This is a genomic window from Paenibacillus montanisoli (assembly GCF_003268025.1).
GTDB classification, from domain to species: Bacteria; Bacillota; Bacilli; order Paenibacillales; family Paenibacillaceae; genus Paenibacillus_Z; species Paenibacillus_Z montanisoli.
Window position 1 is genome coordinate 230,687 of the sequence record NZ_QLUW01000004.1, and the last position, 230,686, is coordinate 461,372.

Sequence of the window (230,686 nt, forward strand, 5' to 3'; positions counted from 1 at the left end):
AAGGACTACGACTTGGATCAATATTTTTATCCGTGATCACACAGCCGTTAATTGGATTCTCACCGAATAGCGAGCGCATCTCCATCCTACATAGGTCCATCTCGTCCTCATGACAAGCGACAGAATAATAGAAACCTCGCACAGACGATTCCCCAAACACCGACAAATCTTCTACCTTTTTTTGCACATTCTCACCCTAACATGTTTTGCTAATCTCTGCTAAAAGCCGACGTAAGGCGGCACCGGGGCAGCATCAAAGCTGCTGACCGCAGACACCGGAGGCGACGCTGCTATAGCATCAAAGCTGCTGACCTGAAGAGACCATCGCCGTGCTGCGGTAGGTTCGGAAAATGATGGACTGATTATAGTTGCCGAAGCCTTCTCCGTAGATGGTCAGCCCCCCAACATGCTCGGCATCCTCCGGCACCGCGAGCCGGAGCAGCCAATCGTTGCGCGTCATGACGATATCCTGCAGTTTCACGTCCGATAGCCGCTGCCCGTCCAGGAAGGTGCCGTTGTTTGTAATCCGGATGACCTTAAGCCAGCCATATTGGTTGACGGTCCACCAAGCCGGCGTCAGCCTGCCGCGCCCCTCGCCGGAATCGCCGGGACTTGTCCAAACGCCGAGCAGCTTGTCATTTAAGTAAAAATGAATATCCGAAGGCCAGTCCGCGCGAACGCCGGGCGCCTCCGAGCCGATTTCAAGCGAAATTTCGATTTCCTCAAGCGTCTGGCCCTGCAGCACGTAATTTGGAATCCGGTACTCCACGTACCCTTTGCCGAACCATAAAATTTGCGCATGCATCCGCTCCGGCTCGATAAAATACCTCGGATCGTCATACTGGCCGATCATATGCTCCACGGTGGCGAGCCCGCAGGTCGGATAGATCTCGAAGCCGGTATAATGGCCCACCGGAATCGAAACCTCCTGAAATTCCCGCTTTGGTTCCGCAGTTTGCGGGATCGCAATCTCGACGTGGCCGGCAGCCAGCGAGCAGATCTTATGCGTGCCCCCTCCCCGCCGGACGAGCTTCGTTTCAATCAGCCCGCCAGCCTCGAGCTTCCTTGCATGCATCGTCACGATGGCGCTGCTCAGCCCGAGTGAGGCAGCCAGTTCTTTAATATTCATGGACTGTACCGCCAGCAGCTCCAAAATATGCAACCGCACCTCGCTCGCAAGCGCCTCATAGAGCGGCAGCCATTTGCGGTCCAAATTAGCCTTGATCATTCCACACGGTTCCTTTCAGAGTGCATTAATTAACAAATATATTAATTCAAAACTTGCAAAAAGAAAAGCTTGCGCATCCGGCTCAGGATGCGGTTTAATTAGCGAGAAAGGAATCGTTTACTCATTAATCAGTTAATATTTTTATTAACCCAAATATAATGATGAGGTGAAGCATCGCATGGCTATGAAAGCAAAAATGATTGTGGAAAAGGATTTTACGGTCGGCGAAGTCGATAAGCGGATTTACGGTTCTTTTATCGAGCATCTGGGACGCGCCGTGTATGGCGGAATCTACGAGCCCGGACATCCGAGCGCCGATGAGCAGGGCTTTCGCGGCGACGTGCTGGAGCTGATCAAAGGCATCGATGTGCCGATCGTCCGTTACCCGGGAGGCAACTTCGTATCCGGCTACAATTGGGAGGACGGCGTCGGACCCGTTGAACTGCGTCCGAAACGGCTCGAGCTCGCATGGCGTACGATCGAACCGAATCTATTCGGCTTGAACGAGTTCGTCGATTGGTGCCGCAAGGCGAACACGGCTCCCATGATGGCCGTCAATCTCGGCACAAGGGGACCGAACGAGGCGCGGCAGCTTGTCGAATATGCCAACCATCCGTCCGGCACGCAATTAAGCGATCTCCGCATTGCGCACGGCTACAAGCAGCCGCATCAAATCAAGACCTGGTGTCTCGGCAATGAAATGGACGGACCATGGCAAATCGGCGCCAAAACCGCGTCCGAGTATGGACGGATCGCCGCCGAAAGCGCGAAGGTGATGAAGTGGGTCGACCCGTCCATCGAGCTCGTTGCCTGCGGCAGCTCGAACCTCACCATGGCTACGTTTCCGGAATGGGAGCGCACCGTGCTTGACCTTTGCTACAACGAAGTCGATTATATTTCCCTGCACCAGTATTACGGCAACCGCGACAAGGATACCGCCAATTTCCTCGCCCAATCGATGGGCATGGATGCTTTTATCAATACGGTTATTTCCACTTGCGACTATGTGCAAGCGACTAAACGGAGCAAGAAGCGGATCAACCTGTCCTTCGACGAATGGAACGTGTGGTACCACTCCAACGAGGCCGATTCGCGAATCGAACCGTGGTCCGTCGCGCCGCCGCAGCTGGAGGATGTCTATAACCACGAGGATGCGCTGCTTGTGGGCAGCATGCTGATAAGCATCCTGAAGCGGGCCGACCGGGTCAAAATGGCCTGCCTCGCGCAGCTCGTCAACGTCATCGCCCCTATTATGACGGCAAACGGCGGCGGCGCATGGAAGCAAACGATTTACTACCCTTACATGCACGCAAGTATTTTCGGACGCGGAACGGTGCTCGTCCCGCTTATTTCATCGCCGAAATACGATGCCAAAGATTACACCGACGTCCCCTATCTCGATTCGGTTGCCGTGCACAATGCTGAGGCGGGCGAAGTAACGGTGTTCGCGGTCAACCGCCACTTAAGCGAAGCGCTGCCGCTCGAAATCGACCTGCGCAGCTTCGGCGGCTTCCGCGTCCTGGAGCATATCGTGCTGGAGTGCGACGATTTGAAAGCAGCCAATACGCAAGACGCACCGGACCGTGTAGCCCCTCATTCGAAGGGCGCCTCCGTTATCGACGGCAATACCGTTCAAGCTTCTTTGGGCAAAGCCTCCTGGAATGTCATCCGGCTCAAGCTCGCCTAGCACGAGGAAAAAAAAGACCTGCTTCGAGGGTCGGAGCGCAGAAATGCGCGCCGCCCGCGGCGGGTCTTTTTTCATATACGGATTATGCAGTACCGGAAGGAATTGGCGTGGAATCGACGAATACATTCCTAGGTGTTCCCAATAACTGGATGAATGGAGTTGTTCATTTGGAGCTCAATTCACTCCCCCGGACACGGTTTAACGCCAAAAGACCAGGTTCTCTTGTCGGTACCATAACAGCAGTGCTTGAACATCTTCATTCGCTTTATGAAAGGATTGGCGAAAATTACACCGCATCCAATCCGAATGGAAGATGCCCCGTTTGCAATGGAACCGGAACCGTCATCGGCGATATCGATCCCGGCTGCATGATCGCACCTGAACTGTCGCTTAAACATGGAGCCGTTCTTCTATGGTCGGGCACGGTTTGCAGACCTGTATCGAAGATCAAAGCGTTAGCCAACATGATCGGGATCGACTTTGATAGACCGCTTAGCGAGCAGGATGATCGGTTTCCCGATATTTTGCTCTACGGCTACGATAAGGAACCTGTTTCCTATGTTCACAAAGGCAAGCCATTTGAAGGGTTTTACCGCGGCTGCGTGTTCGATTTACAGGATATGCGCGATGCAGAGACGACCAGCAAAGGAAACCTGAGGGCCATCGCTTTTTTCTCGCGACGGGTAAAATGCTTTCGCTGCAGCGGAAACGGACCGAACCTTGAGCGCTTTGCCGCAACGGTAAACGGCCGATCCCTTCTTGAAGCTTGGCGGCTGCCGGTATCGGAATTACTGCTATTTGTATGCCATTTGCCTGCTTCGCCAGACAACGATACAGATGAAATCGTAGCCGAGATTGAAGCTTGCTTGATTTATCTAAACAAAATTGGTCTCAAGACACTGCCTTCCATCGAAGATAAGTTCCGCTTCCCCGCGAATGCAGGTTGAATGATTACAAGCGACCATTTGCAAAACCTAAGATATACATCCAATCCACTTTGGTCAAATCATGCTGTCCCGCCCGGACATGATAGCCACAGCGTTCGGTATGCAGCGGCGAATCGAGCTGCGGGAACGGCTCCGCGGCCACGCCGTCAGCACCAAACAACCGGTAGACGGGTTCGGCCAGTTGAAGGGATAAATACTCCGAGACCGGGTCAGCCCATTCATCCTCGGCGGCACTCGATACATACAGCAGCCTTGGCGCAATAAGCGCGAGCAGCAAGTGCTGGTCGACCGGAAGCTCGTCTTCCTTATGGTTGTACCGCTTGTAGTTCTCAGAGAACCAGTGCGGGAACGCCTTGTTGATTTGATGAACCCGCTCCCCCGCTTTTCCCCGCGAAACCGCCGCGCCGGTGCAGCCCGATTCGTTGCTGACGACCATAGCGATGCGTTCGTCGAGCGCGCCGGCCCAGAGCGCGGTTTTGCCCCCGCGAGAGTGACCGATAACGGCGATCCGAGCCGGATCGACATCGGGGTCCGTCTCCAGATAGTCCATTGCCCGGCTTAGCCCCCAAGCCCATGCCGCGATCGTTCCCCAAGCGTCCGCGGCGCGCGGCCGATCCTGCGGATCGAAGATGCCGTGCACCCCATTGCGGAAGCCGTCATGCTCGTCGGGGTCTATGTCCTCCGCGGCAATCATCGTCGCGGCATAGCCGCTTGCCAGGATTTGCTCTACCGGCCAGAAAGGCGATGAAGGCGAATCCCCTTCCGGCACCGCCGACAGCCTGCCATGATCGAAGAGCAGAAAGGCCGGGTATCGCTTCTTCCCCGCGGCGGCATCGGCAGGAACATACAAGGTCAGGCGAATGCGGCCCTGCCCGCCGTTTTCGCCAGAGAAGTCGATATGGATGCTTTTGCGGATGGCTTTTCCATCTAAGCATCCGGCTTGCGACGCTGCCGTGAACGTCATCGTTTCCGGCCGCTGCAACGGCTGCCTACCGTATACATGCTCGGCAAACAACTCCAGCAGCTCGGGTCTGCGCAGCTCCTCCCATTGTTGTGCCGAGTCAATTTCGAGTCCGTTCTGACCAACGAGAAGCTGGGGTAGGATTCGTTCCACATTCATGCCTCCTTTGACATTTGTGCATGTCGATATACATTCGCCTTCTTGAGGCAATATCCTTTCCAACCCTTCCCATCTGTTACCTCTCTTGGGCTCACTTTCGACGCTTTGCCGCGCATGTGCGGTAACTGTTACCTCTCTTGTCTCAATTTCGCCGCTTTGCCGCACATGTGCGGATCACGAAGGCTGCCGAACCATCTGCCGGCAGCCTTCGCTAGTTGTGTATTGAATATTTTCTATCGGCTGGGAAAAAAATACTTTCGTGAGGTGCGCCGATGGGAACATATGTCGACACGATAAAAAGCAAATGCAGAACCCAGCACGATTTAAAAATCGAACAGTTGCGGGTTGGATCGATAACCATGTGGATGGTCGGCTACGAATCCATCGTGAACTGGGAGGAAACCATCGCATATATTTCGAATTGCGGCCTAACCACGGAAGCTGCCTATGAAGATATCTATGTTCACTTATTAGGACAAGAGTGGGTTCCGGAAGCTTTGGATGTGCTGCTGCAGGGGAAAGTCGTCTTAATCGACTCCGATGCTGATCGGGCTTTCAGCTTTCAAGGTAAGCCCAAAACGCTGGAAAGAGCGATCGATAAAGCGGAAAACGAGACCATGCCTTTTTCATCGGCGTTGGTCTTCATGGAGCCGTTAACCACGAACATCGGGATCCTTCGCAAAACGATTCATTCGCCTTACTTAGAAGTTGAAGGATATCAATTCAAAGGGATCGGAACGAGAGAAGCCTCTTTAGTGTATTTGTCGGAATGCGTGGATAAAGATTTGTTGGAAGCTGTCAGGCATGCTTTGAAAAAGGCTGCCGGACAAGATCTCCGGAACGGACAAGACCTGATCCGTTTTTTCGGCTATAACCGGTATCATTTAGTGTCGCCTTATCATAAAACGGAAATTCCCGGACAGGCAGTCGCGTCCATGATGAATGGCAGAGTCGTTCTATTGATCGACGGCGAGCCTACAGCGTATGTTCTCCCTTTGCTATTCTCGGATTTTATTGCCTTGGATTGGGATCGACAGCTTCCTCTGTTCGTTATGACCGCGCTGCGTTCTTTGCGCTTGCTTAGCATTCTAATCGCTCTGATGACGCCGGGGCTATATGTGGCGCTGGTTTCCGTTAATCCGGAGACCTTGCGAATTGAGCTCGCCCTCTCCATTGCCTCCAGCCGGATCGGTATTCCTCTTCCTACTTTTTTAGAGATGCTGCTGCTTCTGATTATTAGCGAAATCATCATCGAAGCGACGCAGCGTTTACCGAAAAGCATAGCTGCGGCGAATACGTTGATCGGAGGCATTGTTCTCGGCCAAGCCATCGTTGATGCAAAGCTGGTCAGCAGCTTGGTCATTATCGTGTTAGCGTCCTCGATTACAGCCAATTTTGCGTTTCCGCATTATTTGAATACGCTAGTGGTTCGGATTCTAAGGACGGGCATTATTTTGCTGTCAGGCATATTCGGCATTTTCGGCTTATTTGCCTCGTTTATCGGAGTCTGTTATTACGCTTGCAGCTTGCAGCGATTCGGTGTTCCGTTTATGAACGTTCTCTCTCCCAAGAAGCTGGGTCAATGACGCCAAGAAAGAAGTGTCGCAAATGATCAATCGATGGGTTGCCGTTATGACTGCTCCTATATTCTTTATTGCGGCACATTGCAGCATCCTCTTTGCCGCTTATTCGCGATCGATGCTTCATGCTACCGAATATGGCCATTGGGAGCCTGTATTCTTCAATATCCTGATCGAACTAGCGCTGCTGTTGCTGCTGCTTCTAGGCCTGCGCAAAGCCGGCAGCAAGGATTATGCGGATTTATTTCTGCCTCTCGGCAAGTGGATCAGCACGGCGCTGCTAGTGCCTCTTGTCGCATTTCTTATGCTGATTCCGGTTTTGGCTATTCGGTTCTTTGCCGAACTGATGATTATCGTGTTCATCGCGAGTTCGCCCATTCATGCCATATTGGCGTTTCTGTGTCTGCTTATGCTATATGGAGCCTCGATTGGTCCACAGGGCATCATGCGGGCCAGCACGTTGTTGACGCTCATCAACTTTCCCATTCTATTATTCGCCATTGGCGCATGCATCCCGAATGCCACTTTCGTCAAAGTATTTCCGCTCGTAAATGCGAGCATGGATTTTTTGGCGGAAGGGAAATTGTTCATTACCTTGTTTTCCATCTGCCCTTTTTTGCTTCTGGGCATGCTGCCTCCCATATGCAAGGTTAAAATTCTGCCCATCTTGCTGAGTCTGGGCGTCATTGCATTGCTGTACGTGATCATCGTTTATATTCCCATCTCGATTTATGGATTGAACGCAGCGAAACTCATGTACTTCCCTTTGATGACCAGCTTTGATTCCGTTAATATTTCCTGGACCATTTTTGATCGCATTTCGTTATTTTACGCCGTTGCGCTGCTTGCTTTTGTGATGACCATTTCTACCTTTACGCTATATTCGTCAGCGCTCATGGTTCATAAAATGATACCGGTTTGGCGAGAGAAATACATCAGGTACGGTCTTTGCCTGATTGTCTATATCCTCAGCCTCGTCATTCCAAGCTGGAACAGGTATATTGAAATATTTACGGCGGATACTTGGTTTCGCCTGGCGATTTACATCGTGGTTCCGATTGCTGTCTTTTTGCGGGGAGGGTTTATAGAAAGACAAGAGAGAAAGCGAGTTTTGTCAAAATGATGCGCCTGTCACGTACCCTGCTCCTATTGTTCGCTTGTGTGATCATTTTACCGGGCTGTTGGAACATCAAGGATGTCAACCATCGCGTGCTTCCCATCGTCATGGGCATTTCCTATGGTAAGGTCAAGAAATATCGGATTCATGTGCAAATTCCTCTTCCCGTTTCCCGCAAGCTGATTTCCAAGGTGTACTATAGAGAAGCGGACACGATCAGCAAGGCACTGAACGAAATCGACTCCGACATCGAAGCCGGCATCGACTTTATGCACCTTCAATTGGTTTTGTTCGACCGCAAGGTTGCCGAAGAAGGCATTCGCGAGGAAATGGCCTATATGATTCGAAGCCAGCATATGCCGACGAAGGCGCTTGTAGCGATCACATCAGAGGATATGGAACAAATTCTGGAGCATACGGGCGAATCCATCCAAACGGACGGAAGCGCACTATTGGATTTTTTCAATAAAAACGCGGGCTGGAGCCCCGAAATTAATCTGGCTTATCTTTGGGAAACGTTCGGCGCCATTCATTCGGATACGCAAGATATCACCATCCCGATCCTGCATTCCGGCAAAACGACCATGCTTGAGTTCCTAGGCTCAGGCGTCATGTCGAAGGAAAGGATGATGGGGGACATAACGAGGGAACAATCGCTGCTCGTCAACTTATTCTATGAGCTGTTTCAAGGCTCCGTCGTTCAAGTGATCCGTCAAGCAAGCGTGGCGATCGTCGATTGCGACAATCATATCCGTACCTTTTGGCGAGACCAACGCCCTGTTCTGCGGATGCATATGGACATTTCGCTGCATCTTATCGAGAATAACGGAGGTTTAAACGAGCAGCAAATAGAGGCAGCGTTTTCTGAGGATATGGCGAAGAAATATAAACAGTTATTCAAGCAGCTTCAATCCTATCCATCAGATGCCCTTGGGACGGGCGACCATTTCAGAAATAAGCTGGCATTCGATAAACTGAAGCTTTGGCGCGAAACTTATTATCCCCAGCTTGTAACGGAAATCGCCGTAAGCAGCCGCATTACGAATACAGGGGATATATCGGGAAATTAACTAGTCTATGCAGCGAAAGAGAGCTGGCCCTCGGCCAACTCCCCGGTATTCATCAATGGTTTACGGCTATCGCCCTGCCTGCCGTATATCGGCGGTATATAAATGCGCTCACGATGGAAATAAGCGCAACAACAGCCAATCCCCAAATCAAATTATCGAACGCACGAACCGGCGGCAATGCACGCTGCCATACAAGCGCGCTGCCGGAGAGCGCGACCCCAAACGCTCCGCTGAAAAACTGAAGCAGCTGGAAAAGCCCCATCCCAGAACCGACTCGTTCTTTCGGAAGCAAGCGCGATAGCTCGTTGGAGACGGCGCTGGTAATCGCACCGAAGCTGACGCTTAACATCATATAGACAACCACGATGGCATAAAAAGAATTTGTCGCCATCAAGGCCATCAATATGACTGAGAGTAAGAGCAGCCAAGGCACGATTCGGATCAGATCTTGGTTGCCATAGCGGTCGATAATGCGCCCGACACGAGTAGATACGATCATTGCAAGCAGCGCGCCGGGGAACAAAACTAGCCCTGAAGCGCCTGGAGCCAAACCATAGATGCGGGACAACAGCTGAGGGGCAATGAACAAGAATGAGAAGCTGACCATGTAAGCCCCGATACCGATGGCCATTAGTGCCAGGTATGGCTTGTCGCGGAATAGTTCCGGCAGTACGAAAGGATTCGCCGCAGTACGGATCCGGTAAACGAACAGCACCAGGACGAGCAGGCCGACCAGCAGCGCCGCCAAGTTTTTGGATGTGAGGAAGAGCAGCAATCCCGTCGTCCCAATGCCAAGCAGTATGGCTCCAATGAAATCAAACGTTCCGCTGGACGATACCTCGTTGGGAAGCATACGAAGGAAGACCGGTATAAGGAATAGGGTGAGGCCGGTTATGACGAACAAAGAATGCCAGCCCAGATACTGTACCGCAAAACCGCCGATGACTGGACCGAGTCCCAGACCTAAGGCGCTGGCAGACAGCATGATCGACATCGCTTTGCCTCGGCGGGACAATGGGATATAACGAGTGAGGAGGACGATGCCAAGCGACGGAATCGCTCCTGCCCCCGAAGCTTGAATCAGTCTCGCGCCAAGCAAAACTCCGAATCCTTCGCTGAACAAACCGATTACGGAACCAATGCCGAGCGACAGCAGAGCCGCAGTAAAAAGCGATCGGATTGAAATATAATCGGACAGTCTGCTGTACGTAATCGATGAAATGGCAAAAACGATCGAATAGCCCGTCACGATCCATGACGTCGTCGAAGGACTTATTGCGAATTGAGCAGCGACTTTAGGAAGCGCCAAGTTGAACATCATCGTATTCATGATGACCAGAATGATGGTAAAGCCCAGAATACTGGTTACAGGTTTCTCTTTGATTGCGGCCGTCGTATCGGGCAACGAAAATGGTTGATTCATAATGCCGTCATTCCTCCAATTCATTTGAGAACGATCGTTCTAGAATGATGAAAAAAATTTAGTTCTTCTTCAGTACGGACATCGTTGTTTCAATAATGCTCCTTAGCCTTTCTTTGTCGTCTGTTGTCTTCACCATAACCCGCAGCCCTATGAAGGCATTATTGAAATAACGCGACAGTTGTTCCGCATCGAGTGTCTTGTCGAGTTCCCCTGAATGCTGGCCTTTTTTTATCAACTCACAAATGAACTGCTCGGTACCGGTCATGCGTTGATTGACCCATTCCTTGCACTCCGGATCATTTAGCGCCAACTCGACTGCCGTATTGACCAGCAAGCAGCCTTTGGGGGTTGCTTCGTTCATCGGCCGCAAGGCCGTTTCTAACAGCAGCCTTATTGCTTCCGCTGCAGAAAGGTTGTCGACGGGAATTCGTTTATCCTCCATCATCTTGCTGTAGCGTTGCAATGCCTTGATGTACAAAGAATGCTTATCTCCGAATGTATCATACAGGCTTCGCTTGTGAACCCCCATGTGTTCGACCAGGTTCGCCATTGATGTTTTCTCATAGCCTTGTTCCCAGAATAACCGCATGGCCTTGAGCAATACGGCATCTTCATCGAATTCCTTGCTTCTGGCCACGTCTTACCCCTCCTTTCGATTGCAAGCTTATCATATTGAGAACGATCGGTAAAGAACGAATTTGAGGAAGCGGATACTGCTGCGTTTATTTTGCGCGATTACTTTCGAATTTACACGGCGTCCCGTTCGCACATCAAAAAAAAGCACGTTATACGCGCTAGAAACGTTCGTCGGCTATAGGATAGGCCGGAGCTTGGACAGCAGAACCGGACTCACTCGCCCGATTCTGCTTCTAAGCTATAGCTGGTAGCCAACCGCCTTTTGCCAGCCGGCGTACACTTGATTTCGCCATGCCTCGTCCGACGCCGGCTCGAATGTTCGGTCCAGCGCCCATAGTCCGCGCAGCTCGTCGATGCCGCTCCAGAAGCCGACGCCTAGTCCGGCCAAATACGCGGCCCCGAGCGCCGTCGTCTCCAGCATGACCGGCCGGATGACGGATACGCCAAGCAGGTCGGCCTGGAACTGCATCAACAGGCCGTTCGCGACCGCGCCGCCGTCGACCCGCAGCTCCCGCAGCGGCAGTCCGGACTCCTCGGTCATCGTATTCAGCACGTCGGCGGTCTGGTATGCGATGGACTCCAGCGCCGCGCGCACCAGATGCGCCGAAGTCGTTCCGCGCGTCAGGCCGGTGATCATGCCGCGCGCCTCCGCGTTCCAATACGGCGTGCCAAGCCCGGTGAAGGCCGGCACGAAATAGACGCCGAGCGTATCGGCCACCGAGGCCGCGAGCGCTTCGGTATCCGACGCGTGCGCAATCAGACCGAGCCCGTCGCGCAGCCACTGTACGACGGAGCCTGCGGTGAATACGCTGCCCTCAAGCGCGTAGGTGGTACGGCCGTTCAGCTGCCATGCAATCGTCGTAAGCAAGCCTTTCGACGAGGCAACCGGCGAATCGCCGGTATTTTTGAGCAGGAAGCAGCCTGTACCGTAGGTGTTCTTGGCTGCGCCTTCATCGAAGCAGCACTGCCCGAACAACGCCGCCTGCTGATCGCCGGCGACACCCGCGATCGGAATGCCAGGGCCATCAGCTGCGCCGCCAAGTAAGCGAGTATAGCCGAAGATGCCGCTCGACGGTTTCACCTCCGGCAGCATCGCCGCGGGAATGCCGAGTTTAGCCAGGATATCGGCATCCCATTCCAGCGTATGAATGTTAAATAGCATTGTACGCGACGCATTCGAGACATCCGTGGCATGGATCGCCCCATCCGTCAGCTTCCAGATGAGCCAGCAGTCGATCGTACCGGCCAACACCCTGCCTTGCTCCGCTTGCTCGCGAAGCCCCGGTACTTCATCGAGCAGCCACTTGAGCTTCGTGCCGGAAAAGTACGGATCGAGCACCAGACCCGTCCGGGCGCGAACCTCGTCCTCCCAGCCTTCCGCCCGCAGCGACTCGCATAACGCGCTCGTCCGGCGGCACTGCCAGACGATCGCCGGGTGAAGAGGCTCGCCCGTCTGCCGGTCCCACACCACAAGCGTCTCCCGCTGGTTGGTGATGCCGATCGCGCGGATTTGCTCCACCGCTACGCCGGAAGCGGCATCGCGCATCGCCTGAAGCTGCGTTCGCCATATTTCTTCCGCATCCTGCTCGACCCATCCCGCCTGCGGGAAAACGGAGGCGAACTCCTGCTGCGCCGAGGCAATCCCGCACCCCCGCTCGTCAAACAGAATCGCCCGGCAAGAGGTTGTTCCCTCGTCCAATGCCAATATATAGTGCTCCATCGTCATCTTCGCTCCTCGTTATCAAGCCTCAATACCGGCAATTATTCTTGCGTTCGATCCGGAAATTCCGTCGCCGCCTTCAACTCCGTCTCCACGCGCGCCAACTCCGCCCTATACTGCGTCTCGCTCCAGCAGAATCGCTGCCCCATCAGGCGAAGCACAGGCTGCACGAGCGCTTCCGCCTGCCTGCGGTCAAAAAGGATCATACTCGTCCGCCGCAGCAGAAAGTCGACCGCGCTGCACGTCATCTCCTCTTCGATGGCGTAGTCCAACTCGGCCCGCAGCGCGCGTTCGGATGCCTCGCCGCAGTCTCCGCGCACGATTGCCGCGGAAACCGCTGCCGAAGCGGCGGCAGGCCCGAGCGACACCGTAATGCGGCCGCTTGCCGATCTGGCCGCAGACGGCATATGCGCAGCTCGGGATTGGGCCTGCTCCGCCGCCGATGCGGCCGCCGGTGCCGGAGCAGGCGCTGGCGCGGGACCTGCAGCCCCGGCCGCGACGCCCGACTCCCCGCTCTCGCCAACCCGCAGCGCGGCATACCGCGTCATGATATGCGCCGCGTTGCTGCCGTACCTCGTGACCCAAGCGATCAGCAATTCCTCCCGCACGCCGAGCTTCGCTCCTTGGCTAAGCAGCTCCTGCCGCAGCTCGTCGAACGAGCCGAAGCCGCCGGCGTCACCCCCGGAGAGCGTTTCTTCGCCTGTCGTGCAGCGGCCAAACTTCCGGCCGGTCCCTTGGCCGATCTCGCCGGCCACGAGATCGACGACCTTCTCGGCCATTTTGCGGAAGCCCGTCAGCTTGCCGCCGGCGATTGTAATGAGCCCCTTTTCCGAAATGAACAGCTCATCCTTGCGGGAAATTTCCGAAGGGTTCTTTCCCTCTTCGTGAATGAGCGGCCGAACTCCTGCCCAGCACGACTCCACATCCGTTTCCTCAAGCTTCGCCGACGGGAAAGCGGAATTGGCCGCACGCAGCAAATAATCGCGGTCCGCGCGCGTGGCCAAGACGGCTCCGGGATGATCATGATAGAACGTATCGGTTGTCCCGATGTACGTTTTGCCGTCCCGCGGAATAATGAAGATCATCCTGCCATCCGGAACATCGATATACACGGCCTGCCGCACCGGCAGCCGCGCATAATCGACGACCAGATGCACGCCTTTCGTCAGCATGAGCCGTTTGCCCGCCACCTCGCCATCCAACCGGCGGACATGATCGACCCACGGGCCGGCCGCATTGACGATCTTGCGCGCATACACATCATAGCGCTTGCCGCTGCGCACATCCGAGATACGAGCTCCGCACACAACGCCGTCACGGTATAGCATTTCCTCCACCTTCGCGTAATTGACGATTTCCGCGCCGTGCCGATGCGCCGTCTTCATCACCTCAAGCGTCAGCCGGGCATCGTCCGTCCGGTACTCGTAATAATAGCCCGATCCGCGCAGCCCCTCGCGCTTAAGCAGCGGCTCCAGCTCCTCCGTCCGTTCACGGCGGTACATCCGCCGCCGTTCCGCGCGCTTCACTCTCGCGAGCCGGTCATAGATATACAATCCAATGGCGGAAGCCAAGTAGCCGTAAGTGCCGCCCTTATAGACCGGCATCAGCATCGGCATCGGCGTCACGACATGCGGCGCATGCTTATGCAGGAGCGCCCGCTCGCGTCCCACTTCCGCCACCAGCTTCACCTCGCCCTGCTTCAAATACCGCAGCCCGCCGTGCACCAGTTTCGTCGAACGGCTGCTCGTACCCTGCGCGAAGTCGCCCATTTCCACAAGACCTGTCCGAAGGCCGCGCCGCGAGGCATCCCATGCGATGCCCGCGCCGGTAATGCCGCCTCCGATAATGAGCACATCGAGCAGCTCCGATGACATCCGCTCCAAACACGCTAACCGGCGCTCCGCCGAAAAAGATTCGTTCACGCTGTCGTTTCCTCCTTCAACCCTGCTCCGATTTCCGGCTCCAGAAAACTTTATATTATCAGTATATACAGCGCAGGGAATCCATTCCATATAGATATGGAACTTCTCCGTCAACTTATGCTACACTCTTAGAAAATAACGCTGCATGCGACTGGCGAAATCAGTGGAAGCGACCACGAGGGAGCATGCGGACCGGAATACACCGTTCGCCTGGGGAAAGTATTCGCGGTTGGCCGTGTCCTGTGACACGCCTGCTTGCGGATGCTTTTTCTTTTATTCCGATGATTACACGGACGAAGGAGAAGATGAACCATGGCTATGCTGCTGAAAGGAAAGGATGCGGCGGAACACGTTTATGCGGATATCCGCACCCGAGTGGAGGAATGGAAGAAGAATGGAAAACAGCCTGCTCTGGCGACACTACTAGTCGAGGGCGACCCAGCGTCCGCCTATTACGCTCGTTCCAAACAGAAGGTCGCGGAGAAGCTCGGAGTTGCCTTCCGGCTTCGCTCCTTCCCCTCTACCGTTACGGAAGAGGAGCTTTTGAAGGTCATTGAGGAGCTAAACGCGGATGAGGGGGTTCACGGGATCATGCTGGAGCTGCCACTGCCGCGCCATCTAACGGCAGCAGCGATCGAGGCCGCTATTGCGCCTGCCAAAGATATCGACGGCGTCACGCCCGCGAACAAGCTGGCCGTCTTCACAGGCAGCGGCAAAGGGCTTCACCCCGCAACGCCTCAAGCTTGCATCGCACTGCTGAAGCATTACGGCTATGCGCTCGAGGGACGGAACGTCACTTTGGTCGGCCGGGGCCAGACCGTCGGGCTTCCTCTCTTCCATCTGCTGCAACGGGAGCAGGCAACCGTTACGGTCTGTCATTCGCGGACGCCTGACATTGCCTCGCAATTAGAGAGGGCGGACATCGCGATCGTCGCCGTCGGCAAACCGAATACCATAACGGCCAAAATGGTTCATCGCGCCTTAACCGTCGTCGATGCGGGCATCAACGAGCTTGCGGACGGCTCGATTTGCGGCGATGCCGCGGCCGATCTAAGCGAAGCGGTTTCCGCTTTCTCGCCGGTGCCCGGCGGTGTCGGCACGCTGACGACCGCCATGCTTTTCCGCAACCTGATGAAAGCAATGGATCTTCAAGCCGAGCAAAAAGGAGCCGTGAAACCATGACCCAAGTGACCTGGGACGATACGATACGCCGATTTCTGCAGCAGGCAGCCAGCTCCAATCCAACGCCGGGCGGCGGAAGCGCAGCCGCGGTTGTCGCGGCGCTTGGCACGGCCATGACGGCAATGGCCGCCCACCTCACCCAAGGCGATAAATTCGCTGATGTCCGGCCGGAAATAATAGCGGCCTTGCATGCGCTGGAGCCTTTGACGCAGGAGTGCGAAGCGCTGCTCGCGGCCGACATCAAAGCGTTCGACGGATACATGCATGCGTTGAAGCTGCCCAAAGAAACTGCGGACGAGCAAGCTTCGCGCCGAGACGCCATCCATGGTGCAGCCATTGCAGCTATTGAAGTGCCGCTCCGGCTCATGGAAGTTTGCCGGGCTGGGCTGCAAGCTACGCACGGCATCGCCGCGTGCACGAATCCGCATGTCATTTCCGATCTCGGTATCGGAGCCTTGCTGCTGGAGGCGGCCGGACAGTCCGCGCTGCTGACCGTCGACATTAACTTGGCCGGATTAAAGGATGCTGCGAAGAAGGAGCAGTTTGCCGCCAGACGCACCGCTTTGATCGCCGAAATTATACAGCTCAAAGAACGGACACTCGCTGTCGTTCGTGACAGCATCTAAAAACAATTGCAGAGGCAAAAAAGCGGAGCGGCTCCCCCCCCTCAATGGGGTCTAGAGGCTCCTCTCCGCCGTGGCCCTTTTCGCGCCCTGTGTAGGTAGCGCTCCGAGAGCGCTACTTTTCCATCATAGTGCCATTTTCACGCCGATGTAGCGCTATAGAGGCACTTCTTCACCACAATTGTTCCTTATTCACGTCGATGTAGCGCTCTGGAGACACCTTCTTCCCCTGTCTGAAAGAGGCGAAAGTAGCCCCAAGTGAGGTAACAGTTACCGCACATAGGTGAGAAAAAGGCGGAAGCAGCCCCAAGTGAGGTAACAGTTACCGCACATAGGTGGGAAAGAGGCGAAAGTAGCCCCAAGTGAGGTAACAGTTACCGCACATGAACGGGAAAGAGGCGAAAGTAGCCCCAAGAGAGGTCCTTCCACGGATGATGTAGCGCTCTGGAGACACTTCTTTCCACCAATATTTCCTTCCATCGCCGATGTAGTGCTCCGAGAGCGCTTCTTTTCCATCATAGTGCCCTTTTCGCACCAATGTAGCGCTCTGGAGACACATCTTTCCGCCAATAATTCCTTCCACCGCTGATGTAGCGCTCCTAGAGCGCTTCTTTTCCATCATAGTGCCCTTTTCACGCCGATGTAGCGCCCTGGAGGCGCTTCTTCCCCACCAATTTCACCCTTTCCGCACTAATGTAGCGCTCTACGAGCGCTCCTCTCCGCCTGTGCTGCTCGTGGCCCCACTTTAAGCCGCGCCTTGAACGCGCACGCAGAACCGCACGCCTTCAGGCGTATTGGCGATGCTGTATTCGGCGCCATGCGCGTCGAGCACCTTGCTTACGATATAGAGGCCCAGGCCGCTGCCGCCGGTCGAGCGGCTGCGCGACTGCTCGGCCCGGTAGAACGGCTCGAACAGCCGCGGCAGCTTCGTCTCGTCCACCTGCACGCCGGTATTGAGCACCTCAAGCCGGTACCACGGACGTAACGGCTCGCGCTTCTCGTCCGCGGCCTCCTCCAGCAATCGGACGACAACCCGCTCCGCGTCGCCGGAATATTGGACGGCATTCGTGATAATGTTCGCCACGGCCTTGGACATGAGCCGCTCGTCGGCCGTGATCATCGCTTCCTCCGGGAGCTCGCACTCCAGCCGCATCCGCTTCACATCCGCGAGATAGCTCATGTGGCCCATCGACTCACGAACCAGCTCCGCCAAATCGACCGTTCTCATAAGCGGCAGGAAATCCCGGCTTTCCAGCTTCGACAGCTCCAAGATCTCGTGCACCAGCTTATCCATCTCCCGCATAATCGTGTAGGATTGCCGCAGGTACTTATCCCTGTCGCGATACGACCCGACATTCGCGATCATCGCCTCCAGCTGGCCGCTGACCGCGGTGATCGGCGTCTTCAGCTCGTGCGAGATCGTCGCCACGAACTCTCGCCGCTTCGCTTCCTGCTCGCGCTCGCGCTCGATATCGCTCTTCAGCTGATCGTTGGCTTCCTGCAGCTCGCCCATCGTCTGCTGCAGGTTCACCGCCAATCGGCTGAGGCTCAGCGACAGCTCGCCGAGCTCGTCTTTTGTAGTCAGCGCCGGCTTCGACACCGAGAAATCAAGCTTCGCCAACCGCCGCGCAACCTTGTTCAGCGACAAGAGCGGCTTCGCCATTAAGCGGGAATAGATGAACGCGCCGCCGACGGCGGTCAGCAGGATCGGTATCAGCATGTAGGGCAGAAACAGCAAAATTACGCCGGCCGCTTCCCCGATCGGCTGCAGCGGAGCATCCACCGAAAGCGTGTACGTCTCGTCGCCGCTTTCCGCAAACCGGATCTGCTTCTCGACGCTGAGCATATGCATCATCGGGCCTTTGCCGCCATCCCCGTCGCCGATCGGCCCGTCCGTACGGCCTTCCAATAGCCGCCCCGCTTCCATCTGCCTGCGGATGCCGAGGTATGTGGCGTTGCGCGACAGCCAATTGTTCATGCCCCGGAAATTCGGCGGAATGTAGTAGCCTTGTCCCTCTTTGTCGCGGATGACGATGGCTGCGTTATGCTCCTGCCCGAACTGCGCCATAAGCGGGATGGCTGTCTCCGCGCTTTGCCCGTCAATCGCCTGAACAAGCTCGCTGACCCCGCTTTCCAACCGGGCTTGCTTGATATTCTTATAATAGCCGGGCAGCATGAAGTAGAGCGTCAAATACATGAGCAGCGCGGAGACGACAAGCAGCGCCGCCGTGACGAGAAAGAGTTTGAACCGGATCCCTTTGCGCCGGATCATCCTTCCACCATCGCCAGCTCAGACTCCAGCGAATAGCCGACTCCTTTTACCGTGCGGATGACGGATATGCCGAGCTTCTTGCGAATGTTCTTGATATGGGCGTCAACGATGCGCGAATCGCCGTAGTAATCATAGCCCCAGACCTTGTCGAGCAGCATGTCTCTTGTCATGATCCGGCCCGCATTATGTACAAGCGTGTGCAGGATATCGAATTCCTTTGTCGTGGTGTCGATGAGCTTGCCATCGACAAAGATTTTGTAAGCATGGGCATCCAGCCGCAGCCTGCCGTCAAATAACTGTTCCCCGGACTGCGCGCTGCGCGTTCGCCGAAGGACGGCTTCCACCCGCTTCATCAACACATGGAAGGAGAACGGCTTGGTGATGTAATCGTCGGCCTTCTCCTCGAATGCGCGCAGCTGATCCTTCTCCTCCCCAAGCGCCGTCAGCACGATGACCGGCGTCTCATATCGCTCCCGGATGCGGCGGCAAATGTCGTACCCGTGCATGGACGGCAGCATCAGGTCCAGAATGACCAGATTATACGCGCCCTCTTGGAACTTGGTCCAGCCCTCAATCCCGTCGCTGGCTACGTCCACTTCGTAGTGCTGATCCCGCAGAAATTCTGCGATCAGCTGTTGAATATATGCATCGTCCTCGATAACCAGTATTGCGGATGGCATCGCGGTTTTCCCCCATTCAGCGTTTCATGATGCCACCAGCATAACCGGCTAACATGAAATGAAGCTGAAATGAAGATGAAGCCTTCTTAAAATGACGCCCATTCCGCAAAAAAAGAACCGCCAGCAGCGCTGACGGTTCCCCGTAAATTACAAACGATATCGATTCTAATCTAGCGTGCGCTGGCGCGCCAGCTTCTCCTGCGCCATCCGCACAAGCTCTTTCACCATGGCGCCGCCGATTTGTCCGCCGATCTGACCGGCCGATTCCGTCGACAGCTCGCCGTTGTAGCCCGGCTCAAGCGGAATGCCGAGCGATTTCGCGACTTCGAACTTCACGTCATCCGGCCGGTTCGGGTTCACGACAAACCCTTCACGGCGCATCACTTCCGCCTTGAACGCGCTCATCTGGGCATCTGCGCCCGGAACTAGATGTTTACGCCGGCTTCGTCTTGACATTTGTACCGCCTCCTTGGGAGCGAGTAGTATTCCTTACCGTTCCCCAAGGCTTTCCCCTCTATTCAAACCAGCCCTTGAACTTGAACCAGGCGAACATGCCTAGACCGAGCAGCGCCATGAACAGCAGCACCAGATAGTAGCCCGAATGCCAGCTAAGCTCCGGCATGTTCTCGAAATTCATGCCATAAATGCCGGCAATGAACGTCAGCGGCATGAAAATGACCGTAATGACCGTGAGCGCCTTCATGATCGCATTCATCCGGTTGGCGTTAAGCGACATGTAGTGATCGCGCAAATCCGATGTCATGTCGCGGTTAGACTCAACCATCTCCGAAAGCTTAAGCAGATGATCGTAAATGTCGGTGAAGAACATATGGTAATGCTTGAGCGCTTCAATCCGCTGTGAATTAATGACGCGATACAGAAGATCCCGCATCGGAACGATTGTTTTACGCAAACGCAGCAGCTTGGTCCGGATTTCGAACACATGGGTAAGATCGGTTCGGAAGCCCTGGCCCCCTCCCTCGGTTTCAAACTCCAGCAACTGGTCCTCAAGCGCCTGCAGCGCCGGGAAATATTGATCCACCAGCTCGTCAATCACCGTATAGGCTGCATGCAGGCAGCCATGCTTTTCTTTTCGCGGCTTGTGAAGAATCTTGTCCCATGCGCGGTCAACCTCGTGATGAGGATCTTGATGGTACGTAACCAGATAGTTCGGGCCTACGAACAAGTCGACCTCCAGCGTCTCCAGCGTCTGCTCGTTAATAGCGTGGACGACAAAGAAGTGAACATCCTCGTAATGGTCCAATTTGGGGCGCTGCAAATAAAGCAGGCAGTCCTCGATCGCAAGCGGATGGAAGTGAAAATAGTCGTCCAGCAGCTTCGATTCTTCTCCCGTCGGCGTACAGAAATCGGCCCAAAACCACTGGATATGCTCGCTGTTCTTGTCCACGTCCTCCAGTCTCTCAAACTGCTGAACGCGATGGTCTTTCAAGATGGCTAGAATACGAATCATTCTTTGAAAGCGCTCCGTCCGTCGTTTTTTCTCATTGTAGCATTTCTTGGGTGCCGACTACGAGCGGTACTTGAACTTGAAGCTCACGACCCCGCTTTTATCCATGGTATAAGAGTAGGATGCAAGTATGTCGGCATAACTCTTGAACAAGGTTTCCCAGACGAGAGGACCTTTCTCATCCACGTAAGTTCGTTTGAGCGTAAGCGCGGCCGCCCGAGCTTCGATGGCCGTGCGGATTCTCGCTTCGAACTCGGCTTCGCTGCTCACCGCGAGCCCGTTCATCCGATAATAGTTGAACGTTTTGGCGGTTGCGGCCGGAAGCTTGTCGCTCCACGCATGGTCGCGCCTCAATTCCTCGTCCGTCACGTTAAAATACCCGTACGTCCGCCTTCCCTCCACATCCGGAACAGGATCGTCCCAGGTCACGTCCAAATTGTAATACTCGCCGCCGATCTTCACCTTGTTCCACGCGTGGGTTCCGCCATTCGCGGTGCCGACGACGATGCTGGACTCGATGCCCGCCATGCTGAGCAGCAAATCCGCTGTCCCCGCATAGCCCTGGCAAACGGCGATCCCGCCAAAAAGGACACCATACACGGTATAGGATTCCGGCGGCACCGTGCCGCTTACGAAGTTGTCATAATCGTAGGCCGTGTTTAGCAAAATGTAGTCATGTATGGCAAGCTCTCGCTCATATTCGGTCATCCCAGGCGTAAGGATCTCGGCAAGCACCGCTCTCGCTTTGGCATTGATGGCTTCCATCTGTTTATTCTTGAAGACGACCGGCAGCTTCTGTTTAGCCGCCTCCAGCAAATCCTCTTCATCATGAACAAAATAGGTCCCGAACCGTTCATAAATCCGATACACCAGCACGATGGCTTGCTCCCTCGTTGTCGTCGCGCGGGGCTCGAAGCGCAGCTTCCCGGCGGTCAAGCTGCCCTTCAGGATGCCATTGCCGGACAGAATGCCGACCGCCTCCCGCGACCACGCAGCCAGCAGCTTGTCGTCCGCGAACTTCGGCGGCGTCCCTTTACCGTCTTGGAGCCGCTTCTGGAAGCCTGCTTTCGCAAGCGTATTTTGGAGCATCAGCGCAAGCTGCTCGCGAGTAACGTTAGCTCTGGGCGAGAACGTGGTTTGGCTTGTCCCTTTGACGATGCCAAGCTCGTAGGCTTGACCGATCCGGTAATTCGCCGTGTCGCGAAACGGGTTGGATTTCGGCGCCGGCGGCTTCGTATCCGTCAGCACCTCATAGAGCTGAACGGCCATTTCGCAAAACTCCTGCCGGGTCAATGCCAGCCGGTAGCTGTTCGTCAGCCCGTACGGGATAAGCCCGCTCGATATCGCATCCGCGATTTCCTGCTTCGCCCATTCGCTTGGAGAACCGGGCGCTGTCGCAGCCGCGGCGTGCCGCGGCGATAGATTCAGCTGGATTGCCGATAAACATATAAAGAGACTAAGTGCAAGTTTAAACCATTTTGTTCTCATGTTGTATGTATCCCTCCTGCCCGCTGTTACTCTATGAAACGCGTTTTTCGCTAGTTTACCACAAGAATTGTCTATCTTTTACAATAAATTGAAAGAATTGCAGTCACTATATTCATAACCTTCGAGAGAATCGGTCGAATCTTGGGGGTGACGTAAGCTTTAAATCTTCGTTTTGGCGCCCTTATCACCTCGGTATTACTCTTACTGCTTCAGATGGACCTGCTTCCGGATGGATAACACTTAATGCAGTTACTGACCTAGCGAATAATTTGAAAATAATGAAACCGATCAAGCCCCCAGTTGAATTGAGGATGAGATCATCGATATCAAAAATTCCAATAGCGAATAACACCTGCGCGCTTTCCAATAGTTGACTTAAAGCAAAAGAAAGGATGAAACCGTCGGTACATGATATTTTTTTGTTTCTTAGCATTGCGCCAAGCAAAAAGCCGTACGGAATGAATATCGCCAAATTCCCAAAGAGGTTAATCCAACCATGCTCCGACATACCTTGGGTAATTTTAGATATTTCATCAAATGGAATCAAGTTACCTGATTGAAATTGCCTGATGATATGATCAGGGTTTTCCAGACTCGTCTTCAGTTGTGCCCATAGAAACGTCATGTTAATAGAGTCGAACTTAAATAAAATAATTTTGAATAAGATGTACACATACAGGACAAACGATGCTTGAATTATAATATCCTTCAACTTTTCCTTATGTTTCAACGCCATCTTCCCCTTCCTTGCGGAGTCGCATTTTGAGCTTGATTGACTTCTTCCAGTGCATTCAGTAGCTCTAGGATAAGGAGAACTGTTTAAAAAGATCTGGGGGTAAAAATAAAATATTTCTTAAAACTTGTTCAGCGTCATCTGCCCCTTAACTTAACGACAAGAAGGAGCAGCTGCCGCGGCGGCAAACTGCTCCTGGATTAATTGAACTAACATATTGCTGTAACCTTCAATAAGAGTTGCCAGCGGTTTATTTGTTGGATGGATGATTTTCTTCGTTTATGGCTTTTAGGATCTCAACCGGTACCTTCGGCTGCCGGTCGTACGTCAGCAGACCGTTAATCTCCTGCTCGACGTCGGTCAACTGCGTGTAACAGTAACCTTGCACGACAGGCGATGCCAGCAGCGGTTTGATCACATTGTATACCCGCTCGATATACTCTTCGTCGTTGGAAGCGCCTGAATAGCCCCAACCTTCCCGCTCGCTCTTCTTGAAGGCGATGCCGCCGAACTCCGTGACGAGAATCGGCTGGCCCTCGTAACGGAAGCCGCCGACGCTCAGCTGCCGGTTGGCCGGAAGCGCGCTCACCGCTTTCTCCGCCGTCGAATACCGGTCCTGCAGCACTTCGCCGCGCCATTCGTAATCGTGGATGTTGAACAGATCGGTCTTCACGAGCTCCCAGCCGTCATTCGATACGACGGGTCTCGTTGCGTCCAGCGACTTGGTCATATAGTACATCGCCAGCGCATGCTGCTGCTGCTGCGCGTCGATTTGAATATTGGGAACGCCCCAGCTTTCGTTCAACGGCACCCATGCGACGATGCACGGATGATTGTAATCGCGCTCCACCGCCTCCTGCCATTCGTTCGCGAATCGCTTCGCATACGTCTCCGAATAGTCATAAGCATTCGCCATCTCGCCCCAAACGAGCAATCCAAGCTTATCGCACCAATATAAGTAGCGTGGATCTTCTACCTTCTGATGCTTGCGGGCCCCGTTGAAACCCATCGCTTTCGTGAGCAGCACGTCCTGCCTGATGGCGTCATCGGAAGGAGGCGTTAAATTGCCATCGGGGAAGTAGCCTTGATCGAGCACCATTTTCATCAAATAAGGCCGATTGTTCAGGCAAAGCCTGCCATTCTCGATCGACACCTTGCGCAGGCCAAAATAGCTTTCCACCTGATCGACTGGCTCGCCATCCTGAAGCAGGGTGAACGTCACATCGTATAAATTCGGATGCTCCGGCGACCAGAGCCGGCCGAGCCCATGCTCGTTGAAGTCGCGCAACTTGATGGTTCTGGACTCATGGGCTGCCATCACCGAATATTGATCCTCTGCGACCCGTTGTCCGCCTGAGGAAACGGCAACCCGCAGCCGCAGCCGCTGAGACGGGGTATAGCCTGTCAGAAACGCGCGGATCGTCACTTCATTCCGGTCAACGTCCGGCGTAATCCGCACGCGCGCCAAATGGACCGGGGACACCGCCTCCAGCCAGACCGACTGCCAAATGCCCGTCGTTCTCGTATAGAAGATCGATGCGGAATCCTTGAGCCAGTACTGCTTGCCGCGAGGCAGCGTCAAGTCTTCGCTGTAATCGGTCGCCTGCACGACAATCCAGTTGTCGCCGGCTTGCAGGCAGTCCGTAATATCGGCATGAAACGGGGTATGTCCGCCTTCATGGCGAACGGCAAACTGACCGTTCACCCATACGGTCGCCTCGTAATCGACGGCGCCGAAGTGCAGAATCGTTCTTTTGCCGGCAAAGGCATCGGTTACCCTGAAGCGCTTGCGGTACCAGACGCAATCGTGAAAATCGTTGTCCGCGATGCCGCTCAGCTTGCTTTGGAACGCGAACGGAACCTGAATGCGCCTGGCCAATTCATTCTGCCCTTTATGCCACTGCTCTTTGCTTCCGATCCGGTCATCGTCGAACTCGAATTCCCACTCGCCGTTCAAGCTTTCCCATTGTTGGCGCACAAACTGCGGGCGGGGATAATCCGTTCTGAATATCGTGGACATGAAAAGTTACCTCCGTCAGTTACATTTAAGAAACGCTGTTGGGGCATGCGCTGCGCGTGCGAATCATGGTTCCGATCGCTGTTGTACTTCGGATTTCTTTGATTTTATAACTGATCCTAATGTTGAAATCCGAACTACAAAGGCGAACACTTCGTTTCTACACCATTATCGCCCGCTCCGCTCCTGCTACCGCTATTCTTTGATTCTATAAACCGTAAATATCCAAGTAATCCACGTAAACCCTGCCGCTCACGGCTTCAACCGTAATTTCATGCACGCCGGCCTGCAACTTGACTTCCAGCTCAGCAGGGGCGTATTCGTTCCGCTCGGTTGGGGCGATCTCTACCGTTCTCTCCTTGCCGCCATCCAGCGCGCTCTTCAGGCTGGCCGCCTGCTCTTCGGCGTTAGATACGGCGAAACGCAGCTTGTACGTGCCGTTCTTAGGGATGGCAATGTTGGCGAATCGCAAGGTTGAGGCCGGGCCTTCCGCCGCATCGCCGCTGCTTGTAAGCAAGACGGCTCCCCAGCCGGAATTGAGAGGCAACGCTGCCGCTGCGGCTTGACCCGCCGACTGTGCATTCTCCGCTTCGTAGCGGGGAATTTCGATGGCGAGGATGTCGAGACCTTGCTGGCCGGCAGGCAGCGATACCGTGTTTAAGCCCGGGATTAACGAAATCGGCACATAGAGATAGCCGATCTCGTCCGCAGCCATTGCCGGTACTTCAATGGCGTCCGCGGCTTGTTTGCCATTCACGAGAAGGTCAATCTTCCGTTTGTCGCCGCTTTTTTGGCGGTAATGGATCAGCAGCGGCGCCGTCGTATCCACGGTCGATTCCATAAAATCGAATTCCAGCCTCGCTCCCGCTTTCTTCGCATGCTCCGCTTTCGCGAGGCCGGAGCCGGAAGGAACCGGAATCGCCGTATTCAACGATAAAGGCCGGCCGAATTCGGGCAGCCCATCCTCGTTCCACATGATCTTTTGCGCTCTTGCTTTGCGGTTGTTCCAGCCATCCGACCAGCCAGTCGTCGCGTGGTACACGATCCAGCATTCCTCCGAGCCGTCAGGCGATGAGACGAAGGAGTTATGCCCCGGGCCGAACACGCCGGCCTCTTCATCCAATTGCAGCATCGGCTGAGGGGACTTCTCCCAGCTCTCGGCTTTGAGCGGATCGGCACCCGGCTTCAAGGCCAGCATGCCGAGCGCATAGTACGGCGTCCAGCTTCCGGCTCCCGAATAGACGATGAACAGACGCCCATTCTTCTTCAATATAGCCTGGCCTTCATTGATATAAGGCGGCCCTCCCGCCCTTTCCCAATCCAGCGTAGGCTCGTTCAGCAGGACGCGCGGACCGCTGATGGTAAGCGGATCGCTCATCGGCGCAATGTACGTGTTTTGCTGCACGTTCACATCGCCCTCCCAGCCGGACCAGACAAAATACAGCTTCCCATCATGCTCCATAGCCAGGCCGTCGATGGCCCATTTATTCGTCTCGTCCGCGACTTGCCCTTTGAACGTATAGGAACCCATCGGATCGTCGGAATCCGCTTCGAGCGCGTACATCCGGTGATTCTCGTTTAAGCCGTCGTCCGCCGCAAAGTAGATATACCACTTCCCGCCAATCCGCTGGATCTCCGGCGCCCACACATTCGCGGAGTACGCCGTATCCGCAGGCGGGATCCAGACCGTCTGGCGCTGCGCCCCGCGAAAGTCGAGCGTTCGCGATTTCATCACCATGACATCGGCGCCGTTATGCGTGAACGTCATGTAGTAATAGCCGTCGTGATAAACAACGCTTGGATCGGGCGTATCGAATTCGGCAAGCGTATTTTTGAACGTGCCTCCATGGCCTTGATATGCAAAGTCTCCATGCGTGCTGATCTCCATCCAATCCCTTCCCATCCCGATCGCTGCGGCTATAACTGCCAATAAGAAACAGCCCGCAGCGAGTCGTTGTCGAAATGTCGCTATCCGCATACCGAATGCTCCTTCACCTGTCTCGGACGAAGAAAAGAACAACCGGCCGCCAGGCCGATTGCCCTTTTCCCAACTCCGCATAGCTAACGGTCTACTTCACGAAGAACGTCCCTCTTGGCTGAATTTGCTTCAATCGGTTGCCGGTCCATCCTCGTGCAGCTGAGAACTCGGGCCGCTGCCGTCGCTAATGACGGGCCATCCGTCCTTCCAATAAATCCGATCAAGCATCAGCACGCGCCCTGAACTGGTTAGATCCTTGAGGTTGTACGCATGGTAAAGCAGCCAATCTATTCCCGTATCGTCCTGAATGACGGCGTTATGGCCGGGAGCAAGGAAATTCTCGTTCTTCTCCAGCACCGGATTGTTCGGATAAGCCTCATAAGGACCCGTAGGAGACTTAGAGCGCGCAGCCATTACAGCATAGTGGGCAGATTGGCCGCTGTTATCCTGGCAGCAATAATCGCCGGAATAGAACATGTAGTAGTAATCGTTCCGTTTTACTACCCACGGACCTTCCACTAAAGCATCGTAGCCTTCGCGGCTTTGGTAGCCCGGATAGATAACCGCCGTTTCCTCCCCGATGACGCTCATTCCGTCTTCCGCAAGCTGCGCGGCATAAATCGGCTGCTTGTCGGAACCCCAGTACAAATAGCGTTTTCCGTCGTCGTCATCCAGAACGAATGGATCGATCTTCTCAAACCCCGTGCCCCAAACCACAGGACCGCCATGATCCTTATACGGTCCAAGCGGATGATCCGCAACGGCGACGCCGATCCCCATTCCCTTTATGGGATCGCCGTCATTCACTTTGGTCGAGTAATACACGTAATACTTCCCCTTGTAATGGGTCAGATGCGGCGCCCACATGTAGTCGAACGTCGCCCATGATGGAACCTGCTCGATCGTAAAAACGGTTCCTTTCATTTCCCAATGAACTAAATCCTTCGATCGCAAGATCGGCAAAGGAACAAGATTCCCATCATAGTTGCTTTGGGTCGTTATCGCGTAATAATAGCCGTCTTCAGCCTTCAGCACAGTCGGGTCCGGCGCGTCATGATTGAAGACAGGATTCGTATAAGCCACTTTCGCGCCCGGTTGTTCCTGATGAAGATAGATGCGCCAAGCAGTTACAGACAGGACGACAAGGACGAGGCATAGGGCAGCAATCGACGCTATGCTTCGTCTCTTATTATGAGCCGGTCCTAACATTCCCCCGATGGTACCGGATATTCGATTGCCGCTGCTACCGGCCGGCCGAATTCAGGGCGTCCGTCCGCCGTCCAACCGAATTTCTGCATCCGCGGCTGCCTTTTGTCCGCGCCTCCGTCCGATTCGGGGATCGCGTGATACACAATCCAATCCTCGCTGCCGTCCGGCGATTGGGTGAAGCTGTTATGCCCCGGCGCAAACACGCCATTCTCTACGCATTTTACAAAGACGGGCCGGTCGCTCTTCGTCCAGGAGTCCGGGTTCAGCAGATCGCTGCCTTCAGCCGCCGTAAGCATGCCTAGCCCATAGTCATCCGACCAAGTCGTGCTGGCCGAGTAGATCATGAAAACTTTGCCGTATCGAATGAGGAAGCACGGGCCTTCATTGATCGCCATGCCGCCTTGCATCTCCCAGTCATACTCCGGCTTCGTGAGCAGCGATTCGGATCCTGTCAGCGTCCAAGGGTTTTCCATCAGGCAGGCATAGATCGCTGAGCCGTACTCGGGAAAATGACCGTAACCGGCGTACATGAAATACATCTTGCCGCCATGCTCCAGGATCGTTCCGTCCAGACCCGGCAGCGCCGTATTAACAGGGCCCTTCTCCGTCCAAATCCCTGTCGTCGGATCGTCGTTCTCGTTCTCAAGGACGTAAATTTTGCGGGTCGCATCTCCCCCTCCGGCGCTCGCCGTAAAGTAGACGTACCACTTGCCCTGAATGTAATGAATCTCGGGCGCCCACAGCTCCCGGCTGCCCGGGCCTTCGTCCGGCGGAAGCCAAATCGTTGTTTTCGGGGCGTTCGCTACCCCGCTCATCGACGGGGAACGGTATAGATCGAGCCGATCGCCGCACGTGACCATGAAGTAATAGAAGCCGTCGGTATGCCGATACATCCAGGGATCCGCACCGTTTGCCATAATCGGGTTGTTGAATGTCTTGTTCGTTGCAAGTGTCACTTTGTATTCCTCCTAAACTATCCTTTCATTCCCGTCAAAGTAACGCCTTCAACGAAATAACGCTGTGCGAAGAAAAACAGCAATACGGTCGGGATTAACGCAAGCACCGATCCCGCCATGATGTATGTCCACTGCGCGTTGTACATGCCTTGGAAAGACGCCAGCACAAGCTGAAGCGTGAACTTCTCAGGGCTATTGATGTAGATGAGCGGGCCGAGAAAGTCGTTGTAGCCCCCCAAGAACCCGAAAATCCCTTGCGCGACCAAAGCGGGCTTCGACAGCGGCAGCATGATCCGGATAAAAATTTGCAGCGGATTCAAGCCATCCATAATAGCCGCGTCTTCAAGCTCCGACGGAATCGTCATAAAAAATTGCCGGATAAAGAACACCGCCGCAGCCGCCCCGAACATCCCCGGTACCATCAGCGGCAGCCAGCTGTCGATCCAACCGATCGATTTGTACAAAATGAACGTCGGTATCATCGTCACGACGCCCGGAATCATCATCGTGGCCAGCAGCATGACGAACAGCGCGTTCCGCGCCGGGAAGTTGATCCGCGCGAAAGCATAAGCGGCCAAAGCGCTCGAGAACAATCCGATGATGGTCGTCGGAATGACGATAATGAGCGTATTCATAAAACCGTGCAGCAGGTTGGCCTCTCCGAGAACGAACGCATAGTTGCTCCATTCGATCGGCTCGGGAATCCACTTCGGCGGCATCTCGAAGATGACGCCTTCTTCTTTCAACGAGGTCGATAGCATCCATAAAAAAGGAACCGCCATCACCAGTGATCCGCTGATCAAAAACAAGTAAGCAACCGTCTTCATAATCCGCTCGCTTGCCTGCTTCCTTGTATGTCTCACGCCAACCGCGGCACCGGACATTCGTCTTCCTCCTATTCGTAATGCACCCAGCGACGCGACAACCGGAAATTAATGAGCGTGATGACCATCAGCAAGAGGCCGAGCATCCACGCCATCGCCGAAGCATATCCCATTTCCATGTAGCGGAAGGCGTTCTGGAACAGGTAATACACAATCGTGGTCGTCGAGTAGTTGGGGCCGCCTTCGGTCATAATTTGAAATCTCGGAAAATCCTGCATGACGCCAATGATCGAGGTAATCAGCAAATATAAGGTCGTAGGCGAAATGCTCGGAATCGTAATGCGCAGGAATCGCTGCCACAAGTTGGCTCCGTCGATTTCCGCCGCTTCGTAAAGACTTCTCGGCACCCCTTGAAGCGCGGCCAAGTACATGACCATGCTAAAGCCGAGGCCGCCCCATACGCCTTGAATGATCATCGCCGGCATCGCCCAGTCCTCGCTGCTAAGCCACGCTGGCCCCACAATGCCGAACCAGCCCAGAAAGTTGTTCAGCAAGCCGTATTCCGCATTGAAAATCCATTTCCACAGCAGCGTCATCGCCACGACGGAGCTGATGGTCGGCAAGAAGAAGGCCGTGCGAAAGAAACGGATCGCCTTGATTTTCTGATTTAAGGAAACGGCGATAGCCAGTGACAGCGCCATTCCGAACGGAATGGCGAGCGCGGAGTAGACCGTGTTGCGCAGCGTTTTCCAGAATAGCGGGTCTTCCGCGAGCAGTCTGACGTAGTTGTCCGCGCCCGTCATTTCCGGAGCCTGATAGCCGCTGTACTTGGTAAAGCTCACGTACACGGAGAAACAGATCGGTATGAATGCGAATAGCAGGAAACCTAAAATTGGAGCAGAGATGAAGGCATACGCCCACAAGTACATCTTCTTACGATTGCTCAAGTCCATCCTCCTCCGAACTGCGGGAACGGGGAGAAGCGCCGGACGGGCTTCTCCTTTTCCCTAAAACTCTAGGCTATTTATTTAAAAATAGCCGGATTTCCTTCCTTGATGGCTGCGTCGATCTTCGGCTTCAGCTCGTTGAGAACATCTTGAGCCGGCTTTTTCGCTTCCCACATCGGGCCTAGATTTTGGTTTAGCATATCCCACCACTTCGCGTTCGGCAGGTTCGTCCAAGGACCCGGAATTTCGCTTTCCGCCGCTTTGATGAATACTTCCGCGTGCTCCGGCTTTTGTCCAGGCTGGAGGAAGACGTCCGTGTTCGCCATCGACTTGAAGCTCGGAATGGCGAATCCCATCAGCGACTGCTCTTTCTGGCCTTCAGGTCCGCCCAAGAATTCGACGAGCTTGTATGCCGCTTCCTGATGTTTCGTCTTCTTCGAGATGCCGAGACCAACGGAACCGCTCCAGCCTGCCCATTTGCCGTTAGCCGGCAGCGGCGCGACGTCCCAATCGAACTTCAGCTTGCGGTAAGTCGGAACCATCCAGCGTCCTTGGATAATCATGGCGAGCTTGCCGGTCTCGAACATTTGGCCGTCATTCATCGCTTGCAGCGCGCGGCTGTCCGGCACGACCTTGTGCTTGTGCGCCAGATCGACCGCGAATTGCAGCGCATCCGCCGCTTCCTTGCTGTTAAGCAGGAATTCCTTCTTGTCATCGCTCAGGAACGTGCCGCCGTTGCCCAGTACGAAGCCTTCCCACCAGATCGGACCCATGCCGTATTGCGTGACCTTGTCGCCCTCTTTCACGGTGAGCTTCTGAGCGGTCTCAAGCAGCTGATCGAACGTCATCGGCGTATCCGCGCTTGGGTACGGAACACCCATTTTGGTGAATAGATCTTTGTTATAGTAGAGAACCGTTGGGCCGATATCCTTCGGCAACGCGTAGAGCGGGCCTTTGCCGGTTACGGAGCCGTCGTAGCGGTAACGGAGCAGCGCGGAATCCCACATGTCCGCCGTATCGATATTGCTAACGTTTACATAATCTTCGATCGGCAGCAGCAAATCTTGGCTTACCCAGCGGCCGAAGTCGCCGTCTGGCACATAGAAGACATCGGGGGCGTTGCCGCCGGCGAGAATCGTATTCATCTTGCCTACGTAATCGCTCGGAATGTGCAGATAATCGACATCTATATTCGGATTCTTTGCTTCGAAGCTGGCGATAAGCTTCGAGAACACTTCTTTCTCTGTCGGATCGCCCCATCCGGCGAATTGAATCTTTACTAGTTCCTCTTCTTTGGGAGCATTGTTTGCATCGGCCGAGTTGTCCGTGGTTGCCGCGCCGTTGGAGGATGCATTCGTTGTCGCCGCGGAGTTGTTGCCATTATCGGTGTTGCCGCTGCTTCCACATCCGATCGTACCGCCCGTTAATACCAGAAATGCCGTCAAAACGCCCAGTGTTTTTTTCCATTGTGTCATTCTTACTGACCCTCCTCGCCATATTTAAAACACATATTTTGTTTCATTCATAGCATTTGTGTCGATTCCCCATGAGATCGCGGTTTCCCATCATCTCCCCCGTCCATTTATGATGAACCTCGCCCTCATTCAGCCAGCACAATTAGTTCTATTAAACACAGAATCTTCGTTACAAATCAGATTATATGGCCACAAACAGAAAATGTCAACGGTTTCAAACAATAATTATATTATTAAAGGGGTAAAAAAAAGCGCAAGCGCGCTTTAATAAACAAATAGTTTGTTCATAACTTCAATCGCTCACAGGCGCCTCATAAAGAACCTTCATGATGATATCCTGCTCATGATCACCGAATCCACGGCCGAACAAATTGATGCCGCCCTTATTGTCCGCGTCCGGCTTCACGCCGACTTTGAAGCGGATGAACGGGGCCTCGTCCAGCTTCAAATCCTGCAAGGTCACGTCGGATATTTTCTGGTTATCGACTGTGCTTCTATGTTTATCTACCCGGAACGTCTTCAATAAGCCGTATTGTGTACTGCTGTCATGCCACCACTCCGGATTATTCTTGCCGCGGTGATCGCCGAAATCGCCAGGAGACGTCCAGGTTCCGATCTCCACGTTATTGATCCAGATCGTAATATCGGACGGCCAGTCGTTGTTGAAATTCGGTGCCTCCGAGCATAACTCCAGCGAAAATTCAATCGTCTTCACATCCACGTTACGCGGCAAGGCACGCGGGAAGCGGTACTCGATCGAGCCTTGTCTGAACCAGATCATTTCCGCCGTTCTGCACTCCGGAAAGAAGAAGCTCGACGGGTCGTCTTCGGGAATGATCATCGCCGCGCTATTCGCAATGCCGCATGTCGGCTGGACGTCGATATCGACGAAATGGCCGATCGGCATTTCGATCTCGTAGACCTGATCCTTGTTTCGGTAGCCGGCAATCGGATTCAGAATGAGTCTCACATCGTCGAAATTCCGCTTGCACACTTTCATGGCGCCGCGGCTCGCTGGCAGTATTTCCGTCAAAATCAGCCCCGCGTCCTCCAGCACCTTCACGTTTACGCCTGCCGTCGACACCGGGATGCCGAGCTTCTCACCGATTTCATTGACATTGAGGTTGTTGTAATTGAGCAGCAGCTTAATAATATTCAATCTCGTATGCGAAGACAGCGCGTGCGCGACCTTCACGAGTTGGTCAGGCTCATTGATCGAGAGTTCCAACATGAAGGGATCCCCTTTGTAATATATTATTTGTTCCATGTTTTATATTTTAAATGGATTGGATTGTTTTGTACATAGCAATTGTATGAATGAGCTTATCCGTCCCGTTCCCATCATTATTGACAATAATTTTATCCTATAAAATGGATTTTTTTGACGGAATACACGTAGTTCATGACGAACCGAACGTCATCTATGTTTATAGAAATCAATCGGAGAATAGCCGGGAAGTCAATTAAAAATGCCGCGATTAACGCGGCATTTTTAATGCTTCTTATGACGTCACTCCGTTACCGTAATCTCGCCCTGCATGCTAGGGTGAATCGAGCAATAGTAGGTGTAGGTGCCGGACTCCAGAAATTTGAATTGGTACTGCGCTTTGCTGAGAATATTGCCGCTCGTAAACGAATCGTTCAAATCGTAAACGGTATGAATCTGCGTGTCGGTATTCGTCCACGTGACGGTCTGCCCCTTCTTGATGGTCAGCTTCTGAGGGATGAACGCCGCGCCGGTAATCGTCACCGCCAGCGGATCGCCGGATGACGGCTGGCCGCCGGAGCCGGAGCCCGTGCCGGTGCCGCCTGTACCTTGGCTGCCGCCATCGGACCCTCCTGCGGGGTCTGCGCCCGTGCCGGTGCCGCCTGCTCCGCCGCCAGTGCCGCCGCTCCCCCCGCTTGTGCCGCCTCCGGCACCGCTGCCCGGATCGCCGGCTCCTCCGCCGGAAGCGCCGCTCCCGCCATGTCCGGCATGGCCGCCTGAGCCGGAGCCGGAGTCGCCCCCGTCCGGCATGCTCATCATGCTCTTAACGACAATGACACCGGTGGCGGCATTGTAATCCACGCTCGCGCCAAGCTGCTCCGCGACGAAGCGCAGCGGCACCATGACCGCCCCGTTCACGTTCTTCGGCGGTGCGTTCAGCGGCAGGAGCTTCGTCCCTGCAAGTGCTTGCTTGCCGTTCACCCACAGCTGGATTTTTTCGCCGCTCTGCGTCGTATAGATAACCGCCTGCTCCTTCGGCTGCCACTCCACCTTCGCGCCAAGCTGCTCTCCGATAAACCGGAGCGGCACATAGGTCATGCCCTCAAGCTTCACCGGCGCTTTAGGCATCGTGAGCTTCTCTCCGTTCACCGTTACGGCCTGCTGACCGGCTTTCATTGTGATGTTCATGCTCATGCCCGTCTCGCCGGAGTCCGTTTCCTTCACATGGATCATCGTATGCAAGCCGCCGGGATAGACGCCGTTGTTCGTGTTGTCTACGATGTTATGGCTGTGCAGCGGAAACATGCCGCTCTGGTCGAACTTCACCAATATATCGTACCGCTCCGCGGAGCCGATCAGCAGCGTATCCTTCAGCAAAGGCTGCGGGAGCGGCCGGCCGTCCGAGGCGATCACCTGAAAATGAAACCCGTGCATATGGAAGCTGTGCGGCTGATAGCCCGAATTAATGATTCGGATCAGCACCGACTCCCCGACCTTTCCTTCGATCATCGTTGAAGGATCCTTCTCGGTGTCGGGAAACGCTTTGCCGTTCATCGTCCAGTAAGTCGGGTGAAAATCGGTGCGGTCGTAAGGCTTCCCTTCCTCGACCGCCTTATGCCAAACCGGATCGATCTCGTTCAGCATCAATACGTAATCCTTATCGTAAGCGGGGCCGCCCGTCCATGCCCGCTTCTCGCCGCCTTTGGCTTTAACGATCAATGCGCCGTACATCCCCATTTGCAAATGCTCGACCGTGTCGACATGGCAGTGGTAGAAATAGGTGCCGGCATGCGTCGCCGTAAGCTCTCGCCAACCTGAATAGGTGCCGAAGTATGCGGCACGCCGTCATTTTGCTGATCGGTATCGAGGCCGTGCCAGTGAATCGTATGCGCAACCCGCTTGATCCCCTTCTTCTTCGCGCCGATGTTCGTCAACGTGACCTCCACCGTATCGCCCTCGTTCACCTCAAGCGTAGGCGACGTATACACCGCGCTTCCCTGCTCGTTCTTCAAGCTGTAGCCCCAAATGTAAACCGTCTCTCCATCCGGCAGCGTCAAGTACCCGTCCGTCGCATACAGGTGGAACGACTTCACTTCAGGCGCGGCCGCATCCGCATATCGGACAGGCCTCTGCAGCGACAGCGCCGCGACCAGCATGAGAAGCACGACCAGTCCAGCGATTTCGCGCCGGCGATTTTGCCCATTTCTTCTCCTCATCCCATAACGCCTCCCTCAAATAGGGGAGCAGCTCCTGCTCCCCTCCAATGAATTCGCCGGTGATCCCTGCTGCATATCTGTAGCGAACGTTCCAATATGTATCAAACGAACTTATCATATCACGAGACTGATAATTGGAAAAGATAGGGATTTCGTCATAATGCGACACGTGAACGACAGCAAAATGCACTATCAACAAAGCAACGCAGTCGAAGCCGCCGCAACCGAAGGTCCTGATTCAGGGCACCGGAGTGGAACTTAATTTCACTGTCGCGAAAGATAGCGGCAAATAAGAAGAGAAGCCTCGACCCACGGTTGATATGGGACGAGGCTTCTTATTATCATTATCGTTTCGGTAACGAACGAACAACCTAGACGTGCTTGTTCGAGCATGGAGCACGTTATTTCCTCGGAAATACTCTCATTTCTCCTAATCTCCGACAAACCCCTTCTCAGGTTCGTTAACCCCCGCAACTAAATCCAGCCGTTCCTCTCCGCGATGCCGATCGCGTCGATCCGGTTCTTCGCCTCCAGCTTCTGAATCGCCTCGGACATGTAGTTCCGCACCGTGCCGGCCGACAGGTATAACCGTCCCGCAATGTCGCCGGCGGTCAAACCCTCCGCGGCAAGCCTAAGCACCTCCCGCTCGCGTTCGGAGAGCGGATTTTCCGCCTCCCAGAACGAAAGCGCAAGCTCCGGACTAACGGCACGGCCGCCCTGCCGGACCTTGCGGAGGGCTGCGCCGAGTTCGTCGATCGGGGAATCCTTGAGCAGAAATCCGCTCGCTCCCGCCTTCATCGCCCGCTGGAAATATCCCGAGCGCGAGAAGGTCGTCAATATCACCACGCGGCACGGATGGCCAAGTTCCTTCAGCTTCTCCGCCACATCGAGGCCGCTCATCTCCGGCATTTCAATGTCCATGACGCAAATATCAGGCGACAGCTCCAGAATCAGCTCCAACGCCTGCCTCCCGTTTTCCGCCTGGCCGATGACCTCGATATCGTCTTCCAAATCCAGCAGGGCGCTCAACGCTCCCCGCAGCATGCCTTGATCTTCCGCTACGATGACCTTCATCCGTTCGGTCCCCTCCCTTCTTCTGACGCTTTCTCTACGATCGGCACGACAAACGTCAGCTCCGCGCCTCTCCCGACCGATTCCACGGTGAGGGAGCCTTCGATCAGCTCCAGCCGCTCTCTCATTCCGCGCAGCCCGTTACCGCCTTTACCGGCATCCGGCTGGGAGCCGCCGCCCTCGCCGCTCTTGTAGAGCCCAATGCCATCGTCCGCTACGACCAGCTTCAGCCTGCCCGGCTCCCAAGCGAGCCGAACCGTGCATACGTGCGCGCGGCTATGCTTCACAATATTCGTCACCGATTCCCGCAGGCACATCCCGAGAATGTTATCGATCAGCGGCGACGGCAGCTCCCGTTCGAAGTCGCACTCCTCCCGCTCCAGCACAATGCCCGCCGCGGACAAAATCTGCTTCGCCTGATCCACTTCATCGCGCAGCTTTACGGCGCTCATCCCCGACACGAGCTCCCGCACCTGACGGAGCGCAGCGCGCGAAGTCGCCTGGATGTCCCGCACCTCCTGCACGGCCCGCTCCGGGTTCTTCGCAATGAGCTTTTCCGCCAGCTCGCTCTTCAGCGTAATCAACGACAGCGTGTGGCCTAACGTGTCGTGCAAATCCCTCGATATCCGCTGACGCTCCTCGTTCTTCGATAGCCGCGCGATTTCTTCGTTCGCTAGATTAAGCTTCTGCCTCAACTCCCGAGATCTCCGACCAATCACGAACGCGAACGGAATGACGAGCATGACGATCATGGCAGGAATGATCTGCATGAACTTATCTATGTCGGCATACAGATGCCAATACCATACGTCAAATGCGAACAGCGCCAGAAGTCCGCAAATACCAATCGCCATCTGCTTGCGGCTCGTCAGCATCCCTATGATGGGCACCGGGTAGAAAGCCATTAAAATGGACCCTGAATCGCTGGCGCAGAACAAACCCACAATCGCCAGCATCCCCAGCACGCAAAACAGCCGCCCTCTTTCGAAACGGTAGCTGTAAACGTAAAGCACGATAAACACAAGAATAACGCTCAAGCCCTCGGCAATCCGGGACGGAGGCTCGTCGAATAAATGGTACACCGGGAACACAAGATAAACTAACCAAACCATTGCAAAAAGGAGAGGCGGACCCACTTGGGGCCGCCAATACGCATGCTTCATCCGGTTACACCGCTTCCTGCTTCTTCATAATCCAAGTGGAGGCCGCCATCAAGACGACGACGTACGCCGCAAGAATGCCGATGCCTTCCCAGCTGAGCGAACCGCCGGCGATCAGGTTCCAAGCGCCTTGACCAAGCCGGTACGTAGGCAGGAGCTCCGCGATCTTCCGCATCGTTGACGACATCGTTTCAACCGGCATCCATAAGCCGCCGACGACCGATAACCCCATGTAGGTAATCATGCTCAACACTTGCACAGCATCGGGATTGCGCATGGTGCCAAACAGCGTACCGAGCGTCATGAAAGATAAACCGCCGAGCCAAATCCACAAACCGCTCTCGATCCAAGCCGACACCGGCAAATCGATCCCCTTGCTGATGCCGCCGATCAAGAACATCATCACGACGATAAACAGATTGATAACGGCTTGTGATACGATTTTGGACAAAATATAAGCCCATGCCGGCAGCGGCGTAATCCGCAGCATGCGGATCCAGCCTTGCGAGCGTTCCCGGGACAAACGGATGCTGAAGGTCGAGAAGCTGGCTCCGATAATGCCGTAACAGGTCATGGACATGAGATAGTAGGCGGACCAATTGACGCCGCCTACGATTTCGTTATCGCCAACGATGTTTGAAAACAAGAAGTAGAATATAATCGGCATCACGACGGAAAATATGACGAATCTACGATTGCGGGCCGTCCGCAGCAGCTCTGCCTTGCAGTGGGCGATCGTCGCCTTAAGCATCGTTCCATTCATTTGTTCATTCACTCCCATTAGTTTATCCCTACCGCACAGCCGTTAATTCGCCTGCTGCACGAGCGCTTGAAAAGCATCCTCCAAGCCGCCGCTTTGAATTTCAATATCGCGCATATCGAACCGGTTCTCGACCAGCGCTACGATAAGCCGGTCGGTGTCCGTGCTGTACAGCTTTACTCTGCGGCCGCTCCATTCCACATCCGTCACGCCCGGCAGCGCCAGCAACGCTTCCGTCGTGACTGCCTGACCGGCTACGAACGAGATGACGCGTCCTGTCGTCTCGGCCTTAATCTCGCTAGGCGTACCGTCGGCAATCAGCTTGCCGTTGTTGATCACGACGATCCGGTCGGCTACGCTGTCCGCTTCCTCCAAGTAGTGAGTCGTGAGCACGATCGTTTTGCCTCGGCCGGCCATCGCTTTTACCGTATCCCAGAACAGCTGCCGCGAAGTCACGTCCATGCCGACGGTCGGTTCGTCGAGAAAAATCACGTCCGGATCGCCGGCAAGCGCGAGAGCGAAGCCCAGCCGTCGCTGCTGTCCGCCGGAAAGCGCGGTAGCAAATTTGTTTTTCTCCGCCTTCAGGTTCGATACTTTCAGCAAATAATCAAGCGGCAGCGGCTTCTTATAATAGCTGCGGAACAAATCGATGGTCTCGCCGACCTTCAACCCGTCAATGACGCTCACATCCTGCAGCATCGCGCCGATCCGGTCGCGCACCCGCTGATCGCGGGGATCGCCGCCGAGCAGCTTTACCGTTCCTTTCGTCGGCTGGTGCATGCCAAGAATCATGGAAACCGTCGTTGTCTTGCCGGCCCCGTTCGGACCGAGCAGCGCCACGACCGTTCCTTCCGCAATGGATAACGTCAAATCGTCGACAGCCTTCTTCTCTTTATAAACCTTGCTGACGCCATTTAGCTGTATCGCTGCTTTCACTGTTTCGCTCACTCCTCATATCGGCTTTCTTTGATGTCCTTAGCATACGAAATCCGCGGCTCGGCGGTAAGGCATGAATGTAATAGGATTCATATGACAACTGTCATGCGTTGATTTCCCGTAATAAACATATTGATTTTCAATTGGGCAGAGGGTATAATAGTGAACGTTGTATCAAGTGTAACCTCTGGTTTTTTCCTCGAATCGTAGTGATTACCCTCCCAGATCACCACATTTTTTTTCCTTTTAATGAAACGGCTGCTTGAAGGAACACGGATTCACACTGGCGCGGTCGAGGAACCGCAAGGACGTTAGAGAGGTTAGGGCTTTCGTTGCTTTCGTGCATAGTTTATTTATGAAAGTAGGAAGACATTAGCGGTTACGCTTATCATAGATGCGGCGCACAGCATAGCGCGCGCACATACAAAAGACCCCCGCTTCGGGTTGAAGCGGGGGTCGTCCAATTTATGCTGACTTTTTTCGGCTGAAGGAGGCTTGGCTTTCTTTCTTCTCAAAACTAATCCACACCAGCCCCGCAATCATAAACACTGTACCTCCAAGCTGCCAGCCGCTTACTTGCTCATCGAAGAAGAAGTATCCCGCCGCGACCGCCGATGCCGGAACGACATAACGGAAGAAATTCGCCCGTGCCGCGCCGATGCGGAACATGCTCGCGTTCCAAACGATGAACGCAAAGATCGTGCAGATCAGGACATTATACATAATGCTCGCATAAGAGCCGAATGACAGCGAGCTCCATTCGACCTTGCTCCACGTGCCTAGCGTGAACGGAAACATGAACAACACGCCGAAGGCGATGTACCATGTGCTGACCCTTAGCGCCGAGTAGGTTTTCATCAATGGTATGCAGGCAAGGTTATAAAGCGCGCCTATGATGCTTACGCCAAGCGCCAGGAGATTGCCGATCATGTTCTCCGAAGAGAGATCGAAGCCCTCCGCCCCGCCCAGAATAATCAGGCAAACGCCAGCCATCGCGGCGGCTCCGCCGACCACTAGCCGCGATGTCATCCGCTCCCGCATGAACAAGGGGCCAAACAGCGCCGCGAAGATCGGCCAAGGCGCGACGTTAAGCAATGAAGCGTTCGCCAGCGTCGTATATTTGATCGAGTACAGCACCGCGATTTCCAAGCCCGTCACGCCGACGAGTCCAATCGCAGCCAGCTGCAGAGCGGCTTTAACCGGTATGCGGATGCTGCCTTCTTTCAGGTACAGCAGCAAAAAGAAGATCGGCATCGAGATGGAGAAACGCAAGAACGCGAACAATATCGGGTCGAACGTCTCCATCGCTTTGCGCGACACGCCAAAATTAGCTCCCCAGAGCGCGGCAACAAGTACGAGCCCGAGGTAATAGATCCATTTTCGTTCCTGCTTCATCCTATATCTGATCCCCATTTCTCATTTGTGCAATTTCCACTCCCAACAGTTTGACGGATTCCCTCCGGTTTTTCAATATACAAAAAATAAATCGGCACTCCTGAAACGGAGCACCGATCGATGCAATCAATAAAACGGCTTCAGCACCATGAAGATAAACAGCAGTGTTCCCATCGCCGTAGCCCCGTAGTAGAGCTTGTTGGCTTTGTTCAACAAACGGATCTGATCGTCCGGTACTGCCTGGTCGGCACTGATCTTCTTCGTATCCTCGAGCAGCTTGCCGAGCTGCTTTGTCACCGGAGCGGCAAATCCGATCACAAGCACCTGAATCGCGATGTAGAGCGCCAGCGATCCGAGAATCCAGAAGCTGACGAACTCCCAGCCGTCCGCAAAGACAAGAATGAGACCCGTAATGACCGCGAGCGATCCCCCGATCTTCGGAAACAGCTCCAGCTTGCTGCCCAGCTTAAATGCAGAGCGAAGCTCGCCGATGTTGTCTTTCCTGCCGAATAGCGTGTGGATGAAAAACGTTGGGCCTACCCCAATGATGGCTGACATGACGTGAATGAGAACTAGCCACTTCATTCCTGAAATCACCTCTCATCTGGTTTCGGGAAAATTGTCCTATGTATGGAACAACATGTATGGTACCATGTGTCCACTTACAGCTAGCTTACGACCGTCTTACACCGAAAAGACTCAAGCCCCAGTCGAGTTTCGACTGGGGTTTTGGTTTTATTATTCAACTTCGAAACCTAAGGTCCAAATACTTCAACCGAGCTATCGATCACAAATAGTAAACCGGCCGGATTGGGGTTTGCAGGGTTATTACCGGTAGGAAGGTAATTGGTAACCTCGAATGAAACAACAAATGCAAATATTCTTTCATCTCCTATTACTTCAGGAGGACCCGTAAGCGTAGAAAACATACGAATGTTTTGCCAGTTAGCCGGCGCAGTCTCCGTGATTCCGGTCGCAGGATTATTGGAACCTGCTATAAAAGTCTTTCCCAGCTCCTGCGGCTGAGGATCGACTTTTACAAAAGTGCCCGCTATTCGTTCAAAGAGCTCAATGGTCATCGTCATCGCATTATCAGCGAAGGCAACCACTGTAAAAGTAAGCAATACAGGAGCAAAACCTGTACCTTGACCCACGATAAGAGAAGGAATTGCAAAGAATGCCGTCTGACCGGCAGCAGTAGGTAAATCCCAAATATATTGAGCATTGGGGATATTGCCTAAGGGAGAAAACGCGGTTTCGCTCGTATCATTATCAAACTTTTGGATCGAAGGCCAGACAGGATAGCGCGATATAAGATCCGCCTTCATACCTGTATTATTTGCAGCATTCGACGCCGCTTGTTCCCTGCTGTCACCAATAAATACATGAGTCGAATCACTGTTATCCCTGCCCAAGCCTACAGCAGTACTTGTTCCAAAGGCTCCGAAGAAATCCAGCATAAACATGACTCCCGCTGGATTGAAGTTAGAAAGGTTATTATCCGTCGGAAGGTAATTGGTTCCCGCAAATGAAATAACGAGCTTGTAAACCGCGGAAACAAGAGTCGGTATTTCGAAAACAGTCGAATAAATCCGAACATCCTGCCATTTAAAAGGTTGTGTTGTCTCCGTGACTCCGGTAATAGGCGTATTGGGAGTGCCTGCCGTTAAAAAAACATCGCCAAGCCCGGCCGGTTGTGTGGGCGCTTTAATAAAAGTAGAGCCAATCCGTTGAAAAAGCTCGATTTTGACATTCATAGCGCTATCCGCAAAAGCAAGCAAAGTAATATTAAATCTTGCAGGGTCAGTATCACCAGGAATTGCAACAATATCAATTTCATTTGAAGCATTTGCAAATGCCGCCGTTTGACCGGCGGAAGCCGGCTCGATCCAAATATAATCGGGGTTGGGAACGACTCCAAAGGGGGCTTCGATCGTAAACGTCGTATCATTGTCGAATTTTTTTAAGGATGGCCATGAAGGGGAGATAGCCGCTATGCCTGCATTCGTACCGATACCATTTGCAGCGTTGAATGCAACAGTGCCTCTGTCTATGCCTGAACGAAGAAAAGGCTGCGTTATATTACTGGTAAGTCTTTGACGAGGAACAGTCATTATTCATCACCTCATAATCAAAAAGATAGCTAACACACTATTCTATGAATCTATGAATGAATATGCTTGTACATCTGTTCACTGACTCCTTCTGTCAGCAAATATGGATATTACTAAAGGGTGATATTCGGCGTCGTGCAAGTAAAAGAGTATCGGAGGCAGATAAACGGTGGGGGCGGACGGAGAGGGGCAAGATCCGCTGGCCGTGCCGCGCGATCAGTGGCGGACCGTTCAGCACGGAGCCGGAAACCCTGGCGTTGCTGTAACCTGTTGCCGTTAGAGGAGAAAAACAAAAAAGCGGAGCAGCTGCTCCGCTCAGGCCATCGAAAAGGAATAAGGATCTATCGCGAGTCGGGATGTTCGACTTATTGCCTCATGCTGCCGCGCATACGCTAACGGTTGCCACGCACGCTATTTAGCCTCGAACGGCCCTTTTGAAAGGCTAACGGTTCTCAGAAAGGCTATTTGGCGATTTGGGCAGCGAATTCATCCGATTTGGGCCAAATAACCCCTCTGGCGACCGTTAGAAATTAAGAAGGGCTATTCTCGTACAAATAAGCACTGGAGCATCCGTTAGAAAGTTCAGGCGCTCTCTCATGCTTACCGCGCATTCGCTAACCATAGATGTCGACAAGTCCGCCCGTTAAAACGATGGCGGGATTCTCTATAAATCTGTCTCGCTTCACGACACTTTCATAATGCCGTTCATGGGATGCCCCCCGGGAGGCTCGATAGTGCGCGCAGCAATTTGAACCAGCATATCCTGCGTCATCGTCTCGAGCGTAAACCGCGGCTTGAAGCCCCACTCTCGTTCTGCCGCCGACGTATCCAGCGAGTTCGGCCAGCTTTGGGCGATTTGCTCGCGGACCGGGTCGATCTGATAGGTCAGCTTGAAGCCCGGCAGCAGCTTGCGGATTTCGGCGGCCAGCAGCTCGGGATCGAAGCTCATCGCCGATACGTTGTAGGCGTTGCGGTTGACGAGCTTGGCGGAATCGGCCTCCATCAGCTGGATGATGGCAGCGATCGCGTCGGGCATATACATCATATCCATGAACGTGCCTTTATTGATATAAGAGCAGTATTCGCCGCAGCGGACCGCTTCGAAGTACATCGCGACCGCGTAATCGGTTGTGCCCCCTCCCGGCGGCGTGAGATGCGAGATCAAGCCCGGGAAGCGCAAGCCGCGCGTATCTACACCGAACTTGCGGAAGTAATAATCGCACAGCAGCTCCCCTGCCAGCTTATTAATGCCGTACATCGTAACCGGCCGCTGGACGGTGACTTGCGGCGTTCCCTCCTTAGGCGAATCCGGTCCGAACACGCCGATGGAGCTCGGGGTGAAGAACTGGCACTTAAGCTCCCTCGCAACCTCAAGCGCGTTCAGCAGGCCGCCCATATTCAGCTCCCAGGCGAAGAGCGGATTGGCCTCCGCCGTTGCCGACAATAACGCCGCGAGGTGGATGATCGTGTCGACGTTATATTTTTGGGCAATGTCATGGAAGGCCTGCCGGTTGTTAACGTCCAAGAGTTCGAAAGGTCCCGCGGAGAGGCTTTCTCCGCCAGGCTTAATATCCGTTGCAATGACATGCTCTTCGCCATACCGGGCGCGAAGCGCGGCGACCAGCTCGCTGCCGATTTGGCCCGATGATCCGGTGATCAATATCGTTCTCATATCTGTTGTACGCCTCCTCCGTAGATGGGCCAGCCCGTGCTACACGCCTAGCCGCTTCTTCACGCTTTCGTAAGCGGTAAGCGCCCGGTCGAACATTTCTTTCGTATGTGCCGCGGTTGGCATGTTGCGCACCCGGCCGGTGCCTTTCTGCACGGTCGGGAATACGATCGCTTTCGCATAGACGCCCGCTTCGAACAGCTCCTTGCTGAACTGCTGCGTCTTTACTTCATCCCCGATGATGCAAGGAATAATCGGCGTTGCCGTATGGCCGGTATTGAATCCGAGCTGCTTCAGCCCCTCGCGGAAATAAGCGGCGTTGCTCCACAGCTTCTCCTGCAGCTCCGCGCTGTCCGTCATAATATCCAGCGCAGCGATGCAAGCGGCGGCAATCGCAGGCGGCGTTGCCGTCGAGAAGAGGAACGGACGGCTTCTGACCTTCAGCCACTCGATCAATTCCCTTTTGCCGGCCACATAGCCGCCTACGACGCCGATTGCCTTGGACAGCGTGCCGATTTGAAAATCAACCCGGTCGGACAAGCCGAAATGCTTGACCGTTCCCGCCCCTTTGCCCAGCACGCCTGAACCGTGCGCATCGTCCACATAGGTGATGAGGTCGTAGCGCTCCGCGATCTCCACGATTTCCGGGAGCTTCGCAATATCGCCGTCCATGGAGAACACGCCGTCGGTGATGACCATGATTTTGTTGTACTGGCCGGACTCTCTCGCCGCCTTCGCCTGCTTCTCCAAATCCTCCATGTCGGAGTGCTTGAAGCGAATGACCTTCGCCTTGGTCAAGCGGCAACCGTCAATGATCGAAGCGTGGTTAAGCTCATCGGATAATATAGCGTCCCCGGCCTCCATAACCGCCGAAATCGCCGCCATGTTGCAGTTGAAGCCGGATTGGTACGCGATAGCGGCCTCCGTTTGCTTGAAACGCGCCAATTTCGTCTCCAGTTCCTCGTGCACGTCCATCGTTCCGTTGATCGTCCGCACCGCGCCGGCACCGACGCCGTATTTGCGCAGAGCCTTCTCCGCCGCCTGAATCAGCCGCTCATCCCCTGCCAAACCCAGGTAGTTGTTCGAGGAAAGATTGATCAGCTCGCGGCCGTCGATATGAATAAGCGGTCCGTTCCCGCCTTGCAGTACGTTAATCTGATTAAATAACCCGTTCTTCTTCAATTCTTCCAGGTTCCGCTGCAGAAACTCGGTTAATGATGGACTGGACATAATCGTATTCCCCTTCTCGCTTGGTTTGATGGTCAAGCTATCTAAGCGCTTTCATTTATCTTATATTATACATACGTATGTTATGACGTACAATACTTTTGTATGCTATAGCGCACGAAACTTTTTCGACTTTTGACCGCGCATCGGCTACAATAGGCTAAATAGGAGAGCATTGCAGGAGGCAGTCATGGAACAAATACATATTAAACTGGGGCGGAATTTGAAATCGATTCGCCAAACAAGAGGGCTCAGCCTGGATAAGGTCGCAGAGCTTACGGGCGTGAGCAAAGCGATGCTCGGTCAGATCGAGCGCGGCGAAACGAGTCCGACGATCTCGATTATTTGGAAGATCGCAAACGGACTGCGGCTTTCTTTTACCACGTTAATCGAAGAACCTCCCTCCGAGGTGGCCGTCATTACGAAGGATGAACTGGAGCCGCTGCTCGAATCCGGCGGACAATACCGCGTTTACCCGATGTTCCCGTTCGAGCCGACCAAGAAATTCGAAGTATACTCCGTCGAAATGGATACCGGCTGCATGCACGAATCCGAGGCGCACAGCCCCGGCGTAGAGGAATATATTCTCGTATCGACCGGCACGCTCGTCATTGAGATTCAGAACACGTCCTATACGGTAGGCGCGGGCAGCGCCGTCCGGTACGCGGCGGATCAGCCGCATCTGTACCGCAATGCGGGCGACGATATCGTGCGCTATGACGCGATTATTTATTATCCTTAATTATTGATATGACGAAAGGCGGTAGATTGCCTATGGAGACTCGAATTGAGCAGCTGACTGCTTATATGGACCGGCACGCGATCGATGCGGCGCTTATTACGATGCCGAAGCATGTGTATTATTTAACCGGGTTTGCGAGCGATCCGCATGAGCGGTTTCTCGGTCTGCTTATTCCGCGCGGGACGGAGCCGCTGCTAATCGTGCCGGCTCTTGATTTCGAGGCCGCGCAGGCCGCGTCGTCCGTGAAGGCGATCCACACCCATTCGGATACCGACAACCCGTACGAGGTGCTTGGCAAACTCATGCCTTCGGGCATCCGGACGCTGGGGCTGGAGAAGGACTTTATGACGGTGAGCCGGTTCGAGGCGATCAGTCAAGCGGTCGGCGCCGCCGTTTATGCGGACATCGACGAGCCTCTGCGCGAGATGCGCGTCATTAAAACCCCGGACGAAGTGGCGCGAATGAAGCACGCCGTACGGATTATCGAGGATGTGCTGCGCGCCGGCATTGCGCAGGTAAAGCCGGGCGTGACGGAGATTGAGCTCGTGGCGGAACTGGAGTATCAGATGAAAAAGCACGGCGCAAGCGGTCCATCCTTCTCGACGATGGTGCTGGCCGGCGAGAAGTCGGCGCTGCCGCACGGCGTGCCGGACTCGCGCGAGGTTCGAACCGGCGAGCTGCTGCTCTTTGATCTGGGCGTATACGCGGACGGCTATGCGTCGGATATCACGCGGACATTCGCGGTAGGCGACATTTCGGAGGAGCAGGCGAAGATCTACGATACGGTGCTGCAAGCGAACCTGCGTGCCATCGAAGCGACCCGCCCCGGCGCGACGCTCGCAAGCCTAGACCAGGCGGCGCGCGAGTACATCGCATCCGCCGGCTATGGGCCGTACTTCATGCACCGGCTGGGGCATGGCCTCGGCATGGACGTGCACGAGTATCCGTCCGTGCACGGGCAGAACCAAGAGCTGCTGCGCAGCGGCATGGTCTTCACGATCGAGCCGGGCATCTACGTGCCCGGTATTGGCGGCGTCCGCATCGAGGACGATGTGCTCGTCACGGACAGCGGCGTCGAGGTGCTGACGTCGTTCCCGAAGGAGCTTACGGTGATCGGGTCATAGATGCAGAAATTCTAACGGACATAGATGACCGTTAGAGGCACAAATTCTAAATTTCGAGCTTCTAATGGACATTTATGACAGTTAGGGCTGAGTTTATGTGTCGAATACGCTATTTTCAAGTCTAACGGTCAGAAGTGACCGTTAGACTTTTTATTTCTTAATAATGGGGAGCGGCTTCTTCTTCAATTCCTCTGAATACGATTTAAACTTCTGACCTTTTACTGCCATAAAAAAATGCACCCCATAGAATTCATCGGATTAACCTAGAGGTTTTTCCAATGTTCATTCTAAGGGGTGCACTTCACGCCTCTCATGCGCCATCCCGGAGATTTTTGCTTTTCATATGCGTTATTCTGCCAATCGACTTAAAAACTGAACGGCTCTGCTGCTCTTCGGCTGGCGAAACACCTCTTGCGGAGCGCCTTCTTCTACAATATGTCCATCGTCCATCAGAATGACATGGTCGGCTACTTCTGCAGCGAACCTCATTAAATGAGTCACGATGACCATCGTCATGCCTTCTGCCGCCAATTGCTTGATGACCTTGAGCACTTCCTCTACAAGCTCCGGATCCAGGGCGGATGTCGGCTCATCGAATAGCAGCACTTCCGGCTCCAATGCCATCGCACGGGCAATCGCTACACGCTGCTGCTGGCCGCCGGAAAGCCTGTTCGGATAAGAATCGGCTTTATCCGCGAGTCCGACCTTCTCCAGCAGGGAGCGGGCTCGCAGCTGCGCGGCGTGCTTGCTCTTCTTCTGCACGGTCACTTGCGCCTCGACGATGTTCTCCAGCGCGGTCATGTGCGGGAACAAGTTAAACGACTGAAATACCATCCCGCTCTGTTTCCGCAAGCTAAGAACATCCTTGAAAGGAAGCTTGACACCTTCTTGAAAACTTAGAGATACGCTGCCTAATTGGACTGCGCCTTTATCCGGTACTTCCAATAGATTCAAACAACGGAGCAGCGTCGTTTTACCTGAACCCGATGGACCGATAATGGCCAGCACCTTGCCCTTCGGCAGCTCAAGGTCAATCCCCTTTAATACCTGATGCTTGCCGTAAGCCTTATGCAAGCCTTGAAGTTTAATCACAAATGACGCCCCCTAGCTCACCGAAGAACGATCTAAACGTTTCTCTACGATATTTTGCAGCGTTGAAAGAACGGTGGAGAAGAGCAGGTAGATAAGCGCTACTTCACAGTATAACAACATCGGCTCGTATGTCCTGGCAACGTCCTGCTGCGCTCTGCGGAACATTTCCACGTACGTAATCGCCGAAGCGAGCGAGGTGTCCTTCAAGAGACTGATGAAGGAATTCCCGAGCGGCGGCACGGTTACTCGCGCCGCTTGCGGAAGAATGATTCTGCGGAGCGCCTGCCAGCGCGTCATCCCAAGGGAGTAAGCGGCTTCCCACTGGCCTTTAGGGATGGAGATAATCGCTGCGCGCACAATCTCGGAGCCGTAAGCGCCGACACTAAGCGTAAATCCGATAATTGCGGACAGGAAGGGGTTTATCGTCAGCCCGACACTCGGCAAGCCATAGAAGATGATGAATAATTGCACCAGCAGCGGTGTTCCACGAATAACCCAGACGTAAAATCTGGCAACAGGCTTAAGAAAATCCCATGCATACAGCCTTACGAGCGCCGTTATAACGGCGAGAACCAATCCCAGCGTAAATGAGATTAAAGTGAGCGGAATCGTATAAACGACCCCCGCTTTAAGCAGGGGCCAGAAGGAATCCGTAATAATCTGAATCTGGTTGTCACTCATTCATTTGTCATCCTTCTTTAGAGATCGTTCTTATTTGGATACGTCCACTCCGAAGTATTTCTCTGAAATTTTCAGATAAGTGCCATCGCTAACCATATCAGCCAATGCCTTGTTAACGGCCTGAACCAATTCGTCGTTCCCTTTTAGGAAGAGCGCCGCGCTTTGCGATGCATCCGAGGTCTCGTCTACCATTTTGATTTTCACGTCGGGCTTCTGCTTCTTCAAATCGAGGAAAGACAAGCTGTCGTTGATCGTCGCGTCTACGCGTTTGGACATCAACAGATCGATGGCTTGGTTAAAACCGTCAACCCCGACGATTTCCGCTCCGTTCGCAGTCGCGATGTCCGCCAGGTTACTGGTCAGGGATTGCGCGGATTTCTTGCCTTTGAGATCGGCAAGCTTCGTGATCTCATTGTCGTCATCGCGAACGAGCAGTACCGCCTTGGATACAATGTAAGGCGTGGAGAAGTCATACTTCTCTTTACGGTCGTCGCGGATCGAAACTTCATTGAAGATCGTATCGAAACGATTCGCATCCAGGCCGGCAAAAATACCGTCCCATTGCGTTTCGATGAATTCAGCTTTTACGCCCAAGCGCTTGCTCACTTCTTCTGCTATCTCTACGTCAAATCCGACAAGCTTGCCGCTCTCGTCATGGAACGTGAAAGGCGCATAGGTACCCTCGGTGCCGATCCGAAGCGTACCGCTCGCTTTGATCTTATCGAGCGAGCTTTGCTCATTGGCTGCCGGCTGTGTGGATGCTGCGGTATTGTCCGTTTTGTTTCCGCATGCCGCCAATACCATCAAGGTAAGTGTTAATACAAAAATGACCAGTGATGTTCTTCTCATGTTGAATCCCCTTTTGTTTCATTTTTTTAATTTAAGTAGATAATACACTCGTCCAATGATTGCGTCAATGGTATTTCCGACTTTTTTTGTCGGAAATACATACGGCCGATGACCGGCAACCGTATTAAACCTCAGACTCTTCCAATCAAAGGAGTCGCCCAATCGATCCACGACAGCTCCTCCTTCAACAGTCCCACCTTGCGCCGGTAGAGAAGGAAGCGGCCAAACTGCTTGGAGGCGTAATCGGTAACTCGGACCTCGTCCATGTTCATGAGCTCCATCTCGGCTTCGAGCCGGTGCAGCCGCTCCTGAAGCGCCTCCGACCGCTCTTGAAAAAGCTGCATGGCCTCGGCTTTGCCGATCAACCCGACCGCATACACTTTAATGAGAAACTCGTCCCGCTCCAGATTCTCCGTCGCAGGCGCCTCCAGAATCCAGCTCCGCAGCGCGCCCTCCCCCGATTCCGTAATGGTATACAGCTTCTTGTCCGGCTTGCCCGTCTGCCCGATCAACTCGAAGGTCACCAGATTCTCTCGTTCCAGCATGGCAAGCAGCGGATAGATTTGGCTGTGCTTCGCCTGCCAGAACAAGCGGAGCAGCTTCGTCAGCTCGTACCCCGTGCACGGCTTGCGCACCAGCATGCTAAGCAGCCCGTAAGACAATGTGTTCATCAACGTGATCCCCCTACAACCTTTCTATGTACAAAAATCGTACCACATTTACGGCCCAAACGCATGCTAAAGCCACATGAGCATTGCCATGGTTGCGCTTTCTTGCTAAGATGAAGACAGGCTTTCGATTATTCCGCCTGATACGGAGCAGCGATCCTGCCACCGGTTACACGGGTAAAAGAGGGGTTACGAGTTTACGATGAATCAGACGGAAGCGGAATTCAGCAATTTGGTCAAGGCGTTCCGCAAACGGCACATGGGCAAGGGCCCAAGCCGCATTACGACGACCTTTTGCAAGCATTGGGCGATCTGTGAAATGGATGGCAACCTGTCACCGGTCGAGAAGTTTATCGCGTCCGCGGACGACGGCAAGCAAATGCTGCGCGAGGCCAGAACGCAGTGGGTGAAGGACATTTACCGCAATCACCCGCCGACGGAGATGGAACAGCTGCTCGGCGCCCGTTTCGTGGAGCTGTTCGTAGATATTGATATCGACAAAGATTTCGGCATGTCGGTGTTTGTGTTCGACCAGGACATCGAGCGCAAATTCGGCAGCAGCCGGTAACGATACGAGTTGGCGCTTGGCAGCGAACCTGCGAGAGACTAACCGCGAAGAGACGATTTTTCTTGAATGAGAAAAGGTCGGGCTCTCCGCGGTTTTTTATTGCCCGGGAAAGCGCACGGCAAACAACGACCAAGGAGGCACTTTTAGCGATGGGCAATACCAAGCATACCGGGCCGATCAAGCTGCCCGGAAAACCCGATCCGACGCTGTGGGTGAGCAAAATCCCGTTCGGACTCGGCAAAGTCAAACCCAAGCATATCCGCGATACGATCAAAGTGATGGCCGATAACAGGGACAACCTGCCGTACGCGCTGCGGATTTTGACGCAAGGCGTCTGCGACGGATGCGCGCTCGGCGTCTCCGGCTTGTACGATCAGACGCTTGCGGGCCCGCACGTCTGCACGACCAGACTCAACCTGCTGCGCTTGAATACGATGCCGGCGATCAAGCCGGATGTGCTGCACGCCGACATCGACGAGCTGCGCAAAATGGACAGCACGGCGCTGCGCAAGCTCGGCCGGCTGCCGTATCCGTTGATCCGCCGCAATGGAGAACGTAAGTTCAGCCGCATATCCTGGGATGAAGCCCTCGATCTGATTGCGGAGCGCATCCGCAAGATCGATCCGAAGCAGCTGGCCTTCTACTTGACGGCGCGCGGCATCACGAACGAATCCTATTATGTCGCGGGCAAGGTCGCCCGTTTCCTGGGGACGAACAACATCGACAATGCGTCGCGCATCTGCCACTCCCCGTCCAAGACGGCGCTCAAGCGCTCCGTCGGCATCGGCGCCTCCAGCTGTAACTACAAGGACTGGATCGGCACCGACGTGCTGGTCTTTTGGGGCAGCGTAGCCGCTAATAATCAACCGGTTTCGACCAAATATATGTATGCCGCCAAGCGCAAAGGCACGAAAATCATCGTGATCAACCCTTACAGAGAACCGGCTATGGACGGTTATTGGGTGCCGTCGATCGCGGAATCCGCGCTGTTCGGCACCAAGCTTGCCGACGACTTCTACCAAGTCAACATCGGCGGCGACATCGCCTTCATGCATGGCATCATGAAGCACTGGTTCGCCATGGAAGTCGAGAAGCCGGGTTCCGCGATCGACCGCAAATTCATTCGCGAGCATGTGAACGGCTACGAAGAGCTGCGGCAGCATGTCAAGCAGCAGGACTGGGCGCAGCTGGAGCGCTCCTCCGGCATTTCGCGAGAGCGGATGGCCGAATTCGCCGAGCTGCTGGCTGCTTCGAAGTCCGGCGTATTCGTCTGGAGCATGGGACTCACGCAGCACCGCTTCGGCACGGACAACATCTCGCAGGTTGCCAATCTCGCCCTGCTGCGCGGCTTCCTTGGCCGCGAGCACTGCGGCTTGATGCCGATCCGCGGGCACAGCGGCGTGCAGGGCTCTGGCGAAATGGGTGCCGACCCGTTCAGCTTGCCCGGAGGCGAATACAAAGGGGCGGACATCCCTCGCGTCGAGAGCGTCTGGGGCTTTAAGCTGCCGCCGTGGCAGGGCGACATTGTCGGCGTCACGCTGGAGAACGCGCTGCTGCCGGAGGATCACGAACGGAAGCTGAACGTGTTTTACACATCCGGCGGCAACTTTCTCGAGACGATGCCGGATCCGGATTTTGTCCGCCAATGCTTGGAGGCAATTGACGTTCGCGTCCACCAGGACATCGTGCTCAATACCTCGACGCTGACTGACGCGAAGGAAGCTGTCATCGTTCTGCCGGCCATGACCCGCTACGAGCAGCCGGGCGGCGGGACCTCCACCTCCACCGAGCGGATGGTCTATTTCTCGCCGGAAATCGCCGGACCCCGCATCGAGGAAGCGCGCACCGAGTGGCAGATTTATTGCGACCTGGCCGCGCGCGTCGATCCGGAGCGCGCAGCTCTCGTTCGTTTCAAAGACGCGCATGCGGTGCGCGCGGAAATCGCCAAAGCCGCGCCGAATTACGACGGCATCCAGCATCTGAAGAACAAGGGTGATGTGTTCCAATGGGGCGGCGCTTGGCTGTGCGAGGGCGGCATTTGCCCGACGAAGGACGGACGCGGGCAGCTGATTTCGGTCGAGCTGCCGGAGCTGCGCAAGCCGGAGGGCCATTTCTACATCACGTCGCGCCGCGGCAAGCAATTCAACAGCATGCTCTATAGCAGCAAGGACCCGTTCAACGCGGCGGACCGCTATGATGTGCTTATGAGCAAGAGCGATGCGGCGAAGCATGGCGTTACCGAGGGCGAAGCGGTTGTGCTCTACAATAGCTGCGGCACCTTCCACGGACGGGCTCGGTTTGCCGAGATTGCTGACGGCAATCTTGGGCTGTACTGGCCGGAGTGCAACCCGCTGGTGCCGAAGAAGGTGTATGAACCTTTCGCCGGTATTCCAGAGTACAATACAGCAGTCGTACTGGAGCGTGCGGAAACCTATCATGCGCTGAAGGATACCCGGTACGTGGAGAAACGGATCGCGGAACTGGACCAGGAGATCAGTGACGAAGAATAGCATCGCTGACGGGGAGGGAACGAAGATGCTGCCTAACATCACCGCCAAATGGCGCATTCGCAAATATAATAGCAGCGGTGCGGCCTCCCTGCAGGAGGACGATATTGCAACGGAGTACCCGCTAACGATACGGCTGGATGGCGAGGATTTCGCGACGATCGTCTGCTCGCCGACCGATTTGGAGGAAATGACCGTCGGGTTTCTGGCCTCCGAAGGCATCATCAGGCAAGCCGCAGAGATCGAATCGCTTCGAATCGATGAGGAGCGCGGCTTCGTCTATGTCGAGCTCTTCAATAAGCAGTCGACGAGCAAGGATGACGTGTCCAAACGATTTATCGGCTCGTGCTGCGGAAAGAGCCGCCAGTTCTATTTTCACAACGATGCCCGTACGGCCCGCACCTCGATGTCCCGCATGGTTCTGACGCCATCGCAGTGCATCGCGCTGATGCGGCTGCTGCAAAGCAGTTCTGGCGAGTTCAAGCTTACCGGAGGCGTGCACAACGCGGCGCTCTGCACCGCAGACGAGCTGCTTGCCGTCCGTACCGATATCGGCCGTCACAACGCGCTCGATAAACTGTTCGGCTATGCGCTTCGGCAGCGGCTTGCCGTTACGGACAAAATCATCGCCTTCAGCGGGCGGCTCTCCTCCGAGGTCGTGCTGAAGGCAGCCAAAATCGGAGTAGGCATCCTGCTCTCAAAGTCGGCGCCTACCGATCTTGCGCTCAAGCTCGCGGAGGATCTGGGCATTACCTGCGCCGGGTTCATCCGCGGCAGTGAAATGAATGTGTATACGCATGGGCACCGCATTGTGGACGATGGCGTCGAGGAGCATAAAAGCGAGGAGCGGTAAGCGCTCCTCGCTTTTATGATGTCTCCCGTTACCTCGCCGCCGTCTTCTTCTGACTCGCCTGCTCAAGCAGCTTCTGAATATGCGCTTCGAACTTCAGCGGCTTGGTGTACGGCGAATACCGCTTTACGACGCGCCCTTCCGCATCCACAAGAAACTTCGTGAAATTCCACTTGATGCCTCCTAAGCCGAAGAACCCGGAGGCCTCCTTTTTCAAATATTTATACAGCGGGTCGGCGTTTGGCCCGTTCACGTCGATTTTGGCTAAAAGCGGGAAGGTCACGCCATAATTAATTTCGCATGTCTGCGCCATTTCGCTGTTCTGGACCGGCTCTTGGTGGAACTGGTTGCATGGAAAGCCTAGCACCGTCAGACCGGCATCCTTATAGGTTTCGTGAAGCCGCTGCAGCTCTTTGAATTGCGGCGTTAGCCCGCATTTGGTCGCTGTATTGACGATGAGCAGCACCTGGCCGCGGTAATCGGCAAGCGATTTCAATTCGCCCTTGGCCGTCTGCACCTTGAAATCATATACGTTCATGCTCCGTCACCCCGTTTATATTTTATACAATATTATTGTAAACAATTTAATTGGGAGATGCAATGATTAATATTGCACAAATCGATCTTAATCTTGCATATCCACACGAGGTATCCAAGCTCATACAATGATAGCAGATCGATTGAAGGAGGCGTCCCGCTTGATTTTGAGACAGCAAATCTTGTTCCTGCACTTAACGACACCGGATTTAAAATCCCCTGCCATCGCTTGGTCCCTGTACGACGGCGCCGCGCCGGAGGATGCAATCCCCATGAACGCCGGCGACTCTTCCGAGCCGCCTTACAAATCCATCCTTCATGCGATGAGGGATGGCTGGAATGTCATCCAAGTGCCCGCGCTGCCGCAATATCCGCTCGGCCAGGAGCATGATACCGGCCATTTGCCTTACGAATACGTGCTCGAAAGGAAGGTGCCTATCCATGAGTAATCGCTTGAATATGACCCCTGCCGATCCGATGCATCTGCTCACGGCCGCGCAAATGGCGAAGTTCGTCACGGACGGTTACCTGCTGCTGGATGCTTTTATACCGCAAGAGCTCAACGAGCTTGTTTACGGCGAACAAATCCGGCATAGCCAGGGCCACACGTTCTGGAATGAATCGAAGCATATCCGCAAAGTGTTTGAACTGCCGGAGGTACAGGGAATTATCCAGAGCTTGGTCGGCCTGGAGCCGGTCTATGACCATTCTTTTCAACACATCGTTCCCGCCAACTATCCGATCGCGCAGGATTGGCATGGCGATTCCATCATCGATGTCCGTCCGCATGCGTTCGACATCCAGCTGTTCTACTTCTCCCACGATGCGCCGCCGGAAATGGGGCCGACGCTCATTTTGCCGGGCTCGCATCTGCGCCGCATCAACACGTTCAGCTTAGCCCGGTATAAAAATATTGTCGGCCAGCGGCAGCTCGCCGGTAAAGCCGGCACGCTTGCCATTCTCCACCACGGCATGTGGCACTGCGCGCAGCCGAACTATACGGACAAGACGCGTTACGTGTTCAAGCTCCGCCTCCGTCCTGGCCAAGAACAGCGCGGGTTGTTTAACCTCGAAGGCTACCGCGACCCTGAGGTTTCCCGCATCATCCAGCAAGGCTACCAGCGCTGGCAAGGCAACGAGGGCCGCCTCGACCATATGCAGCGCGCGAAGCTGTGGCGTTATGTGACCGGCGACGACAGCATTGACGTTTCCTTCGAAGGCGCGCTGACGCGCATGGGGATTTAGATAGGCAAGAGAAGGAGCGGCCCGCAGGGCCGCTCCTTTAGATTGTAGAGAATCCCACCATTGTTTATTTGGCGGGCCCGTCGACTTTTATATGGTTAGCGTGTACGCGGTGTGAGTGAGCGCCTAAAAATTCTAACGGATGCTCCAGCGCTTATTTGCACATAAATAGCCTTTCTTAAAATCTAACGGTTGCCAGAAGCGTTACTTGGCCCAAATCGGAGTTATCAATCGACAATCAAGAATGTTTTTTCGATTCCCTCTATTCCGGCTGTCTGCGAACCGGCTCCCGATCGGCTTCTCGTCCGTTTGCGGTAGGCGACCGGCTGCTCGCCGGTCAATTCCTTGAACAGCCTGCTGAACTGGGAGGTCGTCGAGAAGCCGCAGTCCATCGCGATCGATGCCAGCTTCTTGTCGGTATTGACCAACTCGAGCTTCGCCTGGCTTACCCGCCTCTGAATCAAATACTGCACCGGCGATAAACCGGTGCTGCGCTTGAACAGATGCCGGAAGTAATCATAGCTGTAGCCCGAAATTTGAGCCAGCTGCGGCATATTGAGCTTTTGGCTGAAATTCTCGTCAATGTATAAGCGGGAATGGAGCAGCTTCTCGCTGTCCGGCAACGCGGACACCTTTTTGCCCGAGCGCTCCAGCTCGATGACGATCAGCTGCGTCAAAATGTCAAGCTTCACGCTGAACAGCGGCTTCTTCTCCAGCATCTCCTGTTTCATCTGCAGCAACAGCGTCAGCAAGGTCTTCCGTTCGTCATCCATATAGATGCCGTTGGCGAGCGGTACCGGATAATCGTCGTAGGTAAAGCCGATAAAGATGACGTCCGTCCTCGTATCGTGCCGTTCATCATGCAGGTTATCGGGCCTTGTCAGCGTAATCGTATTGGCGCTGTAAGGATACCACTCGCCGTTCAGGTTCATCATTCCGGTACCGCTTACATAATAGACCAGCTCATAACAATTATGTTTGTGCATGTCCACGTAGGTTCCGGGCTGATGCGTTGAGTAGAACAAAAAGTCGAACTTGCACTGCATGCTCGCCTGCTTCCCCATTCTCCGTTTAATGCAAGAAAAGAGCCATTTGATAATCGCTGCGGGCAACGCTTTCGGCTTACAATTGACTTCATTATACAACCAATAAATGCTACGGAGAAGGAGTGTTGCGTTCATGCCCGAACGGAATACCGGTCTAACCACGGAGGAAGTGAAACGGTATTGGGAGAACGGATTTCTGGTGTTCGACGACGTGCTTGCGCCGGAGGAAGTCGAGCTCTATCGGGAGATTTGCGCGAGCGACGCGGTCGTATCGAAGCGGTCGAGCGAGAGGTACAAGCAAGAAACGGTTCATCTGCTCGGTTTGACGGCGATGCATCCCGCGCTGCTCGACCTGGCCAGACATCCCGCCATCGTCGCCAAAATCGTTCCGCTACTCGGTCCGGACATCCAAATTCAGCATTCCAAGCTAGCCACGAAGCCGCCGTCCAAAGGGCTCGGCATGTTTCCTTGGCACCAGGATTTCGCTTTCTACCCGCACACGAATACCGACTTGCTCTCCGTGATGATCATGCTTGACGACGCCACGCCGGAGAACGGCTGCATGCAGATGGTGAAAGGCAGTCATAAGCTCGGCATGCTCGATCATTCGGTCGACGGTTATTTTACCGCGGCTTGCCAAGAGCCTGAGCGTTGGGAGCATTCCCCCGAGGACCAGATCGTGCACGTTACGCCCCGGGCTGGCGGCATCAGCATCCATCACTGTCTGACGCTGCACGGCTCGCCCGTAAACTTGTCCGGCAAGGAGCGCCGGGGCATCGTCATTTCGTACAGGGCCGATGACGCGTATCAGTTGGCGGACAATTTGTTCAACGACACCGGCATCATGGTTTGCGGGGAGCGCAAGGAAATCGTGCGCTGCGAGCCTGCCGCGTATCGGCTGCCGAAGCGCCGTCCGCCGTTCTCGAAGACGGCTGCGTACGCTCCTTTCGGCACGGCCTGGAATCAGGTCGGCAGCGAAGTGACGGACTATACACCGTGAGCGGGGCAAATAAGAGGCTGTCGGAAGACCTTGGTCGGCGAGATTCCGATTGAGAGGTTCGCGCAACCTGCTTTGGATACGTGGAAGCGGTGATAAGTGTAAAGAAGCCCTTTGCGCCTTTGCGGCGGCAATGGGCTTCTTTGAGCTGCGTTGCGGTTCCCGCCGTTCACTGCGGCGGTCGCTGATCGCGCATCATTTTGCGGTAATCGCTAGGGCTTACGCCCGTATGCTGCTTGAACATCTTCGAGAACTGATAGAGCGAGCTGCCGATCCGCTCGGCGGCCTCCGACACGGATATATCGGTCGCCAGCATCCACTGCTTCGCCTTTTCCATCCGCCGCTGGTTCAAATATTGGATCGGCGAGCAGCCCGTGACCGATTTGAACAGCCGAATCAAATAGTTCGGGTGAAAATGGACGAGCTCCGCCAGCTGGTCCAGTCTCACGTCGTCCGACAAATGATGATCGAGATACGCCAGCACTTGGCTTATCTTGTCGAGCGGCCCGCTTGCCGCCGTTTGCCGCAAAGAAACGCCTCCGCCCTGCTCCAGAAACTCGCAGAGCAGCTCCTGCAGCAGCAGCTTTGCGCGCAGCATCGATGTCAACCGGGTGCCCTGATGGTAATGGTGCACGAACTCGCCGAACCGCCGTGTCGTGGCGTCCTCATCAAGCACATCGACGCAACTCGGCGTATCCAGCAGCTGGAACAGCTCCTGCTCGCCCGCTCTGGCGTTAAAGTGGCAAAAAAACTTGGAGAACACCCTTCCCTCCAGTGTTCGCAATGACAGCATGGTACCCGCAGGCAGCACGACAAGCTGACCGCGCTTCGGATACAGCTCCTCATCGCCAATCCTCACATGCCCGCCATCACCCAGGAAATAATAGAGCCGGTTAAAGTCCGATAGAACGTCCATGTGATACCAGCTGGAGGTACAGGTGAAAAATGCCGCCTCCGATATATGCAGTTGAAGGTTCGATATATAGCTGCCCAGCGCTTCTCTTTGCACGTATAACAAACCCCGTTCATGTAGTGGATTAGCCTTACTTCTAATCTACTACAATTTTTATCCCTAGTTTTAATAAAATTTAATTAGAAACCGAATAAAGGCCGTGATAGAATCTTTCTGCATCCAATTTAATACTTTCATAGGCGAAGGAGAGAGGCTATTTGTCATTCAAAAAACGGCTCTTGAAGCTAACGTCCGCTACGGTGTGCTCGACACTTCTCGCAACGATGGTACTACCGCAAATCTCGTCGGCCACTCCCTCCAGTCCCCATTTATTTCACCCGAAATTTCCCGGTAAGCAAAACAGCTCTTCCGTCCCGTCTGCAGCCATCATCTCCAAATCCGTCAGCCTGAAACCCGCATTCATCTCTCCGAATCTGAAGACCGATTCAGCCGCCGAGACTCGCGTCATCGTACGGTTAAGCAGTCAACCGACCGCAGTCGGCAAATTCGCGGCTAAGGCCGGGGCTGGCAAACTTGCAGCCGAATCTACCGAAAGCGCCCTGCAAGCAGAGCAAACCGCCTTCATCGGCTCGGCATCTAAAAAAGGGCTGAAAATAAAAGTGCACCATCAATTCAAGACGGTCTTGAACGGTCTTGAAGTTTCGATTCCCGCCAACCAGATTCCGGAGCTCGCTAAACTCCCGGGCGTACTGTCCGTTTATGAGAACCGTACATACACACCTATTCCCGTTCAAGAACCATCTGCAGAAGAAAGCGACACTCCGTTCGATACGAATCCGATTCATCAAATCGGCGCTGACGCCGCATGGGCGAAAGGCCTAACGGGAGCAGGGCTCAAAGTCGGCGTCATCGACACCGGCGTCGACTATAAACACCCGGATTTAGCCGGTGCTTATAAAGGCGGCTATGATTCCTCTAATCAAGATAGCGATCCATATGAAGATTATGATCCCGTGAATCAAGCCTTTACGGAGCATGGCACGCATGTTTCGGGCACCATCGTCGGCAGAGCGGCCAACAAGACGTCAAGCCTCGTACAGAAAGGGATCGCTTACGAGTCTGATTTATATGTGTATAAAGTACTCTCCGCTACCGGGGACGGCAACTCTTCCGGCACAACGGCGACGGTCATCGACGGCATCGAGCGCGCTGTCCGGGACGGAATGGATGTCCTTAACCTCTCTCTCGGCGCGGATGGCGACAAGGATCCGAATTCCCCGGATGCGATCGCGGTCAATAACGCCGTGCTTGCCGGCACCGTTGTCGTTGTCGCAAACGGCAATGCTGGCGACGCATATCCTTATTACTATACGATGGGAACTCCGGCCACTTCTCAGCTTGGCATTTCGGTCGGTGCCGCGACAAGCCCGGGCAGCCGGTTTGAGGCTGACTTCTCCAGCTCATTGAGCGCAGCGTCCTATGAGCTGCACGCTATGGGGTGGCGCACAACGGAAGAAAACTTTAGCGATTTGCTTGGCGCAGCTCCGCTGGATGCGGTATATGTAGGACTTGGAAACGTGCAAGATTATGAAGGAATCGATGTAACCGGCAAAGTCGTGCTCATCTCACGCGGCATTATTCCATTCGTCGATAAAATCGCTTTCGCGAAGAGTCACGGCGCCAAAGCCGCGATTATATTCAATGGCAACGCCAATGCGGAAGGGCAAGCTGACCTTTCGGAATCCGTCGCAGGCCGTGACGGCTTTATCGGAAGCCTGGGTTTCCTCGGCGACAGCTTCGACTTCATTCCGACCTACGACATGTCCGGCGCGGAAGGCCGCGCGCTTGCCCGCTCCATTATCGCGGCGCCGGATACGCCGCTGACGTTTAGCTTCAGCGGATTTGAAGGCTCGGTTGCCGAAGGCGACCATATGGCGACCTTCAGCTCGAGAGGCCCGAATTCGGACAGCGCATTCGGCATTAAACCGGATTTCACCGCGCCGGGCGTAAGCATCATGTCCACATGGCCGATGTACGGCAAATTTGACAGGAAAGCGGATTACGATGAAGCCTATAACCGCATTTCCGGTACGAGTATGGCTACGCCGCATGTCGCCGGCCTGTCTCTGCTGCTGCTGCAAGAGCATCCGGACTGGACGCCGTTCGATGTTCGTGCCGCTCTGGCGAATACGGCGGATTCGACTTACGACGAAAGCGGCCAGCTGTATGATGTCTACACTCAAGGCGCAGGCCGCGTCAATATTGCCAATGCGATCGAAACACCGGCGTTACTGCAAACGATCGATGAGCTAACCATTTACAACAAGAACCTGCAGCCGGTTGAGGTAACGAACTATGGCGACAGCGCCAGCTTCGGCCTTATGGATGCCGGTGAAGCAGCCGCGTCCGGGCAGCTGCAGCTGAAGAACACCTCAGACTCAGCGGTCACCTATACGGCAGCCGTCGTCATGCATAACAATGTCAGCTCCTATTTGGATACGCCGGACCCATCCGCCATCGACGTTTCGCTGCAAGGGCTGACTAACGGGACCGTCACTGCTGCCGCAAACGCCGCGACGCCATTCACCTTATCGCTTGCGCCTCGCGCGAATGCCGCTGAGGGCATTTATGAAGGGGAAGTCGTGCTGCAAAGCGCCGGCTTGCCGACGCTGCACCTGCCTTTTGCCGTACATGTCGGAGATGAAACGCCGGACAGCGGTCTTGGGCTGCAGCAATTCGAGGTTGCACCGAAAGTCATTTCGCCTGCCTTTGAAGGAATTGAAGGCGTTCAGGAGTCGATGAATGCCAGCTTCGAACTGAAGGCCGACAACAGCAACTATCTCGATGTGGAGATCTATGATTTGGAAGACAATTTGCTCGGCATTTATACGGATTTCCTCAATATGGATGATAGCGGTCTCCATTTCATCGAACCGGGTACCTTCCAGATTGCCGGCTTGGGTACCGCTTACTATCCTGTCGATGAGAACGGCAATTTGATTATGAAAAACGGAAGCCCGGTTACGGCAAAGCTGACAGACGGCACCTACCGGTTGAACGTGAACGCTTTGCAATTGGGCATCGACGAGAACGGCGGTTTGTACCTAGAAACGGATGCAGCCGGAAACCCGATTTATTTCTCCGCGCTCACCACCTTCGGCGTTCAAACCGATGCGGATGCTCTATTGGTCAAAAAGGCCGCGACTGCTTTTAAAGCCAAGATAACGAACAACCTTACGCCGAACGAGCCGGTGCTGATCCTTCCGACTGCAAATGGCATTACTTACGCCGTAACGGGCAGCAGCAATCCTTCGCTCATCACGGCAGATGGTTTGTTCAAAGCAAAACCAAGCAGCACGACCACCGTTAAACTAACGGTAACCATCGCGTCGGCAGCATCTCCTGAAGTGTATACAAACGTGACGGTATCCGTTAAGCTTCAAGGTACAAAGCGTTAATTTCCAAAAAGGCCGTGCCCCCAAGCATCTGCATGCAGGGCACGGCTTTTTTTCGTTCACCAAGGCAACCTATCCACATGCCGCTTCGTCTAAGAAACAAGGGGGGTGAAGTTTTGCGAAGATGGACGATGCTGGTCCTCGGTTTAATTGTTACCTTGTTTGGGACAATCGGCTGCGCGAAGCAGGCGGAGAAGCCTTCTGCTGCAGAGCTGATCGAGCAATATGAAGCACCTCCAGAAGCCATGGCCATTGTTGACAATCAGGAGATTAAGCTCATTAAAGGCTCCTACCGTTGGAGAAATTCGATTGCCGACGCTCCCGCACCCAATGACTTGGTCAAGGACGGCATCCTTTACGCCGTTAAACCAGGCGCCACGCTAACGACTGACTTTTATGATCTTCCGCCACGCACAGTGTCGGGCGGACTCTGGGCGAATCAAACTAACACACCGCTTCCGAAACAAGAGAATAAGCTTCTGCTTCCATCAGAGCCCGGCATTTATATCCTGGTCATCAACGCAAGCTGGTCGGATGACGATTATGCGACTTACGCGGTAAAATTAGAAGTTCTAGCAGCAGAGAATACCGCTGATACCCAATAAAAAAACTTCGGATCGCCGGCGCATATGACGCATACGCCGTGATCCGAAGTTTTTATTTAAACCTGTAAAATACAAAGATCATTAAGCTTTCGCTGCCGCGACCGCAGCGCTAAGCTTCTCCACCGAGCGGGCCGTGCCGCTCTTCTGCTCCTCGAGTCCTTCATACTCGACGCTCATCCAGCCGTCGTAGCCGCCTTCGGCCAGCTTGGCGACGATGCGGGCAACGCCAACGTCGCCTTCCGTCGGTACGGCACCGATGAACGGCTGCCCGCTAAGCGCACGGAGTACGCCTTCCTTCTGCTCCTCGCCCACGCGCGCGAAATCCTTCGCGTGCACGTGCCGGACCAGCGGCTGCAGCGCTTCGATTGCCTGCGACGGCACATCGTCCACGAGCAGGAAGTTGCCCATGTCGAACGTGCTGCGAAGCGCCGGCGAACCGACCAGCTTGATGATCTCCTGCACTTGCTCCGCCTTGCCCGCGAACACGCCGTGGTTCTCCAAGCAGAGCACCACGCCCTTGCTCTCCGCGTAGGCAGCCCCCTGCTTCAGCCCTTCTACGATCCAGCCTTTACCCTGCTCGTAGCTGATGCCTTCCTTGCGGTCGCCTGCGAATACGCGAACGACCTCTGCGCCAAACTCTACGGCCATATCGACCGCGAGCACAATATCCTGCACCTGCGCACTGCGCTCCTCGGCCGTCGTTTTCACGAAATCGTTGCATGCGCCGAAGCAAGCAAGCTTTACGCCCGTACGGGACAGCGCTTCGCGAACCGCCGGCACGTCGCGCTCCTTATCCCAGAAAATGCTCAGCAGTTCCACGCCCTGCGCCCCTATCGATGCGGCGTAGTCGATAAAATCCGCATTTTGCCAAGATCCATCATACAAATATTTATGGCAGCTCCAAACGCTAACCGAGATTTTCATTCCTGTTCATCCTTCCGAAACGATGCACTTTAACGGTACCGTTTAATAAATTCAACCGCTTTGCGAATATCCAGCTCCGGCTTCGCGCCAACCTCGCGTTCTATCGTCAGGTAGCCCTTATAGCCGATGGACTGCAATGCCGCAAAATAGGCGTCAAAATCAACCGAGCCTTCGCCGAGCGGCACTTCCTCGAAATCCGCCCCTTCGGACGCCATTTGGGCGATATGCTCGTGCGTCATTTTCTGATAGCCGAGGAACCCGTACACTTGGCGCGGATCGACGACGCGAAGCCGCTTGCCGTCCTTCACATGCGTATGAACGATGTAATCCTTTAGCGTAATCACGCCTTGAACCGGGTCATCCCCCGTTACCATGACCATGTTGGCAGGGTCAAAATTCACGGAGACGCCGTTCGTGCTGAGCGTATCCAAGAAGCTCTTCAAATGCGCGGCCGGCTCCGGCCCTGTCTCGATCGCAAAATAAGAATTCAAGCTCTTTGCGTACTGGCCAAGCTCTTCGCATGCTTGCTGCATCGCCGAATAGATCGCGCCATCGCGGTCATCCGGCACGATGCCGATATGCGTCGTTACGACGTTAGTGCCAAGCTCCACAGCGAGGTCGAGAATGCGCTTCGACTTCTCCACCTTCTCCGGATTGGCCGCCGCATCCTGGAACCCATGGCCTCCGAGGTCGCCGCAAAGCGCCGAAATCTCAAGGCCAAGCCCATCAATATAAGACCGCAGCTCGCGTCTTGCGGCCGCGTTTAAATTCGCCGGATCCATTTCGCCGGATACCGCATAAATTTGAACGCCTTCCGCGCCTACCTCACGCGCTTTCAGCAAGCCTTCGCGCACGCCGATGCCGAAGCTGTCGACGATCACGCCTATTTTGTTCGTCAATGGATTCGTCATATCTATTTCAACCTCACTTATTCGCCAAAATGAATTTCTTTCCCGGTAGCAGCCGATTCATAGATCGCGCACAGCATGCGCGTTACTTCCACGCCGTCTTGCACCGGACTTAGCGTCTCCGTACGGCCGAGGCAGCTGTTCACGAAATGAGTGATTTCTCTGCCGAACGCATCCTCGAAATTAAAGGTCGGGTTATCGATCTGAGGCGTCATGTTTACGATCGTGTTATGCTTCTCGCCCATGACGATCAGCGCCGGCTCAACCTCAGCTCCGCCTTGATCGCCGTACAGCTTAACGGAAAGCTCATCCTTCTGAGCATGCAGCGTGAAGCTGACGTCAACCATGAGCGAAGCGCCGTTCTCGAAGCGGATCACCGCATTAGCCAAATCCTCGACATCGTTCTTCTCCGCATCGTAATCTGCCGCCTTGTAGAACGACAGGTTCTTAATATGCGCACGGTTGCCGAGTTTTCTGTACGTATTGCCGCTTACCGATTTCACCTTCGGCCGGCCCATGAGGTACCAGCAAATATCGATGATGTGGACGCCAAGATCAATCAATGGACCGCCGCCGGACCGTTCCTTGTCCGAGAACCAGCCGCCCGGGTTGCCCAGTCTGCGCAAGCAGGTTGCTTTCGCATAATAGATTTCGCCTAGATCGCCGGCATCGATGAAGCGTTTCAACACCTCGACGCTCGACGCGTAGCGCCGCACGAAGCCAACCTGCAGCAGCTTGCCCGAAGCTTCAACCGCCGCTTGTACCCGCTCCGCCTCTTCAACGGTTTTGCAAAGCGGCTTCTCGCACAGCACATGCTTGCCCGCCTCGAGCGCGGCAATCGCAATCTCGGCATGCGTATTGTTCCAGGTGCAGATGCTCACGGCATCGATGCCGGGATCCGCCAGCAGCTCATGGTAATCCGTGTAAATCCGCTGCGCGCCGTACTTGTCCGCCGCCGCACGGGCACGCGCCTCATTCTTATCGCAAACGGCAACAAGCACCGCATCCTCATTGCCCGCATAAGCGCCGAAGTGCGCTCCCGAAATGGAGCCCGCTCCGATAACGCCAATGTTTAATTTTTGACCATTCGCCGTTGTCATGATTTGCTCAACCTTTCCCTTCTGTAATCGTTTTCGATATAATGAGTGTACCTTGTGTTGAAGGATGGGAGAATGCACTCCATGCGAACCTACATGGACAATATGATCAGTACGCTTCCGATTCGCCTATTCGATTGCATGGTCGATTTGAAGAAGCTGCGCGTCAAATCGTTAGTGATTTATCATGCGGGCCATTTGCCAGGACGCACGTCCCAGCGCGCGGATGCCCACTTCGAAAGCTGGGCTTTCGTCTATATCGGCGCGGGCCGTGGGTATTATCAAGCCGGCTCCGGAGAGCGGCAAACGGTGGAAGCAGGATCGCTGTTCTGTTTATACCCCGGGGAGGTTTTCCAATACGGTCCGGATAGCGGCGGCTATTGGGATGAGTATTATTTCAACCTAGGCGGCGAGCGGATCGAGGAGTGGCTGTCCAGCTGGTACGAGCAACCCGATGCGGTAAAGTCCGTCGGCACCGACGAAAGCTTTCTGAACAAAATCGAGCTTATCTTCCAGCTCATCGACAGCGCCGTCCCCGTCAATCAAGACCGGGCCGCGCTTGCGCTGGAATCGCTGCTCTTCGATATGTCGCTGCGGGTGAACCAAGCGCAGGCCAGCAGCCGCGCCTTGTTCGTCCAGAAGCTGCTTGACGACTTGTCCGGCTCGGTCTATCAGCCGCTCGACAGCGCGGCGCTCGCGGCGCGCCACCATATTTCGATCCCGACGCTCCGGCGGATCGTGCACGACTACACCGGTTATCCGCTCGGCGAGTTCGTTCACCGGCTGAAGGTCGCCGAAGCGAAGAAGCTGCTGCTTAACACAGACAAGACGGTCATGGAAATCGCTTCGCTGCTCGGGTACTCGGATATGTTTTATTTTTCGCGATTGTTCAAAAAACTGACCGATACCGCCCCTTCCACTTACCGCGCCCAAATGGGGTGAAAAAGAAAAACCGTCCCTCAAGCTTGAATCTTGAGTGGACGGTTTTTAAACAGAAGCTTATACCTATTTTAGATGAACAAAGGTTGTAATAAATTGTCCTTTGTCTGATATTTTCGTCTTTGCATAGATTCTTTTTATAAGATTACGTACGGTTCCTTCCGTAATTCCCATCTCATTAGCGATTCTGAGGGCACTATAATTCATCAACCAGCCATATGCTGCTTGTTTCTCGCGATTTGATAATCCATACTTATCAAATGCTTGTATGAATCATATGATTAATGTGCAGCGTCCCATAGTTTATCTGCTACATATCCCCCGAGCGCTCCAGTCATAATCAGTTACCTCCAGTATTTGATAATTTCATTTAATATCATAATTTAATATGAAAAATTCCTATATATCCAAAATTGGATGTATGTGCAAACCACTCCATAGCCATATCTTGAGATCCAACTTGGATCATCCTACATGCTCGCGCTCAAAACCAAATAACCCCTTCTCAAAAGCAAAAGCTCGCCCCACTCAAGCTGGGACGAGCTTATTTCGGTTTCATCGGGATCAATCCCGCTCTTCCAAATTACGCTGCAGATAGGTCTCCAGCGTATTGGTAATGTCGAACACGGTGTGCGCGAGATCGTAATTCTCAAAGGCATGCTCGCAGGTGGATTGATAACGGATTGCCGTCTCATACTGATCCAGATTGGTTTTGATCACGTCCGGATCGATGCCCGCTTCGACCTGACGCTCTTGAACGGTGCGCCGGTCCGCATAGATGAACAGCCGCACAACCCGGTCGCCATACGTTTCTTTCAGCGCTTGAGCACCCTCGGGATTAAGAATCAAATAAATGCTTCCGCCCTTCTTCAGGCTGTACGCGATATCCTTGCCCCGCAAGCCGTAAAGGTTGCCGTTGATGGTGACGCTTTCAATAAAATCGCCGTCGGCATCGAACTGTTCATACAGCTCGGGGGTAATGAAATGGTAATCCTGGCCGTTCACTTCGCCCGACCGCGGCTTGCGCGTCGCATAAGAGATCACTTTTGTGATACCCAGCGTTGCGCCTACGCTATCGGCCACTGTTTTGCGTCCAGAGCCGTCCGGTCCTGTAAAAACGAATATCAGCTCGCGTTCCTTCTCATCGCTCATCATCACAGCCTCCTGAACTCTTCAGAATGGTTGAATCCTCGGTGCAGAAAACGAATTATAGCTGCAGGGTTGAAATATGCTTCTCCATTATAGCTTAAACCAGCAAAATCCATCAATCGATCCAGCGCCAAATACTTGACAATTTTTAGAAAATACGATACATTTTACGAAATCAACAAAACGATTTCCTTACGTTGGAAGCACCCGTAAGCAAAGGCAGAGCATGCCTTTCTTGCGGGTGTTTTTGCGTTTACAAGGGAATCCATCCTAAGGAGGCGTTTCCTCTATGCTACATTCTATGAAGAAGAAGCCGATTTCAGCCTTACTACTTGCATGGCTAGCGTTCCTGCTTGTCCTGCCCTCGCCCGCGGATGCATCGTCCGTAAAGCTGAGCAAGTCGACGGAGAGCAAGCTTTCGAAGCAAATCGCAGCGTCAAGCTCCGCCATGAAAGGGATGCTCGCAGCTCAGAAACAAGGCCTGGCCGCTCTCCAGATGAAGGAGGATGCGCTCGATACCGCAATCGGCTCTCTCCATTACAATAACGGCAAGGGACTCACGGATGTCCGCGCACGCATCGCGCAGATCGACGGAGCGAAGATCGCCAAGCTTACGAAGGACGTCAACGGGACTAAAGAGCGGTATAAGCCCTTATTCGCGCTCTACACGTCGTTGAATACGCAAATCAAGGACGCGAAATTTCTGAAGCTTAAGGTGCTGGCCGCTACGCTGCAAGCGCAAGCCGACAAGTTAAGGCCTGCCACCCAACTGGCGCGCGCGGACATTCGCCTGAAGGAAGAGGCGCTCCGGGCCGCAAAGGCTGCGGCATCGGCCAAGATCAAACATCTTCGCGCCAAGCTTGCCGAAGCGGATCCGCTGCGCAGCCAGATTAAGTCCGTGCAAGCCGTCGTGTCCGGCTCGAAGAAGAACATCTCCCCCGTCATCAAAACGTTGAACGAAGCGATAAAAGCCGGCTCCGGGGAAGGGACGCTGCAATCGATTACGACGCTCGTCTCGATCTCCCGTTCCATCGTGGAGCAGAAGCAGCGGGTTCATGCGTTCGAGACGCGCATTACCCGCATCATCCGCGATACTAAAGCGGAGATTCCGGCCTCCGGCACCTAGCCTGCGCGATAAAACCTTGACATGTGCGGCTGCGAAACGGAATAGCATGAAAGAGGCGAATACCGGCTTACTGACCGCGCCCGGCAACATGCGAATTGCCAGGCAGGCTGTACATGAGGAGGGGAACGCGATGCAAATCCATGTCGTGCAGGCGGGACAGTCGCTGTACGGGCTGTCGCAGGCATACGGAATACCCGTAACCGACATTACTTCGGCCAATGAAATATCGCCAAACGATACGCTGGTGATCGGACAGGCACTGGTTATCCCGATCGTCGGCCAATATTATTGGGTGCAACCGGGAGACACGTTGACAACGGTCGCCCGCAAATTCGGCTCGACAGCCGGGGCGCTGGCTTCGGTCAACCGCATCGGCATAAACAGCGTCCTGCATGTCGGGCAGCGCTTATACATCCCCCCGGCGCCCAAGTGGCGGGCCGTCGTGAACGCCTATATCGATCCGCGGGGAACGACGGTTTCTCCGGCCTTGACCGAGTCCGCTAGGGAAGCGGCCCCGCACCTGACGTATTTGGCTCCATCGAGCTTCCGCATCCAGCGCGACGGCACGATTGCGCTGCCGCCCCTAGACGATCTCGGAGCGATCGCGCAGCAGAATCGGACCGCGATGATGATGACGGTGACCAACCTGGAGGGCGATCAATTCAGCGCCGAGCTCGGACAGCTGGTCATGAACGATACGGCGCTGCAGGATAAGCTTATCGCGAACATCGTGGAGACGGCGAAGCGGCTGAATTACCGCGACGTCCATTTCGACCTGGAGCATCTTCGTCCGGAGGACAAGGAAGCCTACAATCGGTTTCTTCGCAAAGCAGTCGTGCCGATTCATGAGGCCGGCTTAACGATGTCCACGGCGCTTGCTCCCAAAACGAGCGCCGCGCAGCAGGGCGCCTGGTACACCGCTCATGACTACAAGGCGCACGGGCAAATCGCGGACTTCAGCATTATTATGACATATGAGTGGGGCTACAGCGGAGGTCCCCCAATGGCGGTCTCCCCTATCGGACCGGTCCGTAAGGTATTGGAATATGCGCTTACGGAAATGCCCGCCGACAAAATCGTCATGGGGCAAAATTTATACGGCTACGACTGGACGCTGCCTTACGTGCCGGGCGGCGCGTATGCCCGAGCGATCAGTCCCCAAGCAGCCATCGGGCTCGCGAGGCAGTACAACGCGCAAATTTTATATGACTACACGGCCCAGGCGCCGCACTTCTCGTATTGGGACAATAGCGGGAAGGAGCATAAAGTCTGGTTCGAGGACGCCCGCTCCATCCAGGCGAAATTTAATCTTCTTAAAGAACTCCGGCTGCGCGGCATCAGCTATTGGAAGCTCGGCCTCAGCTTCCCGCAGAACTGGCTGCTGCTCGAGGAGAATTTTAACGTCGTCAAATTGCTGCCCTAACCAAGAAGAAGAGCATTCCGCAAGCAGCCTTCCCCCACACCGAGGGCGCTGCGCGATATGCTCTTTTTTGACGTTTATGGCCGCCTGAGGTCGGAGGCCTCCCCCGCCTTAAGGCCAGCTTTAAGAACAGCCGTGAGACCGTTTCGAGAGAGGCCGCGTTATTTTACACTAGGTTTATCAGTTAACCGATATCCCTTCACCATAAACGGCAACAAATTAAAAGGAGATGTATTGAACATGAAGAAGCTTTACCGCTCGACTCTAAACCGCAAATTGACCGGCTTGGCCGGCGGCCTCGGCGAATGGCTTGGCATCGATCCGACCATCATCCGGCTCGTGCTGATCGTATCCGGCGTTTTCAGCTTCGGCACGACGCTGCTCGCATACGCAATCGTCAGCCTGATCGTGCCGAAAGCGCCGTTCGAGGTGCTGACGCCGGACAGCCGCTTCCACTACCACGTTTAATTCACAACACTAACTAATTAGGAGATGTTCACAAATGGGATTGTTAAACCGAATTTTCAACATTACGCAAGCAGCCGCCAACGAATTGCTCGATAAGCTGGAAAATCCGGCTATGATGCTGAATCAGTACGTACGCGGAATGCAGGATGAAATCGCCGCAGCGCAGCAGGAACTGATCAAGCAGGAAGCGCTGGCCAAGGGGCTGGCGCAGCAGGCGCATGAAGCGAACGTCATGGCGGAGCACAGCGAGGCCAAAGCGCTCGAAGCCATGCGCGCCGGACAGGAAGCGCTGGCACGCGAAGCGCTTGCCGCGAAGCTGCATTACGCTGAGAAAGCGCAGCAATCTTCACAGCTGCAGGAGCAGGCGAAGCTCACGATCGCCGAACTGACGCATCGCCTGGAAAAGGCGAAGGCCGAACTGCCTCAGCTTCTCAAGAAGCGCGAGGAATTGCTCGCCCGCATTCAGCAAACGGCGGCGAAGGCCCGCACCGGGATGCCTAGCTTCAGCGTAGGCCGGGCAAGCCTGGAAGGCGGATCCGCGCTTCGCGGCTTCCAGCGCATCGAGGAGAAGATCGCGCAGTGGGAAGCGCATGTGGCACTATCCCGCCAGCCTTACGGCGAAGCTTATGGCAGCTCGACAGCTCCCGCCGGCACGTCAAACAAGGATGCGCTCATCAATGAGCAATTGGAGCAGCTGCGCAAAAAGCTGCCGACGGAATAACGAAACGAAAACAACCTGACGAGGTAACGCACCGCTCGTCAGGTTGTTTTTTCATTTCATGCTACTTGAAACGTTCGAGCAGCTCCGCTAGCGATTGCCCCTCGAAGCTTTCGATCATCGCTTCCGCCCCGGACAAATCCATATGCGCCGTCACCGGGTTTGGCAGCGCAATGGCCCGCAGCCCCGCAGCCTTCGCCGCTTTCAGCCCGTTTAGCGAATCCTCCACCGCTACGGCTTCTGACGTCCTCACGCCAAGCGCTTCGATCGCCAGCAAGTACAAAGCCGGGTCCGGCTTCGCGCGTTCCACATCATCCCGGGTGCAGATCACCTCAAAATACGATGCGATCCCTTGCTCCCGCAAGTGCCGGTCGATCCAGACCCGATCCGAGCTGGAAGCAAGTCCGATCCGCAGTCCCAGCCGCTTCGCCTCCTCGAGCACCGCAAGGGTGCCTGGACGAAGCGCCGCCCCGCGCAGCGTTTCTTCGTGCAACGCATCAAACCGCTCTTTCAGCGCAGCACGATCCAGCGCCCTTCCCGTCAAGCGCTGCAAATCCTCATACGGATCATAGGCTCCGCCCACCGTTCCTACGCAAAGCGCCCATCGTTCCAACGCAAGCTGCTGCCCGTGTTCTTCATAGACTCTGCTAAACGCGTCGTAAGCGCAGGATTCGGTATCCACCAGCGTGCCGTCGAAATCAAAAATGATTGCGCGAATGGTCATCGTCATCACTCCTCCTTTATCTCACTATAACCGAAACAAAAAACCGCCAGCAACGAAAGTTGGGCCGCAGTCGGACACTTTGTTAAAAGCGCCTTTCTGCGGCCCAACACTGAATGGATATTGACGGTTTGGCCTGCCGTTTATAACAGGAAGAAACCTTCCTCCTGCAAATACTGCTCAGCTTCTTCATAGGTTTCCAAAACCATCTCAAGGTTCGGTCCGGCATACACGTACCATAGATCGTCTTCATGCCTTAAGATCAGCGATTGCCTATCCGGCCCGTACCAGGTCGACGATTGCACTCCGCTACGCGGGGCTGAAAAACTCTTCATTGCCAGCTCCGGTTCCCGGTGGGATAAGGAGCGGATCGATTCCGCAACCAGCTGCCGAAGCGTCTGGGCATCGTAATCGCGAATGTTCACAAACCCCTTCTCATCGGTCTCGTAGCCGCTTAATTGTCCGGCGTACACGTACCCGTTACCGTTGGGATGCAGATGGAACGCCACATTTTTCTTATCGTATAAGCTTTCCTCATACTGATAATTGACACGGCCGAGTGACACGTCCTTCCGCTTGAGCTCAGGAAAGGACTCCAAAATCGAAAGCTTCTCGTCGAAACTGAGCATAATCGCCTCCGGAAAACGGTAATATTTTGCTGCCCATTATAACACAGCAGCCAGACAAGACCAAACTGACACGCCGCGGCAGATTAGAAGCAGGCAGACGCTGGCCAAGTCGTCATACTAATACGACATTTTATGTCGCGGCAGCTATTTTATACTTATCCACGTAAATACTACTTAAGAGGTGCTGCACCTTGAGCAACATGCATCGCATCCAATGGTTTGATAGTCGGATAGAGAAGGCAAATACCCAAACAGCACGCAGCTGGCGGCACAGTTTGAAATTACGAAGCGCCAAGCGCAGCTGGACATCGAATATATGGCCTACTCGCTTTCAGCCTCCTTGCTTTATGGCGCTAAATATCGCGGATACTGCTACGCGAATAAAACATACGCGCTTTCCCTGCTCTATATGACCGACGACGAGAAGAAGATTTTAAAATATTTAGCCTATCGGATGAAGCTGTTCATGCGGGAAACGGTTCATAACCGGTTCCATGACATTGCTTTAAGATAATTCTTACCATCTCTGGACAGAATAGGGGTGATTGGTGACATACCTGCTCTTCTATTCCATGCAAAGGTGGCTTATTCAAACATGCAAAACCGCGACAACCACGACGACCACTATGATGAATACTACAACGAGACCTCCAACACGGCTGCTGGCATTAACACGCCGAGAGACCATGAAGATACCAGCCCGCTGGATTTGATCAGCCATGCGATCGAGGAAATCGTCGATAACGTGCAGCATGCTTTTGACAACGACGATGACAATGATGATGCCGACATCGACCGGACTCGGTATACCAACCGTGCCGACGGTCATTCGTTCTAAGGTTTGGCTGACTGTCCAAGCGAGGTGCCCTGTGCCTTGCTTGGACTTTTTTTATGATGCGTGGAATAAAAAAAAGAGCACCGCAATGGATGCTCTTCCTTTCAGGCTTATAGCGGCAGTACGCGCACGGCTGCCTGTTTGCCGCTTAGCTGGATGCCCGTTTCCTTCTTGCCGCTCCCGGCAAGATCCTTCAGCAGCTGCTCCAGCAGCTCCTTCGCCTTCGGCCCTTCCTTGCCTTGAACCTTGACGACAAGGTCAACCGCATTCCCGGACGCAAGCAGCTTCTCGCATTGGCGAAGCTTCGTATCGTAATCATGGTCCTCGATCTGCGGCGTCAGCCGGATCTCCTTCGCCTTAAGCGGCTGGTCCTTCTTCCGTTCCTCGCGCTTCGCTGCGGACGCTTGCTCCTTTGCCGCGCTTCGGCTGATCAGCGAACACGGCGGCGGGCTGCTCATCAGCGAGGTGCAAATTAAATCGACTTTGTGCTGCTTGGCGAGCGCCAGCGCTTCCTCCCGCGATACGATGCCTAAGTCCTCACCATCGAGTCCTGTTAGCAAAACCTCTGACGCTTTGATTTGTTCATTCATAACTAACATGGATTTGCCTCCCGTTCACACATCATCACTGTTCTACAAATTCGATTAAGTCTTCGAACCTTGGATTGATTCTACACTGACGATAGGTACTATGTCTTCATGATTCTCAGTGATGCGTGATGCGTCCGCAACTTATCCGAATATTTGATTTGAGCATTGGAACGGATCCGTATACTGATTCTGCAAAGTCAGGTTATGGCGGTAATGGATGCGTGCATGGTGGGATATTGGTTCACCATCGCAGTAGTAGTCATAACTCCAAGGTTCATTTCCCAACAGGTTTTGGCCCATGTTGGCAATTTCCAACTTATATTGATTAGCTAGCGAATGTACCGCGTTATTTTTGTCTGGAACGTACTTATTAAGCATTCCCTCAAAGGCAAAAGAATCAAAACCGGAGAAATGGAAAAACCGCAGCGGAAGTCCATTCGTCAAATAATCGCCTTGGTCAGAAATCGTTATCTTTCTGCGTGACAAATTCCAGGGTGCAACGTTATAACCGCAGTGTTTCAAAATTAGGATATCAAAAAAACTTGGCGCCAAATCCATCCATTTTTGATCGGTGAATAAGCCTTGCGGAATATTGTCATGACAGAACTTTAGAAGCCTGTTTGCCCACCAGTGAATAAAGCGAAGTGATTCGTCAGAACGGCTTATCGCAAGAAAACCAAGGTTAAACGCCCCGTGCTGCAAGGCGCAAATCTCATTGTCCCAAACAGCTTCCAGTGATTCTTCCGGCTCCAAAAGATGGGGAGTCAACACAATCGAATGGTGGTTTAGCGCCTTCTCCAGTTCATTTAACCGGCCCAATACAAATATATCAGGATCTAGATAAACAAATTTGTTTGCGGTTTTATACTTGTTCAACAAATACAAAAAAAGGTTTCCTTTAACCGCAGTTGAGGCCTCTACCTTATTATGCATAAAAATAAATCTCTTAAAATCGGGTATCCCTAAATCTGTTGCAAGGATGATTTCATCAAAATAGTCGAAATCTTTGCAAGCGGGATGGATTTTTTCTTCAAGCAAACAGATTACCACGGTTGTATTCGGGTTCTTTTCCTTCATTGATTTCGCTAGTACCTTAGCCTTAGGGATATAGTTTGCATTAATTGAAGTACAAACAATCAATTATATCTTCTCCTTCATCACTTTTGGTAGGGATTAACCTCCAACGTATATCTCGAGCGCGGCAACTTAATGAATTCCCGAACTGCATTTATATCCAGGAGGAATTGAAACAAATCGTGCTCTCCATCAAAAACGCGCCCGATAGGTTGTCTCTTGTGATTGCGGACGGTCTCAGCTATGTTACCGCTGTTTGCGTAGGTCAACACAGGAACCCCTGCGGCTATGGACTCGTAAAGAGTATAGGAAAAACTTTCAGGAACAAGCGACCATAGCAGGACTAGATCAATGCCGTTTTCCGTTAAAAGCTCGGTAGCCTTCATCACTCCGTCACGAATAAAAGAATAACCATAAGTCTTAACATTCGGAGCATGTTGTTCAAATGAACCGATATGATAGAGGTCATATGCGTCATTTAACACTGGAGATCGATATATCTTCTCCCAAGTGGACCACCCTTTCGTTTCTGCTTTGTAGCCTAAGAAAGCCAATCTTATTTTTCTGGCGGAGACACTAGGGTCGTGTGTTTTTTCCAATTTGTTCGTTAAATTGACATATGGTTGAATAGATATTTTATTCCCTAAATGGGAATATACTCCCGTTAACTTTGATGCAATAAACTCTGAAGGTACTATAATATGGTCAACACGACTAAGAATATGACCGTATTTTTCACGCCAATTCTTCATAATTGGATATAAATCGTGCATGCAAAAAGTAGTTTTCACTTTATTTTTGCTTAAAACCGTCGCAAGACGATCAAAATCGAAATAGCGCCAATGCAACAAATGGTGGATGAATGCCCTCTCTAAATTTCGTTTCCGCAGCATGTCTGAAAGCTCATCGATCCGGAAATAGCCAAGAAAACTAAAGTCGATGTTAACCCCATAGATCGATTCACCTTGCTCCAAGAAAGGATAATAAGCGCCAGGAAAAATCTGTATGACACTAATCCCTTCTTTATGGAAATACTGAACTTGTTCATGGATACATTTTTCAGTTCCACCGATAGAAATAAGATAGTTCGTATGAGAAAAAAGGACTACCTCCCGTATATGTTTTTTCTTTGCGATCCCCCAATTGCACGTTCCGTTAATTCGGGCATGATTCATATGGGGCGAACTGTCATATAAGATAGAGCCCAACCCCTCATCTACCCTCCAATATCCCCAAAGCCCGGGTTCATTTCCGGCCAGCTTTTTATACATATCGTTCATAATCTGTTTCTGTGAACGTGCGTAATTCCAAATTCTTATATCTTTCAATTGGCCGATAAAGGATCCATACCCTTGAAGCGAAGCAAATATGCTGGAGGGATGAACGAAAGTTTTCCTGCTGGTTACGCCTGTCTTTATAAATTTTCCATTCATATAAAGAGATGGTGTCTTGTTGTTGTAAACAACAGCGATATGTGTCCAGTCGGTAATGGAACCTTGGTAGACCAATACAGCGGGCATATAATCCGTGGTATGTTCATAAACGGAAATGCCGTTTATGCCAATCGAAACACCGGCCCCAGCTTTATTCGGTTGCTGCCCATGCTGAGCTGCTATTACGTATCTTTGTCCTGAAACGCCAGCTACACCGTCTGCAGATTCCAAATCAATCTCATGCTCTGCTTCAGGTTTAACCCAAAATTCATAGGTGAAAGAATCCCTAATTGAATCAAATAATGATTGAGCAACAATCTCTCCGTTACCACCGAAAAATTGTAGATATACATCTTTTGGTTTCATAGTTTCCTCCTTTTCAAGTTATCAGGATTGTCCAATATGGTATGGTACTTCATAATGTATTCATAATCTTGTTTTATGAAAAAGATATACGTCTAAAAGATATATATTTTCTATTAATAGCCAAAAAAAAGAACACCTTTTTACAGGTGTTCCTCGTTTTAAAGTATTTTTTATCGCACAAAAAAACGCAGTACAGTGTGCCAATCCCACTGCTCATAGTAATTCGATCCCTGATCAATGTCCGCGATCCACCGGACCGCCCGATTCCCGCTCTGTCCCGGCGCCGCCACGAGCACATTGGCCATGCTCCGATTGGACCGCACCCAGCCAAGCCCGTTCACGCCCAGCGACTCCGGACCGTAATCTCCGTAACCCGCCGCACTCTTCGTAATCCGCTTCTGCCGCTCTCCATCCACGCGCACATTGACCAGGAAAGGAAACGGCTTCTGCGCCGGACTCTCGTCAGCTGTCACAGCCTTTGCCCGAGAAACGACGATATCGACCGGACTTCGCCATGTTAGAGCCTGATCCACGTAACCGGCTGGCGTGAAATCCGAACGCGGCTGTATATCCGGAACCGACGTCACCCGAAGCTGTTTATTCGACGTGGCCTCTCTGCCGATTCCGCCGATATAGGCAAGCTTATCGTCCTCCATCGACCACTGGAACCAATCGGCATTGTTCGCCATTTGGTCCACGGGCTTAAAGGTCGCGCCGTCCGCGGAAAGGACGCACAGCGTATTGCTGTCAGCCGACAGGGAGGCGGTTGGCGTAGCGAGAAAAGCCATCCATTTGCCGGTTGCCGACCACTTAAACGTGCTAGTTCCGACCACTGGCAGCTCATTCAGCTGCGTAGGAAGCACGTAGAGCTGATCCGCTTGAGCGGAGCCTCCATCTACAGGCATTTTGATCCGCATCAGCCGAACCGGCGTCCAACCGTCCGGCAGCAGCTCCGCCTGCGTCGAAACGACGAACCCGTCGCCCTCCGGCAGCCAGGCAAAGCTGCTGATTTTGCCGACTGAGCGCGTCACTTCAACCGGTTGCGCCCCTTCCTGCTGACCCACGACGTAGAGCCGCTGATCCTTCAGATATGCCAGCAGTCCGCTGCGCGGCGACCATTTATAGCCTCCTTCAAAGATCCCCGTCGTCTCCACCACATGCTTGGTTCTCGTCGGCGCGTGCAGCATCCACAGCTGTTGTGCAGTTTCGCCCGTAGAGTAGGCAAGCCACTGACCGTCATGCGACCACTCCGGCGAACGGACATGCTCCGCTCTCGTAAGCTGCCTCTCATTGTCGTTCTCCTTCATCCAAAGCGCGCCTCCGCGCACGAAAGCGGCTAGCAGCGGCTTGTCCTGCGGCGGCCGTTCCGCGCGAGCTTGTGTCTGATTGATCCCGACCATCCATACGACAGCAATAACGGCCAATACCGCTGCAAGGATCCGACGTCCCCTAGCTTGGCCTATCCAGATCGTTCCGAATCTATTCTTCATGTGCCCTCCATCTGCGTCAATCGGTTGTCGGCAGTAGTATGGACGGCTTTGCCAGTTTTTATATAATCCAACCCTAAGAAAAAAGAAAAGCCGCCCAAGCATCGCCTAGTCAGCAATGCCCGGCAGCCTCTATTTCTACTTCTCGCCCGCAAGCTTCTCAATAAACGGCGGAAGCCAGTCCGACAGCTCCTTGAACGTATAGCCGGCCGATTCCGCCTTGGAAATATCCATGTACCACGGCTCCGGGACGCCGAACGGCGAGCTGTGCTGCTCATCGGTTTCCAGCGCGGCATAGGCCGTCCTGCCCGTGGCCTTCTCGATCAGCTCTACTATGCCGCCCGGCGAGATCTCCCCGCGGGAGCAAGCGTTGAAAGGCCCCGTCGCCTCAGAGCGGCCAAGCCATTCCAGGAACGAAGCCGCATCGTCCGCGTCAATGAAAGACATCATCGCACCTGCATTCGGGATGCCAAGCGGCTGCCCCTGCTGCACATGCTCCACATGGAAATGCAGCCGCCGCGTGTAATCGTCCTCGCCTAGCACGATCGGGAAACGGACGGCCGTAACGGGGAACGGTGCCCCCTGGAAGAAGACTGCTTCCACCAGCCGTTTGCCTTCTCCGTAATTGATCTCATGCGGATACGGCTTCGGAATCAGGTAGCTCTGCGGATCAAAATGCGCCTCTGCCTTGCGCGGCTCCCCGAACGGATAGACGCTGAGCGTCGAGGTGACAATGTACTTGCCTACGCGGCCCGCAAACAGCTTGATTGCCTCTTCGGCTTCCTTCGGCATATAGCAGATATTATCGTAGATGACGTCATAACGGGCATCCCCGATTGCGGCCTCCAGCTCCTCCACTTGGGTCCTGTCAACCTTCAAATGCTTCACCTGGTCGCCGAACGGATGAGCATGCGCTCCCCGCGTGACGATCGTCACCTCATCACCGGCCTTAAGCAGAAGCTCAACCAGCTTTTTCCCAAAAAAACGCGTGCCGCCGAGCACGAGCACTTGACGCATATCGTCCCCTCCTTATCGATGAAACGTTCAGTTCTATCTTGCCACATTTCGCCTCCGCTTCGCAAAAAAACCATCCGTTCACAACGAACGGATGGCGCTGACCCTGACCTGTATGATTAATCGGATTGCTGCTTATTTCAAACCTCCGGAATCCCCGTAATGTAGGCAGACAGCATCCGTGCGCCGAAGCCCGTCGCACCTGTCGCGAATTCGCCTTTCGCGGAGGACGATTCCTTAGGGCCGTTCATATCAATATGCGCCCAAGCTAGATCAGGATGAACGAATTTTCGCAGAAACAACGCCGCCGTTATGGTTCCGGCCTCGCCGACTTTGCTGATGTTGGACGTGTCGGCGTAATCGCTGTCCAAATACGCTTCGTAGTCGTCCACGAGCGGAAGCTGCCAGACTCGTTCACCGAATGGTTCGCCGGCTGTCCGAAGCGACTGAGCCAGCTGATTGTCGCCTAACAGACCGGCGACCCTCGAGCCAAGCGCACCGACGACGGAGTACGTGAGCGTAGCCATATCGATCGCTTGGGCGGCACCGATCCGGTGAGCGTAAATAAGCGCATCCGCCAATATCAGCCGTCCCTCCGAGTCCGTGTTGCCAACCTGAACGGTGACGCCGTTCGCGTAGCGGATCACCTCGCCCGGCAGCAGCGAACGATCGGAAGGACTGTTCTCCGCCGACGGCACCAGCACCGCGACATTCGCGGGAGCGCCGCTGCGAACCAAAATATCCAACGCGCCGAGCACGCCGGCGGCACCAGCCATATCCATTCGCATATCGCTGATGTCGTTGTCGCGTTTGAGGCTGATTCCGCCCGTATCAAAGGTGATGCCTTTGCCTATAAGCGCAATGAGGGGCTTCGTCTCGTCAGTGCAATACCGGATCTCAAGGAAAACAGGCGGATACGCACTGCCTTTCCCGACAGCCATCAGACCGGTGAAGCCCATACGATCCAGCTCTTCGCCCTCATAGACTTTGACCGTGGCCTCCGTGCCTGCAAAGCGAGCCGCTGCCCGCTCCGCCAAATCGCGCGGCCGCAAATAGTTAGGCGGCTCATTGGCCATATCCCGCGCCCAGATCGTCCCCTCTGCCCTAATGCTGCCCAGCTGAACGGCCGCCTGCCACTCGGGTCCGTCTTCGCAGTTCAATTGAACGTGCACGATTCCATGTTCACCACCCGGCTTCGCTTTATACTTATCGAACGTATACGTGCCGAGCATCCAGCCTTCGACCCAAGCCGAGATATCTTCCGGCCTGCAGCTTCCGGATCGAACGGAAGAAACCAGCCCTTCAAAAGAAACCGCGGCTTCCGATCGCCGTTCTTTCAGAAGAGCACGCCCGGCATTGCCCGCTGCCTCGCGGATGACGGCAGGTTGAAGCTTAGCCGCTTCTCCGAGGCCAACGAGCAGAATATCCGGCTCTCCTCCATAGCCGTAAAACCACGTCACCGCATGCCTTGCGGCCATATTCGGCAATAGAGCGGCCGTGCCTAATCTCGCCCGCGCTCTCTTAATGTCCGGCAGTCCTTCCACGCAAACCGGGATGATGACCGTACGCCCATCATCCGGGGGCCCTCCTAGCCGAAAATGATTCATCGGACAACCCCTCCGTCCTCTTGAACGATCCATGTATCAAAACGCCTTTCGCCTGCCCTTAGCTCAACGACACGCGCCCCTCTCGGAAGCGTGCCGTAGCAGTTGTATCCCGTAACACGGCCATAGCACAGGCGAATGCCGTGCAGCGTACCGCAATAGTCGTTATCGTGGTCATGGCCGACGAAGGTGCCCATCACGTCCCCTATCTGGACCATTGCCCCAAACAGACCGGTATTGATTTTGGGGCACTCCACCCGTTCTTCCTTGAAACCGGTCACCTGTTCGCCCTGCCAAGCGGCATCATACTCCGGAAACGGAATATGAAAGAACGCCAGCGCAGGCACCTGATGGCCGCTCTGCACGCTAAGCTCGCGGGATTGCTGCATATACCATTGGACTTGATCGTGATGAATCCAAGCATAGCCCCCGATAGGTTCCGGCGCATTGATGCCAGAATCGAAGAAGTATAGCGCAGCTTTATCCTCCCGCCCAGCAGCGTCCTTCACCTTCAGTACATAGTTGCCGACCCCGTTAATTTCCGTCGGACCGGCTGCAGTGAGACACTTCTCGTCCTCCTGCATCACGGAGAGCAGCTCCTCCCGAGTAATGCCTTCCTCCGCATCATGATTGCCGAATACGGCCGTCCAGGGCACCCGGGATCGGATAACCGGCGCGATCGCTCTGCGGAAGGACGCTTCCGGATCAGCTACGCCATGGCTCCAGATCATATCGCCGGTCAGAACGATAAGGTCCGGCTGCTCCGCTTCAATGATTTGCGTTACCAGAGCCGCCGTCCGTTCATCGCGCTCACGTTCTTCTTCTTTGCCATCGCCGAAATGCATGTCCGTAAACTGGACGATCTTAAAGGTGCCTTCCTCTCGAAACCTCAAATCTGCTCCCACTTGGTACACCTCTTCTACGAATTTCCGTACCTGCCAACCAATCCTCTACTGAGCAATCTCCCACTTATCGGTCGTAAAGGCTGCCTTCTCCGAAATGAACCGCTCGAGCGCCACTCGATCCGGCGTGCCTGAGTTGCCGCCGCTGCGAGTGATGGACATGGCGCCGCAGGCATTGCCGTAGAGAAGGCATTGCTCAACCGGCTGACCGTTTAATAGGCCGTAGATATAGCCGGCGTTAAACGAATCCCCCGCTCCGGTCGTATCCACGACAGGTACCTGGAATCCCGAACGGTATACCGTCCGGCCGCCGACTGAAGCCGCAGCGCCTGCAGCGCCGAGCTTCAGCACGATATGCTTGCTATGCCCGGCTAATTCGCGGATGCAGTCCTGCATCGAGGAAAGGTCCGTATACTGCTGCGCCTCCACCTCGTTCATAAAGAATACGTCCACTTCACCCATAAGCTCGTAAATGCCTCTATACCACTCGCCCGTTTCGTCCCAGCCGACATCGATCGAGGTCGTGACGCCGAGCGCTTGTATCCGTTCGATCGCTTGCATGAATTCGGCATGATTCCGGCTGCCCTTATAGCCTGTCAGATGAACATGGCGGGCCTGTGCGACGCTCTCCATGTTCAACCCATTTACGCTAAGTTCGGCATTGGAGCCGGTGTACGTGATGAAGGACCGGTCTTGCTCCGGATTGATCGCAATCGAGATCCCGGTATTCAGACCGCTCTTCCGAATATATCTGGTATCGATTCCATAACGAGAAAAATGGTCCCGGATATAATGACCGAACCCATCTTCGCCAAGGACTCCGTTAAAAGCCAGCTTCAGGCCGAGCTTAGCCAGCGCCAGCGTAAACAAAGCGGCGCCGCCGCCAACATGAATGGTCATGTCTTGAACATAAACTTCTTGGCCGGGCTCCGGCATCTCGTTACAGCCGGCAACGACTAAATCGATATTTGCGTCTCCAATCACAACCGCATCGTACGCTTTCAATCGTTCCTCATCTCCATCCTGTCCGTGATGCGCCTATTCGCTTTGTTCCAGCTTTATGCAGCTCTGCCGTTCCGCCAAGCGGTGTTCCATAATAATATCCTCTTCCAAAAATTCACCTGACGAAATATGCTGCAGCAGAGCCTTCATTGTCACTCGTCCCATCTCATGAATGGGCTGCTCCATGGAGGTCAGCGTCGGGCGAACCAGCTCCGTCAATTGGCTTCCATCGAACCCCATTACCGATATATCGGCAGGCACCTGCAAGCCTTGGTCGTGAATGCAATTCATCGCGCCAAGCGCCATATCGTCGCTGACGGCGAATACGGCCGTCGGCCGCCGCTTCGCGCGCAGCAGCTCTTGCATCTGCTCATAGCCGCTGCGGACCTTGTAATCTCCGAATCGGATATGTTCATAGATGATTTTGACGCCATAGTCAGTAAGCGCGTTCCGGTAGCCGCTATAACGGTTTTGTCCGGATGTAATATCACGCATATCTCCGCCGATAAACGCGATATCGCGATGGCCCAGCTCGATCAAATATTTCGTTGCGTCGTAGGCCGCCTTATAATCATCTACAATGACGGATGCGAATTGCTGATCGATTGGCTTAACGCTGCTGAAAATAACGGGAACGTTCATCTTGTGAATGAGATTGCGGATTTCCTCGTTAATCTTCTCGTGCATGATAATAATGCCTTCCACGCGCATCTCTTGAAACACGTTCAAATATTTGTACTCTTTATCGATATCTTCGCTGATGTTGCACACCAGCAGGCTATAATCGTTCTCGCTCGCCGCTTCCTCGATGCTGCTGAGGATGGTTGCGTAGAAGAACGATGTAATATCCGGTACGATGACACCGATCAGGTTCGTTTTATTGCGCACCAAACTACGGGCGATATGGCTCGGAGCATATCCCAATTCCTGGATAGCCCTGTTCACTTTGAGCTTAAGATCGTCTTTGACATACTTTTCGCCATTCAGAACCCGGGATACCGTCGTAACCGATACGCCTGCATGGCGCGCCACGTCTTTTATTTTTGGTTGCAAGCCGCTCACCCTTTGCTAGAAATTCCATTGTACGATCCTAATAAAATTCGACGCCTGCCATGGGAAATCCTTCATTTGTAAAAAAGTTACAGCTTCTTCTTACTCTTTAATAGATCCGATCAATACGCCTTTGGTAAAATGACGCTGCATAAACGGATAGATGATAATAATCGGCGCAACGACAACGATGATCGTCGCCATTTTGAGAGAATTGCCCGTCACCTGAATTTGCTCAACAAGCAGGTACTTGGTCGTTCCCGTCGCTTGATTCAGCGTTTCGCGCATCGCTTCAGCGCTTGTCAACATCTCTTGCAGCAGCGTGGACAACGGGCGCAAGTTCGCCTTGCGGACGAAGAAGGCACCGGTGAACCAGTCATTCCAGTGGCCGACGGCGGTGAACAAACCGATAACGGCAACAACAGGCCGGCTGAGCGGCATAATAATGCGCAGGAAGATCGATAGGTCATTATATCCGTCTATGCGGGCCGACTCTTCCAAACTCACGTGGATTTGCTGGAAGAACGTGCGGAAAATGATCAAGTTCCATGCACTGTATAATCCCGGGATAACATAGACCCAGATGCTGTTGGTCAGATTGAGATTCGAGAGAAGCATATAGTAGGGAATGATACCGCCGCCAAACAGCATGGTGAAAAAGATCAGCATCATGAAAAATTTCCCGCCCGGCAGCGTCTTGCTCTTAAGCGCGTAAGCGGCCATCGCCGTTAAAAATACGCTGCTTATCGTTCCGACAACCGTCCGGAATAAGGAAATGCCAAAAGCCGAAGCAATGTTGTTGGCTTCAAACACTTTATGGAAATTGTCAAGCGTCCATATGCGGGGCCAAAAATAGATGCCGCCTCTTTCCGCATCTTTACCGGGATTGAACGCCAGCGCGAATATATTCAAGAATGGAAGAATAATGGACAAGCAGAGCAGGATGATAATCAAGTAATTGACAATTTTAAAGATTCGTTCTGCCGTGCTTTGCTTATAAAACTCGTTCACAACTCTCACCCTCCACAGAAGAAGCTAGTCGACAATGACGCGCTTACCATAAAGTAACAGGCGGTCTCATCCGGCATGCGGACGAAACCGCCTGTTCGTCACTTATTGATTCAACGTATCAAGTCCAAGATTCACTTTCGTTTTTGGATCCGCGTTCTTGTCTGTCAGCAGCTTCAAGTAGTCATCCAAGCCGGATGCCTCCAATTGCTTCAATGCGCTGTCCAAAATTTCTTTCGCTTCATCCGTGTTCTTCGCATAATACGCACGAATTAGACTGTCATTATAGTTATCTAGTGCCGCCTTCAGCTCAGTGCCATTTTGGTATTCTCCAATAAATGAAATTGGCTGATAAGCGTCGATGATAAGAGCGTCTTTAATTCTTTGATCAAGGCCTACATACTCCGCGATTTTTTCAACGGCCGGGTACAGGTTGCCATTGGCGCTCTCGCCGTAATTGAGTTCGCCGAAGTCCGATTTGTTATCGATGTCCGTACTTCCGAGGAATCCGCCCCAGCTGTTGCCGACGCCTGCAAATCCGAGTTTCTTGGCTTCGTTCGGATCTTTCGCTTTCAAGTCTAGCACCTCTTGCTTCACAACCGGGTTACCATTGGCATCAAGCGTATAATCGCGACCTTCAATTCCATACATCCAAAGCAGCTTGCCTTCACGGCTTGCAAGGAAATCCGCGAATTTAACGACTTCCTCCGGTTTTTCGGTTGTGGATGGAATTGCCCAAGCGGAGTAACCGGATTTAAAGCTTAGAAGCATTTTGTTAGAGCCGATAACCGGATTGATCGGACCGAGCGGGATGTAACGCATATTTTGGTTAAAATCCTGGAAGCTGTGCATATCGGCAATAATTCCCCACGAACCGTTGATTGCTCCTTCTGTCGAGCGGCTTTCGTCGACCGTAAAGAATTCCGGATGAATCAGCTTTTCGCTAAGAAGCTTTTGCATAAATTCAACCTTTTTCAAAGCGTACGGAGTTTGAGCTTCGTGAAGGACTTTGCCGTCCTTATCTGCTCTAATGCGCTGGTCGTCTGCTCCCCACTCCAAATCGTTGAACAATGGTCCGGTCTCTGCTCCACCCCAGAAACGCGGGCCGATCGGCACTACGGCATTGCCGTTATCGTCTTTAAAGTTGCCGTCTTTAATCTTCTTCGCCAAGTCATACAACTGATCTGTTGTCTTGATGGTACGAGGGTCAATGCCAAGCGAGTCGGCGATATCTTTACGGATGAAAGGCCCTCCGACGCCTCTCCAAGGGTCTTGACCGCCATTGCGGGCAATATTCATATGAGCGAAATACGCAGATCCGTTAAACTCGGGACGGAACATGACGCCATACTGCGTATCCAGAGGCAAGAAGCCGTCTTGCAAATATTTGCTGTAAACCTTCGTATCTTTGAATAACGGGGCCAAATCCGTGAACATGCCTTCGCGCGCAGCCTTCAGAACGACAGACATTTCCGGGCGTCCGCTGTTATTCAAGTAGAATCCAACGAAGTCAGGGAGGTCGCCCGATGCAAGACCGGCGATCATGCCGTCGATGGCATGTTCCGCTTTCATAAGCTCAAGCTCAAAATCAATGCCTGTTTTTTTCTTGATTTCTGCCTGAATTTCAGGGTTTAGACCTTCGGTGAAATCATCGGAATCATAAAAGAGAAGACCTTTGATTTTACGGTCCGCAATCCATGTTTCCGGCTTACCGTCATTTGTGGCAGTTGCATTTGCAGCAGATGAATCGTCAGTTGTTGCGTTCTTGCTGTTGGCTGTTTGATCATTGCTCGCTTCATTCGTGCCGTTGTTACCGGAGCAGCCCGTAAACAGCACCGAAGCAATAACAGGAAGTGCTAAGAACCTTAACCATTTTCTGCTCATGCGTTTTTCCCCTTTTATCGATTTTTTATGAACACGTCAAAGACGTTTCCACCAAGGGTAATTATGTGTGCCTATGGTAGCGTTACCACAAAGAAGTTTCAGAGACCTTGCGTGATATGCGATTGGCTATTATGACAAGAACGAGACCGATTAAGCCCTGGAACATGCCGACAGCGGTCGCATACCCGTACTGCCCGCCCTTTAATCCGACTTGAATAATGTAGGTATCCAGAATATCCGCATACTGCATGTTTCCAGGTGTACGAAGCAAGTAGATTTGATCGAAGCCGGCCGACAATATCCCTCCGATGGACAGGATAAACAGGATAACGATCGTCGGCGTGATCGATGGGATCGTAATATTCCACATCTCTCTGAACTTGCTTGCGCCATCGATTTTGGCCGCTTCGTACAACTCTTGATTGACGCCTGCGATTGCTGCAAGATAAATGATCGAGTCCCAGCCGAGCGACTTCCACATATGGCTGCCGAACATGATCTGGTAGAAATATTGCGGCTCCATCAGATAGAACGTGCTGCCGTCGCCGCCCATTTCGGCAATAAATTGGTTAAGCAATCCGGTATCGGGCGCCAGCAGCCGCTGAACCAAGCCGATGACAATGACCCAAGACAGGAAGTGCGGCAGGTAAAGGATGCTCTGCGAGACGTTCTTGAACCATTTACTGCGGATTTCATTAAACATAAGCGCCATCATAATCGGGAATGGCAGGTACAGGAAGAGCTTCATCCCGCTAATAATAAGCGTATTGGAAATCAATTCCTTGCTTTTGTACGAGTTAAAGAAGGTGACGAAATAATCAAATCCAACCCATGGACTATGTAGAAGACCTTTGTTGAACTTGTACTCCTTGAAAGCAAGCAGCAGGCCGCCCATCGGAATGTAAGAGAAGATAATAAAGAACGCGACGCATGGCAAAAGCATGAAGTACAAGTAGCGGTGCAGGACGATCGATTTCCACAAACTTCGCCCTGACTTGGCTGGCTTCAAAGTTGAAGACGCTTGCTGCATAAGTCGGAAATCACCTTCTTTTCGGTTAATTGACCTTGAGATCGGTCAGGCAAATCGCATTTCTGGTATCGCTTCCATACTGGGCTATAAAAAAATGCGCCCGCAAACTGAAAGTTTATGAAAGCGCTTCCTTAATACTTATTATAGCAAGGTTGTCACCAAATTACCAGCACTTTAATTATGATGATTATATTAATTTTCGCAGTTCTTTCGGTGCCCGGGTCGTGATTGCATCTACTCCCATATCGATGTATCGCTGCATGGCCAATTGATCATTTACGGTATACACCCAGACCAGCAAGCCAACGGCATGCGCGTGTTTCACAACCGGATCCAGGCAGGTTGCGGCATTCATATTCAGTCCCGCGTATCCCGCCATAACTGCTGCGCGGCATACCGATTCGGCATATTCGTTGTAGGAAGCCAGCTGCCTCTCGTTCAGTTCGCGAGGGGTATTGAGCATCACTTGAATGTCCGGATGCCGCTCCGTGATCCCTTCCAAAAAACCGGTGATGTAGACTCTGTTCTCCGCACCATTACGGCGAATTAATCGAACCGCCGGCTCAATGGCCGCATCCGCTTTCAAATCCAGATTAAGCAGCAGGTCTTTTTGAGCCGACATCCGAAAGATCTGATCAAGCGTTGCAAGCTCATAGCGCTCATATACCGGATCGAGCAGCCGCCGCACTTCCTGCCGATTCAACTGCGCATAGCCGTTGGTTTGAAGCAGCGGCGAATCATCGTGCAGCAGAATGGCCGTTCCGTCTGCAGCAGCCAACACATCAACCTCCGCTATGTGCGCTCCCGCCTCAATCGCTTCGAGGAACGAGTCGACCGTATTATCCGGATGCACGCCGCAGCCCGTATGGGCGCAGATCAGCGTTTCGCGCATCGCAACCGCCTCCTATCCTTGAGTGGCTAGCTTTTCAATCCGCATTAAATATTCGAAGCTTTCCGCCAGACTGTCGAGCGGGCTGCCCGGACAATAATCCTGCTCCACGGCATACCATTCCACGCCGCTGCTCTCTCCCCATTGAAGAATCGGCACAAAGTCGATGATCCCGTTACCGATTTCCGCAAAGTAGCATCTGCCGTCGCCGGTCATATCCTTGAGATGCAGGATCGGCATGCGATAGGCATAATCCCGGATATAGCCAAGCGGGTCCAAGCCAGCCTTCTTCACCCAATACGTATCGATTTCCGCGTAAACAGGCGCCGCAGGGTCCAGTTCCAGCACGTAATCCAGCGCATACCGGCCTTCGACGGACGTATGGAATTCGAAATCGTGGTTATGGTAGCCTACGCGGAAGCCTGCGCCGCTCACCGCTGCTGCCACTTTGCGCAAGTCGTCCCTTACGCTCCGGTAGCCGTCCGGATTTTGCAGCTCGCCCGGAAGAGAGTGGCAAATGAAATCCTTGGTGTTGAACAAACGCGCCTCTTCGAGAACCGCCTCCAAATCATGCTTCATTCGTTCAAGCCCGACATGCATTCCCGCGGTGCGCAGGCCAAGCTCGTTCATGACAGCGGCAATCTCTCTCGGATCGTTGCCGTGAAGACCGTCGATTTGAACGGCGCTCCAACCCATCTTCTTCAACTCCCGCAGCGTTCCGGGAAAATCAATCTTCAGCTCGTTACGGAGCGTGTACAACTGTGCCGCTAATTTGTGTCTCATCCCGCCAGCGCCTCCTGTTCTAAATTGAGCCATGCCAGTTCTCCCTCGGTAAGTGCCAGCTCCATGGCTTGAAGCGATTCTTCCAATTCTTGATGCTGCCTAGGGCCGATCACGGCGCAAGTCGGGAAAGAGCGGTTCAGCACGAAGCCCAGTGCGATTTGCATGGCGGACACGCCCTTCGCCTCGGCCAATTTCGCCGCTCTCGCGTAACGCTCCCAATTGGCTTCGTTATAATAGACGCGCACCATATCGGCATTCGAATGGTCCTCCGGCGAGAAGCGGCCCGAGAAGAAGCCTCCGGCCTGGGCGGACCAAGCGAGCAGCGGCATTTGATTGCGCGTATGCCACGCCGCTGTCTCCTCGTCGGCAGACACGCAGCCTGCCCATCTCGGTTCCTTCGCGGCAGCGAGCGCAAGATTAACGCTGCTGAACGTAAACCCCGTTAAGCCATGGCTTGACGCATAGTCATTTGCTTCTTGAATCCGCTTATAGGTCCAGTTGGAGGCCCCGATCGCCTTGATTCGCCCTTCGGCCAGATGCAGGTTAAGCTCCTCCATAACGGGACCGACCGGCACGCCCGGTTCGTCTCTGTGCAAAGCATACAGGTCAACGTAATCCGTATTCAGCCTTTCCAGGCTTTCGAACAAATCCTTGCGGATGGAAGGCGCATCTACCCGGGGCCCGGGTCTGCCGTCATCGTGATGAGCGCCTTTGGTCATAATGACAAGCTTGTCGCGATGGCCGTTTTCCTTGATCCACGTCCCCAGAATCCGTTCGGCCGTATTATACTGGTGAGCGGTATCGATCGTTGTGCCTCCGGCATGAACAAATTGATCAAGCAGCTCCGTGCCGTTCAGCTTCCGTAAATCCCCGGTTCCAAAAATAAGCCGGGAAAGCTTGATTCCATTCAGCTCTATGAAATTCATCGTATCGTAAGCCTCCTGCTTCCTCTGAAGTGAACTCGTTGAACTGGAAACGTTACCAGAAAAGGATATGGAGCCTCCCCCGCTCTTAGCGAAGGGGGGCTGCCGTTGATTGCCGGACAATCAGCTCCGGCGCAAGCACCGTTCTGGATGATTCATCCGGCTGTTCGCCGTTCTTTTGCAAAATGATGTCAACCGCCAGCCCGCCCATCCGTTCCGTCGGCTGGGCAATGGTCGTCAGCGCCGGGTTGGTCACCGTTGCCAGTATCGTATTATCGAAGCCGATAACTGACAGCTCGCGGGGCACGCTGATCCCAAGCTCCCTTGCCGCTTGCAGCGCCCCGATCGCGAGCAGGTCGTTGCAGCAGAAAATCGCTGTCGGCCGCTCGGCATAACGCATCAGCTCGGACGCGTTCCGCTTGCCGTCTTTGATGAGATCGCGCCCGCCGGATTTCACGAAGTACTCCGGCAGAGTTTGCCCCGACTCCGCCATCGCCTCGCGAAAGCCGCGAATCCGCTCCTGCGAGCTGGTGACCTTCGGGTGCTCCGCCAAGACCGCCATCGAGGTATGGCCCAGACTAAGCAGATGCTGTGCCGCCAAGCGGCCTCCCTCATAATCGTCGACGGTGACCGTCTGGATCGCTTCCCCCGGAAGTCCCCGCGCTATCATCGTCACCGGAATGGATTTGGCCAGTATCGGAGCAAGCAGTTCCTTATCCTCAATGCCCGTCCCGATAATGATGCCGTCTACGCTCTTCTGCTGCAGCAGCGTCAAATAGCGTTCCACCCGTTCATCCTGGTTGTCCGTGCTGCAGATGACGAGACTGTAGCCGTGATGATCTACGCGGTCCTCTACCGCGCGGGCGATCTCGGCGAAGAAAGGATTGGAGATGTCCGGCACCAATAATCCGAGCGTGTAGGTTTTTTTGCCGGTAAGCGCCGCGGCGATGACGCTCGGTTTATAGCCGAGCCTCTCCATGACGTCCATGATTTTGGCACGGCGTTCCTCGCTGATCTTGCCTTTGCCGTTAATGACTTGCGAGACTGCCGCGATCGATACACCGGCTTCCCTGGCCACGTCGTAAATGGTTGCTTTCATCTCTTGCTTCCTCCTTGATGCTGCCGCTTAGGGCGGTTCTTGCACATTTACTTGCCCGGCTTGTTCATGATCCACTCATGATCCGGGTCGTTATGAAATTTCCATGTTCGGACAGGGCCCGCCATCACATTCAGATAATAACAATTATAACCCGGAGGCGCGGAAACCGGATGGTACCCTTTCGGTACGAGGACCGCTTCCCCATTCCGCACGATCAGCGTTTCGTCCAACGATCGGTCGTCCGTATAGACGCGCTGTACCGCAAAGCCCTGCTCCGGCTGGATCCGGAAATAATAGGTTTCCTCCAGCTCCGACTCCTCCGGCAGCGCGTTTCGATCGTGTTTATGAGGCGGATAGCTGGACCAGTGGCCGTTAGGCGTAAAGACTTCCACGACCAGCAAGCTGTCGGCCGGCTCCTGCTCCGGCAAAATATTATGAATATAACGCTCGATATTCCCATAACCCCGCGTTTCGACGCCTACTTGCTCCGGCGTTATAAGCCTCGCCTCGTGGGAGCTTTGGCCCGGTGCGGAGCAAACGGCTACCTCCAGCGCCGTCTTCGCCGTAATCTCATAGCTGTCATGGTCCGGGACGTAGACGGAATACGGAGGTATTTGCTCGAACACGCTCATTCGTTTGCCGATGCCCTGCCACGATTGTTTTTCCGTTCTAATATCGGCATGCCCGCCAAGTAGGACGAGACAGACTTCCCGCTCCCCGGTCTCCCTTGCAATGGTTTCCCCTTCGGCTAACCGCAGTACTTCGAAGCCGACATACTGCCAGCCTGCCGATTCCGGCGTAATGCGCAGAATACTGCCGTCCTGATTCGGTTCAATTTCCGGTGTCACAATCAATTTCGACAAGCTTCTTCCTGCCTCCTTCCAAGGCTTAAGCCAAGATTGAGTGCTGCGCCGCCAGCTCCAGCGTTTCCGAAAGCTTCACGGGCCGGCCGAGCCGCTGCGACAGCTTGGCTGCAAGCGCCGCCCGCTCGGCCTGCAAACCGTCCGTTCCGCTTACGGGAACCGGCTTGCCGTGAAGGATACTATCGATAAACAGCTGCGTTTCTTCGATGTAGGCTCCGTTATACCGTTCCAAAAAGAAATGAAGCGGCTTATCGCGATAAATCCCATCCGCGGTGCTGATCTCCGCCGTATTCGGGTAATCGTTGGTCACGGCCACGCTGCCTTTGGAGCCGAACACCTCCACCCGCTGATCGTAGCCGTATACGGCTTGGCGGCTGTTGTCGATAACGCCAAGCGCTCCGTTCGCGAATTTCAGGGTAACGATGGCCGTATCCGAGTCGCCGCACTCGGCGAAAACCGGATCGATCAGTACGCCGCCTTGCGCATACACTTCCTCGATCTCGCTGCCGGAAACATAGCGCGCCATGTCAAAATCATGGATCATCATATCCATGTAAATGCCGCCCGATACCTTAATGTAATCCGGGTGCGGAGGGCTCGGATCGCGCGACGTAATCTTCACGATGTGAGGCAGTCCAATCGTACCGCCTTGCACATGCTCGCGAAGCCGCTTGAAATTGTGGTCGAACCGGCGGTTAAAGCCGATTTGCAGCTTAACCCCCGCTTCGCGGGCCGCCTCCACGGCTTCCTCCGTCTTACGCACATCCATGCTGACCGGCTTCTCGCAGAAGATATGCTTGCCCGCCCGGGCGGCCTGTAAAATAAGCGGTACGTGCGTATTGGTCGACGAGCAAATGAATATGGCCTCGATAGAAGGGTCGGCCATCACCGCATCGCTGTCCCTCAGAACTGCCGGAATGCCGCATGCCGCCGCCCATTCCTGAAGCTCCGGTCCTGCGAACGCGTCACATACCGCGGCCACTTCGACCTCGGGCATCCGCAGCAAATTGCCGACGTGGATTTTGCCGATGCGGCCGGCTCCGATAACGGCCGCTTTAATTTTTCCCATGCAGCGATCGCTCCTTTCTACCAGCGGGCTGTGACCATTTTTTTGCGGGTGTAAAATTCCACGCCGTCCGTGCCATTGGCATGCAGATCGCCGTAGAACGACTTCTTCCAGCCGGAGAAGGGGAAGAATGCCATCGGCGCCGGAACGCCGAGATTGATTCCCAGCATGCCGGCATCGATCGTCTCCCGGAATTGGCGGACATGGCTGCCGTTCTTCGTGAAAAGGCACGCGCCGTTGGCGAAGTCCGATCGGTTCGCAAGCTCGATTGCCTCTTCAAGCGTGTCGACTCGTGCGATTGAGAGCACCGGCGCGAAAATTTCATCCTGCCAAATTTTCATGCCGCCCTTTACGCCGTCGAAGATCGTCGGCCCGACGAAGTAGCCCTTTCCGTCCGCTGCTTCATCTTGACGTCCGTCACGAAGCAGATGAGCGCCTTCTTGTTCGCCGAGTTCAATATAGCTCAGCGTACGCTGCTTATGCGGGGCACGGATGACAGGGCCAAGGAATACGCCCTCCTCGGCACCGTTACCGATCGTCAGGCGGTCGGCGGCTTCTGCCAGCTTGCCCGCGAGCGAGTCCGCGACATCGCCGACAGCCACTACGACGGAGCACGCCATGCAGCGTTCTCCCGCGGAGCCGAAGGCCGCGTTAATGATTTCTTTGACGGTCAAGTCCAGATCCGCATCCGGCATGACGATCGTGTGGTTCTTGGCGCCGGCCAGCGCTTGAACCCGCTTCCCGTGGGCGGATGCCGTCTTATGCACGTACTCGGCCACCGGTTGGGAGCCGACGAAGGAAACGGCCTCAATTTGCGGATGTTCCAGCATGCCGTTCACGACATCATGCGCGCCGTGGACGATGTTGAACACGCCGTCAGGCAGTCCGGCTTCCTTGAACAGCTCCGCGAGCCGGTTGGCTAGTAGCGGCGTGCGCTCGGACGGCTTCAAGATGAAGGCGTTGCCGCAGGCAATGGCAAGCGGAAACATCCAGCACGGCACCATCATCGGGAAATTAAAAGGCGTGATGCCGGCGACGACGCCGACCGGATAGCGGTACATGCCGGATTCCAGATTGGACGCGATGTCCGGCAGCTGCTTGCCCATCATGAGCGTCGGCGCCCCTGCCGCGAATTCCACGCATTCAATGCCGCGCTGCACCTCGCCGTACGCTTCGCCGTAGCTTTTTCCGTTCTCCTGCGTGACCAGCTTCGCCAGCTCCTCCCAATGCTCGACGAGCAGCTGCTGGTACTTGAACAGCACGCGGGCGCGACGCGGGACCGGCGTGGCGCTCCAGGATTTGAACGCTTCCTCGGCCGTTTGAACCGCACGGTCCACGTCTTCCTTCGTGGATAGCGGCACAAGGGCGATCACTTCTTCGGTTGCCGGATTGAAGACCTGCTCGGTCCTCTCCGCCGAGGAAGGGACCCACTCGCCGCCAATCCAGTTCCTCAATACTTGTGTCAACGTCATCTACCCCTCTCATAGGTTGCGGACTAAGTAGCCGTGATCTTTCCGCTATTGCAATCTTCCATATACCGGATCACTTGATCCGCCGTAGGCATCGCGTCGGAGCAGCTATGGCTGGAGATGACGATGCACGCCGCCGCGCTGCCGAATTCCATGCTCCGCTCGATGGTCCAGCCCTCCATAACGCCGTGCAGGAAGCCCGCAGCGTACGAATCGCCGGCCCCGAACGTTTTGACGACCTTGGCCGGGAAGCTTCTGGCTCTGTGGCTCGCTCCGTCGCGGGTATAGGCAATCGACCCTTCCTTGCCATGCTTGATGATGACGATCCGTGCCGAATAGTCGAACCATTTGGACGCCGTAACCCGGTCGTCATGCCCCGGATTCGGATCGAAAGCCTCCATCAAATCGAACTCCTCGCGCGTTCCGAGGATGATATCGCATTTCTCGGCCGCGAGATTGTAGTATACGGCGGTTTCTTCCTTCGACTTCCACGTATATGGACGGTAATCGAGGTCGAACGCGATGACGGCTCCATGCTTCCGGGCATAAGCCAGCGCTTGAAAAACCGCCTCCCGCGAAGGGCTCGCCGCCAGCGCCGTGCCGGAAATCAGCAGCAGCTTTGCCTTGTCGATGACGTCTTCGCTTACCTCGCCTGCCGTCAGCTTCAGGTCGGCGGCATTGTCCCGGTACATCAGGATGCTGCAGTCGGTCGGGCTTTTAATTTCCGTAAAGGCTAGGCCGGTCACGGCTCCCGTATGATCGGTCACGACACTCGCCGTATCGATCCCGTTGCGTTCCAGGTAACCGCTGATGAAGCGGCCCATCTGATCGTCCGCGATTTTGCCGATGAAAGCCGTCTTCCTTCCCAGACGCGACATGCCGATCGCAATATTGGCCGGCGAGCCGCCGACATATTTGGTGAAGGTCATCGTCTCTTCCATCGGGCGATTGATTTCATTGGCATTCAGATCGATGCACAGCCGTCCGATCGCGACGAAATCCAGCGGCTTCTCCGCCGAAAAGAGAATTGGGTTCATAGAGTGCAGCCTACTTTCTGCTCGGGATGAGGGAAGAGATGTGAATGAGCGCGTTTCGCGCATATTCGTACGCCGGGTGAGCCGCCGGATCCTGCTCGCCCTCCAGCAGCGCCCAGCCGCTGTAGTTCCGCTCCAGCAGCTCCTCCACGATCGGGCCGAATTCGAGACAGCCGTCCCCCGGAACGGAGAAGACGCCTTTGCGGATGCAGGTGATGAAATTGGCATTCTCCGAACGTGCTTCATCCAGCACCGCTTGGCGGATATCTTTGAGATGTACGTATGCGATCCGGTTGTAATGCTTCCGCAAAACCTCCAGCGGATCGGCGCCGCCGTAGTAGGCGTGGCCGGTGTCGAACAGCAGGTAGACGAGCTCCGGATCGGTCAGCTCCATTAAGCGGTCGATTTCCTCCGGGCGTTCGACGACGGTTCCTCCGTGATGATGATAGGTTAATTTCAGCCCGTATTCCTTCGCAATGGCGCCTGCGGCATTCAAGCCTTCCGCAAGACTGTGCCACTCTTCCTCCGTAAGCCGCCGCACTTCCTTCTCGTTCGGCGTACGCCGCGGATCGAAGTGAAGCGACCCGCCGATCTCGCAGGTGCTGATGACTTTGCTGCCCATCCCCTGCAGAAATGCGGCATGCTTGCGATACGCCTCAAGCTCTTGCTCCCGGTAAGCCGGATCGGAGAACAGAACGGATTTCCATTGCGACGTCAGCTGAATGCCGCGTTTATCGAGCTCCTGCTTCAGCACGGCCGGATCGGAAGGAAACTTACGGCCCATCTCCGTGCCTGTCAAACCAAGTGCCTGAATCTCGTCGACGATTTGTTCGAACGTCGTCTCATCGCCATGTTCTTTCACGTCTTCTCCGACCCAATTGATCGGATGAATGCCGATTCGGAACGGCAAGCTTTGCAAAATTGGCGTTGGCATATCGTCATTCCCCCTGCCTATCGAAGTGTGATGGATTGAATGCGGGCGTTCATCGCTTTGCCGGCCTTGACGACCTCATCGCTCTCGGACACCTCAGGTACGCCGACATTCCACCAGGACTCGTAACCCGGCGTGTTCGTGCCCGGTACGACCGGAATCTCGATCAGCGTCGACACGGTCTCCCGCTTCGCTGCAACCAGAGCCTCACGCAGCTGCTCCGGATTTTCCGCTTTGTACGCCTTCAGGCCGAGGCTGCGGGCATGTGCCGCAAAATCAATCGGCATATAAGAGCCGGTCAATCTGCCCGTTTCCGGGGACCGGAAGCGGAATTCATTGCCGAAGCCGCCGCTGCCTTGGCTTCTCTGCAAGTTATGGATACATTGGAAACCATGGTTGTCGAGCAGCAGCACCGTCACTTTGCGGCCCTCCTGCAGGCTGGTCACGAGCTCGGAATGAAGCATCAGGTAGCTGCCGTCGCCGACGACGGCATACACTTCACGATCCGGCTCCGCAAGCGCGACGCCGAAGGCGCCGGCGATTTCGTAGCCCATGCAGGAAAAGCCGTATTCCATGTGGTAGGTTCGCGGAGCGGACGGTCTCCATACCCGATGCAGATCGCCCGGCAGGCTGCCCGCTGCGCAGACAACGACCGCGCTGTCATCAATCGTCTCTTGAATGACGCCGAGCGCGCGCGTTTGGGAGGTGCCCGCTTCATGCTCCGCGGCGAATAAGCGGTCTACCTCCTTGTCCCACTCCTGCTTCAGCGCCCCGACGGCATCCAGGTCATAACCGCTGCGGTAGCCTGCTTCAGCAAGAGCGGCCTGCAGCGCTTGCAGCCCTTCCCTGGCATCGGCGGTAACGGCCACGCCGTTCAGCTTCGAGGAGTCGAAGCCGCTGACGTTGATATTCACGAATTGAACGTCCGGATTGCCGAAGGCAGATTTGGAAGCCGTCGTAAAGTCGGAATATCTGGTGCCGACCCCGATAATCAGATCCGCATCCTTAGCCAGCAGATTAGCGGCCAGCGTGCCGGTAACGCCAACGCCGCCTACATTAAGCGGATGATTCCATGGCAAGGAACTCTTGCCTGCTTGCGTTTCCGCCACGGGAATGCCGAACGCTTCGGCGAATGCCGCAAGATGCGCCGTAGCGGAAGCATACAGAACGCCGCCGCCGGCAATAAGGAGCGGCTTCTTCTTCGTCTGCATCAGCTGCGCGGCGCGGCGTACCGCATCGGCCGCCGGCGGACGCCGGTCGATATAATGAATGCGGGGCTCGAAGAAGGAGACGGGGTAATCGTACGCTTCAGCCTGTACATCCTGCGGCAGCGCCAGCGTAACGGCACCGGTTTCCGCTGGATCCGTCAGCACGCGGATGGCCTGCTCTGCGGCCGTCATCAGCTGTTCCGGCCGTACGATGCGGTCCCAATATTTGCTGACCGGCTTGAACGGATCCGTCGCCGAAACGGTGTAATCGCTAGCTACTTCAAGCTGCTGCAGCACCGGGTCGGGCTGTCTGCTGGCGAAATTATCGCCGGGAAGCAGCAGAACCGGAATGCGGTTCGCGGTTGCGGTAGCCGCCGCGGTTACCATATTCAGCGCCCCGGGCCCGATCGAGGAGGTGCAGGCATAGATCTGCTTGCGGTCCTTTTGCTTGGCGAAAGCCGCGGCCGCATGCACCATCCCCTGCTCGTTCTTCCCTTGAATATAAACAAGCTCGCCGGCATTGTTCTCAAGCGCCTCCCCTATGCCAGTTACATTGCCATGCCCGAAAATGCCCATGACGCCTTTCACGAACTTCGTCACTTCTCCGTCAACCGAGATGTACTGGTTATCGAGAAAACGAAGCAGCGCCTGTGCCACCGATAGCCGAATCGTACTGCCGCCCATCTCATTCATCGCCCCTTTTATTAAAGTCATCGATACAGGTTAAGCGCTTAACTTATGAATAAAAAGATAGCGCTTACTAATTACTTTATGAATTAGATTAAGCGCTTAACCTAATACTATAAAATTTCAGTTCAACTGGCAAGAGTTAGTTGGAACTATTTTGCTTGCGACTATAAAAATACAGCCCGCTGGAGGAGAAACTCCCGCGAGCTGTTTTTGCTCAAATCGCTTTGCTTGGCAGTGACTGGCTGCTGCGACGCTCGAGCAAGGCTAGCTGCTCAAGCAGCATAATGCCGCTATCATGATATATGCCAATTGCCAAGGTGAATGGATATATCGGCTCATGCAAAAGAGGACCTTCCGCGATAGAACGACATCTACCATCGGAAAGTCCTTTCTGCTTTTCTCTAATTTGCCCGCTTCCGAATCAGCCTGATCTGCCCGCGATGATTGATTTCATCCTCGCACACATGAAACCACATAAAATAATGGTTCGCCTGCCTGCCCCTCGAAAATTCCTTTTGCCGGTACAGCCACTCGTCGTCGACAGTCTTGAACAACTCAAGGGTCCGTCTGCGGACTTCCTCCAGCTTGTTCAAGTAGAACTGCAGGTCATGGCCTTTGATCTCCGCGCGTCCCGCGTCGCCAAGATCCAGTGCCGCCCCCCACTCAGCCAGCTCCTCCGCGTTTAGCTCCCGCCCCTCAAACGTCTCTACCTGATAGGCATACTCCACCCCGGCAAAATGCAGCAACAGCGCTCCGATGGAATTACTTTGCGGATCAAGCAGAAAATCCAGCTGTTCTTGCGATAGATCTTTAACCGCCTCAATCGTTGTATAGCGCGCGTAATTCATCATGGATAGCAGGCGTCCAATTTGCGGCGTGTAGCCAGGTATGTCGGTGATGAGAAAGATATTGTCCATGTTTTGCATGCGAGGCGCCTCCTAGATAGTAGAGTTAGTTACGCGGGTTGAAAGATTGGTGTCAGTTCCTTCAATGAGTTCCACTGTTCTCTATGCAACAATGCCACCAATAAATTATTACCGGTATCAAAATAGTAGAATCTGCGGTTGCTGCCGTGTTGCTCGAGCAGCATGGAGAAAATCTTAAACAAATTAATATCTAACCAATCGTACTCAAAATTCAAATCATATTTGCAGGCTCGCCCATCGATACGGAACGAAACCGATGCACGCTCAGCCTCAAAGTCAATATCATCCGATATGTCCGTAAGCTCCAGCTCATCTTTGATGAGTTCTCCGATTCGGTTCAGCTTCAATGAATAATCGCCTTGATCTTCGATACACTCTCTGTCGAAGCACCACAATTGATCGCAAATGACTCCCTCACGATCGCTGTCCTTCGGCTCCGATCCCATGTCCATCAATAACAACAAGTATGGCTTAGCTTGATAATCTTTTACAGGGAAGTGAAGAATATCTGCTAATTTATAATTACCATTGAGTCTAATACCGATCTCCTCAAGCTTGCTATATTGTTCGTTCACGGTCGGACCTAGAATGGTACGTTCAAGCCATTTTAGCAACTGCACTCACTCCTGCAACTAGCAATATCAATAGTATCTATAAAGTACCCTGCCTACTTACAGTAGCATAAGTTCGAAAGCTATGTTGGTAAAAAACAAAAAAACCGTTCCCAGTAGAAGGCTCTAGGTTTCTAACGAATCCCTCAGCGCTTATTTCCCTAAAAACGCCGCACGCCAGCCCGCGAGCAAACCCGCAGCAACCGAAAGAAGGACCTTCCGCACACCGGAAGGCCCTTCCCCAATCCCAATCCTACTCCTTTACGCTCCCCAGCACGATCCCCTTCATAAAGAACCGCTGCAGGAACGGATACACCAACAAAATCGGCAAAGCGCCGAGGAAAATCTGCGCCGCTTTGGCCGTGCGGTCATTGACCTCGGTCAGCGACTTCATGTCCGCCGAGGACATCAGCGTCAAGTCGCGGTTGATGACGACCGTCTGCAGATAGCTCTGAAGCGGATAATGGTCCGGCGAGTTCATGAAAATCAACCCGTCGAACCAGGAGTTCCAGTGGTTGACGGTAGCGAATAGCGTAATCGTCGCCAGTGCCGGCAGCGATAACGGAATGAACACCTTCCACAACGTCGTCCAGTGCCCTGCGCCATCGATGAATGCAGCTTCCTCAAGCTCCTTCGGCAGGCCGCGGAAGAAGTTCAGCAGCAGAATGACGTTAAAGACCGGCACCGCGCCGGGCAATACCATCGCCCAAACCGAATCCATGATGCCGGTATACTTGATCGTCATGTACAACGGGATCAAGCCGCCGCTGAACAGGATCGTCACGACGAACACCCAAGCGTACACGGTCCGAAACGCGAACTTCTTCGCTTCCTTCGCCAGCGGATATGCGATCAGCACGGTGAGCAGCATATTGAACGGCACCCCGATGCCGACCCTCTTCAGCGTCACGAGTATGGACTTGAAGAACGCCGGCTTTTTCATGACATAGTCATACGAGCTCATCGTGAATTCAACCGGCCACAGCTTCACGTAACCGGCCTGGGCTGCGGCGCTTGAGCTGAACGATATCGCGAGCACGTGAATGATCGGCAGTATGCAAAGAACGCCAAGGCAGGCTAGAAAGACATAGTTAAAGGATAAGAACACTCGTCGGCTTAACGTGTAATGCTCCAGCATCCCCGCTCACTCCTCCCATCAGAAAATACGATATTTGGCGAAACGGTACGCCAGATAATACGACGTCGAAATAAAGATGAGCGAGACGACCGACTTGAAGATCCCTACCGCCGTCGCAACCCCGTACTGCGCGTCGATCAGGCCGATGCGGTACACGAAGGTGTCGATAATATCCCCGGTCTCGTACACCTGCGGGCTATATAAATTAAACACCTGGTCAAACCCGGCGTTCAGCACATTTCCTAAGCTTAAAGTCATTAACAAGACGATGATCGATGCCATCCCCGGCAAGGTCACGTGCAGCGTCTGCTTCCATCTGCCCGCGCCGTCCACGATCGCCGCTTCGTAAAGCGTCGGGTTAATGCTCGTTAAGGCCGCTAAATAAACGATGGTATTAAACCCGAACTCCTTCCACGTATCCGTGGCAACCAGCACATAGCGGAACCAGCTGTTGTCCCCGAGAAAATAAATCGGCTCCACGCCGAACCAGCCCAGCACTTGATTGACGATCCCGCTTGTCGGCGACAAAATGTCGATCAGAATGCCCCCGAGAATAATCCACGACAGGAAGTGCGGCAAATAAATAATCGTCTGAATCCCGCGTTTGAACAATTCCTTGCGCACCTCGTTCAGCAGCAAGGCGGTAATGATCGGCGCGATTAGGCCCACGATGATCTTCATGATCGCAATATAGATCGTGTTAAGGATGATCCGGCCCGATTCCGGCATTTCCAACACATAGCGGAAGTTGTCCAATCCGGCCCATTTAGAGCCGAAGATGCCCTTCGCGGGCGTGAACTTCTCAAAAGCGATAATGAAGCCGAACATCGGCCCGTAGCTGTAAACAAGAATGAGGATGAGTCCCGGTAATATCATCAGGTGCAGCGGAAGCTGCCCGGCCCATTTTTTCAAAGCGTTCCCTCCCTGCCCCGAAGCGCATTCGAGTTCAATAAAACGGGGGAAGACGCCGCTTCCCCCGCCATGCAATCACAATCCGGTCCGCTTACTGGTTCTTCGCCCACTCGTTCACTTCTTGCGTAATCTCATCGCCGCCAAGCTTCTTCCACTCTTCGACGAATTTATCGAACGTATCGAGCGAGTCGCCCATGATGATCTTCGTGAACGTCTCGAGCTCTCTCTTCTGCAGGTTTGATTCCTTCTCGACCATCGCAGGCGTTGGAGCGCCGTAGAAGCCTGTCAGCTGCAGCATATTGCCGCTCACATACTGGTTAATGACCTTAAACGAGCCTTCCTTGCCGAATACGCGCTCATAGGCCCAGTTCAGCGGCTCTTTGCTGGAGCCGTCCATCCAGGAGAGGAGTTTGTCATGGTTATCCTTCTCTTCCGGATTCAGGCTGGACGTGTCTTTGCTGTCGAGAGCAGCGGAGACGTGAAGGTGGATATCCAGGTTTTTGCGCGCTGGCCATGCTTGGAACGGCATCATCTTGAACTTCTCGAAGCCGTCGCCGGTGAAGTACGCCGCATAGTTCTCAGGCGTCGTCGTTTCGCCCCAGCCGGTTTCTACGAACAGGTTGATCATCTTCAGCAGCGCTTCCGGATGAGCAGCGCCCTTCTTCACGGCAAAATATTGTCCGGTCGAGAAGCCGACCTGCGGCGTTACAGGCTTATCGTCAACGGAAACGAGCGGATACGACTGCCACTCTGCGTTACCGTCGTTCTTCTTGTTGTCGACCAGCGGCCACAACGGGTTCCACATTTGGCCGAACTGCATGCCGATTTTGCCCGAAGCCGTCAATTCCGCTTCTTTACCGCCGTCTTTAACGCCGAACTCTTTGTCGATTTGGCCTTTTTTGTACAGCTCTTGCAGTACGCCCAGGGCCGTCTTCATCTCGGGCTGAATGGAGCCGTACACCAGGTTGCCGCTGGCGTCCTTGATCCAGGATTTCGGATACGCGTGGTAGCTGTTCATAATACCCGTAATATCCGCGAAACCGCCGTACAAGTCTTTATTCATCGCGATGCCGTAGGTGTCCGCTTTGCCGTTGCCGTCCGGATCTTGCGTCGTGAACGCATCGGAGATCGCCAGCACGTCGGCCATCGTTTGCGGCGGCTGCAAACCGAGCTTGTCGAGCCAATCTTTGCGAATCCAGATCATAGCCGCTCCGTCCATGGAAGAGCCGGTATTCGGAATCGCCATCAGCTTGCCGTCGAATGTGGCGGACGCAAGCGCGGCCGGACCGTCTTGATTAAGAATCTCCTTCAGGAAAGGAGAAGCGTATTTCTCGTAAATCGCCGTCAGATCCTCCAGCTCATCGGCTTCCTGCAGCTGCTTCAGCTGCTTGGCGTTGACCGGAATGAGTTCCGGCAGATCGCCGGAAGCGATGGAGACGTTCATTTTCTGCTCGCCTTGGCCGCCCGGCTGGTCGCCGCTGACGACCCAGTCGTATTTGACATTAATGCCAAGCTTCTCTGAGAGCAGCTTTGTCCACATGTTGTCTTCAATCGTTTGGCCTTCCATGAATTTGAAGGTGTCGTTAATGATGCGTACGCTTGTCACGTCGATCGCCGGATCGTACTTGCCGAAGTAAGGATCAGCCTCCGTCGCAGGTGCCGGCTCCTCGTTCGTCGCCGCATTGCCTTCATTCGTGGCGGTGTTCGTCGTTGTGTTGGTCTTGTCATTCCCCGTGGAATCGGAAGTGTTCTTGTTGTTTCCGCCATTTCCGCAAGCGGTTACAAATACGAAAATAAAAGTCATGAGCAGAACCGCAGTCCATTTGAATGGCTTTCGCATTCCTGTAGCCTCCCTTTTATTTTTACAAGCATCCTTCCTTTTCAGTATAGAATGGTACCGCTTTCACTCACTATGTGACAATTTATAGATTCGTAATCTCTTGTTTAGATCGTGCTATTCCCTGACCCGGTACTCCTGCGGCGTGAGCTGAATCCGTTTCTTGAAGAAGCGGATAAAATAGCCCGATGTCTCAAAGCCGACCCGATCCGCGATCTCATGGATCTTGAGCGGCGTATCCGTCAGCAGCTCCTTCGCCTTCTCCAGGCGCAGTTCGGCAATGTACTCCGACAGGTTGGTCCCGGTCTGCTGCTTATAGAGCACCGACAGATAGGCAGGGTTCAAATACACGATTTCGGATAGGCTGGTCAGCGACAGATCGCCGCCGAGGTTGCCGCGGATATACTGCTGCAGCTTCGTGATGATCTGATGGGTCCGTTCATGTTGCATGGACTTGCGCCTTGCATAGATAGATGCTGCCGTCTTAAGCAGATAGCGCAGGGCGGACTCACGGGTTTGATGGGCGGAGAGATTCATCAGCGTATCGATGTCCGTGCCGAATCCATCCTCTGAACCAGACCCGCCTCGTGATTCCCCGATCTGCGACAGCTGGCTAAGCAGCAGATTGGCAACCATATAATAGACGAGAGCGTAATCGGCAAATTGATTGGGGAGCGCGGTGTAATGCTTGATAGTCTCCGAAAACTCCTCCTCGGTTCCGTCCTCCAGCAGCCGTTCCAGCTGGGCCGTCATTGTTCGAAGCGAAGGAAGCGAGGCATGCGGCTGACCGCTCTCCTCGCGTTCATCCAGAATGAGCAGCATCCGGTCTTTTGAGCCAAGGCCGACAAGAAGCCGCTTCTTCATCTGTTCATAAACGCGCGGCAGCTGCTCCCATGCGGCGGGTTTCGAAGCGCAAATCAGCGAGACCGGCAGCTTGAGCAGCTTGCCGCAGGTCTGCTGGATGGATTCCATTGTGCCCTGCGCGAAGCTGACCGCTTCTCGCCATCGGTCCGGGTCCGCATCGCGGGCAGGCTGCAGCAGGATGACAACATGATGCATGTCCAGACTTGCCGTAAACGCAGTGAGGGAGCCGTAGTACTCGGTAGCGATATTTTGGACGGCGTATAGAAGCAAAGCCCGGTCCTGATAGCCTTCGTCGCCCCATCGGTCGATGCGCCCGATAATCGGCATGACGGGCAGACCGCCATGCAGCGGAATGTGCAGCTCCCGCAGCTTCTCCTCCGTTACGGGCGGATGCGTACCATGAAGCTCCAGCACTTCCATCAGCCAATCCCGGTGCAGCAGCGGCAGCGCCCGGCTCATCCGTTCCTTCGCCTGCAGCATGAATTGGCGGCTCTCCGATTCGGCCGCCAAGCTTTCGATCGCCTTTCGGATGCTGCGAATGATCGCTTCATCGCCTTCGGTTTTTAGAATGTAGTCGATCGAGCCTGTCCGAATGGCAAGCTGCGCGGTTTCCAGGTTGTGAATGCCCGTTAGAAAGATGATCTTGCAGCGCGGCCACTGCGCCACGATGCGCTGCTGCAGCTCAAGTCCCGTCATGCCCGGCATCCGAACGTCGCTCAGCACAATATCGATCTTCGTCCGGGACAGCCATTCCAGCGCTTCCTCCGGCGAGTAAGCGCGGTAAATATCCAGCTCCAGACCCGGTGTGTCCTCAATCATTTCATATAAGCCGTCAACCGTGAATTTCTCGTCATCCACAATCAATAAGCGGTTCATGCTGCGCAAGCGCCTCCCTCGGAATCGTCATCGTCACCTTCAAGCCCCGTTCCTCGCCTAGACCGAGCGTCAGGCCGCCGCCTCCATACTTGATAATGATGCGCCGGTGCACGTTCAGCAGACCGGTATGCTCCGTAGGCTGCGCTTTGTCGAGCAAGCTCGTCTGCAGCTCGCGCACCTTCTCTTCATCCATGTTGTCGCCATTGTCGGTGATCGAAATTTCGATGGCCCCCGGCTTTCGGCTGAATTCGACCGTAATGAGCCCGCCCCTGCGCTTGTTCTCCAAACCGTGGTTGTAGGCGTTTTCAATAATCGGCTGCACGATGAGACGCGGTACCGGAAAGTCGCGCAGTTCCTCGGGCACTTCCTCGAACTCCACCATTATCCGCTCAGAGAAGCGGATCGATTGAATTTCCGCATAGGTGCGGGCATGGTGGATTTCGTTGGCCAGCGGCACTTCGTCCGAGCCGTCGCGCGTAATGTACTGAAAATATTCGCCCAGATGTTTCGTGAAATAGATGACGTTGTCATGATCCCGCTGCTGAGCCATTCGGTACAAAATAAAATAGCTGTTATACAGAAAATGCGGATTGATCTGCGACTGCAAATGCCTCAGTTCCGCGAGCCGGGCCAAGTATTGCTGCTCGTACACCTCATGGACAAGCTTGTCGAGCTGCTTCACCATGCCGTTGAACTGCCCGTACAAGTAGCCGAACTCATCCTGCAGCGGATAGTGCACCTCCAAATTGAACTGCCCCTGCTCGATGCGCCGGAAGGAGCGGACAAGCCGTTTGAGCGGCTGGTGAATAATGAGATAGATGCTGTAGGAAAACAGCAGAATAAGGAAGACGGATACCCCCGATAGTACGTAGAACCAGAATCGATAGACTTGCAGAGGTGAGTTGACCTTGCTGTCGGGCACATACATGAGCAGCGTCATATCCAGGCTGTGCGAATGGTTGGAGACGACCAAATACGACTCATCCTTCCACTCGACCGTCTGAAGCTTCCCTTCTTCCGCGGCCTCGTCCTCCTGCTGAAAATCATGAATAAGCGCTTCGTCCACCACCGTACCTGCGCCCCCGGTAATGATAAAGGACTGCTTGCTGCCGACCAGCGCCGTATGGCCGCCATCGTTCGTAAACTCCTGCAGCACCATGCCCAGCTCGCGGCGCGAAATCTCAATGGCTAGCAGGAATACCGGGCTCTGCCTGCTCGAAATGGCAGGGTCGGGATAGGGAATGCTGATGAAGATCCGGTCCTTCCACAGCAGGAAGGGAGATTCGAAACGATTAGTCGATTTCGTAAGCGCGATAAACTGCTCTTCGTCGAAAGCTCCGATAATATTGGTATTAGCCGATATGGTACGGTCCATGGCGGGAATGAACGCGATGGCGTTCTCCACGAATTTGCTGGATTTCTTCAGCGCGTCCAGCCGGCTCTTGAGCCGTAGCTGCGACTGCATTTTTTCAATTTCGCTCATCACCTCGGAGGATGACGTCAGCTTAAGCAGGTCGTCGTCATTGACTACTTCCTGCAGCTGCCGAATGGCGCTGTCGATGTCGAACTCCAGCATGTTCATATATAGAGAAGTACGGGAGACTAAGGAATCGGTAATTTCCTTCTGGATATGGGATGAGCCGGTCTCATTCATTTTCCAGCTGATGATGTAAAGAGGAACAAGCGTAACAAGGAAAGTGAGGACAAGCTTGGGCAAAATCGAAAGCGAAGCCAAACGTTTCAGGAAGACCAGCGCTGCCACCCCCGGGATGTTCGGTATTGCGGTTAGTTTATCACATTTACAATCCGGTTAGGATTAAAAAATAAACAGACAAACAGCCGGACAAGGGGGAATATCCTTATCCGGCCGTTTATTATACATGCTCCGTATATCGGGTCTTTATGAGGGATAATAATTCATCGCCGGGAAGATCCCATAGCGTCCGATTAAAGATTTCAACCTCGATCGTCCCCGCATACCCCGCCTCTTCGACCGCCCCCCGGATTCGCCGCAGCTCGATCACGCCGTCCCCCATCATTCCCCGGCCCATCAAGAGATCCGGCGTCGGCACGATCCAATCCGATACGTGATACCCCAAGATCCGCCCCTTGGCACGGTCGATTTGCCGGTATAAATCCGGATCCCACCAGACATGGAATACATCGACGATGACACCGACCTGATCCGGCCTATAACGCTCAGCGAGCGTATTGGCATGGTCAAGCGTCACGATGACGGAACGCTCGGCGGCGTACATCGGATGAAGCGGCTCGATCCCCAGCTTGATGCCGCAGGACTCGGCGAACGGGACCAGCCGATCGATTCCTTCCGCCACCCATTTGCGGGCACTGTCGATATCCCGGTCCGGCGCCGGTCCGCAAACAAGCACGAGCACATCCGTACCCAGCTCGGCCGCCTCCTCTACGGCACGGCGGTTATCGTCGAGACGCCGGCCGCGCTCCTCGGCGGTTGACGCGGCGAACATCCCTCCCCGGCACAGGCTGGATACCTTCAGACCGCTGTCCCGTATGATTCGCTTGCTTTCCGCCAGACCGATCTCATTCAGCTTATGGCGCCAGATCGCAATCGAGGGAATTTCCGCCCGCAGGCAGCCTTCAACCGCTTCCTTCAGGCTCCAGGGATCCTTCGTAATTTGGTTCAAGCTCAACCGTTCGCAAGTCGTCAGCTGCATAGGCTGCTCATCCTCCTAATTGATGCCGGCCAGCGCAAGCACCGGCTTCATCCGCTGTGCGGCCAGCTCCGGATCGGCCAGCAGCCCCGCCTGGTCGGCCAGCACGAAGAGTTCGGCAAGATGCGAGATGGAGCGCGCTCCCTCCGCTGCGCCTATCATCCGGAAATGGGATTGGTGGCCATTCAGGTAAGCCATGAACACGACCCCGGTTTTATACGCATAAGTGGGGGCTTGGAAAATATGCCGCGACAAAGGGACCGTCTTGTCGAGAATCGCGCTGTACCGCGAATAGTCGCCTTCGTCCAAGGCGTGGATCGCAGCCGCCGCTGCCGGCGCGATGGCGTCGAAGATGCCGAGCAGCGCATGGCTGTAGCCGTGCTCGTCACCGCGAATCAGCTCGGGATAGTTGAAGTCGTCTCCCGTATACATCTTCACGTTGGCCGGCAGCCTCCTGCGCATTTGAATCTCTTTGCCCGCATCAAGCAGCGAAATTTTGATGCCGTCCACCTTGTCCGCATGATTATGGATAATGCGCAGGCACACGTCCATGGCAGCCTCCGTGTCCTTGAAGCCCCAATATCCGGACAGCGCAGGGTCGAACATATCGCCCAGCCAATGCAGAATAACGGGCTCTTTGACTTGGCGCAAGATCGTGCCGTACACGCGCTCGTAGTCTTCCGGGCTTGTTGCGCAAGCAGCCAAGGCGCGGCTGGCCATGAGAATGATCCGCCCGCCATGCCCTTCGATGAAGGAGCACTGCTCTTCATAGGCGGCTTCAACATCGGCAAGAGTGACCTTAGGCCCCGGCGCCAGATGGTCGGTACCCGCCCCGCAGGCAAGCCGGCCATGCACGGCGCGGCTTTCAATGATGGAACGGCGGATGAGCTCCTGAGCCCTCGGCCAATCCAGCCCCATGCCGCGCTGGGCGGTATCCATCGCTTCGGCGACGGAAAGTCCGAGCGACCACAGATATCTACGGTAGGCAAGCGTAGATTCCCAGTCGATCTGTCCGGCATGCAGCGGCTCTGTCGTCGTTAACGGATTGCATACCACATGGGCCGCGGAGTATGCGATGCGGCTCTGCAATGGCTTGCTCGGCAGCTCGAATGCGCTGCCTTTGCCCGGCTTGTAGGTCATCATCGCCCCGCCGGCGCGAGGGAGTCGAAGTTCCAGGCTCATCGGCAGCCCTCCAAATCCGGCACGTCGATCCAGCGCCGTTCTTTCCACGACAGAAGGCCAAGCTCGGCCAGCTGCGTTCCCTTCGCCCCTTCCATGAGATCCCAGCGGAATGGCGCGTCCCCGACGACATGCTTCAGGAACAGCTCCCACTGCACCTTGAAGCCATTATCGAAAATTTGGTTGTCCGGTACCGTTTCCCACTGCTCCCGGAAGCGGAAGGGGTTGGCGACATCCGGATTCCATACCGGCTTCGGCGTATTGACCCGGTGCTGCACCTTGCATTCACGTAAACCGGCGGCAGCGCTGCCCTCCGTTCCGTCCACTTGAATGTTGAGCAGATCTTCGCGGTCGACGCGCACCGCCCACGAAGAATTGACCTGCGCGATAATGCCGCCTTCCAGCTCGAACGTCCCGTATGCGGCGTCGTCCGCGGTACACGTATAGGGCTGCCCCTTCTCGTCCCATCGCTTAGGAATATGCGTGGTGCCGAGGCAGGACACCGATTTGACGTTACCGAACAGATTATCGAGCACGTAACGCCAGTGGGCAAACATATCCACGATGATGCCGCCGCCGTCTTCCTGGCGGTAATTCCAGGACGGACGCTGCCCCGCTTGCCAATCGCCCTCGAACACCCAATAGCCGAACTCGATCCTCACCGAAAGGATGCGTCCGAAGAAGCCGGAATCCACCAGCCGTTTCAGCTTGAGAACCCCCGGAAGAAACAGTTTGTCTTGCACGACGCCGTTCTTCAGACCAGCCTCATTGGCCAGCCGGGCAAGCTCCAGCGCCTCCTCCAGCGTGGACGCCGTCGGCTTCTCGCAATACAGATGCTTCCCGGCCGCAATGGCTTTGCGCATGCTTTCCGCCCGCAGCACGGTCGTCTGCGAATCGAAGTAAATTTCGTTGTTCGCATCCGCCAAGCATTCATCCAGGTTGGTGCTCCAGCGAGCGATGCCGTGCGCCGCCGCCAATGCTTTCAGCTTCGCTTCGCTGCGCCCGACCAGAATAGGGTCAGGCATGATGGTTACGCCGTTCTCCAGCTTGACGCCGCCTTGCTGCCTAATCGCCAGAATGGAACGGATCAAGTGCTGATTCGTGCCCATCCTTCCGCTTACTCCGTTCATAATGATCCCGATTTTGCGCTCGCTCATGTCCATTTACTCCCTTCGTAATTGCAAACTATTGAGTAGATTTTAGCTCAACCGAAGGGCAATAATCTTATGAAGATCGGAACGGAATTCTCAATAACGGAAACGAATTTGCGATACGAAGTGGGCGGCCAAGGCCATGGCGGAAAACGCCAGCAGCGGCATAAAGACCGTCGTCGAGCCGGCCTGCTGCAAGTAAACGCCTACTGCCAGCGGAACTACGACCGTAAACAGGTTATAGGACGCTTCAATCAGGATATTGGCCCGGACGACCGTGTCCTTGTCGGTCATCGCATTCACGTAAGAGACGGAGAAATAATAGCCGTGCCCAATCATGAGCCCGCACATGATGCTTGCCGCGAGCAGGCTGACGAACGAGTAATGGAGGAACGGCAGCACGAATGCCGCAGCCGCTCCCGCATATAGATAAGGGGCTATTTTTCGCGGGCCGAATTTGTCGCTCAGCATGGCTGCGGGAAGCTGGCCCGCAAGCGCGGACAGCGGAAACAAAGATAAGATTAACGACGTTTGCGCCTCGCTGAAGCCTCTGTCGCGGGCCTCCATCGGGAAGATGGCGGTTAAGCAGATTTCGCAAAATCCGAACAGTATGGCCGGCAGCATCGCAACCCAGATTCGTTTCAGAATGCGAAGTCTCGAAACGGAGCCTGCGTGATGATCGCTCGCCGGCAAGAACGTATTCCGGATTTGCATCACCGCGGCCAGGATGCCGACATACAGCACGACAACCGCAATTAACGGCAGCCGGACATCGACCGCTTTCAGATTCGTGAGCAGCGGCCCGGCGGTCAAACCTAAGCCGAACACGACGCCCAGCATGCTGACGAAGAACGCTTTCCTCGTCTTCAGCTCGATTCCGATCGACACCTGCGGAGGCATGAAGATCAGACTGAAGGACATGCCGAGCAGATAGCGGACGACGATCCATAACGCTATGGAATAAGGAGCCGCAATAAGCGCAAGCAGCAGCACGATCTGCAGCAGGATCCCGATCAGCATCGTACGCTGGAAACCGATTCGGCGAACGACGCGCTCCGAGAAGAAATTAACGGTCAGTCCGCCAAGCGGCAGCATCGCGGCTACGACGCCCGCAAGCGCGGACGATAGCTTCAGATCGTGCGAGATGAAGGCAAAGAGCGGAATAACCACGCCAAGATGAACGCTTGCAATGAAGCAGACAACGATGTAGATGATAAGCCGCGATTTCTCCATGCTACTTCGAACCCGCGAAAATAACGGTCCGCTCCGATGCGGACAGCGTGACGGCCCGCATCTGCCCTGCACAGCTCCATTGAATGCTGCAATTCCGGTCAGCCGTCATTACGGCATCACGCAGTTCTCCCTGCTCCCATGCCAGATCAACCGTAACGGAGCCGCGCACGCGCAGGCCTTGGGCGGAGCCGCTCCGCCATTCCGCGGGCAGCGCCGGGAGCAGCCGAACGATGCCGCCTTGCGACTGCACGAGCAGCTCGGCCATCATGGCCGTGACGCCGAAGTTGCCGTCGATTTGAAAAGGCGGATGAATATCGAACAAATTCGGCAGCACGTTATTGGCGAGCATATGCTTCACATGGAACTGCGCCTCGTCTCCCTTGAACAGCCGGGCGTAGAAGCAAGCGAGCCACGCTCGGCTCCAGCCGGTTTGTCCGCCGCCGTGCGCCAGCCGATACTCCAGCGATCTTTCGGCTGCGGCCGCCAGCTCGGGCGTCCCGTCCGGCGTAATGATGCCCGCAGGATGCAGACCGTAGAGATGGGCGATATGCCTGTGCCCCGGCTCCGGTTCGCCGAAATCCTCCATCCATTCCGCCAGCCGCCCGTCAGGGAGGATGCGCATGGGAGGCAGACGGTCCTTCGTTTGCTTGACCCGCTCCAGCCATTCCGGGCTTTCGCCGGTTACCTCTCTCATTTCGATAACGGAATCGAACAGCTCGATCAGCAGCTGGGTATCCATGGTCGGTCCCATGCAGATCGCCAGCGAACGTCCTTCTTGGTCATAGAAGCGGTTCTCCGGCGAGTTGGACGGCGCCGTGACGAGGTAGCCGGTAACGGGATCGGCACATAGAAAATGCATATAAAATTCGGTTGCTTCCCGGATGAGCGGATAGAGCTTCAGGAACAGCTCCCGATCGCCCTCGAAGCGGAAATGCTCCATGATATGGGCGCATAGCCAGCCCGTCGCGCCAGGGTAGGAGCCCCAAGAAGGGTCTTGGCCGGGGGACGTGAAGAACCACGGATTGGTCAGCGTATGGACGACCCAGCCTGGTGCCCCGTAATGAACGGCAGCCGTTTTCCTTCCCGACTCCGCCAATCGCTCGATTAGCCAAAATAAAGGCAGATGGCAGTCCGCCAAGTTGGTCATCAACGCCGGCCAATAATTCATCTGCAAATTGATGTTCAGATGCCAATCGCAATTCCAGCGCGGGTTAATATCCTTGCACCAGATGCCCTGCAGGTTAGCGGGCATCCTCCCCGGCGCCTTCGAGCTTGCGATGAGCAAATAGCGGCCGTAGCGAAAGAACAGGTTTTCCAAGCCGATGTCCGCCTGCCCCTCCGACACGAGCTGCAGCCGGGCATCGGTCGGAAGCCGGTCACCTAAGCCGGAAGAGAAGTCGATGTCGCAGCGATCGTAGAAGCTGGCGAATTCATGCTCATGCCTGTGCTTTATCTCAGTGTAATCGAACATAAGGCCGGCCCTCTCCAAATCACGCTTCGTCGATGCATCCGGGTCCTCGCCCCAGTAAGACGAACGGATGGCGGTCAGCAGAATGACTTCATCCGCGCCTATTACCTCGATCCGGCCGCGATGCAGTTCCACCGTTCCCCCGCTCGCCATGACCCGCGTACGAACGCAGAACGACAGCCCGCCATACAATACGGCCCGCAGCACCAGCTCTTGATCCTCGACCGTTAAGGTATGCGCATCTCCGCCCCGCTTCAGTGCTGCGTTCAGCGTAACGGAGCCCGGGGCCGCGCAATGAATGCGCGTCACGATCACGTCTTCCTCGGCCGGAATAAAGGTTTCGTGCGCAAACGGATGCATCCGTTCCGTAAAGCGGTAGGTATCCCGCTTATACCCGGAGCTGACGATCCCCTGTCTTAGCGCGAGCTGGCGTTCATAGCCGGCGTAGTGCTCCACCGTGCCGAAATCGAGCTCCAATTCGCCCGCCGTCTCGAACGTGCCGTAGTCAAGCCGGCTGCCTCCGACTTCAGGCGCGCCATCCCCTCTGCAGATCAAAACCTTTTTGCACAGCTCTTCCGCTTCCCAATAGTTGCGCGCAAACAGCTTCTCGCGGATTTCCTGCAAATGGGTCAGGCAGTCCGGATTATCCGCATCCTGCCTTTGACCCGAATAGATGGACTCCTCATTGAACTGAATCGTTTCCTTCTCCACGCCGCCGTAAACCATCGCTCCCAGCCGGCCATTCCCAAGCGGAAGGCTTTCGCCCCAACAGGTGGCCGGTTTGCGGTACCATAAGCGATGGTTGCTCTGGCGATCCTCCAGCTTCTCGTTCATCGTTCGCGCTCTCCTTCGGTCATCTTGTATGGGCAGGCGTGCACGCCAGCTTAAATTCGCGGCGGTACTCGATCCGCTCGCCGGGCTGCAATTCTATGCTATTGAACGATTCCACGCTGAGCGCATGGGGACATCCCCATACGGCTACCTTGGAAGGCACGAACCAGTCGATTTCCAGGAAGCCGCCGATGTCCTCATAATGGATGCAGAGTTCAAATACGTCGTCATCCCCGGCAGCCGGCTCCGCCCGAAAATAGAAGGGCTCCTTCGGAGCATCCGTAAATCGAAGCTGTCCGTCAGCTTCTTGTATGAAAGGAGGCAGCCTATCGGAATCCACGGCCGCGTCCATTTGAAACGAATATCCGGACCCGATCGGCTGCTGCTGAATGGCGATGAAATTATGGACGTACTCCTCGGTATGGATCGTTTTGGAGCCCAGGTTAACGAGCGTATAGTCGATGACAACGCCATCACCGGTCAGCGTAAACGTTCGCGAGATCCGCAGTCGGCGGCCGTCCGCTTCTTGGCCGTCCGAACTCAGGGTAACCGATGCCGGGCCATGCTGCACCACCTCGAACGCATCCGGAAGACACTCATATTGCTTGTGGAAAATATAGCTTTCCGACTCCTTCTTCAATAAGCCGACGCCGGGTTTGACGAACCAGTCTCCGATCTCGGTTTCCTCGAAGCCCAACGGGGCAAACTCGGAGCAGAGTCCGGCGCCGCCGGTTCCGATCGGCCGATCCGGAAACTCATGGGCAGCAAACGAGATCTCATTGCAGCTAATGGCATACAGATAAGCGGAACGGTCGAATCGCGTACCCTTATAGTGCTCTCCCGGTGTATCCAGCCGTACCTCGATCTGGTCATTCGATAATCGGATCATGCGCCGCCTCTCACCTCGATTCCTTCGCTTGTGCCGTATAGCGTTTCGAGATTCCGTACGAGCTCGCCTTCAGCGTTCAGCTTCTGCCTGTAGATGCCCCAGCCCTTGGAATGGCTGAAGAAGCAGGAGAAGTCCGCTTGGTTCACCTTCGGGTCGAAGCCGATCCAGCCATTGCCGAGATCGTAGCGGTAGCCGGATAACGAAGTCAGCAGCATCCAGCTAGCCATCGATCGCACGTAATGGCTGCCGGTTTCCGTTTCGTCGAACGGATTGCGGTGCCTGCCGTCGTAGCGGTCCCGAATGGCCCGGACAATTTCGATGCCTTCCTCCACATAGCCTTCCTCGATCAGATGAGACGCCGCTTGATATTCGACGCCCGTCCAAACCTCGTCGCTGTAGATGAACGGCTGGCGCGGCCTGCCGCCCTGCGGCCAGCTGCAGAGCACCAGGCCGCGTTCGCCGGGAAGCGCGTAGGAACGCTGTACATTCAAATGGGTGCTCATATCGGCTTTAAAGTTATGGCGGTAGACCGCGTGAATGGCTTTCTTGACATGCTCTTCCGGCAAAATATAGCCAAGCCCCGTTAAATGGGCGAGCATCTGGCCGAATACTTGATCGGATAAACAACCCTCGCCATACTGGTACAAATAATCGTCGGCGTTGGCGATCGACTGAACGTAACCTTCCCCGTTCCACAGCCATTCGTCCATTCGGCGAGAGCCCTGCGCGAAAGCTTGCTCGTACCGCTCCGCCAGCTGTTGGTCTCCCATGCTGCGGGCCATCTCCGAGGCGGCTTTTAACGCCGTAAAGAACAAGGAGTTCACGAGCGAATTCGGTCCGTAAAATTCGATGTCGTACGTGTTATGCTGTTCGCTGTCGAGCACGAAGTCCCCATCGGAATCCCAATACTTGAACGCGAATTCAAGCGCCTGAACCGCTTTGGGCCAGAGCCCGGCAAGAAGGCCGCTGTCGCCCGACAGCTTCCAATCGCGGTACAACCGGATGATTACGCCTAACTGGCCGTCAGCCGCGGGATGGTAGTCCCACTTCGGCAGGCCGAAGACCTGATGCGTGCGGAACGCCATTCTGCCTTCCTCGTCGGTTTCGAGCAGCAGCTCCGTTCTCCGCAGCGAATGCTCCAGCTCGGGATATAAGAAGGCAGCCGTCTGGGCGTAGTTCCAAACATGCGTGCAGCTCCCCTCGCAGCAGCCCTCCGATGCGAAGCAGCCCTCCCACGTGAGGAACGTGCCATCCTCCAGAACGAAGCAGGTCGGGCTGCGCAGCACGGTAATGTTGCTGGCAATCGCGTCAATGGATTCGCCCGGCAGCGTAGAGCCGTATAGCGCCTCGGCAAACGCGCTTGAGTAAAGCGCCAGCCGCTGCCGCTCCTTATAGAAATACGAAGCGACCTCCCAGGCGTCGGCAAACGACTTGGCATAGTGGTTTCTTACAACCGCAGGCGTCCCGTCTTCATTCGTAACCGGCCAATCCGAGCCCCAGCCCTTGCTCCGGTTCGGATAATGCCAGGCCATCACGAACTCGAAGGCTTCCTCCGCATGAGGCTCAATCGTTTTATAGAGGCCAAGCGAACCGATATATTCCTCCCTTTCGGGCGGAAGCTGCTTGGCCGAGTATTCGGGCTCCGGCTCCAGCCGGCCGTCCTCGCTCAAATCCCGCCAAAATTGCTCCAGACCGTCCCAATTGCCGCGATTCAGCCACTTGCGGGTATACGTAACCTGCCGTTCTCCCGTAACTAAGCAGAGAGAGCCTTTGTGGTGATGCGAATCGGGCAGCTCCGTATAGTACCAAAGCCCGCTGAATCGCTGCTCCGAATCCGTTCTGAATTCGCTGATACCGGGTGCGGCATAGCGGATGGACTCCCATCGTTCCTTCTCGAAATGCGCCGCTCCCGCCACGTTCGGCAAATTGCCGGTCACCGTTACTTCAACCGGCTCATTGCCATGATTGATGACCTTATAGCGAATCGAAAAGCACGGCAGCGATGAGTCTTTCAAATTGAGCGGAATAAATGGGGGATATGCCTCAAGAGCCACCTTGACAGGCAGCTCCGGATCTTCGAATTCAACATGGACATAAGGATAATTCGCCCACAGCTGCGCGGATTTCAGCCGCGGCAGCCCTGCCGCTTCTTTTGTCCAATAGCCGTGCGTGCGGGTGAAAGGAGGCTTCAGCTCGCTCTCCAGCACGCGGGTCACGACCTTCCCCTTGGCGTCCTTGATATAGATGGTAAAGAAGAAATAGGGAAGCACGTTCCCTTTCCCCGGCTTGTTAAACAGCTCCGCATCCTTGAATTGGCCGCGCGAGCCGATCGAGATGTTGCCCGTTCCGATTCCGCCTAGCAGAAAAGCCGTCTCTGTCGCCTGATCCGAAAAAACGCGTCTATACATCAATAAACTCCCCTTGCCGCTCAGCTGATTCTCTTGCTCCCAGAATGACCCGAAGCGCTCTTGCTTCCGTTTCCACGGGCAGGAGCGCTATGGATTGACCGCTGACTTCCATAATAAACGAATGAAAATGGGACAGCCGTCTATCCGGCGAAGGCTCGATATTCGCGATGCCTTCATCATTCACGATGCGGACCTGCCGGCCGCCGTCCAAGCACTCGATATAACCCTTTGTACCGAAGATCCGCAGCTGGTCGTTTCCCCAAACCCCCGAGCCGGATCGGTTCAAGTAGTTCATCGACGCTTGGGCAATGCCGCCGTTCTCCAACCGCATATGCAGGCTTGCGGCCATATGCAGCCCGCCATGCGACACCGGGTTGCCCGCCTTGGTTTGCAGTGCGGATACCGCCTGGATCCGCTGCAGCGCGACCTGCTCGACCCATCGTACGGCGTGGATGCCGACCTGCAGCAGCAAGCCGCCGTCGATCCGTTCATCCTGCGGTCTCCAGTCCGCATATGGATACGATTTCTGCGCGGACACTTGTATGACTTGGCCGATCATGCCCGATGCAACCAGCTCTCTAATCTCGTCATAGGGCGACTCGTACGCGGTCGAAGCCATCTCGCGCAGCCGCAGCCGTTTGGATGCCGCCAGCTCCAGCAGCTCGTTCAGCTGCGTTTCCTCCATAACGAGCGGCTTCTCCGCATAAACATGTTTGCCGGCCATCAGCGCATCTTTAATGTCATGAAATTGCGTACCGCGAAGCGGCGAGCAGATGGAGATCACGTCGATATCATCGCGGTCTAAGAGCTGCTCCAGCCTGTCATAGCGGGCAGCTCCCCCTTCGTCGAACGTCGTCTGCCCGGCCGGAATGCAGCATATCGCCGCCAGCTCCGCCTCCGGGATATCGGAAAGCTGAGCGCCTACTTGATGACCGTTATGGCCGTACAACGCAACTCTGACCTTCTTCATCCCCGAATCACTCCCGCATCGCCGGCTTGCCGCTTCATCTGCTCGATAATCCGAATGCCGGCCACGATATCCGCATCGTAGGAGAGCGGATCCGTCCGTTCGCCTCGTACCGTTCTGTAGAACACATCCCACTGGTAACCTTCGGCCGATTCCGCTTCATACGCATCCGTCACTTGACGGCCGTCCTGAACGGCCACCACTTCCAGCCGGTTCAGCTTTTCTCCGCCGTCGTTCAGCCGAGGTCCGATGTTTCGGTAAACCGTGCCGCGCTCGAAATTGAGCGTGAACGCGCATTTGTAATACTGCTGGTCGTCTATGCAGAACGACGCGAACACGTTGCCGAGCGCACCGTTCTTGAACAAGAGATTCAATTGCGCGTTATCGGCCGTCGGTCGTCCCGTAAAGATGCGCGATTGCTGCACGCTGGCTTCCTCGATATCGCCGAAGAAACGGACAAGGTCATTGATTAAGTATATGCCCAGCCGGAAGATAGGCGCAGCCGGGCATTGCGCCGGATCATCATACCAGGAGCCGTTCGGCTGTTCGCGATAGGAGCAGGTCGTCTCCGCCCGGAAGGCAATCGGCCTGCCTAAGTCATAGCGCTCCTTCCACAATTGCACTTGGGCCAGATCGCCTTGAAGCTCGGGAGACGGTGAATTCAATTGCACCGTTAGACCGAGCGAACGGGCTTTCTCCAGTACGCGCCGCGCTTTCTCGCTGTCGATCTCGAACGGCTTCGTCGTCATGACATGCTTGCCCGCATCGAGAACGCGTTCGATCAGTTCGGCCCGGCCGATCGGGCCGGAGAACAAAGCGACTGCTTCAAAGTCCGCATCCGTGGCTGCAAGCAAATCGTCCAGCGAGCTGTAATGCGGAACCGACAGCTTGCTTCCCCATTCCGCCGCCTTCTGCTGCTGAATATCGCACACTGCGGCGATCTCGACATAAGCCTTGCCGAAGTCGGACAAGAGCTCGTTCTCAATCATCCACGACCCAAAGTTAAGCCCGACAACGGCCAGCCGAATTCGGTTCATACCGGGCTCACCTTCGTTTCTTGCGGAATGAGGGTAACGCTTGAGGCGTCACCATAAAGGACGTCGATGCGCTCGGAGATGCTTCCGTCTTTGCCCTTCTGTCGCGTATACGTCCCCCATGCTTTGCCTGTCGAGAAGAAGCATTCGAACCGGTCCAGCTCGATCGCAGGCCGGAACGAAACAACGCCTCGGACCATGTCAAAGGCAAAACCCGCCAGCGCCGCGAATACGCCGTAGCTCGCCATCGACCGGGCGTAATGATGCCCGCACTCCACCTCGTTCCACGGATTGCGGCGAACGCCGTCATGCCGGTCGCGTGCCGCCTTGACGAGCGTTAACCCTTCTTTAACGAAGCCTTCATAGATGAGATGAGTCGCCACCTGGTATTCGACGCCCGGCCATACCTCGTCGGAATATGGGAAAGGAAACCGCGTTCTGCCCCCTTCCGGCCAGGAGCACATTAACAATCCGCTCTCCTCATTCAATACATAAGTGCGCTGCGTATTATGGTGGTTTTTAAAGGAAGGCAAGAAATTATGCGTGAAAATAGCGTGCACCGCTTGCTTCACATGAGCTTCCGGCAGCACGTAGCCGAGTCCGCACAGGTGCGCAAGCGTCTGACCGAATAATTGATCGGACAAGCAGCCTATTCCGTACTGGTAGCGGTACTCGTCTACATCATCCATTTGCTGAATATAGTAGCTTCCGTTCCAAAGCATCTCATCCATGGCCGCGCTGCCGCGTTTAAAGTAAAGCTCGTAGCCGGCCGCGCTTTGCTCGTCGCCCATGAAGCGCGCCATCTCGGCTCCGGCCTTCAGCGCCGCATAGAACAAAGAGCTTACCAGCGAATTATGGCCTTTAAACATAATATCGTAGGTCACGAATTGATCGCTGTCCGCGACGCAGTCCCCATCCTGATCCCATGTCCGGATCGAATAGTCCAGCGCCCGCTTGACGGACGGCCACAGTTCCCGCAGAAACTCATGATCGCCGCTGAATTTCCACTCCCGGTAAAACCGCACGATCGTGCCCAGCTGTCCGTCGGCCGCCGGAACATGGCCATGCGCGCCCATATTCCAAACCTTGTAGCTTCGGAAGTTCATTTTGCCGTCTTCCTCGGATTCCAGCGTAAACTCCAGCCGCCGCATGGACTGCTCCAGCTCGGGAAACAAGTAAGCGACCGTTTGCGCGTAATTCCATACATGCGAGCAGTTCCCCTCGCAGCAGCCGTCATCGTCGAAGCAGCCTTCGAAGGCCATCAACGTGCCGTCCTCCAGACGGAAGCACGTATTGCTGCGCAACACCGTGATGTTGGCCGAAACGGCATCCAGCACATAGCTCGGCATCGTCGAACCAAAGAACGATCGATGGAACAGCCGCGTCTGGCCTTCAAGCCGTTCAAGCTGCGTAAGCGTGTATTCCCCGGCCTCCCAGGCGTCCGAGAACTTGGTGGCGTAGTGGTTTTTAATAGACGGATAAGGCTGACCCTCCGGCGGGCAGCAGCCGAAGTCGGGCGTGCACTTGCCTCTGACCGCGGTGTCGTACATTCGCTTCGTCCAGCTCTTCACCCGATGCGGGAAATGCCAGCCGATCAGAAATTGGAAGGTGCGTTCTTCCCCCGCAGGGATCGTCTTATGGACGGCAAGAGAACCGATATTGCCCGGCTCGGACGTATCCACTTCCTTCTGCGTGTAGGCCGATTCCGGCTCCAGCCTGCCGTCGTCCCGGAAATCGTCCCAGAAATCCTGCAGGCCGTCCCACCAGCCGTCATTCAACCAAGCGCGTTTATAGCTCACATCCTGCTCATCCGTCATCAAAGCCATCGTACCGTAGTAGAAGTCATCCTCTTGCAGCGTTTCCGGGCGATAAAACAAGCCTTTGACCTTATCCCCGTCCCGATACTCGTTATGCGGACGGTCGGCCGCTTGGTAATAGTCCCATGTGTGCCGGTCATAGCCTTTCAGCGATGCGAAATTCGCCAGCGAGCCAACGACGGAAACGTTCAGCGCATGCCCGGAGGTATTCTTCACCTTATAGCGGATAACGCCTGCCGGGATGCCGGAGTCATCCGCATTCAGCGGAATCAAAGGATTGAAGCTTTCCATCGTCACTTCGATCGGGAGCTCGTCATCGAACAACCGAACCTGGACGAAAGGATACTCTCCTTTCAGCTCCGAACGCTGAAACCGCGGAATCCCGCCTACTTTATAATCCACGAAGCCATGCGAGCCATCATATGGAGGCAGGATCTGCCCTTCCAGCACTTTGGATACGGCGGCAGAAGCCGGAGCCCCTTCCTCTTGAACGCGTATCGCGAAGAACGTATTGGGCAAATAATTCCCTTTGCCTGCTCCGTTAAAGATTTCCCAGTCCTTCAGCTGTCCCCGCTGGCCGACGGTAAAGGTTCCCGTACCGATTCCCCCGACCAGAAACCCGGCCAAAGCCGCTTGAGGACCGTAGCTTCGCTGCGGTCCGAAATCCAGCAATCGATCATCCGTAAATACGTTCGACACTCGTATCATCTCCCTAGAAATTCAGCTCCGCGCAAGCGAAGGATGGCTGCTGATAGTCGATAATCGGTTGATCCGGCATATAGGCCAGCACCTCGCCGCGCGCGGACACGATGCTGCCCGAGCCGCCGTGATACCGGCTGCGCCCGTCGAAGCCCCCCATATTGACGGCTAGCACGGCCCTCTTATTTTGCAAGCATTCGATGGCGCCGCTCTGGGGGAAGCTGTTTCGCTGGAGCATCTCCTTATACTTCCGGATGCCCTCTTCCGTCTCCAGCTCGGCGGCCGACAGCCGCTGGCTGCGCTCGCCGCCCGCTCCGACAGGCAGCATGACCAGTTCGACGCCTTCTCTCCGGAGAATGGCGTTTAGGTCCCGGACGCCCAAGTCCGCGCAAATGACAATCGCGCAATGAACGCCATTAATCGTAAATGTCATGAAATGCTCCATGCCGGGCGGCACGTGGCCGATTTCCTCGGTATCGTCATAATACAGCGCGACGCCCGGCTCCAGCGGCGCTTCGGCCGGCGTTGCGCGATGCTTGCGCTGCGAGACAAACCGGCCGTCCGGATAGACCGCGTAATGGGCGATATGCAGCCTTCCGCCATTGTTTTCCACGTAGCCGGCCGTGACGACCACGCCTGCGTCGCCGGCAATTCGAGCCAGCGATTCATAGATTCGGCCTTCTCCCGGCACCTCTGCAAGCGCCAGAACCTCCGGGTAACCGCCATAGCCGGTAGCGCTCATCTCCGGCGTCACTAGAAAATGACAGCCGTTCCATTGCGCCCGCTCGGCCAAGTCTGCGATTTGTGCCAGGTTGTCGTTTAAGAAGCCGGGCTTCGAGCAGGTGGAGCCGATGGCGGCGCGTATGGACTTAGCCATTGGACAGCACTCCCATCGCTTTAACCGCTTCGACCCGCGTACACCACTCGTCATAGGCCGCCGCTTCCTTACAGTAAGGGAGGCTGCTTGGGCCGCCCACCTTCCCAAGCGCCCGTACCGCAGCCGCTTTCACCGTCGCATCCTGATTGGCATCCTGAATGTAGCCGTGCAGCTTGTCGATTAGCCGTTCATTAGCCTCTCCGATGCTATAGATGGCGAACAGAACCGCCTGCTTGACCCGGCCCCTCGTTTTCCACGCTTCCTGCGTGGCTTCATCGGCCGGCACGGGGAAGACCACTTGAAACGGCTTCACCTGCTCGGCCAAGCTCGTGTCGCCATCCACGCCCACAAATTCGGTTACCGGCTGCGTGAACAACGGACGGGCATCCTCGATCGCCAGCATCTCTTCAAGCGCGTCTATGTAATCTGCATCCTGCCGTTCTCCGATGGCAACCGCGGCCGCGAACCGGACTCTCCACTCCGGATCTACGGCCAGCCTCTTCAATTCATCGGAACTGCACGTGAAACAAGCTTCCATTTGCTCGTAGCAGCTACTCATCTCCTATTCCCCCATCCGCTTGTAAGGCCAGCGGTACTCCTTCTGATTCGTCGTGACCGCAATCTCCGAACCGTCGAATGTCGCGCCAAGCACGATCTCTTCCTCGCACGGATAGCAGACGGCAACGCCGCCGTTTAGGCCCATGGTTCCGTCCCCTTTGCCTTCATAATGACTGATCGGCACGTCGCAGCGGATAATCACTTCAACCTGCTGCCGCTCCTCAAGCTGCTGCGGCACGGCAATCGTCGGCGCGAGCAGCAGGGACTGATACCCGGAAAGTTCGATCTCGTGTCCATCGATCCAGCATTTCGGATTGTGCATCCCTCTCGGCAGCTGAAGCCACGCTTTGCCCGGCTGCTTCCGGACGGTCTTCGAATACCACCACCGTTTCACAATGGGCAGCGGACACTCCATGTATGCGGGTAATTGAAACGGCACGACGGCTTCGGGCGAGGCGAGCTTTATCCGTGCTTCCTCCACATCGAGCGTCTCCGACGGATCATGGATGACTTGCCAATCCGCCTCGAATTCTTCGGCTTTAAACGCCCGGGACATGAAGGCGATAAACAACCGGCTGCCCGATTCTCCATTGAAATCGACAAGCAGCGTTTCCGGGTCCATTGGATAGTAATAGATAGCGCCTTTGATCGATTCCGATTTCACCGTCGTTTGTCCGGCCAAATCGATCAAATGCAGGGTTACGCCCTCGGACGTTCGAATCTTGAATCCGAGCCCGGTATCGACGGCACCCGGCCTGAGTACAAAACGCGACGTGAATGTATGCGTCCCGCCGAATGAGGCCAGATCCTCGATGATAAAGAAGCGGTCCGCGCCGACCGAGCTGCGCCGGCGTACTTGAATGGCATCCTCAAAACGTTCCCGGTACAACGCTGTGACATCGGCCCCTATCCCGTCCTGCAGCTCATCCGGCCGCAGCGGAAAGTGCTGCGGGTACGACTCGTTCGCCCGCAGACCTTCCCATCCGTCGACAAGCAGGATGGAGTGGGCGCCGCCGCAGCCGTCCCCATAGTTGTAGCGCGTGATCTCGCCGACGCTGTGAACCGTCTCGCGCCACGTGTCGCTGAATTGAAACCGCGGACTGTTCACGATCGCGCCGTCCAGCGTTAACGGGACCCCATACGCATTCAGCAGGACGGCGTTCGGGTTCACATGCGAGCGGGTCGGAATGACCGGCTCGGATTCGTCCCACATCTGCATGAGATAGAAATCGTTCCCCTGTGCCGTCAATACGCCGCCGACATCCGGCTCGAACCAAGCGAAGCTGATGTTCTCCGCCAGCATTTCATCTTCCGGCCACCAGATAAAGCTCCAGACCAAATCATCGTAAGCCCAGCCGACGCCGATGTCATACGACCACACGGCGTCCTTAAGCAGGATACGCTTGTACAATTCATCGCCGGTTTGGCGCAGCGCATAGGCGATCGGAGCACGGACGCCGTATTGGTAACCGTAATTGTCCCAAGGAAGAAGCAGCCCGCCGGGCATCCACTCCCTTGCCGTCATGCGGAGGATCTGCTCCGGCGTGATATCATTCGGCGCGAACGGCTTCCAAAACAAGTCCCTCTCGCCGGTCAGAAGATCCAGCAGCTCGATGACCAACGGGATGGCTGGCCCGATTACGCAGTCCATGTAAGAGCTGCCCTCTCCGGTATAGCCGGAGGCAGGAATGCCGCCGATAATGCCGGGCAAGCGTCTGAGCCCTTCCTCCAGCATTTTTTCCGCCATCCTGGACGGCTTCTCCCCCGCCGCAAACAGGTAGCCGATCATGACGGTCGAGAGGCATAGCGACAGCGTCTGGTTATCGATGCATTCCGGCTCCGGCTTCGTGCGCAAGCCAAAGAAGAAGTTGGTGAAATGATAGCTGATTAAGGTCTCCCGGATTTCCGTCTCCTCGTCTTTGCTGAACGCGCCGATGGTGCAGAGCCACTGAAAGTACATCGACCACTTCGCATGCGGAAAGGCAAAGCACCAGAAATGGTACTGAAGGCCGGATGAGAAGCTCATCGGCTCCAGCTTGGCCACATAATCGAGCAGCACCTTCTTGGCACGCCGGATGTCCTCCGCATCCTCGGTCATTAACGCGACGAAAGGCGTAAACCACGGAAATTGATCCGGCGCGGTCCTCGCGCAGTTCTTGATCAACGTCCACAGCTTGCCATCCTGACGGTTCATATCAGAGGAACGTTCCCGTTCAATCACTCGCTCGCGCAGGCGGTCTAAATCATGTATTAAAAAAGGGGCTTCCTTGTTCATCGCGTCCTCCATCTCCGTTACATCTTCACCGAGCCTGACGTCAGGCCGTCAATGAAATGCCGCATCGTAAAAATAAAGAGTATCAACAGCGGAATGCATGCCAGCGTATAGCCTGCCGTCAGGACGCCCAGCTGTCCTTTGTACAGCGTCGCCAGGCGAGCCAAGCCAAGCGTAATCGGATACAGCGCGGTATTCGTCGGAATCGTAACGAGCGGCCAGATGTAATCGTTCCAAATAAACGTGAACACGTTGATGGACATCAATACGACCATCGCTCTCATCAACGGAAAGGCAAGCTCGCTGAAGATCTTCCACTCTTTCGCTCCGTCGATCCGCATCGACTCGAAGAGCTCCTTCGGCTGCTGCTCGATGAAGGTACGCATGACGAACACCCAGAACGGCATGGTCGTACCGGCGCAGAACAAGATGACCGGCAGATAGGTGTCCAGAATCCCCAAATGCAAGGCCAGCTTGTACGACGGGATCAAATTCGCAACGCCGGGAATCAGCATCTTCAAGAAGAAGATAGCAAACAGCAAGTTTTTGAACGGAAAGCGGAGACGCGCAAACGCGTATCCGGCCAACGAAGCCAAGAACACGGACAGCACGACCGAGATGATGGCCATCATAAAGCTGTTGCCGACCAGCGGCCATATTTCGCGAAAGGCTTTCGCATAATTGTCGTAATGGAACGGACTTTTGATTTTGAACAATTCGAAAATGATCTGCTTTTGCGTTTTTAGCGACATTTGCAGCATGAGGAGAAAAGGAAAGAAGAGTAAGATGCAGGTAATAATGAGCGTCGCATGCTTCAGCAGCTCCGCCCAGCCAAGCCTTCTCAGGAAGGGCTTCGTTGTCGCATGTTCCATAGCGTTAGTCCTCCTTGCTCTTGATGAATTTAATCGATACCCAAGAAAGCAGAAGGCTTACCGCGAATAGAACGATGCTGATTGCGGCCGCGTCCCCGTACCGTTGGGACTTGAATGCCAGCTGATACATATAGAGCCCCGGCACGAGCGTGGAGAAAGCCGGCCCGCCGTTTGTCATGATCATTTGCAGCGTATAACCGGTAACGCCCGCCGTAATCGCTCCGATCAAGTTCAGTTTGAATTGTCCGAGAATAAGCGGAAACTCGAGCGCGAAGAACTTTTTCACCGGGCCGACGCCATCCAGCTCGGATACCTCCCAGATCGAGGAATCCACGGCCTGTAGCCCGCCGATATAGATCAGCACGGCGCCCGTCGTGACCCATGGGAAGCCCATGAAGAGCAGCGACCAGATCGCGAGGTCCGCGTCGCCCAGCCAAACCCCGCGGAGCGATTCCAAGCCAATCAGCTTCAAAAACTGGTTCAGGAAGCCGAACTGCGGATTGTAGATGTACTGCCACATGAGAAGGCCGACGATAAACGGAATGACCATCGGAATGCAGAAAAGGACCCGATAGACGTATTTCGCTTTGCTGTTCCGCACGCGGAACAGCACAACGCTCGCAATGATGGTCGGAAACATGAGCACCAAGCCGCCGATCACGAAGATCGTCATGTTCTTCATCGACTTCAGGAACAACTCGTCATGCGCAAACAAATCGATAAAATTTTGAATGCCGACGAAGATCGGCGTATCATAGCCGTTCCAATCGTAGAAGGCCATGAGCACGCCGTCAAAGGTCGGGTACCAGTCGAACAGGATGCAAAAAAAGGCCGCCGGCAGCACGAAAAGCAATCCCATTGCCGTTTCGGTCCGATTCTTCCCTCGTTGGAAGTAGTCAGAGAGTTTCATCTTCGGTTTGCGCGTCGTTATCAAGAAAAAAGCCCCTTTTTACGGGAAAAATCCGGATCCGCAAGCTTCCGAATTTTTCCCGTTTCAATATTCACTTCATGTTCTTGTTAGATCGGCGTTCCTTATTTGCCCGCTTTAACAGCTTCCGCGTAGAGCACTTTAGCGATTTTCAACGTCTTAATATCGTTATCCAGCGCTTGCTTCAGCGCGTCATCTTGAGCGGCCTTTAACGACTCTTCCTTCGCGGCGATTTGCGCCTGAATGGCGTCAGGTTCCGCCGAATACCAGTCGACGACATTCTTCTTCGCGTCTTTTGCCGTAGCTTCAATTAATTGCTGAACCGTCTTCTTGCCTTGGACATATTCTTGAACATAGCCAGGCCACGTGCCGCCGGCCCATTCAATAATCATGTGGCCATAGATTTCATTGCTTGTTTTATCCGCTTCAAGCGGGAACACCCAGCCCATCAGCTCTTCCGGGTTCTTTACGTCTTTGGTAGGCGAGAACGAGTTGGCGATTTCGACGTACTTGTTTTGCTCATCCTTGCTTGTAAAGAATTGCAGGAAGTCCGCAACGGCAGCAAGACGATCAGGGTCATTGCCCGCTTTCTTCTTGTTCACGCCGAAGCCGTCTTTATACTGGCCGTCCGCTTTCGGGAACTTGCCTGTCGCGAACTGCGTGTTTTCCTTCGTCAGCAGCGGCGGCAGGAACACGTCGAATTCGAACATGCCTTCCGTATTGGTTTCGATATCCTTCTTGCTTCCGATGTGCGCCTGCATCATCGCGACGCGTCCCGTGTAGAACAGCTGCGACGATTCCGCCGAAGACTGCTGCTCGAAGCCAGCCTGATACAAGCCGTGAACCTCGCTGTACAGACGCATCATGTCATCGTAGTACTTTTGCATGTCGCCCTTATAGTCCAGCCAGCCATGCGTGATCGCATAGGAGATTTTGGACCACAGCAGCGAATCCCCTTGCACGTAAGCCGCATTCGGATCCAGGCCTTGTCCCTCTGCGCCGAAATCAACCTTGGCAAACTGGTCGTCGAACAGATCCGCGCCGAATTGTCCCCCGATCATGCTGAGCGCCCAGCCATAGTGCTCGCTGTCGGATGCCATCGCCGTGAAATCGGAGTCGACGTTCTTCTTGCCCCATTCCTGCACGAGCTTGGCGTTCGCTATGAAATCGCTCCAGGTCCACGTCTTCGGATCGCTTGTAATGCCCGCTTGCTGGAAGTAATCTTTGTTGTACACGATCGGCTGAGCGACATAGTAGTTCGGGTTCGTATCGCTCGGCACGAACAGAACGGCGCCGAACTTATTGGACGCTTTCGCCGAGGTGAACGCGTTCTTTTCCCCGATAAACGTATCGTACCAAGTCGCTTCGCCCGCATAGGCCGATTTCTTCTCCATAAGCGGACCCAAATCAACCAATTTGTCCATGTTCTTGATCTGGTCGATCATCCAAGGCTGCAGCTGCGCGATATCGATCGCCGTATCGCTGTCCAGCTCCAGGTTGGCGTTCAGCTTGTCGATATACCCATCGAGCGGCTGCTCAACGAACTCGACCTTAATCTCGGGGTGTACTTTCATATAGTCATCGGCAATCGCCCGATAACCTTTACCGAAGGAGCTTTCTTCACCGAACTGCCAGGTCATGATGCGAATGGTCATGTCCTTGAACTTAGGCTGCTCCTCGGCCGGAGCTGCGGCATCTTCCGTATTGGCGGGCGTATTGGCAGACTCTTGTTGATTCGCAGCGGTTTGATCCGTTTTGTTATTGGATCCGCTTTCATTATTGGAACAAGCAGATAAAACGGCGACGATGAACATCATGACAACAGCCAGCAGACTAACAGCTTTTTTGGTGGTCATTTCCAGATCTCCCCTTACCGTATTTGTATATAGTCATAGTTTAGCTTGGCGCGGTAGGTACGTCTTATCATTTCGAGAACTCGTTTCGCGATTCTGGAACCTTCTGCTTCGATCTTCATCGGTATCAAACATTTGGCGGAAATGGTTAGGGGACATGTTCACGATATTTTTGAAATTCCGGTAAAAGGTCGACAGCGTTTCGTACCCCACCTCGAATACGATGGATACGATATCTTTATCGGTCTCGACGAGCATTTTCTTCGCCGCCTCGACCCGGATTTCCGATAAATATTGCGTTGGGGTAATGCCATAACGGGTTTTGAAAATATCATTCACGTAACGAACGGTAATGCCGAGCTTCTCGGCGATATCCTCGGTGCTCAATTTCTCGAAGTAGTGGGTGTCCATATAATTGCGAATTCGTTCCGCACGCAAATAATTCGAGTCGGTCACGTCGGATGACTGCCTGCTTCTCGCTAAAATCAGCAGCAGCTCCTGCAAATAAAGCTTAGTGGCGATTTCATACATGGGGTGTTGGAGTTGATGCTCGAACAGCATTTTGCGAAGCAGCTGCCTGATCTCGCTTCCGGCAAGCGGATTGACCTCAAGGAGCGAGGATGAAGGGAACTGGACGGAAAGCAGCTCGTCCAGCGTACGGTCCTGCAGCATGGCACCGTCAAACGCGAGTACAAGCGTCGTCAGCCTGCTTTCCGAAACAATGGCGTGATTGCAATGGGGTACGATAAATACGGCCTTGTCTTTCGACAAACGATATTTCTTCTGGTCAAGCGTTGCGGTGCCTTCGCCTTCCAGCACGTACAACAGCTGGTGAACGCGATGGTAATGCGGCTCGACAATGCTTCCGCTTTGGTGCTTGCTCTCATATAGATGCAGCCCATGGCTTGGCATATCGATCGGCTTAAAGATCATCCGTTATCCTCCTCGTTCATGCATACGCTTACAATACACTTCTGCGGCAAGCAACATCCTGCGGTAGTACCGGATTTTTCTCAGGATAACATCACTTGTCCCCCTTAACAATAATTAAATCGTCATATTGTAAACAATATTAATTTATTTTTCGTTAAAAAGGGAGTATTTGGGATATCTAGTATTTTTGGTCATATATCTGCGGTTGTTGTCGATTTGTATCGCGTGAGTGACAGCTATATAATCCACTTGTAGACTAATTTCGCCGCTGTATCATGATTAGGAGGTCATTCCATGACTCATTCCATACTGGTTCCATTATCCGTGCTGGACCTTGCCCCCGTCGTCGAGGGTGGGACGCCGGGCGACGCTTTCCGAAACACGCTTGAGCTTGCGCAGCTTGCCGAGCGGTCGGGCTACAACCGCTACTGGCTGGCGGAGCATCATAATATGGCGGGTATCGCGAGCTCCGCGACGTCGGTCGTCATCGGCTACGTCGCCGGCGGCACGAAGCGGATTCGCGTCGGCTCGGGCGGCATCATGCTGCCGAACCATGCGCCGCTCGTCATCGCCGAGCAGTTCGGCACGCTGGAGTCGATGTTTCCCGGCCGCATCGATCTCGGCCTTGGCCGGGCTCCTGGCTCCGACCAGACGACGGCCCGCGCGCTGCGGCGCGATTTGGCGACGCACGGGCAGGACTTTCCCGAGCTGTTGGCCGAGCTGCGCGCCTTCTTCCATCCGCCGGCCGATGCGGTCCGTCCCGTTCGCGCCACGCCCGGCGAGGGCTTAAACATTCCGATCTGGCTGCTCGGGTCGAGCGGCTTCAGCGCGAAGCTGGCAGGCGAGCTCGGCTTGCCGTTCTCTTTCGCGAGCCATTTTGCGCCGGAGTACTTGATGCCGGCGATTCACTTGTACCGCAGCAATTTCCGCCCGTCCGATGCGCTTGCGAAGCCTTACGTGATGATCGGCATCAATATCGTCGCCGCGGACACCGACGAGGAAGCCCGCTGGCTGGCGACATCGCAGCAGCAGCAGTTTCTCAGCCTCATCCGCGGCAATCCGGGCAAGCTGAAGCCGCCGGTCGACGATATGGATGAGCTATGGTTGCCGCATGAGCGGGAGGCGCTGCAGTCCAAGTTCAAATACGCCATTGCGGGAAGCAAGGCGACCATTGCCGCCCGCTTGCAGGAGATTCGCAGCGAAACGATGGCCGATGAGCTCATCGTGACGTCGCAGATTTACGATCATGCGGCGCGTCTGAGGTCGTATGAAATCTTGGCGGAAGCCGCCGGATTAGGCGGCAGCTCAGCGAGTTAAAAACCGCCCTTTGCATGGCCTTCTCGCGGCCAGGCAAAGGGCGGTTTTTTGCGTGACGCAGCTAACAAATCGTATAACGCTTATTTGCGCATGAAACGCGAATTCTCGATGTTAACGAACCGTAGAAGCGTTATTACAGACTCGGCGGGCATTTCTGGCGGGATTCCGCCCGAATAAGACCTCTGGAGCTCGTTAGCATAGGATCGGAGGCCGTTTTTGCGCAAATAAGCACTACTGGGTTTGTTAGCGGCTCTTAACCGCGGTTTAGGGCATAGGTCGGTTAGCGCGCACAACTCCCCAGTCCGCAACTTAATCTGACTTTTTTACAATTCGGCTCCTCTAGTACAATACAGGCTGAAGCATGCAAGATATAATCAACACATAGCTTGGACACAAGGAGTGAACAACAATGTTGTTGAAATTGACAGAGCAAGAAAAAACTACTGGCGTATTAGAGCAAGAAAAAATAGAGATTGCCGTTGAGCAAATTCGCAAAAACGGATACATTGGCTTCGAGAAAGTACTGTCGGATGAGCAGGTACAGGAATTGAAGGATGCATTTCTTCCGCTCTTTAACGAGTACATCGAACGTAACGGATACAACACAGGCACGAACCGCGCGCAGATGTTTCTGCCTTTCCTACAACCGTTCACGAATGACTATATGGTAGCGAACAAAATCGCGATGCCGATCCTTAAAGAAATTCTAGGGGAAGGCGTACGTTGTACGTACTTTGCTTCGGATACGGCATGCCCGGGTTCCGATTACCAAAACGTGCATTCCGACTTGCCGCCGCTCTTCCCTAATCTTGGCGTAGCGCTTCCGGCATACAGCCTCGTGCTCAACATTCCTCTTGTCGACGTTAACGAAGACAACGGTCCGCTTGAAGTATGGCCAGGCGGTACGCATCTTGACCCGGAGAACACGAAGCATACGTCGATTGACGGCGAAATGCTGCGTGCCGCTCAAGGCATGTACTCCGAGAAAGTGTTCATGCCTGCAGGATCGATCGTCATCCGCGACATCCGCATGTGGCACCGCGGCACGCCGAACCGTACGCAAGCGAACCGTACGAACATCGCGCTGGCTTACCACACCGACTGGTACGGTGCGGGCGGCTCGATCCACATTCCGCAAGAGGAGTACGACCGTGCTTCCAAAGAGGTTCAGCATCTGTTCCGTACCGAAAAAATCGGCGCCCCGGCAAAGATGCCTTGGGAATGTCATTTAAACTAATACTCGCAATCAAAAAACGCCTTTTGTTTAGCCTTCCCCCAGGCCTAGCAAAGGGCGTTTTTAATGGTCCAAAAGTATCCGATCGCGGCCACCCCCATGTCTGGTGGCAGGACGAATCCACCGGCAGATGATCAAAGCCAGTGAGTGAAACAAAGAACCGCGCTGCCTGCGCGGTTCCAATCGCAAAGTGCCGGGGCGCCCCGGCTTCAGGCGGCATCGCGCTTGGCCCCATATGCCAACACGCTGATCACCATATAGATTGCCGAAATGCCGATAATGACCGTAAGCAAAGAGGGATGCAGGCCGCCGAACCAGTCGTAAGCGGCTGTCTTCACAAACGTAAAGAAGATCACGTTAAACGAGCATCCGATCAGAATCACCGACCAGATGGTTTTCAGCCGGATGTACATGTATCCATACAGGAAGCCAAGGCCGATCCCCAGCAGCTGCATGGCAATACCGCCTGGCTGCAGCGCTGCGATGATGATCGAAACGACGAGGACCGTCCAGAAATCAGCCACGTTATGATGCGCTTCATTGAACATAATGCCGATAAACAGAATAAGCTCCAGCGCGGTGCCAATAACGGCGGATGCGATCAAGTAGGCGGCGGGTACGTCGGCATATTGATCGGTAAAACTGGCGAATTCGCTATACCCGTGATGCAGAAGGAGCTTGATCGCTGAAGTGATTAAGAGGGCAAAAGCAGTCCCGACCGTAATCATATGCAGCGACCTGACGGCGGACAGGGGAGCGAACCGCTGCATGCGGATAAAGCCGGGGGAGGAGAGCGGCTTGATCCATGCATATTTGAGCTTAAAAGCAGCCCAGGATAAGGCGATCGCGACAACCAGCACGATAAACACCTGGGCGGGCAGCTGTTCTCCGGTTCCAAAGGTCCCCCAATCGACCAGCGGGTTAACAACCTCATTGTAAATAACAACCGCAAGCACAGTCACGGCAAGATAAAGCAGCACATTCGCAATCATGATCACATAACGTCTGGTCATTTCCGCGCAGCCCCTTCCGGGATCAATTCGGTACAAGACAAGATATTCGCGTGAATGGCGGCTTATTCTTTGCAAGGAATCAAAGTACATCAGCAACCGCGCATGTTAGCGGTAATGTATACGAATAATAGATCTTCTATTTTTACTCCTAAACATGTAAAGAAGGCACTTGCGCATGCAAGTGCCTTAACAATCCCACATAGTCGGCTTCAGACACTTGCAGTACCGTTACTGTTACATCTTACTGTTCCACGAGTCGGAGAGTCCGGAATCATATCAAATGCGCAAAATTGTTTCTTAACCTGATAGGATTCACCTTTTCTAACTACATGGTATTCAACTGGAGGCAAGTCTAAACGACTTGCATATGTCAGTTTGACCGATACTTGGATATCATTAAGATCAGAAGCATCCGTATTTACTATACTATAGTTAATTAAAGCCACACCATCACTGTCCTTTTGTTGCATGATTTCAGTTAGATAATCGTTGATGATCACTTTTGCGGACTCAATGGGAGCCTTTTCGAAGTCTTGAAGGGACATGCTTGTCATCTCTTCTAATGATTTATTAGAACTCTGGGCACTAGCAACTCCAATAGAAGTAATCGTGATGAGAAGTATGACCACCAAAAGAGTTGCAAATTTATCGCTGCGTATTAACATAATTAATTCTCCCTTCAAAAAAACGTTGTTTACCTGTCTATGTACGATGAACCTCTTTATATTATGACAAAATTTAGTCATTTTGGCAACAACGTGCAAAATAACTAAAAGCCGCCTATTGGTTTGCCTTTCTCGAGCCACCTTTGATATTGTTCATAGAATTCTAGAATTTCCAGTCGGTAGCCACCACCCACCGAGCATAAAAAATCGCCCTTTACCTGGCCTCCATAGCCAAACAAAGGGCGATTGCCTAACACGTCGCCTAACCTTCCTCAACATCGGCTTCCAGCTCGGTGGCAACCTCCATCATCTTCGGGATGACCGCATCGTTGCTGCCCGACACGTAAATATCCCCTTGATAATGCCGGAACGGAATCGTCGTACCGCCTACGCGCCATAGAAAAAAATCACCCGGAATCGACACCGTGGTCGAGCCTTTCACCGTATACACCGATGCATATTCAAAATCCGGCTTGGACGCGAAATACTGCTTGCACGCCTCAAGCGTGATGGGCTTCTCCGCCTCATCCCTTGTCTGGTACTCCCTTGTAATCCGATACCGTTTGCTCACTTGCGAATCCACCTCCTAAGCTGTGTTGGTTATAAAAATAGTTCTTTACTCATTTTCACCTGTTCAATCATATGCCCGATATTTCCTTCGCCCGCATAGAGGGTCATGTCGAAGAAATCACGGTCCAGCTCGGACCAGTACAGCTCGTTCTCGTCGCCCGCGATTTCAACGGCATGCTTCAACCGACCGGCATAGACCTCCACGTAGCAATCCTGCACGTAGTAGGTAAAGTCCATGAGATGCTTCAGCACCACGTCATCGGCTGTGATCCCGGTCTCCTCCGCCAGCTCTCTGTATGCTGCGTCAATGCCCGCTTCCCACGGCTCGATCTTCCCGCCTACGAGGTTACTTAGCCCTTTGTATGGCTCCTTTAGCCGAGTGCACATGAGCAGCTTATCCATCTCCGGGCTGTAGATCATCAGCACATTGTAGCCCTGCACAAAATTCCCTCCTAGCTAAAATGCTGCGTAACCGTCCCTCGGCCCGCTTCCACGTCGACCTCAACTTCTGCATATGCTCCATTAATGAACGTGATTTGCGGCGGAACATGCCCGCAATCGATATCGTAGACGACCGGCAAACCCAGCTCCTGCGCCAGATCGCGAAAAACATCCTCGATCGTATAATTTTCGACCGGCCGGTTCGCGGGGCTGCGCCCGAACAGCAAGCCGGAGCAATTCTCGAACCAGCCGGCCAGCTTCATCTGAACAAGCGATCTGCGAACGTCCGCCGTGTTCAATTCGCAGTTCTCCAGATACCACAGCACTTGCTCTCCCGGAATAAAAGCATCCGTGAACCGCTTTACATCGCCGTACGGCGTGCCGATCAGATGCCGGATGACGTCAATGCAGCCGCCGAGCAGCCGCCCTTGAAAGCGGACCTGTCCACCGACAGCCGGCGCCCCGTCCGGCATCATCGTCCGCCAAAACGTCGGTTCCGTCAGGTTGAACACGTTTGGATGGTCGAACTGCCACGCCTTCTGATAGAGGCGCGACGAATGCTGGACGACGGACGTGCCCGCTCCGGCCGACAGAACGGAACGCCACATCGCGGTCGTTTCGTCAAGCGTTTCGCCGCGCAGATCCACCAGATTCGATCCATGCGCCGTTGCGATGCCGGTCTTCAAGGTGATGGCAAGCAGCAGGACGCTTAGGTCGGAGTAGCCCAGCACCCACTTGCACGGCAGGTTGTCCCACTCCACCTGCTCCACCATCTCGATCAACAGCTCGCCGCCCCATGGCGGAATGATCAGATCGACTCCGGCATCCTGGATCATCGCGTTAAACTCTTGCGCACGCTTGGCAGCCGGCGCGGATTTCGCTTTATTTTGCGTCCATGCGGTGTCGCCGTACCGAACTTGAAAGCCGCTAGCATTCAGCCGCTCCCGGGCCCGCTCCAGCAAATGATGCAGGTTGCCCTCCACGCCGGAAGATGGCGCGGTTACGCCGATGGCCGCCCCTTCCTTCAATGAAGGGTATTGAATTCCGCTCATGTTCGTCCTCTCCTCTCGCTCAGATCTCGTAACGGAATCCCGCCGCCTGCTCGCTCCAACTCCAGAACCGGCCCGCTTCCTCGGCGGAATCGGCCAGCTTCGTCACGGCAATCGGCCGCTTCTTATAGAAGTAATTACCAGATTGGCCGCCGACTTCGGCCGCGCTTGCCAGATGGACCGCGGTCGCCGAACCCTCCTCCGCCGATAGGAAGAAGGGGCGCATCAGCTTGTGGAGCGTGCTGCCGAACCCGGTCGAACGGTTCACGCCGAAGTCGGTCGACACGACGCCGGGATGCAGCGTGTAGACCGGTATGCCAGTGCCGCTAAGCCGCCGCGCGAGCTCCTTCGTGAACCATATGTTCGCGATTTTCGATCGGCTGTACGCCCGCCAGGCCGTGAACCCCTTTTTCATTCCGGGATCGTCATAATTCATGGATCCGATTTTGTGAGCGCCGGAAGAGACATTGATGATCCTGGCCGCCTTACTTTGTCGCAGCAACGGCAGCAGCAGTCCCGTCAGCAAATAATGGCCAAGATGGTTCACGCCAAGCTGCCGCTCGAATCCATCCGCCGTCTCCTCCCGCTTCAGCGTCATGACCCCCGCATTGTTGACCAGCACATCAAGACGGCTTGTACGGCTTGCGAGCTCCTCGGCCGCAGCCCGGATGCTGGTAAAGGAGGCCAGATCGCACAGCAGCAGCTCGGCATCCTGCCGTCCCGACTTGCGGTTGACGTAATCGACGGCTGCCTGCCCCTTTTCCCGATTCCGAACCAGCAAATAGACCTTCATGCCATGCTCCGCCGCAAGCAGCGCCGAAGTTGCTCTTCCCATGCCGCCGCTAGCTCCGGTTACGAGCGCAATTCGTTGTCCCCCGTTGTGAACCGCCATCTCCCACCACTCCTCATCAGTTCAGTAATTGAACGCATTGCGTCAAGCTGTCCAGTGTCTCCTCCTGCTGCTTTAGAAGCTGCGCCGTCGTCCATTTGCCGTCCGCTCCCGCCAATCGCTTCAAGTCGCCCGCAATCAGCAGCAGCATCCATAACGAGAACAGCGCAGCGAACAGATAGTAGCCTTGCTTGAAAGACTTCTCCTGGAGACCCGTCACGCCGCTGCCGCTGCTGAGCGCCAAATAGCGATCAAGCAGATGCTCACGCACCGTAATGTTCATCCGTTTCGGAAAATCGGGGTGCGAAGAATCGATGACGTGATACAAGTCCCAATAGCGGCTGTTCACATGCGCATGCTCCCAATCGAGCACCTTGACGATGCCGTTCACCCGCGCATAGTTGCCGAGGTGCAGGTCACCGTGGGACAGCACGCTGCGAGCCCAATTCGCCGTGGCCGTCCCGGAATGGCTTAATGCCGCCAATTCCTTCAGCGTGGCTTGCGGATCGCCAAACTTCCCCGCTAGCGTCTCAGCCAGCTCATCACGCCTTCCTAGCGCCTGCGCGGCAAGCTCCTCGATGTAAGGCTTGGGGCCAAGCAAGGTTTTCTCCCTAAGCGGCTCCGTAGGAAGCGCATGCCACCAAGCGACATGTCCAATCAGTTCGAGCGCCTTGTCTTCTTCGAACCGGTGCGTAAGCGGTCCCAAATCCTCGAACAGCTGCCAGCTTCGATCGCCGGCGGCGGGTCCGGAAGCGGCCAGAAGCTGCGGATAGATCGGCGGAAACGACATGCCCCGCAAAATATGCTCGTACACCCAGCCCTCCTGTCCGAGCTGGGACTCGTTGGTCAGCGGCTTGAAAATATAGCTCTCATCCGGCGTTACATAGACGCGCTCCACACATTTGCCGTTCATGCCCGTATAGAGAACGTCCCTTCTCCATAATCGGCGATCGTCCAGCGTTCCGTCCGGCAATACGATTTCCTTCACGCGCGTCACCCCCTGCCTGGGAAACTCTCCCCTTCTATCGCTTATTGTACATGGAATCCAGACCGGATGAAACGACCGAAACGGTCGAAACGGCCCGAAGGCCGCGGCTCGGCAAGAAATACAGCCGTAAAGCAAAAAAAGCCGCCCGTTAAGGACGGCTTTCTCGACATACAATTGCAATCTTCAAGTCGTTGTGCCTGCCGCCGGGATCGTTGACCCTGTTAAAGCGGCGGAGACATCTTTCTCGCCGGATTGGAGCTGATACATTTTGTAATAACGGCCCTGCAGCGCCATCAGCTCCTTATGGTTGCCGCGCTCCATGATCTCTCCGCGATGCAGCACGAGAATTTGATCGGCTTCGCGGATCGTCGAGAGCCGGTGCGCGATGACAAGCGTCGTGCGCCCTGCGCTTACCACCTTCAACGCCTGCTGGATGAGCCCTTCCGTCTCGCTGTCGATGCTCGCCGTTGCCTCGTCCAGGATCAGTATCGACGGATCGAATGCAAGCGCCCTTGCGAACGAAATAAGCTGGCGCTGTCCGGACGAAAGCGTGCTTCCGCGCTCGACGACCTCTTCATCGTACCCGTTCGGGAGCTGCTCGACGAACGGAGCGGCGCCGACCTCGCGCAGCGCGCTTTTCACCCGGTCGATTGTAATGTCCTTGTTGTACAAGCTGACATTGAATTTTATGTCTCCCGCAAACAAGAACGGATCCTGCAGCACGATACCCATATGCTTGCGCAGCGCCTGCTTCGACATGCCCTTGATATCGCGCCCGTCGATGGTGATGACGCCCGACTGCGGTTCATAAAAGCCCAGCAGCAGGTTCATGACGGAGCTCTTGCCCGAACCCGTATGGCCGACAAGCGCCACGGTCTCGCCTCTTCGCGCCTCGAACGAGATGCCCTTCAGCACATTCTCTCCCTCTTTATAAGCGAAGGTGACGTTATCGAATTTCACGAATCCCTCGGGACGCTGAACGTCAGCGGTTTCCGCGACTTCTTGTCCCTCCATATCCATGATCGCAAATACTTTCTCCGCCGAGACGAAAGCCCGCTGCGCATTTGTCAGCTGATCGAAGATGCCGATGATCGGCAGGAAAACCCGGCTCAAATAATCGATAAACGCATAGAAAACGCCGAACGATATCGCCGTTTGCAGCGATTGGCTGCCGAAATACCAAACCACATACGCCGTTACCAGACTGCCGATCGTACCGACAATATTCCGCGATGACAGCGAGAACACGCGGAACTGCTTCACCTGATTGACATAACGGTCCTCGTTCAACACCTCGAATTCCTCGATCGTCAGCTTCTCCCTGCGAAACGCCTGAATGATCGGCATGACGACAATCGATTCATTGATCATCGCGTTCATGTCGCTGAGCCGGGCGCGCATGATCGTGATGAAGATTTTCGAGTATTTCAAGTGGACGTACATGACGACGACGAACAGCGGCGGTACCAGAAGCGTGAACAGAGCAAGCCGCACGTCCAAAATAAACAGCGCCGTGTAAATCCCCGTCAGCTGCACGAAGCTGACGACGAACGTCGCCATGAAGCTCATGAACAGATCGCGCACGGCCTCCGTATCGTTCGCAACCCGCGATACGACCTGGCCGATCGGCGTATTGTCAAAATACTTCAGCGGAATGCGGCTGATATGCCTCATCAGGTCGATCCGCATATTTTTGATAATGCGCAGGGCGGTCGTCTGCAGCAGGTACGATTGCGTGAAATTGCACACGCTCGCGGCAAGCAGCAGCCCGAAATACAGGCCTAGCAGCTGCAACACGGCGGTTAAGTCGCGTTTATCGAGAGACAGATGCCGGTCGATGATCGTTTTCGTAATGAAAGGTCCGCCGAGCTCGGCGCCGACGGCGCAGCATAGAATGAGCAGCGCCGCGATAATGCGGTATTTGTAGACGAGCGCATAGGCGATGAGCCTTCTCGTCGTGGATGGTTGCATAGGTTCCTCCTATTTCAATGCCCGGACCGGGCTAATTGTGGGCGGCGATGCCGCGGTTCCAAAGCTAGCTCAGGAGCTTATCTTGGAAGCGAACCTCGGATCTGGCTGCGCGGACAGCAGGGATGTGCGGTTTCTGCGCCTAACGGTCATCGATGTCCGTTAGTGGCAGCCTGACGTGGCTTCTGCCGGATCCAGACCTAGCTCGCAACGGCTTCAACATCGCCGTTAACCCTGCCAGGCCTAACTCACTTCGGCTACATAATAGCCGATGCTTGCTATTCTTCCAAGCTAGCCTCCATCTGCTGCCGGTCCCACTGCTGCCGGTACCAGCCGCCGAAGTGCATCAGCTGCTCGTGAGTTCCTTCCTCGGTCACGCGGCCTTCGTCCAGCACCAGAATCCAATCCGCATGGCTGACCGCGGATAACCGGTGCGTCGCGATAAACGTCGTCTTACCGGCCCGCTCTTGGCGGATATTATGGAGAATGCGGCTCTCGGTTCTGGCATCGACCGCGGACAAGGCATCGTCCAGCAGCAAAATTTCCGAATCGATGAGCAGCGCTCTCGCAATGGCCAGACGCTGCTTCTGCCCGCCGGACAGCATGACGCCGTTCTCGCCGACGATGGTGCCGAGCCCCTCGGGCATCGCGGCAATATCGGAGGCAAAGGAAGCCATCTCCACCGCCTTCGCGATTTCCTCCACCGAGGCTTCTGGCTTGCCGAGCGCGATATTGTCGCGGATCGACTTCGAGAGCAGCAGATGCTCCTGCGGCACATAGGCGATCCAGCGCTTTATGCGGTCGAGTGCGATCTGCTCGACAGGCACGCCCGAGATGATCAGCTGCTCCTGCTCGAGCGGATACTGCCGCAGCAGCTGCTTGAGCAGCGTGCTCTTCCCGCTGCCGGTACGGCCGACAATGCCGAGCGTCTGTCCTCGTTCGAGCGTGAACGATACCTGCTGCAAGCTGGGCTGCGTCGCAGCCGGATAAGTGAAGGTTAACCCTTTCATCTCAATTACGGTCGGCACCGCCACATCTGCCGGAGATGCCGCATCTTTCAGATCCGGCTCCTGCTTGAATGCTTGGTCCAGCCGGTCCGCCGAAGCGCTGCCCCGCTGCAGTACGTTGATGAATTCGCCGAAGGAGATCATCGGCCAAATTAACATGCCTAAATAAATATTAAAGGAGATTAACTGTCCCAGCGTGATCTCTTCATGAAAAACCAAATAACTGCCGTAGCCGATGCCGATCGAATAGCTGATGCCGACAATTAGCGAGATCAAAGGCTGAAAGAGCGCATTAAGCACGGAAACTTCGCGGTTGCGGTCCATCACCTCCGTCGTCACGCGGTCGAAGGCGTTCAGATCGGCATTCTCCTGCACGTACGAACGGATGACGCGAATGCCGGAGATGGATTCCAGCGCATGATTGTTCATTTTGCCGAATGCATCCTGAGCGGCCATAAACCGTATCCTTACCCGCTGGCCAAGCTTGTTGATGACAACCGCGAGCAGCGGCAGCGGGATTAACGCAGCCAGCATGAGCTTGTAGTCGATCAGCGAGATCATCATCACGATGACGACCGATGCTCCGACCAGCGTGTTCACGAGCGTCATGACGCCGTAGCCCGCCGTTTGGCCGATAGCCAAAATATCGTTCGTGGCAAGCGCCATCAGCTGGCCCGTATTATTGCGATGGAAGAACGACGGCGTCATGCGGGTCAAATGCGCCAGAAAACGCCCGCGCAGCAGCTTCTCGATCAGCACGGAGTTGCCGAACAGCGTCGTGATCCAAATGTAAACGAGCACGTATAAGAGCAAGGCAAGGCCGACGAGCAACAGGACGGTGCCGCTGAGCTGCGAAGCCGTCAGCGTGTGCTCGCGGATGCGGTCGATCGTATTGCCGATCATTTTGGGTGGCACGGTCTGCAGCAAGCTGACGGTCGTCATTAAGCCGATTGCCAGCGCGTAATGCATCCATCTGAGTTTAAAAAACCATTGAAGCCGTGTTACGAAAGACAAAGTAGCGCCTCCTTTTTTACTGCTCAAAACTGACGATTACGCCTTCAAAGTTCCGCCATCTGGCTTGTAGTAGGTATACTCTGTAGGCACGATGCAAGTTATGCCGTATTCAGGGCATGCTTATTACTAATTTGCCGTAAAATGGATTTTCCCTGCCTGGAGATAAACAAACCCGCTCGGGAGCATGATACCAGCCCCTTAGGCGGGTTGATATTGTTCTATCTTGAAGGAGCCCCCTGCGGCTTAAGCGCAACGGCCCTTCTTGGCTTACGGCCTGCCAGGAAGACGCCGAACAGAATGATGGCGAGTCCGGCGAGCATGTTCCACTTGATCGGTTCGTTCAGAAGAAGCGCTCCCCAGACGAGCGCCGTCGAAGGCACCAAATAGGTGACCATCGAAGCGAATTCGGCGCTTCCCTTCTCGACCATATAGTAGAACAAAATATAGGCAATGCCCGAACCGAGCATCCCGAGTCCGATGATATTAGGGATGTTGCTCATGGATGTCAAATGAGGCCAAGTAACGGATTCCGTAGTGAATGCGAGAGTCCCGCTAAAGACGGTGCTGCTCAGCAGCGTGCCGTATGTAATCTGGTACATGGTACAGCCACGAAGCGACAGCTGCTTGGATAATTGCGAACCCACCGCATAGCAAAATGTGGCTATCATCATGCCGAGCAAGCCGATGCCGTCGATGGAGAGCAAAACGCCCGGCCGGATGCCAAGCAGAATCAGCAGGCCAATCGTTGCGATGCCGATGCCGAGCCACTGCATGCCATGCGACTTGCCCTTAAAGAATAGGATGCCGACAATGATCGTCCACACGGGTGTTGTCGCATTCAAGATCGAAGCCATGCTGCTCGTCAAATGCTGTTCGCTGAAGCCGATCAGCGTCCATGGAAAGGCAGTATTAATCATCGCCATGATAAACATGGCCGGCCACGGGATGGCGCGGAAGCCGAATGGTTTTTTGAAAATGAGCATGATAAGCAGCACTACGACCAGACCGCAGAAAGACCGCAGAAACGCGATGGACCACGGACCGAAGTCATGCAGCAAAACTTTAATGAAGTAAAACGAACCGCCCCAAATGAGACTTAACAGCAGAAGTGCGGCATAAATGAGTCTTGGCAAGCTGAATCCTTCTTTCTATTCCTTTAATCGTTCGGCTCATATGGCTCGAACCTGTATTGCTCTAGATTGATAATGCCTGCGGGACTGACGTAAACGCCTTCCTCCTCGAGCAAAGCCCGCTGCAGGAAGCGGCCTTCATCCTGCCCGATCGCAATTTCGCCCTTGCCGTTAATGACTCGGTGCCAAGGCAGCCCATGCTTCCCGCTCATGGAGTGCAGGATCCTTACCACCTGCCTGGCCCCTCGCGGACTTCCGGCTTGAGCGGCAATCTGGCCGTAGGTCATGACGGTTCCCGGCGGAATGCCCGCAATGACCGAGATAACGCGCTGCGTGAATGGTGTCATGTCGTTCCTCCTTAGTCTCTACTAGTATACACCCTTCAAAGCGGGCACCTGCAACCTTTTAGGATCGTTTCAAGTTCACCTTTAGAGAAATGAAGCGAAAGTATGGTAAAATAAATCTATTCTGTCCAATAGGAGTGAACCCATTGCCAAGTTTCCAAGAAAAACTTGAGCGCTATGCCGCTCTGGCAGTTGAAGTCGGCGTGAATGTGCAGCCCGGTCAAACCCTAGTGATCACTACGTCGATTTCCTGCGCGCCTTTCGTGCGTCTAGTCGTGAAGAAAGCCTACGAAGCAGGCGCAAAGAACGTGCACGTCGAATGGAACGATGATACGATTACCCGTACCAAGTACGAGCTTGCTCCAGACGAAGCCTTTACGGAATATCCGGCGTGGCGCGCGAGGGGCTGGGAGGACATGGCCGCGAACAACGCAGCGTTCCTCAGCATCATCGCCCCGAATCCGGATTTGCTGAAAGGCATCAAGCCGGAGCGGATCGCGAACGCGAACAAGGCGGCAGGCATCGCCCTGAAAACTTGGAGAACCTACACCATGTCGGACAAGGTCAGCTGGTCCATCGTCGCTGTACCGTCGCAGGCTTGGGCGGCCAAAGTATTCCCGGATGTCGAGCCGGACCGCCAAGAGGACACGCTATGGGATGCCATCTTCGCGGCAACCCGCATGAATGAAGAAGACCCGGTCGCAGCGTGGAAAAAGCATATCGAGGTGCTTGACGCGAAAGCGTCCCACCTGAACGAAAAGAAATTCCGCAAGCTGCACTATACCGGTCCGGGCACCGATCTCACGCTTGAGCTGGCACCAGGCCATATCTGGATCAGCGCAGGCAGCGAGAATGCTAAGGGCGATATTTTCGTCGCGAACATGCCGACGGAGGAAGTGTTCACCGCACCGCTGAAAGGCGGCGTGAACGGCACGGTATCCAGCACGAAGCCGCTCAGCTACGGAGGCAACCTGATCAAGGACTTCTCCCTCACGTTCAAGGACGGCAAGATCATCGACGTTCAAGCCGAGGAAGGGCTCGAGGTACTCAAAAACCTCGTCGACACGGACGAAGGCGCCGCGTATCTCGGCGAAGTCGCGCTCGTTCCGCACCGTTCCCCGATCTCCGATACGAACCTCGTGTTCTATAACACGCTGTTCGACGAGAACGCGTCCTGTCACCTGGCTATCGGCAAAGCGTACGCATTCTGTATCGAAGGCGGCAAAACGATGAACGAAGAGGAGCAAATCGCAGCCGGTCTGAATAACAGCCTCGTCCACGTCGATTTCATGATCGGCTCCGCCGAACTGAACATCGAAGGCGAACGCGCCGACGGCACGAAGGAAATGATCTTCCACAACGGAAACTGGGCATTCTAATGAACCCCTCAAAGCCTAGCCGTCACCCCGAAAAGGTGCGGCTAGGCTTTCTATTTATACTGTGGCACTATACATTTCGTTAAACAACGAAAACAGCCAGCTGACGGTGATCCATCACTGGCTGTTTGGCTTTCTTTATTAAAGCACCTTCGACAAGAACGCCTTCGTCCGTTCCTGCTGCGGCCGCTCGAAGATTTGCTCCGGCGTGCCCTGCTCCACGATATAGCCCTGCTCCATGAAGATGACGCGGTCGCCGACCTCGCGGGCGAAGCCCATTTCGTGGGTGACGACGACCATCGTCATCCCTTCCTTGGCAAGCTCCTTCATGACGGCTAGCACCTCGCCGACCATCTCGGGGTCGAGCGCCGATGTCGGCTCGTCGAAGAGCATGATTTTCGGCTCCATCGCGAGTGCGCGCGCGATCGCGACGCGCTGCGATTGGCCGCCGGACAGCGATGCCGGGAAGGCGTTCGCTTTGTCGGCAAGACCGACCTTATCGAGCAGCTCCATCGCTTTGCTTTTCGCCTTTTGCGCTGGCCATTTGCGGATCTGGATCGGTCCGAGCGTAATATTGTCGAGCACCTTCAGATGCGGAAACAGATTGAACTGCTGGAATACCATGCCGACTTCGGTGCGGATCTTGGTGATGCTCGTACTCTTGTCCATGAGCGACTTGCCTTCAATGGCAATGTTGCCGCCCGTCGGCTCCTCAAGCAAGTTCAGGCAGCGAAGAAACGTCGATTTGCCGGACCCGGACGGACCGATGACGACGACGACTTCTTTGCTGTCGATGTCGACCGAAATATTTTTGAGCACGACATTGTCGCCGTATGCTTTCGATAGTTCCGTTACTTCAATAATAGGCTTCATGTGCCTTACACCTTCCTTTCCACAGCAGCCAGAAGCTTGCTCAAGAAGTACGTAAGAACGAAATAGATAAACGCAGCCGCTAAGTATGGCTCCCATACGCGGATGTACTGTGCTTTCATCGCGTTGCTCCAGTACATGATCTCAGGCGCGGTAATGAGCGCAACCAGAGAGGAGTCCTTCACAAGCACGATAAATTCGTTGCCGAACGCCGGAATCATCCGTCTGATCGCCTGCGGCAGGATGACGAAGCGCATCGCTTGGGCATGGGTCATGCCGAGCGATTTGGCCGCTTCCATCTGGCCTTTGTCGATCGACTGAATGCCGGCTCTATAAATTTCAGCCGTGTAGGCTGCTGCATTCAAAGATAGAGCGGTAATGGCCGCGATCAACGCGTTTGTCTTACCGTAAAGGAGCGGAATGAGTCCGAAGTGCACGATATAGATCTGCACGAGGAGAGGCGTTCCGCGGAAGAAGTTCACGTACGACTGCATCGGCCAGCGAAGAAACCGGCGCGAGGACATTTTGCCAAAGCTTACGCCAAGTCCGAGAATCGAGCCCAGCAGGATACTCGAGATCGAAATGGCGATCGTATACAGCGTCCCCTTAAGCAGAAGAGGCGCGTAGTCCCAAATAATATCAAATCTGAAATCCATTCGAATTCGCCCTTTCGTTGTCTATAACCGAATGATGGGCGGCGAACGGACTCACCTGCTCGCACCCAAACTAACAAAAAGGCATGCGCAGTTGCGCATGCCCTTGGCGCCTCTTACTTCGCGTTCAGCAGATTCGCCGTATTTGGCTCCTCACCGAACCATTTCTTGTACAATTCCGCATACTTGCCATTCTCGATTACAGCTTTGATTGCCGGGTCCAATTTCGCCTTCAGGTCGCTGCCTTTAGGGTACAGGATGCCGTAGTACTCGGGAGTGAAGTTCGTTGTATCCGAAACTTCGACGTATTTCTTGTCCGGGTTCTTCTTGATATAATCGCGAACGATTGCGATATCCGCTACAACCGCATCCGCGCCGCCTTGATCAAGCTCAAGCAAAGCAACGGCGTTGTTGTCGAATTTTTTCAGATCGGTATTTCCTTCGCCCATAATGCCCGTCATGAGAATATCGGCCGTCGTGCCGCTTTGAACGGCAACCTTCTTGCCTTTCAAATCAAGCGCGCTCTTGATGTCACTGCCTTCCTTCACCATAATGACGTTGATGGATTCGAAATAAGGCATCGAGTAATCGTAAGTTTGCTTACGTTCATCAGTGATCGAAATGCTGGAAATGCCGGCTTGGAATTCATTGGCTTGCTTCACGCCTTCAAGCATGCCGTCCCAGCCCGTGTGCTTCACTTCGTGTTTCAGACCTGCCTCTTGCATGACAAGATCAAGAAATTCGATGTCAAAGCCAGTGATGTTGTCCTTGTCCATGTATTCCATAGGAGCGTAGGCCGCATCTGTTGCAAACATATATGTCACATCTTCGCTGCTGTTGCCGGCCTCACTACCTGCATTATTCGAGTTTTTCGCTCCGCAGCCGGAGAGAACAACCGCAGCGACAAGAGTAAGAATAGCAATAAAATACCACTTTTTCAATTCTAGTACCCCCTATTAGTTTCTTTAGCACAGAAAAGATTCTACCAAGAATCGAGGGGCGTTTCAATTTAAATTTTTAAATTGTCAGCTATTCTCACATATTACCATATTTATATGTTTATCCAAGTTAGTGTATAAATGATAACCTCAATGCCGCGATTCTATTCGTCTCCAAGAGCAATGTTTGGATTAAAATCCGCGACGACGAGCACATCCATGTGTCGTCCTTCCCTCAAAATCGTATCGACTACCGGTTTATTCCTCAGCTTGCTCCAGAACCCGCGGCCGGATTGGCCGAGAATGATCTGCGTACTCTTGAGCGCATTCGCTTTTGCCAACAAAGCATCCGGAACGGCGCTGTGCGAGGATACGCGTTCCACCTCGAACGTGCCGCCGAGACGGGCCGTCAGCTCCTTAAGCTCCTCGATCCGCTGCTCCTCGTTCGGCCCAACCTCCGTTTGCACATAATGAACATGCCAATCCGCCTTCAGTCTGTGCGCGATGCGGAAGCCGCGCCGAATGAGCCGCTCCGCCCGCTCGCTCAGCGTAACCGCGACGAAAATCGATTCATGGCGCCGCGCCGGGCCGCGAAGCGAACCGTTGCGCTCCCAGGACTCCAGCCGCTCATCGACATCGTCGGCGATTTCCCGCAGCGCGAGCTCGCGCAGCGCGATCAGGTTGCCCGTTTTGAAGAAGCCGCAAAGCGCGCCCTCCACGTCCTCCGGTTTATAAATGTGGCCCTCCTGTATCCGCTGCCGCAGCGTGTCCGGCGACACATCGATGAGCTCGACTTCATCGGCGAGCCTGAGAATCGAATCGGGAACGGTTTCTTCCACAGCCGTGCCCGTAATTTGCTCCACGGCATCCTTCAAGCTTTCCAGATGGTGCACGTTCATCGTCGCGATGACGGATATGCCTGCGTTCAGAATCTCCTGCACATCCTCATAGCGCTGCTTATTGCGGCTGCCCGGCGCATTCGCGTGGGCCAGCTCATCGATCAGCACGACCTCAGGATTCCGCGCGATAATGGCGGCGACATCCATCTCGGAATACAGCGTCCCATCTTGATCAATCGTTAGCCGCGGCACGAGTTCAAGTTTGCCAGCCTGAACCAGCGTTTCGGCGCGGTCGTGCGTTTCCATTAGGCCGATGACGACGTCAATGTTCCTGCGCAGCAAGTCGTTGCCCTCGCGCAGCATCATATACGACTTTCCGGCTCCAGGCGCTGCACCGACGTAGACCTTGAACTTGCCCCTTCGGATGCGCTCGATCTTCTTCTCGACCTCTTGCGTGCTTAGCCGGCGGTAAGGCTCGGAAGTCTGCTTCGACGACGACTTGCGCATCGTCGGCAGCACCCGCTCGCCTTCATTCGCCGCGCGGTCAGCCATGAAGAAGACGTCGATGTTGCGCATATGCTTCAGCACGCTGCCCGCGATGGAGCCCTGCCAAAATTCCTGCTCCCGCGTTTGCTTAGAATGGCCCATAACGATGCGGGTCGCATTGATTAGCATGGCATATTTAATGAGCGCGCTCGGAACCTGCCTTCTGCTATTAACCGCGATTTCACGGAATCCGGCGTCCACTTTCTCGGTCAGCTGCAGAATGGACTTTTTAAAATCATCCCGCTCCTTCGTCGGCTCCTGGCTGGTATCCGCAAAAACGACAACCTGCAGGTCGCCGCCGAGCCGCTTGGCGATTTGCTGGCCGCGTCGGATGTAGATCGAGGCGTTCCAGTGGTACTGCGCCGCCACAAGAATGCGCTCCCCCGCACCGGATGGACCGAAGAAGCCCTGCTCCTCGCGGTATTTCTCCAGCGACTCGTTGACACCCTCGGCCATGAGCCGCAGCGAAAGCTCTCTAAGCTTGCCTAGGTTGCCGCGTTTGAGAAGCGCGGGGTCTTGAATATTGCGAAGCCGACCCTCGTTCAGGCGGGTCAAAATCGTCTCAGGCGACACGTCAATGAGCTGAACCTCATCGGCAAGCTCCAGCAAATCCGCGGATACGGTACATTCCGCCTCGATGCCCGTCAGCTTCTGCGCGAGCTCGGTCACGCCTTCAAGCTCGTAAACGTTAACCGTTGTAATGACGCTGATTCCGTTGCTCAGCAGAAACTGGATATCTTCGAGCCTCGTCGGAAACTTCGCATCAGGGCGGTTCTCATGCGCCAGCCCGTCTACGAGCACCACCTCCGGGTTCCGCTCAAGGATCGCGTCCAGATTCAAATCCTTCTTCTCCACGTCGCCCTTATGCCAATGAATGCTCGGGATCCGTTCCAAACCTTCAAGCTGCTCGACCGTCTCCGGCCGGCGCTTCGTCGAAACCGCGCAGACGACGACCTCGATCCCCTGCTGCTTTAGCGCGTGGCCTTCGAGAAGCATGTGATAGGTTTTGCCTGAGCCGCTGACTGCGCCAACATAAATTTTCAGACGGCCGCGATGGATTTTGGAGATGGATAAGAGCAATTCCTCCGGGGTTCTGCGGCGGTAACCAGCCATAACAACTTCGCCTTCCTTCCTACACCTATAAACTTACATATTAATAGCAAACTTATGCTTCAAGCCGCACAAAAAAGAAGCCTGCAAAAGGATTGCCTCTAGGAACAGAGGAACGCCTTTCGCGGCTTCTAGGCACAAATTATCATCAAGTGTCTATATGCACGAACAATCGTTGCCTCTCTTATTACGCTTACGAGGTTAGCTGACGGATTCGGGCGTAAGAGTCGCCCTACTCGAAGCCGCCGTCTGTACGGCACTGCTGCGAGATTCACCCCAGTTGATTGGTTCCCCCGATTTCCAGAATAGAAATTCAGCGTGATAACGATGAAACATGACTCGTATGTTACGCCTGCACATGCGGTTTGTAAAGATAGACCGCAAACGGTCTCGTTCTTATTTCCCGCCAAGCAGTCTCAAAATAACGCTTACAACCGAGCAGATCGCAAGCAGCCTCGTTCTACCTCACTAATTCGCCGTTTTACATAATTATGCGCGATTAGGTTCAGGAAAAACGCAGCTGCAGGCGGATAGATCAACTATAACCGGTGATCATTTCGACGGATCTCAGCAGCAGGCCGATCAGGAAGCCGCACAGCGCGCCGTTGACGCGAATCCACTGCAAATCCTGCCCGACCTTATCTTCGATCAGCTCTACGAGCTGGTCATTGTCCAGCCGGTCGAGGTTCTCCTTCACGAATGAGCCGATCTTCACATGGTTGCGTTCGATGAGTCCGGCCACTTGTTCCTTAAGCCAATGCTCCGCGCCGCGAATCAGCCCTTCGTTCTCCTCCAACCGATCCAGCAGACGCTCGATCAACGGCCATGCTTTGGCAGCAAAATCCTCCGAATGGGCAAACCCGATGCCCTTCTCCCGCCAAGTCTCGAGCAGCCGCGTCAGCTCGCCGTCCAAGTCAAAGGAGGCTAACAGCTCGTCGCGCATCGCAAGCAGCTGACCGGTTTCGGACAATTGCGAGATGACCGTCTCGAGCCCCTCAAGCAGATGCTTCTTGATGGCAACGCGCTGCTCATTATGGTGGATCTTGAGCTCGCGAACCTTCATGAGCGCGAAAGACTGCAGCATCGTACCCACGCGGTCTTCATCCAAATAACCGATAAACGCGTTGACCGCAAACTGCATGAGGCCGCCCAAATTCATCCCCTGCACAAGCTTCATCACCGCATTGCCGAGCTCTCGGCGCATACCTTCCGTACTTACCCATACTTCAGCGCGTTCAAGCAGCAAATCAAGCAGCCGATCGTCCGTGCCGTTCTCCTTCGCATTCCGCAGGAAGCCGCGCAGCGCCGCTTCCAGATCGATCCGCTCCACCGCGGAGCGGATTTCGCCGGAAAGCAGCGGCACCGCCTTCTCTGCCGGCACGCTCCGCAGCGCGCCTTCGAGCACATGCGGCAAGCGCTCGCTGTGAACCGCCGCATGCAGCCCCTGCCTGATCGCCGGCAGCAGCTGCTGCGCCAAGTCGAGCTGCCGCAGCTTCTCGAGCATGCTCTCCTTCGCGAGCAGCCGCTCCTCTAGGACGCGCACGATGCCGTCCGACATCTTATTGCGGTTGCGCGGCAGCAGCGCCGTATGCGGAATCGGGATGCCGAGCGGGTGGCGGAACAGCGCCGTGACGGCAAACCAATCCGCGAGACCGCCGATGACGCCCGCTTCGAAGCCGGCATGCAGCAAGCTGAGTCCGCCTTCGCGAAACGGAAGCGTTGCCGCGAAGCCGGCCGCCATGATGCCGAGCGATATATTGGCAAGCTGTTTGTTTTTTCGTGAGTCCTTCGCCATGATCTTCCTCCTAGCAGTGCTACTTACACCATACCACTTCATCCGGATCACTTGCAAAAACGCCCGTCCACAATAAAAGGCAAGCCTGCTAGGCCTGCCTCAAGTTTCGATGCGCGTTTGCCGTCAGCTCTTCCAGCGCTCCAGCTTATGAATGCCCCGAGTGAACAGGCCGGTCATGAATCTCGGAAACCCCATGCTGACGAGCTTCTCCCGCACCCGCTCCTTCATGCCTTCCGCCGTTATATCCGGCAGCGTGAACTTGCCGTCTGCGTAGCAGTGGATGCAGTACTTCATGCTCTTCGTCCCGTTCGCTTCCGTTCCGTTCTTATCGCCTTTCGCGATCGGCATGCCGCAGCTTTGGCAGTTTTTTATGCCGCGCTCATTCGTTTGCACCGCCTTATGGATAATGTTGGCTTCATTATATGCTTTTTGACCGGGCTTGTACATCTGGACAAAACCGGCCTGAGCCTCCATTTTCGGATGCTCCGCCGGTCTTTTTATTTCTTCAGCAGCAGGTACACAAAATACGGCCCGCCGATGAGCGCGATCATAATTCCCGCCGGGATGCCTTCCGGCCCTGCGATGTTGCGGCCGATGGTATCGGCCAGCAGCAGCAGCCACCCTCCCATGAGGATGGAGACCGGCACGAACAATTGAACCCTAGTTCCGACCAGCGCCCTCGCGATGTGAGGTGCCATTAGCCCGACAAACGCAATGCCACCGGTAACGGAAACCGCGGCGGCTGCCATCGCGACGGATGCGATCAGCAAGACCATCCGTTCCCGGTTCACCGCTACCCCCGACCCTATCGCGGAAGCTTCGCTCAGCGACAGAAGATTAAGCGCGTTAGCCTTCAACAGCGTGAATGGAATCAGAACGGCCAGCCATGGCAGCAGCGCCCAAATGAATGGCCAATCCGTTCCCCAGATGTTGCCCGCGAGCCATTTTGCTATAAAATCGACCTTCATCCGATCCGCCGACGAGATGACGACGATCATCGCCCCGGAGAGCGCCATCGCAAACCCGACCCCGACGAGCACCAGCTTCACGGGATGCAGTCCCTCGTTTCGGCTGTACGCGAACAGGTAAATAAGCAGCGTGGTAAGGAGAGCGCCTGCAAACCCGACCAACGGGAGCAGGTACACGAACGAACCCGGATCCTCGATCGGCACGTACAAGAAGAACACCGCGATCGCGAAGCCGGCTCCGGAATTGATGCCGATGACGCCCGGATCCGCAAGATCGTTGCGCGTGATCCCCTGCAGGATTGCGCCGGACAGCGCCAGCGCCATGCCCGAGAGCAGCGTGACGATGATGCGCGGAAGCCGGATGTCGAACAGCACGAAATGCTCCTTGAACGTGCCATGGCCGAAGAGAGTCGGAAGCAATCGGCTAAACGACAGCGAAGCGTAGCCAAGATTCATGCCGATGACGACCGTGGCCAGAATCAGGAGCAGCAGCGCCGCGACGACGACCCGCTGTTTTCTCGCTAATGCAGCATCCATCATGATTGCAGCTTGACTCCTTTCCGTACGATGAACAGAAAGAACGGCAATCCGAGCATCGCGATAATTGCCACTACTGGCGTTTCGTAAGGGGCGTGGATCGTGCGTCCGACCGTATCCGCAAGCAGCATGAAAATCGCTCCCCAGATGGCTGCCATCGGAATAACGGCGCGGTAATCGGTGCCGAACATCGCTCGCACGATATGGGGAATCATCAAGCCGATAAAGGCCAGATTGCCGACCAAGGCGACGGCGGCGCCGGCTAGAAGCGTGATGACGGCGTATAGCACGATTTTGATATAAACCGTCCGCAAGCCCAGTCCCACCGCCACCTCTTCGTTCAAGCTGAGGATCGTCAGCTGCTTCGACAGCGCAACAGCGATGGCGATGCCGGCCAGAATGAACGGCGCGATCGCCCCGACCTGCCCCCAAGTCGTGCCTACCAATCCGCCGGCCGTCCACATCGTCACATCTTTGGAGATTTTGAACAACAAGCCGGCGCCGTCCGACACCGCATACAGAAAGGCCGAAACGGCGGAGCCGGCAAGAACCAGCCGAAGCGGAGACAAGCCCCCTTTCTTGACCGCGCTAATGCCAAGTACGAACAGCGTCCCGCAGGCGGCCCCGATAAAGCAAGCGACCATGATGGCAAAATAACCCACTGACGGGAAAATAGAAACCGTCAACGCAAGAGCAGCGCTGGCGCCGGCTGTTAGCCCTAGCAAGCCAGGATCGGCGAGCGGGTTGCGCGTCAGTCCCTGCATGATGGAGCCGGATACGGCTAGCGCGGCACCGACGAGCATGCTTGCGACCTCGCGCGGGTAGCGGATTTCGCGGATCATCGTGACGGTATCCCCGGACTGGCGGGTGAACAGAACCCGCCATAGATCTTGGAGCGTCACGTCGGCCGCTCCAAGAAGCATCGCGGCCGTAAACATGCCCGCCAGCGCAATCAGGCCTGCGGTTAGCTTGAGCATGAAGGCCGCGGTGCGCCGTTGTTGTCGTTGAGTTCTCATCGATACCTCATCTTTTCCTGATTTATTCGCCGCCTAGAATGCCTTTCGTCAGCTGCTCCAGCTGGAAGTCCAGCGTCAGCGCGTCATTGAAATAGAACTCCTTCGCGTCCACCTCGATGACGTGGTTGTTCTTCACCGCATTGGTGTTTTTGTACGTATCGGTATTCTGGAACGAATTGTCCGCATCGGCGTTCTTGCTGAACACGACGTAATCGCCCATGTAATCCGGAAGCACTTCGGAGGACAACGCATAATAGCCGTCTTTGTCCGTCATTTCCTTCACCTTCGCCGGCATTGCCAGCCCCATCGCTTGGTACAGAATTTCCGTGCCGCGGCCCCAATGGTCGCCGAAGACGTACAGCTGCTTGTCGAAGGTTTCGATAACCGAAATCGTTTTGTCCGCGCCGATCTTCGCCTTGATCTCCTCGCCCGCCTTCGCCGCGCGCTGCTTGAAATCGTCGATCCATGCTTGCGCTTCCTTCTCCTTATTGAGCAGCTTGCCGATTTCAAGGTGCTGGGTCAGGTAGTCTACTTTGCCGTACGTATAGACGACCGTCGGAGCAATTTCTTTCAGCTTATCTACGTTCTTCACATTGTCTAGACCGATGATCAAGTCAGGCTTCAGCTCCAAAATTCGCTCCAGATTCTCATCCGTCACTTCCGCAACGTTCTTCAGCTTATCTTGGAAGCGCGGGTTCATCTTGGACCAGGCGTCCACGCCGACCAGATTAACGCCAAGCGACATGACATCGCCCGCATAAGACGAAAGGACGATGACGCGCTGCGGGTTGGCCGGAACTTCGACAGGGCCGCTCTGGGACTGGTACGTAATCGTGCCGGCAGCTTCTTCAGCAGCGGACGCATTGGACGAATCCGTGTTGGATGCCGTGCTGCCGCTGTCGTTCGCGCCATTGCTGCCGCAGGCACTTAGCACAAGAATTAACAAGGCAATAACCGGAATTAACATTTTGTTCACTTGATTTCCCCTACTTTCGTTGTATGATAATGGTGTTGACTTTATTGATAATGATTATCAGTATCATCATGATTCACACTTTAATCCCGCTCCCCCTATTTGTCAACACCTTTTCTCGCGGGATGTTTCGACTTATTGGCAGAGCAGGACTTTATAGAAGAAAGTAGGAATGCGGATGAACACTCAGCTGGAACTATTCGATGTCACCATTATCGGTGGAGGTCCTGCCGGCCTTTACACGGCTTTCTATAGCGGGATGAGGGAGATGAAAACAAAGCTGATCGAAGCGCGCGAAGAGCTCGGCGGACGCATTCTCATCTATCCGGAGAAAATGATATGGGATGTTGGAGGACTGACGCCTACGCTCGGCGCCGATTTAATCGACCAGCTCGTAAAGCAAGCGATGACCTTCGAGCCGACGGTCGTGCTTGGCGAGCAAATCGTAGGGCTGGAGCGGCAGGAAGACGGCACGATCCTGCTTACCTCCGTAACCGGAGAGAAGCACTGGACGCGATCCGTGGTGCTGGCGATCGGCTATGGCATTCTGGAGCTGGCGAAGCTGGATATCGAGGGAGCGGACCGATTCGAGGTGACCAATCTGCACTATACGGTGCAATCGCTGGAGGAGTTCCGCGGGAAGCACGTGCTGATCTCAGGCGGCGGCGATTCCGCGGTCGATTGGGCGAACATGATCGAGCCGATTGCGGCCAGCTTGACCGTTGTGCATCGGCGCGGCCAGTTTGGCGGACATGAGCGCAGCGTAACGCGGATGAAGGCGTCGTCCGCCGCCGTACGGACGCCTTATGCGGTGCAGGCGCTGCATAGCAGCGACGGGAAGACGATCGATCGGGTGACGATCGCACATATGGAGACGGGGATAACGGAGCAAGTCAGGGTCGATGCCGTGATCGTAAACCATGGCCTGCGCTACAACTTCGGCCCTGTTCGCGACTGGGGACTTGAGATGGGCGATTGGCATGTGAACGTCAACGGCAAAATGGAGACGAATCTCGAAGGCGTCTTCGCAGCAGGCGACTTTGTCACGCACGGCAGCAAGGTGCACTTGATCGCCGGCACGTTCACCGACGCCGTGAACGCGGCGAACAGCGCGAAGGTTTATCTCGATCCCGCAGCCGACAAAACCGCGTACGTCTCCTCGCACAACTCGCGCTTCAAGGAGAAGAACCGCCAGCTCGGCGTCGCCGTTGAAGAAGGCCATTAGAGTGGGTGTGCTCTAGTGAAGTCTGGGGGCAAGGAAAACGCCTCGTTGTGCCTTCCCGCGATATGGCGGCCGAAAATCGAAAATCCGACTCTCATCGCCTATATATAGTCGATAAATAAGGATGAGAGTCGATATAGAAGATCTCTTGGAGTGCTTCTTACGACGAGATGGTGAATTCTGTGAGAATGAAGAGCTCTGGGAGCTCTACATTAGCCGAGATGGTGCATTTCGTGAGAATGAAGAGCTCTTGGAGCGCTTCATACGACGAGATGGTGCGTTCTGTGAGAATGTAGAGCTCTGGGAGCACTACATTAGCCGAGATGGTGCATTTCGTGAGAATGAAGAGCTCTGGGAGCTCTACATTGCCCGGAACGGTGACATTTCGCGAGAATGAAGTGCTCTGGGAGCTCTTCATTAGCCGAGATGGTGCAATTCGTGAGAATGAAGAGCTCTGGGAGCTCTACAGTATCGACTCTCAGACCTACGACGATACACTGAGGTTCTGCCGCAAAGTGTCGCCTCTCCGCGGCCGCCCTACCGTTCCGCCAAAAACTGCTGCCGGTACTCCGTCGGCGTTACGTTCATCTTCCGCCGGAACACCTGCGTGAAATGGCGCACGTCTGCGTAACCAATCCGCTCGGCGATCTCGGCGAGCCTCAGGCCCGACTGCTGCAGCAGCTCCTTTGCCTGCTCGATGCGCAGGCTGATGACGTATTCCTTGTACCCGTGCCCCGTCTTCTGCTTAAACAGCTGGCTGAAGTAGATCGGGTTCAAGAACACGACCGATGCCACCTTCTCAAGGGACAGCTCCTCGTTGTAGTGCGCCTTCAAATATTGCAGCGCTACCTCGATCGACTTGTCCCCGCTCCCCTCCGGCTTGTCTCCGCCAGCCGAAACCGGCGCCTGGCGCAACCGCCGCACCTCTGCCGGAATCCGGTCAAAAGAGCGAATGACACCGGACGAGGCAATGTGGAACGGTACCTTCAAATAATGGCCGAGATGCTTTTGGAGTTCCTGAAGCAGCTCTTCCTCCATGCGTTCGTCCTGAAACTGAGCAAGGCCAAGCAGACTCTGCCGGTCGAAGCTTACGACAAAGCCCTGCCCGTGGAGGTCAATCAGCTCGGAAAGCACATTTTCAATAATAAAATGCTCCAGCTGCACATTCTTGACCGCTTCCTCGATGTGCACCATGATCAAATGAAATTGCGGGTACCGGTCGATCAGCGGTCCGATATCCAAATTGCCGATATCCAGCCCCGAAGCTAACCGCTGAAACATCGCCTCCCGCAAATATTTGAGACTCGTCTTCAGCAGCTCGCCTTCGCGCGTAATCTCCGAATCGTGCCTCGCCTCGTCGGCCAGCTGGCCCATCAGTTCGACCAGACGCTGCTTGCCGATCGGCTTGAGCAAATAATCGCGCGCGCCAAGCCGTACCGCCTCCTGTGCGTACGAGAACTCCGAATGCGCCGAGATGACGACCCATTTGGCATGCGGGTATTTGCGCCGCGACATCTTCATGAACTCCAGCCCATTGATGCCCGGCATTAAAATATCGGTCAGCACGATATCGATCGGCTGGCTGTCCATCAGCTGAACAGCATCCTCCGCCGATGCCGCCAGATGGATTTCATAATCGGGAAAAGCCTTCTTAATGGTCCGTTTCACGCCTTCCCGAATGACGCTCTCGTCATCCGCGATGAGGATATTCACCGCCACCCGCAATTCCTCCTTCCTTCACAGCCGGCAGCAGCGGCACCGTAATAATGGCCGTCGTGCCTTGATTTAGTACGCTCCGCAGCTCCACGCCGTAAGCCTCTCCATACATATGCCGGAGCCGGCGCTGCAGGTTAACGAGACCGATTCCGCCGCCGGAATGACGCGCCCCCTTGCTCTCCTCGTGCACGACCGCTTCTTCCGGATTCTGCAAGGAAGCATTCAGCTTTGCAAGCGCCGCTCCCTCTATGCCTGCGCCGTTATCCTGCACCATGATGCGCAGCTTCAGCTCATCCGCCTCCGCGTACACTCGCAGCACGCCGCTCCGTTCGACTAACGGCTCGAGCCCGTATTTCACCGCGTTCTCGATAATCGGCTGCAGCGTCATTTTCGGCAGCGGGATACCGAGCCACTGCTCGGCCACATCGATATCGACGGTCAACCGCCCCTCCAGCCGCGTTACGATGATGGTAAGATAATGCTCGATTTGCTCGATCTCTTCCCGCAGGCTGACGGCCCCTTCATCCCAGTGGCTGCTGTATCGGAACAGCCGCGACAAAGACAGCACCACCTCACCAAGCCGGTCATGTCCTTTCTCGTCGAGCATCCAGTAGATCATATCGAGCGTGTTATACAGAAAATGCGGATTCACCTGCGATTGGAGGGCCTTCAGCTCCGCGTTCTTCTCGCTGACCGAAGAGATCTTCACCCGTTCAATGAGCTCGGCGATCTGGTTCACCATTTGATTGAACGAAGCGACCAAGATATTGATTTCCTGATAGGACGTCACGTTCAACGATCCCCGGAAATTCCCGATTTCCACCTGCTTCATCTCGGAGATCAGCCGCTTGAGCGGAGAGGAGATCGTCCGCGAGAACACCGAAGCGAGAATGGTGGCCACGAGCACCAGCGCGGCTGCGACAAGAACGAGAAATCGTTTTGTCTCCGTCAGCTCCACGTTGAGGTCCTGATCCGGCGTCACGCTGAGTACCGTCCAATCCGCGTAAGGCAGCTCGGTCGACACGATCAGCTGCTTATCCTGCTCGATGACAACCGGATCGCCGTCCTTCGGCCGCTGCTCCAAGCTGGCCAGCCACGGTTCGTCCCATGCTTTCGAGGTGGTGGAGATGAGCTTGCCTTCGCCTGACATCAAATAAACCTGGCTGTGCGCCCCAAGCTTTAAATTATCCATCGCCTTGAAGATCGCTTGCGGGCTTGTCTCGAAGAGCGCAACACCGACCCGCTTATGACTGTTAAGGTCAAAGATCGGCCGGGCAAATGCGAACACCGTCTGATTCTCGATCTGATCGATAATCGAGCGTTCAAATACGCCGAGCCAGACCATGCTGCCCGGTGACTCGTTCACCTTCCTGTACCAGTCGGCCTTAGCGTAATCGGGATCGATTACATTGCCGTAGTTGCCGTAGCTGTATACTTTCCCATAGTCCGTCAACACGTGAATGCCGATAAGGTCCTCCTTGGACAGGAATACCGCGCCAAGTATATTCGTAATGCTCCGCTCATTAAAATAATCGACAGCAGGGCTGTCGACTGGCGAAAGACTCAAAATCCGATTGAGATCGTTATTGCCGATGACGGATTTAGACATACTGTCGTAGCCTTTCAGGAGAAGGTCGAACAGGCCTGCCGTCTGCGAGACGTTCTGCTTCGCCAGGCCGCTCACCTTCTCATGAAATTGCACCGTCGTCCGGTTGTAGTATAAGATGCTGACGATCAGCACGATCGCTGACATGCTGAACAGGAACAGCACGAACAGCCGGTATTGAATGGAATGGAATCCGCGCGACACTTCCCTGATCCGCCTTTCCTGGCTGGCCTCTTACCCTTTCACCGCTCCGGCTACCATGCCCTTCGTAATCTTCTCGGAAAGGAAGAAGTACACGAGCATGACCGGCAGAGCGCCAAGCACGAGGTAAGCCCCGATTGCCCCGAAATTGGCATTGTACTGGCTAACAAAATTATAAATACCGAAAGGAAGAGTTTTCAAGCCCTCCGCGGATATAAAAGTTGCGGCCATAATGTATTCGTTCCAGATCGTAATGAAGGTTAGAATAACGACCGTCATAATCGGCGGCACCGAGATCGGTAAAATAATGCTGCGGAAAATCCGGTACACGCTCGCTCCGTCCATAAATGCCGATTCTTCGATTTCCGCCGGGATGCCTCTCATGAAGCCGCTTAGAATAAAGACGGCGATCGGCGTAGAAAACGCGATATACGGCAAGATGAGCGACCAGCGCGTATTCAAAATATGCAAGTTCTTAAAGATAACCATTAGCGGCAGCAGCGTCGCCTGCATCGGAATCATCATGCCGAGCAGGAAGACGAGCGTAACGATCGGCCCTAGCTTCCAACGGAAACGGGAAATCGCGTATGCGACCATCGAGCTTAACACGATGACGCAAATCAAAGTAACCGACGTGACGAGCACGCTATTGCCCAAGTACTTCAAATAATGGCCGCCTTTGTAAGCGTCCGTATAGTTGCCCCATTGCGGCGTGGTCGGAAGCGAGAAGAAGCTGCTGCCGAGAATTTGCTCGTTTGTTTTGAGCGAGTACATGATCAGCCAGAACAACGGGTAAATTTGCGTAACGACAAGGACCGAGAGAAGCAGATACACGAGCCCTTTTTTAACACTTGCCATGATTCTGTTCTCCCCTTCTAGGTGTATTTCGCTTCGACTTTTTTGAAGACGAAATTGATGACGACCGTAAACAACAAGCAAATGAATACAAGAATCGTTGCCAGCGCGCTGCCGTATCCGTATTTGAGAGACAGGAACGACATATTGTACATGTGCGTGGAAATCGTATCCGTCGCATGCGCCGGACCGCCGCCTGTCATCACCCAAACGAGGTCGAACGCCTGCAGGGAGCCGATGAACGCGAGCACGATCGAGATTTTGAAAATCGGAACTGCCATCGGGTACGTAATGTACCAATCGGATTTGAAGCCTTCCGCGCCGTCAATCTTGGCCGCTTCATATATTTCATTCGGAATGTTCTGCACCCCGGTATATTGGATAAGCAGATGGTAACCGAAATATTGCCAAAGGGATACAAAATACAAGCAGTACATCGCAAACTTCGGCTCCGTCAGCCAGCTATGCGTCCAGCTCTCGAGGCCAAGCGAAGTCAAAATGCCGTTGAGCATACCGCCCATTTCGGTTGGGTTGTAGATCGTTTTCCAAAGCTGTCCAATAATAACGACAGATAAAATAACAGGGACGAAATAAATCGATACGAGCGTATTCGCTTTGCGAACGTAACGGTTCATCAATGCTGCGATAAAAAGGCAGATCGGAATTTCAGCCATGGAAAACACGGCGTACATCAGCGTACGGCGAACGGACGGCCAGAAGTTCGTATCTTCGAAAAGGATCGTTTTAAAATTGTCGAGCCCGATAAATTTCGCCTTGTTGATGCTGTCCCAATCCAGCAAGCTGTCGTACACGGATACGACGATCGGAACAAACACGAGGCCGATGTAGAGAAGCAGGCACGGCAGGACGAAGACTGCAATTGTTCGAGCCGGGACTTTTAAAACATTCACGGGGGTTGCCTCCTGATTCGTTGGTCGGTGGTGATTGAAAAAGAAAGCCGTATTGCGGATGAAGACGCTAGGCTGCCCTCACCCGCAAACGACTTACAAAGTTTTATTAATTATTTGTTCGAGTCAAAAGCCGCTTGGTGTTCTTGCGCTACATTTGCAGGATCGACTTTTTGTACGAACATGTTTTGGATGCTGCTCAGGTGAACTTGAGCGATCGCGGGCTTCATGGTGTTGTCGAATGCCAGGTCGCCGCCTTTAACGCCTTTAAACAGTTCCAGAACGTCGATTGCAAGGTCGGAGTAGCCGGCTGCTTTGAAATCGCCTTCGATGATTTGGCCGCTGCCCACTGCGTTCTTCAGCTCGAATTGCTTTTTCGGCATGTTCAGCATGAAGTAGTTCAGGAAATCCTTCGTTTCTTGAAGATGCTCGCTGTTCGCGGAGATCGCGAATGCGGAGCCCGGAGCTAGCATGAATTGGTCTGGATCGCCTTTGCCGCCGACTGTCGGGAATTTGAATACGCCGACTTTGCCGCCAACGGAGGACGCGTCGATTGCGCCTGTTTCCCATGTGCCCATGATCATCATCGCCGCTTTGCCTGTTTTGAACAGGTTGCCTCCAGTGTTGTAGTCAACGGAGGTTGCGCCTTCGTTAAACGCTTTGGCTTGGATCAAGTCTTGGAACTTGGACACCGCGTCGGTGAACTCAGGATCGGTAAACTTCTTCTTGCCGTCCAATACGTCTTGCAGGAAGCCGGGGCCTCCGTTCGTGCGGAGCAGAACGTTCATGAACAAGAACGAGCCGGTCCATGAGTCTTTCTCGCCGATCGCGATCGGCGTGATGTTCTTAGCGCGGAGCGCTTTTACGTCTTCGATGAATTCTTCGTACGTCGCGGGAGGCGCCGTGATGCCTGCTTGCGCGAACAGATCTTTATTGTAGTAAACGACTTCGATGTTGTTGCCGTCCGGCAGCGCGTATACATTGCCGTCGAAGCTGTAATAGTCGAGAAGACCTTTTTGGAACGTATCTTTCAAGCCGTTTTGATCGATCATATCGTTAAGCGGTGCGAACAGGCCTGCATCGACAAACGGCTTCATTTGAGCGGAAGGGTTCACGATCGTAATGTCCGGCACTTCTTTGGAAGCGGCTTGCGTCTTCAGCTTCAGCTTCTGTTGGTCCGTGTTCAAGGAATCAAGCTCGATCTTGATGTTCGGGTGATCCTTTTGATATTGATCTACTAGCGCGTGAAGCATTTTATAAGAAGGCGTTTCCGGGTCTGGATAGATGTTTTGGAATGTGATTGTAACTTCTTTATCGCCTTTGTTTCCTGCGTTCGTGCCTGCGTTCGTATTGTCTGCGGTATTGTTTTCTTTCGTACCGCAAGCTGTCGCTCCCAAGAGCAGTGCTGCCGCCGATAGCGCGATTGCGGATGTCTTCATTGTTTTGCTTGCCATTTCTCTATTCCCCCTTGGGTTGTTATACGCTTATTATCTTGCACATAGCCCTTTGCAACAATGCGCGAAATCAAGGACTGAGGTTTGCTTTTTTAAGGTTGTGTGAAGAAACCGCCCCTTCGTGCTATGATGGTTCGTAGCGTTAAAAACAAGCGAAAGGACGTTATGCGTATGTCATCTGCTATGGAATCGATCCGCAATATTTATTGCGTTGGACGCAATTATGCGCTGCATGCGAAGGAGCTTGGGAACGAAGTGCCGGAGGAGCCGATCATCTTCTCGAAGCCGACGCACGCGCTCCATCCGGCCGTAGGCAAGCTGGAGCTGCCGGGCTCGATCGGCGATATTCATTTTGAGCTGGAGGTTGTCGTGCGTATCGGGACAAGCTATCGGCCCGGAATGAAGGCCGCGGAGCTCGTTGACGGCATCGCGCTCGGCATCGATCTGACCGCGCGCGACGTGCAGTCTCAGCTGAAGGAGAAGCGTCAGCCATGGCTGCTTTCGAAGGGGTTCGTCGGCTCGGCGGTGCTTGGGCCGTTCGTACCGTTCACGGGCATGGAGGACTTCACGCAGTTGACCTTCAGCCTGCTTAAGAATGAGGAGAAGGTGCAGGAAGGCTGCCCGAAGGACATGATCTTCTCGCTGCAGCAGCTCATTGACTTCATCGGAACTCGCCTCGGGCTGGGCGCCGGCGATGTCATCTACACCGGTACGCCTGCCGGCGTCGGCCCGCTCGCGGACGGCGACACGCTGGAGCTGCGACTTGCCGCCGGCGGCAAAGAAGAAACGTTCGGTCCCCTCTACGTGGACATGTAGATTTAAATGCGAATAGCGCCGCCCCGGTTGATTGGGGCGGCGCTTGTCGTTTGGGGCGATGAAGCGGATCGCGTTAGCAGCGCCGCATGCTGGCCCGATGTCAAAAATCGCGAAGAAAAAGGACAGCCCTCGGCCGAGGGCTGTCCTTTCTTACTCATACAACTTCAATGACGACAGCGTGATGGCCGCGACCCGGTCATTCTTGATCGCGAACTCCAGCGCAAGCCGCTTGTCCTTGTCGATATAGCCCATCGCGTCGCCTCGCGTATAGAAGCTGTTGCCGTACATCTTTTCTACGCCCTCCCTCGCCGAGCCGAGCTTGACGCCCTTGGCCGTTGCGAGCTTTGGGCCGGGCGAGTAGGCCAGTACCACGTTATCGAGCGAGCTGTACTGGAAGTTCTCGTACATGAACATGAAAATTCGGCCGTTATTCAAGGTCCGCTCCGGTTTGCCCGCCTGCGTGACGAGCTCCTGCTCCGAGACGCCGAGCCTCACCTTCTCATTTAGTTCCTGACTTAAATCCGTCGAATGCACAAGGTCGATATACGTCAGCGGCGTTTTGCTTTTGCCTCCGCAACCAGCGAGCAGCATCGCTGCGCCGCATAATAGCATCATTCCAACCAGCCATCGTTTCACTTCGTTCTACTCCCCTAATCAACAGCATGCCGCGAAGCTAACCTTTCGTGCCCGGACGCTTCCCACTATGATACCGTACAACGTATTGCCGGAATCTTCAACCCGGCAAACCGATCCGCCAGAAGAAAATAAGGCGCATCACCCCAGAATACGGGGAATGCGCCTATGCTTAGTGAGGGATATGCAGCCTGCCTTCTTCAATTAGTAACTCGATATTTTTATTAAAGGTGTACTTGATTACCGTTTTGTTTTCTTCATGTTCGATCTGCGAATCAATGACCCGTAACCCGTCATCACCCAAATTTCTTAATAAACGCTCAGCATTTTCAGGCATCACATCAATTTGCATTAATGGATCCGCATGTTCGAATATCTCCGTCACCACATCTCCACTTATTGAAATTTCCGGATCAGGTGACATAACGAATTTTTCAAATGCCTCAGACAAATGGTTTTCAATTTCGTTCAATTCAATCGACTCCTATCCCGCGATATCGCCCATATCATTGTTTCCTATAAAGGAATGGATAATGCGCCCGAACTTGTTGCCAATTATGAGGACAAATCAAAGAGCGCGGCTCCGGTTACCGGAACCACGCTCTATTTCGCTGCTTATTTGCCGGCCGCTGCGGCTCCGGTGCCTTCCGACTCTGCCGAGATCTGGTAGGCGACTAACACGATATTGCTGGATATCTGCTCGCGCAGCTCCGTTTCGAACTGCTGCAGCTGGGCGAGCTGCTGTCCGTCTAATTCAGCCGGTTTATAGTTCACGAGAGTTCCTCCACTCCATTGCTAGATTCGAAGTTACTCTCAGTGTTGACGGCATTAACGCTGCTTATGCAGTATCGGCATGCTTTTTAAGGCAAATCGATGAGCATAAACTGTGCGCCGTCCGGAGACGCGATCGCAAGCTCAGATAGATCGGTGATGCGCGCGGCATCGCTGCGGTTCAAGGCGTGCTCGCCGTTCAAGGTTACGCTGCCGCCATAGACGAACAGGTAGATTTTGCGCGCCGGATCTTGCTTGAAGGTCACGTTATTCCCGGCCTCGAGACGGGAGAGGTAGATCGTCAGATCCTGATGGATCGTGGCAATCCTGTCGCCTTGGATGCGCTTGGAGACGATCGGCAGCAGCCCGTTCCGCATCGCTTCTTGATCGAAGGTCTTTTGCTCATAGGACGGAGTAAGCCCCTTCTCTTCCGGCAGGAACCACAGCTGCATGATGTTGGCCGTTTCCGTTTCGGACGAATTAATCTCCGAATGCAGGATGCCCGTACCTGCGGTCATCCGCTGCACCTCGCCTACGCGAAGAACTTCTTTGCCTCCCGTATTATCTTCATGCGCCAGCTCGCCGCTGATCACAACGGACACGATCTCCATGTCGCGGTGCGGGTGAGTGCCGAATCCTTTGCCAGGCTGAATGTAATCTTCGTTAAATACGCGCAGCGGGCCGAAATTCATGTTGTTCGGGTCGTAATAATCGGCGAACGAGAAACTAAAATTAAACTGAAGCCATCCGATATTTCCGGAAAACCGGGATTCCGCCGGGTGGATCTGAATCATGCTCGAACACTCCTTTTTTTATGGGTTGCCGAACTCACTTACTTTATGTAAGTATGATAGTGTGCTATAGTTAGCTTTGTCAAGGAGGGATCCCTATGGACCATTTGTACATCCGGCACACGGTTGGAGGCCGGCTGTTTCTCGATTCCAAGCAGCATGAGCTACCCTTCTCCATCACGACCGCAGAGGGCCGGGAAGGCTGGAAGATCCGGATTCGCGAGGTGGATGAATCGATCGCAGGACCATTATGCCGGCACCACGATGAGTTGAATATTTTTGTAGTGGCGGATGGCGCGGTCGATCGCAAGACTTGGTATTATTCTACACATGGCCTCGTCGACTATGACGCGGCGGCACGGGAGCTCGTCATTTGGGCCGACGGCAAAATCGATTACAGCGTTTAGCGCCGCCTGGATTGGGTCTTCCCAAGCAGGTTAAACTACTGGAACAATCTTCTGCTGCAAGGAGAAGCGTCCAGTGAACACTACCATCGAAATCGTCATACGCACGGTCACCGCTTTTGCATTAATTATGATTATTGCACGAATTCTCGGGAAACAAACGATCACCCAATTGACCTACCACGACTTTGTTTCCACGATCACGCTCGGCGCGATTACAGCAAATCTGGCCTTTAATACCGATCTTAAATCGTGGAACCAAGTTACGTCCCTGCTCACGTTCAGCGGTATCGCTTTCATCGTCGCCGTCGTCTCGCTGCGAAACAGACACTTGCGCAAATGGGTATCCGGCAGGCCTACGATCGTGATGGAAGACGGCAAAATTTTAGAGCACAATCTCAGAAAGCTGCGTTTTACGTTGGATACGCTCAATCAAGAGCTGCGGGAAAAGGACATTTTCGACATAAACGAAGTGGAATACGCCGTTCTGGAGCTGAACGGCAAGCTGTCCGTGCTCAAGAAGCCGCAATATCGGCAAGTGACCAAATCGGATTTGGCCATCAAGACCCCGTCCTATAACCACTTTCCAATCGAGTTGATTATGGACGGAAAACCCGCCATTACGAATTTGGAGAACAGCGGGCTAGATCAAGATTGGCTTAACAAGCAGCTGAAGAAACGGGGCCTGACCTTGGAAGAGGTCTGTTATGCCGTCAAAGGGACGAACGGATCCGTCTATTTCGATTTATACCGCGACCAATTAAAGCATCCCATCAACACGGAATAGCAGTGGCCTTCTCGCAATTCGTTGGTAGCCGCATGTCCGCTAGACCCATCCCCAAAAGAACCCGTCTCGCTCCCAAGCTGCGCGCCCGCCGTGCAGCTTTTTGAATATTTTCTTCACTTCCTTGTCGATGGACTCGTTGCCGTTCTCATTGACATAGATAAAGCGCTCGCCGAAATGCGCCCGAATGTGCGCGACCGCCTGCTCCTGGCGCAGTATGCCTGCCGATTGCAGCTCTCGTACCATCCACTCTGCCACTTCCTGCGCGGTATGCTCCAATTTGTACGCCTCCTTCATTCCTTTAATGTTGAACCTTTTTTCATGCAGCCTCGTATGTATCCCTAGAATGCGCATAGCTATCAATGAGGAGGGGTCACCCATGCATGTTGTTGAACCGAATCCGGTGAAAAAAATGAGTTTGAAGCCTTACATTCTGATCGGCCTGTTGATTGTCGCCGGTCTCATCGTCGCCTTTAATGGCTTTCAGACCGTCCAGTACGGCAACGTCGGCTTATACAAAACGTTCGGCAAATTGAATGATAACATACTGGCGCCGGGCATTCACATGAAGATCCCGTTCGTGCAGACGATTATTCAGGTGAACGTGCAGGTACAGAAGACGGAAACGGATACGAGCGCGTCCTCGAAGGATTTGCAGCCGGTGTCGACGCATGTGGCCGTCAACTATTCCGTCGATAAAGAAGCGGCCTACAAGCTGATGAACAACGTTGGCGGCTCGTTCGGCAGCGTCATCGTGAACCCTGCCATTCAGGAAATCGTCAAGGAAGTGACCGCGCGCTATCCTGCGGAAGACCTGATCGCCAAGCGCGACATCGTTGCCGGCGAAATCCGGGAGCACCTGACAAATCGTCTTGCAAAGTACAATTTGATCGTAAACGACATTAATATCGTCAACTTTAAGTTCTCCGATGCGTTCAACCAATCGATCGAGGCGAAGCAGGTAGCGCAGCAGCAGGCGCTCAAGGCCGAGAACGACCTGAAGCGGATCCAGATTGAAGCGAAGCAAAAGGTCGCTCAGGCGCAAGCCGAGGCGGAGTCGCTGAAGCTGAAGAAGCAGGAGGTTACGCCGGAGCTGATCCAGCTTAAGCAGATCGAGGTGCAAGAGAAGGCCTTGGACAAATGGGACGGCAGACTGCCGAGCGTCACCGGCGGCGCGACGCCATTCATCGACGTGGACAGCTTCGCTGGCAGCGGGAAGTAGGCGGAGTTGGCGCTTGGCGTCGGGCGGAGGCTCGCGCTCGAGCGCGAAGGATTTGGGGCTGAGCATCGGAGTTTTCGGCGCTCGGCTTTGTTTTTGCGCCCGATGCGGGGGCGAGAGTCGGGGTATTCGACGCTCGTTGTCGGCGTCAGGAGGGCGTTGGTTAGTTTGGGGGCTGAGTGCACGTTTTCGTGCTCTCGGCTTCTTTAGTTTCCGGCGTACCTGCGGTAACCACATGAACCAAGAAGAAGCATCCGGCGGCTCCACCTGCCGAGTTATCCTGTGAAATGCGGTGAAACTTGGCGAACGGCAAGCGCCGGTCACGCGCGATAGTTCCCGCAAAACCACTTTGTTTAGCGAATCGGCACTTCCTTTGTCACCCTTGCAGGGAGTGGCCCGGAGAGCGCGAATTACGTATGCATCCCAACCGAACGGAGTGATAGGAATGGTACTTGTCAAAAGCAAGGATGCAGCTGAGACGTTGAACGTCAGCCAAACCACGGTCAAACGCTGGGCTTCCCACTTCCACAATTATTTCCAGAAGGATCGCCTTGGGCATTATGTTTTCACCCAGCAGGACCTCGCGATGCTTGGCTATATCAAGGAGGCGCTTGAGCGCGGCGATACGATGGACATGATCGTTCTGCCCGAGTCCGAGCCCGAGTCGGAGCCCGCACAGCTGCAAGCGGCCGAGCTCCAGACCGCGAACGGACCCGGCCAGCAAATCGCTGCTGCTAACGAATCCTCCAGCGAACTAAGCGAGATCTATTTCCGTCTGGAGCAGGTGGAGTACAAGGTGGAACAAAAGGCCGACGAGGTTGTTACGACGCAACTTTTGCAGCACCGCTCGGAACTAGAGGAGCTCCGCCGCCTGATCGATCACCTTGCAACTGCGATAGAAAACGCTAAACAGCCGATTCCGATGCCGGGCAAAGCCCACGCCGCCGGTACGGCCGCCGCCGAAGTCGCCGCTGCATCCGCAGCACCGGATTTCGCTGCGCCAGCATTTCCGGCTCCCGCTTCGACCCGCAAACGCAGCCTGTTCCGTTCCCTATTCGTCTGGTTTTGATGGCCGCCCCTCAGGCTGCGCAGGAAAGCGAAGGGCAAACGGCACGATAAGCGCCGTCACGACCACGAGCGCGCCGATCGCGATGGCACGTTCCTCCAAGAGCAGCTGCACAAGCAGCGAGAGCACGATGCCGCCGAGATTGCCGAACAGCAGCAGCAGTCCCGTAACGGCGCCGGCTGAGCGCGGCTCTGCTTTGGCTTCGGCGAACGCGAGCACAATAGGAAGATCCGCCAGCAGAAGCAAGCCGGCCAATCCGAGCAGCACCATGAACAGCCAGTACGGCATGCCGGCCGCCAAGCAGACAAGCAGCACGGCGCTGACTGCAAGGGAAAGCACCAGCAGCGTTCTAGCCCGATGCCCGCGCATGGCCAAATTCGGTAAAACCGCCGCGCCGGCGATGCCTGCCGCCGTCATCAAACCTAGGCCGGTCCCGACCTGCACCGAATTGTATCCGATTCCATCCGCCAGCACCTCAAGCCAAGTTGCGAGTGTAATAAAGATCCCGAAGCCTGCAAACAGCAGAAGGCTGAACAGGCGAACCCACCGCGCTGACCAAATCTCCCGCAAAGCGAGAACCGCCGGCGTGCGCTCCGCATCTGCAGCCGTCTCCGCATACAAAGGAGCCGAGCGCAGAAGCGCCATCGTCAACGCGATGCCGGCAGCGGCGCTAACTGCCGCTTGCGTCCATAACACGGCCGGCAGCCCGCCCCATTCCATCAGAAACGGCACCGTCACGTTCGAAATCATAATTCCGGCAAACAAGCTGGCAGTACCTGCCGCAATAGCTGCAGGACGATTAGGCGGTGCCGCATAAAGCACCGCTATTTTATTGACGGCGTTCAACACCAGCGGCTGTCCGACGGCAATCACGAACTGGCCGGCAAGCGCGAATGGGTAGCCGGGAACGAGCCGGATCGCCGCTCCGGCAGCCGTAAGCCCTGCTCCCCAAATAAGCGCCCCGCGGAAGCTGCGGTCCGCCGCTATGCCAAACGGAATAGACAATAGCACGTACACAAGCGGGAAAACGAGAGACAGCCAGCCGATGGCGTCAACCGATACGCCCCACAGCGCCGCGGTATCGGTCGTAATGGGCGTAAACGTCACCCATAGCAGCTGCGTCGCCGCTGCCACGCAAGCGTAGGCAGCGATAACCGGCCAGCGTGTAACGGTTTCGATCCGGTTCAAGCGCAAGTCCCCCTTACGCGCGGCATGTTATGCTTCCGAAACGCCGAACAACTTTTCCAAATAAGGGTTCAGCAGTACGCCTTCCGGGTCATACTGAGCCCGAACCCGGGCAAACGGCTCCCACATCGGATATAGCCCCTTCAGTTGTGACGCGTGAAGCGAATGCATTTTCCCCCAATGCGGCCGCCCGCCGTAGCGCAGAAAGATCCGCTCCATCGCGGCAAAATAAGGCGCATACGTCATCCCCTTATACATATGAACGGCGATATACGCCGAATCCCTTCCATACGCAGGGCTCAGCCAGATATCGTCGCCCCGGGCATAACGGCACTCGATCGGAAAATGAACCGCAAACCGATTGCGCGCCATCACCGCGCGCATCTCTTCAATAACCGCGGGCATCGCATCGGCCGGGAGATTGTACTCCATCTCGTTGAATCGGACAAGCCGCTTCGTTGCGAACAGACGATGGCTGTAATCCACCCTGCTGCCTACGGGAACCTGTGAAGCAGAGAAGCGGCTGATAGGCGCGCACAACTCCGGGAAACGCCGGCACAACCCGGAAAGCAGGCCGAAGGCCGCGTTCTCCAACAGCACGTCGCTGACGTAGTCGCGCACCCGGCGCGAGGAGACGGGCTCGTCCGTTTCATCCATGGTTTTAAGCTGGCATGGATCAGCGTAGGGGAACCAGTAGAACTCGAAATGCCGGTGCGCATCCGCAAGCGCCGGCAGCTGCTCTAAGCATGTCGAGAGCGGTACCCGCCTGCTCTCGTAGCGCATTTTGAAGGCGGAGCGCAGCTTCAGCTTCACCTGCACGATAATGCCGAGCGCGCCTAGCGACACCTGCATCGCCCGGAACGCTTCCGGGTGCGAATCCATCGTGCATTCGATCACCTCGCCCGTTCCCGTCACAAGCGTCAGCCCCGCCACCTGCGTCGCGATATTTCCGAACTGCCGTCCTGTTCCGTGCGTACCGGTGCTTATGGCCCCGGCGATCGATTGAACATCGATGTCGCCCAAGTTCTCTTGCGCCAGGCCCTGCCGGAACAGAAGCTCGCCAAGCAGCTTCAGCTTCGTGCCGGCCCACACGGTAGCGGTCCCGCCCACGGCATCGATCTCCACTAAGCCCTGCATCCGGTCAAGCGAAACGAGCACATCGGAGGCCGCAGCAATCGGCGTAAACGAATGCCCCGTGCCGACGACCCGCAGCCTCCGGCCTTCACGCCGGCACATCTGTACCGCTTCGACGACCGCCTCAATCGAATCGGGATACAGCACCATCTGCGGCGAAGCCTGGACGGAGCCTGACCAGTTCGACCATGCGATCCGCATTGCAGCATGTCCATTCATACAAAACAAGCCCCCATTCCGCGATAGGTCGCATACTCCGCTACAATTTGCCCTTTGGATACCGCATAAAGCTTCATGAATCGCTCGCACAGCTCGCCTGCCTTGGCATGCCTGAAGAACACCGGATCGCCGATCGCAAGCTGGTCCCCGCTCTTCACGCGCAGCGGCGTCTGAACCTCGCCCGCGCCTTCAAGCGGAAACTGCTCCAGCCCCTCAGGCAAATACACCTTAGCCCCCTTCTCGGCGCCAACAGCTCCGGAGGCCGTATAGCCGCCGCCCATGCAGGTGACGATATCCGGCCTTGGACGCCGCACTACTTCGACGGCATACGCTGCCGCAGGCTCATAACGGAATGCGGCATAATGGTCGAACAAGCCCGGCGCATAGAAGCCGGATCCTGCCGTAATCTCCGTGACGCACGGCTCCAGACGCGAGCTGTCCAGGCTGCCGGTCCCGCCCGCGTTCACGAAGCGCAGCTCCGCCCCCAGCTGGACCAGCCCATCCACCACTTCTCGTCGACGCGAGGCAACCTCCGATACCGACCGCTTCTTGAGCCATCGAATAATCCGATTCTTCAGCGGCTTGCCAGGCATATTGTCGCCGACCCCGGCAACCTGCGCCTCATAGCCCATAATTCCCTCAAGCTTCAGCCAAGGGGAAGCCATGATCCGCTCCGCGACCGGCCGCACTTGCTCCCAAGCCGACAGCGGCGAGCGCCAGACGCCGAAATGCAAGCCGGGATAATCGGCCGACATGTCGATATCCAAACAAAGCGGCACAACAACGCCGCGCTCGGCCGCGAGCCTTTCGATCTGCCGTACATGCTCCTCACAGTCCACCATGAACGTAATGGAGCGCCCTGCTTCAATGTGCGCGATAAGCTCGCCAAGACGCTCCGCTTGCCATTGCGGATAGCCAAGCAGCAGATCGTCGAACCCTTCGCGCGCAAGCAGCGACGCTTCGTCAGCCGTGTAGCACATGATCCCCTGGTAGACCTCAGGCGCGCTGCCTTGAATTCGCCGCATCACGTCCGCGCAGCGGATCGATTTGCTCGCGATTCTTACTTTTTTGCTCCCTGCCGCCTGTGCGATCGAGGCGATGTTCCGATCCAGCAGATCCAGATCGACGAAAGCAAACGGCTTCGGCACCCGCTCGAAGACCGTTTTATAGTACGCATAGGCTTCGGTTGCCTTCATGGATAGCTGCCTTCCTCTCTACGGCTTCATAAGCATGCGGATGATTTTGATCCCATTCTTAAAGGAGGGGTAGCGGAACGGAAAATCGAACGCCGTCGTCTGCTTCAGCACGCTCTTCATATGCGAGAACGTCCGGAAGCTATACTCGCCGTGGTAGCTGCCGATGCCGCTTTGCCCGACGCCGCCGAATGGCAAATACGGCGAACCAAGGTGCAGCATCGTATCGTTAATGCAGCCGCCGCCGAAGGAAATGCTTGACGTAAACTGCCGTTGAACCGCCTCGTTTTGGCTGAACACATACAGCGCGAGCGGCCTTGGCCGCGCATTCACGAGCGCGATCGCTTCCTGCGGGTCCTCGTAGGTGAACACGGGCAGAATCGGTCCGAAGATTTCCTCCTGCATGACCGGAGAGCTCCATGCGACATCCTCGAGTATGGTCGGGGCGATGCGCAGCGACTCGTCATCCGAACCGCCGCCGATTACGGCCTTGCCGTCTTGAAGGAAGGATTTAAGCCGCTCGTAGTGACGCCGCGAGGCGATGCGGCCATAGTCCGGATGCTTTAGCGGCTCTTCGCCGTAGAAAGACGTTACCGCTTGGCCGATAGCCTCAAGGAGCGCGCCTTTTACGCTGCGGTGCACGAGCAAATAGTCCGGCGCCACGCAGGTTTGCCCGCTGTTCAGAAACTTGCCGAAGGCGATGCGTCTGGCCGCAAGCGCAATGGAAGCATCGTGATGAACGATGCAAGGGGATTTGCCGCCGAGCTCCAGCGTGACGGGCGTCAAATTAGGCGCGGCGGCCGCCATTACGAGTTTGCCGACAGCCGTGCCGCCCGTGTAGAAAATATGATCGAAAGGCAGCCCTACCAGCTCGCGGCTCGTCTCTGCGCCGCCTTGGACGACGGTGATATATTCGGGCTGGAAGCTTTCGGCTGCCAGAGATTCGAGCACGCCTGAGATTGCGGGCGATAATTCCGAAGGCTTTAAAATCGCCGTGTTGCCGGCGGCGATCGCGCCGATTAATGGCGTTAAAGTTAAATTGAACGGATAATTCCAAGGGGAAATAATAAGTACCGAGCCGAGCGGCTCCGGCATGATCGTGCTGCGGCTGCCCAAGTGGGTCATCGGTGTCCTGACCCGCTTCGGCTTCATCCATGCGCGAAGATGCTTGATAGCGAAGTTGATTTCGGTGTAGAAAGGGCCGATTTCTAGCGTGTACGCTTCATGCTCGCTCTTATTAAGATCGGCACGAAGCGCCGCCAATATAGCAGCCTCCCGTTCCGCGACGGCCTGCTTCAATTTCTTTAGCTGCGTTAATCGAAAAGCGTAACTGCGGCTTTCCCCGGTTCGAAACCAGGCCTGCTGCCGCTCCAGCAGCTGATGAACATTAGCCATGCGATCCCATCCCCTGCTCTCGGGGCACCTGCTATTGAAGGCGCCTTTATTTTGTAAGCACTTACACAAATCGATATCGTAAAACCGCTACCGTGCCTGTGCGATCACCGCGTTATGCGCCTTGATGAATCCGTGACGGATGATATTGAATCCATTCTCGTATATATAGAGTCCCATCTGCTCCACCGTCATGAGCTCCCGGTAGGTGTGGTTCATAATGTCCGCCATAATGACGTAGAACAACCGGCTCTTCCATTGGTTGCGCGGGGTCGTGAAGATCGCATAGCCGCCGTCCTTCAGAAATTTGCGGTGCCAATCGACCGCCTCCGGCTTATAAGCATCCGGAAAATGCTCCAGCAAGCCGACCGACAGCACAATATCGAAGCTCTTGCCGAACGTCAGATTGCGGATGTCATCCACGACATACTCGATGTTGAAATCCGGCTTGTAGTAAACCTTCGTCCCGCCTGTCTCCTTGCTTGAGCCAAGGAACGGATAGGAGTCGGGAAACTCGCCGTGACGTACCGTTTTGCAATATTCATCATAGTCGACGAGCACAACCTCGGCCCCCGGATAAAGCGCCGCCAGCTGCATCGCTTCATAGCCTTCCGCCGCACCGAGAAACAGAATGCGCGGACGCTCCACATTCAAGCCTTCGAACAGCGACCGTTTGCCCCTTGGATCCCATACGCCATCCTGAATGCGGTGCACATAATTCCACAGATGATGGCGGGCAACATCCCCGAGCGCCGCACTGATCTCAGACGGCTTGAACGAAGCCAGACTGCGCAAGAACGCCGCCTGCGCGCCGCTGATTTCCGCCGGCATATCCTTGTCGAACCACTCGTGAAACGCTTTGTTGAAATACTGCCAGGACGTCTTGGCATCCATCGGCTTCGCGTGCTCCCGTTCCCACTTCTTGCGGGCTTCCGACATGCTGCGAACCTCGTAAGGCTTGCCCACGCGGTCCCACGTCAGCTGCGACCAGTCTTTAACCGTGTTCACCCGGATGAACTTCTCGTATGCCTTATCCTTGTGCGGCCGAAGATCGACGCGGAAGGAAGGCTTCAGCTCCGTCAAGCCAAGCTGCTGCTCGGAATATGGCTGCTTGGCGCGGCTGCCGAGAACCGGCTTTGCTTTACTCATGGCTCGCTCACCTCGTCAATGATGATCAACTTTACCTATGAGTATAGCATCAGCCGAGCGAAAAATTTAGCTTTTTATTCATAGCGGAGCTGCACCGGCTGTTTGCGGTTCCATGTTCCGATCAACCCTTATGCCGACAATAAAAAAAGGCGTCCGCGGACGCCTCTTTCGGCTTACAACTCAATAGGTTTTGGTCCCCAGCTCCGTAAGCGGCTTGAACGTATAGCCCTGCTGCCTGGCTGAGTCGATGATTTGCGGCAATGCATCCGTATTGTCCTTGGACACGCTGTGCAGCAAGATCACCGCTCCGGGATGAAGCTGCTTCATCACATTATCGTACGCATAGCGCCAGCCGCGCTGGGCGCTCGGCTCCCAATCGCGATAGGCGACAGACCAGAAGACGCTCGTATACCCCTGCTCCTTGCTGACCGCGAGCACCCGGCTGTTGAAAATGCCTCTCGGCGGGCGCAGAAACCGCATCTCCTGCTGTCCGGTCAGCTCCGCGACGGCGGTCTTCACCCTCGAAAGCTCCGTTTGGATTTGGTTGTCCGATATGACGCTCATGTCGGGGTGGCTCCAGGAATGGTTGCCGACGAGATGCCCTTCCGCGACCATCCGCTTCACAAGATCCGGCTTGTCCTTCACATAGTGCCCGGTGATAAAGAAGATCGCGGGAACTCCCTTCTCCTTCAGCACATCCAGAATCCGGCCTGTATAGCCATTCTCGTAGCCGTTGTCAAAGGTCAAATACAGTTCCTTCTGCTTGGTATCCCCGAGGAAAATCGCGCCGTGCTGCTCCAGAATCGGCTGGAAACCTTCTTCTCTAATGGAGGGCAGCGAGCCGCCTACGCTCTTCTTGAAGCCAAAATGGTACGGGCCGCCGTGTGGCGCCGATGAACCCGACGCCTGTGCCGGACCCGCCGAAGCATACGCCGTCAACAGGACGAGCGCTGCCAGCACGCAGGACCATGCCAGGCGGCGCCGGCCGCGTTTACGTTGGATCATGATGTTCGTTCACCGCTTTCTTCTCGCATGTTGCGTGCTGCATGTTGAAGCCATACAATGCTTACTTTGTCCCGACCCGCTGGAAATTATGTGCATTCTGTTGTCTTGGCGCAGGCTATGTTAAAATAAGCGAATCAACTGCTGAGGAGGGCATTTCATGGCCTTGTACCGCCGTCTGCTGACGGACGCCGATTTCACCGAGGCAATGGAGCGCCAGTTCAAGCTTCGCGTGTACAAAGACGATCTGATCGTCGACTCCGGCGGCGTCATTATCCGTTTTGACGACACGACGGTCGTCAGCCAATCCGGCGTCAGCGACATCACCTATCACGAGCGCTCCGCCTGCGAATTTTTCGAGATCCGCAGAAGGTAGCAGAAACGAAAGAACCTTCATCCCCGTGCAGCAAAGGATGAAGGTTCTTTTCTTTCCGCAGCTAGAATGCCAGCTTCACGGATTTGATTTCGAACGGCTTGAACGACAGGCGAAGGCGCCCGTCCTGATCGATATTGCACGGCTCCAGCTCATCCTCGAGCAGGTTAACGATGAAAGCCTGCGTTGCTCCCTTTGGAAGCTTAACGGAAATCTTGTCGCGGCTGCCCGTTGATTCATAGAAACGCAGGATCGTCCCTTCGCCGCGTTCGGCAGGCTTGACCGTATCGAGCATGACGGTCCGGCTGTCCAGCTCCAGCAGCGATGCGGTCGCCGGCAGCTTACCGCGGCCCGCGCCGGGAAGCTGCACCGCAATGGCCGGCTGGTTCAATTCCGCGGCTCTGCGCACGACTTCGGCTCTGCGCCAGTCATACTCATGCGGCAGGAGCGAGTAAGTGAACTCATGCTCGCCCAAGTCTGCCGTAACGTCCGGCCATTTCGGCGCGCGCAGCAGCGACAGGCGCAGTACGCCGTCTTTCACGTCGTAGCCGTATTTGCTGTCGTTCATCAGGCTGACGCCGTAGCCGCCTTCGGAAAGATCCGCCCAGCGGTGGCCGCATACCTCGAACTGCGCCTGCTCCCAGCTCGTATTGCGGTGCGACGGCCGCTCCAGCGCGCCGAACGGAATTTCGTACGCCGCCTTCGAAGCTACGATATCGACCGGAAACGCCACCTTCAGCAGCTTGTGGCTTTCCTGCCAATGGACGCGCGTCTTGAAGTCGACCCGCTTCTGGTGATGGTGGAGGATCAGATCCTGCTCGATCCGGGATTGGCCAAGCCGCCATTCGAAGCGGATCACATCCGCCGCTTCGCCGGAGACTACTACTCGCTTGTCGACCAGCTCCGCTTCGCCTGCCCGGTTCTGCTCGAACTTCGGATCGATGTCCCATGCATCCCAGTACGTCGGTTTGTCATGGAAGAATTGCAGCTCGTTTGCCTTCGCGCCGGAAGGGAGAAGCTCGCGGTCCGCCGCCTTGTCGAGCCATCGTACGATTTCGCCGCGCTCGTTGAACTCCAGCTTGTAGTGCGCGGTTTCCCAAGCATCGAGCGTATCGGCTGCTTTGACGGCGGCTTCCGGCTTGGCCGATGCTTTACGCAGCCAGATCGTCTTGTAGCCGAAAGCCGGAATCGCCGGAACGGCTACCGACAAAGCATATGGGCTGCCAGCGTCGGCCGGTAGCTCCGTCAAATCCGCGGGCAGGCGATTGCCCGACTCGTCAAACGCGCAGACGTCCGCCAGCTCTGTGCCTCCCTCGATAACAACCGTATCATTTCGCTCCCAGCCAAGGCTGTTGAACACGGCATAAGCGGTTCCTTCTTGGCCTTCGCTGCCGATCTGGCCGGCCAGCGCCTGCAGCGACGCGGACAGCTCCCCGTTCCCGAGCGCGAAGATTTTCTCGTATTCCGAGGCCGACGTCTCGTACGTTTCCGTAATCGCCGTGCCCGGAATAATGTCATGGAACTGATTCAGCAGCATCAGCTTCCAGCCCTCCTCCAGCGCATCCGAACTACCGGCCTCACCTGCATACACCCGTGCCATCGAGCGCCAAATCTCCGCTTCGCGGTAAAGCACCTCCGCCTTACGGTTGCTCCGCTTGTTGCGGCCGTGCGTCGTCAGCGTGCCGCGGTGCAGTTCCAAGTACAAGTCGCCATGCCATTCCGGCAGCGTCTGCGCGATCGCTTCCACCGATTCGAAGAAAGCGCCTGCCGTGCTGAAGCTGCTCGCCGGGAGACCCGGCATAAGCGGACTGCGGTGAACGGATTCAACCATTTGCCGCGTCACGCCGCCCCCGCCGTCGCCATGCCCGTACAGCAGCATCAGCTCGTCCAGCTTGTCCTTTTGCCGGTATGCCTGCCAATGCTCCTTGACGTCCTTCGGGCTCGTGCTCTCGTTGACGCCATGATTCGAATACGAGACGATCGGGGTGCCGTCGATGCCGACCCAGCGGAACAGCTCATACGGAAATTTGTTCGTGTCGTTCCAGCCCAGCTTCGTCGTCATGAAATAATCGACGCCGGCCAGCTTGAGCAGCTGCGGCAGCGACGCGCAGTAGCCGAACGTGTCCGGCAGCCATTCGATATGCGAGCTTTTCCCAAATTCGTCCCGGTAGAAGAGCTGGCCGTAGAGCATTTGGCGAACGAGCGACTCTCCGCTTGGAATATTCAAATCCGGCTCGACCCACATGCCTCCGACAAGCTCCCACCGCCCGTCGGCAACCGCTTGCTTCACCTTTTCGTAGAGTGCCGGATCATGCTCCTTCACGAAGGCATACAACAGCGGCTGGCTCTGGGTGTAGATGAAGTCCGGATATTCTTCGATGAGGGACGTCATCGTCGAGAACGTCCTGCTGGCTTTGCGGACGGTCTCCCTTACGGGCCATAGCCACGCGATGTCGATATGGGACTGGCCGACCATGTGCATTTTGCCCTGCAGCGGGCCGCCTGACGGGAACCGCTCGCTTACGCGTTCCACGAAACGCCGCTCCATGGCGCCTACCAGCTCGCCATCTTGCCAGCTATCCTCCGGCAATCCGTCCACTTCGTTCATCGTTGCATAAAGCAGCTCCAGCATTTGCTGGCGTCCGTAATCTCCCTCCGGCAGCAGGCGCATCGTTTCATAAACCGCCTGCACGTTGTACAGCAAGCTTTGCGCCGGTTTATTGACGCGAACCAGCTTGATGTCATAATGGGTAACCGGACTTATAACCGGCGCCTGGTTGTTCAGCGGATCGACCGGCTCCGGAATCGGATCCATCAATTCGATTTCCAGCAGCGGCTCCAGTCCGACGCCCTCCAGGTAAAGCGGCACGAAATTGTGGTTGCGGTCCAGCCCGTGATAGGATGCGCCATTGACCCGCAGCAAGCCTTCGCCTCCGCCGCTGACGGTCAATCCCGCCGTTCCGTGCGGCCACTCGGACGGAATCGAAATCCGCTTGCTTAAGAAATACGTAATGCCATGCTTGCCGTCCAGACGCATGTCCCGCAGGATGCTCTCCTGTCCGCCTTCAATCGGCTCGTATTCGCCCGGCAATCCGTAGCGGACCTTTCTCATCTTCCAATCCAGCAGCGGCAGCGCTTCTGCCCATTGACGCTCCGATAAGCTTCGAATAAAACGGTGAATTCGATTCATGGTTCCTCTTACTCCTCACATTGCACAGTCAAAGCTACGCTGATTACGTCTTCCGAGTTTCTTCCCACCATTACCGAGAACTCGCCGGCCTCAACGACCGGCCTTAAATGAAGATCCAGCATTTGAAGCTGTTCTCTGCTTACTTTGAACGCAACCGTCTTCGTCTCGCCCGGCTCAAGAGCCACGCGGGAGAAGCCCTTCAGCTCCTTCGCCGGTCTTGTCACCGAGCTCACTTTATCGCCGATATAGAGCTGCACGACCTCGGTGCCTGCCGTATGACCGGTATTCGTCACCTTCACGTTGACCATGGCTTCCCCATCCGGCGCAATCACTTCCGGGCTCACAGAGAGTCCGCCGTATTCGAACGTCGTGTAGCTGAGTCCGTACCCGAACGGGTATCTCGGCTTCGCGTCCATCTCCAAATACCGCTTGCCCCGGCTGCGTTTGCCGTTATAATACACCGGCAGCTGACCGACATGCTTCGGCACGGAAATCGTCAGCCTTCCCGACGGATTTACATCGCCGAAAAGGATGTCGGCAAGCGCGGCGCCCCCTTCTTGACCCGGATACCAAGCTTCCAAAATGGCATCGGCATGCTCATCGATCCACGGCTCCACGATCGGGCGCCCGTTGATGTACACGACGATAAGCCGTTTGCCCAGCCGATGAATTTCCCGCGCCAGCTCCAGCTGCACACCCATCAAATGCAGGCCCGTTCGGTCGATCCCTTCGCCGCACTCCATATCGCTCCAAGCCGCATCCGTGACGACCGATGCCCCGGTGCGCAGGTCGATCGTCCCTTCGCCGAAGTCTCTCGCGCTGGAGCCGCCAAGAGCCAGCACGACGACGTCCGCTTGCTCGGCGCAGGCCAGCGCGGAGGCGAAGCCCTCGCGCGCATCGCCTTGAATGCGGCAGCCCGGCGCATAGAGCACGCGCTCCTCCGTCTGCTCGCCAAACGCCGCTTTGATGCCGTCCAGCAGCGTCACGATCCGCTCTCTCGGCTGCGGCGACGTATAGTCGCCAAGCTGGTTGTAGATGTGATCGGCATTCGGTCCGATAACGGCGATTTTCCCCAACTCCGCCTTGGACAGCGGAAGCGCCGCTCCTTCGTTCTTCAACAGAATGATCCCTTGGCGGGCGATTTCGCGGGCCAGCTGCGCATGCTCCCGGCTGCCGATCACCCGCGCGGCTTCAGCAGGGTCGACATACGGACGATCGAACAAACCGAGCTTGAACTTCGCTTCAAGAATCCGCAATACCGCCTTGTCCAGATCGGCCTCGGCAATCAAGCCCTTGCGAAGCGCATCTTGCAGATGACCAGCGAACATCGTGCCGGACATCTCCATATCGATGCCCGCCTTCAGCGACATCGCCGCCGCTTCCTCGCCGTCCTTGGCGACATCATGTCCGTAAGCCAGCATATTGATCGCGCCGCAGTCCGTAATGACGAAGCCATCAAACCCCCACTCCTCGCGGAGCACCTGCTGCAGCAGCTCTTCATTGGACGTGCACGGCACGCCGTCAATTTCGTTGTACGCCGGCATGATGGACATCGCCCCGGCTTCCACGCCCTTGCGGAACGGAAGCAGGTCGACCTCATGCAGCTCCCGCTTCCCCATATGAGCCGGGCCAGCATTGCGTCCTCCCTCCGGCGAGCCGTAGCCGACAAAATGCTTCAGCGTCGCAATCAGGCTGCTCTCGCTGTCCAGACGCTCCCCTTGCAAGCCTTGAACGGCGGCCGCCGCCAGCTCCCCGATCATGTACGGGTCCTCGCCGAAGCATTCCTCCGTCCTTCCCCAGCGCGGATCGCGAACGACATCGAGCACCGGCGAATACGTGGCCGCCCCGCCTTGGCTGCGGGTTTCGAGCGCGACGACCCGGCACATCTCGCGGTACAGCTCCACATTCCAGGCGCTTCCGATCAAGAGCGGAACCGGAAATACCGTCGCGCCGATCGCCATATGGCCGTGCGAGCATTCCTCGCCGAACAGAATCGGTATGCCAAGCCGCGACTGCTCCATCGTATAACGCTGGATCGCATTGATGGCGCGGGCGCCTTCCTCCGGCGACAGCCCGTTCTCGAGCGTCACCTCCGTCCAAGGATCCGCGCGCAGCGTACCGTAGAGCGAGCCGATGCCGCCTTGCTTGATCGCAGCCTTGAATTCGGCGTCCAGCTCAACTGTGCCCTCCGCTCGCTTGTGGTACATTTTCCAACCGAACGGTTGAACCGTCTGACCGATTTTCTCTTCCACCGTCATGCGCGAAAGCAAATCGCGCGCGCGCTCAGCCGCCGTGAGCGAAGCATCTTTATAACGCATTTCCATGTATGATCTCTCCTCTCTTCTCCTTAAAGAAAAACAACAGAAGGAAGTACGCCCGAAGGAATACTTCCCCTGTCTATTTTAACCTCGATTACTTCTTGATCGCAGCTTCATAGATTTGAATGTACTGCGGCAGGTTCAGTCCGTCGAACCCTTTCACGTAAGCATCCCAATCTTTTTCGATATCCTTGTCGCCGATGATGAACTGCGCCATGTTGGATGTGACGTAATCCTTGATGGAAGTCGCCAGTTGAGCGATCGTATCCGTGTCTTCCGCTTTTACATATGCGCCGGAAGGGTAAATTTCCTTAGGTGCAAATGGAGCATAGGCCGCTGTCGCGTCTGCCAGACGTTTTTCATAGCCTGCGCCGGTTAGCGGGTCTTGTGCCGTTGCAAACAGATCGCGGAATTCTTTCGACAGATCCTTAGGACCAAGCAGCGTCCAGCTGTTGTTAGGCACGACGTTCTCGTCTGCCGGCGGCAGATTGGAGAAGCTGAATTTGGCAGGCTGGCCGGTAATATTCAACTCGCCGGACTCTGCTTTCTTCCAGCCAACGTTTTCTTTCACGCCGTATTCGCTGAGCAGCGCGCCTTCTTCGCTGTACGCAAAGTCGGCAATCTTGATCGCTGCGATTTGCTGCGCTTCGCTTGCTTTATTCGTAATCGCCATCGGGAACTCGCTGATGCCTTGCGACATGCCTGCCAGCTGTACGCCGTTCGGCCCTTTCAGCGGAGGTATGATGACCCAGTGCTTTTGACGCTCGTCTTTGTCTTCATAAGCTTTTACAAGGTAGCTGACCAGTGCCGTTGTAATCGAGCCTACAATCTCGTCGCCTTCGCGTTGGCCAAGCTGTCCCACCGCTTGGTCGTTCTGCGTGAATGCCGCCTTGTCGATCAAGCCTTCGCTATACAGCTTGTGCATGAAAGCGAGGCCTTCCTTCCACTCCGGCTTGTTCGCCGCGAAATCCACTTTGCCGTCCGTAACGGTCAAATACTTGCCGTTATCATTATAAATGAATGAATTCATAAGGAACGCATCGATATTCCCGTTCCACACGTATTTGTCCGGTGCGCCTGTCAGCGGAATTTCATCTGCCTTGCCGTTGCCGTTCGGATCCTTCGTTTTGAACGCTTTCAGAACATTATACAGCTCATCCGTCGTTGTAGGAACAGCAAGCCCAAGCTTATCGAGCCATTCCTTGTTCATCCAATATTTTTGCGAGTGCGTACAGTGGTAGCACTCATTCAAGCGCGGAATGCCGTAGATATTGCCGTCCGGCGCCGTCATCGCTTCTTTCATGTAAGGCTTCTTTTCCATCATCGCCTTCAAGTTCGGCGCATACTTGTCGATCAGATCGTTGAGCGGAATGAGAACGCCCTGTTTGCCGTAGGTCATCAAATCGCCAGTCGTGAATTTCCCCTCGAGGAACACTTCCGGGTAGTCGCCGCTTGCCAGCAGCAGCTGTCTGCGGTCAACGAGCGCATCGGTCGGCGCCACGTCCCATTTGATTTTTACGTTGAATTTCTCTTCAACCAGCTTCGTGTATTCGTTATCTTCAAGCGGTGCTTTGCCTTGCGGCGCGAAGAATCCGATATCAACCGGGCCGGCCGCCTCCGCTGCATTGCCTTCCGTATTCGTGCCTGCTGCGCTTTCGCTGCCGGCGTTTTCTTTATTGTTCGCTCCGCCGCAAGCGGTCAAAACGATGCTGCTGATCAGTACAAGCATTAGCGATACCAAGATGGACTTTTTCAAAACCGACTCCTCCTTAAGTGGATCTGTTTTTTGTTGCGCCTGCCCCGTTACGGCGGGGCAGTTCCCCCTGCTTGCATAATGATGCCTGCTGACTGCTTTGAATGCCGACGCCCCACCTCCAGCTAAAATTCACAAGCCTCTCTATATCGCATCAATCAGCCCTTTAAGGAACCGATCATAACGCCTTTAACAAAATGCTTCTGCACGAACGGGTACATAATGAGCACCGGTACGCAAGCAACGACGATCAGCGCATATTTGAGCACTTCCTCGAAGCCCTTGTTCCTGAGGCTCTGCGCGGTATTCGCCAGCATCTCCGGATCGGCCGCATTCAAGATGAGCATGTTGCGGAGCACATATTGAAGCGGGAACAGATTTTCGGATCTCAGATAGATCAGCGCGTCGAAATACGCATTCCAATGTCCGACCGCATACATCAGCGTCATAACCGCCAGAATCGGCTTGGACAGCGGCAGTACGATGCTCCACAGGTAGCGAATGTCACGGCAGCCGTCGATTTGGGACGCCTCCTGCAGCTCCGTCGGAATCGACGATTGAAAGAAGGTTCTGGCGATAATTACTTGAAAGACGGAGAAGGCTCCCGGGAGCCAAAGCGCCCAGCGCGTATCCAGCATGTGTAAATTTTTCACCAATAAGTAAGTTGGTATGAGTCCGCCGCTGAAAAAAACGGTAATCATCATCATAATCATCAGGATGCTGCGGCCCGGCATATTCCGCTGCGAGAGCGGGAATGCCATCAGGACGGTAAACGCGATGTTGATGAACGTGCCGACGACCGTATAGACAATGCTGTTATAATAGCCGGTCATCAGCTGCGTGCTTTGGAAAATCGACTTGTAGGCTCTAAGCGAAATCTCCACCGGAAACAACCACACCCTCCCGGCCAAGACGGCATCCGGCGAACTGATCGATGAGCTGAAAATGTAGATCAGCGGATACAATACCGTTAATGTGATCACGCCTAGCAAGAGATAAATGCCTGTAAGCAGTACGCGGTCGCCGAACGGTTCCCTGATCTTCGTTGCGTTTGACGCTGACGCCCGCCAGATCTGTCCTCTGCTTTTTATATTGGTTGTCATAGACGCCCGCCTTTCTACCACAAGCTGTTTTCGGAAACTCGGCGCGCAATCGCATTGACCGCGATAAGCAGCACGAGGTTAATCACGGAGTTGAATAATCCGACTGCGGAGGAGAAGCTGAAATTCGCTCCGAGCAGACCGACCTTGTACACATAAGTTGAAATGACCTCGGACGTGCTTAGGTTGAGCGGGTTCTGCATCAGGAAGATTTTCTCGAAGCCTACTGCCATAAGGTTACCGAGACTCAGGATCAGCATCGTGATCGTGATCGGAATGAGCGACGGCAAGTCGATATGAAGAATCTTCTTCAGTCTCGATGCTCCGTCCATGCGTGCCGCTTCATAGAGAGAAGGGTCGACGCCGGCCAAGGCCGCAATATAGATGATGGAGGCATAGCCCATCTCCTGCCAAACTCCGGACCAGACATAAATCGATTTGAATAAACCGGGCTCGCCCATAAAGTTCGTCGTCGGCAAGCCGAAGAAGGTAAAGATCCGCTCCACGACGCCGACATGCGGCGATAGCATCAGGATGATGATCGACACCATGACGACCGTCGAAATAAAGTGCGGCGCGTAGGTGATCATTTGCACCGAGCGTTTGAAGAAGCCTGTCCGGATTTCATTCAGCGCCAAGGCCAGCAAAATCGGAATCGGGAACCCCGCGAGCAAGGAATACGCGCTGATCAGCAGCGTGTTCTTGATCAGCACCGAAAAGTTCGGCGACTGGAACAGGTTCTCGAAATGCTTGAAGCCTACCCAAGGGCTGCCCAATATTCCTTTAACCACGTTGAAGTCTTTAAAGGCGATAATTACGCCGAACATCGGAATGTATTTAAAGATGATTAAGTAAAGCACCGGCAGAAGGACAAGGAGATATAGCTCCCAGCTCCGCCTCATTTTGATCCATGTCTGAGCCATCCGCATTACCCCTTCTGTCAGAATCGTTCTTGGTAATTCGATTCTAGTCCGCCGGCAAGCCAGCCTTCAATTCGTAAGATTCGGTAAATCCACCATTTTCGCAAACCCAGCAATGGCGCGGGTTTCAGCGGTGCGAAATATGCGTACTCCGCATTTTTCCGCACTTCAAGTTTTTCGCCGGGCGGCTTCGCAGCGCGTAAAAAAACCTTGGCCTCCGCCGCTCGTACCGGCAGGGACCAAGGTTCAGGATTATAGGCGGCAGCGGTACAGATTCACCCTCACCGGCTCGCTTGCTGCTTGCGATAATCGCTCGGTGAGAGGCCTGCCACGTTCTTGAACGCCCGGTTAAAGGAATTGTAATTAAAATAGCCGACCTGCAGGCTGATCTCCTGCAGGGACAGATCCGTGCCAAGCAGCAGCTGCTTGGCTTTATCCATCCGTAGTCCGATCAGGAAATCGACGAAGTTGCCGCCGGATTCCTCCTTGAACAGCTTGCTGATGTTCTTCGCTTGCAGATTGAATTTATCGCTGAGATGATCGAGCGACAGCTCCGGATTGGCGTAATGCTCCTCGATATAGGTTCGGATGTCGCTGATCACCGCCCGCGTCCGTTGGGAATCCTTGAGCGCTTGCAGCTTGGCGACGGCCGCCTCGAACAGCTTCGTGCAGCCCTGCTGCAATTCGGCGACGGTCTCCCATGTTCTTCCCAGCTCAAGCAGCTCAGCCCCCGTGTCCTTCCAGATGTTGCGGGCATCCTTAGGCAGCTCCAGGAAAACCCGGGTCAGCTGTTGGTGAAGGAACTGCAGGAAGCTCTCGATCTCCTTGCGCGACGAGATGGAATCGTTGATCTGATCGAACAGCTCGTCGAGCTGCTTCCTCCACCCGTTATCGGCCAGCCTGATCGCCTGCGAAAGGGCATGCAGCGTGCCGAAAAAATCGTGCACGCGGAGCGTCGACGCTTCAAGCTCTTCAGGGCGCAGCAGCCGCCCGATGCCAAGCACGGCTTTATAGTGCAGCAAATTGCCCGCGATCTCGTGCGAGCTGCGGATTTCCTCAAGGCTTGACGCCATGCCGTGCACGCCGATCGTGACCGTAAAGCTCAAATTCGCGCGCACCCATTCCACGATTTGCTCCCCGATATGCGCGCTCAGCTCGGAGCCAGCCGCTTCATCCGGCACCCATACGATCGCGGACAGCCTGCGGTCCGACAGCCACTCCGCCCAAAGGGCTGCTCCGTTCAGCCCGGCCATCTCTTGCGCGACGCTGGAGAGCACGAATTTCAAGACCGATTGATCCTGATGGTGGTAGGCTTGGACAAATTGCTGGTAGCGGTCGATTTCAAGCGCCATTACGAAGCTTTTTGCGCCGGCCGGATCGATGTTAAACCTCAGCAAATCAGCCTGCCATTCCGTTTCGCGGATCGGCGCGCTTCCTTCAACCGCCTCCTGGAACCGGTGCTTCTTCTGCAAAATGAATGTCTCTTTGTGCTGCTGGCGAGTCTTCGTCGTTTCCTCCATCAGGTGCTCCAAAGCGCCGCGGATAAAGCCGAATTCGTTGCTGCCCAGTTTATCATCTTCCGGCTTGATCAGCGAGCTGGCGCGGATCAGCGACACAAGCTGGCTGATCGGCTTGTAATTGCGCCGCGTCACATGGATGACCCAGAGCACGCCAAGCAAGACGGCCGCAATCGCAATGACAACCCAAATGTTGTAGAAGTCAAGCACAAACCGCGAAAGTCCGGCGTCGGACGGCCCGCTCTCGACTACCCAGCCCGTATACGGCGAAACATAACGCGACAATACGCTTCTCGTTCCTTCTTTCGAAGGTGTATCGTCCATCAGGCTGCGGCCCTGCTTATCGCTAAACCGGACATAGGTCTGATCCGGATTGTACATCGGCGTAATCGTCCGCTTCAGCTTTGCAAGACTGACATTGACGACGATATAGCCTTTCTTCGTCGAGGAGAAGTGCGGATAGCCCTGCACAATCGAGATCACGTCCTTGGCCTTCTCCGACGGATACGTTTGAAAGCTTCGCTTCCCCGTCCACTCTCCGGTTTTCGCCAGCCCCCGAATGTAGAGCTCCAAGAACGGCTCATCCAGAAAATCGGCCTTCATTCCCGACCCGTCGCCAAGGATGAACTCATCTTTTAAGCGGATAAAATAAACGGTATCGATAATCGAATAATTCAACTTCCAATCGTCCACCAGCTTATTTGCCTTAATATTGCCGTAGACGTCTTCCAAGTCCGTGTTAAAGAACGTCCTCAGTTCCTCCGTCGACAGGATATCGCGCAAGATGCGGTAATCAAGCGTTTTCAAGGCATTGTCAGTAAACAGCACGACCTGCTGGGCAAGAAATTCGTTCGCTTTAATGGCTTCCTTGCGGTTCTGCTCGTTCAGCGTCTGGAAGAAGACGACGAACAGAATGGTAACAACGACAAAAAACGCGGGAAGATAAGATAAAAGTAATTTACGGAACCAGCTGCTGTTCATGTACATCCCCCTATTCTATCTACCCGCGTTTTAGTTATCTAGGAACAAAAATTCTCTTTATTTTACCTCATTAACCGCTGCAATTCCACTTGGGAGAAGCTGGCATTATTTCGTGCGGATGCGGAACACATGCGCGATCGGCGCCTGCCCGCCGAGCTGACTGGCCGGAAGCTGAACGGTGATGCCTTCGCTATCCTGCGCGTACTCGACCGCTTCATCGGTGCCAACGAGCTCGATGCCCGTCACCGCCTCGGTGTAAGGAAGGCGGATCTGCTCTGAAATCGGCGCATCTTCGCTAGCATACAGATAGGTGCAGTACACGGTATCGCCTTTGCGGGTGAAGGCACAGTTTCCGGTGTAATATGGCGCGCAAATCCGAGTGCCATAAACCGCTTCGCCGTACGCCTTCATCCAGGCGCCGAGCTCCTTCATGCTCTTCAGAGCGCCGGCCGGCAATCGGCCGTCAGGCTGCGGCCCGACGTTAAGCGCCAGGTTGCCGCCCTTGGCGACGACCTCCATCAGGATATGAACGAGCTGGCGAGCCGACTTGTACTTATCCTCGAATTTGAACGAGAACGAAGTGCCGATCGTGATGCAGCTTTCCCATGGCACGTTAAGCGGCCGGTCCGGAATCGTCTGTTCCGGCGTTACATAGTTCTCGTATGCGCCGCCTACGGTACGGTCGGCCGACAGCAGCCAAGGCTGCGTTTGACGCGCCCGCTCGACGACTTCGCCTAGACGGATGTCCTGGTTCACCCGACCGCCGTCTCGTACCCAGCCCGCATCCAGCCACAAAATATCGATGCGGCCGTAACGGGTCATCAGCTCCATAATTTGCTCATGGGTAAACTGGACGAACTTCTCCCACATCGAAGGATGCTCCGCCGGATTGTAAGAAGGCCCGCGCCACGTATGGCGGCCCCGCTCCATGCCCGGCGCCCAGTAGTACGGCGTATGCCAATCGGCCTTGGAGAAATACGTCGCGATCGCAAGCCCTTTGTCGCGGAACGCATCGAAGACGTTTTTGCAAATGTCCGCATAACGGTGCGCATGGAACGGCGTATCCTTGCCGGTAATCCGGTAATCCGTCGTATGCGTATCCCACATGCAGAAGCCGTCATGGTGCTTCGTGGTGAAAATCAAATATTTGAAGCCGCCCTCCGCAGCTGCCTCCGCCCATTTCTCCGGCTCGAAGCGGAACGGGTTGAACGTCTTGTTGAGCGCGAAATATTCCCGTTTCATCTCTTCATAATCATTCGTCCAATCGACGTCGTTTCGGGACCAGTCGCCGTCCTCGTCGCTCAGAATCCACGACTCTACCATCCCTATCTGGGAGTACGGGCCCCAGTGCATCATCAAGGCAAGCTTCTGATCCTGGAACCATTCCAGCCGCTCCCGGGTCATCGGATTGGCCGGCTTCACGTATTCCTTTTCGCTGCTGTAATTATGAACGCCATTTTCCACTTCGTGTACCGTTTCGCTCATGTTTGTTAACCTCCTTAAAGTCTCGGCATGCTAAGCAAGCATGGCGCGCAGTTTGTTTTCGTTGATGAGCTTAAGAATCAGCTCACCGAATAAGGTGTTCGCCCAAGCGAACCAGGATCTCGTAAATTGGCCGGGGTCATCTACATGGAATCCTTCGTGCATAAAACCGGTATCGCCGTCCGTATCGATCAGCAGCTTTACAAGCTCCGCGATTTCCCTGTCATCCGTCGAAGTCAGCGCCTGCATAACCAGACTGATGTGCCAAATGTAGCGCGGCGGCGTATGCGGGCTGCCGATCCCTTTGGCGCGAAGGCCTTCGTAGTAGTACGGGTTGTCCGGACTCAGGATGAACCGGCGCGTGTTCAAGTAGATCGGATCGTCCTTCGCCGAATACCCCAGGTATGGAATCGACAGCAGGCTCGGCACGTTAGCGTCGTCCATTAGCGTGTAATGGCCGAGACCGTCCGTTTCGTAGGCGTACATGTCGCCGTACGCCGGATGCTTGTAGATGCCGAAGGCTTGAATGCCGCGGTCGATGTCTTCCTTCAGCGATCGTGCTTCCTGCTGAAGCTGCGCATCCGCGAGCACCTCGCTTGCAATCTCGGACAAATAACCCAGTACGACGCTGGCGAACATGTTGGACGGGATGAGGTAGCCGTAGGCGCAGGCATCGTCGCTTGGCCGGAAGCCGGACCACGTCATGCCCGTGTAGCCGACCGGCTCGCCCATCCCGTTATTGTGGATCGTGTCGCTCGGCGGCCCGGATAGCCGCGTGAACCGGTAAGGCGATTCCTCCATATGCTTCTGCTCGACGCGCCACAGCTCCACGATGCGAGCCGCTGCTTGCCGGAACGTATCGTCGAATACATCCGTGCTGCCCGTCTGCTTCCAATACAGGTAGCTGATCTGAATGGGATAGCAGAGCGAGTCGATTTCATATTTGCGTTCCCACACCCACGGATTCGGCGCGGGCAGCTCCGTAATGTCATTCTCGTACCGGTTATCGTTCGGTTCTTCATTGAACGCGTTGGCATACGGATCAATAAGAATGCAGCGGAATTGGCGCTTCAACAGTCCTTCGATGATGGCAGCCAGCTCCGGATCGTCCGAGGCCAGCTGAATGTAGGGCCTAACCTGTGCGCTCGAGTCGCGCAGCCACATCGCGGGGATGTCGCCCGTAAACACGAACGCCGTTCCGTCCTCCATCAGGCGGGTCGTCGTTTCCAGCGTATTCGGGAAGCACTGCTTGAACATGCTAAGCAGCTTCGGGTACTCGGCCAGCTCCGTCTCGGCCGATGCGAGAACGCGCTGAATCGATGAAGGGATTTTCATATGCTTCACCTGCTTTTTAATTTGGTTTGACATCCAATAACGGCTTGTCTGCCAGCATGACCGAAGCCGATCCTTGAGGCGCGCCATGCAGCTCGAACAGGACAAGCTCGTTGCTGCCTTCGCGCAGCAGCGGAGCCGGAACATACAGCGTCCGTTGCGGGCCCTTGCTCCAATAACGGCCAAGATTAAAGCCGTTGATGAAGGCTACGCCTTTCGTCCAGCCGTTCAAATCCAGGAACGTGTCCGCGCAGGCAACCGCCTGGAACGTTCCGCGATAGAATCGAGGTCCTTCCGCCGAGACATCCGGCGAACCGGCGCCGTTTGCGAATGACAGCTGAGACAGGTCTTCAAGCGGCAGCGGCCGGATAGCCCAATCGAAGAGGAACTGAAAGCCTAGACGGACCCCTTCCGTAATGCCCTTGCAATCCCTCAGATAAGGGCCGTAATTGACGCGGCCCATATTTTCCACAAGGATATCGAGTCTGGCTCCGCCCGCCGGTACTTCGATCGTAAGCGATTGCGGCGTTTTCGCCCGCTCGATGACGCCTTGGCAGACGCCATCCACAAAGACGAGCGCCCGATCCCGCACCTCCTGGATATAAAGCCGCTCCGCCGGCCGCGGACCGGAAACGGTAGTGGAATACAAAATGAAGCCGTACTGCTGTCCGGCCCTCTCCATCGTGAGCGGCGTGACCGACTTTATGGGAGCCGACAATGCGTCCAATTGGCGGAACAGCTCCGCCTGCTCGCTCAGCTCGACCTTGCCGTAGGCGCGGCGCGGCGCGGCAGCGGGCAGCTGCAGCGGACCAAGCTCCGCGTAGCGCCCGATCGCCTCGCGTACCGCAAAATACTTCGCGGTCGGCTCGCCCGTCTCGTCCAGCGGCGCGTCGTAATCGTAGCTGGTCACCGTCGGTTCGTAGAGATCCCGCTCCTGGCAGTTCGCGCCGTTATAGAAGCCGAAGTTCGTGCCTCCATGGAACATGTAGAAATTGACCGATGCGCCGGCCGCCAGCATCTCGTCCAGCACCCCCGCCGCATCCGCGGCATCGCGGGTATGGTGCGGCTTGCCCCAATGGTCGAACCAGCCGTTCCAGAACTCCATGCACATGAGCGGCCCGTTCGGCTGATAGTCTTTCAGCTTGGCAAACGAAGAAACCGGATGGGAACCGAAATTGACCGTCGCCAGCACGCCGGGTACGGCCCCGCCTTGCAGCATCGCATCGGTCGGCCCGTCGGAAGTGAACAGCGGCACATCGATGCCGCGCGTTCGCAGCGCCTGCTCCAAATGCTTCAAATACTGCGCATCGTTGCCGTAGCTGCCGTATTCATTCTCGATCTGCACCGCGATAATCGGTCCGCCGTTTGTGCTCAGCAGCGGCTTCAATCTTGGAATCAGCTCGTCGTAGTACGCGTCGACTTTCTTCAGAAATGCCGGGTGGCTGCACCGCAGCGGCATGTCTGAATCGGCCAGCAGCCAGGCAGGCAACCCGCCGAATTCCCACTCGGCGCAAATATAGGGGCTCGGGCGAACGATTACATGCAGGCCCATGCCTCCTGCGAGCTCGATAAACGCGGTGACATCCGCCATTCCGTCAAACCGGAACTTCCCTTCCTGCGGCTCATGAATATTCCAGGCGATGTAGGTTTCTACAGTATTAAGGCCGCAAGCTTTCAGCTTCAATAACCGGTCTTCCCAATACTGCGGCACGATTCGGAAATAGTGCATCGCGCCGGATAGAAGGCGGACAGGCTTGCCGTCAACAACAAACGAAGCCCCATCGATTGCAAATGTACTCAATATTCCTCGCTCCTTACTTCGTACTTATGTAGTAAGGATAATCGCGGTACATACAGGGCTCAACGGGATTTTTTCGGGTGCTTCACGTTTTTCCACGCGTTGCGCGGCACTTCACGATTTTCCACAGCCCCTAGTCAGCCGAAAAAAGAGAAGTCCGCGAAACATGCGGACTTCCGGAAGCGGCTTCGGCAGCCTATGGGCGGGACATCTGCGCTGCAGCTATGTCATTCCGCCGCTAACGGACATTTATGTCCGTTAAAAGCCCAAAACTCTAAAATATCGTCTCTAACGGACATCCATGTCCGTTAGAAATGCGCCTCTCCACAAAAAAAAAGAAGCCATCCCAAAGTCATCTTCGATGACGTGTGGACTGGCCTCTTGCCGGGCTGCGGCGATACGATTAAGCGTCCTTGCGCTTGACCGGGACATAAATATCCATCTGAACCAGCTCGATGCCCGGATGGCAGCGCTCATCATACAGCTCGAACTCCGGCGTACCGGCATGCTCGTACCCCGAGTGAGGGAACCATTCGCCGAATACCGCGCCCCAAGTGCTTTGAATCGAGTTCGAGAACTGGTCGGGCGTCACCTTCGGCGTCGTGAATACGGCATATTCGGCAGCGCCGAACTCGCGGCAGACGAGATCCTCGGCCACGTTCTCGAAGTGCTCCGCCTCCATGCCGATCATATATTTGAAGCTCCCGGACGCCATATCGAAGCCATAACAGATGCCGAGCTCGACCGGGCTGTCTTTATGAATGCGGTTCGGAATGCGGTGCGCCCAACCGTTCTTTAAATACTCCTGCCAGAAGGCCGGAATTTGGCGTTGATTCTCGCCGTCGTTGGTTGACGTTTGAAGCTCATACCCAATGACCTTATAAGCGGGTTTCGTGACAAGACGGTATTCCATGCGGATGCCTCCCAAATATGGATTGAATTTGCGCTGCAGCACGTTCAGCTTGGCATACGAAGGCGGCTTGATGTCCTGCCTGCGGTAGTCGCCGGGCGTCATGCCGAACATGCGCTTGAACGCGCGAGTGAACGTTTCGTGATTCTGAAAGCCGTTGTTAAGCGCAATATCGAGCAGTCTTTCATCCGAGCAGGCAATCTGCTTCGCCGCTAACGCCAAACGGCGCTTGCGGACGTATTCCATCACGGTGTCTCCCGCCATGGACAGGAAAACGCGGTGGAAGTGAAAGTCGGATAGCCTCGCGACCTGCGCAAGCCGCGACAAGGATAGCTCCTCCGCCAAATGATCTTCCACGTAATCGATGGTCGTTTGAATTTGCAGCAGGTAATCCACTCTCACCGGGTGAAAGGCCTCCTCTTCTTTCGCTATTCCCATTGTAACGCGACGCCCGCAATGATTTCTTGACTATTCTTGCTCATCCGCCCGCGGCTGCAAAAAAAGAACCCCCGGCATCTCACATCATCCGGGGGCATTTCGGTTATTTGAACTTTTGCGGGAACTGGCTGACGATGCCGGACGATAAAACGTCCGCAAACTTCATTATATGCGCAATTCCTTCGTCAAAAGCGAGCACATCGCCTTTCCAGTCCTTCTTCAGCCTTGTAGTTGCCGCCGCCGTCACGAGCTGCAGGTGCCGGTCGAGCATGTCCTTCAGCTCTTTATACTTCCAGTGGGGGTTGGCGCCGCTTAAGAGCTTCGCCATATCATCGGCGTTGCGGTACCATTCTTTGTTGTACTTCTCCACATCGGCCTGATTGCCGGCCATCGCCGCTGTCACGATCTGACCTGCAAGCACGATATGCTCTCGCAGCAGCTCAGCCAGCTTGTTGCCCGCTTGTTCGCCGTAGTACGGCTTGATGGCATTGCCGAGGTCCTGCTGGTTGCGGAGCAGACGTTCCAGCACAATGTCTTTGTCCGCAAGCCCTTCGGTCGCGCTGACGATGTAGGTTCTCGTCCAATAGACATGCTCCCCCCACAGCTTGCGGAGCTCCTTGTTCAGGTCGACCATCGACTGCGTGTAGCAAATCCGATGAGCATGATGGTCTTGCTTTGAAGAGGCATCCGCGCGAAGCGGCGTCATCCATAGGCTTAGCAGCGCGCAGACGAGCGCAATACTCAGCCATTGTTTTCTCAATCGCATCCTGTAATCTTCTCCTTGTCTTCATATGCATGAGTGGTTAGCCCCTTATATTGTGGACTTTTCCAACCATTTCATGCATACCGGACAAAAAACCATGCCTAATCACTTCCACCTGCATTGAACGTATTCGGGCTCGGCCAGGAGCCGACGCTGACACCGCAAACAGGCAACACCGTAATGCACATGCGCTTATTCAGATTAAATAAGAAAGAGCCGCACGGGGCGGCTCTTTTTGTCATGCAAGCGCAAGTGTTATACCTTCTTCTTCCACGCCTTCTCGCGTTCTCCGATTAGCGGAAACTCGCCGATGCGCAGCTTTGCGCTGCCGTAAGGCACCAATGTCAGCTCCGCCATTTCCTGGCCTTCCGTCTTCGGATAGATCGGCGGCGTGCCCGCGTTGTTGCCTTCCATTTTCCACTCGCGCACCAGCTGCCCGGTCGCCTTCAACCGAATAGGCGCATGCTCCGCGTCAAACGGCTGATACGGGATGTCATACTCGCTGGCTTCATAGACATTGTCCGCCAGCAAGCCGTACTTCCAAGGCGAACCCGGGTACACTTCCCAATCGTGGAACTTTGCCCGCTTCGTCAGCAGCTGCCAATTCTCCTGAACCGGCAAAGCGTACACGAGCGGACCGCGTTCAACGCTGATGGCGTACAGGTTGCGGGAAACCGTCTTCACCGTCATCGGCAAATGCAGCGTCAGCGTATCGCCGTTCTTCCACTCCCGCTCGACCTTGGCATAGCCGTTAACGGCGTTAAGCTTGGCATTAGTGCCATTAACCGTCAAGCTTGGCGCCTCGCACCAAGCCGGGATCCGCAGCGAAATCGCGAAGGCTTCGCTCGGGCGGTCCAGTTCCACGGCGATCGTAACCGATTCCCGGAACGGATACTCGCCGCTCACCGTTACCCTTGCCGCCGCTCCTTGGCCCACGGCAGAGCGCACGACGCATGGCGCATAAGACACGGCTGCCAAACCGCCGCTGCCATCGCTCATCCACAGATGGCTCGTCAGCTTCGGCCAGCCTTGGTGCATGTTCGCCGTGCAGCAGCCGAAATTCGGCTCCAAGCCGAACAGGTTAGCATCAGCGCTGTTGCTCCATGCGCGCGGTGCCACATTACAAACGATCTGGTTCACCTGCTGATCGTATTGATGCGAGGTCCAGTCCTTGGAAATCGTAGCAGGGAGCGCATTGAACGCCACCTTTTCCATAATATCGCCGAACCGGCCTTCCCCAAACACGCGCGTCAAATGCTCCATAGAGTACATGTATTCCACAACGGCGCACAGCTCGACGCCTTGGCTTGGACTCGTGCCGGACAACCATTCGTCGCCGGAAAACATGCCGTGCGCTTGCCCATGGTATGTCATCAAGCTGTCGATCCCCCTGTGCACGGCCTCATGTTCCACGTTCTGGCCGCTCAGCTCGTAGCGGATGGCCGGTGTCTTGATTCCCATCGCGACATTGACCACGTGAGTCGACCAGTCCCACTCCTCGACCTTGCGCCAGTACGGGAAGTCATGGAAAATATCCGTCCAATCCAGCGTCTGTTCCGCTACCGTGCGGGCCAGCTCCAGCAGGAAATCCTCCCCCGTCTCCTTGTGCAGCCACTGAATGCAGAGCACCATTTCCGCGCCGCGCGCCTTCGCCCAGCCTTCCAGCGGGTTCGCTTCGATATGTTCCTGCACATAGCGGAAATACTTCGTCAAGAACGGAACGACTCGAGCATCCCCGGTCGCCTCCGCATATTGCGTGATTACCTTCAGCATGATCATGTAATGCCACCAGTCATGCTTCTTGTTGATATCGGTATTCACCGATTGAATCGTGCCCTGCGGCCCGAAATTGCCGTTCTCCTGCTGGCTTGCAAGCGACCATTCGATCCAGCGCTGCGCCTTGGCGATCAGCTCCTCATCTTCAAGGACATAGGCTAGCGGAAGCAGTCCGTCCAGATAGTAGGGCCCGCGCTCCCAACTCTCGCCCTTGCCGCCGATCCAGCCGTTGTCCGGCCCGACATCGCCCCAATGTTCTTCCAGATGTCCCGTTAAACCGTCCGCTTGAATGCGCAGCTGATTGCGGAGCCAGCCTGCAGGTTTAATCGCTCCGAGCGGCAGCGCCTTGAATGCGGCGCCGGCCAGTTTGTTCCTCGTCGTCTCCATGCGGTCCATCGTCTCCCTCATTTGCGGAAAGTGATTGTTATGAACCGACTATAGCATGGAAGCGGCGCCGGCGCCGATAGCGGATGACAACCGGTTTTTGTCCGATTACAACATCATTTGTGTGGCCAACGCATTCATAAACCCTTATGATAAAAGGAATATCGTATATAAGGAGCCGCTAGCCAATGTTCCGATTTACTTCTCCACCTTTGCCGCACTATATCACGTCCGGCGAGGATACGTACGCCGCCGGGGGTAAGCACCCTGACCGTTCCAGCATCGGGGTATTCGATCTGCTCGCGGTTACGCGCGGGGCACTTTATCTGGAAGAGGGAGGATCCCCGATCAGCGTACCCGCCGGACATTTCGCCATCCTGCGCCCCGACCGCTCGCACAAGACAGCCATCCCGTGCAAGGAGGAGACACACTTCTACTGGCTTCACTTCCATACTCTCGGCAGCTGGAGCGAGGTGGCGGAACGGGAGCCCTATATGCAGCTCGAGTCGTTCGTCTTTCACGTGCCCCGCAGCGGCGAGCTGCATACGCGGGAAAGCTTCTACGAACGGCTGCAGCAGCTGCTCGAGCTGCAGTCCGAGGTTACGGCGGCGGCCCGCTTCCGCCAGCAAGCGCTGCTGCAGGAGCTGCTGCTTCAGCTGCAGGAGGAGAGCAGCACCGCCGCCAAAGACCCGCAGCTCGCGCTGGCGGACGAAGCAGCCGCTTATTTGCGCCGAAGCTATCGGAAACCGCTCAGCTACAAGGAGCTGTCGGAACAGCTGCATTTTCACGCCAACTATATCGCGCTGTGCATGAAGAAGGCGTTCGGCTGCACGCCGCTCGACTACCTCACTCGCTACCGCATCGAACAAGCGAAGCAGCTCTTGATCCACACCGGCGAGCCAATCGGCAAGATCGCTGAAGAAACGGGCTTCTTGACGTTCCCGTATTTTGTCCGCTGCTTCAGCAAGCACACGGGCACGCGGCCGAAGGAGTTCCGTCAGCGGTACCGCTAATAAAAAGGCAGCCCGGGAACGAAATGTCCCGGGCTGCCTATCGCGGCAAGCTAACGAACCGTGTAGAGCTTATTCGGTGGAAAACGGTTCTTTTGGGCAACTTACAAACCTCAGCGACGCTAATTGGCCATTTACTGCTGTTAGGAAGCAGGTTTGCTCAAAATAGCGCTTCTGGAGTTCGTTAGAATCGCAAGCTGCCCGAATTTGTCCGAATAAGCGTTGACCAGTTCGTAAGCTTACAAATATTCGGCAAGCCTTTGCATGACCTCCGTACGCATAGCCGGCGTTTCCAAATGCCCTGTCGGCGAGCGATGCAGCGACCACGCTTCCGAAGCGCCTTCCGATTCATAAACGCGCTTTAAATGGTCGTCTATGCGATCAAGTCCTGCCGGAGGAGTCAGCGCATCGTAGATGCCGGCATAACTGAAATGCGCTCTAGGCGCTATTAACGCATTAATATCGGCAGCGGAGAAATGCTTGAGCAAAGACGGCACATAATAGTAAACGCCGTGCGCATCGATAGCGCCAGTTTCAATTAAGGCATCGAAATCGGTCAGGCAGCACAAATCGATGCAGACGCGGATTCTCGTATCAAGCGCCGCCTGCCACCAAGCCATGGTGGAGCCCATTGAAATGCCCAGCGTTCCCAGCCGATCGGCGTCGACGTCCGGCCTTTGCGCAAGATAGTCCGCTGCCCTTAAGGCGTCGTACACCATTTTGCCCCAAAGCACTTGGCCTTTCCACAGCATTTCTTTGAACAGCTCGCTCTCCTTGCGGCCTCTCCTTTCGCCGAATCCCCACGCATCGATGCAGAGCGCGGCGTAGCCTGCGCCAGTCAATGCATCTGCATAGCAAGGTTCCTGCAAATAGGTGTTTCCTTTCAGCAGCTCATCCTTCCCCAGCTCGTATCTCCCGCCATGCGAGTGATGAAACAGCAGCGTCGGAAAAGGACCTTTGCCTTCATTCGGCCGCACAAAATAAGCGGGCACCTCTTCTTCGCCATTTAAATCCAATACGAGCTTCTCGACCGTGTATCCGTCACGGCTTTCCGTATAAACGGTTCGACTGGACACGGGAGCGTTCAGGCCGTTCGGAAGATCGCCCAACAAACTATACAGCCTTGCTCTCTGCTCTTCTTTTGTTTCTACGTTCAACATCCGTCCGCTCTCCTTTTTCTCAAGTACCTATTCTCGGGCTAATCGGGCCTTCGTCAGGTGATCCACGAAAGCATCGATTCGGCTGTCGTATTCCTGCCACAGGTAATCGCGGTTCTCGATGATCAGCTTCGGTATGTCCCAGAAGTCAATGGCTGCGCGAACGAAAGCTTGGCTCCGTTCCCAGACCTCGCCGGCATGCTTGAAATCTTCATCCGTATGCAGGGAGACGGGGCCCCATTCGTTGCCGCGAATGCCGCAAATATGCCGCCACTGCCCCTCCACGTCATGATGGTAGTAGTAAATAAGAGCGGGATTTAGAGGCAGCACCGTTTCTTGAAGTTGCATACATAAGCGAAGCAGCTTGTCGTGAGGCATTCCCATCAAATGGGCGACGTTAATGGTGTCCTGGAACATGACGCTTTCGATCAGGATGACGTCATAAGGACTGCTGAGCTGCTTCTCCACGAAATCGCTATAGCGTTCAGTGAAAAGCTTGCTGTAACGGTCAGCCGTTTCCTCTCGGTGAAGATCCCCGAATTCAATGCCCGTCAGCATGAGAGGATGAGCCTCTTCAAGCTCTAGATATTTCCGTGCATGAATGCCTAGCGCCGCTAGCTTGCCCGCGATCCGGCTTGCCGTCGTCGTTTTCCCCGAGCCCGGAATGCCGTCTATAATGATGAGACGTTTTGGCAAAGATGATGCCCTCCCCCGACGGAAAATCGCCCTTTTATCCATATTTTACTTGGCCGCGTACGAGTCTTGCAATAAAAAATAGCCTCTCCGCCGCCTGGCAGCAGGCGAGATCGGAGAGGCTAACGTACGTTATTAAGCGGAAGCAGATGCCGATTGGCTCTGCGCTGCGGGTACTTCCTTCTTCGGCTTCGATTTGCCGACGAACAGCGTAAGCGGGAAGGCAACCGCGGCGATGAGCGTCGCCACGAAATATACGTCGTTCACGCTCATGGTGAACGCCATATTGGCGATGTGCAGCTCGTTCTTGTCGCCGGCCATGGCCATCGCCGTGCCGTGATGCAGCGAACGCGATGCGAGCAGCGTCGTGAAAATCGCGATCGCGAACGAACCGAATACGTTGCGCGTCCAGTTCGAAATCGACGACGCGTGGCCGACCAGCTCGCGCGGGATATGCTCCATCGCCGCGTTGCTCGCGGGCATCATGACCATCGCGATGCCAAGGTTACGCACGATCATCCACCAGATGATATACGTGTGCGAAATATCAATGCTCTGCCAGCTGAGCGCCAGCGTGCCAAGAGCAAGAAGCGGAATGCCGATCGACATCAGAACGCGCGGACCGACCATGCCGTACAGCTTGCCGACGATCGGCATGACGAGCGCCATGACGAGCGAGGCCGGGAGCAGAATCAGCCCTGTATCCATTGCGCTTACATGCTGAATGCGCTGCAGAAACACCGGCGTCAGGAACGTGCCGGAATAAAGACTGATGGTTAAAATGATGGTAATAATTAAGTTAAGCGTATAGCGTCCGTACTTGAACACCCGCAGATCGAGCAGCGGCGTATCTGCCGTAAGCTCGCGCCAAATGAATACAGCCAGCATAATGCCTCCGACGATGAGCAGCGTCAGAATCCGGCCGGACTGCCAGCCCCAGTTATGGCCCTGGCCAAGCGCGAGCAGCAAGGAAGAACTGCTGACAAGGACGGTTACGAAGCCGATGGCGTCAAAGCTCTTCGGCACGCTAAGGCGATAGTACGGAATAAAGGCGCTCACGCTCACGATGGCGATCAGGCCGATCGGAACGTTCATGAGGAACAGCCATTGCCAAGCGAAATTTTCCAGCAGCCAGCCGCTGAACGTCGGCCCGATCGCCGGCGCCATCATGGCAGCGAGCGACCAAAGCGCAATTGCCATCGCTTGTTTCTCGCGCGGAACAACCTGATAAATAATAGCCATCGAAGCAGGCAGAATCAGGCCGCTGAAGGCGCCCTGCATAATCCGGAACGCGATGAGCGAATATTCGTCCCACGAAGCGGCGCATAGAATCGAAGCAACGACGAATCCGACGAGTGCGTACAGATAAAGCCGCTTATAGCTGAATTTTTCGCCCAAATAGCCGACAATCGGGGCGAACGTGCCCATCGCCAGCATGAAGCCGGTCAGCGTCCACTGGATGGAGCCCAGCGTCGTGTGATAGTGATCCTGCAAAATCGGCAGCGCGATATTAATCGTGCTCGATGCCAATACGCATAAAAAAGAGCCGACAAAGATCGCCGCCATGATCGGCCAGAAACGAACCTTGCCCTGCTTCTCCTGTTCAACCAATGAATATCTCCCCTTCAATACCGCATAGCGGTTACCGGCAATCACTGCCTTTCCCGGCGATAATTGCACATATGTCGGTATTTACATATAATAAGAACCATTGAACATCATAAACCATCAAACCTATTATGTCAAAGTTTACGTATGAAAAGAGGCCAATCATGAACACCCTTGCTTACGGGCTGCTAAGCATGCTCTCCTACTCCCCCGATTCGGGCTATGATTTGATGCTTAAGCTGCAATCGCTCTGGCCGGCCAAACACAGCCAGATTTACCCGCTTCTCTCCCAGATGGAAAACGACGGATATGTGCGGCACGTGCTCGTTCCGCAAACGGACAAGCCGGATAAGAAGGTGTATTCCTTAACCGACACCGGCCGCGATGCCCTTCGCGCATGGCTGGCCGTGCCGGCGAGCGAGCCGGTCATCAGGGACGAGCTGACGCTCAAGCTTTTCGCCATGGACCAGGGCAACCCGGAAGACATTAAGCGCCAGCTCGAGCTGCGCGTTCAATACTACCGCGACCGGATCCACTGGCTGAACTGCAAGATCGAAGCCTACTCCATGAAGGAGCCTCCGCCGTCGCGCGGCATGATGCTGCTGATGCAGCGGGGACGTTTCTCGAGCGAGTCCGACCTCGCGTGGGCGGAATGGGCGCTGGAGCAGCTGCGCGATGAGTAAGGCGGCTTCGTAAAATTGACCATTGACCGCACCGGTTTATCGGGTTTTGACAGCTCATATAGTGCTCCTAGAGCTCTTCTTTCCATGAAATCGCCGGTTTTCCGCTAATGTGGTGCTCCCAGAGCGCTTCTTTCCATGAAATCGCCGGGTTTCCGCCAATGTGGTGCTCCTAGAGCACTTCTTTCCATGAAATCGCCGGGTTTCCGCCAATGTGGTGCTCCTAGAGCACTTCTTTCCATGAAATCACCGGGTTTCCGCCAATGTGGTGCTCCCAGGGCTCTTCTTTCCATGAAATCATCGGGTTTCCGCCAATGTGGTGCTCCTACTGCCCTCTTTCTCACCCCCCATTTACCACTAATGTGGCTCCCATTTGCGAAGGGCTGGTGCTGCGAGGATCATAACGGTTATGATGATGCTGATAGCAGCGTCTATCGGACAATAAGGCCAATTGGCCGATAGAAAGGAGTTCTTCACGTGAGCAATCGTCTGACGCAGACCGCTATTCTTTCCATGTGCGGCCAGCTTTCTTATAGAAAGGGAGATGCCGCCTTCCGCAGCGGCAAAGTGTCGGTCATCGAATACGACCGGGATGCCGGCCGGTGCGTAGCTGCCGTTAAGCTGCAGGAGACCTTCGAGGCCACCGTTCGTTTCGACGATGACGGCGACGTCCTCGCCAAATGCACATGTCCCTCGTTATCCTCGTATGACAAGTACTGTTCCCATATCGCGGCCGTCCTGCTGCTGCTGCTCGACGCGCAGCAGGCAGGCCGCGCGCCGGATGCGCCCCGCGACGCTCCCGCTAGTTCGGCCGGCAGCAGCGAGATCGCCCGCGAACTGCTGGCGCTGTTCGATCCTGCCGCCGCACGGAAGCCGGCAAGCATCGCGCAGACGCGCTTCGATACGCGCGGGCCGTTAGCTGCGACGTTCGTCTGCAAGCCGTTCGCCTATGGCGGCGGCAAGCGGCTGCTCGGCATCGAGCTGAAGCTCGGCGTCAAACGGCAGGCCGTCGTGCAGCAGTTGCGGGCTTATCTCGAGCATCTGGAAGCGAATCTAGCTCAACCCTTCTCAATCTCCAAGGCATTCGCTTACGACCCTCTCCAGCACTGTTTCCTAGCTCCGGATGCAGAGGTGTTGAAGCAGCTTTTAGGGATTGTGCGGCTGGAGCGCTTGTACCGGGAAACGTCCGGCGTCTATGCCATGCACGCCGCGCCGCTCAGCGGAGAACGGATGCTGCCGATCCCGCCGGAGGCTTGGAAGCCTCTTCTTGCCGCGCTTGCCGGAGCGCCTTCCACCGTACTGGAGCTGAACGACATCGCGTATCCCGGCATTGCCTTGTCCGAGGAGCGGATTCCGCTTCGATTCGAGCTCGGACAGCTAGATGCCGGCAGCGGCGACGGGTACCGCATGCATGCGGACGGCTTGGAACGCATGCTCTTTATCGAGGCCTATGGGCTTGTGCTCGCCGAGGGCAAGCTGATGGAGCTGCCGCCGGCAGCCTGCCGCCGGCTTGCGGAGTTACAGCAGCTGCAGGAACGTTCGGGGTCGGGAACGGGGCTGCCGCAAATTCCGATTTTGCCGGAGCAGATCGAGCCCTTCATGGAGCGCGTCGTGCCGGAGCTGTTGAAGCTGGGCGCCGTTCACATTGCGGAGGAGGTATCGAGCCGGGTCACGCAACGCCCGCTGAAAGCCAAGCTATTTCTTGACCGTATCCGCGACAGGCTGCTCGCGGGGCTGGAGTTCCATTACGGCGACCTGGTCATTAATCCGCTGGAGACAGAGAGCGAAGGCCGCACCAACGGTCCGATCCTGATCCGCGACGGCGAACGGGAGCGCCAGATTCTCGCGCTGATGGAGGGGGCCTCCTTCGCCAAGACGGAGGCCGGTTATTTCCTGGGCGATGAGGAAAGCGAGTATCACTTCCTCTATCATGTCGTTCCGCAGCTGGAGAAGCTGCTGACCGTACATGCCACCTCCGCCGTGCGGACGCGCATTCATACGGGAAGCGTCCCGCCGATCGTGAAGGTGCAGTTTAACGAACGGACGAACTGGCTAGATTTTAAATTCGACATCGAAGGCATTCCGGAAGCGGAAATTCGCAAGCTGCTGAAGTCGATCGAGGAGAAGCGAAAATATCACCGGCTGCCGACCGGAGCGCTGATGCCGCTCGAGAGCGAAGCGATGCAGGAGATCATCCGCATGATCAACGAATGCCGGTTCACGCTGAAGGATTTGCGCGACTCCGGCATTGCCATCCCGCTCTTCCGCGGCCTTCATCTGATGGATACGCCGAGGCAGGGCAGCGCGGTTAAACTGGACAAGCCGCTGCGGCAACTGCTCGAAAACCTGCGCAACCCGGACAATCTGGACTTCGAGCTGCCTGCCGGACTATCCGGCGTACTGCGGGATTATCAGGTTTACGGCTATCAGTGGATGCGGACGCTTGCCCGTTACGGATTCGGCGGCATTTTGGCGGACGATATGGGCCTTGGCAAAACGGTGCAGGCCATCGCGTTTCTGCTTGCGTTCCTGCCGAATATCCGGGAAGAGCACCTTCCCGCGCTTATCGTGGCCCCAGCCTCCATCACCTATAACTGGCGCAATGAGCTGCGCAAGTTCGCCCCTTCGATGCGCGTCGCGATTGCCGACGGCACAAAGCAGGAGCGGGACACCATTCTGCGCGGCAGCTCCGCGCTTGATGTCATCATTACGTCTTATCCGCTGTTGCGGCGCGATATCGAAGCTTACGCCGCGATGTCCTTTCACACGCTCATGCTCGATGAAGCGCAAACCTTCAAGAACGACACGACCCAGACGGCGCAAAGCGTCAAGCTGCTTGACGCCCGCTATCGCTTCGCGCTTACGGGCACGCCGATCGAGAACCGGCTAGAGGATCTGTGGTCGATCTTCGGCGCGGTATGCCAGGGGCTGTTTCCGGCCCGGCGCGAATTCGGCGAGCTGAAGCGCGAGACGGTAGCGAAGCGTTCCAGGCCCTTCCTGCTGCGCCGCGTGAAGACCGACGTGCTGAAGGAGCTGCCCGAGAAAATCGAGTCCACGCAGGCGTCGAAGCTGCTCCCCGAGCAGAAGAAGCTGTACGCCGCTTACCTCGCCAAGCTGCGTGAAGAGACGCTTAAGCATCTCAACAAAGACACGCTGCACCGGAACCGGATCCGCATCTTGGCGGGATTGACCCGGCTGCGCCAGCTGTGCTGCCACCCTGCTCTATTCATCGAAGACTACAGCGGCAGCTCCGCCAAGCTCGAACAGCTGCTGGAACTGATCGACGAGTGCCGGGAAGCGGGCAAACGCGTGCTTGTCTTCTCCCAATTCGTCGAAATGCTTAGCATCATTAGGCGTGAGCTTTCACGGCGCGGCATCTCGTACTTCTATTTGGACGGCAGTACGCCTTCCGCCGAACGCGTCGAGCTGAGCGGACGTTTTAACGACGGCGAGCGGGAACTGTTTCTCATCTCGCTCAAAGCCGGGGGCACCGGGCTCAATCTGACCGGCGCCGACACCGTCATACTCTACGACCTCTGGTGGAACCCAGCGGTGGAGCAGCAAGCTGCCGACCGCGCCCACCGGATCGGCCAGAAGAAGGTTGTACAAGTAATTCGGCTCGTCGCCGAAGGGACGGTCGAGGATAAAATGTACGAGCTCCAGCAGCGCAAGAAGCATCTCATCGACGAGGTGATCCAGCCTGGCCAGGAGGCGTTGTCGGCCCTGACGGCGGAGGAAATCACGGAGCTGCTTATGACGGAATAGCAAGAAGGGGCTGTCCCAAAAGGGATTCTTCAATAAGACATTAAAGCCTTTGGAATCCCTCGAAAATGAAAAAAATGGCGTCACAGATCTCATGTCTGTGGCGCCATTTCTCGTTTGCGATCAACCGCCGCAACGGTCCCTTCACTCATTTATTTCGAAAGTTCCTTACCGCGCCGCATTCAGCTCAATGATGTTGCGATCGGGGTCGAGCAGGAAAATTTGGGCGAAGCCCGTAATGCTGTTACGGTTGTGCCGATGCTCGATGCCGCATTCGGTCAGCCATGCGATCGTCGCATCGAAGTCGGTCACGCGGATGGCAAAATGGCCGTCCCGCGAATCGATGCCCCGGCTGCGCTTCGTCTCGCCGTCATGCACAAGCAAGTGCAGCTGCTGGCCGCCGCTGCCGACCGCGAACCAGGCGCCCGGAAAATCGAACGCCGGCCGCTGAATCTCCTGCAGCCCGATCAAATCTGTATAGAACGCCTTCGCCCGCTCGATATCGGTCACGATCAAGCTGACATGATGGATCCCTTCATGGTGAATCATTGTGCGCGTCCACCGCCTCTTTTTTGCCTCTATTATACAGCCAGCGGCACGGACAAAGAACCCCCTAGTTGCTTTCCGGCAGCAAAAATACGTTCTTCCACGTCTTCCCGCCGTCAGCCGTCTTGTAGACGCCCGAGTCCGAGAAGCCCGTTACCGCCAAATAGCCGGTCGTCTCGGATACGAACGACAGCTTGCCTTCATTGCCCGAAGGCCCGCCAGCCAGATTGCTCCATGTACGGCCATCGTCCAATGACCTGCCGAACTGCAGCTTATCGAGCGCGCCGCTGCCTGCAACGAGGAACGCCGCTTTGCTTCCGATAACCGCCATATCGCTTGGTCTTCCGGCAGGTCCGGGGAGTTTGCCCGCGGGTACGGCCGGCCCCGGCGCCGGTCCTCCTCCCGCCGTGGGCTTCGAGACGACCTGCTTCCAATGCGCTCCGGCATCCGTCGTATGGTACAGCGAATAGGACGTCTGAGACATGCCGGAACCGCCGTATAGCAGCACCCATACATCCGCGCTGTCCGTACCGTAGATCGCTCCGCCGATGTTGACATCTGCGTTCACCTTGAGCGAATCGGTCCAGTGCAGGCCGCCGTCAACGGTACGCTTCACGATGTAGCCCCCCGCCGGCAGAACGGTGATGTCCCAGCCCTTGCTCTCCGTGATGAAATGGACGTAGCGCGAATTCGGCGGCGTCGCCATCTTCGTCCAAGTCTTGCCGCCGTTCGTCGTCTTGAACGTGAACGCGCGCGTAAAGCCGAAGCCTGTCTGCTCATTGATAAAATCAATGCGGTCAAAGCCGTACTGCCCCGTCGGCACCCACGTATAGGTTTTGCCTCCGTTGGTCGTCTTTAACAGCGTATTCTGCTTCTCCGCGCTCGTCTTCGCGAGCACATAGCCGACCGAATTCGTCAAAAACTCCATCTGGCTGAAGCTCAGTTTACCGGTATTGTAAATCGCCTGCCAATGGCAGCCTCCGTCCGACGTGCCGACCATAAATCCATTGCCGGCAGCGCGTCCGACCGTGCCGCTTAGAAACTGGACCGCTTGCATACGCGGCGAGCCCGTGTCCTTCATCGCTAATAAGCTTAACCCGTGAACGCCGGTTCCGCAGCCCGCCGCCGCAACGCTGCCCGAAGCAGCCGCTGCGCCTGCAGCCCCTGGTATAAGAAGTGATGCACAGAGCAGCATCGCCGCTGCCAGCTTCGCCAGCTTTCCTTTCCTTGCCATCATCTTCACCGCCTTATCAAATTGACTCCCTATATGATGCTTTTCTATCTCTGATTCCTCAGACGCGATTGCGAGGCAGACAGTTGCAGGGCACCTTCCCCAATTGGATTACAAAGCGGTTACATTCTTCACATCTTCCCTTAATACTTGGCCGCTATACTGGGCTTAACTTAAATAAAGGAGCCCCCCTATGCCTACAACCTCCAGCATCGTCTACGCCAACAGGCTGTGCGATAGCGAAACGATGACCACTAAGCTGATCTACCAAGTGAAACAGAACCAGCTGTCCGAGAAAGAGCTGAATAAGCTTCAAGCCCGCTGCAGCAGAGAGCTAGGCGAGCTTCGCCAGGAACTGAACGTCCTGCTTCAGGAGCTTCGTGCCATCGCCGACCGCAGCGCCCCGTCATCTGCAGAGCCGCGTAAATCCGCCGCGTAACAAGCGCAAGCCTGCAAAAAAAAGAAGCCGCGAGCACGAGGCAAGCGACGGCTTTTTTGGCATGCGGTCAACTGTCGAGCGCCACATCCCAGCGGTGGCGGTATTGCTCCAGCTTGGGGTGCAGACCGGATGGCATTTGCGCAAGCACCAGTCTGAGCTTCACGATCCACTCCTCGAAGGAAGAGTAGGACGCGAATAAGTTCGCCATCTCCGGAGTTAGATACAGAAAATACGGCGAAGGATAGGTATCCGCCAAATGACGCAGCGCCGAATCGATCGGCGTGTACTTCTTCCGTTTTCCCTCGAATCCCTCCACCATTATCGACAGTCCGCCGATATCCCCCTGTTCCGCCTCAACCGACCGCTTCCAATCATGAAGCCGATCCAGCCGTTTATGGTAAGGAAGCACGGTCTCCTTTGTCATTCGCCTGATCGTTTCCTCATGCAGCGGGTACAGGACCAGCTTGGCAAAACGAAGCTTCTCCGCCGTTTCGACCGCAAACGAGAGCTCTCCGTTCGACAGCTGCTGAAAGGAATCATAGACAATCATCGTGCCTTTTAGCCGTTCCGCCGGCGGCTCGTAGCCGAACGGAACGGACTGAGGCAAATTTCGGTTCAACCTAATCCCTCCCTCTTGAAGCTGGACTTTTTTGGTTATTAGACTTGTAGTGAGTATACCCCGGCCATTCGAAATTGATGTCGCCTTATGCCCTTCATTTTCATGATTGCACCCAGATTTGACGCCCATAAACCGGTGTGCTACGTTAGCTCTATAAACGGGAAGCGAACGATTAGGAGAGATGGTCATGTCGGAGTTTGAGCAGAAATATATTGAAATCGGCGACCAGCTCGTGACGAGCGACGCGGTCGTGAAAGGCAGCATGTTCGGCGCCAAATGTTTGAAAATCGGCAAGAAGGCGTTCGCCATGTACCACCGCGGCAGTATGGTGTTCAAGCTGCCGACGGACAACGGCGCCGCAGCCTTGGAGGGTGCGGGCATGTTCGAGCCAGCCCCCGGCAAGAAGATGAACGGCTGGATCCAAGTGCCGCCGCAGCACGCCGACAAGTGGGAAGCGCTGTCTAGCGATGCCCTGAACTACGTACGCTCGTTGAACGAGTAGCACGCGGCATATACGCAGCTAAAACCGGAGTACGCGCCCCGTACCGGCCGCCGCTCGCCTTCTTACGCTAATGAATCGTATCTTGCTTATTTGCAAGAATTCGGTTTTTTAACGCAGCTAATGAATTCCAGCGGCGTTATTTGCCCGTCAAACGGGCGACTAGGCGCACCACGCTCCGAATAGAGTTACTGGAGTTCGTTAGCTTCCTTAAATACTGCAATTTTGAGCAAAAAAGCACGTTGATCACCGACGCAACAAAAACCCCACGTCCATCCGACGCGGGGTTTTCTGCTTATTTTACAACGTGCCGAGCGCGCGCAGCCCGAGCGCCAATGCGCCGCTAAGACCGGCGTTGTCGCCGAGGCCCGGCGGAACGATGTAGGCGTCGATGCCGTCCAGGACGGCTTCCGCGCTGACGTACCCGTTCAAATTCTTGCGCACCTCTTCGCGGATCAGCGGGAAGAGATGCTCCTGGTGCATCACGCCGCCGCCCAGAATGACGCGCTTCGGCGACAAGAGCAGAATCGCGCTCGAAACCGCTTGTCCGATATAGAAAGCTTCCATTGCCCAAGCCGGATGATCCGGCGCGAGCTCGCTTCCCTTCACCTTCCAGCGGCCCTCCAGCGCAGGGCCAGCCGCCATGCCTTCCAAGCAATCGCCGTGATACGGGCAGAAGCCTTCGTACGCATCCTCCGGATGACGGCGCGTCAGCACATGTCCGCCTTCCGGATGAACGAGTCCGTGAACAAGCTGGCCTTCCGCGTACACGCCGACGCCGACACCGGTACCGATCGTGTAGTAAAGGCAGCTGTCCAGGCCGGCCGCCGCGCCCCATGTCGCTTCTCCGAGCGCAGCAGCGTTCACGTCCGTATCCCAGCCCATCGGCACGTCGAATACCTTGCGAAGCTCCGGCAAGAACGGATAGTTGCCCCAACCCGGCTTCGGCGTCGTGGTCACATAGCCGTATAGCGGGCTCGCCGAATCAATATTAATCGGGCCGAAGGAGCCGACCCCGATCGCTTCCACTTTCTTATCGCGAAAATAGGCAATGACGTTCGCCAGCGTCTTCTCCGGCTGCTCCGTCGGAAAGCTCACCCGATCCAGAATCTCGCCCTTCTCGTTACCGATCCCGCAAACAAACTTGGTACCCCCTGCTTCAACCGCTCCAATCAACATGCGTCCCAGTTCCTCCTTGGCTGTTTGTTTCTAATATGCAAAATAGCAAAATTACGCGCATACAGCAACCTATTTGCTAGATTTTTTCGTTCAGCCAGCTCCAAACCGCCTGCAGCGTCAGCCACCCGTTGGACAAGCCCATCTCGTTCATGTAAGGCGCGTGCTCGCGAAAATAATCCGCATGCCCGCCGATAATCGGCACGCCGCAAGCCCCGGCTGGCCCGTGCTTGTCATGCTGCCACAGCTTCCCCGCGCGAAAACCGCCCCAGCCGCCGAAGGTGCCCAGCCGGCAGATCGCATCCGCGATTACGGCGCGCGGCGAGTCGCCGACCGCATGAACGAACAGCACCGACGGCCGAAGCTCCTTCGGGATGCGGCAGCGCGGCGAGCCGATCATGACGACCGGGCTCGGCGGCCCGCCGTCCTGCTCTTGAAGCAGATTCGCGGCATGCACGGCGGCGACGCCGCCGCCGCTGTGGCCGACCAGAATCGTCCGGCCGCCCTGCCAGCCGCGCCGCATCCGGCTCTCCGCAATGGCGGCAACGGCACGGCGGCCTCCAATAGAACGGACTGCCCGCTCCGGACTTACCCGCATATCGAGACCGATCTCGCACACTTGCTTAACAACGTTTCGGCTCCAATCGCCGTAAGGAAACAGCAGCTCCGACGCCGTAACCTCATGCCCTTCCCTGGCCAGTAGCGCATGCAGCGCAGCCCGGAAGCTCTCCATGAATTCCGGCGCTGTAGCCAGTCCGCTCAGCAAGTAAATCGATACCGGTCCCTTCGCGGAATGACTACTCATGCGCCCCTTCCCCTTTATGCTCCCGCTCGAACTTCATCGCCGCGGCGATCCGTTCCAGATCGCTCGGGTGCGTATCCCGGAACCAGCGCACGAGCAGCGGCGGATTGATGTCGCTCAGCGTAATGACCGCCGTCTTCTGCTGCATCGAGATGGAGCCGTCCGCGCTCTCCAGCAGCTCCATCGCATATGCATCGGCGGCCGATTCCGCTCCTCGCGAGATCATGTTGCTGACCGGCAGCGACGCGAAGGACAGCATGGCGACGATCAGCAGCAGCAGCGGCAGCGCCGTCATATCGGAGCGGCTGCGAATGCCGATGCGCGCCCCGTAGCGCCGAATGCTCCACGTATACAGCCATCCTCCGATCACGATGACGGCAAGCGAAGAGCCCACGGCGCCAAGCGCGCTCCATTCCAGATGGTGCATGACATAATGCCCCATCTCATGCGCCATAATGAGCAAAATCTCCTGCTCCGTCAACTGCTTCAGCGTCGTATCCCACAGCACGATGCGCAAGGACGAGCCGATTCCCGTAACGTACGCATTGATCGCGTTTGTCTTGGTCGACATGTTCGCTTCATAAACGCGATCCGCAGGAATGTCCGCTTTGGCGGCCAGTTCCAATATCCGCTCCTCCAGCTGCGGATTGGACATCCTGGTGAACGTATTGTACAGCGGGTCGATGACGACCGGCTGCACGTACATCATAAACACCGTGAACGGCACCGAGATGAGCCACAGCTTCAGCCACCACCTGCCTTTGCGCGACAGGATCCAGAACGCGACAGCGGAGACGGCAAGCAGCGTCACATACCCGATCCCGAAAGCGACCAGCTTGTCCCGGATCCATCCCGATACCGGCTGCGTCGAGATGCCGTACGACTTTGACAAGCTGTATCCGAGCACGCGAAGCGGCAGGTATAAGAGGAACGAAGCCGCATCGACGAGCAGCACGAAGATCGGAAAACGCACGATCAGCGGCAGCCCCCGGCGTTCAAGCGCATCCCGCCAAAAGCGGGCGAGGCCGCCGAACAGCAGGAAGATATAGATGAGCCACTCCCACGGCCCGCTTATAAAAAAGATCCAATTGCGCATCGCGTTCAGCACCGCGCTGTCCTTTAGCTGCTCCGCGCTGAAGAAAGTAGCCGGATCGGCAGCCGTCCCGACATACGACTCGGGTACATTATTGGGCGACGTGTACCATGCATAAACGGCCATTAAGACCGCATACCCGGCAACAACCGCGATCCACTTCCATGACCATGCTTTAGACATTCGTGAAGGTATAGGTACCACCTGCTCTTCCAAAGATTAGGATGAATTTATCATACCACAAGAAAGAAGCCGACCCATCATAGGCCGGCTTTCCTTCCTTGCGAACTATCGCTAAATCACTTCGCGCTCGTCATTGCCCGGCAGCGTCGGGAACGGCGCATGCGGCTCCGCTTGATACCAGAAGGTCGTAGAAGCGATATCGCTTTGCTGCGGCAGATAACGGCCTCCGGAGCGCCAGCCCAAGTCCTGAATCGTCACGCGCAGCTCCGATTCGAAACGGATCGGATCCTGCACATGCCAGCGGTACATGCCGAAGCGCGTCTGGCTGCGGTACAAGCCGTCCGGCTTAATCACCTGGTGCATGCCGAGGAATGGCGTCGAGTACACGCCGTATTGGCCTTGCGGATGCTCCCAGTTCCAAGCTCCGCCGAAGTAATCCTCCGTCCCCGTTCCGCAGATCGTCGGAAATTCACTGTCGCCGTCCATGTAAAACTTGATTTCGCCTTCGCCCCACCAGCCGGTGTTGTTCACTTGCCAAGCGAGGTACGTGCCGACGTAATGGCCTTTACCTTTAATGCCGTCAACTAACGTATGAACATCCTTGTAGGCGACAGGATTGCTTCTTCTCCACTGCGCGTGGAAATAAGCCATGTCCTCCGGCACTTCCGTCAGCGTGTAGTCGATTTGATAATAAAGTACGGTCTTGTCCGATTTCGACGTGTTCTCCATCGTCAAACGCGCGCTGCCGCGGAAAGGCATTTGCCAATAGCTGTTCATGCCGCCCGCCGGATTTACCGCAACCGGGAAGGAGTTCACGTTGCAGCGCTCCTGCCAGCCGTTGCAGAAGAAGTCGCCGACCGGCACTTCCACGGAAGGCGTCTCTTCATTATCCCAGTAGATGCGGAAAATCAAATTGCGCCACGAGCCGGGGAAGCAGGTGAGCCAAATATGTTGAATTGCGCCGGGTCCGGCAATTTCGCCCATCGTCAATGTTTCGCCGGGCGCGATTTCGACCGACGGCGATACTTTCCAGCCAACCCCCAAATCACGCGCGCAGTTTGCGCCTGTGCCTTCCGAAGCCATGCCGCCCTTGCCCGGCTCGCCCGTAAAATTTTCAGGGCTGATCGATCTTGTCTTCGCGTTCGATAATCTCGCCAAATTTCCGATTCCCAAATCCAAACCATTAAAGTTGTACACGATGCACGCTCCCAATGAGTAGAATGAAAACGGTTTACTTGTCTGACATGGCACCTATCCTACTCCCGCGCCTGTCCTCTGTCAACCATAAATTCTCAAATCAAGCAAGCCATTCCGCAAAAAAACGCTCTTCCCGAATGGAAAGAACGTTATTGAAGCAGTCGATATAGATCATCCACGGAGCGCATCGCATATTCGAAGCGGACCGGTTCTCCGCCCCGCAGCAGCACGAGGCAAGGTACGCTCGCGATGCGCCACTTCTCCCGCAAAGCCGGCGCGAAGTTGATATTCATTGTACGAACCGGCACCGCAATGCCGGCCGCTTCCGCAATCTCAAGCATGCGCAGCGCGAGCTTGCACGTCCCGCAAAGCGGCGTAAAGAAGAAGAGGGCTTCCCTTTCATGCTCCGCTTTGCTTTCGCTCAGCCATTGCTGCTCGGTCAATTCCTGGAACGCCATGACGGTGGCACCTTAACCTTCCTTAGACGGGCCGGAGCTTATTTGCGCCCGTAATCCGCCTTGATTTCGCCCCACTCTTTCGTCTGCCATTTGAGCACTTTGTTCGAGTACGTGTTCGTTTGCAGCCACTTTACCGCACGGTCGACCATGCCCCAAATTTCTTCCGTCGACTTGTCTCTCGGAAGCGTAGTCGATACCGCCTTTTGCTTGACCCATTTGAGCGCGTTCACGGAGTCGCTGTAAACCGTCTTGTTGCTGCCCAGCTTTTTTAAATAGGCCAGCCCGTGCACGATGGCGAGAAACTCGCCGAGGTTGTTCGTTCCTTTAGAAACCGGGCCTACGGCGAAGATGACTTCGCCTGTGCGCGTATCCACGCCCTTGTATTCCACGGGGCCGGGATTGCCGCTTGTTCCGACATCGACAGAGATGCTGTCGTAATCGATTTCCCCTCCGCCGGCATCCGCTGCGGCGCTCTTGCGCGCATAACCACCTTTTCGGGCATCGCCCGCGCTGCCGCTTCCTTGTCCCCAGTACTTCTTCCAGCCGCCTTGGAAAGCCTCTTCGGCTGCGGCCCGGGTTTCATAAGATTTGAACTTGGCGTCCTCAAACCCGCTCGTCTGCGCTTGGCAATCGCCCCAGTTCGTGTATACGCCCGGTTTCCGCCCTACCCAGACGACATAAAACTTCTGCTTTGCCACTTCCACACCTTCTTTAACCAAAGTTTCGTCAATCATGCGCAAGTAACGCCTACTTGTTGTCCGTAACTATCATTATACGCATTAAGGCAGTCGATGTACCATAGTCCCCCATCACAACGCAATAGAAGCGGCTCCCGAAGAGAGCCGCTTCTATAGTGCCATAATTCAAGCCTGCCCCTTTATTATGAGGGCAGTAAGTTGCAGCCGCCACGCAGGTGGACAAGGCGCAGGCGGAGATGGTATGTGCGAGGATGTCTGAACGAACCAAATCGCCGAGTCCAGCAACGCGGTGGCTGCATTTCTAAGCTGCTTCGTAAATATAGCAAGAGAATGTTAAATCTTTTCCGGATTTCCGAAGTTATTTGTATTGAATTTGCTAATCCTTTAGTAACTAATGGCTGAAAAACACAATTTGAATAAAGAACAGCACGGCGAACAAATAGAAGATCGGATGAACGTCCTTGATCTTGCCGCGAATGAGCTTCAGTATCGGATAAACGATGAAGCCGATGCCGATGCCCGTTGCGATGCTGTAAGTGAGCGGCATCAGGACGACGATGAGGAATGCCGGGAACGCCTCCTCAATGTCATTCCATTCGATCTTCCGAAGCACGTCCAGCATCAGGAAGCCGACAATGATCAGCGCCGGAGCCGTGATGGCCGGAATGCCGGCAAGCACGGACACGACCGGCGAGAAGAAGAGCGTAACCGCCAGCAGCACGCTGACCACCACGGCGGTAAGGCCTGTCCGGCCCCCGATCGCGACGCCTGCGCTCGACTCGATATATGCCGACGTCGGGCTGGTTCCGAGCAGCGCGCCGGCCGTTGTGCCGACCGCGTCCGCCAGCAAAGCGCCTTGGGATCGCGGAAATTTATTGTCCTTAAGCAGGCCTGCTTGCTCCGCCACGCCGAGCATCGTGCCAGTCGTATCGAATAGCGTGATTAACAGGAAGGTAAATATAACCGAGTACAGCCCTTGCGTGAACACGCTGCCGATATCCAACTGAAATGCCGTGGCGTTTAACCCGCTAGGCAGAGACATGATCGTGCCCGGAAAATGCAGCTGCCCGGTCATCCATGCGATAATGGCCGTTATGATCATGCCGACGAATAGAAACCCGCGTACGCGATAGGCCATTAGAATAAGCGAAATGATGAGGCCGACGATCGTAAGCAGCGTAATCGGCGCGGACAAATCGCCCAGCGTCAGCAGCGTTGCCGGAGAGTCCACGATGATCTTGGCATTTTGCAGTCCGATAAAGGTAATGAACAAGCCGATGCCCGCCGTGATGGCATGCTTCAGGCTCGTCGGGATCGCATCAAGCAGCATGTAGCGAAACTTAGTGAGCGACAGCAGGGTGAACAATACCCCGGACACAAATACGGCGCCAAGAGCAACCTGCCACGATATGCCGCTTCCGCCGACGACGCTGAACGCAAAATAAGCGTTGAGCCCCATGCCCGGCGCGATAACGATCGGATAATTCGCGAATACGCCCATAATCAGCGTAGCGGTAATGCTCGCAAGCACCGTCGCGATGAATACGCCGTGAAAATCCATGCCGGCTTCGCTCAGAATGCCCGGGTTTACAATGACAATATAGACCATCGTTAAAAACGTCGTGATCCCCGCCATTAATTCGGTCGACACCGTCGTGCCGCGTTCCTTCAGCTTGAACCAGTTTTCCATAGCCTGCAGCGCCTCCTGTACTTCTCTTGATCCGGACGTTCACGTTATCCGGTGGTAGTTTCCCCCAAATAAAAAAACCTAACCCCGAGCATAGGGAGGGTCATAGATACACGTACCCCTATGCTCGTAGTTAGGATTCTTCGGCTCCTTGTAGAGACCCTCAAACCATATTATTGAGGATATACGAACGGACTGGCTTCTATTATTTAGTTGGGCAAATCATTTACTAGATTAATGGCATGAAGCAGCGGTGTCAATTGTTTTTTAATCAATTTCGGTTCTAGAAGCGAACTATTATTTATAGACTCCATTGAATGTTCGGGTTTGACTTCTTGGTTCTGCATGCTGCGAAACCTGATATAATAGAATGCAGTTTATGAATTCTCGTGCAGGAGACGCCAAAACCATGACCACTAAATTGCCATATGCCATCGATGATGCGCAGTGGGCTCAGCTCGTAGCGCAGGTGGGCCGCAGCTTCGATGACGTTACGATAAAGCGGGGCTTTCAATATTTTAAGCAGGACCGGGTTCATGCCGTCACGATGAGCGAGCCGGCGTTCGTGGAAGCTGCCGTCGACGGTACGGAGCACTACGATGTAACCCTCGATCTGCTGCATATCGACAAGAGCGAATGCTCCTGTCCCGTTGCCGGCGGCTGCAAGCATATCATTGCGGTGCTGCTCTATTATGCCGCCAAGCAAGAGCGCTCCATTCCCGCCATCGTGAATGCGCGCGCCGCAGCGGCCGTCTCGGGCAGACCTAGCGCGGCAGCCGCCAAAGGCAAGGCTCTGCCCGCGCGTCCTGCTCCGTTTGAGCCGGAAGAGCTGGCCTCATCCCGCATCGAAGCGTGGCACGAACGGTTTGCCGCGACGCTCGGTACCTTCGGCCATAGTCCGCGCTTCATGCAGGAGGCCAAGGACATGCTTGCCGGCATTAATAGTTTAAAGCCGGCGCTTACGCACGTTGGGGAGCAGCTATTCGGGCTGCATGCCTACTTGTTCACGCTCGAGAAGCTGGTGAAGCCGGCGCAGGAGGATTGGCGCCATTCTGGCCTGTTCATGGGCTATCACACCCAGCTTGCGATGGACGAGCTGCTTGCAGCCGCTTTGAACGGGCTTGCCGCTTCGCTGCCGATTGCCTCCGAACCCGCCTACTGGCCGCGCCTTAAGGAAACGCTGGCTTATTTGCGCACCCATATGCTGCGAGAGGACCGCAGCTTAAACTGCTTCACCAAGCTGTATCAAGCGTTCTGGATGCAGTGGATTCGGCCGAATTTGGACGGCGGAACGGAGCTTGTCCTAGACGAGCTGCATGAGCTGCGAACGGCTGCGGAAGCACTGGGGCAGCACCTCTCCTATTTGCCTTGGACGCTGGCGCAATGCTTGCTGCTGTTCGAGCTGAACCGCGACGAGGACGCTTGGACTCTGCTTCGCGATGCCGCCGGCAAACAATCGCTGCAGCCGCTTCAAGTCGCGCCTTTATTCGAAGCGCTTATTAAGGCTAAAGCCTGGGCCCGCCTGGTAAGCTGGCTGGAGCAGGTCGGACCTCTCCTTGGCGGCTTCCGCGGCGACGACTTGACCTCGTACGGCGACTACTGGCAAACCGCCTTGGCTCATATCGAGGAGGCGGAGCCGCGGATGTGGACGACGCTAGCCGCCATGCTCCCCTATTCCCGCACCCTCTATGAAGAGAATCTGCTGACCTACGGCAAATGGCAGCAATGGATGGATTACCAGCTGAGCCGCGGACAAGAGCCGTTGGAATTCAAAGTCGGCGTGCTGAAGCCGATTGAGAAGGAAGCGCCGGAGCTGCTGCTGCCGTTCTACCATCAGGCGGTCGAGCGCTATGTGCTGCTGAAGAACCGGGACAGCTATAAGGCGGCGGTGAAGCTCTTGAAACGCTTGAACAAGTTGTATGCGAGAATCAAAAAGCCCGAGCGGTGGGAGCAGTTCTTCAGTGCCTTCATCGCGCGCCACAGCCGCCTCCGGGCGCTGCAGGAAGAGCTGCGGAGAGGAGGTTTGCTGTCATGAGCGTGCATATGGATTCGGTAACGATTGAGGTCAGCCTCACCTCGCACGGCGACGCGCTGATCTACGGCTCGATCCCCGGTTATCCGACAACCGCCATTCACATTAAGCACCGGTTGTTTGCCTGGCATGAACCGTCCTTCTACGGGACGGAGCTCGACATCGAGAAGGTGCGGGATATGGAGCTGATCGTACTCCCATCGGAGCAGGTCATTCCGTTCTTCGGCGAACGCCGGCTGCTCGAGCATTTAGAATGGATCTGGGAAAATGACGCTTCCGCGCTCGTTGCGGTCGCGCCGCATCTTGCCGCGTGCTTGGAGGAGCGGAGCTTCGTGCCGAGCTTCGCAGCCTTCCGGCGCGGCAAGCTGCAGTGGACTTGGGACGAGAGCCGCCTTGGGGCGGAGGCGCTTCAGGCGCTGCGGCAATACGGGCTGCATGGCGACGGCGACGGCGGTGATTCCGATGAAGCCAACGAGGATGGCACCGCGTTCCGCAGCGGGGTGCGCGCCGCATTCTCGGCCGCCGTCTTCGCGCGCTGCTACGGCACGGAAGAATCGGCAGCGGATCTGCGCCGCGATTATCCGATGCTCTACGCGAAGGACCGCGCGGCTGCCACGGCCGGCATGGATGCGCAGGCATGGCTTATCGCGTCCGGCTGGAAGGCCGATACGGCGCCGTTCCGGCCGCTGCTGCAGCTGCTCGAGCCTGGCGAGGACGCAGGCGAGGCATGGCAGCTGACACTCGTGCTGCAGGACAAGCACGAGCCGTCGCTGCTTGCGCCGGTGCGGCTGACGAGGGACGGCGCGGCGCTCGGCTCGTGGCCGGCCTCGTGGTCGCCGCATGTGCGCGAGCGTTCGGCCGCTTGGCTGACGCAGCTGCAAGCCAGCTTGCCCGCGTCGCGGCTCGCCGGCCGCGACGATGACGTGCTAAACTGCCCGTTGACGGGCGACGCCGCGTGGCAGTTCTTAACGGAGGGCAGCCCGCGCCTGCTCGCTTCGGGCTGGCAAGTGCTGCTTCCCGCTTGGTGGGAGGCGGCCAGCCGTAGAAAACCTCGCCTGCAGGCAAAGGTACGCTCCGGCGCAGGGGAAAGCACGGGCGGCGGCGGTTCGCTGTTCGGGCTGGACTCGCTCATCGATTTCGACTGGCGCATCGCGATCGGCGATACCGACCTCACCGAGGAGGAGTTTGCGGAGCTCGTCGCCCGCGGCGAGCGGCTCGTTCGCTTCCGCGGCAGCTGGGTGCCGCTCGATCCGGTGCTCCTTGCACAAATCCGCAAAGCGATGGCGAGCTTGGACCGCGGCAGCAGCTTGTCGTTCCAAGACGTGCTGCAGCTGCACTTGCTCGGCAGCGGTGCTGAAGGCGCAGCGGATAACTCGGCGAGCGGAGATCGAGAGGCCGATCCGGACCGCATTCAGATGGAGGTGGAGCTGAATGAGCATTTGACGAAGCTCATGGCGCAGCTCACCCAGCAGACGGAGTGGCCGGCTGCCCCTGTCCCCGCTGCCTTGCAAGCGGAGCTGAGGAGCTATCAGCGGGATGGCTTCGCCTGGCTCGCGTTCCTGCGCCGGTTCGGCCTTGGCGCCTGCTTGGCGGACGACATGGGCCTCGGCAAAACCGTGCAGTTCATCACCTACCTTCTGCACGTGAAGGAGCTTGCCCAAACGGGCGGCGCTGAACCGGCGCCCTCCCTGCTCATTTGTCCTACCTCCGTGCTCGGCAACTGGCAAAAGGAGATCCGCCGGTTCGCTCCATCCCTGCGGATCATGCTGCATTACGGCAGCAAGCGGCAGAGCGGCGGCGCTTTTGCCGCGGAAGCTCGGGAAGCGGATTTGGTGCTGACCTCTTATGCCACCGCTGCGCTGGATCAAGAAACGATCGGCGGTTTCCATTGGTCGGCGATCTGCCTCGATGAAGCGCAGAACATCAAGAATGCCGGGACCAAGCAATCCGCCGCTGTTCGCGGTTTTCCCGCGCGGCACCGCATCGCGCTCACCGGTACGCCGATCGAGAACCGGCTGTCGGAGCTGTGGTCGATTTACGATTTTATCAATCCGGGCTATCTGGGAAGCTCGCGTGCCTTTAACGAGCAGTTTAGCCAAGCGATCGAGAAGGCGCGGGACGAGGAGCGCACGCAGGAGCTGCAGCGGCTGGTAAAGCCCTTCATGCTGCGGCGCAAGAAGAAGGACCCTGCCATCCAGCTTGACCTGCCGGATAAGAACGAGATGAAAACCTACATTCACCTCACCGCCGAGCAAGGCGCGCTCTACGACCAGACGGTCAATCAGCTGATGGAGAAAGTGAGGACGCTGGAGGGCATCGAGCGCAAAGGCGCCATTCTGGCGGCGCTGACCCAGCTCAAGCAGCTGTGCGATCATCCGATGCTGCTGACGAAGGAGCCATTGCCGGAACCGAACGAGGAAGGCTTGGTGGCAGCTGAGCCTTTGATCAGCCGTTCGGCCAAGCTGGAGCGTCTGCTGGCGATGGTGAAGGAGCTTCGCGAGGAAGGCGAGCGCTGTTTGATTTTCACGCAGTATATCGGCATGGGACAGATGCTGCAGCGCGTGCTTGGGCAAGAGCTTGGCGAGCCCGTGCTCTACCTGCACGGCGGTACATCCAAGACGGCGCGCGACCGGATGATCGAGCAATTTCAATCCCAGTCGCTGCCTGCGGATGAGCAGCCAAACGTATTCATCCTCTCGATCAAGGCCGGAGGCGTCGGGCTCAATTTGACGGCGGCGAACCATGTGTTCCATTTCGACCGCTGGTGGAATCCGGCCGTCGAAAACCAGGCAACCGACCGCGCGTACCGGATGGGGCAAACCCGTGACGTGCAGGTGCACAAATTCATCTCGCTCGGCACGCTGGAGGAACGGATCGATGAGATGCTGGAGAGTAAGCAGCAGCTCAGCGACAATGTCATTACGAGCTCCGAGGGCTGGATCACGGAGTTGTCGACCGAGGCGCTCAAGGATCTGTTTACGCTGCGGCGCGAGTGGATGGACGGCTAGAGCGAACTAAAGGCGGATGGTCTTGTGGCCATCCGCCTTTAGCTTTTAAGAAAGTCTGAAGGTTCATCAGGTGATGCCCAGGTTGACTGACATCAGGCTTGTTTGTCGATTTCTAACGTGGAATCATCCACGTCTTGAATGACTTCGAGAATCGAAATTGCCTCATGCTGCCGCGCAAACGCTAACGGTTGCCACGCACGCTATTTAGCCTAAAATGGCCCTTTTGAAAGGCTAACGGTTTTCAGAGACGCTATTTGGCGATTGGGGCAGCGAATTCTTCCGATTTGGGGCAAGTAACCCCTCTGGCAACCGTTAGATTTTAAGAAAGGCCATTTTTTTGCAAATAAGCACTGGAGCATCCGTTAGAATTTTCGGGCGATCTCTCATGCTGCCGCGCTTCTCTACAATCTGAACTAATGAGCAGAAATGGCCGTTAGAGACTGCGTAGTTGCAAACAAGACTCCGAAACCAGAGGTTTTTCAAAGGCGGATGGTCCTGTGGCCATCCGCCTTTTAACTTCGAACGAAAGCCGGCGGAACCGCGTATAGTGGCATGAGGATATTAACCTAAGCTTAGAGAGGACAACCGCATGTCAAACGATATTATCATAGCCGCTGTCGGCGACCTCTTGATAAAGCCCATGTTGGTTCGATTAATGAGCACCACTGACAACCCAAAGGACTCTGCGGACAACAAAAGTGAACTTTACGCTTTCGAGCAGGCGTTTGAGCCGGTTGCCCCCTATCTGAAGGATGCGCATTTGACGATAGGCAATCTTGAGACAACCTTCGCCGGGGGATCCGATGACGACTTCAAGAAGACGAAGCGAAATCCGAAGAATCGGTATCCGATCTTAAATTGTCCGGATGCCTTCGCTCCCGCTTTGAAGAAGGTCGGCTTCGATGTCATCAATACGGCAAACAACCATTGCATGGATTACGGCATTCATGGTCTCAGACGGACGCTTGAAGTGCTCGATCATAACGGGATCGCTCATGTCGGAACGTACCGGACCAAGAAAGAATCACGATCGCTCTATGTTCGGGAGGTCGGGGGAATTCGGATCGGCATTGTATCGTATACGAGAGGTACGAACAGTATTCCGGTTCCCGCAGGACAGCCTGCCGGGGTCAAGAAGATTGTCCGCGCAAGTATAAGGAAGGATCTGGAACGTATGCGGGCGGTAACGGACTTCATTATCGTTTGCATGCATTTCGGCATTGAATATCACCGAAGTCCGGCCGTTCACCAAAAGGAATGGGCCCGATTCTTGTTTCGTCAGGGAGCCGATGTGGTTCTTGGCTCGCATCCGCATGTTCTTCAGCCGGCCGAGAGCCGCATGGTAACGGATATCGGCGGCCGGAGGAGAAAACGGTTCGCCATCTACTCGCTGGGCAATTTTATTTCCTCCCGGCTGCACGGCAATGATGACGCCATAACAGGCATGATCCTTCGTATCAAGCTTCGAAAAACATCCGGCGGAACCGTTAGCCTCTCAGGCATTGAGTACGTACCGACATGGGTGTGCATCTCGAAGAATAGTAAGCTGTCAAGGTGTCGGATTGTGCCGATCCAGCGAGCGCTTGAACAGCCCCAGAGCCTATTTGCCGGGCAGTTGGAACGGATGAAGCGCGCCTATCGCAGAACGCTTCGCATGTATGAAGACGACTTGCCGCTGCTGGGTGAAACGCCGCCTTGACTTCATTAAGACAGACGTCTACTCCACCTTCACCGTGAAAAAGAAATCGGCCTGCCCCTGATCCAGGAACCATTCGCAATAAATACGGTAGGTGTACACCCCTTTCGCGGTCGGCACATAGTAGGCGTCCCCGCTGAAACCTTTGCTGGTATTGATTAAAGTAAGCTCTTTGATCCTCTCCGGCGCAGTCGGCTGAATCAGCGAACCGCCTTTCACGGAGACCGGTTCCGGCTCGGGTATAGCCGCCGCATCTACGCTCGTGCAAGTGTTCGTCTCACCGGAGCCGGGCTGGCACCATGTATATGAGCCCCGTTTCACAACCATGTCCTTCCCATCGATGGCAACCTTCGGGATCGGCGGCTTCTCGGCCTTGATCCACTGCGAATAGATGGTCGGCCGCTCCTGCTCCCCTGCCGATTCACGGCCGCCGCCTGCAAGATAGCCGGCATAAAATGCGCAAGCGAGCGCGATAATCCCGATCAGCGCCATTTTTTTCATGGAGAACGCCCCCTTTAGACTTCCAGACGGGGGAGTACATGGAAAGGTTGCGATGACGGAATATCAGGCTCATAGTCATAGCTCCCCCTAGTCTGTATTGCAACGAAGAATAGAGTGAATATGTAAAGTAGGGGACTGGTTTCCCAGTCCCCCCCTTATCAAACCGTACGCGCGGTTTTCCCGCACACCGACAGAGCGGCTGGCTGCCGCCTTCATATCCTTGATTCGTCCTAGGCCAAGCCCTTGCTTCGCTGCTTAACTCATGTAGATTATTGAACACCGTCAAAATACACTCTATACGCATCCGAGCCGCTCTGCGTCTGCAGCCTGTTCCATCCCGCGGCATCTGTGATTCCCGCTTGGAAGGTCATCTCGTACTTCTTGTCGGATTTCAGGCTGCCACTCAGCTTCAAGACGACCTCAGTGACGATTTTGCCGGTATCGTTCAATCCGTCGGATTCGATTCCGATGACGGTTCCGTCTGTCTCACGAATAACGAAAGCCGCTTTGCTGACATTTTTCACAGGCTCGCTAAACAGCACCTTCACGGTTGTGCTGCTTAGCGGAATGGCTTTCGTGACGTATGGAATCCGATTTTCCAAATCCGTACCGGCGAACGTCGCTTGATTCGCATGATCTGCGGTATTCAGCGTCGCAACGCCGGTAACGGCTGCGACATACACATGTCCGGGACGGAACAATGCCGGATTGCTGTCACTGTTGCGGAACTGGACAGTAACCGCCTTATCGGTTCCAGGCTTGCGCAGCTCGAATGCCGACCAACCGGTCATTGACACGGCAGCCCCGTTATCGGTCACGATTGTCACTTTCAAATTGTTCACGTCCGAATCGGTAATAGCACGGGTAAACGATATTGCCAGCGTATTTTCATTAATGGCAGCGATGTTCTCCAATTGGACCGGAACGACTGGATTCGCTACGCCGCCGAACTGCCAATTCCTTGACGGATCCATTACATTGCCCGCCAAATCGGAAATGCCGGCAATATCCAAGCTGTACACCGTTGCGTCTTTCTGCGGCGATGTCGTCAAGGTCACGGTACGGCTGTCATCCGCAAGCGCCGCTTTCGTAACCGATAATCCTTTGTCGATCGCATAGCGGCCTGTATTAACGGCTTGATCCCGATTAACCTTCTCGCTGAATACTACGGTGACCGAAGCGTCCGCGTTCACTTTCACCGAAGTAACGGCTGGCTTCTTGACATCGTTGCTGCCGATAAACGTAAATTCTTTCTGATTCATCACATTGCTCGCCAAATCCTTCACGCCGCTGATCGTGAGCCGGTATGATTTGCCGTCCTCCTGCTGCGACGTCGTCAGCGTCACATTCCGTTTGTCCGATGACAGTTGAAGATCCATGACCTTCAAACCGTTATTAAGGCCATAGTTGGCTATATTCGTGGCGGTTCTCGAATCCACTTGTTCCGAGAACGTGATCACGATGGTCCGCGGGGGCAGGGTGACGAGCGAATCTACTGTCGGCTTCGTCGTATCGCCAGGCAGAGCGGTATATTGATGCGCGATGCCATCCACGTATAAATAATGGGTCCGATTGCCGACTTGGCGTTCGGTAAAGACCGATACGCTCCATCCATCGGAGCTCAAGACTGCACGCTCAATATCCACTCGATTGCCGTAGACATCTTGGAGCGCGAACCTGTCTTTGTCCGCGGATGTTGCCTTCGTGCTCAACGTCACAATTAAGAAATTGTTTTCGATCGGCACGACCGAAGAAACATTCAGCGCATCCATTTGCGAATCCGCATAGATAGCGTAAACAGCTTTCACCAGAAGGCCGCGTGTCGCATATTCGGTGTAGTCGTTTTGCTCCGGAATCCACTTGTTTTTCAATGCGATACCGACGGATTCTCTCGCCCACTCGGATACTTTCCCATAAACCTTGCTTGCTCCATTGCCGGATCCGTTGGCCCGAACGAGAATGACCGCCAGCTGCTCCACCGTAACCTTCAAGGTTGGAGCGAAGATGCGGTTAGCGACTCCTTTCATAAGCCCGTAATCGGTAACCGCTTCAATCTCGCCATATGACCATCGCGACTTCAGCACATCGTTGTAGCTCGGCGAACCAGACGTCTTCGACATCTCTAATAACCGGAACAGCACAGCCGCGAACTGCTCTCTGGTCATCGACTCGTACAGACGGGACGTTCCGTCTTCGAAACCGGTGAAGATTCCTTCGTCCTTCAATACTTCGAACTTCTGTTCCGTCGTCAGCTCAGCCGCTCCCGCTGCGGGGATCAGCACACCAAAGAATAAAACAAGGGCAAGCAGGGTGAAAACAATTCTTTTCATCGATTCGATCTGCCTCCTTCTTTATTCCACCCCGGGCTGGCTCGATAAAGCTGCGGTTCCTGTGGTGGTTATATCGTCTTTGACGCACAGAAATCGATTTTGATGCACCGATCGCGATAAATGATTCTTAAAGCACGGAAAAAGCGCAAATGCACAGTTAGAACGGACATATCAACATTTTTCCGCAAAAATAGCTTTCACGGATGAAGCATTTAAAAGGGCAGATCCTGCCTCACGGCTTATATGCAAATCCCGATTACGCTACTCAATTGCAAATTCTTTATTTTTCAAACCTATTTGACAGAATTCCTCTCCTTTCGAGACGAATAGATATAGTCATTTTGACCCGGAGGAACTATGTGATGGTCGAAGATCAAGAGGACTTCCATCGAAGTTTTTCTTACCTTCCATGCAACTCCTTCCGAAGTGACGGCGTCTAAGAATAAAGAATTAGCGAGAATACACGAAAGGCGCGATTGCAAAATGGCATCTGTAAAAAGAGCGATCATCGCCGCCGCATTCGCGGCGACTTTATTGACGGCAGGCGTTTCGGGCGGGAGCGCGAAAATGGCAGCGGCAGCGGTTTCCGTGACGCATAATGAATTCCATACGGTGAACCTGCACAACAAGCCGAGGCTGGAAGGCGGTACCGTCCTGTTGCCGCTTCGAGAGATGGGAGATTTGTTGAAAGCGCGCACGACATATTTCACTGAGGATAAGCGCATCGCGATCGTCTACCCTTCTCATCGCATCGAGATGAAGCTCGGCAGCGCGACAGCGACGATGAACGGAGAGACGTACAAGCTGGCCGCGCCGCCGAAAAACGTGAACGGCACCGTGTTCGTCCCAATCCGGTTCGTGAGCGAAGCACTTGGCGTAGATGTCAACTGGATGGAGAAGGAGAAGCGGGTGAATCTGAACTTCGACGACCGGTACTTGACGACGGTGAAAGGGACGCTTAGCACGGAGCTGACGTATTGGCTCGATCGCAACACCGGTGAGCTATTCGCTTCGAACAAAGGGGAAGCGGCGAGACTTGTCGCGGAAACGAAAGTCGAACTAAGCGGCTACGGCGGACTAGGAATTGCCCTAACGGCGGGCGCGGACGTGTTGACGGTCACCGACTATTACGGCGAACCGAGCTTAAACACCGATATTTACAAAATTGTCGTAACGGACGGGAAGCTTTCGCTCGAAACGAAAGCGCACTATTGGGGGACCCATCCGATTCGCAATATCGAACAAGGCTCGAACGGGAGCATGCTGTTCATCGACGGTACGACGCTATACGAAGCGGACGACGGCGGCGCGATCAAGGCGAAACACGATTTGCGCGCGCTCACCGGGTACGAGGACGAAGCATTCCAAGTGGAGTGGTACGACAACGACATAATGGTCGTTCGCCCGCATGAAACCGGTTGGCTGACGCTCATCGACCGGAAGACGGGCCAGGCGACGCGGCTGATCGAGAAAGTCGCGACGCCCGA

Annotated in this window: 197 protein-coding genes, 2 pseudogenes and 3 riboswitches (2 of these 202 cut by a window edge); of the genes and pseudogenes, 44 read left to right on the forward strand and 155 right to left on the reverse strand. The window is 55.2% G+C overall.

Going from position 1 to position 230,686, the window contains the following annotated elements:
- Together DL346_RS20730 and DL346_RS20735 are read right to left on the reverse strand one after the other, a co-directional pair.
- A protein-coding gene (locus DL346_RS20730) for a TRM11 family SAM-dependent methyltransferase (RefSeq protein ID WP_240633335.1) crosses the window boundary here: on the reverse strand, nucleotides 1-85 show its start. The gene continues 914 nt to the left of window position 1, outside the view; the window shows 85 of its 999 coding nt (coding positions 1-85); the start codon lies at nucleotides 83-85; its stop codon lies off the left edge, out of view.
- Nucleotides 86-298: 213 nt separating this feature from the next.
- On the reverse strand, nucleotides 299-1,228 hold the full coding sequence (locus tag DL346_RS20735) for an ArsR/SmtB family transcription factor (RefSeq protein ID WP_112884285.1): 930 nt from the start codon (nucleotides 1,226-1,228) through the stop codon (nucleotides 299-301).
- Nucleotides 1,229-1,406: 178 nt separating this feature from the next.
- Between DL346_RS20735 and arfA the strand changes: the two genes are divergently transcribed.
- Together arfA and DL346_RS20745 are read left to right on the forward strand one after the other, a co-directional pair.
- Entirely contained in the window at nucleotides 1,407-2,915 is a 1,509-nt protein-coding gene (gene arfA / locus DL346_RS20740; RefSeq protein ID WP_112884286.1) for an arabinosylfuranosidase ArfA, read from the forward strand.
- A 167-nt stretch (nucleotides 2,916-3,082) separates the two neighbouring features.
- Nucleotides 3,083-3,862 carry a hypothetical protein gene (locus DL346_RS20745; RefSeq protein WP_133257549.1) on the forward strand — a complete coding sequence of 260 codons (780 nt, stop codon included), beginning with the start codon at nucleotides 3,083-3,085 and terminating at the stop codon, nucleotides 3,860-3,862.
- A 4-nt stretch (nucleotides 3,863-3,866) separates the two neighbouring features.
- Here DL346_RS20745 and DL346_RS20750 read toward each other — a convergent pair whose 3' ends face one another.
- Entirely contained in the window at nucleotides 3,867-4,976 is a 1,110-nt protein-coding gene (locus tag DL346_RS20750; protein WP_420849587.1) for an alpha/beta hydrolase family protein, read from the reverse strand.
- Nucleotides 4,977-5,254: 278 nt separating this feature from the next.
- Here DL346_RS20750 and DL346_RS20755 point away from each other — a divergent pair, with 278 nt between their 5' ends.
- The 3 genes from DL346_RS20755 to DL346_RS20765 are packed head-to-tail and all read left to right on the forward strand — an operon-like array spanning nucleotide 5,255 to nucleotide 8,749.
- Nucleotides 5,255-6,568 carry a spore germination protein gene (locus DL346_RS20755; protein ID WP_112884289.1) on the forward strand — a complete coding sequence of 438 codons (1,314 nt, stop codon included), beginning with the start codon at nucleotides 5,255-5,257 and terminating at the stop codon, nucleotides 6,566-6,568.
- A 22-nt stretch (nucleotides 6,569-6,590) separates the two neighbouring features.
- Entirely contained in the window at nucleotides 6,591-7,685 is a 1,095-nt protein-coding gene (locus tag DL346_RS20760) for a GerAB/ArcD/ProY family transporter (protein ID WP_112884290.1), read from the forward strand.
- Nucleotides 7,685-8,749 (forward strand): Ger(x)C family spore germination protein, encoded by a 1,065-nt coding sequence (locus DL346_RS20765; RefSeq protein WP_240633363.1) that lies wholly within the window; start codon nucleotides 7,685-7,687, stop codon nucleotides 8,747-8,749. The genes DL346_RS20760 and DL346_RS20765 overlap by 1 nt, the downstream gene beginning before the upstream one ends.
- A gap of 52 nt (nucleotides 8,750-8,801) precedes the next feature.
- Here DL346_RS20765 and DL346_RS20770 read toward each other — a convergent pair whose 3' ends face one another.
- From DL346_RS20770 to DL346_RS29570, 4 genes are all read right to left on the reverse strand, one after another.
- On the reverse strand, nucleotides 8,802-10,172 hold the full coding sequence (locus DL346_RS20770; RefSeq protein ID WP_112884292.1) for an MFS transporter: 1,371 nt from the start codon (nucleotides 10,170-10,172) through the stop codon (nucleotides 8,802-8,804).
- 58 nt (nucleotides 10,173-10,230) lie between these two features.
- On the reverse strand, nucleotides 10,231-10,809 hold the full coding sequence (locus DL346_RS20775; protein WP_112884293.1) for a TetR/AcrR family transcriptional regulator: 579 nt from the start codon (nucleotides 10,807-10,809) through the stop codon (nucleotides 10,231-10,233).
- A 237-nt stretch (nucleotides 10,810-11,046) separates the two neighbouring features.
- Nucleotides 11,047-12,534: a glycerol kinase GlpK gene (gene glpK / locus DL346_RS20780; RefSeq protein ID WP_112884294.1), complete on the reverse strand. Its 1,488-nt coding sequence runs from the start codon at nucleotides 12,532-12,534 to the stop codon at nucleotides 11,047-11,049.
- 35 nt (nucleotides 12,535-12,569) lie between these two features.
- The gene (locus tag DL346_RS29570) at nucleotides 12,570-14,450 is read right to left on the reverse strand and encodes a glycerol-3-phosphate dehydrogenase/oxidase (protein ID WP_276311574.1); all 1,881 of its coding nucleotides are present in this window, start codon (nucleotides 14,448-14,450) and stop codon (nucleotides 12,570-12,572) included.
- 137 nt (nucleotides 14,451-14,587) lie between these two features.
- Nucleotides 14,588-14,673, forward strand: a riboswitch (ZMP/ZTP riboswitch).
- Nucleotides 14,674-14,762: 89 nt separating this feature from the next.
- On the opposite strand from DL346_RS29570, the gene DL346_RS20795 reads away from it, so the two are divergent.
- On the forward strand, nucleotides 14,763-15,632 hold the full coding sequence (locus DL346_RS20795) for a bifunctional 5,10-methylenetetrahydrofolate dehydrogenase/5,10-methenyltetrahydrofolate cyclohydrolase (RefSeq protein ID WP_112884295.1): 870 nt from the start codon (nucleotides 14,763-14,765) through the stop codon (nucleotides 15,630-15,632).
- Entirely contained in the window at nucleotides 15,629-16,258 is a 630-nt protein-coding gene (locus DL346_RS20800; RefSeq protein WP_112884296.1) for a cyclodeaminase/cyclohydrolase family protein, read from the forward strand. Before DL346_RS20795 ends, DL346_RS20800 begins: the two co-directional genes overlap by 4 nt.
- A gap of 742 nt (nucleotides 16,259-17,000) precedes the next feature.
- Here the strand turns inward: DL346_RS20800 and DL346_RS20810 are convergent.
- The 25 genes and pseudogenes from DL346_RS20810 to DL346_RS20930 form a co-directional block, all read right to left on the reverse strand.
- Complete coding sequence (locus tag DL346_RS20810) at nucleotides 17,001-18,527, reverse strand: sensor histidine kinase (protein ID WP_240633336.1); 1,527 nt, start codon at nucleotides 18,525-18,527, stop codon at nucleotides 17,001-17,003.
- On the reverse strand, nucleotides 18,524-19,207 hold the full coding sequence (locus DL346_RS20815; protein WP_112884298.1) for a response regulator transcription factor: 684 nt from the start codon (nucleotides 19,205-19,207) through the stop codon (nucleotides 18,524-18,526). The genes DL346_RS20810 and DL346_RS20815 overlap by 4 nt, the downstream gene beginning before the upstream one ends.
- A gap of 165 nt (nucleotides 19,208-19,372) precedes the next feature.
- Nucleotides 19,373-19,663 (reverse strand): small, acid-soluble spore protein, alpha/beta type, encoded by a 291-nt coding sequence (locus tag DL346_RS20820; RefSeq protein WP_112884299.1) that lies wholly within the window; start codon nucleotides 19,661-19,663, stop codon nucleotides 19,373-19,375.
- A 58-nt stretch (nucleotides 19,664-19,721) separates the two neighbouring features.
- On the reverse strand, nucleotides 19,722-20,678 hold the full coding sequence (corA, locus tag DL346_RS20825; protein ID WP_112884300.1) for a magnesium/cobalt transporter CorA: 957 nt from the start codon (nucleotides 20,676-20,678) through the stop codon (nucleotides 19,722-19,724).
- A 57-nt stretch (nucleotides 20,679-20,735) separates the two neighbouring features.
- Entirely contained in the window at nucleotides 20,736-22,163 is a 1,428-nt protein-coding gene (locus tag DL346_RS20830; RefSeq protein WP_112884301.1) for an S-layer homology domain-containing protein, read from the reverse strand.
- A 184-nt stretch (nucleotides 22,164-22,347) separates the two neighbouring features.
- Nucleotides 22,348-22,899 carry a VanZ family protein gene (locus tag DL346_RS20835; RefSeq protein WP_112884302.1) on the reverse strand — a complete coding sequence of 184 codons (552 nt, stop codon included), beginning with the start codon at nucleotides 22,897-22,899 and terminating at the stop codon, nucleotides 22,348-22,350.
- 247 nt (nucleotides 22,900-23,146) lie between these two features.
- Entirely contained in the window at nucleotides 23,147-24,916 is a 1,770-nt protein-coding gene (locus DL346_RS20840) for a glycoside hydrolase family 2 protein (RefSeq protein WP_112884303.1), read from the reverse strand.
- Nucleotides 24,917-25,121: 205 nt separating this feature from the next.
- Nucleotides 25,122-26,891 (reverse strand): family 43 glycosylhydrolase, encoded by a 1,770-nt coding sequence (locus tag DL346_RS20845; protein ID WP_240633338.1) that lies wholly within the window; start codon nucleotides 26,889-26,891, stop codon nucleotides 25,122-25,124.
- A 129-nt stretch (nucleotides 26,892-27,020) separates the two neighbouring features.
- Complete coding sequence (locus DL346_RS20850) at nucleotides 27,021-28,100, reverse strand: glycoside hydrolase family 43 protein (protein WP_112884304.1); 1,080 nt, start codon at nucleotides 28,098-28,100, stop codon at nucleotides 27,021-27,023.
- Nucleotides 28,094-29,056 (reverse strand): glycoside hydrolase family 43 protein, encoded by a 963-nt coding sequence (locus tag DL346_RS20855; RefSeq protein ID WP_276311575.1) that lies wholly within the window; start codon nucleotides 29,054-29,056, stop codon nucleotides 28,094-28,096. Before DL346_RS20855 ends, DL346_RS20850 begins: the two co-directional genes overlap by 7 nt.
- A gap of 17 nt (nucleotides 29,057-29,073) precedes the next feature.
- Complete coding sequence (locus tag DL346_RS20860) at nucleotides 29,074-29,940, reverse strand: carbohydrate ABC transporter permease (protein ID WP_112884305.1); 867 nt, start codon at nucleotides 29,938-29,940, stop codon at nucleotides 29,074-29,076.
- Between the two features lie 11 nt (nucleotides 29,941-29,951).
- Entirely contained in the window at nucleotides 29,952-30,833 is an 882-nt protein-coding gene (locus DL346_RS20865) for a carbohydrate ABC transporter permease (protein WP_112884306.1), read from the reverse strand.
- 71 nt (nucleotides 30,834-30,904) lie between these two features.
- Entirely contained in the window at nucleotides 30,905-32,302 is a 1,398-nt protein-coding gene (locus DL346_RS20870) for an ABC transporter substrate-binding protein (protein ID WP_112884307.1), read from the reverse strand.
- Between the two features lie 292 nt (nucleotides 32,303-32,594).
- On the reverse strand, nucleotides 32,595-33,533 hold the full coding sequence (locus DL346_RS20875) for an ArsR/SmtB family transcription factor (RefSeq protein ID WP_112884308.1): 939 nt from the start codon (nucleotides 33,531-33,533) through the stop codon (nucleotides 32,595-32,597).
- Between the two features lie 279 nt (nucleotides 33,534-33,812).
- Nucleotides 33,813-35,228, reverse strand: a complete 1,416-nt coding sequence (locus DL346_RS20880; RefSeq protein ID WP_165822603.1) for a stalk domain-containing protein — start codon at nucleotides 35,226-35,228, stop codon at nucleotides 33,813-33,815.
- A 71-nt stretch (nucleotides 35,229-35,299) separates the two neighbouring features.
- Nucleotides 35,300-35,725: pseudogene (locus DL346_RS20885) on the reverse strand (multicopper oxidase domain-containing protein); the annotation flags it as partial.
- A gap of 474 nt (nucleotides 35,726-36,199) precedes the next feature.
- Nucleotides 36,200-36,799, reverse strand: a complete 600-nt coding sequence (locus DL346_RS20890) for a response regulator transcription factor (RefSeq protein WP_112884311.1) — start codon at nucleotides 36,797-36,799, stop codon at nucleotides 36,200-36,202.
- The gene (locus DL346_RS20895) at nucleotides 36,796-37,959 is read right to left on the reverse strand and encodes a sensor histidine kinase (RefSeq protein ID WP_112884312.1); all 1,164 of its coding nucleotides are present in this window, start codon (nucleotides 37,957-37,959) and stop codon (nucleotides 36,796-36,798) included. Before DL346_RS20895 ends, DL346_RS20890 begins: the two co-directional genes overlap by 4 nt.
- Nucleotides 37,960-37,963: 4 nt before the next feature.
- Entirely contained in the window at nucleotides 37,964-38,719 is a 756-nt protein-coding gene (locus DL346_RS20900) for an ABC transporter permease (RefSeq protein WP_112884313.1), read from the reverse strand.
- 42 nt (nucleotides 38,720-38,761) lie between these two features.
- A complete protein-coding gene (locus tag DL346_RS20905; protein WP_112884314.1) occupies nucleotides 38,762-39,652 on the reverse strand; it encodes an ABC transporter ATP-binding protein in 891 nt (296 codons plus the stop codon).
- A 465-nt stretch (nucleotides 39,653-40,117) separates the two neighbouring features.
- A complete protein-coding gene (locus DL346_RS20910) occupies nucleotides 40,118-41,047 on the reverse strand; it encodes a DMT family transporter (RefSeq protein ID WP_112884315.1) in 930 nt (309 codons plus the stop codon).
- A gap of 126 nt (nucleotides 41,048-41,173) precedes the next feature.
- Nucleotides 41,174-41,632: a DUF2269 family protein gene (locus DL346_RS20915; RefSeq protein ID WP_112884316.1), complete on the reverse strand. Its 459-nt coding sequence runs from the start codon at nucleotides 41,630-41,632 to the stop codon at nucleotides 41,174-41,176.
- 170 nt (nucleotides 41,633-41,802) lie between these two features.
- A complete protein-coding gene (locus DL346_RS20920) occupies nucleotides 41,803-43,161 on the reverse strand; it encodes a hypothetical protein (RefSeq protein ID WP_112884317.1) in 1,359 nt (452 codons plus the stop codon).
- 682 nt (nucleotides 43,162-43,843) lie between these two features.
- Nucleotides 43,844-44,833, reverse strand: a complete 990-nt coding sequence (locus DL346_RS20925; RefSeq protein ID WP_112884318.1) for an NAD-dependent epimerase/dehydratase family protein — start codon at nucleotides 44,831-44,833, stop codon at nucleotides 43,844-43,846.
- A gap of 39 nt (nucleotides 44,834-44,872) precedes the next feature.
- Nucleotides 44,873-46,060 carry a glycine C-acetyltransferase gene (locus DL346_RS20930; RefSeq protein ID WP_112884319.1) on the reverse strand — a complete coding sequence of 396 codons (1,188 nt, stop codon included), beginning with the start codon at nucleotides 46,058-46,060 and terminating at the stop codon, nucleotides 44,873-44,875.
- A 187-nt stretch (nucleotides 46,061-46,247) separates the two neighbouring features.
- Between DL346_RS20930 and DL346_RS20935 the strand changes: the two genes are divergently transcribed.
- Together DL346_RS20935 and DL346_RS20940 are read left to right on the forward strand one after the other, a co-directional pair.
- Entirely contained in the window at nucleotides 46,248-46,799 is a 552-nt protein-coding gene (locus DL346_RS20935) for a helix-turn-helix domain-containing protein (RefSeq protein ID WP_112884320.1), read from the forward strand.
- Nucleotides 46,800-46,831: 32 nt separating this feature from the next.
- Nucleotides 46,832-47,923 (forward strand): M24 family metallopeptidase, encoded by a 1,092-nt coding sequence (locus tag DL346_RS20940; protein WP_112884321.1) that lies wholly within the window; start codon nucleotides 46,832-46,834, stop codon nucleotides 47,921-47,923.
- A 348-nt stretch (nucleotides 47,924-48,271) separates the two neighbouring features.
- On the opposite strand, the gene DL346_RS20945 is transcribed toward DL346_RS20940, so the two are convergent.
- The 4 genes from DL346_RS20945 to DL346_RS20960 all read right to left on the reverse strand — a co-directional run bounded on the left by DL346_RS20945 (nucleotide 48,272) and on the right by DL346_RS20960 (nucleotide 51,216).
- Nucleotides 48,272-49,015 carry an amino acid ABC transporter ATP-binding protein gene (locus DL346_RS20945; RefSeq protein ID WP_112884322.1) on the reverse strand — a complete coding sequence of 248 codons (744 nt, stop codon included), beginning with the start codon at nucleotides 49,013-49,015 and terminating at the stop codon, nucleotides 48,272-48,274.
- A gap of 12 nt (nucleotides 49,016-49,027) precedes the next feature.
- Complete coding sequence (locus DL346_RS20950) at nucleotides 49,028-49,696, reverse strand: amino acid ABC transporter permease (protein WP_112884323.1); 669 nt, start codon at nucleotides 49,694-49,696, stop codon at nucleotides 49,028-49,030.
- A 30-nt stretch (nucleotides 49,697-49,726) separates the two neighbouring features.
- On the reverse strand, nucleotides 49,727-50,545 hold the full coding sequence (locus DL346_RS20955) for an amino acid ABC transporter substrate-binding protein (protein ID WP_112884324.1): 819 nt from the start codon (nucleotides 50,543-50,545) through the stop codon (nucleotides 49,727-49,729).
- A gap of 131 nt (nucleotides 50,546-50,676) precedes the next feature.
- A complete protein-coding gene (locus DL346_RS20960) occupies nucleotides 50,677-51,216 on the reverse strand; it encodes a PadR family transcriptional regulator (protein ID WP_112884325.1) in 540 nt (179 codons plus the stop codon).
- Nucleotides 51,217-51,415: 199 nt separating this feature from the next.
- Between DL346_RS20960 and DL346_RS20965 the strand changes: the two genes are divergently transcribed.
- The 3 genes from DL346_RS20965 (at nucleotide 51,416) to fdhD (ending at nucleotide 55,141) form a co-directional block, all read left to right on the forward strand.
- Nucleotides 51,416-51,781, forward strand: a complete 366-nt coding sequence (locus DL346_RS20965) for a Na-translocating system protein MpsC family protein (RefSeq protein ID WP_112884326.1) — start codon at nucleotides 51,416-51,418, stop codon at nucleotides 51,779-51,781.
- Between the two features lie 149 nt (nucleotides 51,782-51,930).
- On the forward strand, nucleotides 51,931-54,291 hold the full coding sequence (locus tag DL346_RS20970) for an FdhF/YdeP family oxidoreductase (RefSeq protein ID WP_112884327.1): 2,361 nt from the start codon (nucleotides 51,931-51,933) through the stop codon (nucleotides 54,289-54,291).
- A 25-nt stretch (nucleotides 54,292-54,316) separates the two neighbouring features.
- Nucleotides 54,317-55,141, forward strand: a complete 825-nt coding sequence (gene fdhD / locus DL346_RS20975; RefSeq protein WP_112884652.1) for a formate dehydrogenase accessory sulfurtransferase FdhD — start codon at nucleotides 54,317-54,319, stop codon at nucleotides 55,139-55,141.
- A gap of 28 nt (nucleotides 55,142-55,169) precedes the next feature.
- Here fdhD and DL346_RS20980 read toward each other — a convergent pair whose 3' ends face one another.
- Nucleotides 55,170-55,676, reverse strand: a complete 507-nt coding sequence (locus DL346_RS20980; RefSeq protein WP_112884328.1) for a glutathione peroxidase — start codon at nucleotides 55,674-55,676, stop codon at nucleotides 55,170-55,172.
- Between the two features lie 160 nt (nucleotides 55,677-55,836).
- Here DL346_RS20980 and DL346_RS28820 point away from each other — a divergent pair, with 160 nt between their 5' ends.
- Both DL346_RS28820 and DL346_RS20985 read left to right on the forward strand, forming a co-directional pair.
- Complete coding sequence (locus DL346_RS28820) at nucleotides 55,837-56,124, forward strand: hypothetical protein (RefSeq protein ID WP_133257551.1); 288 nt, start codon at nucleotides 55,837-55,839, stop codon at nucleotides 56,122-56,124.
- Complete coding sequence (locus DL346_RS20985) at nucleotides 56,117-56,920, forward strand: phytanoyl-CoA dioxygenase family protein (protein WP_165822604.1); 804 nt, start codon at nucleotides 56,117-56,119, stop codon at nucleotides 56,918-56,920. Before DL346_RS28820 ends, DL346_RS20985 begins: the two co-directional genes overlap by 8 nt.
- Nucleotides 56,921-57,144: 224 nt before the next feature.
- Here the strand turns inward: DL346_RS20985 and DL346_RS20990 are convergent, their stop codons facing one another.
- Nucleotides 57,145-57,963, reverse strand: coding sequence for a helix-turn-helix domain-containing protein (locus DL346_RS20990; protein WP_165822605.1), 819 nt, complete (start codon nucleotides 57,961-57,963; stop codon nucleotides 57,145-57,147).
- A 133-nt stretch (nucleotides 57,964-58,096) separates the two neighbouring features.
- Between DL346_RS20990 and DL346_RS20995 the strand changes: the two genes are divergently transcribed.
- Nucleotides 58,097-58,963 (forward strand): phytanoyl-CoA dioxygenase family protein, encoded by an 867-nt coding sequence (locus tag DL346_RS20995; RefSeq protein WP_165822606.1) that lies wholly within the window; start codon nucleotides 58,097-58,099, stop codon nucleotides 58,961-58,963.
- A gap of 166 nt (nucleotides 58,964-59,129) precedes the next feature.
- On the opposite strand, the gene DL346_RS21000 is transcribed toward DL346_RS20995, so the two are convergent.
- Nucleotides 59,130-59,969 (reverse strand): helix-turn-helix transcriptional regulator, encoded by an 840-nt coding sequence (locus DL346_RS21000; RefSeq protein ID WP_112884332.1) that lies wholly within the window; start codon nucleotides 59,967-59,969, stop codon nucleotides 59,130-59,132.
- Between the two features lie 161 nt (nucleotides 59,970-60,130).
- Here DL346_RS21000 and DL346_RS29790 point away from each other — a divergent pair, with 161 nt between their 5' ends.
- Entirely contained in the window at nucleotides 60,131-63,331 is a 3,201-nt protein-coding gene (locus DL346_RS29790; RefSeq protein WP_112884333.1) for a S8 family serine peptidase, read from the forward strand.
- A 113-nt stretch (nucleotides 63,332-63,444) separates the two neighbouring features.
- Nucleotides 63,445-63,933 (forward strand): hypothetical protein, encoded by a 489-nt coding sequence (locus tag DL346_RS21010; protein WP_112884334.1) that lies wholly within the window; start codon nucleotides 63,445-63,447, stop codon nucleotides 63,931-63,933.
- A gap of 81 nt (nucleotides 63,934-64,014) precedes the next feature.
- Here DL346_RS21010 and DL346_RS21015 read toward each other — a convergent pair whose 3' ends face one another.
- The 3 genes from DL346_RS21015 to DL346_RS21025 are packed head-to-tail and all read right to left on the reverse strand — an operon-like array spanning nucleotide 64,015 to nucleotide 66,865.
- A complete protein-coding gene (locus DL346_RS21015; RefSeq protein WP_112884335.1) occupies nucleotides 64,015-64,857 on the reverse strand; it encodes a sugar phosphate isomerase/epimerase family protein in 843 nt (280 codons plus the stop codon).
- Nucleotides 64,858-64,886: 29 nt separating this feature from the next.
- The gene (locus tag DL346_RS21020) at nucleotides 64,887-65,768 is read right to left on the reverse strand and encodes a sugar phosphate isomerase/epimerase family protein (RefSeq protein ID WP_112884336.1); all 882 of its coding nucleotides are present in this window, start codon (nucleotides 65,766-65,768) and stop codon (nucleotides 64,887-64,889) included.
- A gap of 17 nt (nucleotides 65,769-65,785) precedes the next feature.
- A complete protein-coding gene (locus DL346_RS21025) occupies nucleotides 65,786-66,865 on the reverse strand; it encodes a Gfo/Idh/MocA family protein (RefSeq protein WP_112884337.1) in 1,080 nt (359 codons plus the stop codon).
- An 81-nt stretch (nucleotides 66,866-66,946) separates the two neighbouring features.
- Between DL346_RS21025 and DL346_RS21030 the strand changes: the two genes are divergently transcribed.
- Complete coding sequence (locus DL346_RS21030) at nucleotides 66,947-67,804, forward strand: helix-turn-helix domain-containing protein (protein WP_112884338.1); 858 nt, start codon at nucleotides 66,947-66,949, stop codon at nucleotides 67,802-67,804.
- A 63-nt stretch (nucleotides 67,805-67,867) separates the two neighbouring features.
- Here DL346_RS21030 and DL346_RS29930 read toward each other — a convergent pair whose 3' ends face one another.
- Nucleotides 67,868-68,071 (reverse strand): helix-turn-helix transcriptional regulator, encoded by a 204-nt coding sequence (locus DL346_RS29930; protein WP_420849594.1) that lies wholly within the window; start codon nucleotides 68,069-68,071, stop codon nucleotides 67,868-67,870.
- Nucleotides 68,072-68,365: 294 nt separating this feature from the next.
- The gene (locus tag DL346_RS21040; RefSeq protein ID WP_338066320.1) at nucleotides 68,366-68,956 is read right to left on the reverse strand and encodes a guanylate kinase; all 591 of its coding nucleotides are present in this window, start codon (nucleotides 68,954-68,956) and stop codon (nucleotides 68,366-68,368) included.
- A gap of 283 nt (nucleotides 68,957-69,239) precedes the next feature.
- Here DL346_RS21040 and DL346_RS21045 point away from each other — a divergent pair, with 283 nt between their 5' ends.
- The 4 genes from DL346_RS21045 (at nucleotide 69,240) to DL346_RS21060 (ending at nucleotide 72,685) form a co-directional block, all read left to right on the forward strand.
- Complete coding sequence (locus DL346_RS21045) at nucleotides 69,240-70,076, forward strand: hypothetical protein (protein WP_112884341.1); 837 nt, start codon at nucleotides 69,240-69,242, stop codon at nucleotides 70,074-70,076.
- 130 nt (nucleotides 70,077-70,206) lie between these two features.
- Nucleotides 70,207-71,499 (forward strand): glycoside hydrolase family 18 protein, encoded by a 1,293-nt coding sequence (locus tag DL346_RS21050; RefSeq protein ID WP_112884342.1) that lies wholly within the window; start codon nucleotides 70,207-70,209, stop codon nucleotides 71,497-71,499.
- 237 nt (nucleotides 71,500-71,736) lie between these two features.
- A complete protein-coding gene (locus tag DL346_RS21055; RefSeq protein ID WP_112884343.1) occupies nucleotides 71,737-71,964 on the forward strand; it encodes a PspC domain-containing protein in 228 nt (75 codons plus the stop codon).
- Between the two features lie 34 nt (nucleotides 71,965-71,998).
- On the forward strand, nucleotides 71,999-72,685 hold the full coding sequence (locus tag DL346_RS21060) for a PspA/IM30 family protein (RefSeq protein ID WP_112884344.1): 687 nt from the start codon (nucleotides 71,999-72,001) through the stop codon (nucleotides 72,683-72,685).
- 61 nt (nucleotides 72,686-72,746) lie between these two features.
- On the opposite strand, the gene DL346_RS21065 is transcribed toward DL346_RS21060, so the two are convergent.
- Both DL346_RS21065 and DL346_RS21070 read right to left on the reverse strand, forming a co-directional pair.
- A complete protein-coding gene (locus tag DL346_RS21065) occupies nucleotides 72,747-73,406 on the reverse strand; it encodes an HAD family hydrolase (protein WP_165822607.1) in 660 nt (219 codons plus the stop codon).
- A 140-nt stretch (nucleotides 73,407-73,546) separates the two neighbouring features.
- Nucleotides 73,547-74,032, reverse strand: coding sequence for a hypothetical protein (locus tag DL346_RS21070; RefSeq protein WP_112884346.1), 486 nt, complete (start codon nucleotides 74,030-74,032; stop codon nucleotides 73,547-73,549).
- 316 nt (nucleotides 74,033-74,348) lie between these two features.
- Here DL346_RS21070 and DL346_RS21075 point away from each other — a divergent pair, with 316 nt between their 5' ends.
- On the forward strand, nucleotides 74,349-74,546 hold the full coding sequence (locus tag DL346_RS21075; RefSeq protein WP_112884347.1) for a hypothetical protein: 198 nt from the start codon (nucleotides 74,349-74,351) through the stop codon (nucleotides 74,544-74,546).
- 81 nt (nucleotides 74,547-74,627) lie between these two features.
- Nucleotides 74,628-74,870 carry a hypothetical protein gene (locus DL346_RS21080; RefSeq protein ID WP_112884348.1) on the forward strand — a complete coding sequence of 81 codons (243 nt, stop codon included), beginning with the start codon at nucleotides 74,628-74,630 and terminating at the stop codon, nucleotides 74,868-74,870.
- A 107-nt stretch (nucleotides 74,871-74,977) separates the two neighbouring features.
- On the opposite strand, the gene infC is transcribed toward DL346_RS21080, so the two are convergent.
- From infC to DL346_RS21310, 46 genes are all read right to left on the reverse strand, one after another.
- On the reverse strand, nucleotides 74,978-75,466 hold the full coding sequence (gene infC / locus DL346_RS21085; protein WP_112884349.1) for a translation initiation factor IF-3: 489 nt from the start codon (nucleotides 75,464-75,466) through the stop codon (nucleotides 74,978-74,980).
- A 132-nt stretch (nucleotides 75,467-75,598) separates the two neighbouring features.
- Nucleotides 75,599-76,597, reverse strand: coding sequence for a glycosyltransferase (locus DL346_RS21090; RefSeq protein ID WP_112884350.1), 999 nt, complete (start codon nucleotides 76,595-76,597; stop codon nucleotides 75,599-75,601).
- Nucleotides 76,598-76,614: 17 nt separating this feature from the next.
- Nucleotides 76,615-78,330 (reverse strand): LamG-like jellyroll fold domain-containing protein, encoded by a 1,716-nt coding sequence (locus DL346_RS21095; protein ID WP_112884351.1) that lies wholly within the window; start codon nucleotides 78,328-78,330, stop codon nucleotides 76,615-76,617.
- A gap of 170 nt (nucleotides 78,331-78,500) precedes the next feature.
- Nucleotides 78,501-79,820: a PD40 domain-containing protein gene (locus DL346_RS21100; RefSeq protein ID WP_165822608.1), complete on the reverse strand. Its 1,320-nt coding sequence runs from the start codon at nucleotides 79,818-79,820 to the stop codon at nucleotides 78,501-78,503.
- A 135-nt stretch (nucleotides 79,821-79,955) separates the two neighbouring features.
- Nucleotides 79,956-80,834: an NAD-dependent epimerase/dehydratase family protein gene (locus DL346_RS21105; protein ID WP_112884353.1), complete on the reverse strand. Its 879-nt coding sequence runs from the start codon at nucleotides 80,832-80,834 to the stop codon at nucleotides 79,956-79,958.
- A gap of 137 nt (nucleotides 80,835-80,971) precedes the next feature.
- Nucleotides 80,972-82,438: a leucyl aminopeptidase family protein gene (locus tag DL346_RS21110; protein WP_165822609.1), complete on the reverse strand. Its 1,467-nt coding sequence runs from the start codon at nucleotides 82,436-82,438 to the stop codon at nucleotides 80,972-80,974.
- Nucleotides 82,435-83,340 carry a metallophosphoesterase family protein gene (locus DL346_RS21115; protein WP_112884355.1) on the reverse strand — a complete coding sequence of 302 codons (906 nt, stop codon included), beginning with the start codon at nucleotides 83,338-83,340 and terminating at the stop codon, nucleotides 82,435-82,437. Before DL346_RS21115 ends, DL346_RS21110 begins: the two co-directional genes overlap by 4 nt.
- 45 nt (nucleotides 83,341-83,385) lie before the next feature.
- Entirely contained in the window at nucleotides 83,386-84,342 is a 957-nt protein-coding gene (locus DL346_RS21120; RefSeq protein ID WP_112884356.1) for a carbohydrate kinase family protein, read from the reverse strand.
- A gap of 33 nt (nucleotides 84,343-84,375) precedes the next feature.
- Nucleotides 84,376-85,392 carry a LacI family DNA-binding transcriptional regulator gene (locus DL346_RS21125; protein WP_112884357.1) on the reverse strand — a complete coding sequence of 339 codons (1,017 nt, stop codon included), beginning with the start codon at nucleotides 85,390-85,392 and terminating at the stop codon, nucleotides 84,376-84,378.
- A 99-nt stretch (nucleotides 85,393-85,491) separates the two neighbouring features.
- Nucleotides 85,492-86,400, reverse strand: coding sequence for a carbohydrate ABC transporter permease (locus DL346_RS21130; RefSeq protein ID WP_112884358.1), 909 nt, complete (start codon nucleotides 86,398-86,400; stop codon nucleotides 85,492-85,494).
- A 102-nt stretch (nucleotides 86,401-86,502) separates the two neighbouring features.
- Nucleotides 86,503-88,281 (reverse strand): extracellular solute-binding protein, encoded by a 1,779-nt coding sequence (locus DL346_RS21135; RefSeq protein ID WP_112884359.1) that lies wholly within the window; start codon nucleotides 88,279-88,281, stop codon nucleotides 86,503-86,505.
- A gap of 82 nt (nucleotides 88,282-88,363) precedes the next feature.
- Nucleotides 88,364-89,311, reverse strand: coding sequence for an ABC transporter permease (locus DL346_RS21140; protein WP_112884360.1), 948 nt, complete (start codon nucleotides 89,309-89,311; stop codon nucleotides 88,364-88,366).
- 187 nt (nucleotides 89,312-89,498) lie between these two features.
- A complete protein-coding gene (locus DL346_RS21145) occupies nucleotides 89,499-90,203 on the reverse strand; it encodes a glycerophosphodiester phosphodiesterase (RefSeq protein ID WP_112884361.1) in 705 nt (234 codons plus the stop codon).
- A 12-nt stretch (nucleotides 90,204-90,215) separates the two neighbouring features.
- Entirely contained in the window at nucleotides 90,216-90,983 is a 768-nt protein-coding gene (locus DL346_RS21150; RefSeq protein WP_112884362.1) for a sugar phosphate isomerase/epimerase family protein, read from the reverse strand.
- Nucleotides 90,980-91,909 (reverse strand): aldo/keto reductase, encoded by a 930-nt coding sequence (locus DL346_RS21155; protein WP_112884363.1) that lies wholly within the window; start codon nucleotides 91,907-91,909, stop codon nucleotides 90,980-90,982. The genes DL346_RS21150 and DL346_RS21155 overlap by 4 nt, the downstream gene beginning before the upstream one ends.
- A gap of 85 nt (nucleotides 91,910-91,994) precedes the next feature.
- Nucleotides 91,995-93,005 (reverse strand): LacI family DNA-binding transcriptional regulator, encoded by a 1,011-nt coding sequence (locus tag DL346_RS21160; protein WP_112884364.1) that lies wholly within the window; start codon nucleotides 93,003-93,005, stop codon nucleotides 91,995-91,997.
- Nucleotides 93,006-93,052: 47 nt separating this feature from the next.
- Nucleotides 93,053-93,868: a 5-deoxy-glucuronate isomerase gene (iolB, locus tag DL346_RS21165; protein ID WP_112884365.1), complete on the reverse strand. Its 816-nt coding sequence runs from the start codon at nucleotides 93,866-93,868 to the stop codon at nucleotides 93,053-93,055.
- Nucleotides 93,869-93,893: 25 nt separating this feature from the next.
- Entirely contained in the window at nucleotides 93,894-94,937 is a 1,044-nt protein-coding gene (iolG, locus tag DL346_RS21170) for an inositol 2-dehydrogenase (RefSeq protein ID WP_112884366.1), read from the reverse strand.
- A 17-nt stretch (nucleotides 94,938-94,954) separates the two neighbouring features.
- Entirely contained in the window at nucleotides 94,955-96,400 is a 1,446-nt protein-coding gene (locus DL346_RS21175) for a CoA-acylating methylmalonate-semialdehyde dehydrogenase (RefSeq protein ID WP_112884653.1), read from the reverse strand.
- Between the two features lie 29 nt (nucleotides 96,401-96,429).
- Nucleotides 96,430-97,440, reverse strand: coding sequence for a 5-dehydro-2-deoxygluconokinase (iolC, locus tag DL346_RS21180; protein WP_112884367.1), 1,011 nt, complete (start codon nucleotides 97,438-97,440; stop codon nucleotides 96,430-96,432).
- A gap of 10 nt (nucleotides 97,441-97,450) precedes the next feature.
- Nucleotides 97,451-98,356, reverse strand: coding sequence for a myo-inosose-2 dehydratase (gene iolE, locus DL346_RS21185; protein ID WP_112884654.1), 906 nt, complete (start codon nucleotides 98,354-98,356; stop codon nucleotides 97,451-97,453).
- A gap of 32 nt (nucleotides 98,357-98,388) precedes the next feature.
- Entirely contained in the window at nucleotides 98,389-100,260 is a 1,872-nt protein-coding gene (iolD, locus tag DL346_RS21190; protein WP_112884368.1) for a 3D-(3,5/4)-trihydroxycyclohexane-1,2-dione acylhydrolase (decyclizing), read from the reverse strand.
- A gap of 407 nt (nucleotides 100,261-100,667) precedes the next feature.
- Nucleotides 100,668-101,192 carry a DinB family protein gene (locus tag DL346_RS21195; protein ID WP_112884369.1) on the reverse strand — a complete coding sequence of 175 codons (525 nt, stop codon included), beginning with the start codon at nucleotides 101,190-101,192 and terminating at the stop codon, nucleotides 100,668-100,670.
- Nucleotides 101,193-101,221: 29 nt separating this feature from the next.
- Entirely contained in the window at nucleotides 101,222-101,806 is a 585-nt protein-coding gene (locus DL346_RS21200) for a hypothetical protein (protein WP_112884370.1), read from the reverse strand.
- A gap of 250 nt (nucleotides 101,807-102,056) precedes the next feature.
- The gene (locus DL346_RS21205) at nucleotides 102,057-102,941 is read right to left on the reverse strand and encodes a carbohydrate ABC transporter permease (protein WP_112884371.1); all 885 of its coding nucleotides are present in this window, start codon (nucleotides 102,939-102,941) and stop codon (nucleotides 102,057-102,059) included.
- An 18-nt stretch (nucleotides 102,942-102,959) separates the two neighbouring features.
- Nucleotides 102,960-103,817 (reverse strand): ABC transporter permease, encoded by an 858-nt coding sequence (locus tag DL346_RS21210; protein WP_112884655.1) that lies wholly within the window; start codon nucleotides 103,815-103,817, stop codon nucleotides 102,960-102,962.
- A 127-nt stretch (nucleotides 103,818-103,944) separates the two neighbouring features.
- Nucleotides 103,945-105,693, reverse strand: coding sequence for an extracellular solute-binding protein (locus tag DL346_RS21215; protein WP_240633339.1), 1,749 nt, complete (start codon nucleotides 105,691-105,693; stop codon nucleotides 103,945-103,947).
- Between the two features lie 114 nt (nucleotides 105,694-105,807).
- Nucleotides 105,808-107,430, reverse strand: a complete 1,623-nt coding sequence (locus DL346_RS21220; RefSeq protein ID WP_112884372.1) for a response regulator — start codon at nucleotides 107,428-107,430, stop codon at nucleotides 105,808-105,810.
- Nucleotides 107,405-109,192, reverse strand: a complete 1,788-nt coding sequence (locus DL346_RS21225; RefSeq protein ID WP_133257553.1) for a sensor histidine kinase — start codon at nucleotides 109,190-109,192, stop codon at nucleotides 107,405-107,407. The genes DL346_RS21220 and DL346_RS21225 overlap by 26 nt, the downstream gene beginning before the upstream one ends.
- A 112-nt stretch (nucleotides 109,193-109,304) precedes the next feature.
- Nucleotides 109,305-110,123, reverse strand: coding sequence for a sugar phosphate isomerase/epimerase family protein (locus DL346_RS21230; protein ID WP_112884374.1), 819 nt, complete (start codon nucleotides 110,121-110,123; stop codon nucleotides 109,305-109,307).
- 15 nt (nucleotides 110,124-110,138) lie between these two features.
- On the reverse strand, nucleotides 110,139-111,302 hold the full coding sequence (locus DL346_RS21235) for a dihydrodipicolinate synthase family protein (RefSeq protein WP_112884375.1): 1,164 nt from the start codon (nucleotides 111,300-111,302) through the stop codon (nucleotides 110,139-110,141).
- Complete coding sequence (locus DL346_RS21240) at nucleotides 111,299-112,456, reverse strand: Gfo/Idh/MocA family protein (protein WP_112884376.1); 1,158 nt, start codon at nucleotides 112,454-112,456, stop codon at nucleotides 111,299-111,301. The genes DL346_RS21235 and DL346_RS21240 overlap by 4 nt, the downstream gene beginning before the upstream one ends.
- A gap of 90 nt (nucleotides 112,457-112,546) precedes the next feature.
- Nucleotides 112,547-113,683, reverse strand: coding sequence for an MFS transporter (locus DL346_RS21245; protein ID WP_165822610.1), 1,137 nt, complete (start codon nucleotides 113,681-113,683; stop codon nucleotides 112,547-112,549).
- A gap of 1 nt (nucleotide 113,684) precedes the next feature.
- Nucleotides 113,685-115,985, reverse strand: coding sequence for a glycoside hydrolase family 95 protein (locus DL346_RS21250; protein WP_112884378.1), 2,301 nt, complete (start codon nucleotides 115,983-115,985; stop codon nucleotides 113,685-113,687).
- Nucleotides 115,986-116,004: 19 nt separating this feature from the next.
- Nucleotides 116,005-116,871, reverse strand: a complete 867-nt coding sequence (locus DL346_RS21255; protein ID WP_112884379.1) for a hypothetical protein — start codon at nucleotides 116,869-116,871, stop codon at nucleotides 116,005-116,007.
- Complete coding sequence (locus DL346_RS21260) at nucleotides 116,868-119,279, reverse strand: GH116 family glycosyl-hydrolase (RefSeq protein WP_112884380.1); 2,412 nt, start codon at nucleotides 119,277-119,279, stop codon at nucleotides 116,868-116,870. Before DL346_RS21260 ends, DL346_RS21255 begins: the two co-directional genes overlap by 4 nt.
- A complete protein-coding gene (locus DL346_RS21265) occupies nucleotides 119,272-120,249 on the reverse strand; it encodes a Gfo/Idh/MocA family protein (protein WP_112884381.1) in 978 nt (325 codons plus the stop codon). The genes DL346_RS21260 and DL346_RS21265 overlap by 8 nt, the downstream gene beginning before the upstream one ends.
- Nucleotides 120,246-121,283: a Gfo/Idh/MocA family protein gene (locus DL346_RS21270; RefSeq protein WP_112884382.1), complete on the reverse strand. Its 1,038-nt coding sequence runs from the start codon at nucleotides 121,281-121,283 to the stop codon at nucleotides 120,246-120,248. Before DL346_RS21270 ends, DL346_RS21265 begins: the two co-directional genes overlap by 4 nt.
- Nucleotides 121,280-123,796, reverse strand: coding sequence for a GH116 family glycosyl-hydrolase (locus DL346_RS21275; RefSeq protein WP_165822611.1), 2,517 nt, complete (start codon nucleotides 123,794-123,796; stop codon nucleotides 121,280-121,282). The genes DL346_RS21270 and DL346_RS21275 overlap by 4 nt, the downstream gene beginning before the upstream one ends.
- A 13-nt stretch (nucleotides 123,797-123,809) precedes the next feature.
- Nucleotides 123,810-124,673, reverse strand: a complete 864-nt coding sequence (locus tag DL346_RS21280) for a carbon-nitrogen hydrolase family protein (RefSeq protein WP_165822612.1) — start codon at nucleotides 124,671-124,673, stop codon at nucleotides 123,810-123,812.
- Nucleotides 124,666-125,232, reverse strand: a complete 567-nt coding sequence (locus DL346_RS21285; RefSeq protein ID WP_112884385.1) for a HEAT repeat domain-containing protein — start codon at nucleotides 125,230-125,232, stop codon at nucleotides 124,666-124,668. Before DL346_RS21285 ends, DL346_RS21280 begins: the two co-directional genes overlap by 8 nt.
- Before the next feature lie 3 nt (nucleotides 125,233-125,235).
- Complete coding sequence (locus DL346_RS21290) at nucleotides 125,236-127,506, reverse strand: hypothetical protein (protein ID WP_133257554.1); 2,271 nt, start codon at nucleotides 127,504-127,506, stop codon at nucleotides 125,236-125,238.
- A 17-nt stretch (nucleotides 127,507-127,523) separates the two neighbouring features.
- Entirely contained in the window at nucleotides 127,524-128,375 is an 852-nt protein-coding gene (locus DL346_RS21295) for a carbohydrate ABC transporter permease (RefSeq protein ID WP_112884387.1), read from the reverse strand.
- A 4-nt stretch (nucleotides 128,376-128,379) separates the two neighbouring features.
- Nucleotides 128,380-129,309, reverse strand: a complete 930-nt coding sequence (locus DL346_RS21300) for a carbohydrate ABC transporter permease (RefSeq protein ID WP_112884388.1) — start codon at nucleotides 129,307-129,309, stop codon at nucleotides 128,380-128,382.
- 98 nt (nucleotides 129,310-129,407) lie between these two features.
- Entirely contained in the window at nucleotides 129,408-131,159 is a 1,752-nt protein-coding gene (locus DL346_RS21305; protein WP_112884389.1) for an ABC transporter substrate-binding protein, read from the reverse strand.
- A gap of 33 nt (nucleotides 131,160-131,192) precedes the next feature.
- Nucleotides 131,193-132,089: an AraC family transcriptional regulator gene (locus tag DL346_RS21310; protein WP_112884390.1), complete on the reverse strand. Its 897-nt coding sequence runs from the start codon at nucleotides 132,087-132,089 to the stop codon at nucleotides 131,193-131,195.
- A gap of 294 nt (nucleotides 132,090-132,383) precedes the next feature.
- Here DL346_RS21310 and DL346_RS21315 point away from each other — a divergent pair, with 294 nt between their 5' ends.
- On the forward strand, nucleotides 132,384-133,406 hold the full coding sequence (locus DL346_RS21315) for an LLM class flavin-dependent oxidoreductase (protein ID WP_112884391.1): 1,023 nt from the start codon (nucleotides 132,384-132,386) through the stop codon (nucleotides 133,404-133,406).
- Between the two features lie 409 nt (nucleotides 133,407-133,815).
- On the forward strand, nucleotides 133,816-134,643 hold the full coding sequence (locus tag DL346_RS21320; RefSeq protein ID WP_112884392.1) for a phytanoyl-CoA dioxygenase family protein: 828 nt from the start codon (nucleotides 133,816-133,818) through the stop codon (nucleotides 134,641-134,643).
- 206 nt (nucleotides 134,644-134,849) lie between these two features.
- Here DL346_RS21320 and DL346_RS21325 read toward each other — a convergent pair whose 3' ends face one another.
- The 8 genes from DL346_RS21325 to DL346_RS21360 all read right to left on the reverse strand — a co-directional run bounded on the left by DL346_RS21325 (nucleotide 134,850) and on the right by DL346_RS21360 (nucleotide 142,226).
- Nucleotides 134,850-135,653 (reverse strand): CPBP family glutamic-type intramembrane protease, encoded by an 804-nt coding sequence (locus DL346_RS21325; protein WP_112884393.1) that lies wholly within the window; start codon nucleotides 135,651-135,653, stop codon nucleotides 134,850-134,852.
- Nucleotides 135,654-135,862: 209 nt separating this feature from the next.
- Nucleotides 135,863-136,318 (reverse strand): hypothetical protein, encoded by a 456-nt coding sequence (locus DL346_RS21330; RefSeq protein WP_133257555.1) that lies wholly within the window; start codon nucleotides 136,316-136,318, stop codon nucleotides 135,863-135,865.
- 262 nt (nucleotides 136,319-136,580) lie between these two features.
- A complete protein-coding gene (locus tag DL346_RS21335; protein WP_112884395.1) occupies nucleotides 136,581-136,889 on the reverse strand; it encodes a hypothetical protein in 309 nt (102 codons plus the stop codon).
- Nucleotides 136,890-136,918: 29 nt separating this feature from the next.
- Nucleotides 136,919-137,329: an NUDIX hydrolase gene (locus tag DL346_RS21340; RefSeq protein ID WP_112884396.1), complete on the reverse strand. Its 411-nt coding sequence runs from the start codon at nucleotides 137,327-137,329 to the stop codon at nucleotides 136,919-136,921.
- 11 nt (nucleotides 137,330-137,340) lie between these two features.
- Nucleotides 137,341-138,381 (reverse strand): S66 family peptidase, encoded by a 1,041-nt coding sequence (locus DL346_RS21345; protein ID WP_112884397.1) that lies wholly within the window; start codon nucleotides 138,379-138,381, stop codon nucleotides 137,341-137,343.
- A gap of 19 nt (nucleotides 138,382-138,400) precedes the next feature.
- Nucleotides 138,401-139,270 carry an SDR family oxidoreductase gene (locus DL346_RS21350; RefSeq protein WP_112884398.1) on the reverse strand — a complete coding sequence of 290 codons (870 nt, stop codon included), beginning with the start codon at nucleotides 139,268-139,270 and terminating at the stop codon, nucleotides 138,401-138,403.
- A gap of 16 nt (nucleotides 139,271-139,286) precedes the next feature.
- Nucleotides 139,287-140,255 (reverse strand): phosphotransferase family protein, encoded by a 969-nt coding sequence (locus DL346_RS21355; RefSeq protein WP_240633340.1) that lies wholly within the window; start codon nucleotides 140,253-140,255, stop codon nucleotides 139,287-139,289.
- 183 nt (nucleotides 140,256-140,438) lie between these two features.
- Nucleotides 140,439-142,226, reverse strand: a complete 1,788-nt coding sequence (locus DL346_RS21360; RefSeq protein WP_112884399.1) for an ABC transporter ATP-binding protein — start codon at nucleotides 142,224-142,226, stop codon at nucleotides 140,439-140,441.
- Here DL346_RS21360 and DL346_RS29165 point away from each other — a divergent pair.
- Nucleotides 142,213-142,389, forward strand: a complete 177-nt coding sequence (locus DL346_RS29165) for a hypothetical protein (RefSeq protein ID WP_165822613.1) — start codon at nucleotides 142,213-142,215, stop codon at nucleotides 142,387-142,389. The two genes, DL346_RS21360 and DL346_RS29165, sit on opposite strands and share 14 nt — an antisense overlap.
- Nucleotides 142,390-142,501: 112 nt before the next feature.
- On the opposite strand, the gene DL346_RS21365 is transcribed toward DL346_RS29165, so the two are convergent.
- From DL346_RS21365 to DL346_RS21375, 3 genes are all read right to left on the reverse strand, one after another.
- Nucleotides 142,502-144,199 (reverse strand): ABC transporter ATP-binding protein, encoded by a 1,698-nt coding sequence (locus DL346_RS21365; RefSeq protein ID WP_206098571.1) that lies wholly within the window; start codon nucleotides 144,197-144,199, stop codon nucleotides 142,502-142,504.
- A 263-nt stretch (nucleotides 144,200-144,462) separates the two neighbouring features.
- Nucleotides 144,463-145,377 carry a DMT family transporter gene (locus DL346_RS21370; RefSeq protein ID WP_112884401.1) on the reverse strand — a complete coding sequence of 305 codons (915 nt, stop codon included), beginning with the start codon at nucleotides 145,375-145,377 and terminating at the stop codon, nucleotides 144,463-144,465.
- Nucleotides 145,378-145,400: 23 nt separating this feature from the next.
- Complete coding sequence (locus DL346_RS21375; RefSeq protein WP_112884402.1) at nucleotides 145,401-145,721, reverse strand: MGMT family protein; 321 nt, start codon at nucleotides 145,719-145,721, stop codon at nucleotides 145,401-145,403.
- A 143-nt stretch (nucleotides 145,722-145,864) separates the two neighbouring features.
- Here DL346_RS21375 and DL346_RS21380 point away from each other — a divergent pair, with 143 nt between their 5' ends.
- Entirely contained in the window at nucleotides 145,865-147,097 is a 1,233-nt protein-coding gene (locus tag DL346_RS21380; RefSeq protein ID WP_112884403.1) for an aminopeptidase, read from the forward strand.
- Nucleotides 147,098-147,235: 138 nt separating this feature from the next.
- Here DL346_RS21380 and DL346_RS21385 read toward each other — a convergent pair whose 3' ends face one another.
- From DL346_RS21385 to DL346_RS21425, 9 genes are all read right to left on the reverse strand, one after another.
- A complete protein-coding gene (locus DL346_RS21385) occupies nucleotides 147,236-147,958 on the reverse strand; it encodes an amino acid ABC transporter ATP-binding protein (RefSeq protein WP_112884658.1) in 723 nt (240 codons plus the stop codon).
- A gap of 14 nt (nucleotides 147,959-147,972) precedes the next feature.
- Complete coding sequence (locus tag DL346_RS21390; RefSeq protein WP_112884404.1) at nucleotides 147,973-148,620, reverse strand: amino acid ABC transporter permease; 648 nt, start codon at nucleotides 148,618-148,620, stop codon at nucleotides 147,973-147,975.
- Nucleotides 148,621-148,733: 113 nt separating this feature from the next.
- Nucleotides 148,734-149,558, reverse strand: coding sequence for a basic amino acid ABC transporter substrate-binding protein (locus DL346_RS21395; protein WP_240633342.1), 825 nt, complete (start codon nucleotides 149,556-149,558; stop codon nucleotides 148,734-148,736).
- A gap of 161 nt (nucleotides 149,559-149,719) precedes the next feature.
- Complete coding sequence (locus DL346_RS21400; RefSeq protein WP_112884405.1) at nucleotides 149,720-152,053, reverse strand: histidine kinase; 2,334 nt, start codon at nucleotides 152,051-152,053, stop codon at nucleotides 149,720-149,722.
- A 171-nt stretch (nucleotides 152,054-152,224) separates the two neighbouring features.
- Nucleotides 152,225-152,379: riboswitch (cyclic di-AMP (ydaO/yuaA leader) on the reverse strand.
- A 206-nt stretch (nucleotides 152,380-152,585) separates the two neighbouring features.
- Nucleotides 152,586-153,845 (reverse strand): DUF445 domain-containing protein, encoded by a 1,260-nt coding sequence (locus tag DL346_RS21405; protein WP_165822614.1) that lies wholly within the window; start codon nucleotides 153,843-153,845, stop codon nucleotides 152,586-152,588.
- 123 nt (nucleotides 153,846-153,968) lie between these two features.
- Complete coding sequence (locus tag DL346_RS29585; protein WP_240633343.1) at nucleotides 153,969-154,319, reverse strand: zinc ribbon domain-containing protein; 351 nt, start codon at nucleotides 154,317-154,319, stop codon at nucleotides 153,969-153,971.
- A 23-nt stretch (nucleotides 154,320-154,342) separates the two neighbouring features.
- Complete coding sequence (locus tag DL346_RS21415) at nucleotides 154,343-155,353, reverse strand: FecCD family ABC transporter permease (protein WP_112884407.1); 1,011 nt, start codon at nucleotides 155,351-155,353, stop codon at nucleotides 154,343-154,345.
- A complete protein-coding gene (locus DL346_RS21420; protein ID WP_112884408.1) occupies nucleotides 155,350-156,366 on the reverse strand; it encodes a FecCD family ABC transporter permease in 1,017 nt (338 codons plus the stop codon). Before DL346_RS21420 ends, DL346_RS21415 begins: the two co-directional genes overlap by 4 nt.
- 22 nt (nucleotides 156,367-156,388) lie before the next feature.
- Nucleotides 156,389-157,342: an iron-hydroxamate ABC transporter substrate-binding protein gene (locus tag DL346_RS21425; RefSeq protein WP_112884409.1), complete on the reverse strand. Its 954-nt coding sequence runs from the start codon at nucleotides 157,340-157,342 to the stop codon at nucleotides 156,389-156,391.
- A gap of 175 nt (nucleotides 157,343-157,517) precedes the next feature.
- Between DL346_RS21425 and DL346_RS21430 the strand changes: the two genes are divergently transcribed.
- A complete protein-coding gene (locus DL346_RS21430) occupies nucleotides 157,518-158,564 on the forward strand; it encodes an NAD(P)/FAD-dependent oxidoreductase (RefSeq protein ID WP_112884661.1) in 1,047 nt (348 codons plus the stop codon).
- A gap of 534 nt (nucleotides 158,565-159,098) precedes the next feature.
- Here DL346_RS21430 and DL346_RS21440 read toward each other — a convergent pair.
- The 5 genes from DL346_RS21440 to DL346_RS21460 all read right to left on the reverse strand — a co-directional run bounded on the left by DL346_RS21440 (nucleotide 159,099) and on the right by DL346_RS21460 (nucleotide 165,301).
- Nucleotides 159,099-160,274, reverse strand: a complete 1,176-nt coding sequence (locus DL346_RS21440) for a response regulator (protein ID WP_112884662.1) — start codon at nucleotides 160,272-160,274, stop codon at nucleotides 159,099-159,101.
- Entirely contained in the window at nucleotides 160,252-162,087 is a 1,836-nt protein-coding gene (locus DL346_RS21445; RefSeq protein ID WP_112884411.1) for a cache domain-containing sensor histidine kinase, read from the reverse strand. The genes DL346_RS21440 and DL346_RS21445 overlap by 23 nt, the downstream gene beginning before the upstream one ends.
- A 30-nt stretch (nucleotides 162,088-162,117) precedes the next feature.
- Nucleotides 162,118-162,942, reverse strand: coding sequence for a carbohydrate ABC transporter permease (locus tag DL346_RS21450; protein ID WP_112884412.1), 825 nt, complete (start codon nucleotides 162,940-162,942; stop codon nucleotides 162,118-162,120).
- Between the two features lie 17 nt (nucleotides 162,943-162,959).
- Nucleotides 162,960-163,850: a carbohydrate ABC transporter permease gene (locus tag DL346_RS21455; RefSeq protein WP_112884413.1), complete on the reverse strand. Its 891-nt coding sequence runs from the start codon at nucleotides 163,848-163,850 to the stop codon at nucleotides 162,960-162,962.
- Nucleotides 163,851-163,960: 110 nt separating this feature from the next.
- The gene (locus DL346_RS21460) at nucleotides 163,961-165,301 is read right to left on the reverse strand and encodes an extracellular solute-binding protein (protein WP_112884414.1); all 1,341 of its coding nucleotides are present in this window, start codon (nucleotides 165,299-165,301) and stop codon (nucleotides 163,961-163,963) included.
- Nucleotides 165,302-165,472: 171 nt separating this feature from the next.
- Between DL346_RS21460 and DL346_RS21465 the strand changes: the two genes are divergently transcribed.
- The gene (locus DL346_RS21465; protein ID WP_240633344.1) at nucleotides 165,473-166,117 is read left to right on the forward strand and encodes a fumarylacetoacetate hydrolase family protein; all 645 of its coding nucleotides are present in this window, start codon (nucleotides 165,473-165,475) and stop codon (nucleotides 166,115-166,117) included.
- A gap of 150 nt (nucleotides 166,118-166,267) precedes the next feature.
- Here DL346_RS21465 and DL346_RS21470 read toward each other — a convergent pair whose 3' ends face one another.
- The 4 genes from DL346_RS21470 to DL346_RS21480 all read right to left on the reverse strand — a co-directional run bounded on the left by DL346_RS21470 (nucleotide 166,268) and on the right by DL346_RS21480 (nucleotide 168,315).
- Nucleotides 166,268-166,753: a hypothetical protein gene (locus DL346_RS21470; protein WP_112884415.1), complete on the reverse strand. Its 486-nt coding sequence runs from the start codon at nucleotides 166,751-166,753 to the stop codon at nucleotides 166,268-166,270.
- A 169-nt stretch (nucleotides 166,754-166,922) separates the two neighbouring features.
- Nucleotides 166,923-167,222, reverse strand: coding sequence for a hypothetical protein (locus DL346_RS21475; RefSeq protein ID WP_112884416.1), 300 nt, complete (start codon nucleotides 167,220-167,222; stop codon nucleotides 166,923-166,925).
- Nucleotides 167,223-167,365: 143 nt separating this feature from the next.
- Nucleotides 167,366-167,524, reverse strand: coding sequence for a hypothetical protein (locus DL346_RS29170; RefSeq protein ID WP_165822615.1), 159 nt, complete (start codon nucleotides 167,522-167,524; stop codon nucleotides 167,366-167,368).
- Nucleotides 167,525-167,610: 86 nt separating this feature from the next.
- A complete protein-coding gene (locus DL346_RS21480; RefSeq protein WP_112884417.1) occupies nucleotides 167,611-168,315 on the reverse strand; it encodes a pirin family protein in 705 nt (234 codons plus the stop codon).
- Between the two features lie 95 nt (nucleotides 168,316-168,410).
- Here DL346_RS21480 and DL346_RS21485 point away from each other — a divergent pair, with 95 nt between their 5' ends.
- Both DL346_RS21485 and DL346_RS21490 read left to right on the forward strand, forming a co-directional pair.
- Nucleotides 168,411-168,719 carry a hypothetical protein gene (locus tag DL346_RS21485; protein WP_112884418.1) on the forward strand — a complete coding sequence of 103 codons (309 nt, stop codon included), beginning with the start codon at nucleotides 168,411-168,413 and terminating at the stop codon, nucleotides 168,717-168,719.
- Between the two features lie 73 nt (nucleotides 168,720-168,792).
- Nucleotides 168,793-169,503: a DUF421 domain-containing protein gene (locus DL346_RS21490; protein ID WP_112884419.1), complete on the forward strand. Its 711-nt coding sequence runs from the start codon at nucleotides 168,793-168,795 to the stop codon at nucleotides 169,501-169,503.
- Between the two features lie 39 nt (nucleotides 169,504-169,542).
- On the opposite strand, the gene DL346_RS21495 is transcribed toward DL346_RS21490, so the two are convergent.
- The gene (locus DL346_RS21495; protein WP_240633345.1) at nucleotides 169,543-169,779 is read right to left on the reverse strand and encodes a DUF6953 family protein; all 237 of its coding nucleotides are present in this window, start codon (nucleotides 169,777-169,779) and stop codon (nucleotides 169,543-169,545) included.
- Between the two features lie 100 nt (nucleotides 169,780-169,879).
- Here DL346_RS21495 and DL346_RS21500 point away from each other — a divergent pair, with 100 nt between their 5' ends.
- Both DL346_RS21500 and DL346_RS21505 read left to right on the forward strand, forming a co-directional pair.
- On the forward strand, nucleotides 169,880-170,722 hold the full coding sequence (locus DL346_RS21500) for a prohibitin family protein (RefSeq protein WP_112884421.1): 843 nt from the start codon (nucleotides 169,880-169,882) through the stop codon (nucleotides 170,720-170,722).
- A 442-nt stretch (nucleotides 170,723-171,164) separates the two neighbouring features.
- Nucleotides 171,165-171,617 (forward strand): annotated as a pseudogene (locus tag DL346_RS21505) (MerR family transcriptional regulator); the annotation flags it as partial.
- Nucleotides 171,618-171,770: 153 nt separating this feature from the next.
- Here the strand turns inward: DL346_RS21505 and DL346_RS21510 are convergent.
- The 6 genes from DL346_RS21510 to pdaA all read right to left on the reverse strand — a co-directional run bounded on the left by DL346_RS21510 (nucleotide 171,771) and on the right by pdaA (nucleotide 179,062).
- Nucleotides 171,771-172,973, reverse strand: coding sequence for an MFS transporter (locus DL346_RS21510; protein ID WP_165822616.1), 1,203 nt, complete (start codon nucleotides 172,971-172,973; stop codon nucleotides 171,771-171,773).
- 27 nt (nucleotides 172,974-173,000) lie between these two features.
- Nucleotides 173,001-174,323, reverse strand: coding sequence for a D-arabinono-1,4-lactone oxidase (locus DL346_RS21515; RefSeq protein ID WP_240633346.1), 1,323 nt, complete (start codon nucleotides 174,321-174,323; stop codon nucleotides 173,001-173,003).
- Nucleotides 174,320-175,519: an amino acid deaminase/aldolase gene (locus tag DL346_RS21520; protein ID WP_112884424.1), complete on the reverse strand. Its 1,200-nt coding sequence runs from the start codon at nucleotides 175,517-175,519 to the stop codon at nucleotides 174,320-174,322. Before DL346_RS21520 ends, DL346_RS21515 begins: the two co-directional genes overlap by 4 nt.
- Nucleotides 175,520-175,537: 18 nt before the next feature.
- Entirely contained in the window at nucleotides 175,538-176,911 is a 1,374-nt protein-coding gene (locus DL346_RS21525) for an aldehyde dehydrogenase (RefSeq protein ID WP_112884425.1), read from the reverse strand.
- An 87-nt stretch (nucleotides 176,912-176,998) separates the two neighbouring features.
- Nucleotides 176,999-178,057 carry a class I SAM-dependent methyltransferase gene (locus DL346_RS21530; RefSeq protein ID WP_112884426.1) on the reverse strand — a complete coding sequence of 353 codons (1,059 nt, stop codon included), beginning with the start codon at nucleotides 178,055-178,057 and terminating at the stop codon, nucleotides 176,999-177,001.
- A 180-nt stretch (nucleotides 178,058-178,237) separates the two neighbouring features.
- The gene (pdaA, locus tag DL346_RS21535; RefSeq protein ID WP_112884427.1) at nucleotides 178,238-179,062 is read right to left on the reverse strand and encodes a delta-lactam-biosynthetic de-N-acetylase; all 825 of its coding nucleotides are present in this window, start codon (nucleotides 179,060-179,062) and stop codon (nucleotides 178,238-178,240) included.
- A 157-nt stretch (nucleotides 179,063-179,219) separates the two neighbouring features.
- Here pdaA and DL346_RS21540 point away from each other — a divergent pair, with 157 nt between their 5' ends.
- Nucleotides 179,220-179,435 carry a hypothetical protein gene (locus tag DL346_RS21540; RefSeq protein WP_112884428.1) on the forward strand — a complete coding sequence of 72 codons (216 nt, stop codon included), beginning with the start codon at nucleotides 179,220-179,222 and terminating at the stop codon, nucleotides 179,433-179,435.
- A gap of 61 nt (nucleotides 179,436-179,496) precedes the next feature.
- Here the strand turns inward: DL346_RS21540 and DL346_RS21545 are convergent, their stop codons facing one another.
- The 12 genes from DL346_RS21545 to DL346_RS21600 form a co-directional block, all read right to left on the reverse strand.
- Nucleotides 179,497-182,622 carry an alpha-mannosidase gene (locus tag DL346_RS21545; RefSeq protein WP_112884429.1) on the reverse strand — a complete coding sequence of 1,042 codons (3,126 nt, stop codon included), beginning with the start codon at nucleotides 182,620-182,622 and terminating at the stop codon, nucleotides 179,497-179,499.
- A gap of 8 nt (nucleotides 182,623-182,630) precedes the next feature.
- Nucleotides 182,631-184,940, reverse strand: a complete 2,310-nt coding sequence (locus tag DL346_RS21550; protein ID WP_112884665.1) for a glycoside hydrolase family 3 N-terminal domain-containing protein — start codon at nucleotides 184,938-184,940, stop codon at nucleotides 182,631-182,633.
- Between the two features lie 94 nt (nucleotides 184,941-185,034).
- A complete protein-coding gene (locus DL346_RS21555) occupies nucleotides 185,035-186,696 on the reverse strand; it encodes a type 2 periplasmic-binding domain-containing protein (protein ID WP_206098565.1) in 1,662 nt (553 codons plus the stop codon).
- A gap of 155 nt (nucleotides 186,697-186,851) precedes the next feature.
- The gene (locus tag DL346_RS21560; RefSeq protein WP_112884430.1) at nucleotides 186,852-187,796 is read right to left on the reverse strand and encodes a carbohydrate ABC transporter permease; all 945 of its coding nucleotides are present in this window, start codon (nucleotides 187,794-187,796) and stop codon (nucleotides 186,852-186,854) included.
- A 14-nt stretch (nucleotides 187,797-187,810) separates the two neighbouring features.
- Nucleotides 187,811-188,716, reverse strand: coding sequence for an ABC transporter permease (locus DL346_RS21565; protein WP_240633347.1), 906 nt, complete (start codon nucleotides 188,714-188,716; stop codon nucleotides 187,811-187,813).
- A 278-nt stretch (nucleotides 188,717-188,994) separates the two neighbouring features.
- Nucleotides 188,995-191,211, reverse strand: coding sequence for a helix-turn-helix domain-containing protein (locus DL346_RS21570; RefSeq protein WP_165822617.1), 2,217 nt, complete (start codon nucleotides 191,209-191,211; stop codon nucleotides 188,995-188,997).
- A gap of 105 nt (nucleotides 191,212-191,316) precedes the next feature.
- Nucleotides 191,317-192,696, reverse strand: coding sequence for an alpha-L-fucosidase (locus tag DL346_RS21575; protein ID WP_112884433.1), 1,380 nt, complete (start codon nucleotides 192,694-192,696; stop codon nucleotides 191,317-191,319).
- Nucleotides 192,697-192,726: 30 nt separating this feature from the next.
- Nucleotides 192,727-194,028 carry a glycoside hydrolase family 125 protein gene (locus DL346_RS21580; protein ID WP_112884434.1) on the reverse strand — a complete coding sequence of 434 codons (1,302 nt, stop codon included), beginning with the start codon at nucleotides 194,026-194,028 and terminating at the stop codon, nucleotides 192,727-192,729.
- A gap of 16 nt (nucleotides 194,029-194,044) precedes the next feature.
- Complete coding sequence (locus tag DL346_RS21585) at nucleotides 194,045-195,826, reverse strand: glycoside hydrolase family 35 protein (RefSeq protein WP_112884435.1); 1,782 nt, start codon at nucleotides 195,824-195,826, stop codon at nucleotides 194,045-194,047.
- A gap of 400 nt (nucleotides 195,827-196,226) precedes the next feature.
- Nucleotides 196,227-197,129 carry an AraC family transcriptional regulator gene (locus tag DL346_RS21590; RefSeq protein WP_240633367.1) on the reverse strand — a complete coding sequence of 301 codons (903 nt, stop codon included), beginning with the start codon at nucleotides 197,127-197,129 and terminating at the stop codon, nucleotides 196,227-196,229.
- A 145-nt stretch (nucleotides 197,130-197,274) separates the two neighbouring features.
- Nucleotides 197,275-197,931: a glycosyltransferase gene (locus tag DL346_RS21595; RefSeq protein ID WP_420849595.1), complete on the reverse strand. Its 657-nt coding sequence runs from the start codon at nucleotides 197,929-197,931 to the stop codon at nucleotides 197,275-197,277.
- A gap of 258 nt (nucleotides 197,932-198,189) precedes the next feature.
- Nucleotides 198,190-200,097 (reverse strand): beta-L-arabinofuranosidase domain-containing protein, encoded by a 1,908-nt coding sequence (locus tag DL346_RS21600; protein WP_112884668.1) that lies wholly within the window; start codon nucleotides 200,095-200,097, stop codon nucleotides 198,190-198,192.
- 185 nt (nucleotides 200,098-200,282) lie between these two features.
- Here DL346_RS21600 and DL346_RS21605 point away from each other — a divergent pair, with 185 nt between their 5' ends.
- Nucleotides 200,283-201,107 carry a helix-turn-helix transcriptional regulator gene (locus DL346_RS21605; protein ID WP_112884437.1) on the forward strand — a complete coding sequence of 275 codons (825 nt, stop codon included), beginning with the start codon at nucleotides 200,283-200,285 and terminating at the stop codon, nucleotides 201,105-201,107.
- A 236-nt stretch (nucleotides 201,108-201,343) separates the two neighbouring features.
- Here the strand turns inward: DL346_RS21605 and DL346_RS21610 are convergent, their stop codons facing one another.
- The 3 genes from DL346_RS21610 to DL346_RS21620 form a co-directional block, all read right to left on the reverse strand.
- Nucleotides 201,344-202,264 carry a dienelactone hydrolase family protein gene (locus DL346_RS21610; protein ID WP_112884438.1) on the reverse strand — a complete coding sequence of 307 codons (921 nt, stop codon included), beginning with the start codon at nucleotides 202,262-202,264 and terminating at the stop codon, nucleotides 201,344-201,346.
- A 27-nt stretch (nucleotides 202,265-202,291) separates the two neighbouring features.
- A complete protein-coding gene (locus DL346_RS21615; protein WP_112884439.1) occupies nucleotides 202,292-202,957 on the reverse strand; it encodes a P-loop NTPase family protein in 666 nt (221 codons plus the stop codon).
- 132 nt (nucleotides 202,958-203,089) lie between these two features.
- Nucleotides 203,090-204,520, reverse strand: a complete 1,431-nt coding sequence (locus DL346_RS21620) for a DHA2 family efflux MFS transporter permease subunit (RefSeq protein ID WP_112884669.1) — start codon at nucleotides 204,518-204,520, stop codon at nucleotides 203,090-203,092.
- A 206-nt stretch (nucleotides 204,521-204,726) separates the two neighbouring features.
- Here DL346_RS21620 and DL346_RS21625 point away from each other — a divergent pair, with 206 nt between their 5' ends.
- Together DL346_RS21625 and DL346_RS21630 are read left to right on the forward strand one after the other, a co-directional pair.
- Nucleotides 204,727-205,245: a PadR family transcriptional regulator gene (locus DL346_RS21625; protein ID WP_112884440.1), complete on the forward strand. Its 519-nt coding sequence runs from the start codon at nucleotides 204,727-204,729 to the stop codon at nucleotides 205,243-205,245.
- A 474-nt stretch (nucleotides 205,246-205,719) separates the two neighbouring features.
- Nucleotides 205,720-209,007, forward strand: coding sequence for a DEAD/DEAH box helicase (locus DL346_RS21630; RefSeq protein WP_112884441.1), 3,288 nt, complete (start codon nucleotides 205,720-205,722; stop codon nucleotides 209,005-209,007).
- Nucleotides 209,008-209,172: 165 nt separating this feature from the next.
- Here DL346_RS21630 and DL346_RS21635 read toward each other — a convergent pair whose 3' ends face one another.
- On the reverse strand, nucleotides 209,173-209,553 hold the full coding sequence (locus tag DL346_RS21635; RefSeq protein ID WP_112884442.1) for a VOC family protein: 381 nt from the start codon (nucleotides 209,551-209,553) through the stop codon (nucleotides 209,173-209,175).
- A gap of 64 nt (nucleotides 209,554-209,617) precedes the next feature.
- Nucleotides 209,618-210,787 carry a WD40/YVTN/BNR-like repeat-containing protein gene (locus DL346_RS21640; protein ID WP_133257556.1) on the reverse strand — a complete coding sequence of 390 codons (1,170 nt, stop codon included), beginning with the start codon at nucleotides 210,785-210,787 and terminating at the stop codon, nucleotides 209,618-209,620.
- A gap of 187 nt (nucleotides 210,788-210,974) precedes the next feature.
- Here DL346_RS21640 and DL346_RS21645 point away from each other — a divergent pair, with 187 nt between their 5' ends.
- A complete protein-coding gene (locus DL346_RS21645) occupies nucleotides 210,975-211,220 on the forward strand; it encodes a hypothetical protein (protein ID WP_112884444.1) in 246 nt (81 codons plus the stop codon).
- A 67-nt stretch (nucleotides 211,221-211,287) separates the two neighbouring features.
- Here the strand turns inward: DL346_RS21645 and DL346_RS21650 are convergent, their stop codons facing one another.
- The gene (locus DL346_RS21650) at nucleotides 211,288-211,839 is read right to left on the reverse strand and encodes a hypothetical protein (protein ID WP_112884445.1); all 552 of its coding nucleotides are present in this window, start codon (nucleotides 211,837-211,839) and stop codon (nucleotides 211,288-211,290) included.
- A gap of 187 nt (nucleotides 211,840-212,026) precedes the next feature.
- Here DL346_RS21650 and DL346_RS21655 point away from each other — a divergent pair, with 187 nt between their 5' ends.
- Nucleotides 212,027-212,341, forward strand: a complete 315-nt coding sequence (locus tag DL346_RS21655; RefSeq protein ID WP_165822619.1) for an MmcQ/YjbR family DNA-binding protein — start codon at nucleotides 212,027-212,029, stop codon at nucleotides 212,339-212,341.
- 297 nt (nucleotides 212,342-212,638) lie between these two features.
- Here the strand turns inward: DL346_RS21655 and DL346_RS21660 are convergent, their stop codons facing one another.
- From DL346_RS21660 to DL346_RS21690, 7 genes are all read right to left on the reverse strand, one after another.
- Nucleotides 212,639-213,517, reverse strand: coding sequence for an ROK family protein (locus DL346_RS21660; RefSeq protein WP_112884447.1), 879 nt, complete (start codon nucleotides 213,515-213,517; stop codon nucleotides 212,639-212,641).
- Between the two features lie 76 nt (nucleotides 213,518-213,593).
- A complete protein-coding gene (locus tag DL346_RS21665) occupies nucleotides 213,594-214,319 on the reverse strand; it encodes an alpha/beta hydrolase family protein (RefSeq protein ID WP_112884448.1) in 726 nt (241 codons plus the stop codon).
- Nucleotides 214,312-215,592, reverse strand: a complete 1,281-nt coding sequence (locus DL346_RS21670; RefSeq protein WP_112884449.1) for a M48 family metallopeptidase — start codon at nucleotides 215,590-215,592, stop codon at nucleotides 214,312-214,314. Before DL346_RS21670 ends, DL346_RS21665 begins: the two co-directional genes overlap by 8 nt.
- A 111-nt stretch (nucleotides 215,593-215,703) precedes the next feature.
- Nucleotides 215,704-216,789, reverse strand: coding sequence for a glycoside hydrolase family 172 protein (locus DL346_RS21675; RefSeq protein ID WP_112884450.1), 1,086 nt, complete (start codon nucleotides 216,787-216,789; stop codon nucleotides 215,704-215,706).
- 149 nt (nucleotides 216,790-216,938) lie between these two features.
- Nucleotides 216,939-217,247 (reverse strand): thioredoxin family protein, encoded by a 309-nt coding sequence (locus DL346_RS21680; RefSeq protein WP_112884451.1) that lies wholly within the window; start codon nucleotides 217,245-217,247, stop codon nucleotides 216,939-216,941.
- A 38-nt stretch (nucleotides 217,248-217,285) separates the two neighbouring features.
- On the reverse strand, nucleotides 217,286-217,945 hold the full coding sequence (gene rnhA / locus DL346_RS21685; protein ID WP_112884670.1) for a ribonuclease H: 660 nt from the start codon (nucleotides 217,943-217,945) through the stop codon (nucleotides 217,286-217,288).
- A 391-nt stretch (nucleotides 217,946-218,336) separates the two neighbouring features.
- The gene (locus tag DL346_RS21690; protein ID WP_112884452.1) at nucleotides 218,337-219,635 is read right to left on the reverse strand and encodes an NCS2 family permease; all 1,299 of its coding nucleotides are present in this window, start codon (nucleotides 219,633-219,635) and stop codon (nucleotides 218,337-218,339) included.
- 107 nt (nucleotides 219,636-219,742) lie between these two features.
- Nucleotides 219,743-219,842: riboswitch (purine riboswitch) on the reverse strand.
- A 199-nt stretch (nucleotides 219,843-220,041) separates the two neighbouring features.
- On the opposite strand from DL346_RS21690, the gene DL346_RS21695 reads away from it, so the two are divergent.
- From DL346_RS21695 to DL346_RS21705, 3 genes are all read left to right on the forward strand, one after another.
- A complete protein-coding gene (locus DL346_RS21695; RefSeq protein ID WP_165822620.1) occupies nucleotides 220,042-221,667 on the forward strand; it encodes an SWIM zinc finger family protein in 1,626 nt (541 codons plus the stop codon).
- Nucleotides 221,664-224,672: a DEAD/DEAH box helicase gene (locus tag DL346_RS21700; RefSeq protein WP_112884454.1), complete on the forward strand. Its 3,009-nt coding sequence runs from the start codon at nucleotides 221,664-221,666 to the stop codon at nucleotides 224,670-224,672. The genes DL346_RS21695 and DL346_RS21700 overlap by 4 nt, the downstream gene beginning before the upstream one ends.
- A gap of 589 nt (nucleotides 224,673-225,261) precedes the next feature.
- Nucleotides 225,262-226,371 carry a CapA family protein gene (locus DL346_RS21705; protein ID WP_112884455.1) on the forward strand — a complete coding sequence of 370 codons (1,110 nt, stop codon included), beginning with the start codon at nucleotides 225,262-225,264 and terminating at the stop codon, nucleotides 226,369-226,371.
- Between the two features lie 18 nt (nucleotides 226,372-226,389).
- On the opposite strand, the gene DL346_RS21710 is transcribed toward DL346_RS21705, so the two are convergent.
- Entirely contained in the window at nucleotides 226,390-226,869 is a 480-nt protein-coding gene (locus DL346_RS21710; RefSeq protein WP_112884456.1) for a hypothetical protein, read from the reverse strand.
- 269 nt (nucleotides 226,870-227,138) lie between these two features.
- Nucleotides 227,139-229,199 (reverse strand): Ig-like domain-containing protein, encoded by a 2,061-nt coding sequence (locus DL346_RS21715; protein WP_112884457.1) that lies wholly within the window; start codon nucleotides 229,197-229,199, stop codon nucleotides 227,139-227,141.
- A 483-nt stretch (nucleotides 229,200-229,682) separates the two neighbouring features.
- Here DL346_RS21715 and DL346_RS21720 point away from each other — a divergent pair, with 483 nt between their 5' ends.
- Nucleotides 229,683-230,686, forward strand: the 5' portion of a protein-coding gene (locus DL346_RS21720; protein ID WP_112884458.1) for a copper amine oxidase N-terminal domain-containing protein. The gene runs 163 nt beyond the window's last position; only the first 1,004 of its 1,167 coding nucleotides appear in the window; it begins with the start codon at nucleotides 229,683-229,685; the stop codon falls past the right edge of the window.

Excerpts from the sequence above, each read along its gene's own strand:
- DL346_RS20755 (WP_112884289.1), top strand. The coding sequence starts at position 5,255 with ATGGGAACATATGTCGACACGATAAAAAGCAAATGCAGAACCCAGCAC.
- DL346_RS21240 (WP_112884376.1), bottom strand. The coding sequence starts at position 112,456 with ATGAGCGAGCGCAAAATCGGGATCATTATGAACGGAGTAAGCGGAAGG.
- DL346_RS20830 (WP_112884301.1), bottom strand. The coding sequence starts at position 22,163 with ATGAGAACAAAATGGTTTAAACTTGCACTTAGTCTCTTTATATGTTTA.
- DL346_RS21315 (WP_112884391.1), top strand. The coding sequence starts at position 132,384 with ATGACTCATTCCATACTGGTTCCATTATCCGTGCTGGACCTTGCCCCC.
- fdhD (WP_112884652.1), top strand. The coding sequence starts at position 54,317 with ATGCTGCCTAACATCACCGCCAAATGGCGCATTCGCAAATATAATAGC.
- DL346_RS21040 (WP_338066320.1), bottom strand. The coding sequence starts at position 68,956 with ATGATGAGCGATGAGAAGGAACGCGAGCTGATATTCGTTTTTACAGGA.
- DL346_RS21145 (WP_112884361.1), bottom strand. The coding sequence starts at position 90,203 with ATGCGCGAAACGCTGATCTGCGCCCATACGGGCTGCGGCGTGCATCCG.
- DL346_RS21105 (WP_112884353.1), bottom strand. The coding sequence starts at position 80,834 with ATGCGTCAAGTGCTCGTGCTCGGCGGCACGCGTTTTTTTGGGAAAAAG.
- DL346_RS21045 (WP_112884341.1), top strand. The coding sequence starts at position 69,240 with ATGCTACATTCTATGAAGAAGAAGCCGATTTCAGCCTTACTACTTGCA.
- DL346_RS21690 (WP_112884452.1), bottom strand. The coding sequence starts at position 219,635 with ATGGAAAACTGGTTCAAGCTGAAGGAACGCGGCACGACGGTGTCGACC.
- DL346_RS21310 (WP_112884390.1), bottom strand. The coding sequence starts at position 132,089 with ATGATCTTTAAGCCGATCGATATGCCAAGCCATGGGCTGCATCTATAT.
- DL346_RS21305 (WP_112884389.1), bottom strand. The coding sequence starts at position 131,159 with ATGACCACCAAAAAAGCTGTTAGTCTGCTGGCTGTTGTCATGATGTTC.
- DL346_RS21325 (WP_112884393.1), bottom strand. The coding sequence starts at position 135,653 with ATGACCAGACGTTATGTGATCATGATTGCGAATGTGCTGCTTTATCTT.
- DL346_RS21700 (WP_112884454.1), top strand. The coding sequence starts at position 221,664 with ATGAGCGTGCATATGGATTCGGTAACGATTGAGGTCAGCCTCACCTCG.
- DL346_RS21260 (WP_112884380.1), bottom strand. The coding sequence starts at position 119,279 with ATGTATAGACGCGTTTTTTCGGATCAGGCGACAGAGACGGCTTTTCTG.
- DL346_RS21575 (WP_112884433.1), bottom strand. The coding sequence starts at position 192,696 with ATGAGCGAAACGGTACACGAAGTGGAAAATGGCGTTCATAATTACAGC.
- DL346_RS20890 (WP_112884311.1), bottom strand. The coding sequence starts at position 36,799 with ATGAAGGTCATCGTAGCGGAAGATCAAGGCATGCTGCGGGGAGCGTTG.
- DL346_RS21060 (WP_112884344.1), top strand. The coding sequence starts at position 71,999 with ATGGGATTGTTAAACCGAATTTTCAACATTACGCAAGCAGCCGCCAAC.
- DL346_RS21065 (WP_165822607.1), bottom strand. The coding sequence starts at position 73,406 with ATGACCATTCGCGCAATCATTTTTGATTTCGACGGCACGCTGGTGGAT.
- DL346_RS20865 (WP_112884306.1), bottom strand. The coding sequence starts at position 30,833 with ATGGACTTGAGCAATCGTAAGAAGATGTACTTGTGGGCGTATGCCTTC.
- DL346_RS20980 (WP_112884328.1), bottom strand. The coding sequence starts at position 55,676 with ATGAACGTATATGATTTCAAGGTGCAGACGGCCAAGGGCGAATTGAAA.
- DL346_RS20935 (WP_112884320.1), top strand. The coding sequence starts at position 46,248 with ATGGAACAAATACATATTAAACTGGGGCGGAATTTGAAATCGATTCGC.
- DL346_RS21030 (WP_112884338.1), top strand. The coding sequence starts at position 66,947 with ATGCGAACCTACATGGACAATATGATCAGTACGCTTCCGATTCGCCTA.
- DL346_RS21600 (WP_112884668.1), bottom strand. The coding sequence starts at position 200,097 with ATGGAGACGACGAGGAACAAACTGGCCGGCGCCGCATTCAAGGCGCTG.
- DL346_RS21565 (WP_240633347.1), bottom strand. The coding sequence starts at position 188,716 with ATGGCTCAGACATGGATCAAAATGAGGCGGAGCTGGGAGCTATATCTC.
- DL346_RS20800 (WP_112884296.1), top strand. The coding sequence starts at position 15,629 with ATGACCCAAGTGACCTGGGACGATACGATACGCCGATTTCTGCAGCAG.
- DL346_RS21075 (WP_112884347.1), top strand. The coding sequence starts at position 74,349 with ATGGCCTACTCGCTTTCAGCCTCCTTGCTTTATGGCGCTAAATATCGC.
- DL346_RS20965 (WP_112884326.1), top strand. The coding sequence starts at position 51,416 with ATGAATCAGACGGAAGCGGAATTCAGCAATTTGGTCAAGGCGTTCCGC.
- DL346_RS20900 (WP_112884313.1), bottom strand. The coding sequence starts at position 38,719 with ATGAATGGAACGATGCTTAAGGCGACGATCGCCCACTGCAAGGCAGAG.
- corA (WP_112884300.1), bottom strand. The coding sequence starts at position 20,678 with ATGATTCGTATTCTAGCCATCTTGAAAGACCATCGCGTTCAGCAGTTT.
- DL346_RS21515 (WP_240633346.1), bottom strand. The coding sequence starts at position 174,323 with ATGAATGGACATGCTGCAATGCGGATCGCATGGTCGAACTGGTCAGGC.
- pdaA (WP_112884427.1), bottom strand. The coding sequence starts at position 179,062 with ATGATCCAACGTAAACGCGGCCGGCGCCGCCTGGCATGGTCCTGCGTG.
- DL346_RS21705 (WP_112884455.1), top strand. The coding sequence starts at position 225,262 with ATGTCAAACGATATTATCATAGCCGCTGTCGGCGACCTCTTGATAAAG.
- DL346_RS21605 (WP_112884437.1), top strand. The coding sequence starts at position 200,283 with ATGTTCCGATTTACTTCTCCACCTTTGCCGCACTATATCACGTCCGGC.
- DL346_RS21270 (WP_112884382.1), bottom strand. The coding sequence starts at position 121,283 with ATGAACCGAATTCGGCTGGCCGTTGTCGGGCTTAACTTTGGGTCGTGG.
- DL346_RS21390 (WP_112884404.1), bottom strand. The coding sequence starts at position 148,620 with ATGGATTTCAGATTTGATATTATTTGGGACTACGCGCCTCTTCTGCTT.
- DL346_RS21140 (WP_112884360.1), bottom strand. The coding sequence starts at position 89,311 with ATGCAGCAAGCGTCTTCAACTTTGAAGCCAGCCAAGTCAGGGCGAAGT.
- DL346_RS21050 (WP_112884342.1), top strand. The coding sequence starts at position 70,207 with ATGCAAATCCATGTCGTGCAGGCGGGACAGTCGCTGTACGGGCTGTCG.
- DL346_RS20895 (WP_112884312.1), bottom strand. The coding sequence starts at position 37,959 with ATGAAGCATGCGTATTGGCGGCCCCAAGTGGGTCCGCCTCTCCTTTTT.
- DL346_RS20995 (WP_165822606.1), top strand. The coding sequence starts at position 58,097 with ATGCCCGAACGGAATACCGGTCTAACCACGGAGGAAGTGAAACGGTAT.
- DL346_RS21450 (WP_112884412.1), bottom strand. The coding sequence starts at position 162,942 with ATGGCAAGTGTTAAAAAAGGGCTCGTGTATCTGCTTCTCTCGGTCCTT.
- DL346_RS21670 (WP_112884449.1), bottom strand. The coding sequence starts at position 215,592 with ATGTCTAAAGCATGGTCATGGAAGTGGATCGCGGTTGTTGCCGGGTAT.
- DL346_RS21620 (WP_112884669.1), bottom strand. The coding sequence starts at position 204,520 with ATGGCGGCGATCTTTGTCGGCTCTTTTTTATGCGTATTGGCATCGAGC.
- DL346_RS20840 (WP_112884303.1), bottom strand. The coding sequence starts at position 24,916 with ATGTCCACGATATTCAGAACGGATTATCCCCGCCCGCAGTTTGTGCGC.
- DL346_RS20940 (WP_112884321.1), top strand. The coding sequence starts at position 46,832 with ATGGAGACTCGAATTGAGCAGCTGACTGCTTATATGGACCGGCACGCG.
- iolC (WP_112884367.1), bottom strand. The coding sequence starts at position 97,440 with ATGAACCCAATTCTCTTTTCGGCGGAGAAGCCGCTGGATTTCGTCGCG.
- DL346_RS20910 (WP_112884315.1), bottom strand. The coding sequence starts at position 41,047 with ATGAAGCAGGAACGAAAATGGATCTATTACCTCGGGCTCGTACTTGTT.
- DL346_RS20850 (WP_112884304.1), bottom strand. The coding sequence starts at position 28,100 with ATGTTAGGACCGGCTCATAATAAGAGACGAAGCATAGCGTCGATTGCT.
- DL346_RS21625 (WP_112884440.1), top strand. The coding sequence starts at position 204,727 with ATGAACACCCTTGCTTACGGGCTGCTAAGCATGCTCTCCTACTCCCCC.
- DL346_RS21560 (WP_112884430.1), bottom strand. The coding sequence starts at position 187,796 with ATGACAACCAATATAAAAAGCAGAGGACAGATCTGGCGGGCGTCAGCG.
- DL346_RS21110 (WP_165822609.1), bottom strand. The coding sequence starts at position 82,438 with ATGAATCATTTTCGGCTAGGAGGGCCCCCGGATGATGGGCGTACGGTC.
- DL346_RS21150 (WP_112884362.1), bottom strand. The coding sequence starts at position 90,983 with ATGAGACACAAATTAGCGGCACAGTTGTACACGCTCCGTAACGAGCTG.
- DL346_RS21280 (WP_165822612.1), bottom strand. The coding sequence starts at position 124,673 with ATGGCTAAGTCCATACGCGCCGCCATCGGCTCCACCTGCTCGAAGCCC.
- DL346_RS21080 (WP_112884348.1), top strand. The coding sequence starts at position 74,628 with ATGCAAAACCGCGACAACCACGACGACCACTATGATGAATACTACAAC.
- DL346_RS20985 (WP_165822604.1), top strand. The coding sequence starts at position 56,117 with ATGAGTAATCGCTTGAATATGACCCCTGCCGATCCGATGCATCTGCTC.
- DL346_RS21570 (WP_165822617.1), bottom strand. The coding sequence starts at position 191,211 with ATGAACAGCAGCTGGTTCCGTAAATTACTTTTATCTTATCTTCCCGCG.
- DL346_RS21520 (WP_112884424.1), bottom strand. The coding sequence starts at position 175,519 with ATGAAGGCAACCGAAGCCTATGCGTACTATAAAACGGTCTTCGAGCGG.
- DL346_RS21420 (WP_112884408.1), bottom strand. The coding sequence starts at position 156,366 with ATGAGAACTCAACGACAACAACGGCGCACCGCGGCCTTCATGCTCAAG.
- DL346_RS21250 (WP_112884378.1), bottom strand. The coding sequence starts at position 115,985 with ATGAACGAGAAGCTGGAGGATCGCCAGAGCAACCATCGCTTATGGTAC.
- DL346_RS21025 (WP_112884337.1), bottom strand. The coding sequence starts at position 66,865 with ATGACAACGGCGAATGGTCAAAAATTAAACATTGGCGTTATCGGAGCG.
- DL346_RS21195 (WP_112884369.1), bottom strand. The coding sequence starts at position 101,192 with ATGCAAAACATGGACAATATCTTTCTCATCACCGACATACCTGGCTAC.
- iolD (WP_112884368.1), bottom strand. The coding sequence starts at position 100,260 with ATGGGCGGCAGTACGATTCGGCTATCGGTGGCACAGGCGCTGCTTCGT.
- DL346_RS21295 (WP_112884387.1), bottom strand. The coding sequence starts at position 128,375 with ATGGAACATGCGACAACGAAGCCCTTCCTGAGAAGGCTTGGCTGGGCG.
- DL346_RS21345 (WP_112884397.1), bottom strand. The coding sequence starts at position 138,381 with ATGAGCGGAATTCAATACCCTTCATTGAAGGAAGGGGCGGCCATCGGC.
- DL346_RS20990 (WP_165822605.1), bottom strand. The coding sequence starts at position 57,963 with ATGCAGTGCAAGTTCGACTTTTTGTTCTACTCAACGCATCAGCCCGGA.
- DL346_RS21055 (WP_112884343.1), top strand. The coding sequence starts at position 71,737 with ATGAAGAAGCTTTACCGCTCGACTCTAAACCGCAAATTGACCGGCTTG.
- DL346_RS20810 (WP_240633336.1), bottom strand. The coding sequence starts at position 18,527 with ATGATCCGGCGCAAAGGGATCCGGTTCAAACTCTTTCTCGTCACGGCG.
- DL346_RS20820 (WP_112884299.1), bottom strand. The coding sequence starts at position 19,663 with ATGTCAAGACGAAGCCGGCGTAAACATCTAGTTCCGGGCGCAGATGCC.
- DL346_RS21230 (WP_112884374.1), bottom strand. The coding sequence starts at position 110,123 with ATGCAGCTGACGACTTGCGAACGGTTGAGCTTGAACCAAATTACGAAG.
- DL346_RS21480 (WP_112884417.1), bottom strand. The coding sequence starts at position 168,315 with ATGATTCAGATCCACCCGGCGGAATCCCGGTTTTCCGGAAATATCGGA.
- DL346_RS20815 (WP_112884298.1), bottom strand. The coding sequence starts at position 19,207 with ATGCCATCCGCAATACTGGTTATCGAGGACGATGCATATATTCAACAG.
- DL346_RS21580 (WP_112884434.1), bottom strand. The coding sequence starts at position 194,028 with ATGAAAATCCCTTCATCGATTCAGCGCGTTCTCGCATCGGCCGAGACG.
- DL346_RS21235 (WP_112884375.1), bottom strand. The coding sequence starts at position 111,302 with ATGAGCCTGGAACTTCGACTCCCTCGCGCCGGCGGGGCGATGATGACC.
- DL346_RS21680 (WP_112884451.1), bottom strand. The coding sequence starts at position 217,247 with ATGGCGTTCCAGGAATTGACCGAGCAGCAATGGCTGAGCGAAAGCAAA.
- DL346_RS21100 (WP_165822608.1), bottom strand. The coding sequence starts at position 79,820 with ATGAAGAATAGATTCGGAACGATCTGGATAGGCCAAGCTAGGGGACGT.
- DL346_RS21405 (WP_165822614.1), bottom strand. The coding sequence starts at position 153,845 with ATGGCGAAGGACTCACGAAAAAACAAACAGCTTGCCAATATATCGCTC.
- DL346_RS20875 (WP_112884308.1), bottom strand. The coding sequence starts at position 33,533 with ATGTTGGAACTCTCGATCAATGAGCCTGACCAACTCGTGAAGGTCGCG.
- DL346_RS21265 (WP_112884381.1), bottom strand. The coding sequence starts at position 120,249 with ATGAAGAAGGTCAGAGTTGCGTTGTACGGCCATAACGGTCATCAAGTA.
- DL346_RS29585 (WP_240633343.1), bottom strand. The coding sequence starts at position 154,319 with ATGGAGGCTCAGGCCGGTTTTGTCCAGATGTACAAGCCCGGTCAAAAA.
- DL346_RS20920 (WP_112884317.1), bottom strand. The coding sequence starts at position 43,161 with ATGACTGTTCCTCGTCAAAGACTTACCAGTAATATAACGCAGCCTTTT.
- DL346_RS21135 (WP_112884359.1), bottom strand. The coding sequence starts at position 88,281 with ATGAGCAGAAAATGGTTAAGGTTCTTAGCACTTCCTGTTATTGCTTCG.
- DL346_RS21545 (WP_112884429.1), bottom strand. The coding sequence starts at position 182,622 with ATGAATCGAATTCACCGTTTTATTCGAAGCTTATCGGAGCGTCAATGG.
- DL346_RS21070 (WP_112884346.1), bottom strand. The coding sequence starts at position 74,032 with ATGCTCAGTTTCGACGAGAAGCTTTCGATTTTGGAGTCCTTTCCTGAG.
- glpK (WP_112884294.1), bottom strand. The coding sequence starts at position 12,534 with ATGACGATGGAGCACTATATATTGGCATTGGACGAGGGAACAACCTCT.
- DL346_RS20925 (WP_112884318.1), bottom strand. The coding sequence starts at position 44,833 with ATGAGAACGATATTGATCACCGGATCATCGGGCCAAATCGGCAGCGAG.
- DL346_RS21660 (WP_112884447.1), bottom strand. The coding sequence starts at position 213,517 with ATGTTGATTGGAGCGGTTGAAGCAGGGGGTACCAAGTTTGTTTGCGGG.
- DL346_RS21610 (WP_112884438.1), bottom strand. The coding sequence starts at position 202,264 with ATGTTGAACGTAGAAACAAAAGAAGAGCAGAGAGCAAGGCTGTATAGT.
- DL346_RS20860 (WP_112884305.1), bottom strand. The coding sequence starts at position 29,940 with ATGTCCGGTGCCGCGGTTGGCGTGAGACATACAAGGAAGCAGGCAAGC.
- DL346_RS21430 (WP_112884661.1), top strand. The coding sequence starts at position 157,518 with ATGAACACTCAGCTGGAACTATTCGATGTCACCATTATCGGTGGAGGT.
- iolG (WP_112884366.1), bottom strand. The coding sequence starts at position 94,937 with ATGGGAAAAATTAAAGCGGCCGTTATCGGAGCCGGCCGCATCGGCAAA.
- DL346_RS21365 (WP_206098571.1), bottom strand. The coding sequence starts at position 144,199 with ATGCATTACGCGCTGGCAATCGGCTTAATGACGACCGTCAGCTTGCTG.
- DL346_RS21290 (WP_133257554.1), bottom strand. The coding sequence starts at position 127,506 with ATGAACAAGGAAGCCCCTTTTTTAATACATGATTTAGACCGCCTGCGC.
- DL346_RS21330 (WP_133257555.1), bottom strand. The coding sequence starts at position 136,318 with ATGTTAATACGCAGCGATAAATTTGCAACTCTTTTGGTGGTCATACTT.
- DL346_RS21710 (WP_112884456.1), bottom strand. The coding sequence starts at position 226,869 with ATGAAAAAAATGGCGCTGATCGGGATTATCGCGCTCGCTTGCGCATTT.
- DL346_RS21525 (WP_112884425.1), bottom strand. The coding sequence starts at position 176,911 with ATGGCTAATGTTCATCAGCTGCTGGAGCGGCAGCAGGCCTGGTTTCGA.
- infC (WP_112884349.1), bottom strand. The coding sequence starts at position 75,466 with ATGTTAGTTATGAATGAACAAATCAAAGCGTCAGAGGTTTTGCTAACA.
- DL346_RS20950 (WP_112884323.1), bottom strand. The coding sequence starts at position 49,696 with ATGAGTGACAACCAGATTCAGATTATTACGGATTCCTTCTGGCCCCTG.
- DL346_RS21160 (WP_112884364.1), bottom strand. The coding sequence starts at position 93,005 with ATGAAAGCAACCATTTACGACGTGGCCAGGGAAGCCGGTGTATCGATC.
- DL346_RS20845 (WP_240633338.1), bottom strand. The coding sequence starts at position 26,891 with ATGCGGATAGCGACATTTCGACAACGACTCGCTGCGGGCTGTTTCTTA.
- DL346_RS21550 (WP_112884665.1), bottom strand. The coding sequence starts at position 184,940 with ATGCGTTATAAAGATGCTTCGCTCACGGCGGCTGAGCGCGCGCGCGAT.
- DL346_RS21465 (WP_240633344.1), top strand. The coding sequence starts at position 165,473 with ATGTCATCTGCTATGGAATCGATCCGCAATATTTATTGCGTTGGACGC.
- DL346_RS20915 (WP_112884316.1), bottom strand. The coding sequence starts at position 41,632 with ATGAAGTGGCTAGTTCTCATTCACGTCATGTCAGCCATCATTGGGGTA.
- DL346_RS20955 (WP_112884324.1), bottom strand. The coding sequence starts at position 50,545 with ATGAGAAGAACATCACTGGTCATTTTTGTATTAACACTTACCTTGATG.
- DL346_RS20770 (WP_112884292.1), bottom strand. The coding sequence starts at position 10,172 with ATGAATCAACCATTTTCGTTGCCCGATACGACGGCCGCAATCAAAGAG.
- DL346_RS20735 (WP_112884285.1), bottom strand. The coding sequence starts at position 1,228 with ATGATCAAGGCTAATTTGGACCGCAAATGGCTGCCGCTCTATGAGGCG.
- DL346_RS21640 (WP_133257556.1), bottom strand. The coding sequence starts at position 210,787 with ATGATGGCAAGGAAAGGAAAGCTGGCGAAGCTGGCAGCGGCGATGCTG.
- DL346_RS21715 (WP_112884457.1), bottom strand. The coding sequence starts at position 229,199 with ATGAAAAGAATTGTTTTCACCCTGCTTGCCCTTGTTTTATTCTTTGGT.
- DL346_RS21220 (WP_112884372.1), bottom strand. The coding sequence starts at position 107,430 with ATGAACCGCTTATTGATTGTGGATGACGAGAAATTCACGGTTGACGGC.
- DL346_RS20870 (WP_112884307.1), bottom strand. The coding sequence starts at position 32,302 with ATGACACAATGGAAAAAAACACTGGGCGTTTTGACGGCATTTCTGGTA.
- DL346_RS21415 (WP_112884407.1), bottom strand. The coding sequence starts at position 155,353 with ATGATGGATGCTGCATTAGCGAGAAAACAGCGGGTCGTCGTCGCGGCG.
- DL346_RS21645 (WP_112884444.1), top strand. The coding sequence starts at position 210,975 with ATGCCTACAACCTCCAGCATCGTCTACGCCAACAGGCTGTGCGATAGC.
- DL346_RS21095 (WP_112884351.1), bottom strand. The coding sequence starts at position 78,330 with ATGAAACCAAAAGATGTATATCTACAATTTTTCGGTGGTAACGGAGAG.
- DL346_RS21210 (WP_112884655.1), bottom strand. The coding sequence starts at position 103,817 with ATGATATTACCGGGACTCATCCTCATTCTTGTTTACAGCTACGGGCCG.
- DL346_RS21255 (WP_112884379.1), bottom strand. The coding sequence starts at position 116,871 with ATGATCCGATTATCGAATGACCAGATCGAGGTACGGCTGGATACACCG.
- DL346_RS21015 (WP_112884335.1), bottom strand. The coding sequence starts at position 64,857 with ATGAAAATCTCGGTTAGCGTTTGGAGCTGCCATAAATATTTGTATGAT.
- DL346_RS21655 (WP_165822619.1), top strand. The coding sequence starts at position 212,027 with ATGTCGGAGTTTGAGCAGAAATATATTGAAATCGGCGACCAGCTCGTG.
- DL346_RS20960 (WP_112884325.1), bottom strand. The coding sequence starts at position 51,216 with ATGAACACATTGTCTTACGGGCTGCTTAGCATGCTGGTGCGCAAGCCG.
- DL346_RS20970 (WP_112884327.1), top strand. The coding sequence starts at position 51,931 with ATGGGCAATACCAAGCATACCGGGCCGATCAAGCTGCCCGGAAAACCC.
- DL346_RS21285 (WP_112884385.1), bottom strand. The coding sequence starts at position 125,232 with ATGAGTAGCTGCTACGAGCAAATGGAAGCTTGTTTCACGTGCAGTTCC.
- DL346_RS20930 (WP_112884319.1), bottom strand. The coding sequence starts at position 46,060 with ATGTCCAGTCCATCATTAACCGAGTTTCTGCAGCGGAACCTGGAAGAA.
- DL346_RS21460 (WP_112884414.1), bottom strand. The coding sequence starts at position 165,301 with ATGGCAAGCAAAACAATGAAGACATCCGCAATCGCGCTATCGGCGGCA.
- DL346_RS21635 (WP_112884442.1), bottom strand. The coding sequence starts at position 209,553 with ATGATTCACCATGAAGGGATCCATCATGTCAGCTTGATCGTGACCGAT.
- DL346_RS21205 (WP_112884371.1), bottom strand. The coding sequence starts at position 102,941 with ATGCTGGAGCATTACACGTTAAGCCGACGAGTGTTCTTATCCTTTAAC.
- arfA (WP_112884286.1), top strand. The coding sequence starts at position 1,407 with ATGGCTATGAAAGCAAAAATGATTGTGGAAAAGGATTTTACGGTCGGC.
- DL346_RS21485 (WP_112884418.1), top strand. The coding sequence starts at position 168,411 with ATGGACCATTTGTACATCCGGCACACGGTTGGAGGCCGGCTGTTTCTC.
- DL346_RS21665 (WP_112884448.1), bottom strand. The coding sequence starts at position 214,319 with ATGAGTAGTCATTCCGCGAAGGGACCGGTATCGATTTACTTGCTGAGC.
- DL346_RS21360 (WP_112884399.1), bottom strand. The coding sequence starts at position 142,226 with ATGCAACCATCCACGACGAGAAGGCTCATCGCCTATGCGCTCGTCTAC.
- DL346_RS20765 (WP_240633363.1), top strand. The coding sequence starts at position 7,685 with ATGCGCCTGTCACGTACCCTGCTCCTATTGTTCGCTTGTGTGATCATT.
- DL346_RS21695 (WP_165822620.1), top strand. The coding sequence starts at position 220,042 with ATGACCACTAAATTGCCATATGCCATCGATGATGCGCAGTGGGCTCAG.
- DL346_RS21020 (WP_112884336.1), bottom strand. The coding sequence starts at position 65,768 with ATGACGAATCCATTGACGAACAAAATAGGCGTGATCGTCGACAGCTTC.
- DL346_RS21500 (WP_112884421.1), top strand. The coding sequence starts at position 169,880 with ATGCATGTTGTTGAACCGAATCCGGTGAAAAAAATGAGTTTGAAGCCT.
- DL346_RS20760 (WP_112884290.1), top strand. The coding sequence starts at position 6,591 with ATGATCAATCGATGGGTTGCCGTTATGACTGCTCCTATATTCTTTATT.
- DL346_RS20795 (WP_112884295.1), top strand. The coding sequence starts at position 14,763 with ATGGCTATGCTGCTGAAAGGAAAGGATGCGGCGGAACACGTTTATGCG.
- DL346_RS21530 (WP_112884426.1), bottom strand. The coding sequence starts at position 178,057 with ATGAGTAAAGCAAAGCCGGTTCTCGGCAGCCGCGCCAAGCAGCCATAT.
- DL346_RS21320 (WP_112884392.1), top strand. The coding sequence starts at position 133,816 with ATGTTGTTGAAATTGACAGAGCAAGAAAAAACTACTGGCGTATTAGAG.
- DL346_RS21155 (WP_112884363.1), bottom strand. The coding sequence starts at position 91,909 with ATGAATTTCATAGAGCTGAATGGAATCAAGCTTTCCCGGCTTATTTTT.
- DL346_RS21245 (WP_165822610.1), bottom strand. The coding sequence starts at position 113,683 with ATGGAGAAATCGCGGCTTATCATCTACATCGTTGTCTGCTTCATTGCA.
- DL346_RS21215 (WP_240633339.1), bottom strand. The coding sequence starts at position 105,693 with ATGCGAAAGCCATTCAAATGGACTGCGGTTCTGCTCATGACTTTTATT.
- DL346_RS20835 (WP_112884302.1), bottom strand. The coding sequence starts at position 22,899 with ATGGCGTTGAAACATAAGGAAAAGTTGAAGGATATTATAATTCAAGCA.
- DL346_RS21400 (WP_112884405.1), bottom strand. The coding sequence starts at position 152,053 with ATGGCTGGTTACCGCCGCAGAACCCCGGAGGAATTGCTCTTATCCATC.
- DL346_RS21350 (WP_112884398.1), bottom strand. The coding sequence starts at position 139,270 with ATGGCGGTTCACAACGGGGGACAACGAATTGCGCTCGTAACCGGAGCT.
- DL346_RS21540 (WP_112884428.1), top strand. The coding sequence starts at position 179,220 with ATGGCCTTGTACCGCCGTCTGCTGACGGACGCCGATTTCACCGAGGCA.
- DL346_RS21375 (WP_112884402.1), bottom strand. The coding sequence starts at position 145,721 with ATGACACCATTCACGCAGCGCGTTATCTCGGTCATTGCGGGCATTCCG.